The 194,657-nt window shown below is 40.6% G+C and carries 164 protein-coding genes, 8 tRNA genes, 2 rRNA genes, 4 pseudogenes and 1 riboswitch (1 of these 179 running past the window's edge); of the genes and pseudogenes, 42 read left to right on the forward strand and 136 right to left on the reverse strand.

Going from position 1 to position 194,657, the window contains the following annotated elements:
• Positions 1–891 precede the first annotated feature (891 nt).
• The 4 genes from IGI94_RS15365 to IGI94_RS15380 form a co-directional block, all read right to left on the reverse strand.
• A complete protein-coding gene (locus IGI94_RS15365) occupies positions 892–1,539 on the reverse strand; it encodes a hypothetical protein (protein ID WP_086332757.1) in 648 nt (215 codons plus the stop codon).
• A gap of 170 nt (positions 1,540–1,709) precedes the next feature.
• Positions 1,710–1,904, reverse strand: coding sequence for a hypothetical protein (locus IGI94_RS15370; protein WP_086332758.1), 195 nt, complete (start codon positions 1,902–1,904; stop codon positions 1,710–1,712).
• Positions 1,905–1,927: 23 nt separating this feature from the next.
• On the reverse strand, positions 1,928–2,443 hold the full coding sequence (locus IGI94_RS15375) for a helix-turn-helix domain-containing protein (RefSeq protein WP_218568917.1): 516 nt from the start codon (positions 2,441–2,443) through the stop codon (positions 1,928–1,930).
• Between the two features lie 16 nt (positions 2,444–2,459).
• Positions 2,460–2,912: a DUF5626 family protein gene (locus IGI94_RS15380; RefSeq protein WP_086372435.1), complete on the reverse strand. Its 453-nt coding sequence runs from the start codon at positions 2,910–2,912 to the stop codon at positions 2,460–2,462.
• Between the two features lie 191 nt (positions 2,913–3,103).
• Here IGI94_RS15380 and IGI94_RS15385 point away from each other — a divergent pair, with 191 nt between their 5' ends.
• The 3 genes from IGI94_RS15385 to IGI94_RS15395 all read left to right on the forward strand — a co-directional run bounded on the left by IGI94_RS15385 (position 3,104) and on the right by IGI94_RS15395 (position 5,206).
• Positions 3,104–4,054 carry a hypothetical protein gene (locus tag IGI94_RS15385; RefSeq protein WP_086332761.1) on the forward strand — a complete coding sequence of 317 codons (951 nt, stop codon included), beginning with the start codon at positions 3,104–3,106 and terminating at the stop codon, positions 4,052–4,054.
• Between the two features lie 239 nt (positions 4,055–4,293).
• Positions 4,294–4,767 (forward strand): hypothetical protein, encoded by a 474-nt coding sequence (locus IGI94_RS15390; protein ID WP_086298851.1) that lies wholly within the window; start codon positions 4,294–4,296, stop codon positions 4,765–4,767.
• Positions 4,768–4,780: 13 nt separating this feature from the next.
• On the forward strand, positions 4,781–5,206 hold the full coding sequence (locus IGI94_RS15395) for a hypothetical protein (protein WP_086372436.1): 426 nt from the start codon (positions 4,781–4,783) through the stop codon (positions 5,204–5,206).
• A gap of 403 nt (positions 5,207–5,609) precedes the next feature.
• Here IGI94_RS15395 and IGI94_RS15400 read toward each other — a convergent pair whose 3' ends face one another.
• From IGI94_RS15400 to IGI94_RS15425, 6 genes are all read right to left on the reverse strand, one after another.
• Positions 5,610–7,865, reverse strand: a complete 2,256-nt coding sequence (locus IGI94_RS15400; RefSeq protein ID WP_086372947.1) for an ATP-binding cassette domain-containing protein — start codon at positions 7,863–7,865, stop codon at positions 5,610–5,612.
• Positions 7,858–8,289 carry a MarR family winged helix-turn-helix transcriptional regulator gene (locus IGI94_RS15405; protein ID WP_016612169.1) on the reverse strand — a complete coding sequence of 144 codons (432 nt, stop codon included), beginning with the start codon at positions 8,287–8,289 and terminating at the stop codon, positions 7,858–7,860. Before IGI94_RS15405 ends, IGI94_RS15400 begins: the two co-directional genes overlap by 8 nt.
• A 386-nt stretch (positions 8,290–8,675) precedes the next feature.
• On the reverse strand, positions 8,676–9,863 hold the full coding sequence (locus tag IGI94_RS15410; protein WP_034872249.1) for an AI-2E family transporter: 1,188 nt from the start codon (positions 9,861–9,863) through the stop codon (positions 8,676–8,678).
• Positions 9,864–10,457: 594 nt separating this feature from the next.
• Entirely contained in the window at positions 10,458–13,751 is a 3,294-nt protein-coding gene (locus IGI94_RS15415) for a MucBP domain-containing protein (RefSeq protein ID WP_438899932.1), read from the reverse strand.
• Between the two features lie 234 nt (positions 13,752–13,985).
• The gene (locus tag IGI94_RS15420; protein ID WP_223347136.1) at positions 13,986–14,150 is read right to left on the reverse strand and encodes an N-acetylmuramoyl-L-alanine amidase; all 165 of its coding nucleotides are present in this window, start codon (positions 14,148–14,150) and stop codon (positions 13,986–13,988) included.
• A 109-nt stretch (positions 14,151–14,259) separates the two neighbouring features.
• Positions 14,260–14,613 (reverse strand): DUF7006 family protein, encoded by a 354-nt coding sequence (locus IGI94_RS15425; RefSeq protein WP_008381652.1) that lies wholly within the window; start codon positions 14,611–14,613, stop codon positions 14,260–14,262.
• Positions 14,614–15,374: 761 nt separating this feature from the next.
• On the opposite strand from IGI94_RS15425, the gene IGI94_RS15430 reads away from it, so the two are divergent.
• Positions 15,375–16,091, forward strand: coding sequence for a MerR family transcriptional regulator (locus IGI94_RS15430; protein ID WP_086372438.1), 717 nt, complete (start codon positions 15,375–15,377; stop codon positions 16,089–16,091).
• Positions 16,092–16,383: 292 nt separating this feature from the next.
• Here the strand turns inward: IGI94_RS15430 and IGI94_RS15435 are convergent, their stop codons facing one another.
• From IGI94_RS15435 to IGI94_RS15470, 8 genes are all read right to left on the reverse strand, one after another.
• Positions 16,384–16,677, reverse strand: coding sequence for an LPXTG cell wall anchor domain-containing protein (locus tag IGI94_RS15435; RefSeq protein ID WP_016612618.1), 294 nt, complete (start codon positions 16,675–16,677; stop codon positions 16,384–16,386).
• On the reverse strand, positions 16,674–19,046 hold the full coding sequence (locus IGI94_RS15440; protein WP_223347137.1) for a WxL domain-containing protein: 2,373 nt from the start codon (positions 19,044–19,046) through the stop codon (positions 16,674–16,676). The genes IGI94_RS15435 and IGI94_RS15440 overlap by 4 nt, the downstream gene beginning before the upstream one ends.
• A 52-nt stretch (positions 19,047–19,098) precedes the next feature.
• The gene (locus IGI94_RS15445; RefSeq protein ID WP_438899933.1) at positions 19,099–19,845 is read right to left on the reverse strand and encodes a WxL domain-containing protein; all 747 of its coding nucleotides are present in this window, start codon (positions 19,843–19,845) and stop codon (positions 19,099–19,101) included.
• A gap of 137 nt (positions 19,846–19,982) precedes the next feature.
• The gene (locus IGI94_RS15450) at positions 19,983–21,011 is read right to left on the reverse strand and encodes a DUF916 and DUF3324 domain-containing protein (RefSeq protein WP_086298853.1); all 1,029 of its coding nucleotides are present in this window, start codon (positions 21,009–21,011) and stop codon (positions 19,983–19,985) included.
• A 1,322-nt stretch (positions 21,012–22,333) separates the two neighbouring features.
• A complete protein-coding gene (locus IGI94_RS15455) occupies positions 22,334–22,948 on the reverse strand; it encodes a hypothetical protein (protein WP_008381639.1) in 615 nt (204 codons plus the stop codon).
• Positions 22,949–23,504: 556 nt separating this feature from the next.
• Positions 23,505–24,356: a helix-turn-helix domain-containing protein gene (locus IGI94_RS15460; RefSeq protein ID WP_438899935.1), complete on the reverse strand. Its 852-nt coding sequence runs from the start codon at positions 24,354–24,356 to the stop codon at positions 23,505–23,507.
• Between the two features lie 269 nt (positions 24,357–24,625).
• Entirely contained in the window at positions 24,626–26,017 is a 1,392-nt protein-coding gene (locus IGI94_RS15465; RefSeq protein ID WP_438899936.1) for a hypothetical protein, read from the reverse strand.
• Between the two features lie 1,014 nt (positions 26,018–27,031).
• The gene (locus IGI94_RS15470) at positions 27,032–27,619 is read right to left on the reverse strand and encodes a TetR/AcrR family transcriptional regulator (RefSeq protein WP_051154589.1); all 588 of its coding nucleotides are present in this window, start codon (positions 27,617–27,619) and stop codon (positions 27,032–27,034) included.
• A gap of 249 nt (positions 27,620–27,868) precedes the next feature.
• On the opposite strand from IGI94_RS15470, the gene IGI94_RS15475 reads away from it, so the two are divergent.
• Positions 27,869–28,513, forward strand: coding sequence for a GNAT family N-acetyltransferase (locus IGI94_RS15475; RefSeq protein WP_016612626.1), 645 nt, complete (start codon positions 27,869–27,871; stop codon positions 28,511–28,513).
• A 399-nt stretch (positions 28,514–28,912) separates the two neighbouring features.
• Positions 28,913–29,893, forward strand: a complete 981-nt coding sequence (gene galE / locus IGI94_RS15480; RefSeq protein ID WP_086332767.1) for a UDP-glucose 4-epimerase GalE — start codon at positions 28,913–28,915, stop codon at positions 29,891–29,893.
• A gap of 1,027 nt (positions 29,894–30,920) precedes the next feature.
• Here galE and IGI94_RS15485 read toward each other — a convergent pair.
• The 3 genes from IGI94_RS15485 to IGI94_RS15495 all read right to left on the reverse strand — a co-directional run bounded on the left by IGI94_RS15485 (position 30,921) and on the right by IGI94_RS15495 (position 32,949).
• The gene (locus IGI94_RS15485) at positions 30,921–31,367 is read right to left on the reverse strand and encodes a carboxymuconolactone decarboxylase family protein (protein ID WP_034872048.1); all 447 of its coding nucleotides are present in this window, start codon (positions 31,365–31,367) and stop codon (positions 30,921–30,923) included.
• A 99-nt stretch (positions 31,368–31,466) separates the two neighbouring features.
• Positions 31,467–32,264: an HAD-IIB family hydrolase gene (locus IGI94_RS15490; protein WP_016612631.1), complete on the reverse strand. Its 798-nt coding sequence runs from the start codon at positions 32,262–32,264 to the stop codon at positions 31,467–31,469.
• 49 nt (positions 32,265–32,313) lie between these two features.
• Positions 32,314–32,949 carry an FMN-dependent NADH-azoreductase gene (locus IGI94_RS15495; protein WP_016612632.1) on the reverse strand — a complete coding sequence of 212 codons (636 nt, stop codon included), beginning with the start codon at positions 32,947–32,949 and terminating at the stop codon, positions 32,314–32,316.
• Positions 32,950–33,027: 78 nt separating this feature from the next.
• On the opposite strand from IGI94_RS15495, the gene IGI94_RS15500 reads away from it, so the two are divergent.
• Entirely contained in the window at positions 33,028–33,966 is a 939-nt protein-coding gene (locus IGI94_RS15500) for a helix-turn-helix transcriptional regulator (RefSeq protein ID WP_016612633.1), read from the forward strand.
• 516 nt (positions 33,967–34,482) lie between these two features.
• Here IGI94_RS15500 and IGI94_RS15505 read toward each other — a convergent pair.
• Together IGI94_RS15505 and IGI94_RS15510 are read right to left on the reverse strand one after the other, a co-directional pair.
• Complete coding sequence (locus IGI94_RS15505; RefSeq protein WP_275626494.1) at positions 34,483–35,277, reverse strand: SufE protein; 795 nt, start codon at positions 35,275–35,277, stop codon at positions 34,483–34,485.
• A 695-nt stretch (positions 35,278–35,972) separates the two neighbouring features.
• The gene (locus IGI94_RS15510; RefSeq protein ID WP_086316667.1) at positions 35,973–37,094 is read right to left on the reverse strand and encodes an RHS repeat domain-containing protein; all 1,122 of its coding nucleotides are present in this window, start codon (positions 37,092–37,094) and stop codon (positions 35,973–35,975) included.
• Positions 37,095–37,242: 148 nt separating this feature from the next.
• On the opposite strand from IGI94_RS15510, the pseudogene IGI94_RS15515 reads away from it, so the two are divergent.
• Positions 37,243–37,350, forward strand: a pseudogene (locus IGI94_RS15515) (IS6 family transposase); the annotation flags it as partial.
• Between the two features lie 56 nt (positions 37,351–37,406).
• On the opposite strand, the gene IGI94_RS15520 reads toward IGI94_RS15515, so the two are convergent.
• The 14 genes and pseudogenes from IGI94_RS15520 to IGI94_RS15585 form a co-directional block, all read right to left on the reverse strand.
• Positions 37,407–38,009 carry a hypothetical protein gene (locus IGI94_RS15520; RefSeq protein ID WP_438899937.1) on the reverse strand — a complete coding sequence of 201 codons (603 nt, stop codon included), beginning with the start codon at positions 38,007–38,009 and terminating at the stop codon, positions 37,407–37,409.
• Positions 38,010–38,373: 364 nt separating this feature from the next.
• On the reverse strand, positions 38,374–38,742 hold the full coding sequence (locus IGI94_RS15525; protein ID WP_016612637.1) for a BlaI/MecI/CopY family transcriptional regulator: 369 nt from the start codon (positions 38,740–38,742) through the stop codon (positions 38,374–38,376).
• 484 nt (positions 38,743–39,226) lie between these two features.
• Positions 39,227–39,889, reverse strand: a complete 663-nt coding sequence (locus IGI94_RS15530) for an ABC transporter ATP-binding protein (RefSeq protein WP_275626687.1) — start codon at positions 39,887–39,889, stop codon at positions 39,227–39,229.
• 14 nt (positions 39,890–39,903) lie between these two features.
• Positions 39,904–40,677, reverse strand: coding sequence for a hypothetical protein (locus IGI94_RS15535; RefSeq protein ID WP_005233111.1), 774 nt, complete (start codon positions 40,675–40,677; stop codon positions 39,904–39,906).
• Position 40,678: 1 nt separating this feature from the next.
• Entirely contained in the window at positions 40,679–41,467 is a 789-nt protein-coding gene (locus tag IGI94_RS15540; protein ID WP_005233110.1) for a hypothetical protein, read from the reverse strand.
• Positions 41,464–42,228: a hypothetical protein gene (locus IGI94_RS15545; protein WP_005233108.1), complete on the reverse strand. Its 765-nt coding sequence runs from the start codon at positions 42,226–42,228 to the stop codon at positions 41,464–41,466. Before IGI94_RS15545 ends, IGI94_RS15540 begins: the two co-directional genes overlap by 4 nt.
• Positions 42,229–42,283: 55 nt before the next feature.
• Positions 42,284–42,685 carry a hypothetical protein gene (locus IGI94_RS15550; protein ID WP_005233107.1) on the reverse strand — a complete coding sequence of 134 codons (402 nt, stop codon included), beginning with the start codon at positions 42,683–42,685 and terminating at the stop codon, positions 42,284–42,286.
• A 564-nt stretch (positions 42,686–43,249) separates the two neighbouring features.
• Entirely contained in the window at positions 43,250–43,429 is a 180-nt protein-coding gene (locus IGI94_RS15555; RefSeq protein ID WP_005233106.1) for a hypothetical protein, read from the reverse strand.
• Between the two features lie 93 nt (positions 43,430–43,522).
• Positions 43,523–43,852 carry a hypothetical protein gene (locus IGI94_RS15560; RefSeq protein WP_005233105.1) on the reverse strand — a complete coding sequence of 110 codons (330 nt, stop codon included), beginning with the start codon at positions 43,850–43,852 and terminating at the stop codon, positions 43,523–43,525.
• 44 nt (positions 43,853–43,896) lie between these two features.
• The gene (locus IGI94_RS15565) at positions 43,897–44,100 is read right to left on the reverse strand and encodes a hypothetical protein (RefSeq protein WP_005233104.1); all 204 of its coding nucleotides are present in this window, start codon (positions 44,098–44,100) and stop codon (positions 43,897–43,899) included.
• 249 nt (positions 44,101–44,349) lie between these two features.
• A pseudogene (locus tag IGI94_RS15570) lies at positions 44,350–45,130 on the reverse strand (DNA cytosine methyltransferase); the annotation flags it as partial.
• A gap of 155 nt (positions 45,131–45,285) precedes the next feature.
• Positions 45,286–45,763, reverse strand: a pseudogene (locus IGI94_RS15575) (DNA cytosine methyltransferase); the annotation flags it as partial.
• A gap of 394 nt (positions 45,764–46,157) precedes the next feature.
• The gene (locus IGI94_RS15580) at positions 46,158–46,337 is read right to left on the reverse strand and encodes a putative holin-like toxin (RefSeq protein WP_034872427.1); all 180 of its coding nucleotides are present in this window, start codon (positions 46,335–46,337) and stop codon (positions 46,158–46,160) included.
• A gap of 278 nt (positions 46,338–46,615) precedes the next feature.
• Positions 46,616–47,512 (reverse strand): LysR family transcriptional regulator, encoded by an 897-nt coding sequence (locus IGI94_RS15585; RefSeq protein ID WP_430599731.1) that lies wholly within the window; start codon positions 47,510–47,512, stop codon positions 46,616–46,618.
• Positions 47,513–47,628: 116 nt separating this feature from the next.
• On the opposite strand from IGI94_RS15585, the gene IGI94_RS15590 reads away from it, so the two are divergent.
• Together IGI94_RS15590 and IGI94_RS15595 are read left to right on the forward strand one after the other, a co-directional pair.
• Entirely contained in the window at positions 47,629–49,290 is a 1,662-nt protein-coding gene (locus IGI94_RS15590; protein ID WP_276525021.1) for a malolactic enzyme, read from the forward strand.
• Between the two features lie 13 nt (positions 49,291–49,303).
• Entirely contained in the window at positions 49,304–50,584 is a 1,281-nt protein-coding gene (locus tag IGI94_RS15595) for a 2-hydroxycarboxylate transporter family protein (RefSeq protein WP_005230514.1), read from the forward strand.
• Positions 50,585–50,761: 177 nt separating this feature from the next.
• On the opposite strand, the gene IGI94_RS15600 is transcribed toward IGI94_RS15595, so the two are convergent.
• Positions 50,762–52,144 (reverse strand): lytic polysaccharide monooxygenase, encoded by a 1,383-nt coding sequence (locus IGI94_RS15600; RefSeq protein ID WP_034878234.1) that lies wholly within the window; start codon positions 52,142–52,144, stop codon positions 50,762–50,764.
• A gap of 277 nt (positions 52,145–52,421) precedes the next feature.
• Positions 52,422–53,945, reverse strand: a complete 1,524-nt coding sequence (locus tag IGI94_RS15605) for a flavocytochrome c (protein ID WP_005233089.1) — start codon at positions 53,943–53,945, stop codon at positions 52,422–52,424.
• A 481-nt stretch (positions 53,946–54,426) separates the two neighbouring features.
• Between IGI94_RS15605 and IGI94_RS15610 the strand changes: the two genes are divergently transcribed.
• Positions 54,427–54,846, forward strand: a complete 420-nt coding sequence (locus IGI94_RS15610) for a phosphate-starvation-inducible PsiE family protein (protein ID WP_074934197.1) — start codon at positions 54,427–54,429, stop codon at positions 54,844–54,846.
• Between the two features lie 15 nt (positions 54,847–54,861).
• Here the strand turns inward: IGI94_RS15610 and IGI94_RS15615 are convergent, their stop codons facing one another.
• The gene (locus tag IGI94_RS15615) at positions 54,862–56,667 is read right to left on the reverse strand and encodes a sensor histidine kinase (protein WP_438899939.1); all 1,806 of its coding nucleotides are present in this window, start codon (positions 56,665–56,667) and stop codon (positions 54,862–54,864) included.
• 53 nt (positions 56,668–56,720) lie between these two features.
• On the opposite strand from IGI94_RS15615, the gene IGI94_RS15620 reads away from it, so the two are divergent.
• Entirely contained in the window at positions 56,721–57,437 is a 717-nt protein-coding gene (locus IGI94_RS15620; protein WP_008381846.1) for a response regulator transcription factor, read from the forward strand.
• Here IGI94_RS15620 and citG read toward each other — a convergent pair.
• The 3 genes from citG to IGI94_RS15635 all read right to left on the reverse strand — a co-directional run bounded on the left by citG (position 57,414) and on the right by IGI94_RS15635 (position 60,428).
• A complete protein-coding gene (gene citG / locus IGI94_RS15625; RefSeq protein WP_422705535.1) occupies positions 57,414–58,277 on the reverse strand; it encodes a triphosphoribosyl-dephospho-CoA synthase CitG in 864 nt (287 codons plus the stop codon). The two genes, IGI94_RS15620 and citG, sit on opposite strands and share 24 nt — an antisense overlap.
• Positions 58,270–58,965, reverse strand: a complete 696-nt coding sequence (locus tag IGI94_RS15630) for a GntR family transcriptional regulator (protein ID WP_005233081.1) — start codon at positions 58,963–58,965, stop codon at positions 58,270–58,272. The genes citG and IGI94_RS15630 overlap by 8 nt, the downstream gene beginning before the upstream one ends.
• A gap of 116 nt (positions 58,966–59,081) precedes the next feature.
• A complete protein-coding gene (locus tag IGI94_RS15635) occupies positions 59,082–60,428 on the reverse strand; it encodes a CitMHS family transporter (protein ID WP_008381841.1) in 1,347 nt (448 codons plus the stop codon).
• A gap of 395 nt (positions 60,429–60,823) precedes the next feature.
• On the opposite strand from IGI94_RS15635, the gene IGI94_RS15640 reads away from it, so the two are divergent.
• From IGI94_RS15640 to IGI94_RS15690, 11 genes are all read left to right on the forward strand, one after another.
• Positions 60,824–61,207: a hypothetical protein gene (locus IGI94_RS15640; protein ID WP_438899940.1), complete on the forward strand. Its 384-nt coding sequence runs from the start codon at positions 60,824–60,826 to the stop codon at positions 61,205–61,207.
• Positions 61,208–61,216: 9 nt separating this feature from the next.
• Positions 61,217–61,630 carry an acetyl-CoA carboxylase biotin carboxyl carrier protein subunit gene (locus tag IGI94_RS15645; RefSeq protein WP_438899941.1) on the forward strand — a complete coding sequence of 138 codons (414 nt, stop codon included), beginning with the start codon at positions 61,217–61,219 and terminating at the stop codon, positions 61,628–61,630.
• A 23-nt stretch (positions 61,631–61,653) separates the two neighbouring features.
• Entirely contained in the window at positions 61,654–62,769 is a 1,116-nt protein-coding gene (locus tag IGI94_RS15650) for a sodium ion-translocating decarboxylase subunit beta (RefSeq protein ID WP_005233072.1), read from the forward strand.
• A gap of 24 nt (positions 62,770–62,793) precedes the next feature.
• A complete protein-coding gene (locus IGI94_RS15655) occupies positions 62,794–62,919 on the forward strand; it encodes an OadG-related small transporter subunit (protein ID WP_008381833.1) in 126 nt (41 codons plus the stop codon).
• 12 nt (positions 62,920–62,931) lie between these two features.
• Positions 62,932–63,927: a [citrate (pro-3S)-lyase] ligase gene (gene citC / locus IGI94_RS15660; RefSeq protein ID WP_086316674.1), complete on the forward strand. Its 996-nt coding sequence runs from the start codon at positions 62,932–62,934 to the stop codon at positions 63,925–63,927.
• A 12-nt stretch (positions 63,928–63,939) separates the two neighbouring features.
• Positions 63,940–64,248 carry a citrate lyase acyl carrier protein gene (citD, locus tag IGI94_RS15665; protein WP_005230465.1) on the forward strand — a complete coding sequence of 103 codons (309 nt, stop codon included), beginning with the start codon at positions 63,940–63,942 and terminating at the stop codon, positions 64,246–64,248.
• Positions 64,236–65,123 (forward strand): citrate (pro-3S)-lyase subunit beta, encoded by an 888-nt coding sequence (citE, locus tag IGI94_RS15670; protein WP_005233062.1) that lies wholly within the window; start codon positions 64,236–64,238, stop codon positions 65,121–65,123. Before citD ends, citE begins: the two co-directional genes overlap by 13 nt.
• Before the next feature lie 2 nt (positions 65,124–65,125).
• Positions 65,126–66,658, forward strand: coding sequence for a citrate lyase subunit alpha (gene citF / locus IGI94_RS15675; RefSeq protein WP_005233060.1), 1,533 nt, complete (start codon positions 65,126–65,128; stop codon positions 66,656–66,658).
• Positions 66,639–67,193: a citrate lyase holo-[acyl-carrier protein] synthase gene (gene citX, locus IGI94_RS15680; RefSeq protein ID WP_005233059.1), complete on the forward strand. Its 555-nt coding sequence runs from the start codon at positions 66,639–66,641 to the stop codon at positions 67,191–67,193. Before citF ends, citX begins: the two co-directional genes overlap by 20 nt.
• Entirely contained in the window at positions 67,190–68,581 is a 1,392-nt protein-coding gene (locus IGI94_RS15685; RefSeq protein ID WP_429968183.1) for an oxaloacetate decarboxylase subunit alpha, read from the forward strand. Before citX ends, IGI94_RS15685 begins: the two co-directional genes overlap by 4 nt.
• Positions 68,582–68,855: 274 nt before the next feature.
• On the forward strand, positions 68,856–69,395 hold the full coding sequence (locus tag IGI94_RS15690; RefSeq protein WP_086316677.1) for a DUF1697 domain-containing protein: 540 nt from the start codon (positions 68,856–68,858) through the stop codon (positions 69,393–69,395).
• 78 nt (positions 69,396–69,473) lie between these two features.
• Here IGI94_RS15690 and IGI94_RS15695 read toward each other — a convergent pair whose 3' ends face one another.
• The 12 genes from IGI94_RS15695 to IGI94_RS15750 all read right to left on the reverse strand — a co-directional run bounded on the left by IGI94_RS15695 (position 69,474) and on the right by IGI94_RS15750 (position 83,285).
• Positions 69,474–70,160, reverse strand: coding sequence for a YoaK family protein (locus tag IGI94_RS15695; RefSeq protein WP_438899942.1), 687 nt, complete (start codon positions 70,158–70,160; stop codon positions 69,474–69,476).
• Between the two features lie 281 nt (positions 70,161–70,441).
• On the reverse strand, positions 70,442–71,827 hold the full coding sequence (locus tag IGI94_RS15700) for an MATE family efflux transporter (protein WP_061053438.1): 1,386 nt from the start codon (positions 71,825–71,827) through the stop codon (positions 70,442–70,444).
• An 80-nt stretch (positions 71,828–71,907) separates the two neighbouring features.
• Complete coding sequence (locus tag IGI94_RS15705) at positions 71,908–72,288, reverse strand: MarR family winged helix-turn-helix transcriptional regulator (RefSeq protein WP_429960842.1); 381 nt, start codon at positions 72,286–72,288, stop codon at positions 71,908–71,910.
• 411 nt (positions 72,289–72,699) lie between these two features.
• Complete coding sequence (locus IGI94_RS15710; RefSeq protein WP_225869329.1) at positions 72,700–73,539, reverse strand: RsiV family protein; 840 nt, start codon at positions 73,537–73,539, stop codon at positions 72,700–72,702.
• 32 nt (positions 73,540–73,571) lie between these two features.
• On the reverse strand, positions 73,572–74,090 hold the full coding sequence (locus tag IGI94_RS15715) for an RNA polymerase sigma factor (protein WP_061054469.1): 519 nt from the start codon (positions 74,088–74,090) through the stop codon (positions 73,572–73,574).
• A gap of 36 nt (positions 74,091–74,126) precedes the next feature.
• The gene (locus IGI94_RS15720) at positions 74,127–75,524 is read right to left on the reverse strand and encodes a polysaccharide deacetylase family protein (RefSeq protein WP_429968881.1); all 1,398 of its coding nucleotides are present in this window, start codon (positions 75,522–75,524) and stop codon (positions 74,127–74,129) included.
• A gap of 351 nt (positions 75,525–75,875) precedes the next feature.
• Complete coding sequence (locus tag IGI94_RS15725) at positions 75,876–76,223, reverse strand: DUF7006 family protein (protein WP_194199841.1); 348 nt, start codon at positions 76,221–76,223, stop codon at positions 75,876–75,878.
• 176 nt (positions 76,224–76,399) lie between these two features.
• The gene (locus IGI94_RS15730; protein WP_194188591.1) at positions 76,400–76,738 is read right to left on the reverse strand and encodes an LPXTG cell wall anchor domain-containing protein; all 339 of its coding nucleotides are present in this window, start codon (positions 76,736–76,738) and stop codon (positions 76,400–76,402) included.
• 34 nt (positions 76,739–76,772) lie between these two features.
• Positions 76,773–77,336 (reverse strand): hypothetical protein, encoded by a 564-nt coding sequence (locus IGI94_RS15735; RefSeq protein WP_429968883.1) that lies wholly within the window; start codon positions 77,334–77,336, stop codon positions 76,773–76,775.
• Positions 77,337–77,361: 25 nt separating this feature from the next.
• The gene (locus tag IGI94_RS15740) at positions 77,362–77,880 is read right to left on the reverse strand and encodes a hypothetical protein (RefSeq protein ID WP_087664491.1); all 519 of its coding nucleotides are present in this window, start codon (positions 77,878–77,880) and stop codon (positions 77,362–77,364) included.
• 39 nt (positions 77,881–77,919) lie between these two features.
• Positions 77,920–81,297, reverse strand: a complete 3,378-nt coding sequence (locus IGI94_RS15745; RefSeq protein WP_438899943.1) for a BspA family leucine-rich repeat surface protein — start codon at positions 81,295–81,297, stop codon at positions 77,920–77,922.
• A gap of 512 nt (positions 81,298–81,809) precedes the next feature.
• Positions 81,810–83,285 carry a helix-turn-helix domain-containing protein gene (locus IGI94_RS15750; RefSeq protein ID WP_008381810.1) on the reverse strand — a complete coding sequence of 492 codons (1,476 nt, stop codon included), beginning with the start codon at positions 83,283–83,285 and terminating at the stop codon, positions 81,810–81,812.
• Positions 83,286–83,580: 295 nt separating this feature from the next.
• Here IGI94_RS15750 and IGI94_RS15755 point away from each other — a divergent pair, with 295 nt between their 5' ends.
• The 3 genes from IGI94_RS15755 to IGI94_RS15765 are packed head-to-tail and all read left to right on the forward strand — an operon-like array spanning position 83,581 to position 85,519.
• Positions 83,581–83,916: an ArsR/SmtB family transcription factor gene (locus IGI94_RS15755; protein ID WP_429968885.1), complete on the forward strand. Its 336-nt coding sequence runs from the start codon at positions 83,581–83,583 to the stop codon at positions 83,914–83,916.
• Positions 83,913–84,605, forward strand: coding sequence for a type 1 glutamine amidotransferase domain-containing protein (locus tag IGI94_RS15760; protein WP_016621151.1), 693 nt, complete (start codon positions 83,913–83,915; stop codon positions 84,603–84,605). Before IGI94_RS15755 ends, IGI94_RS15760 begins: the two co-directional genes overlap by 4 nt.
• The gene (locus IGI94_RS15765; protein ID WP_087664488.1) at positions 84,590–85,519 is read left to right on the forward strand and encodes an NAD-dependent epimerase/dehydratase family protein; all 930 of its coding nucleotides are present in this window, start codon (positions 84,590–84,592) and stop codon (positions 85,517–85,519) included. Before IGI94_RS15760 ends, IGI94_RS15765 begins: the two co-directional genes overlap by 16 nt.
• A 493-nt stretch (positions 85,520–86,012) precedes the next feature.
• Here the strand turns inward: IGI94_RS15765 and IGI94_RS15770 are convergent, their stop codons facing one another.
• The 12 genes from IGI94_RS15770 to IGI94_RS15825 form a co-directional block, all read right to left on the reverse strand.
• Positions 86,013–86,882 carry an ROK family protein gene (locus IGI94_RS15770; RefSeq protein WP_061053450.1) on the reverse strand — a complete coding sequence of 290 codons (870 nt, stop codon included), beginning with the start codon at positions 86,880–86,882 and terminating at the stop codon, positions 86,013–86,015.
• A 51-nt stretch (positions 86,883–86,933) separates the two neighbouring features.
• Positions 86,934–87,926 carry a LacI family DNA-binding transcriptional regulator gene (locus IGI94_RS15775; protein WP_002323463.1) on the reverse strand — a complete coding sequence of 331 codons (993 nt, stop codon included), beginning with the start codon at positions 87,924–87,926 and terminating at the stop codon, positions 86,934–86,936.
• Positions 87,927–88,101: 175 nt separating this feature from the next.
• Positions 88,102–89,586: a glycoside hydrolase family 32 protein gene (locus IGI94_RS15780; protein WP_002323464.1), complete on the reverse strand. Its 1,485-nt coding sequence runs from the start codon at positions 89,584–89,586 to the stop codon at positions 88,102–88,104.
• Entirely contained in the window at positions 89,587–91,194 is a 1,608-nt protein-coding gene (locus IGI94_RS15785) for an ABC transporter substrate-binding protein (protein ID WP_061053451.1), read from the reverse strand.
• Positions 91,195–91,242: 48 nt separating this feature from the next.
• On the reverse strand, positions 91,243–92,127 hold the full coding sequence (locus IGI94_RS15790; RefSeq protein ID WP_005230433.1) for a carbohydrate ABC transporter permease: 885 nt from the start codon (positions 92,125–92,127) through the stop codon (positions 91,243–91,245).
• A 15-nt stretch (positions 92,128–92,142) separates the two neighbouring features.
• On the reverse strand, positions 92,143–93,135 hold the full coding sequence (locus IGI94_RS15795) for an ABC transporter permease (RefSeq protein ID WP_005233042.1): 993 nt from the start codon (positions 93,133–93,135) through the stop codon (positions 92,143–92,145).
• Positions 93,136–93,746: 611 nt separating this feature from the next.
• Positions 93,747–95,381 carry a glycoside hydrolase family 43 protein gene (locus IGI94_RS15800; RefSeq protein ID WP_438899944.1) on the reverse strand — a complete coding sequence of 545 codons (1,635 nt, stop codon included), beginning with the start codon at positions 95,379–95,381 and terminating at the stop codon, positions 93,747–93,749.
• 27 nt (positions 95,382–95,408) lie between these two features.
• Positions 95,409–96,125: a hypothetical protein gene (locus IGI94_RS15805; RefSeq protein ID WP_101699544.1), complete on the reverse strand. Its 717-nt coding sequence runs from the start codon at positions 96,123–96,125 to the stop codon at positions 95,409–95,411.
• 9 nt (positions 96,126–96,134) lie between these two features.
• Positions 96,135–97,010 (reverse strand): carbohydrate ABC transporter permease, encoded by an 876-nt coding sequence (locus tag IGI94_RS15810; protein ID WP_101699545.1) that lies wholly within the window; start codon positions 97,008–97,010, stop codon positions 96,135–96,137.
• A complete protein-coding gene (locus IGI94_RS15815) occupies positions 97,011–97,895 on the reverse strand; it encodes a carbohydrate ABC transporter permease (RefSeq protein WP_413127627.1) in 885 nt (294 codons plus the stop codon).
• Between the two features lie 91 nt (positions 97,896–97,986).
• Entirely contained in the window at positions 97,987–99,312 is a 1,326-nt protein-coding gene (locus tag IGI94_RS15820; RefSeq protein WP_101699547.1) for an ABC transporter substrate-binding protein, read from the reverse strand.
• A gap of 139 nt (positions 99,313–99,451) precedes the next feature.
• On the reverse strand, positions 99,452–101,410 hold the full coding sequence (locus tag IGI94_RS15825; protein WP_438899945.1) for an alpha-glucuronidase: 1,959 nt from the start codon (positions 101,408–101,410) through the stop codon (positions 99,452–99,454).
• Positions 101,411–102,080: 670 nt separating this feature from the next.
• Between IGI94_RS15825 and IGI94_RS15830 the strand changes: the two genes are divergently transcribed.
• Positions 102,081–102,176: a helix-turn-helix domain-containing protein gene (locus tag IGI94_RS15830; protein WP_229045671.1), complete on the forward strand. Its 96-nt coding sequence runs from the start codon at positions 102,081–102,083 to the stop codon at positions 102,174–102,176.
• Here the strand turns inward: IGI94_RS15830 and IGI94_RS15835 are convergent.
• The 7 genes from IGI94_RS15835 to IGI94_RS15865 form a co-directional block, all read right to left on the reverse strand.
• Complete coding sequence (locus IGI94_RS15835; RefSeq protein ID WP_422708970.1) at positions 102,153–102,386, reverse strand: helix-turn-helix domain-containing protein; 234 nt, start codon at positions 102,384–102,386, stop codon at positions 102,153–102,155. The genes IGI94_RS15830 and IGI94_RS15835 overlap by 24 nt on opposite strands.
• A 700-nt stretch (positions 102,387–103,086) precedes the next feature.
• The gene (locus tag IGI94_RS15840; RefSeq protein WP_438899946.1) at positions 103,087–104,574 is read right to left on the reverse strand and encodes an ATP-binding protein; all 1,488 of its coding nucleotides are present in this window, start codon (positions 104,572–104,574) and stop codon (positions 103,087–103,089) included.
• Positions 104,575–107,295: 2,721 nt separating this feature from the next.
• The gene (locus tag IGI94_RS15845; RefSeq protein WP_438899947.1) at positions 107,296–109,182 is read right to left on the reverse strand and encodes an SNF2-related protein; all 1,887 of its coding nucleotides are present in this window, start codon (positions 109,180–109,182) and stop codon (positions 107,296–107,298) included.
• The gene (locus IGI94_RS15850) at positions 109,166–110,443 is read right to left on the reverse strand and encodes a hypothetical protein (protein WP_438899948.1); all 1,278 of its coding nucleotides are present in this window, start codon (positions 110,441–110,443) and stop codon (positions 109,166–109,168) included. Before IGI94_RS15850 ends, IGI94_RS15845 begins: the two co-directional genes overlap by 17 nt.
• Positions 110,440–113,415: a type III restriction-modification system endonuclease gene (locus tag IGI94_RS15855; RefSeq protein WP_438899949.1), complete on the reverse strand. Its 2,976-nt coding sequence runs from the start codon at positions 113,413–113,415 to the stop codon at positions 110,440–110,442. Before IGI94_RS15855 ends, IGI94_RS15850 begins: the two co-directional genes overlap by 4 nt.
• 16 nt (positions 113,416–113,431) lie before the next feature.
• Positions 113,432–115,444, reverse strand: coding sequence for a DNA methyltransferase (locus IGI94_RS15860; protein ID WP_438899950.1), 2,013 nt, complete (start codon positions 115,442–115,444; stop codon positions 113,432–113,434).
• A gap of 378 nt (positions 115,445–115,822) precedes the next feature.
• Positions 115,823–116,068, reverse strand: coding sequence for a helix-turn-helix domain-containing protein (locus IGI94_RS15865; protein WP_438899951.1), 246 nt, complete (start codon positions 116,066–116,068; stop codon positions 115,823–115,825).
• 104 nt (positions 116,069–116,172) lie between these two features.
• On the opposite strand from IGI94_RS15865, the pseudogene IGI94_RS15870 reads away from it, so the two are divergent.
• Both IGI94_RS15870 and IGI94_RS15875 read left to right on the forward strand, forming a co-directional pair.
• Positions 116,173–116,796: pseudogene (locus IGI94_RS15870) on the forward strand (hypothetical protein); the annotation flags it as partial.
• A 185-nt stretch (positions 116,797–116,981) separates the two neighbouring features.
• Complete coding sequence (locus IGI94_RS15875) at positions 116,982–117,338, forward strand: tyrosine-type recombinase/integrase (protein ID WP_438899952.1); 357 nt, start codon at positions 116,982–116,984, stop codon at positions 117,336–117,338.
• An 88-nt stretch (positions 117,339–117,426) separates the two neighbouring features.
• Here the strand turns inward: IGI94_RS15875 and rpsI are convergent, their stop codons facing one another.
• Positions 117,427–117,819 (reverse strand): 30S ribosomal protein S9, encoded by a 393-nt coding sequence (gene rpsI, locus IGI94_RS15880; RefSeq protein ID WP_003128901.1) that lies wholly within the window; start codon positions 117,817–117,819, stop codon positions 117,427–117,429.
• Positions 117,820–117,834: 15 nt separating this feature from the next.
• Positions 117,835–118,281, reverse strand: a complete 447-nt coding sequence (gene rplM, locus IGI94_RS15885) for a 50S ribosomal protein L13 (RefSeq protein ID WP_301280258.1) — start codon at positions 118,279–118,281, stop codon at positions 117,835–117,837.
• A 406-nt stretch (positions 118,282–118,687) separates the two neighbouring features.
• On the opposite strand from rplM, the gene IGI94_RS15890 reads away from it, so the two are divergent.
• On the forward strand, positions 118,688–119,902 hold the full coding sequence (locus IGI94_RS15890) for an argininosuccinate synthase (RefSeq protein WP_438899954.1): 1,215 nt from the start codon (positions 118,688–118,690) through the stop codon (positions 119,900–119,902).
• Positions 119,903–119,956: 54 nt separating this feature from the next.
• Positions 119,957–121,336, forward strand: a complete 1,380-nt coding sequence (gene argH, locus IGI94_RS15895; protein ID WP_438899955.1) for an argininosuccinate lyase — start codon at positions 119,957–119,959, stop codon at positions 121,334–121,336.
• Positions 121,337–121,376: 40 nt separating this feature from the next.
• On the opposite strand, the gene IGI94_RS15900 is transcribed toward argH, so the two are convergent.
• Entirely contained in the window at positions 121,377–121,865 is a 489-nt protein-coding gene (locus tag IGI94_RS15900; protein WP_005230382.1) for a Dps family protein, read from the reverse strand.
• 125 nt (positions 121,866–121,990) lie between these two features.
• On the opposite strand from IGI94_RS15900, the gene IGI94_RS15905 reads away from it, so the two are divergent.
• The gene (locus tag IGI94_RS15905; protein WP_438899956.1) at positions 121,991–122,662 is read left to right on the forward strand and encodes a prepilin peptidase; all 672 of its coding nucleotides are present in this window, start codon (positions 121,991–121,993) and stop codon (positions 122,660–122,662) included.
• Between the two features lie 81 nt (positions 122,663–122,743).
• Here IGI94_RS15905 and IGI94_RS15910 read toward each other — a convergent pair whose 3' ends face one another.
• A complete protein-coding gene (locus tag IGI94_RS15910) occupies positions 122,744–127,936 on the reverse strand; it encodes a Spy0128 family protein (RefSeq protein ID WP_438899957.1) in 5,193 nt (1,730 codons plus the stop codon).
• A 295-nt stretch (positions 127,937–128,231) separates the two neighbouring features.
• Between IGI94_RS15910 and IGI94_RS15915 the strand changes: the two genes are divergently transcribed.
• Positions 128,232–129,650 (forward strand): helix-turn-helix domain-containing protein, encoded by a 1,419-nt coding sequence (locus IGI94_RS15915; protein WP_438899958.1) that lies wholly within the window; start codon positions 128,232–128,234, stop codon positions 129,648–129,650.
• A gap of 214 nt (positions 129,651–129,864) precedes the next feature.
• Here IGI94_RS15915 and rpoC read toward each other — a convergent pair whose 3' ends face one another.
• Together rpoC and rpoB are read right to left on the reverse strand one after the other, a co-directional pair.
• On the reverse strand, positions 129,865–133,515 hold the full coding sequence (rpoC, locus tag IGI94_RS15920) for a DNA-directed RNA polymerase subunit beta' (RefSeq protein WP_034871965.1): 3,651 nt from the start codon (positions 133,513–133,515) through the stop codon (positions 129,865–129,867).
• An 87-nt stretch (positions 133,516–133,602) separates the two neighbouring features.
• Positions 133,603–137,220: a DNA-directed RNA polymerase subunit beta gene (gene rpoB / locus IGI94_RS15925; protein ID WP_008381746.1), complete on the reverse strand. Its 3,618-nt coding sequence runs from the start codon at positions 137,218–137,220 to the stop codon at positions 133,603–133,605.
• A gap of 433 nt (positions 137,221–137,653) precedes the next feature.
• Between rpoB and IGI94_RS15930 the strand changes: the two genes are divergently transcribed.
• Positions 137,654–138,616, forward strand: coding sequence for a biotin--[acetyl-CoA-carboxylase] ligase (locus IGI94_RS15930; protein WP_016612072.1), 963 nt, complete (start codon positions 137,654–137,656; stop codon positions 138,614–138,616).
• 333 nt (positions 138,617–138,949) lie between these two features.
• On the opposite strand, the gene menA is transcribed toward IGI94_RS15930, so the two are convergent.
• From menA to pplA, 3 genes are all read right to left on the reverse strand, one after another.
• Positions 138,950–139,903 (reverse strand): 1,4-dihydroxy-2-naphthoate polyprenyltransferase, encoded by a 954-nt coding sequence (gene menA, locus IGI94_RS15935; RefSeq protein ID WP_008381742.1) that lies wholly within the window; start codon positions 139,901–139,903, stop codon positions 138,950–138,952.
• Positions 139,904–139,915: 12 nt separating this feature from the next.
• Positions 139,916–140,992, reverse strand: a complete 1,077-nt coding sequence (locus tag IGI94_RS15940) for an FAD:protein FMN transferase (RefSeq protein ID WP_074536301.1) — start codon at positions 140,990–140,992, stop codon at positions 139,916–139,918.
• Between the two features lie 261 nt (positions 140,993–141,253).
• Positions 141,254–142,192 carry an extracellular electron transfer flavoprotein PplA gene (gene pplA / locus IGI94_RS15945; protein ID WP_422708984.1) on the reverse strand — a complete coding sequence of 313 codons (939 nt, stop codon included), beginning with the start codon at positions 142,190–142,192 and terminating at the stop codon, positions 141,254–141,256.
• Between the two features lie 270 nt (positions 142,193–142,462).
• Between pplA and IGI94_RS15950 the strand changes: the two genes are divergently transcribed.
• The 4 genes from IGI94_RS15950 (at position 142,463) to IGI94_RS15965 (ending at position 146,586) form a co-directional block, all read left to right on the forward strand.
• Positions 142,463–144,403, forward strand: coding sequence for an NAD(P)/FAD-dependent oxidoreductase (locus IGI94_RS15950; RefSeq protein WP_005230327.1), 1,941 nt, complete (start codon positions 142,463–142,465; stop codon positions 144,401–144,403).
• 206 nt (positions 144,404–144,609) lie between these two features.
• Positions 144,610–145,017 carry a NusG domain II-containing protein gene (locus tag IGI94_RS15955; protein ID WP_422708985.1) on the forward strand — a complete coding sequence of 136 codons (408 nt, stop codon included), beginning with the start codon at positions 144,610–144,612 and terminating at the stop codon, positions 145,015–145,017.
• Between the two features lie 10 nt (positions 145,018–145,027).
• The gene (locus IGI94_RS15960) at positions 145,028–145,588 is read left to right on the forward strand and encodes a Gx transporter family protein (protein ID WP_005232987.1); all 561 of its coding nucleotides are present in this window, start codon (positions 145,028–145,030) and stop codon (positions 145,586–145,588) included.
• A gap of 11 nt (positions 145,589–145,599) precedes the next feature.
• Positions 145,600–146,586 (forward strand): polyprenyl synthetase family protein, encoded by a 987-nt coding sequence (locus tag IGI94_RS15965; RefSeq protein ID WP_422708986.1) that lies wholly within the window; start codon positions 145,600–145,602, stop codon positions 146,584–146,586.
• A gap of 163 nt (positions 146,587–146,749) precedes the next feature.
• Here the strand turns inward: IGI94_RS15965 and gor are convergent, their stop codons facing one another.
• The 19 genes from gor to IGI94_RS16060 form a co-directional block, all read right to left on the reverse strand.
• Positions 146,750–148,096 carry a glutathione-disulfide reductase gene (gor, locus tag IGI94_RS15970; RefSeq protein WP_438899959.1) on the reverse strand — a complete coding sequence of 449 codons (1,347 nt, stop codon included), beginning with the start codon at positions 148,094–148,096 and terminating at the stop codon, positions 146,750–146,752.
• 93 nt (positions 148,097–148,189) lie between these two features.
• Positions 148,190–149,431 carry a peptidase U32 family protein gene (locus IGI94_RS15975; protein WP_008381725.1) on the reverse strand — a complete coding sequence of 414 codons (1,242 nt, stop codon included), beginning with the start codon at positions 149,429–149,431 and terminating at the stop codon, positions 148,190–148,192.
• Positions 149,432–149,444: 13 nt separating this feature from the next.
• Positions 149,445–150,365, reverse strand: a complete 921-nt coding sequence (locus IGI94_RS15980) for a peptidase U32 family protein (RefSeq protein WP_016612060.1) — start codon at positions 150,363–150,365, stop codon at positions 149,445–149,447.
• 269 nt (positions 150,366–150,634) lie between these two features.
• Complete coding sequence (locus IGI94_RS15985; RefSeq protein WP_008381720.1) at positions 150,635–153,115, reverse strand: ATP-dependent Clp protease ATP-binding subunit; 2,481 nt, start codon at positions 153,113–153,115, stop codon at positions 150,635–150,637.
• A gap of 5 nt (positions 153,116–153,120) precedes the next feature.
• Positions 153,121–153,588 carry a CtsR family transcriptional regulator gene (locus IGI94_RS15990; protein ID WP_005230319.1) on the reverse strand — a complete coding sequence of 156 codons (468 nt, stop codon included), beginning with the start codon at positions 153,586–153,588 and terminating at the stop codon, positions 153,121–153,123.
• Positions 153,589–153,811: 223 nt separating this feature from the next.
• Positions 153,812–155,815 (reverse strand): Stk1 family PASTA domain-containing Ser/Thr kinase, encoded by a 2,004-nt coding sequence (pknB, locus tag IGI94_RS15995; RefSeq protein WP_005232981.1) that lies wholly within the window; start codon positions 155,813–155,815, stop codon positions 153,812–153,814.
• Positions 155,812–156,552 (reverse strand): Stp1/IreP family PP2C-type Ser/Thr phosphatase, encoded by a 741-nt coding sequence (locus IGI94_RS16000; protein WP_005230317.1) that lies wholly within the window; start codon positions 156,550–156,552, stop codon positions 155,812–155,814. The genes pknB and IGI94_RS16000 overlap by 4 nt, the downstream gene beginning before the upstream one ends.
• A gap of 14 nt (positions 156,553–156,566) precedes the next feature.
• Positions 156,567–157,925 carry a 16S rRNA (cytosine(967)-C(5))-methyltransferase RsmB gene (gene rsmB, locus IGI94_RS16005; RefSeq protein ID WP_422708989.1) on the reverse strand — a complete coding sequence of 453 codons (1,359 nt, stop codon included), beginning with the start codon at positions 157,923–157,925 and terminating at the stop codon, positions 156,567–156,569.
• A complete protein-coding gene (fmt, locus tag IGI94_RS16010) occupies positions 157,915–158,868 on the reverse strand; it encodes a methionyl-tRNA formyltransferase (RefSeq protein WP_315044188.1) in 954 nt (317 codons plus the stop codon). Before fmt ends, rsmB begins: the two co-directional genes overlap by 11 nt.
• The gene (gene def / locus IGI94_RS16015) at positions 158,861–159,352 is read right to left on the reverse strand and encodes a peptide deformylase (protein ID WP_005230314.1); all 492 of its coding nucleotides are present in this window, start codon (positions 159,350–159,352) and stop codon (positions 158,861–158,863) included. The genes fmt and def overlap by 8 nt, the downstream gene beginning before the upstream one ends.
• Before the next feature lie 10 nt (positions 159,353–159,362).
• The gene (gene priA / locus IGI94_RS16020; RefSeq protein WP_144330826.1) at positions 159,363–161,765 is read right to left on the reverse strand and encodes a primosomal protein N'; all 2,403 of its coding nucleotides are present in this window, start codon (positions 161,763–161,765) and stop codon (positions 159,363–159,365) included.
• 128 nt (positions 161,766–161,893) lie between these two features.
• Positions 161,894–162,199: a DNA-directed RNA polymerase subunit omega gene (gene rpoZ / locus IGI94_RS16025; protein ID WP_005232977.1), complete on the reverse strand. Its 306-nt coding sequence runs from the start codon at positions 162,197–162,199 to the stop codon at positions 161,894–161,896.
• Between the two features lie 5 nt (positions 162,200–162,204).
• The gene (gene gmk, locus IGI94_RS16030) at positions 162,205–162,819 is read right to left on the reverse strand and encodes a guanylate kinase (protein WP_005230308.1); all 615 of its coding nucleotides are present in this window, start codon (positions 162,817–162,819) and stop codon (positions 162,205–162,207) included.
• 124 nt (positions 162,820–162,943) lie between these two features.
• Positions 162,944–163,225, reverse strand: coding sequence for a hypothetical protein (locus IGI94_RS16035; protein ID WP_005230307.1), 282 nt, complete (start codon positions 163,223–163,225; stop codon positions 162,944–162,946).
• Positions 163,226–163,238: 13 nt separating this feature from the next.
• Complete coding sequence (locus IGI94_RS16040) at positions 163,239–164,123, reverse strand: YicC/YloC family endoribonuclease (RefSeq protein ID WP_061053501.1); 885 nt, start codon at positions 164,121–164,123, stop codon at positions 163,239–163,241.
• Between the two features lie 27 nt (positions 164,124–164,150).
• The gene (locus tag IGI94_RS16045; protein ID WP_005230288.1) at positions 164,151–164,366 is read right to left on the reverse strand and encodes a YdbC family protein; all 216 of its coding nucleotides are present in this window, start codon (positions 164,364–164,366) and stop codon (positions 164,151–164,153) included.
• Complete coding sequence (locus IGI94_RS16050; RefSeq protein WP_438899961.1) at positions 164,359–165,711, reverse strand: patatin-like phospholipase family protein; 1,353 nt, start codon at positions 165,709–165,711, stop codon at positions 164,359–164,361. The genes IGI94_RS16045 and IGI94_RS16050 overlap by 8 nt, the downstream gene beginning before the upstream one ends.
• Positions 165,600–166,022 carry a hypothetical protein gene (locus IGI94_RS16055; RefSeq protein WP_438899962.1) on the reverse strand — a complete coding sequence of 141 codons (423 nt, stop codon included), beginning with the start codon at positions 166,020–166,022 and terminating at the stop codon, positions 165,600–165,602. Before IGI94_RS16055 ends, IGI94_RS16050 begins: the two co-directional genes overlap by 112 nt.
• 75 nt (positions 166,023–166,097) lie before the next feature.
• Positions 166,098–166,814: a class A sortase gene (locus IGI94_RS16060; RefSeq protein ID WP_005232974.1), complete on the reverse strand. Its 717-nt coding sequence runs from the start codon at positions 166,812–166,814 to the stop codon at positions 166,098–166,100.
• Between the two features lie 231 nt (positions 166,815–167,045).
• Between IGI94_RS16060 and IGI94_RS16065 the strand changes: the two genes are divergently transcribed.
• Positions 167,046–167,834 (forward strand): hypothetical protein, encoded by a 789-nt coding sequence (locus IGI94_RS16065; RefSeq protein WP_005232973.1) that lies wholly within the window; start codon positions 167,046–167,048, stop codon positions 167,832–167,834.
• A gap of 54 nt (positions 167,835–167,888) precedes the next feature.
• Here the strand turns inward: IGI94_RS16065 and thiT are convergent, their stop codons facing one another.
• From thiT to IGI94_RS16100, 7 genes are all read right to left on the reverse strand, one after another.
• Complete coding sequence (thiT, locus tag IGI94_RS16070; RefSeq protein ID WP_008381706.1) at positions 167,889–168,461, reverse strand: energy-coupled thiamine transporter ThiT; 573 nt, start codon at positions 168,459–168,461, stop codon at positions 167,889–167,891.
• 52 nt (positions 168,462–168,513) lie between these two features.
• Positions 168,514–168,615, reverse strand: a riboswitch (TPP riboswitch).
• A 181-nt stretch (positions 168,616–168,796) separates the two neighbouring features.
• Positions 168,797–169,771 (reverse strand): ribose-phosphate diphosphokinase, encoded by a 975-nt coding sequence (locus IGI94_RS16075; RefSeq protein WP_008381705.1) that lies wholly within the window; start codon positions 169,769–169,771, stop codon positions 168,797–168,799.
• A gap of 116 nt (positions 169,772–169,887) precedes the next feature.
• Positions 169,888–171,261 carry a bifunctional UDP-N-acetylglucosamine diphosphorylase/glucosamine-1-phosphate N-acetyltransferase GlmU gene (gene glmU / locus IGI94_RS16080; RefSeq protein ID WP_034871957.1) on the reverse strand — a complete coding sequence of 458 codons (1,374 nt, stop codon included), beginning with the start codon at positions 171,259–171,261 and terminating at the stop codon, positions 169,888–169,890.
• Between the two features lie 177 nt (positions 171,262–171,438).
• Positions 171,439–172,263 (reverse strand): pur operon repressor, encoded by an 825-nt coding sequence (gene purR, locus IGI94_RS16085; RefSeq protein WP_008381701.1) that lies wholly within the window; start codon positions 172,261–172,263, stop codon positions 171,439–171,441.
• A gap of 151 nt (positions 172,264–172,414) precedes the next feature.
• Positions 172,415–173,245, reverse strand: coding sequence for a metal ABC transporter permease (locus IGI94_RS16090; RefSeq protein ID WP_005230272.1), 831 nt, complete (start codon positions 173,243–173,245; stop codon positions 172,415–172,417).
• Entirely contained in the window at positions 173,218–173,898 is a 681-nt protein-coding gene (locus tag IGI94_RS16095; protein WP_311948585.1) for a metal ABC transporter ATP-binding protein, read from the reverse strand. Before IGI94_RS16095 ends, IGI94_RS16090 begins: the two co-directional genes overlap by 28 nt.
• Before the next feature lie 12 nt (positions 173,899–173,910).
• A complete protein-coding gene (locus IGI94_RS16100; RefSeq protein WP_034878800.1) occupies positions 173,911–174,858 on the reverse strand; it encodes a metal ABC transporter substrate-binding protein in 948 nt (315 codons plus the stop codon).
• 307 nt (positions 174,859–175,165) lie between these two features.
• Between IGI94_RS16100 and IGI94_RS16105 the strand changes: the two genes are divergently transcribed.
• On the forward strand, positions 175,166–175,345 hold the full coding sequence (locus IGI94_RS16105) for a hypothetical protein (protein ID WP_005232965.1): 180 nt from the start codon (positions 175,166–175,168) through the stop codon (positions 175,343–175,345).
• A 179-nt stretch (positions 175,346–175,524) separates the two neighbouring features.
• On the opposite strand, the gene ispE is transcribed toward IGI94_RS16105, so the two are convergent.
• Positions 175,525–176,376, reverse strand: coding sequence for a 4-(cytidine 5'-diphospho)-2-C-methyl-D-erythritol kinase (ispE, locus tag IGI94_RS16110; protein ID WP_008381696.1), 852 nt, complete (start codon positions 176,374–176,376; stop codon positions 175,525–175,527).
• 174 nt (positions 176,377–176,550) lie between these two features.
• On the opposite strand from ispE, the gene IGI94_RS16115 reads away from it, so the two are divergent.
• Positions 176,551–176,958 carry an Hsp20/alpha crystallin family protein gene (locus IGI94_RS16115; RefSeq protein ID WP_034871953.1) on the forward strand — a complete coding sequence of 136 codons (408 nt, stop codon included), beginning with the start codon at positions 176,551–176,553 and terminating at the stop codon, positions 176,956–176,958.
• Positions 176,959–177,014: 56 nt separating this feature from the next.
• On the opposite strand, the gene IGI94_RS16120 is transcribed toward IGI94_RS16115, so the two are convergent.
• The 3 genes from IGI94_RS16120 to IGI94_RS16130 form a co-directional block, all read right to left on the reverse strand.
• Positions 177,015–177,770 carry a DUF6681 family protein gene (locus IGI94_RS16120; protein WP_005232961.1) on the reverse strand — a complete coding sequence of 252 codons (756 nt, stop codon included), beginning with the start codon at positions 177,768–177,770 and terminating at the stop codon, positions 177,015–177,017.
• 8 nt (positions 177,771–177,778) lie between these two features.
• A complete protein-coding gene (locus tag IGI94_RS16125; protein WP_144330823.1) occupies positions 177,779–178,213 on the reverse strand; it encodes a hypothetical protein in 435 nt (144 codons plus the stop codon).
• Between the two features lie 181 nt (positions 178,214–178,394).
• A complete protein-coding gene (locus IGI94_RS16130; protein ID WP_034871948.1) occupies positions 178,395–178,946 on the reverse strand; it encodes a hypothetical protein in 552 nt (183 codons plus the stop codon).
• A gap of 125 nt (positions 178,947–179,071) precedes the next feature.
• On the opposite strand from IGI94_RS16130, the gene IGI94_RS16135 reads away from it, so the two are divergent.
• Positions 179,072–179,584, forward strand: a complete 513-nt coding sequence (locus IGI94_RS16135) for a type 1 glutamine amidotransferase domain-containing protein (protein ID WP_016612040.1) — start codon at positions 179,072–179,074, stop codon at positions 179,582–179,584.
• 137 nt (positions 179,585–179,721) lie between these two features.
• Here IGI94_RS16135 and IGI94_RS16140 read toward each other — a convergent pair whose 3' ends face one another.
• The 23 genes from IGI94_RS16140 to IGI94_RS16250 all read right to left on the reverse strand — a co-directional run.
• On the reverse strand, positions 179,722–180,021 hold the full coding sequence (locus IGI94_RS16140) for a hypothetical protein (protein ID WP_005232957.1): 300 nt from the start codon (positions 180,019–180,021) through the stop codon (positions 179,722–179,724).
• A 175-nt stretch (positions 180,022–180,196) separates the two neighbouring features.
• A complete protein-coding gene (locus IGI94_RS16145; RefSeq protein ID WP_008381686.1) occupies positions 180,197–181,345 on the reverse strand; it encodes a mannitol-1-phosphate 5-dehydrogenase in 1,149 nt (382 codons plus the stop codon).
• Between the two features lie 22 nt (positions 181,346–181,367).
• On the reverse strand, positions 181,368–181,805 hold the full coding sequence (locus IGI94_RS16150; protein ID WP_008381683.1) for a PTS sugar transporter subunit IIA: 438 nt from the start codon (positions 181,803–181,805) through the stop codon (positions 181,368–181,370).
• A 15-nt stretch (positions 181,806–181,820) separates the two neighbouring features.
• Positions 181,821–183,593 (reverse strand): PTS mannitol transporter subunit IICBA, encoded by a 1,773-nt coding sequence (locus IGI94_RS16155; RefSeq protein WP_008381681.1) that lies wholly within the window; start codon positions 183,591–183,593, stop codon positions 181,821–181,823.
• 315 nt (positions 183,594–183,908) lie between these two features.
• Complete coding sequence (locus IGI94_RS16160) at positions 183,909–184,343, reverse strand: PTS sugar transporter subunit IIA (protein ID WP_016612038.1); 435 nt, start codon at positions 184,341–184,343, stop codon at positions 183,909–183,911.
• 12 nt (positions 184,344–184,355) lie between these two features.
• Complete coding sequence (locus IGI94_RS16165; protein ID WP_194199865.1) at positions 184,356–186,386, reverse strand: BglG family transcription antiterminator; 2,031 nt, start codon at positions 186,384–186,386, stop codon at positions 184,356–184,358.
• Positions 186,367–188,115, reverse strand: a complete 1,749-nt coding sequence (locus tag IGI94_RS16170; protein WP_194199866.1) for a PTS sugar transporter — start codon at positions 188,113–188,115, stop codon at positions 186,367–186,369. The genes IGI94_RS16165 and IGI94_RS16170 overlap by 20 nt, the downstream gene beginning before the upstream one ends.
• Before the next feature lie 69 nt (positions 188,116–188,184).
• Positions 188,185–189,546 (reverse strand): NlpC/P60 family protein, encoded by a 1,362-nt coding sequence (locus IGI94_RS16175; RefSeq protein ID WP_429947910.1) that lies wholly within the window; start codon positions 189,544–189,546, stop codon positions 188,185–188,187.
• A 185-nt stretch (positions 189,547–189,731) separates the two neighbouring features.
• Positions 189,732–190,241, reverse strand: a complete 510-nt coding sequence (gene mreD, locus IGI94_RS16180; protein ID WP_005232950.1) for a rod shape-determining protein MreD — start codon at positions 190,239–190,241, stop codon at positions 189,732–189,734.
• A 2-nt stretch (positions 190,242–190,243) separates the two neighbouring features.
• On the reverse strand, positions 190,244–191,101 hold the full coding sequence (gene mreC, locus IGI94_RS16185) for a rod shape-determining protein MreC (protein ID WP_005232949.1): 858 nt from the start codon (positions 191,099–191,101) through the stop codon (positions 190,244–190,246).
• Positions 191,102–191,243: 142 nt separating this feature from the next.
• A complete protein-coding gene (locus tag IGI94_RS16190) occupies positions 191,244–191,876 on the reverse strand; it encodes a thiamine diphosphokinase (RefSeq protein ID WP_016612034.1) in 633 nt (210 codons plus the stop codon).
• Entirely contained in the window at positions 191,877–192,530 is a 654-nt protein-coding gene (rpe, locus tag IGI94_RS16195) for a ribulose-phosphate 3-epimerase (RefSeq protein WP_438899964.1), read from the reverse strand.
• A 9-nt stretch (positions 192,531–192,539) separates the two neighbouring features.
• Complete coding sequence (rsgA, locus tag IGI94_RS16200; RefSeq protein ID WP_086332823.1) at positions 192,540–193,424, reverse strand: ribosome small subunit-dependent GTPase A; 885 nt, start codon at positions 193,422–193,424, stop codon at positions 192,540–192,542.
• A 102-nt stretch (positions 193,425–193,526) separates the two neighbouring features.
• Positions 193,527–193,600: transfer RNA gene (locus tag IGI94_RS16205), tRNA-Pro, on the reverse strand.
• Between the two features lie 30 nt (positions 193,601–193,630).
• Positions 193,631–193,704 (reverse strand) — tRNA-Arg (locus IGI94_RS16210).
• An 11-nt stretch (positions 193,705–193,715) separates the two neighbouring features.
• Positions 193,716–193,801 (reverse strand) — tRNA-Leu (locus IGI94_RS16215).
• Positions 193,802–193,819: 18 nt separating this feature from the next.
• Positions 193,820–193,891, reverse strand: a tRNA-Gly gene (locus IGI94_RS16220).
• 10 nt (positions 193,892–193,901) lie between these two features.
• Positions 193,902–193,974 (reverse strand) — tRNA-Thr (locus tag IGI94_RS16225).
• 7 nt (positions 193,975–193,981) lie between these two features.
• A tRNA-Leu gene (locus IGI94_RS16230) sits at positions 193,982–194,063 on the reverse strand.
• A 14-nt stretch (positions 194,064–194,077) separates the two neighbouring features.
• Positions 194,078–194,150: transfer RNA gene (locus IGI94_RS16235), tRNA-Lys, on the reverse strand.
• Between the two features lie 3 nt (positions 194,151–194,153).
• Positions 194,154–194,226, reverse strand: a tRNA-Val gene (locus IGI94_RS16240).
• A gap of 16 nt (positions 194,227–194,242) precedes the next feature.
• Positions 194,243–194,358: ribosomal RNA gene (gene rrf / locus IGI94_RS16245) — 5S ribosomal RNA — on the reverse strand.
• Positions 194,359–194,439: 81 nt separating this feature from the next.
• Positions 194,440–194,657 (reverse strand): 23S ribosomal RNA (locus tag IGI94_RS16250); it runs 2,697 nt beyond the window's last position.

Raw genomic sequence — 194,657 nt, forward strand, 5'->3', positions numbered from 1 at the left:
ACGCTCCGAATTGTTATTATAAAGATAATAAACTTTTAAAATGTCTTCGGCTTTCCTATAAATCAGTTTTATATTTATTAATAATATTTGCAGAACAAAAATACCCGATTACGAATGATCGGGCTCAGAGAGTTAGAACGAAGCTTCTAAATTTTAGGGCCGGATAAGTCTAACTGCTTTAAGCAAATTGTACAAGAATAAAGTGTTTTTCCTTCAGGTCAATTACTGAAGAATTTTGATGCGAAAATGAGAGAGAATCAACGTTTTTTCTTTTGATACTAATGAGTAGTCTGACTATTAAAACTGTAGAAAGTGTCCTCTTGTTTCACTCATATCTCATTCCATTTGATTACTGATTTTTAATGTTTCTGTCCCTTTATATTAATTGTCCTAATAATCATAAATCTAATTTTTAATTGAACAATGATTTAGTTACGAGTTTATGTACACAAGAATAGAGCAATAAATTTCAATTATGGCATTTAAAAAGAGTGTTCAGGAAATCGTCATTTTCTGAACACTCCATATAATGAAAACTGAAAAAATCACTCAATCATTTTTGAGTGATTTTAATGGTGACCACATTTTTATAGTTTTTTCTTAATTTAGAAATCCATATCGAGATTATGTTAATTTGGGGAAGAATTAACACGCGCACTAATTTTTTATCGTTTCTTAATCGTTTTATAAATGCCGTATGCACAATATAAAATAAACAAGACGGGGATAACGACTAATGGCGTTTTTAGTAATAAATAAGGATCTAAAACACCATTGATTGTACCTTGTTTAACCAAAAGATAGTTACAGTAACTGATCAATTGTAATTGAAATAATAAAATGAATCCGATAAATAAACTATAAATGTATTGTTTCTCCATCTTTTTCTCCTTATAGGTTTTTAAATGAGTAATCCCAATGACTAAAGGTTTTTACAGTAGCGGTTCTAGCTGTCTTTGTTTTGACTCCACTTATATACTCACGCTGTACTACTTTTGTAGATTTGTACACTGGTCTAAAAATTATTTGTTGTCTTTTACCTGCGGGGATATTTATAGAATAAGATACTCCGTAAGTCTTTGATTGCCCAATTGTAATTCCCAACGATGCTCCGATTTTATCGGCACCAATTGGATAACTACCTGAAATCGAAGACGAAACAGATCTACTAGAAGTATTTGAGTTAGTGGCTGACAATGTTGCTTTTCCCTTTCCAGATGGTCCATTTCTCCATGCGCCATAAGATGTACCAGCTGATGTTTTCGATTCAATTCTCCACATTCTATATTGAGCTACTCTAGTATTTACTTGTATGCCTTCCGAGTACAAGTTTGTATCATTATCAAGATTAATTTCAGGAACGTTTAAGTACTCTGCTCCTTCGTCCGAAAAAATTGGTGCATTTTCGTCAGGAAGAATAAGTTCATTAGTTTCTTCCATTGTTTCTGCTTTAGCATAAGTTACTGCACCACCAAAAGCTGTAAATACAGTGGTTGCAACTATTGCTGTTAACATAGTTGTTACGATAGATTTTTTCATTTTGATCCCTCTTTCATTTTTTATACACTAAGTATCCTTGAAATATGAAAAAAATGAAAGAAACGAGAAGTTTACATCATCGGTTTACTACTAAAGGTAAACGAAAAGTTTACTTTTAGTAGTTACTATTACACCTTCAGAATTAAAATTGTCTTCACCATAGAATGGTACTACTCATTTAATAGTTTATCTCTTTCTTGAACTAATCCCTTTTCTTTATCAATCAGTGTCAGAAATATTTTATCAGAATACAGTTCTTCCTGAATTTTACCCCTAAATAGCAGAAATTCTTCCGCATAGTTTAATTTTTGCTGATTGACGCTTCTTCTTTCATTACAAACAGTAAGTAAATTTCGTTTTTTCATTCTTACTCCTACTGATTTTGACGTTATTCAATCTGTTCGATCGAAACTGATCCCCACCCCATATAATTTGCTAAGTGTCCGTATCCAGCATATAAATTTAACGCCAGTGCTAAAATGCTGATAAGCCAAATTAATTTATAGTATGAATTACAGCGCTTATTTCTGACAAATACGAACATACACACAATAATGCCCACTGGAAATATGAACGATGCTAGCGCTGAAAGACCAATTAAAACCAGACTTTCATCTTTTCCCAGCGTATTTCGTAAAAGTTGGAGCTTCTGTTTCTTGCTGGCAATATCTTCATTATTATGTTCAATTTTTTTCTTCAACTTTTCATTCTCATCGAGTAGCTCTCCAATAGAAACTTCATAAAGTTGGCTCAGTAGAATTAAGTTGTCGTAGTCAGGGTAGCCTCGGTCATTTTCCCATTTTGAAATAGATTGTCTTGAAACATTAAGCTTTTCAGCTACAAACACTTGTGAGAATCCTTTGTTTTCCCGATGTGACTTAAGTTTTTCCCCGAGTTCCATCATTAAATACACCTACTTATTATTTTACAACCAGTTTACCATTTGAAATAGTCGTCGTCACGCTCGCATTAGAAGTCATTGTTCCAATCTTGTGTTTGAAGTTACAGATAGCTCTTGATGAATTGCTACTCAAAGAACTTGAAGTAATACTCCCTTGATAAGTGGTCATATTTAAATTAGTTGCAGCTGTAAATTGTTTGTTCGAGTTGACAGTCACATTGTACGATACTAACCAATTACCCGTGCTTTTTTTCGAGACTTTGTATGTCCCTTTACCTACCCTAGTACCGGATGAAATATTTTCAATCATTAGTTCAATAGTTTCTCCCGAGTCATCTATATACGATGACTCGCTTCTAATAGTTGTTGAATCAAGGTCAAATACTAACTCCTCATTTTCGTGCGCAAGTCCCGTTGCTGGAAAAAAAAGAATACCTACTCCTAATATAAATAACGTAAATATTTTTTTCATTTCGTTCTCCTATTCTAAATTTTTCTCTTAGTATACATTGTAATAATGGTATTTATAAGTATCGTTCTATTTACACTACGTAAACTTCAGGTTTACATCCCTTCGTAAACCTGAAATGTAAACAGATTAGTCCTTTAAAGTAAATAGATATGTGTCATTATGAAAATGTAAATGGAAAAGGAGTGTGAATGATGAGAAAGAGAATATTTAAAAATAAAAAAACACCATTATTATTTGCCATACTTTCAACAGTTGCATTATCCATAATTATTTTTTTAGTTTTGCCCGGCCTCTTATTAACTAATCCTAAGTCCGAAGAAACTCAAACTATTGTTTTCGAAAACACCATAAGTTATGGATTACGTGATAGTAATGGTCAGATAGTTGATGTAGGTACACAAATAAACCAAAGTGGCTCATCTTCATTTTCAGGGGATCTTGAAATTATCCAAGATATGGAGGGACAATACCTTTATTACTTAAACATATTAAAGGACTTGCATGAAATTCCCTATGAAGTTAATGGAGAAGAAGTTACTTCGGCAAACATATTTTCATTGACCAATAAACAGAAAATAAATATAGACCTTTCAATAGACAATATTTCTGAGGGAAACGAACTAATGATTTTACTTTTTAAATATCCGAAATCGAACGACTCGATGACCTTAGAAAGAAGTTTAGAATACTCAGTTATGGGACTAAGATTCAATTTGACTAACAACAGTACCTATCCTCAGTCCATTAAATTTCTTAATGATAATGATACGAACGATTACAACGCCAGAATTTCAATGGTAAATGTTCAATCTTCAAATGAAGCGATCCTCGAACTTGAAAAAAGATCTAATGACAGTGTGGAGCTTCTTTTGGGACAAACTAGTAATGAGAACAGCAGACACTCAATTCTTCCCTTTATAAATGGCTCTCTCATAGAAAAAAATGAACTGCCTCCAAACACCGTGTATGAAATCTCTGATAATAAATTGTATAGGATTCCGATTAAAATTCCCGTCACAAAAAAAGAAAACAGTATTTTTCAATTAGTTGATGTTCTGTCGCCATATCAAATGGACGATGGGATATATTCTATTACTGAAATTGATTTCTCAAATCCTGTACTCATAAAAAATAGTAAGTAGGTGGAAAAATATGAAAAAAACAGCAAATCTCGTAAATAACTTAATTTTCGCATATTTCGTATATTGTATATACGTCATAATCTCGCCAATAGTTGTTCCGTTTATTTTCCAGTTATTGTTAGCAAAAGAGGTTCCTCTGGATACAGTAAATCACAGTTTCTCTTTCGTGAAAGCAGTATTATTTATTGTTTTCATCTTGAAGGGTAACTTTGAAAATAAAAAGAAAGAAGGTCATCACAATGAAAAAAGCACTATATAAAATGGGGGTACTGGGTCTCTTACCACTTACAACACTACCAGGTTTTGCATACGCCTCTGAAGAAGGTGGAAATATTCAAGAAGATCCAATTTTAGAAGAAATAGTCATCTCGAATAGTGATTCTAGCTCCATGACAGATGGGGTTTCACGGTCTTCCATCAAATGTACTACGACTGCTACAATCCATTACACACTCGCTCCAATAAGTGCAGCGTCCTCTGCAACTGGAGAAGCGGCTAAAATGATGGACAGTATCTTTGTACGATCACGGCTCTACAATTCAAACGGTGTACTGAAAAATGATAAGTCTTCTACTAAAACAAAAACAGCGTATAATTCTGTTAAAACAAATCATGCCCCAGTAAGTGTGTCAAAAAACTATACCTATGCAAATTCAACATTTAAGAAATCAGGTTATTCAACGGTCACTCATGAAGTTAGAGCGAATCAGTAAAGGAGAATCAATAATGAAAAGAAAAATTATACTTTTTACATTCTTGCTAAGCATCTTAGGATTCAATGTCTCGACGACAGCCCTTGCAAGCGAACAAGGAAATCTACTTGAAGTTGTTGACTCAAACGAAGCAACAATGTCGAATGCACTCACACGCTCTTCTATTTCAGTAAAAGGAAATCTATCAAAATCTAATCTAGTTTTTGTGGCTACTTCAACTGCTAGTCAAACACAAGATTCTATCTGGTCGAAATGTGAGTCTTATACATCTGGAAAAAAACTCATAAACAGCGATCAGAATACAGTAAAAAATAGCAAATATGGAAGCGCACAAGCAACGTTTGGTATACTGCACACTAGCCCTAAATCTTTAGGGTATCATCAGTTTAAAAAATCAGGCTACAACACTGTAACATTAACAACAAAATATAATTGGTAAAATGAGAATGCTTTTAATTCAATCACTGAATTAAAAGCATTTTTTGTGAGTATGGAAAATAAGAAATTCTATTTTCAAACTATATCTGTATAGTTACTTACAATAAAAAATAACCATCACTATGAGCAAGGTATCAAATACTATTAAGTATCTGACCACATCCAAGGTTTGTCCAAATACTCATAAATCTAAATTTTCATTGAACAATGATTTAGTTACGAGTTTATGAACACAAAAATAGTGTGACACATATAAATTATTGTATCTAAAAAGAGTGTCCAGAAATTCGTCACTTTCTTAACACTCTTTGTCGAAAAATTAAGAAGATCAAAAGCTATTAAATTTCTGCCCATCACATAGCTGTTAAAAAAATCATGAACTGAAATTCTTATAAACACCTTTTTTAATTGTTGTTTTTTGTATATCTTTTCAGATGTTTTGCTGTGTATGAATCTTCTAACGTTAATAAGTCTATTGGGTACCCTTGAAACAATACTTTACCTCCAAAGTTCCCCCCGCCAGGTCCCATTTCGATAAGCCATTGAGCCTGACTAATTATTTTGAGATTGTGCTCTAGAACAATCAATGTATTTCCTTTTTGCAAAAGTTTATTTAACAATAATAACAACTTGTCAATATCCGCCTCATGAAGGCCGGTAGATGGTTCATCTAATATTAGACAGTTAGAAGTATCTTGAGCAATTATTTTTGCTATCTTTAAACGCTGAAGTTCTCCACCAGAAAATGTATCTAGCGACTGCCCCAACTTCATATACTCTAGATGAACATCCATGAGAATTTGCATCGTTCTGATCAATAAGCGATCATCAAACAAATCTACTGCTTTTCGAACTGATAATTGTAAAATATCGTAAATAGTGAAACCATGCCATAAAATAGATAAGGCTTCATCGTTATATCTTTTTCCTCGGCATTTCTCACAAACTTGCTCTGCATCCCCCATAAAAGCCAAATCCATTTTTATCACTCCTTTGCCTTTGCACAGAGGACATGCTCCTTTACCGTTATAGCTGAAAAGAGAGGCACTTTTACCAGAACATTGCGCGTAGATGCTCCGAATTTTATCAAAGACATTTAGATACGTGAGAACATTTGAGCGAATGTTGCCATTTATCTGACTCTGGTCTAATATACTTGCTTCAGGATATTTTTTTTTAAAAAGATAGCGAATGAGTGTGCTCTTCCCAGAACCAGCGACTCCGGTTACAACCGTTAATGCTTGTTTTGGCAACACCACAGAAGCGTTTACAACATTGTGCAAACTAACCTCATTTAATTCGTAATAGGAAGAAAATTGTTGTCTTTGTGTATTAACGTTCAACTGATCTGCCAACGCTCTTCCAGTGATGGTGTTCGACTTCAGTAGTTCATCATAGGTTCCTTCAAAGGTGATTTTTCCACCGCTATCCCCGGATCCTGGACCGATCTCAATGATATGGTCTGCAATTTGTATAATATCCGGATCATGGTCAACAAGAACAACAGTATTTCCTTTATCTTTTAACCCCCTAATTATCTTTGCTATTTTTTGAATATCTTCTGGATGGAGTCCAATACTAGGCTCATCAAAAATGTATAGAATATCACTAAGTGCACTGTTAAGATGTTTAACCATTTTTATTCTTTGAGATTCTCCACCAGATAATGTTGCTGTTGGACGGTTAAGAAACAAATAGCCTAGGCCAACCTCCTCCAAACTCTGTAGTTTCTTACTTAAATCTTTCAAAATCACCTGAACAGCAGAAGAATGAATCTCTTTAATAAATTTGTTTAGTTCAGGAATAGGCATCCTCACACAGTCTGCGATCGATTTTCCATTTATCTTTGCAGAGCGAACGAGTTTACTTACTCTAGTGCCTTGACAATTGGGACATTCTTTCACTTGCAGAATGTGATTTAATGGTGCACTATATTGCGTGCTTTCTTTTTCGATAAAATTTTTGGTAATTCTGGGAATGATCCCTTCATAACGTGCAGTTTTTGGCCATTTATTCGTAGGATTACTTGGAGTGCTGCCGAGATCATTTAGTAAACGGTCCAATTCTTCTGCTAGGTAATCTTTAATTTTTTTATTGTTATCGAAATTACCAGATTCTGTATACCTAGACAGGCGCCATCCTCCCGGTTGAAAAGTAGGAAATTGAATAGCTCCCTCTGATAAAGATTTGTCAAAATCGATTAACTTATCGACATCAATCTCTTTGACCTCACCTAATCCCTTACAAACTTCACACATGCCCTTGGGATTATTAAACGAATAATTCATAGAATATCCAATAAAAGGGGTTGCAACCCTCGAGAATAGCAGCCTTAAACTTGAATATATATCTGTTACAGTTCCAACTGTGGAACGTGCATTTCCTCCTAGTTTCTTCTGATTAATCACAATAGACACTGGTAGATTTTCTATTTTATCAACGATTGGTTGAGAATAGTGAGGTAGTAGCTGTTGGATATAACTCGAATAGGTCTCGTTTAGTAATCGTTGGGATTCAGCTGCTAAGGTATCAAATACCAAAGAAGATTTTCCCGAGCCTGAAACACCTGTTACGACAGTTACTTGATACTTAGAAAGTTTCAAAGAAAGATTTTTTAAATTGTTTGTTTTAGCTCCTTCGATAGAAATGAGATCATTCATCATACCTCAGCCTTTCCGTTTTAAGCGCTTCTAAATATTTCTTTGCTAGTTCAGCGAACTGCTCTTTTTCCTTCCGATTAAAAACTGCATTTGCGATTTCAGATAAGTGCGTATGTCCATTATCAATAGTTGTTAATAAATGACTTCCCTCTATTGTCAAAAAAGTGAGTAGTTCTCGACCATCTGCATCATTGGGTTTCTGTTGAATATAATTCATTAATTTTAGCTCTTTTAACGCCTTTGAAAGTTTTGTCCTACTAATTCCTAGCAAAACACTCATTTTTGACGGGCGCATCTCAGTTTCAGAATTTAGAATATTTAAAATATCATATTGAAGCCAACTAATTGTTTTAGGATTTAGTCTGGTTCTTTCCGCCACCAATTCACATTGTAAGTTTACTAATACCTCTTCTAAATTATTCATTGAAAACTTCCCCTCAAATTGATTTCTATTTGGAAACTATATCATTTGGGAAATCAGATGTCAAATAGGTAGTCTATCCATCTGGCGCTTATCATTGTTGTGCGTTGATTCCTGCTTAGTCAAGCAGCCTCTTTCGTAGAAAAACGACAAGTTATTGGAATGGCTAAAAAGGAGTCATGATCCAATGAATTTCTGACACTGGAAAACTTAATTATCGGAAATTCATCGGCCCAAACTAAAAATAGAGTACTCAGAAAATAGATATTTCCAAGCACTCTATGTATTAAAATTCTTTCTTTCACTATCAAAGCAAATGATTTAACTCAAACGATCAATTTGAGCAGGACATGCGTACTTGAATTCATTTGTTCAACAGGTTTCCCTCGTTAACCATGGCTGCTTTTCTTAGTGTATGATTCTAAACTAAATTCAGTTTCTTCATAAGGAACATCTTCCGCATATATGCGATTGTATCGCTGCTTAAATTTTCGAAACCCAAACACCACTAACACTTTCACGATTGCATAAAGTGGTATACCGAAAATCAACCCAAACATGCCGAAAAGTTCACCCATTATCCATAGCACAAAAATAATTGTTACTGGATGGATCACCATATGTTTTCCCATGACCTGAGGTTCGATCAGCTCCCCATTTAATAATTGAACAACGATCCAGACAATGCACAACTGAATGAACATCGTAGGAGACGTCATGATTGCAATGATTGCACAAGGGAAAAAGGCGACAACCGGTCCGATATAAGGAACGATAGCTGTTGCGCCAACAAGAAATGCTAAGCTTCCAGAAAAAGGCATGTCGATAATTAAGAAGCCAATAAAAGTCAATGTTCCTATGATCACACAAACGACTAGTTGGCCCTTTAGATAGGCGCCCACCTGATTTTCCATTGTCCGAATGATTTCTTTGACTTCATGACGTAATCTAGGGGGGAAGATACCTAAAGAATACTCTACAAATTGACGGTCATTTTTCAATAAAAAGAACGTGATGATCGGCACTGTCAATAACAACAATAGGACATGGGTAATCGTTGAAAACACTTGTGAAGCACCGAAAATAATATTGCCCAGATATACGCCCACATTATTAGAAACTTGATTTATCCAATTCGCCAGAACCTCGAGTCCCTCATGATATGCTTGTTCATATCTAGTATTTTGTATAAAAGTTTCTATTACTCGTTCAGCTTCAATCAAATAATTTGGGAAGTTTTCGATCAATCGTTCAAATTGTTGGATAAGTAACGGCAGTGCGAGGGCAGTTGACAAGATGAAGGCAGCAGTAAGTGTGCATAATGTAATAATAATACTCAGTACTTTTGAAAGTCCTAGCCCTACCAAAAACTTTACAACTGGTTTAAGTACAAAATATAAAACGAGCGTCATAGTTAACGGAGGAAGAACCACCTGAAATACTTTAACTACTGGCTCAATCAAAAAGGTAAGATTTTTGAACAGCAATAGTGTTGCGCCACCTATAAACAGGACCGCTAAGATGTATAAGAGTGTAGCCCCACCCAACATTTGTATCACTTTATGTTTCTTTTTCATTTCTTCTCCCCGTTCTTTCATTATCTAAATCAATCTTCTTTTCTTGTAAAGATTAGCTCACCCCAAATGGACCTTTTCATTCACTAATCTCCCCCACTTGAGGATTCGATGCGATTTGAAATGAAGACAACTTTTATTTAATAATCTTACCATAATTAGTCATAAAAATACCTCTAAGCTATATCTCTAGCCTAGAGGTGTTTTTCAGATTGATTAATGAGCTATCTTCTCTATATTATTTGACAAACTCCCTTTATTATTTTAGTATTTTCAGAACTTTTTATAATCATTCACAATAAATAAATTTTAATTATCAATGAAAAATCAGCCTCCAAAAAAATTATACCGTTAGCTTAAATGAACATAATAAAAAGAGCCTAATCAAAAATGAAAAACAGGTGAAACATTAATGAATCAAGAACTTTAAAGTTTGCAATTCCTTAAATGAATTATTCTTATATTTAGCGACTCCTATTTTATCTAGACATAGATTTCATTGTAGGTTTCTATACACAATATCGAATAGTATTATTAGAAATTTGATTCAAAAAGAGTGTCCAGAAACGATCATTTTCTGAACACTCTTTCTTCCTCTTATCGATTACTTCTTTTACGTTTTTTAATTGCTACAAATACGAGTGTGACTAACAAAGCTCCGACACTACTTAAAATCAGTTGTCCTTTAATCTGTTGTCCAGTTTTTGGTAAATGATTATTTGAATTACCATTGTTCTTAGGATTATGCGCTTTAGTGTTATATACGTACACCACTTCTTGTCCTGTATCACTGAAGGTGCCTGAAGCATTATCTGGGGTTTCTACTACATACCACCCTGGGATCTCTTTGGCTTCGCTTGTATATGGTAACCCTACTTTTCCGCTTAATACCGTTGGGTCTGCCAACTGATTCCCTTCGGAATCTTGATATTTCACCGTGACTGGTGCTGCATCGCTGCGTTCGTACACGTACACCACTTCTTGCCCTGTATCACTGAAGGTGCCGGAAGCATTATCTGGGGTTTCTACTACATACCACCCTGGGATTTCTTTGGCTTCGCTTGTATATGGTAACCCTACTTTTCCGCTTAATACCGTTGGGTCTGCCAACTGATTCCCTTCGGAATCTTGATATTTCACCGTGACTGGTGCTGCATCGCTGCGTTCATATACGTACACCACTTCTTGCGCTGTGTCACTGAAGGTGCCTGAAGTATTTGTCGGTGTTTGTGCTACATACCACCCTGGGATCTCTTTGGCTTCGCTTGTATATGGTAACCCTACTTTTCCGCTTAATACCGTTGGGTCTGCCAACTGATTCCCTTCGGAATCTTGATATTTCACCGTGACTGGTGCTGCATCGCTGCGTTCATATACGTACACCACTTCTTGCGCTGTGTCGCTAAACGTGCCTGAAGTATTTGTCGGTGTTTGTGCTACATACCACCCTGAGATCTCTTTGGCTTCGCTTGTATATGGTAACCCTACTTTTCCGCTTAATACCGTTGGGTCTGCCAACTGATTTCCTTCGGAATCTTGATATTTCACTGTGACTGGTGCTGCATCGCTGCGTTCATATACGTACACCACTTCTTGCGCTGTGTCACTGAAGGTGCCTGAAGCATTATCTGGGGTTTCTACTACATACCACCCTGGGATCTCTTTGGCTTCGCTTGTATATGGTAACCCTACTTTTCCGCTTAATACCGTTGGATCTGCCAACTGATTCCCTTCGGAATCTTGATATTTCACCGTGACTGGTGCTGCATCGCTGCGTTCATATACGTACACCACTTCTTGCCCTGTATCACTGAAGGTGCCTGAAGCATTATCTGGGGTTTCTACCACGTACCAACTAGGGATCTCTTTGGCTTCACTTGTGTATGGTAACCCTACTTTTCCGCTTAATACCGTTGGGTCTGCCAACTGATTCCCTTCGGAATCTTGATATTTCACTGTGACTGGTGCTGCATCGCTGCGTTCATATACGTACACCACTTCTTGCGCTGTATCACTGAAGGTGCCGGAAGCATTATCTGGGGTTTCTACTACATACCACCCTGGGATTTCTTTGGCTTCGCTTGTATATGGTAACCCTACTTTTCCGCTTAATACCGTTGGGTCTGCCAACTGATTCCCTTCGGAATCTTGATATTTCACTGTGACTGGTGCTGCATCGCTGCGTTCATATACGTACACCACTTCTTGCGCTGTGTCACTGAAGGTGCCTGAAGCATTATCTGGGGTTTCTACTACATACCACCCTGGGATCTCTTTGGCTTCGATTGTATATGGTAACCCTACTTTTCCGCTTAATACCGTTGGGTCTGCCAACTGATTCCCTTCGGAATCTTGATATTTCACCGTGACTGGTGCTGCATCGCTGCGTTCATATACGTACACCACTTCTTGCGCTGTATCACTGAAGGTTCCCGTCGGATTACCTTGAACTTCTTTTATAGTATACCCGTCTATTTCTAACTTATACTCTGGCGTTGTTGCATCAAAAGATTCACCAATATTACCGCTAATTTTTTGAGAAGGCTTCAATTCATTCCCTTCAGTATCAATATAACTCACCGTAACATCTGCAGCGGATTCTTGATGATTGATCGAAAATTGGTGCAAATAGGTTCCTGAAGAAATGGCGTAAAAACTATATCCATCTGGTTGAGCATAGGATCCGGCAGGATTATTCAGTCGTGCGTTATACTCCATTGTTTCGATACTTTCAAATTCACTTTGAGTAACCCCAGATACAGTAATCCCATCTTCTGTAATACTTAATCTTGAGGAGGGTACCTGTACACCATTCAAATCAAAGTACGTCTGACTAGTACTATTCGATTTTGTAAAAGGAGGCTGATATCCATCAAAATTTGTTAAACGATTAGGCATAATGGAAAATGGAACAAAAAATGATTGATTATCGGGATCGTAATTTAACTCTTTTGCAGATAATGAAGTAATCGCATCATTTCTTCCTGTGTTTTGGCCATAAGCAGCTAAGTTTGATAATTTGGGAAACTCATTTATCACAGTAAAATCTGTCACGCCACAGAACTGTATTCTTAATTCTGTTAGATTTGGTAATGCAACCAGAGGTGCAATTGTCGTAATATTCATATTGGACTCGAAACTTAGCGACTCTAGTCCTTTCATATTAACTATTTTTGAAAATACAGCATCGGTTACATTTGCGGAACTAAGATTTAATCTAGTTAAATTGGCACCAAAGTTTGGTACATTATCATCCGTTACATTAGCACCCATCAAATATACATAAACTAAGTTATTTAACGAAGTGAGAACGGAAAAGTCAGTAACCTGATTTTGGCCGCTCATATAAAATGATGATAGATTTGTTGCATATTCCAAGCCTGTCAAATCAGCAATAGCGGAATCTGCAGCGTAGATATAGAGAGTCTGAAGTTTGCTCATCTGTTCCTTCGTGATTTCGGACACATCTATACCTAAAGATTTAGCAACTACGGATTGTAGTGCTGGATCCGGAAGCCAAGCTGCAAAATCTTCTTGATCATTATTTACTGCGACCTCAGATGGATTTGCAGAACTTTGACTTGTCGTCTCATTTTCAACTTGGCTATTCCCCTGATCTTCGCCAGAATATTTTGCGTTGTTAGAAGAGCTTTGCGTTGTTGTTTCTTCCGTGGATTCATTATTATCTTCTGTCGAAGTATCAGAAGATTCACTTTGCGTTGTTGAAGAATCCAGCGTTGTAATCGAATTACTCATATTTTCAGATTCTTCATTAGTTGCTTGTGCTACACTTTCTTGTTGCTCATCTGATCGAACATTCACAATGGGAACAAAAAAAGAAGGTACTATTAAACTTGCCAAAGATATGTAGGAAAAAATTTTCTTTTTCATCTGCCAACTCCATCGTGGTATTTTTTTAACCACCTATTTTTATATCTCATCTATTGTAGTAATAATGTATTCTATAGTAAATACTTTTCAAGCAAGGACAGAGTTCCTTCAACCAAAAATAATCATTATTTTTATAAGATACTTGGTATTATGTAATAATAGTTCCTCTTTGTTTTTTAACAACCCCAGAACAAAATTTAAAGAATGAAAGTTTCTATCTTTGTTAAATGATAGTTAGTGAAAGTCTTCCCGATGTGGACCAAACGTCGAAGAGATGCCCAGATTCATGATAAGATAGATCATTTCTGCATTACCTTTGACCAATTCTGCTTTTCCCGTGTCATAGTTGGTAAGTGCATAGGATTCAATAAGCACGTTTAGCTTCTCGCAATTTTTCACGTCTGTCCTCTATCGTTCGGTTAGAAATTTTATTACGTCTTCATAGGATTCCATACCTGACTTCAAAATATATTATAAAAGACTACTTTTCCTTGATTCTTTTTCCAGATCACTTTATTTTAAAAATTAGTGAATGGCTAGTTACATCATTCAATTTATATCCACATAATTCTTTATTGTAGTATGGATAATCTTGTTCTACTATTTTTAACACTTCTTCGTCTGAAAAATCAAAATCTTCAATAGTGATAATGAGTTCTCGTAATAATACTAACTTAGAATCTATTCCCATAATTATTGGAATATCAATCCAAAAATTCGCGGACGTTAATGCTTCTATCAATTCTTTTAATTTTTGAACTTGATTTTCAATATAATTTTTTATCAACGGATGTGCTTTTAACTGCTTTTCTTCAAATTGAAATTCTTTGATATATTCAGATAGATTACTGATTTCGATCATAATTTTCGTCCTTTCCAAAATGAAATCAATACTATAAGCCGGTTTCATTTATTGTTTTTCCCTAGATGAAAGCCTCTGAAAGAAGATGCTTCCTTTACAGGTGAACAATGACCTATTTGAAAATTAAAAGAAAAACGCAAGTTGTTTGTTGCGCTGAACTATACACATTAAAGTTGGTTTGAGGTCTAGTTTTTAAAAAGCAATCGTCCTCTTAATAAATAACTGATATTTCACTCGTTATCCAAATGCCAAGTACTATAAGATCTATAATCTAAGTGGATTGGAAGAACCTTTAAGTATTTGTAAATTTTTATTTATCCTTAGGTAAGAAAGCTCAATTCAATGACAATGCTTTTTTTATAGAAAATGAGTTTCTTTATTCATTTCCTACTACAGCTTATTAATTCCCCTTGAATCTATACCTCATTAATACTACCCTTCGCTTTATTTCAAAATACGAATTTGTTGATTTTTTAAACCTTCAAAATCAACAGTTGGTGATTTATACAAAATAGAAGAATTGCGTTTTTACTTTCATAATGTCCTGACTGATTAGTTGATAGAATTAAAATAATGCATTACTATTCTTTTAAATAGAGTTGAAGAATATGGTCTATTTGTTTATAGTATTTTAGAAAGTTAAGATTACTTTAATCAAATTTCAAAGTCGAAGATGATGTGTTCTACTACTTATATATCTCTATAAGTTACAAAAAAGAGGAGGAATTGTTATCTCAAATAAAAAAAGAACGATAACGGAAATTGCTAATCTATTCAATATTGAACCTTCAACTATACGGTTTTGGGAAAAAAAACAACTAATTTCGTTGAGTAGAGACGAAGAGAATAACTACAGATATTTTGATGCTCATTCTATATTACAGTTAGTTGATATTACTTTTTTTAGAAACTTAGAAATTCCCATTACCGATCTAACCCTTCATTTAAATGGTGATTTGGATCAAAGAAACCAAATATTAAACAATACTCTTATTACCGTTGACAACTGGATCAAACAATTAAATGCTGTATCAAAAGTACTTAATACAAGAATAAAGGATATTGCTCATATCAATCATTGTTTAAACGGAGAGAAAAACCTAAATCTAGAGTTTCCTTTTTCGAAATTTGAACCTCTTGATCTTTACAAAAAAGAACACATTTCTTCTTTATTAAATAATCCAACAAATTTTTTATTATTATTTACTGGAGATCATTTTGATACCATAACAGAAGAAATTGGCATTATAGACATTCCCAATAACACTATTCCTAAAGATCTCCTTGCGGAATCAAGTGAAATATACTTTGGTGGGGCGTTAACTGTTGATAGATACGACTATAGTGAAAATAACTTGAATCAGTTATTGGATGATATACAAGATTCTGCCGATTACTCCAGTGTAGTCGCACAGTACATCGTCGGAGGTTTAGAAAATAATCGGCCTATTGACTACTACTTTTTTTGGCTTCTGTAACTGATCATTATCTATGAAAACAATCAAAGCAGAGGGATTAAAATGAACATTTTCTAAGTAATCATTCCCAAAGTTTCATCATGTATGTAGTATTATTTATCGTAGGAATGATTTCCTAAACACTACACTTTTGCAATCTATTATTTCTCGATTATCAAGATATTCCTTTATAAAATGATGTTAAAACTACTACGTTACTTTAATTGCTTATTATTAAGATATTAAGGTACTATATGTTTCTATTATATTTTTTCATATTGTTAAACACCAAAACATATAGTACCAAAAAAAATCAACTTGTCTTTTCTTTCTTTTTTATTAACCAAACTATTAAGATTACGCTGCCTCCCAAAAAGCTCATTGAAGAAATTACTCCTCCTGTTTGTGGCAGACTCTTCTGAATATCTATTTCTGATGGTTGACTATCTAATTCATTTTGTTCAGAACTTACTGTCTCTTCTCTCTGATAAAATTGTACCCCCGCTTGATTCTCATAAGTAGATGCTTCTACGCTTGGCAAAGAATTTGAATAATTCATATAAAGAGAAATTATACTGAAAAAGAGTACGATTAGTATTTTCTTCATTCGCTTCCTCCCAACGTAGGATCACCCACTAGTTCCCAAGTGATCACTGAGCGATACGTCCCATCATCCACTGGCGTATTCGCCGGCAATCTCAATTGAACGCCTGTCAAAGATCCATTCATTACTTCCCCAATTTGAATCTCTGTTGTACCGTGTTCTCCTTCATATAATTCATTGGGATTGCTCATTGCCCCAACTAACTTCGGAGTGTGGCTCAATACAATGTCTTTTGACGGAACCGTTAACCCCGTATGGACCGTTTCTTGGACACTTAAATCTTTGAGTATCATCGTTGCCCCAGTCAACACTTGCTTTTCTGAATTCACAAATGGACTAGCAGAAACAAAAATGGACCATTGCGTAGTATTGCTGTAATCATCAATCGTAATGGTTGGTGCGTGTTCACCCTTGGCCGCTACCTCTTGATGGCGGCTTGATTGCTCAATGATTCCAAAATTAAAATTTCCATTCGTTACATTAGCCAGCTCCAACCGACCTGGTTCAACCGTAAAAGGCACTTCATAATCACGTAGAATAAATTTCCCAGTACTCAAACGTTCTTCAACACGAATAATTCCGACTACTTGTCCGATTTTGGATGTATCGGGATATTCTTGAAAACCGCTAATCGAGACATGACTGGTGTCAGAAAGATCTAAATATTTTGATATGTTTGCCTCCAATTCTTTTTCAGACATTCCTAACTGAATAGTGGTAGGATTTGGGTGTGCTCGATCAAATGTCAATAGGCTGTATCCATTACTTGTCAATTCAAAATATGCACGATTATTCAAGCTATTTACTCTTTCAGATTCAGAATGGGGGGCGTCATATTTTCTGAGTCGTGTAGGTTCACGATGATAGACTTCGACAATATCGCCAACTTTAGCATTTGTCTCCCCAAAACCGTTCCCAAAGTCAGAAACAGCTGAAGCAATCGTTTGAGTTCCTCTTACATCATACGAATAGGTCAACGTATCAGTGCCTATGACACGCCGCGTGTTATCACCTAAATCATGTATGCTAAAGTTATAATAAATACCAGAAAAATTGTTGTGTACATTTCCTGTCGTGCTTGTCGTTCCTCTTCGAGCAGTGATAATTCCAATGTCGGAATGCCAAGTGTAGATCCCAGCACTATAGTCATTAAACCCACTGAATCTTATGGCGTTTCCGAAAGTAACTGTAATTGGTATCTCGAGTATTAATTGTTGACTAGTTCTGTTATGGTTTAATACTACAGAAGCACTGGTTGTTGTTCCGACAATACTCGTATCTGGAGATTTATTTATATTAAGGGTATACTCATCACTTGATAACAAGCCTCCATTAAGCGAAACATTGGTTATGGCCTGGGTAAGCTGACTTTCCGTCAATCGACCACCTAAATCAATTGTTTGAGGCACAACTTCTGCTGTCAATGCACTCTTCGCATAAACATAGGTCACTTCGATGACTCTTCCTAAAATATAGTTTCCAGAAGCTTCACCTCTGATTTCTAGAAGATAAAATTCGTCCAAATTTAAAGCCTCTGTTGTATATTCCGCCCCTGGCATCCCAAGATTTGACTCAGCATCACCTATCTCCTTTCCAGACTCATCAATATGAGTTACATTGAGTATTCCCCCCAAGGCCATTAAACGTGTACTGGATGTCACATCCGGTTCTCTTCTAACCGTATCGCCACGCATATTTACGACAAATATTCCGAAAGTAAGTTCCCCAAAATCGAAATATCCTCCTAAACCGTCAAAGATAATATCTACAGGCGCATGTTTATTAACAAAACCAAAAATTTCAAGAGTAATCCAACCATTTCCTGGAGAACTATCTGCTCTCGTTCGAAAATCTACATAATCAGACCTAATGTCCGTAAAAAAGGCAGCACTGATATCATTTCCATGCGCATCAACCGCTCGAACACTAAATCTTGAAAACTGATTACTGATTCCATAAACACGTGCCACATTGTACGCTCCGGGATTCACTCCGTTAAACGCAGTCGTAAGTTCCATATTAATAGTAGCGATTAGAATTGGTTCATCTATGTGCCAATCACTTATTGTGCTAGTGACAATGCTAGTTAATCTTTGATTTCTTTGCAATTGATCTTCAATAACTCCCTCGACAGTATCTTCAATTGATGACTCTTCCAGATTTTTTGCACTTGTTTGATCAGAGGATCCATCTGATTCTGTCTCCGATTCTTCTCCCTGCTGCTCCTGATTATTACTAGTTTCTTGGATCTCTTCTTCGTAATCAGATTCACTCGTAGACTCTTCGATCACAGTGGCCACAACGATCGCGGGAAATAAAAAATGAGTTGATAGAACTAGGCTCAACACAAAAACAAGTAAGACTTTTTTCATTGGACTATCCCTTTCTCTTTGGTTTCTGTACTGGAGAATAGGGGACATCCCCTTATTCTCCAAATGCGTTTGTTGGATCCGCGACCAACTCCCAAACTAGTGCAGTTGAGTAAGCCGTATCATTTTTTGTGGTATTGGCTGGAATACGTAAGACAACGCCATCAGTCTGTCCTTCTGCATTCGCATTCCCCAGAGCTAGTGTCCATGCACCGGCACCCTGTGAAGCATTGGCGGTTGCCAAAGTTTGTGCGGCTTCTCCTAATACAATCTCGTTTTGATTCGCAATGGGCGTAGCTGATGTGGGATTCACATAACGCAGACCACTCAAGGTGATCGTTGCTCCTTGCAGCTCATGTCCGCTTGCATCACTCAATTGTTTAGGCTGTGAAACTTGCAGCTCCCAGCCTAATCGATCACTCCCACGACGATCTTCTGTTGCGACAAATGGTACCCGTCCTTCTTCTGATGTACCAGAAAATATATGGTCCAATCGTGCCTCTTGAACGATTTCACTTGAAATATTCGGAATCTTACCAAAATCAAAGTTTGAAACATAATTGATTCTTAGTCGGCCTGGGTGGGGGTTAACTGGTACTTCAGGATCTACTTCTTCTCCTGGATTTTCTGGATCTGGAATCACCGGATTAGATGAATCATTTTCTAAAATAATCACCGTTCCCTCTGTCCTTGCGTTCGTCGCATCCTCATACTCTACTTCTGCTGCCTGACTAATTAATGTACCTAGTCCCATACTTCCCGCTAAAAGTGCTGCTGCTATTGTGATTGTTGTTTTCTTCATTGTTCATCCTCCAATTTTTTTGTTTTTTCTTTGTTTTGTTCGTACGTGTTGCTTTCTTATTCTCCTTTATTCTCAATTGATTTAGTATTTTTCCCCTTCCGGTTTCAGCTGGATGAACACTATAAACCAGCATTTTTTTAGAGCGATTCAGCCTTCTTTCTCCCATTAATTCTAATCCATCTGCCAATAATCAGGAGAATAAGAAGTCCAATTCCCCCTAAAATCAGATAAGATAGATAAGGCGTCCTCTCATCAATATTCACTGCACTTTGGTTTAACTGGCGGGCTTCTGACGCGGCAATCGTGAAATTTTCTTCAAAATGATACTCCTTCCCATCTGCTTTTACCCTCATTTTAAGAACATAGTCCCCAGCCTTTATGGGTCGTTCCCCCGTTGGTATACCAAAATTAAAATTAGAATTGGGCGCCATGCGAAGATCGTAGACATCGTACGTATAAATCGCTGCTTTCCCCCCTTTTTCAGTCACAGTAGATTCAACACTCATATTGCGAACAATCGATGCTGCACTATTTTGAATGTTAGCTTCAATAAAGTTTCGATAATTTCTTTGTCCTGTTGTAATGTCTTTTAAATGCAAGTCATTTTCAACTGTTTCCCCGTCTTTTTTGTTTAACAAAATACCAACGGTGTACGCAACTTCATGAACTACTGTTTGTTCGCTTATATTTTTAACTTCTTCCATAAACCGAATCCCTCCGAGAATGTCTCCCGCCCAGTCTTCTTCTGGGAATAAAACTACTACTTTCATGGTGACAAAACCTAACGCTGGAATCGTACGTTTTGCTTCGTCAATCTTGACCAATTGATCCATTCGATGCGTTAATGAATCATCGTACGTGTCTTCTGCCAAATAACCAGGGATACCATTTTCATTGGTGGAAGCGGGATTCACCGCAGCTTTTACCGTAATTGCTACATCAGACGCATTATAAATCCTAATAGAAACTTCACGTTTTTCTCCCGGCTGACCGTCGAAATGGTAATAGCCTTGCGCATTTACATTTCCATCCTCATCTAACGTTTGAATCGAAAAATTATTCACCTCATCTGCATAGCCTGTTTGATAAAAAAAACCAAGACTTAGGATTACCGTAAATAGAATCCATCGGATTGCGTGTTTCTTTCGTTCTTTCTTTGTTTTCAATATAATTTCCTCATTTCATAAAAGTGAGATAGTTCATTATTAAATATTTAATTCACAAATTAATATACGGGTTAAACCAGGTTTAAGGTCAATGCCTTTTTTTCAAAAAAAAACTACAAAATAAAAAAAATTCAAAAACAGACTTGTAAATGCTGATTTATTAGGCGTTTTCCGGAAAATAAATTAAAATGATCTTTCTTAATTTTTATAAATTAGCATTTATAATAATCAACAGTCTTATTATTTCCTTTCCCACTTGAAATATATTGAACAATTGATTTAATAAACTCAGCTCTATAGAATCCTTCTCTCTTAACACGTACAATGTACTTTCTGATTGCTTTCAATATCAACTTCTAGCAATCCGTCAAAAATAATCTGAGCGCTCGCCACTTTTTTTCTAGAGGAGCTTTTTGATTTACCGATAGGTTGAATGATAATCCCATCTTTCATTACGTTTGTTGAATTTTGTTCAAAAAACAATACAAAATACGCAACGGTAGTTACGTATTGTTACATATGTTCTTTCCGCAACAATTAAAGTGTCTCTATTTCTATAAACTTTCTTTTTAAATGAACAATATTTTGTATATCAATAGACACAAAACGAAAGCTACGTGCTTCAATTGTCATAAAAAAAGAGGGTCCAGAAACTAGTCATTTTCTGAACACTCTTTTAATAGTTTCATAATGCACATTCCATTATCCGAAATTTATTTTTGCGCAACATATTTAGCTGCCAATAATGATTTGTATATTTCATTCGGCAAAAAATCCATGGAATATACTCTACTGTTCTCTGAAATAATACCTTTTTGATCTAGTTATTGAATTACTTAAGGAGTTATGAAATAAGTAACTAGAAAGGATCAAAACCTTTTAAGTTTCTGTTCACTTTTGATGAGCTGTTCTAATACTCACAAATCTGATTTTTAAGTGAACAATGAGTTGTATCCGATTCTATAGATACAAAAATAAGCTACTCGTTCAGAAAATAAACGAGTAGCCTTGAACTGCCAAAATCTCTAAGGTGTAAATTCTTTAATTTTGTAAAAAAATGATTATTGATACAAGAGAATTTCCTTAACAATTTTGATTGAATCTACCATAAAAAACGATCTTCCTACTTAAGTACATAAAAAAGGTATCTAGAGAGGATTCATTTTCTAGATACCTTTCTTTATAAATAGTTCCCAGCGAAAGGAAACATTGCTCCTAAAATATAAGCGTATGTTCACTCGTTTTTCTATTATACACTCAAAAAATTATTCAAGCAGCACGACTATTGCAGGGAAAACCGAATCTATCTTAGAGATTCTATGCTATTTTGCTTTGTTTGCTTCATCGACAGCTTGTTGCGCTTTTTCCTTACTTCCATTGCTGTCATTAGCTTTACTAATTGCGGCTTGCAGTTCACTGTCCACTTGACTCAACGCATCATTGGTATTATCGACGTCTATGGAGCTATCGCTTAAACCGGCGTCCGCAGCAACTGCGTTCGCATAATCCTTTAGCTTCGTATTTGCCGATTCTAAATCTTTTGCATATTGCGCTACCTTATTAACATTGGCGTTCGCACCACTTACAGCAGCAGAAGCTTCACTATTTTGGGCTTGCACGTTTTCGATTGTTTCATTGGCCGCTTGTAAATCACTTTCCGCTTTTGCTTTTGCTGCTTCAGCTTCCGCTTTTTCTTGGACTAGTTGTGCTATTTGGGCTTTTTGACCTTTAATCTCTATCCCCAAAGCGCTTAAAACTTGTGCAATTCTTATGGAATCGTCTTTTGTCCCCAAAAAATGAAACGTCGTTGCAATCGCTGCATAGGCGCCCACACTAAATGAAAAGATCATTCCCAGTGCAGCAAGAGCTAGGACACACCCTTTCTTATGCTCTTCAATATACCTTCCGATCCTTGTTTGTTTCCTTCTTTCTCTCATACACTTCTTCCCTCTCTCATTTTAATTATTTATACTTCTATCTTTCGATAGTTTTTTTATATTGTTTGCTAACTTAGACGATGATAGTCGCTACTCACTCTCTCATTACCCTTTGTTGAAAAGCAACGAAAATAAACTCAGTTACAAATCGACTCCATCCCATCCATAATTGAAAAATGGCCAATGTCAATGTCCTAGATTTGATTACAAAGTAAATCATCAGAAAACCAGTTCTGCCGGAACACTATTGTGACATTAAGCACAATGTATAGTTTATCAAACCTCGTTTGTTCGAATCATTTTGGTCTGGTATTTCGGACTTTCCAGATTTGCTGAATTCCACTTTCCTTTTATAAACCTATGAAAATAAGCAATAAAAAAAAGAGTTCAAAAACGTTTTAGTTTTTTGAACCTTTGCTTCTGTAATCCCCTATACTTTTTGAACTATATTTACACAACGCGCCTATCTATGAGTCACCTTGCATGGCGCTGTCTTAAACATTATATTTAGTAGCTTCTAACTTCAACATAGATTTAATACACTGGAATCAGCATGTTACTCCAACAATAACGAGAACATTTTTGATAAAGGTGCTTGATCTAGTTCAATCATGATGTCTAGCATTCTTGTTGCCATTGTTCTTCCCTGCTCCTCATTGACTGTCCTCATAATCAGTAATCCTTCAAAAAATTTGTACAGCGTTCTCGAAAAAAAGTCTTGGAAACTGGTGGATAACAATCCCAATTGGGTAAGTAAAACTTCTGCAAACTCATACTGCTTTTTTATAAATGTGTATTCAATAATATTAATCAGGAGACCACAATATACTTCTCTGCCTTTCTCAAATTGAATGTAATACTCCAGCAGTTTAGAAACTCTTTTAAAAAAGATAAATATAAATTCGTGATCTAAAAAATCTAGTGTATTGGCAAATAAATGTATCTCTTGAAGCGTCCAGCTTTCAATCCCCATTAAATAAGACAAAATCAGTTGCTTATCTTCTTCTAAAACGACAGCGGTATTGTATACTCCATAAACTTCTAAATGCTGTAAAATTCTTATTCTCGAGCGTACCTCAGCCACTCTGATCGCATTTATTTGTCCTGATTTTCTTTCTAGTTCTTTTAAAAGTAACGCTAATCCTTTTATGTCTTGCTTATTAGATAGGTTGGCGTAATTATAAGTGTAATGATTTTGTTCATTTAATTTATAGCCATTGGCAATAAACAAGAACTCGCCAATATCCATAGACAAGTTTTCTAATATCTTAATAAGGACATCAGAAGATATATTATGTTTTCCTTTTTCAAATTCAATCGCATATGATTTTGAGATAATATTTCTATAGACTTCTTTTTGACTAAATCCTTTTTTTAGCCGTATTTCTCTAATCGTTTCTCCAAACATGCATTATCCCTCTCTAAAAACGTGATACATTTCTAAATAAAACTGAGTAATACTAAAGTGCATATCATAAAAAACCATTTCATAAATTATTCTCCTTTTCTATTTTTGATGTTCTATGGCACCTAAAGATTATGCTTTCACTGAGAATCTAGACAAAGACTGATCACAATAGCTTCAGTCTTTGCCTATTTTGATTTCTATACAGTTTCTGCGTACCCGGCAGATGACGTTTGGAGAAAATTATTATCCAAATCAATTAATTAAATTGATTAGTTCTTTGTTTTCTTCACTCTTATGCTAACTACACCTAGAACACTTATAACTAAAAAACCTACAGCTTGTAAAATATTGGAAAATAGCGTACTTTCACCAGTCTTTGGGAAAGTATGACCGTTGTTTTTAGATAAAATATTAGAAAAAGCAGTGTCTTTTTTGATAGCTCTCATGGGAACGCTTTTTTTAGCTGAACTTAAAAACCTAACAGGTTTCGCTACAACATCCGTTTTTGTCTTTTCTTTTGATATTGATTCATTTGTTCGGTTCGATCCTTTTCCACTAGTTTCGGCTATCCTTGTATCTTCTTCGGACTTTGTTGCTTCTGTTTTGGTTGGTACAGCTTCTTTTGTGATTGTTGTCGTTCCTAATGTCGGATCTGTTGTTGTTGGTTGTTCTACAGTTGCTTCAACGGTCATTCCCGTTTGACTTTCTACTGTTGATTCATTTGTTTGGTTTGATCTTGTCTTTGTGGTACCAGCCATTCTTGTATCTTCTTCGGGCTGTGTTGCTTCTGTTTTGGTTGGTACAGCTTCTTTTGTGATCGTTGTTGTTCCTATGGTCTGATCTGTTGTTATTGGTTGTTCTACAGTTGCTCCAACAGTCATTCCCGTTTGACTTTCTACTGTTGATTCATTTGTTTGGTTTGATCTTGTCTCTGTGGTACCAGCCATTCTTGTATCTTCTTCGAGCTGTGTTGCTTCTGTTTTGGTTGGTACAGCTTCTTTTGTGATTGTTGTCGTTCCTAATGTCGGATCTGTTGTTGTTGGTTGTTCTACAGTTGCTCCAACAGTCATTCCCGTTTGACTTTCTACTGTTGATTCATTTGTTTGGTTTGATCTTGTCTTTGTGGTACCAGCCATTCTTGTATCTTCTTCGGGCTGTGTTGCTTCTGTTTTGGTTGGTACAGCTTCTTTTGTGATCGTTGTCGTTCCTAAGGTCGGATCTGTTGTTGTTGGTTGTTCTACAGTTGCTCCAACGGTCATTCCCGTTTGACTTTCTATTGTTGATTCATTTGTTTGGTTTGATTTAGATTCTGTGGTACCTGCTGTTGTTAACATTTGTTGGTGTACCGATGTTCCTTCATCTTGCACTTGTATTTGAACTAATTCGTTCGGTTTGTCTGAGTCAGGTTCCTTTAGTTCAGGGTAATATGATGAGCCTTGTATTGATTCTAATGAATCGGAGACGATCTTGCCGTATTCTCTTGTTTCATCATTGAACCAGACATTGCCGTCCTTAGACCATCTATCTCCCTTATCATCAACTGCTCGGCTTTCACTTAAACGTGTAACATGATGACCATTGATTGTATCCGCATGAGCTTCCGCTGCAAACACTAGAATAAATCCCACAGCTAAAGTAGTAGTTATAACTCTCTTTTTCATTATTTACTCTCCTATAAATTTCTAAATAAATGTTTCAGCTGAGCATCATTGTGATAAAAAACACAACCGAAAACATTTTTAAATTCATTCCTAATTTTCTGAAACTAATCTTGCAGTTTTCATTATAGTCTCCTTTAAATAAAATTTGCATTAGGTCTTATATTTGAGACCATCTTATTGGCCATATTTAAAATATCTTAAATATAGATCTTTTATAAATAATTCTGTTTATGAGTTATCCGTAAAAAGGGTCATAAACTATTAAGTTTCTGACCCAATCAAATAATTATTCAATCAACCATAAAATGATTTTTCAATCTAAAAATGAGTGATTTACGATTCTATGGTCACAAAACAAAATGATTGATCTCAATTATTTTATATAAAAAATGAGTTCAGAAATTAAGCATTTTCTGAACTCTCTTTTACACTTACCAATCACCTATATATTATTATCAAGTTATTACTTTTTAACTTATTTTTTACAACTAAATTTTTATTCATCACCAAGACCAGGATTATCCACTTTAAATTCGTCGTCTCTTATTTATCTTTGTAACTTCAATAATTAGTATCTGAATTGATTCAGCAAATCGATAAAATAATATAAACACAGTTACTTTCATACCAACTTTTATACTAAACACTTAATTGAAATCTATTGAAAATTAGATTTATTTAAGTGATATTCTTTTAATTTCCTGTTCCAAAGCTCTTTATCTACTCCATCTATTTCTCTAATTACTCTAGCAGGATTGCCACCAACGATAGTATTTCCAGGGACATCTTTCGTTACTACAGATTTTAAGAATCAGGTTGTGATTAATAAAAATTACACTATCCAATCATTCAACTCTTCAAATTTCCCTAATTTATCAAAGTCTTATCTTAAATATCTTTCGTTCTCAAAAACTGTCAATGTGGAATTCGGTATCACTTTCACTAGATTTAAATTTCCTTGTTCAGTCAAAGCGTTGTATCAGTGTAATTGTTTATCCATAGGTGAACAATAAATTATAGCTTCTCTGTTGCAATATTTTTAGATAAATAGTATTCAAAATTTATATCCATAGATAGTAGCATACCGATAAACTCTTCCTTAGGACAATTAAATTCGGATTCTATCCAAGATTTTATCATAGAAAGAAAGCCACTTATATGATAAACACTATACAGATTCATCTTAAAGCCCACAGCATGGTCTCCATATACTTCTTTCCATTCATCTGAAACAGATTTTTCCAAAAAATTGGTTAAATCTGAGAAGAATTTTGTGTCGTAATCGTTTCTAAATACCATTTTACATACTGATTTATTGTTTATAATGTACTCAACAACATGCCTAAAAAATTCTGTCATTCCATTTTTTTGTTTATCCATTATCTCTTTCAAATCTTTCACAACACTATCTTCAATTTGTTCATATAAGTCATATATATCTTTATAGTGACTGTAAAATGTAGCTCTATGAATATCCGATTTGATACACAATTCTTTAACTGTAATTTTCCTCAACTCTTTGCGTATCATGATTTCTGATAAACCTTCTTGTAAAGCTTTCTTAGTTTTTCTAACACGAGGATCTTCATTAGTGCTTTTCATATATACCTCCATTTGTTTACATATATTCGATGGGAATATTCAGCATAAATATTAACGCTAATATAATTATGTATATAAGAAAATACTTTTCACAAGCTTTTTATTCAGTATTGTACACTACATATAAAGATTGTCTATTAAGCGACACTTGTACTACTTATTGAATATTGTATTGAAAAAATCAGTAGATTAAACTTATGACTATAAACATATTTACTACATAATTATGATTAGGAGTGAAGGGCAAAAATGATAGAATATAAAAAAATGGAGAAATCCTACCTTTATCAAGCAGCTAGAATGAATGCTATTAGTTTTTCTGATTACCCTCTTGTGGGTAAAATTCGCAACGAATTTGAAAGTAACGAAGCTTTTATTGATTTTTTGACTGAAGCTCTTAAAGTTTACATCTATGCTCATAGTAAGAAAAATACAGTCTTTTTAGGTTTTGAAAACAATAAAATTAGATCTTTTGCTATCTTAGTTAGTCCTCGTGATAAAAAAGTAAATTTCTTTGATTATATGACATCTGGTGGAGTAAAACTATTAACAATGGCTCCTATAAGCAAAATTTTCTCACTATTACAACTGTTAAGCACCGGGCATAAAGCTGTAAATAGTTTTGCAGGAAAAACGTGGATGCTAGAATCATTGGCTGTAGACTCTTCCCAACGAGGGAAAAACTATGGAAGTAAAATGATCAATGATTGTCTTTTACCATATATAAAAGAAAATAAGCCCCAAAAAAGAACAGAGTATTTCATCACATTTACTAATACTGAACGAAACAGACGATTCTATTCTAAAAATGGTTTCTTTGAATTCGATTCATCGGTAATTAAAGATGGTAATCAAAATATAGGTAACTGGAGTTTTAAAATGGATATCAACTAATTTATCTAATATAAGTTTCTATCGAAAAGCAATCCGGAGTAAATTTGATTTAAAAAACTATATTCTAAGAATTGAAGCTTGCGGCGAGTTTCATATACTCACAAATTACAACCGAATCTTTAAGTGATCTCTATTCAAGTTCATTTATCAATGATCTCCACATATAAGGCATCAAACATGAGTTAATAGCAAGAGCGTGCAGCGTTTAAAAGTAGTCAAAATTAAACTATAAGTATCACATATTCAAATAATGAAATACAAATTCTTTATAAACTTAAACTTTACCCATTTCATTAATTGTTATTGTCTAAAATTATGTTCGTCAATTAAAATAAATGATATCCAGTTAATCAATTAATCAGATTGGCTGACAAAAATAGTGTTACATTGGAGGTCCTTATGTCAGTTTTAGTTTTAGGCGGTGCGGGTTACATTGGTTCAAATGCAGTGGATATGCTTATCAATCAGGGATATGAGGTCGTAGTCGTTGATAATCTTTGTACTGGATTTAAAGAAGCTGTTCATGACAGAGCAAAGTTTTACGAGATAGATATACGAAACAAAAAGTTACTGCGTTCTGTTTTTGAAACTGAAAATATTGACTCTGTGATGTATTTTGCTGCCTTATCTCTAGGTCGTGAATCTGTCGAACAGCCCTTAAAATATTTCAACAATAATGTTTACGGAACACAGATTGTTCTTGAAGTCATGCAGGAATTTAACATAAAATATATTGTCTTCTCTTCGTCTGCTTCAGTCTATGGCAATACAGAAATGAATCCTGTTCATGAATTAATACCTACTGCACCAATAAATCCCTACGGATGCTCTAAAGTAATTATGGAGACAATGATGGACTGGGTTAGCCGATCATCCAACATGACATTTGTTTCTATGCGCTATTTTAATGTCGCTGGGGCTAAAAAGGATTTTACACTTGGTGAAGTGCGTCCTCGTCTGATTCCTATTATTCTAGAAGTGGCTCAGAGAAGGCAAGAAAAGATAACCATTTTTGGGAACACTTATACTACTCATGACGGTACCTGTGTACGTGACTACATTCATGTCTTAGATTTAGTTGAAGCACACATATTAGCCTTGGAATATTTAAAATGTGGTGGTGCGAGTGAAATTTTTAATCTAGGATCCTCGAAAGGTTACTCTAATTTAGAAGTGATAAATGCAGCTGAAAAAGTTACAGGGAAAAAAATCCCAGTTGAAATCGTTACGAGTGTCGTTGGAGATGCTTCTTCTTTAATAGCTTCAAACAAAAAAATTAAAACTATTCTTGAATGGGAGCCTAAGTATAGTGGAATTGAGGAAATTATTTCTGATTCTTGGGGATGGCAAAAAAAATACCCAGATGGTTACTCGAATTGATTAGTTAAATAACCTGTTCTTTGACATTTAGTGTTGGTAGAACCAGAAAAATGGTCACATTCATCTCAGCGTGAATGTGACCATTTTCTATTTTCAACATGTGTTCTATCTTTAAAATATATTTATTTTATCACTTTTGAAAGTTATAAAAAAAGATAAGGTAATAATATAAACTAAAAATAAAGGGAAATCATTAATCTTAATTTAAACATCTAAGTTGATTATACTCAGAATCAACCAACGAAATTATTGTGAATATTTTAGAATAATAAGATATTATATATACGGTTATTGAAGTCGCTAATACCAGTTGGACTATTATCAATAAAGTATCTGGTTGCAAATTTGATAAAATGAAAAGGATCTTTTTGGGGAAAAATTTTATAACAGTTTTAGAAACAGGCACCATAGTAATGCAATATAACTTAATTTTTAGAAATATGAGAATAAGAATAATTAAAAGCCCGTATCCCCGAAATAAATTATTTTTAAATCGAGTATTTCTAATTTTAAACACTGCAGAGGTTGCTCTTTCTAGATATGATGAGAAGTAAATTATACCCAGATCCTCAACTTTAAATTTTGTGATAAATTTAAAGTAAATATGTTTAGAAATAAACTTAGTAACAGGTTTTAACATCAATATCGTCTCAAAAAAAATATATGTCGTGACTATTGATTTCAGTTTAAACGTTTTATTAATTAGTATATATATGAAGAAAACTACAATAACTAAAAAGAAATAAATGTATTGCTTTGCTATAGTACTCTCTTTAGAAATATAACTTTGTACTTCAGTAACGTAACTGCTTCTTTGCCTAAAAAAAGCTTTGACACTTTATTAGCTATTTTCTCTCACCTCGAATCTTTCTTTTCTATTTTAAATTAACTAATCTTATTACATTCGTATTCTCAATTTCTATATGATATCGAAAAAAAGATATAAATGTTAAGTTTCTGACCCTCTTTTCTTGTTCTATAAAAAAAAACCGAGAGGAAAGATCCTCTTCGGCTTCTGATAATAATTTTACTTTTGGTTAGACGCAAAATTCCCCATAGAAATGGACACTCTATTCCAACTATTGATTTGAGTAATTAATAATACTAGATCAACATATTCTTTTTCATCATAGTAATCGCGTACACGAGCATACAAGTCTTCAGGAACTTTTAAATCTGAAATTAATGTTATAGCTTCTGTAAGCTCCAAAGCGACCTTTTCTGCATCCGTATAAAAATTACACTCTCTCCAAGCACTTATACAGTAGATTCTTTGTTCTGTTTCCCCTAATTTTCGAGCATCGCTGCTATGGAGGTTTAGACAAAAAGCACAGCCATTGATTTGAGAAGCACGAATTTTAATAAGCTCTCGTAGATTTTTATCAATCTCTGTTTTACTTAAGTATTTTTCCACTTCCAACAAGTGTTTCATTCCATCAGGTGCTGTTTTATAATAATCAATTCTTTGTTTCATTTCACTTTCTTCCTTCCTATTGACGAAATCAACCAATTAATTTCTATAAAGTAAATATGATAATTTGTCTTACAATGATATTTAAAAAATTACAAACTATTAGAGGGTGATAAATTTTTCGATCGCACGTAATACGCCATCTTCGTCATTTGATTTAGTAATGAAGTCTGCTTGTATTTTGACTTCCTCAAAAGCATTTTTCATTGCAACACTGATACCTGCTTGAGAAAATAGTTCGATATCATTAAACCCATCACCAAATGCAATCGTCTCAGATTTATCGATGTTCAAAATCGATTGAAGTTGGGCAACTGTTGTTCCTTTATGAACATTTAAGTTCGAAATATCGATCCATGCTGCTTCTGAAGCAACAACATAGGCTCTATCCTGAAATATTGCCAATTCCTTCACTGTTTCAAAAGAGCGTAATTGCGGATCGTATACAGTAATTTTAACGAAATTTTCTGTTATATCAGCAAGATTTTCTAAGGTTTCTAAGATCTCGTATGAGCCTCTCGCCTTTTTGATATCTTGGTCTCTTGTCGTATTTTTTACGTATGCGGCGGTCGGTGTGCAAGCTATAATTACATAGTCGTCTGCAATTTCGTTTAACTTAGCGATAATATCTAAACCTATTTTATTAGGAAGCAATGACTGATAGATATAGTTTCCTTTATGTTTTATCCGTGTTGCACTATCACCTAATATCCATATATCCCTTGATAATTCTTCACCAAAAATTTTTTCTACTCGTTCACATTGTTTTCCTGTACATGCAGCAAACGTGATGTACATTCTCTTCATATCTTGATGAATCTTTTTAAAATATTCTTGATTGAACTTACTATCACTATTCAAAAAAGTTCCATCCATATCACTAATAATCAATTTTATCATTACTATTCCTCAATCTCAGTAGTAGATTTGTGAACTAGATCAGTTAGGTCTATACAAAAAGATCCCACTCATAATTCAGCATTTGTTTAGCCTCCATCATAATTTCTGACTCAGACAACAATGCTGTTCCTTGTGCTCTAACAATCCCAAGTCTAGAGAACCCCATGATTTCCTCAAACATCTGCTTGAGATAATTGTATGAGAAGTCCATTTTAGAATATCGGTCATCATTTGTGTAAATACTACCGCTTGCTTGCAGGAAAAGTATCTTATAATCATCGACCATTAAACCAACAGATCCTGTTTCGGTATATTTAAATGTCTCACGAGCAATCAAGATATTATCCATATAGTCTTTCAAACGAGACGTCACATTGAAATTATGAAGGGGGGACACAATCACGATTCTATGATGATCTTTAAATTGTTGTAACAGAGTCGTAGAAGTCTCATCAATTTTCATTTCATCTTGCGTTAAGCTCTCTCCAACTCGTTTTTTCTCCCAAATTGCTAATAATTGACCTTGCTCAACTCTTGGAATGTCCATATCATAAAGGTTGATAGTAGTGATTTGGTTTGGATCAAATTGCTCATGAAACTTACCTAAAAATAAATCTTGTAGCTTACTTGAATAAGTTGTTTTTTTGTTGAATTCAGGGTGGGAATTAATTAGTAACGTTTTCATGTTAATACCTCTTTTCTTTTGATATACTTACTATACTATGAAAAGGTGTCAGAACATGATACCGTTTAAGGAGAGATTATGAAAAAGTCAGAGCGACTAAATAAAGAATTGATTTTTTTAAAGAACAAAAATTTTTTCAACTTAAAAGATCTTATGGAAGAATTTAATATTTCTAAAAGTACTGCTTTACGTGACATTGAATCTTTAGAAGAAATGGGGCTTGCTTTGTATTCCGATTATGGGAGAAGCGGCGGATATCAATTAATGGATCAGTCACTATTAACGCCTATTTATTTTGATCAAAATGAAATTTTCGCGATTTTTTTTGCCTTAAAAGCACTAGAACTGCTTTCTAGCACTCCTTTTGATAAATCATATACACATATCCAATCAAAACTCATGGTTACTTTAACAAGCAAGCAGCAAAAAGAGATAGAAACACTTTTAACTGTTGTAAAGTACTACAATACAGCGCCATTAAAAACACAAACAAATCTAGCCAAAATACTTGATTCTATCTTAAATGAAAAAGCGATAAAAGTGACCTATGCCCAGTTTGAAGAAATTGAAACAATACTGCAAAGTAATGAACTTTTCTATCGAAACGGGATTTGGTTTTTTAGTGCCTACGATTTTACGACCCACCATTGGGGGACTTACCGAAGCGATTGTGTTGTAGCGAGTGAGATCTTAGAAGAATTTGATCAGTCGTTTTCTATTGAAGAACTAAACCAAATTCAAAAAAAATATGAACAAAATTTTCATGATATACCTTTTCGTTGTCGATTAACGGCATTTGGTAAAGAAATCTTTCATAAACACAACTATCCTAACATGTCCTTAGAGATCAAGGATGGCATTTCTTACATCGTTGGCGGATATAATCAAAAAGAACTTCCTTATATGACTCATTATCTATTACGCTTTGGTAATAGTATAACAGTCGAATATCCTGAAGAGTTAAAGGACAGCTATTTGAAAGAGCTTCAATTGATATTGAAAAAATATTTAAAATGAGAATGATTCAAACGCTCTCAAACTTATTTTAAACTAAAAAAGTATCTTGACCGATATGGGTTAAGATACTTTTTCCTATGTAATCACAAGCATTGTAATTTTGATATAAGATTGATAACTAAAAACTCTTAAGTTTCTGACCCCGTTAAGAATTTGTCCAAATACTTATAAAAATGATTTTCAAATGAACAATCATTTAATTTAAAAGTTTAAGGACATAAAAATAAAAAGCTTTACTGCAATTATGGTATCTAAAAAGAGTGCTCAAAAAATAGTTATTTTCTGAACACTCTTTTAAATAGATTCCTAAACACCTTGATGATTTAATCATTTGGATATTATTAACAGATAAACCGCATAATTTGCTGCACTTTTCAACGCACCCCACCATATTCTTCAAATAATTTAGTCATCATCCATTGTATCTCACTCTTGGTCTGACTTTAATCTCTCACATATTAGGTTGCAGTTTCATTGGTAAATTCAATGATTAAATAATGATGATAACATTTTAGACTATATTATGCTATTTAGCAGTTCACCCATAGTGGCTACAATATACATTTCCTCTGTTTCAAAAATAATATTGTTTTTACTAGAATAAACATTATATATCTCGTGTCCTACTTTTTCACTAATATCTATTTTTTTAATATAGCACATAGTTTTATCAAATAAGTAAATGGAATCTTCTGCAAAAACGCAAATATAATCATTAAATTGTCGAAGCTCAAATATGGTAGCGTCACACCTAATTTCTTTTACTTCAGTTAAATGGCTATACAAATTACATTTAATCATTATTTGTGTTTCTGCATCAGTATATGCGATTAAAAAGATATCACCATTAGCGGATATTGTAGATATAGCCCCTAGATCAATGAATGTCGAAGTTAAATGATGAGGGAGTACCGCATTAAATCTATTTAAATCTATATTGAATTCTACTAATCCATAGTGAGCCCAATCGTTTTCTGCGGATAGTATTCCTTCTTCATTATACGCAACTAATACTCCGCTTGGAGATGGCACTATATTTAGTATTCCATTTCCTAATACAGTAATAGAATTATTTATAAAGATAGCCTCTTCATCATCCATCGAAAAAAATAGGTACCATTCATTTTTATACATCATAATTTCATGAATCTTAATTTCCTTTTGTTCGAACAGTTCATTCTCAAAAGTATGAATTATTTTATCTTCTTCAAAAATTTTAATAGTAGCTTTTTCTTTTGAAAATATACATAAATTGTTTTCTGTGGGTGTAGTTAAGATTGTTAGGTTATCTTTTAATGGTAATTCTCTCATCATATGCACCTGCACTTTTTTTCGTCGTTGATGATAGCTCTAAGATCTGTGACCGTCCCGCGTTCTTTTAACTAATCGGAAAACATAAAGAAACTCAACAATCCATATTATAACAATTCGAGTAATTTTTACAGCAACGAAAAATCCTACCCAAGTAGTGATTGTTACCGGAATTTATCCATATGAAACAAATTTGTTCAATGGATTACTGTCCAAGTGGGCATGCACATTATAGATTCTCTAAATCGAGATTTAGTTAGATAAAAATTCCGTGAGTTAAGTAGGTCATAAAATAATTTTGTACGCCATATTTTTTGAAGATACGTTAAATAAATTAGTTTATAATGAAATCTGTAACCTTTAAAATCTAAAGCAGGTTCATCTAGCAGATTATCGCTTCTAAATGAAAAATTATAATTAAAATCTAGTACTCCTTGAAATTTGAGGACGACCTTGGAAGATGTTTCTAGAGAATTTAATAACAATAATAGACTTGCGTTTTCATATATATCACTTTCCATACCTTCTTCACCGGTTAACATACTAATACTAGCATAGGATAGCGATCCATCTAAATTTAGTATCATACCTGAGTAAAACTCCATTTTTTCAACAAATGAATCATGAAAATTCCCATACTTTTCATTCAAATATCCTACTTCATCCGAATTATTTACATAACTCCACAATTCACATCATCTCCTTTTATTAAATTTCCTATTATATCGTGGGTACTTTTGGCCATTTCCATTTCTATTCTTCCAGCTGTGCTTGTGTGGAACATGGGGATGTCGTTTAGCATTACCGTGATTACTGTAATCGATATCAACACGTGGCTTCCCTTTTTTATCATAAATCCTTTTTTGGTGTGTTCTACCATTTTTTTGTTGAGTTTTTGTTTTAGCTTTCCCTCTATATCCCTTAGGGCCTTTATAAGAAAGATTTGGTGTAGATTTTTTATTTTTGTTATAAGGTCGTTTTTTCGCCAAATAATAACCTATACCTGCTCCAGCTAACATAGTTACACCAGTAAAAATCACTTTTGCACTTATATAAATCCCTAGACCAGCTACAATCGCAAAATGCCCATTAGGGTCAACATTCATCACCGGATTATTGTCCGCGTAAGTATATCCATTCATGGTCAATGGATCGTCTTCGTCCCCTGGATCAGGATCAAGAGAGGTAAAAACTCCATGTGCCGGATGATAATACCGTGCCATTAAATAATACTGTTGGATTTCAGCATCGTACGTATATCCGGCATAACCATAAGGATTGCTTTTCGCTAGTTCCGTTTTTGCTTCACTGGTTAGAACGTTTCCCCACGCATCGTAAGTGTAACTGGCTACTTGCTGGCCGTTTTCGTCCGTCAATGCAACCACATCACCATGCCCATTGTAATGATAGTATACCGTGTTTTTCCCACTCTTCATAGCTAAGCGAATATTGTCATCAGAGTAGATATAATGACGTAAAACTTGCCCATTCGTATCTGTTTCATACAGCACATCAATGCTATCACCATCATAATGGTAGTTTGTTATCTGTCCATTAACCTTCTTAGACAATCGTCGGTTGTCCTCGTCGTAAGTGTATGTGATAAATGGTTGGTTTTCTCCCTTTTTCGTCACCCCTACCAAGCGATCCGCTTGATCCCAAGCGTAGTTATATTTTTCATCACTTAGACGATTCCCATTTGCATTATAGGTTAGTGCTTGACCATTGAAGCTAATCAACTGGTTTCCGGTATTAAAAGCTGCTTGATGAGTTGTGTTGTTGATAGTTACACTTCCGATTGCACAACCGATTTCCATTTAAAAACTGCTTCAGAAATATTCTGAACTTCCGCTGATTTTACAACTTCAGGCTCACTTGACACATTAAATAAGATTCCACCTATCAAAGCAAGTGAGATCATACAAAGAACAGCGAATGTAATGATTTTTTTCAAATCTATAGTCCAAAAGCATTGAAGTGGTTTCCGCTTTATACAAAGAAAGTCGAAGAGAAATTACCCTCTTCGACTTTTCTGCTTGGAATGAAATTGAAAGGTCATTCAAAACAGCATAATCCATTGGTTGAAAATTAGGCAAATCCGTTTATCTTTCAAGCTTTTCAACACAACCTCAAAAACCTTGATCAGAATAGATACTTGTTAATTTTTTTAATTTCTTTTTTGTTATATATAATCCCGAAACAAATCTCTGTTGAAGATCTAGATTATTGATATTTGATACCCAAATAAAATCATAGTTATTCTGAAAATCTTCTATACTATTTTTTAACTTTTCAGACTTTATACTTAAAAGGAATATATCTTCAAAGACTGTGTCCATATATAGGAATCTATCAAAATTTTCAGAGAATATCATAAAAGGATACATTGTATCATTTGTATAATTCCCCAAGAAATTTTTTAACAATTTTTTATCGAAAAAACACTTTTTACTATATTTAAAGAAGTAATCATCATAATAAACATAAATATTTTCTTCAGTTTTAAAAATCAATTTTAATATCTTATTTCTATCTGCAATTGAAATATTTGAATCACCAAAAAAATTATAAAATTTTTCTTGTTGGAAAAATTTTGAATACATATCTTTTTTTAGATTAAATAATTTATTAAGGTTTTCTCTTATATACTCATAATCTGTCATATTACCACATACGGACTCTAATGATAACGCTACCAACAATCCCTTTTCTAAAATAATTCTTCTTTCCATGCACTATTCTCTCTCCCTAAACATTATCCTTCTAAATTGAGTGTTAAGCCAGAAGGTCAATTAAATATAATTTAATTGTATATAAATTGTCAATACATTTTTTAACAATATAAATACAAGACTTTCTACTACGAAAATTGATTATAATAGCATGCTTGAAGAAAGTTTAGTGCTAGTTTGAAAATAATAGCTAAAATTATACTGCAAACAAGCGGGATCTGTTGCTGAAGCAATTAAAGCCCTTGAAACGATAAATTATGTCTCCAGACTAAACGTTTGAAGAGTTCTTTAGGAAAAAAGGTCAAAAACTTTTAAGTTTCTGACCCTTTTTTATTCCCTGAATAGTCTACAAAATATGAAATTTTCAACTATTCTTATTTATGGCATTTTTTCTTTCAATTATAAGATTGGAAAAGTATTCGGTTTGCTTTTTGGTCTTTAAAGAGTTTACTGCATGATTAACTAATTTTTCTACAGCCACTTCCCCATACTCTTCTTTTATAAAATTTATAAAAGGAATACTAGGCCTGTAAGCCCGTGCTAATACGTTCTGAGAATATTTAATCTCTTCTACTTTTAAATACCCTTTATCTAACAAGCTTCTTATCACAGCAGCAGTCGTATTTTTGTTTAGTTCTGGAAGTCTTTTTAATATTTCGTGTTTAGTTAAAGCCTGATTGAATTCATAAAAATAGTAAAGAAGTTGATATTCAGATTTGCTTAATTCTAACATAATAGCCCCTTAACTTTTTTTCGATGATTCTCTATTTGTAAAATATAAAAACGACCACTAGCCAATACACATATTTGATAATATCTATTATAATCCATTGTACCTTGCCATTAGTTGCTTGGGCAGAAAAAATTTAAACATATGAAGTTAATAACACTACTGATGATAAAGATCACTATAGCCAAACAGTTAAGATTACAACGATTAAAAGTGTATTTAGAGCTAACATTTATAGCCACGCATACCACTTTTTCATTTAAAAAAACTTTATGCATAATACGATTACTGAAGCAAGCTATCATTAAATTAATGCTTCAAAAACATTGAATTTGGTAGAGATGAGTAGACTATATCAAATAGATTGTCTGAAACAGTTGAAAAGAAATTATATTATTTTAAGTATTAAAATCATATCGTTTTCTACGAATATTTAAATAACTAAGAGGACGATATGCTATTTGAATGACTATTTAAAACAATAAGATTAATTTTCTATTTGAGTTTTAAATTCTATGTTCTCTAATTTATTATCCTTTATTCTATAAACTTTATCACAGAGTTTATTTATATCTTCTTTATTATGACTAGCTATTAATATAGTAGCTCCTTTAGTAGCTATTTTCTTAAATAAAGATCGCATTTTTTCAACACTTTCTTCATCTAAAGCATTCATAGGTTCATCCAATAAAATTACTTCTTGTTTTTCCATAATTGCTTGAGCAATCCCAAGTTTTTTCTTCATTCCTAAAGAGTAATGTTTAACTTTTTCATCTTTTCTATCGATTAGTCCTACTTCTTTTAGTACTTCAAATATATCTGCATCTGATATCTCATTTTTAATACTAGAAAGTAATTTAAGATTTTCAAACCCTGTAATATCTTCTAAAAAAGATGGTTCCTCTATAAGTACCCCTAATTTATCAGGTAGTGCATTATTTCTCGTTATATTAATACCATTCACAGATATATTTCCTTTATCTGGAATAATAAATCCAGAAATAAGTTTAAATAATACACTTTTTCCAGATCCATTTTCACCAACGATACCAATTATCTCGTTAGCTTGACACTGGAAATATAAATCTTCGAAAATGATATGCTTTTTAAATTTCATACTCACATTGTCTAATTGTATTACACTTTCTATAGTTTTCACTAATATCACTCCACTCCTAATTTCTTCAGATTAAACAAATTTAGATATCCTATGATTAAATTTTGTATACTAAACCATAAAAGATTTGGCACTAATGATTCTTTTTCCAATAAGAATAAATTAGTTCTATAAACAGTTAAAATTCCTGTGTTAAGAAATAAAAAATGATTTTTCCCAAAAATGAAAAATGAATATATATAAATTATCAGTAGAAAAACAATGATTCCAAACGCTAATGTCTCTTTTCTTAACTGAGCTTTAACCAGAATAAAAATGTTTATAAGACTAAAACTAGTAAGCATATTTAATAGGCAAAATAGCATTGTTTCTTTTGAAATTAATAAGAAAAAAATTTCGGATAGGCTGCTATTGAAAAGCGTAAAAGCAGATAAATAAACCACAAGAATAGTAACTGCTATTCCCCAATATAGTACGGATAGAATTAAAGAAAAGAAAATAGAGTTATAATACAAATTACATCGACTCTTAAGTCTGATAATGGCTAGATACAAATAGGAATTGTTACTAAAACTAGACGCTGCCGAAAATCCATAAACATAGGTTAGATGTAATACTAAAAATCTTATAATTGTTAAAAAAGAAAAATCTTGGTAGGGAATACCGTTAATGATTGACTTATAAATTAAATCTGGTTGATCACCGACATCTATTAATGTAGAAATATAAATAATTAAAATTAATATAATGCTTGATGCGATAAATTTTTTGCCATTTAATTGTGCGAAATAGATTCTTTGAAACCGTAAATTGCTATGCATTTTAATCTCCTAGTTTAGTATTTTTGTATAGTATATATAGAGATGAATAGTTAGCTACTAAAAGGGATAGCCAATACAAAAAACTTATAGAAATTGAAATAAACTGGCCATTTGCTCTTTCAAAATAAATCAAATAATGATTAATAGGCATCATAATTTTAATTAAGCTATTTGTAGGTGATTTAAAAAAGTAAGCTTGCAGCCCAATCATTCCAAATATAATTAAAAAGCTAATTCCTTTCTTTTTTAGTAACACAAACAAAAAATTAAATAAATTCCCAATAGTCAATAAGTATAAAAAGAAAAATAGAAAGGCAAGCCCTGTTTGAAATACGGGAGAATAATTAGTATTTGGTATAGCTTGAAACGTATTTTTAAAAAAAGTAACTAATTCTTGACTCCAACTATTATTAAATCTCAACTCATAGATTCCTAATACTGAACTTATGAAGAAAATCCCAGCCATATAATAAAAAGTAACTTTCAAAACTAAATTGATATCTGAAATAAATAGAAATTTTCTATTAGGTATCCTACTAAGATAAAGATAATTATTAAGGTTAAATGAAAACTGCGAATTTATTATGATTAAATAAAGCAGTGGAAAAGCAAAAATTGTGGAATAAAGATTTTGAAAGTTATAAAGTAACCACATGAAAAAATTTCTAGTTGGTGTTTCCAAAAAAAATTGATAGTAAGAAAAACAAATTATTATTAATAATAAACTTACAAAGAATATAATATGACGATTATTTTTAGATAATCTTATAGCTTCTATTCTTCGAATCATATGTTTAAATTTCCTTTTGCGATTTTTTTATAGCCCACAAAGAAAGTCGATATAAGTAGGAATGCTAACTGCAAAGATACTAAATAGCCATTTGTGGCTGTATTTGAAGTTAAATCAAATGTTGTAACTGGTTCATATTTATCAAATCCCATAAAAGGGAAAATAAAAGATGGTAAAAAATATACGATTAAAGGAAAAAACACACATATATATCGATTTTTAAAGTAGAAAGAAGAAACTAAACCAATGTTGGCATATATAAATCCAAAAATACTGCTATTTACTATAATGACAACAGCATAAAACAATTGATTTTTTGAAAAAATGCTAGAAAATGCTCCTCCTATTACCCCTACATATGCATTAGAATAGTCAGGAAATATTAGTAAATTTATTATTAGTAACAATGTCAATGGGAAGAATAAAGATAGAAAACCAGATAAACCCACACTAATAAATTTTTTAAAGAAATAATCTTCTTTCGATTCTCTAACAAATATTGCTGTAGTCATATTATTCTGAAAATCATTTATAAAAGAATCGGCCATTGGTAAAGCCGCTAACAACGGAGCCAATAAAGGGAGTATTGAGGAAGTGCTTAAACTAAATCCAGAAAAGAAAATAGTTAAACCTTTCTCCATTTCGATAAGCAATATGTTACCAGCTATTCCTATTACAATACTCACAATTGATAAAACTATTGAAAAAACAAATAATTTTGATTTTAGCACTAACTTCAATTCGTAGTGTATATATTTCATTATTAAATCCCCTTTAACAAAAAATCTGGCGCTATCATATATTTTAATTTACAAATTATTTTTCGTCTGGACTCCAACTTCCTTGAGCAGCAACTTTAACGGTAGTTGTTACAGGAGTTGCAATTCCAAGTGAAGTGTTGCTACCGTTATAAGAAGAACCGCCACCAGAGTAACTAAGTGTAATTCGGTCCCCAGACCCCATATTGTAAGATGGGGTTATATTTGAACTATCCTTTTTTAAACGAATAGAGGTATTGATTCTTTTATTACCACCTATTGCAGAGTTATTATGAACACCTTTCCCTGCAGACTCTTTCTTCAATGAACCAGTAACGATTGCGCCTTGTCTAGGAATCGTTACATCATAGGTTGAAATACTTCTTGCGAAAGAAGGAATTACAAAACCAAAGAAAGATGCGATTATACCAATTGTCAAAACTAGTCTAATTTTTTTCAAAATAATATTCTCCTTTTATTGATAGCGCCATAATTAACTTTATCGTTTATATAAACCTATATCAATAATTTTTTAAATTATACAGTCTTTTGACAAACAAATTATAGCTTAAAAATAAAATTAGAAATATTAAATTATTGATTTTTCTTAAAATTATTCCAGTAAAGTTTCAATTTAATCCCACCGATTTATTGTCCAGCTGATACCATGCTTCACCACCACTAGACCATATATCTAATGGTTAAATATTGTATCTCTCACCTTATTTTTTTAAATCATAGAAGTATTAATCAGTAAACAAAATATAGATCTAAGCAATAATTCACTACTCCTCTCTGGATAATCTGCCATCAAATCACATTTTACTATTGATTTCTCATTGGACAAAATTAACCAACGAGCGAAGTTTTCCATCATTTGCAAGTGCTAATAATTTTACGATTTTCTTTTTGGCTTTTTCATCCATTGGATCTCACCTTTTGTCTGATTTTAGTTTACCACGTATTGGATAACGGTTTCACTGATAAGTGATAGCACTTCAATAAAATAGAAAATAAAGTGCAGTCACTTTCTAAGCTCAGGAATCTCAAATCCCGCTTTTTCTTGCTCAAGCAACATATCTAAAGCGATACACATTAATTTCGATTCACTTTTCTTGTACTTGGTGTTCAAGTGCTTCAGTCCCTGCTTCCTCTTTTCATTAAGCGTTACAGGAAGACGTGTGTTTCCTTTTGCAATGGTCATAACTCGCTCTCCTTCATTGAAACGATCAAAGATTTAATCAAAGACGCAGCGAGCGTGTAACCACACTCGCCGCAGCTTTGAACGGACTCTTTTCTACTGATTGTTTTTCATGACTTCCTTTGCTTCTTCTGTAAGGGGAAAGACTTTTGCAACAGCCATGCCACAAGGAATTGCCCCTACAGCTTCCTCACAAATGACACCAGCTTCTATCAGTACATCTTCAATGCCCGTATTTTCAGACCACCCTTTGATTGCGACGAAATCTTGTTTGATTCCGACACTCGTGTTCACCGTAGCCGTAGCAAGCAGCTCTTCTTCAGACTGACCTCTTCTTTTCTTAACCAGTTGAATCGCTACATTGTTATTATCTTCATAGTGATCAAATGTCACAATACATTTTTTCTTATTTAAAACGGCGTTCATAGTTTCTCCTCCTAAAGATAAGGAGTTACAAGGCAAAACCCTGATTATTCAGTGATTTCTTCTTTTAATTGATCCGCAAGTTTTGTAAGCTTTGCAGCGTTATCGAATCGCATTCTTTCTATAGAAGATTTCTTGTGCATCAAATCAGAGACAGTCATTGCTTTGACTTCGGATCTATTCTTGATTTCAGTGATCGAGTGACCGCTTTTAAATAGCAGCCATTCAATTTTTTCTTTATCTGCATACATATTTTTTCCTCCTGAAAGGAGTGTGACAATTAAAGCTTGCCACTACTCGCAATTATGGTATATTTTGAGTAGTAGCGTCCCGTGAAAGGATTTGTTACTGTGCATTTATTCTGTTCCCAGCAGAATAAATGCTTTTTTTGTTCCGTCTATTTTTAATAAAACCCCTCCTTAACCTAAATAAAATAACGGTATACCGTATATTTATTATATCACGGCATACCGTTCTTTTCAAGAACTATCTATAATTTTTTACCTTTCGCTAAAGCGATCAAAAGCCGTCGTATCGTTTATTTCGAAGTGCTTTGCTATGAAATAAATGACTGATACAGTAACCGAATTTCCAGCTTGTTTGTACAGCTGACTATTCGAAGTTTCTTGATCGTATCTGCAGTTATAGTGATCAAGCCCGTTACTGATTATTTCTTCAGCAATCTGCCTACTACCGAATTTCGCTGACAAAAAGGTCCAATCAGGAAACAACTGCAGTCGCCAACATTCAAGTGGTGTTAGTTTCCGGATCTGAAAAACATCGGTTACTACGGCTTGCTGATCACTTGTAACGTGGGTATATTTGCTTGCTGATTTCCCACACGTCCCCAACGTTTTGTAGATTTAGGATAAACGAAATTGATACTATCGGCTGGTAGTACTGCAGTATAGCCTTTTTTCGTGGCTGCTTTCACCAGTATTTTGGGTTTGTGGCCGCCACCACTCATGGTGGTAAGTGTAGGGCATAGCCATCTACGGAATGGATCGCTGCAGCTGATCGATAGGAACCATCGATCGACCCTGCCACGATAATTCCGTGACGATCTTGTGTGGTTAAGATAAACATCGGTGTTTCATTTTCCTTCATTCTACGGCCGTTTTGGCGAATAGTGGCTTTATCTGGCATTAGGATCGGAATCGCAATTTTATTTCCTTCCCCTTTGTTTGTGGTGATCGTAGGACTAAGTCCTGAAGCATCATATACTTGGCCATTCATTCCTCCACCGCTTGGATTGACGTTGCCAACAACGATTTGTTTCGGTGTTTTGTAGTCCGTTGCGGTCAAAGTCCCCATCAGACCATCTGTATATTACGTTCTTTCTCGTGTAAATCGACTTAAATCATTCGCTGCATGTGACGCCAGCTAAATGGATCCTTCCTGATTTTTGATCAACTGATCCTTCTTCTCTTGTGATAGGAAAATCTTTTTGGTACCTGCTCCTCTAAGATGTCCGATAATAAATAAACGCTCTCTGTTTTGGGCGACAAACTCTTTGCTTTTAAACAGTTGCCATTCCACGTCATACCCCAATTCATCCAAGGTTCGGAGGATTGTCTCAAACGTAGCCCCTCGTTCATGGTTGAGAAGTCCTTTGACGTTTTCAAGGTATAAAAGCTTAGGTCGCAAGGTAGATGCTAAGCGTGCATTATCAAAAAAGAGAGTTGCTCTAGTATCTGAAAAACCCTTTCTTTTTCCAGCAAGGCTGAAAGCTTGGCACGGAAATCCTCCCGCGATAATGTTCACACGTCCGATTCCTCGAATAAATTCATCTGAAAATTTTGTGATATCATACATTTCTACCTCCTGTTTTGTGTCAGGAATTGATTGATAACTTTTTCTGGCATGGCCATCGATCTCACAATACCCAACACATCGGTAGCCAGCTTGTTCCATCCCTAAACGAAATCCTTCGATTCCTGAAAAAGATCTAAAAAGGTGCCTTTATTTTCTGTTGTACCATTTTCCATTGTTCACTCAGTTTCTTCATGCGCATGAAAGGTATTTCAAGTACCTGATGGATTAAGAATACCGAGAAAATGGATGGTTAAATTGCGGAAAAATGGTGGTACTTAGACCTTTTTAAAGAAAGAAAAGCGATCTTTTTTGCCCTCCACCTTCCAGCTGCTCCCCACCACTTAGGAGGACAAAAAATAGACGTGCAAAGCACGTCTGTAGCGTCAATGATTGATATCTTACTGAAATCTTGCTATAATTACTGTGTAAAGAGGAGTTGCGTCAACAACTCCCCTACAGCACCGTTTAAGACGGTGGCAAGTTTTATATTATTTTAGTAATCAGTCAACTCGCCAAAGTTTAGTGACTGGTTACTTTTTTTGTCGTTTTTTGCTGCAGTTAGGATGCCAAAGATAATCGTTGCGATTAAAGAACCGAAACTAATCATTAGCCCTAATGCTTCAGCTACAGACAAAAGGCTTCTCCTTTCTAAAGAGTTAGCACTTACTTTCATAAGCACCACCACCTTTCAAAAGATAGCCACCGTCACAAACTTTACTGTCCTACTATTATACCAAAAATCCACGTTAAAAACCGATAGTTATCAAGGTTTTTAGCGTTTTTTCATGCGATAAGAACGGTCTAAGTAAAGGGATTTTTTTCTAGTTTCATTGGTTAAAGGAACCATCCATTCGTCTTGTCCCGCATTGAAAGATCCCTTTTATTTCAACATCCGAAGAACACGCACCTGCACCATTTTTCTCTGACCTTACCTCAAGAAATCCCCACTCCTCACCTTTCCTCCTCCCAAGACAGCTCATCCAAGATCCTAATCAACTTTTGAACCTCTTGATTCAACATCGCACTCTTTAAATAGGCATATTGAATATAAAAAATTTCCTTATCTTCAGGGACTAGCGGTATTTTCACTAAGCCTTCCATTTCTTGAAACACAGGAAATTCCGTCATCAAGGTAATGCCGATATTGGAACTGACCAGCTGGCCAATCGTCTGGACGTCTGAAAAATAAAAGGGGACTTCCGGCTTCTTCTTTGATTTCTCACTTAAATTCTGAAAGGCGCGCATGTGGGTATAGCCTTTTTCCAATAGGATAAAGGGATATTCGGCAGCTTCTTCAAATGAGATTTCCTTTTTCTTAGCCAATGGATTTTCTTTTGACACAAAAATAAAAAACTCTTGCTGATGCAATAATTTCACCTGCAGATTCGGGTGGACGAGGGGATTGACACTGCCCAGCAAGCTAAAATCGATTTTTCCCGATAATAGTTTTGAAAGCAATTCATTGGATCCCCCAGATACCAAGTGAAATTTCGAAATAAAGCGGATGATCTCTTTTTCATCTAAGAGTTTTGAAAAGACTTTGGAACGAATGATTGGCGGCAAACCGATGTGGGTCCGATTGTTTTTGGCATGGTCGATGGCTCTGTCTAAGGTCACAAATTCATCTAAGATATATTGCGCATGAGCCTTCAAAATTTCCCCTTCCGTGGTCAATGAGATGGAGCGATGTGAGGCTTCTCGCACGATCAAATCACAGCCATAATGCTCTTCCAAGCGTTTGACAGCGTAGCTGACGGTTGGTTGACTGACCGCAAATTTATGCGCCACTTGGGTAAAAGAAAGCATCTCTGCCAAAGCGTTAAAGTATTCTAAATCTCGTATATTCATCGTCTGATTCCTCCCTTAACCGGTTTAAACTAGCAGCGGTTTTGTTATAAATAATTTTTATTATACCACCGATAATTGACTATAATTCTGTCTGAGGATTAAAGTAGCTAATGGAAATGAACGAGTACTCAAAATATATCCATTGGAGGAACATAATGAAAGCACATGACATTTTAAATAACCCATTTTTAAACAAAGGAACCGCGTTTACACAAGAAGAACGAAAAGAACTAGGGTTGATCGGTTTATTGCCCCCACACGTGCAAACGATCGAAGAACAAGCAGAACAAGCTTATTTGCAATATGTCACCAAAGAATCAGACATTGAAAAACGTCACTTTTTAATGGAAATCTTTAATACCAATCGGACATTGTTCTACTATTTGTTCAATCAACATATCGTTGAATTCAATCCGATCGTCTATGATCCAACGATTGCTGATACCATTGAAAATTACAGCCGCCTATTCGTTGATCCTCAATATGCAGCATACTTAGATATCAATCATCCAGAGAACATCGAAGAAACGTTGAAAAATGCCGCTGGCGATCGGGACATTCGCTTGATCGTAGCCACAGATGCTGAAGGGATTCTTGGGATTGGTGACTGGGGTGTCCAAGGTGTCGATATTTCTGTCGGTAAATTGATGATTTATACAGCAGCTGCTGGGATCGACCCTGCTTCTGTTTTACCAATCGTGATCGATGCCGGTACCAACCGTAAAGAATTGTTAGAGGATCATTTGTATCTAGGCAATCGTCAAGAACGTGTCTACGGTGATGCCTACTACCAATTCATCGATCAATTTGTTCAAACGGCAGAATCATTGTTCCCTAAACTTTACTTGCATTGGGAAGACTTTGGCCGTTCAAATGCTGCAACGATTTTGGACAAATACAAACAAACAATTCCAACTTTTAACGATGACATCCAAGGAACGGGAATCGTTGTGCTGGGCGGTATCTTCGGTGCACTGGATATTACAGGTGAAAAATTAACGGATCAAGTCTACTTATGTTATGGCGGTGGTTCCGCTGGTGCCGGGATTGCCAGTCGAGTCCATGCGGAAATGGTCAGCGAAGGTCTTTCAGAAGAAGAAGCCTACAATCATTTCTTTATGGTTGACAAACAAGGGCTTTTGTTCGATGATATGTCCGATTTGACTCCTGCACAAAAACCATTTGCCAAAAAACGGGCTGACTTTGCCAATGCTGGCGATATGACGCAATTGATCAATGTCATTAAAGTCGCAAAACCAACGATTTTGGTCGGTACTTCAACCAATGCGGGTGCCTTTACCAAAGAAGTTGTGGAAGCGATGTGTGAAAACACTGCTCGTCCAGTGATTTTCCCTATCTCGAATCCAACCAAAAAATTAGAAGCAACGGCTGAACAAGTAATCGAATGGTCTGATGGAAAAGCCTTTGTGGCAACCGGTGTCCCTTCAGGAACAATCCAATACAAAGGGGTCGACTACCAAATCGGCCAAGCAAACAACGCCTTGATCTATCCTGGTCTAGGATTAGGTATGTTGGCTTCAGAAGCCTCTCTCTTGACCGATGAAATGATTGGTGCCGCTGCTCACTCATTAAGTGGTTTGGTTGACTTGAGCCAACCCGGTGCACCAGTTCTTCCACCATTTGAATACGTTGCGGACGTTTCTATAAAAGTGGCTGAAGCAGTTGCCAATAAAGCCAAAGAACAAGGGTTAGCCCAAGCGCAAGAAACCGATATGGCAAAAGCTGTCCAAAATCTTAAATGGTATCCAACATACTAGGAAGGTCTGAAAAATGAATAAATTAAAAACGATGACGATTTCGGGAATTAGTCTTCCCTTGTATCTCTTTTTCATGGTAGTCATATTCAGTGCGATTGCCTTAGACAAGTTGCCATTAAATATGGTTGGGATCACCATTTTACTGGTTGCCTTAGGACACCTGCTGTATTTCATTGGGGAAAAACTTCCGATCATGAATTCTTATCTTGGCGGCGGGTCAGTTTTTACCCTGCTTGGTGCCACCCTTTTAGCCTCCTTCCATCTCGTACCCACGAAAGTCATTGACGCGGTCAGTGACTTCATGGGGGGCGGTTTTGGCTTTCTTGATTTCTATATTGCCGCTTTGATTTGCGGCTCGATTTTAGGGATGAACCGTAATTTGTTGGTGAAAGCTTCTACGAAATTCATTCCCGTTGCTTTGATCACTATGGTAGTAGGCTTTTTCTCCGTCGGCCTTGTCGGTATGCTGCTAGGCAATGGCTTTGCTGATTCGGTGATGTATGTGTCTCTACCAATGATGTCTGGCGGGATGGGGGCGGGAATCACCCCACTTTCACAAATTTATGCTGATGGCTTGGCAAACGGCAATCAAGCCGCCATCTTTTCTCAATTAGCGCCAGCAGTTACTTTCGGGAATATTCTTGCCATTATTGGTGCTTTATTTATCGCAAAGGCCTTTGCTAAAACCAAATACAATGGCCATGGCACCCTAATCAATGCCACGAAAGAAGAATTAGAAAAACCAAAAATAACGCTTGATGCCCAACAAATCGGGGTCGGGATGCTGTTTTCCTTTTCACTGTTGGTCGTTGGTGCGATTTTAAGCGACTTTTTCCCTAAAATTCACGAGTATGCCTTTATGATCGTGATTGTCTTTATTCTGAAAGCCTTGAATATTGTCCCTAAGAAACTCGAAGATTCTGTGGTGATGTTCAACAATGTTGTAATGACGAATTTGACCCACGCGGTTTTGGCGGGGATTGGTTTGGCATTGATCGATCTGTCAACACTGGCCTCTGCCTTTACTTGGCAATTTGTCGTGCTTTGCCTAACCAGTGTCGTATCTATGGGGGCTGCCAGCTGGTTCTTCGGGATGGTATTAGGGATGTATCCCGTTGAAACCGCAATTGGCGCCGGTATGATCAACAACTCGATGGGGGGAACAGGTAATATCGCTGTATTGTCTGCCTCTGATAGAATGGAAATGATTGCTTTTGCCCAAATGGCCAACCGTTTATGCGGTGCGATCGTGCTGATTCTAGGTGGAATCTTGATCCGTTTCTTCTATTCTTGATCTAAAACAAAAAACAGGTGCTGCTACGCATGATGCATAGCAGCACTTTTTGTATTCTTCAAACGAATTCGTCCAATTGGTTGCACGAATCAAACAAAGGTCCACCCATTTCCTCATAAAAGAGCCAAAAAGAGCAGTGCCTCCGCACTGCTCTTGCTTTCCTGATTCATTCAAGGGTTACAGCTTCTTAAACAAGGTTGGTGCTTGATCAGGAGACCAAGTGGTGTCCCCGTAATTTGAGTGGGTGTTAATCACGACATAATTGCTGCCTTTATGGCTCACGATTTCACCACTTGTATACACTTCTGGTGCAGAGAATGTACCTAGTTTCCACACACGGTATTCTGACTCCCCGCCTCCAGGTGTTTCAGTTTCTTCTTTGGCATTGGTTTTCACGCTCAGCTGGTTACTGAAAGCGGATTGTTCGCCCGTTTTGCTGATTGCTTTGATTTGGTAATTGTAGGTTGTATCCGCTGCTAGATTCGTGTCTTCATAGGTTGTTCCTGTGGCCGTAGCAATTTTGACGCCATTGCGGTAAACATCATATCCAGCGATCCCATTTGTATGAGTCGATGCTTGCCACATTAAGGAAACGCTGCTGTCTGTCACGCTCATTTGATGCAGGTTGCCTGGTGTCGAAGGGGTTTCGACTTGATTGTCTGCTGAGGTAGTCACTTTCACTGCAGCACTTTTTTCTGAAACTAACGCAGTAAAGCCGACTGCTTCTACTTGATAGCTATAGGTTGTGTTGGCTTTTAATTGTGTGTCGGTAAAAGTTGGCTCAGTAGTCGTTGCCACTAAGGCACCATCGCGATACACGTTGTATTCTTTCGCATCGGTTTGACCGTTCCATGCTAAAGCCACCGTGCTGCTAGTCACTCGTTCTGAGCGGACATTTGCTGGTGCTGCTGGTTTTTCGGGAATGACCGTTGAGCCGGAAACGTTGACGTCGATCACGTTATAAAAGGCATTTGGCGTATCTGCAACATCCCAGACCGCTAAAATGACATGGTAACCGAGACGATTTTCTGGAATGGTAATGGTATGGCTTGGGCTATTGCTGGCAGCCGAACCATCGTGATTCACAGTAGCGATCAATTCCAAGCTATCTCTTGAAAGTGGCGCGTTTTGATCCCAACCTGGTTTCGTGATATAGTAATGCCATTTTGTGGTCTTGTGAGGCGCTGTATAATGCCAATTGACCCGCAATGGTCCTTGATTGATGTCTTGTTTGGTCCAACGATTGGTTCCTTGTTCATCAAGAACAAAGTCCCCGATTTGTCCGAGTCCACCATCTGCCGAAGCGATGCGACCATCTACTGGTCCTGCTTCTGGAAAGCCTTTTTTAGTTTCCAATGATTGTGGGTTTGAAATGACATTGCCATATTTCTCAAACGCAGCGCTCCACCCTAACGTATTGCGATCCAAAGACCCTTGATAGCCCCGACTGACCGGTGATTCCACATAACCATGAGCAAATACTTGTTTCCCCGTGAAGAACAAGCTCCCTCCAAGTAAGATTGCCACCCCGACCGACCATTTTACCAATGCGTTTTTCATACTCTGCCTCCTAAAATTTTTTATCATCGAATAAACCAATCCTATCCGTTTATTCCTTGATTCCGATTCATTGAAAAGCAAACCCTACATTTAAAAATAGTTTATTTATATATGTATGATAAACGACTTAATCATTATAAGATTATAATGACTAGTTTTCCGTCCTTTCAGTTAGAAATACAAAAAAACTTGAAACGATTCTCCTCCTAATCACTTAAGAGGATTCGTTCCAAGTTTCTTTCTTTATAGACGATCTTTTTTAGGAAAAAACAGCCGCTTATTTCCCATTTTCTTTCACATAGTCAGAGGATTGCGCGCCTGCTTGGCGACCAAAGACCATAATGTCGGCTACAGCATTGCCGCCGATTCGATTTTGTCCGTGGATACCGCCGGTCACTTCACCTGCTGCATACAAGCCAGTGATTGGTGTGCCATCTTCTTTCAACACTTGGGTCTTCGTATTGATCTTGACGCCGCCCATTGTATGGTGGATCCCAGGTGCAATTTGAATCGCATAGAATGGCCCTTCCGTCAAATCATAGTCCATCGCCGTTTCACGACCAAAATCTTTGTCGGCTTTGTCTGCCACTGCTTGGTTCCATGTATCTAAAGTTTTCTTCAAGGTTGCTGGATCGACATCGATTTTTTCAGCTAAGGCTTCGATGGTGTCAGCTTCTACCACTACACCTTGTTCTTTGTAGTAATCGACTTGTTTGGCTCTACCTGCTAACGCATTGTCAAAAATCAAGTAGGCATAGCTTTCTGGCAGATCTGTGATGGCAGCTGAAACATTGTCGCGGGTTTCTAATTCATTGTAGAAACGTTCTCCTTGTTGGTTCACCAAAATGGCGCCTTCTCCACGAACGGTTTCACTGATCAACATACCTGTATCTTGAACCACTGTTGGATGGACTTGGATTTGATCCATATCAACCGTTGCGCCGCCTAATTCTTCGATCATCTTGATACCATCGCCTGTACTTCCTTCAGAAGTCGTGCTGACATAGCCTTTCAGATCTGGACGATATTTTTCGATCAGTTCTTTGTTGGAGCCAAAACCACCAGTAGTAACAACCACTGCATCACCAGCGATTTCTTTTTCTTCGCCATTGATTTTCACGTTGACGCCAGTGACTTTGCCGTCTGTTTCATTGATTTTTGTCACATCAGCATTTACAAATAAAGGAATTTCTTGCTCATGAATGTTTCTCAACAGGCCATCCACCAAATACGTACCGACTGCTGAACCGTCGTGAGGACGATGGATCCGTTTTACACTGGCACCGCCGCTGTAACTGATATTGTCTAAAGTGATCCCCATTGAATCCAACCAATCAATCGCTGAAGCAGAGTTGTCTACTAAATAATGTAGCAATTCTTGATCGTTGGTTCCTTTACCACCTTTAAGGGTATCTTCAAAAAATTGTTCATTCGAATCTTCAATGCCTTGGGCTTCTTGGAATTTGGTTTCTGATGCGTTCATTCCGCCAGAAGATTTCAAGGTATTTCCGCCTGCGATCGGCATTTTTTCTAAAATGACTGGATTCATTCCAGCATCTTTAGCCGACAAGGCTGCTGCCATCCCTGCACCGCCAGCACCAACGATGACGATATCATATTGATCTTTTAACTCTGCTGGATCGGTATACTCTTGTTGGGAAGCACCTGAAGTGACTTCACTTTCTGAAGAAGAGCTTGCCGCACTGCTGCTGGCTTTTGTTCCGCCATCGGCACCACATGCACTAAGCAACAATAATGAGGCTGCCCCAATCACCCATTTTGACCATCCACTTTTTTTCATTTGTTTCCCTCCGTTTTTCTTTTTGCCCTTTTCTCCTCACTGATCCCCGTCATATATGATGAGAAAAGAAGCATTTTTCTTGCGAACCCTGCTTAACTTGTTACTTTATTAACAATGGTAAACATCTTGCGATCGGACTATTTTTCTATTCGATAGCGATAAAAACATTGTTTAAGCAACATTTCAACAGAGTTCTATTTTATTTAACCATTGTAACAAAAAAAGAAACTAAGTGTCTCGTAATAATTTGTGTATATTTTAACTATTCATTCTCATCTTTTTCTAATTTTATCGGAAAAAGATACTATATTTTCCTCGCTAATTTTTGCTATTCAAAGCTGCCACAAAGGTCCCGCTCATAGAATGACCGTTAAGTTCGCGGTCAAAAAGATATTGCCGCGATTGTTCTTTCACTGTTCTTTTCCCTTTGTCCTGCGCCTTCTTTTGTATAATAAAAGAAAAAGCAGAAATGGAGTGGCAAATGGAAAAATTGACCCGGATGTTCGAGCGAGTGATCAGTATCTGTATTGATAGCATGTTAGCGATCTTAGTCGTTGTCGTCTTGATTTTTATGGGAAAAGCGATTTTTATGATCAGCACGACGCTCTTTCCTTTAAGTGAAGCGCCCCACCTGTCCTTTTTGATTGAAGAAATTGCCACGTTATTCATTTTGTTAGAAATCATTTTGATGTTGCTGCGGTATATGAAGGACGGACACCATATTCCCGTCCGTTACTTGATTTTGATCAGTATTACTGCGATTTTGCGCGAGCTATTGTTAACGCAAGGCATGGCGAACGATGCCCTATTTTTTGCTTTAGCGATCTTTGTTTTGGTACTGGTCTTGCTAGTCCTGCAAAAAATCAATGCCTTCCAACATACCCAAGAAAAAGACCACTGAAACTAGCCCATTGGATCAGTTGGGTTCAGTGGCTTTTTCGGGATCAGTTAAAGGGATGCCAATATAAAAGGTGGTTCCTTCAGGCGTACTTGTAACATCGATCAACCAGTCGTTTTTTTCCACGATCGAAGAGACAGTAAAGAGTCCTAGACCAGTACCGCCAGTGGCACTCTTGGTCGTGAAGAAGCGGGTAAAGATTTTTTCTTGGATCGCTTCTGGTATGCCGGGACCGTTGTCGACGATTTCGATCAAAGCAAACTCCTGTTGTGCGGAGAAAGCTTGCTTACGAAATGGAAAGGTGGCGCTTTCTGTCGAAGTGCGACTCAATCGAATGCTGCAATCGGCATTTGCTTGGTACACATTCATCAACAAATTGTAAATGATGACTTGCAGATCGATCTTCTCGTAGACGGCATATCCTACTTCTTGGATATCATACGTAAGGGAAAAGGCTTTTGGCAACAGTGCGCGCATAGTATCGATGGCTTCTGTCAAGGTAGTAGCGATCGACTGCACAGTTTTATCGGCACTTTCGAGTTTCGAAAAACGTAGCACATTGCTGGATAACTCTTTGCCTTTTTCCGCCGCTTTGCAGACTTCTTGCAAGTCCTCCACTAAGACTTCATCGTGTTGGTTTTCCTCGATCAGCAATTGCAGATGACCAATCATAGGCGTCAAAAAGTTGTTTAGGTCATGGACGATTGAGGTCGTTAGCAAGCCAATGGTTTCCAGTTTTGATTCTTGAAAAATGTTTTTTTCGATTTCGTGCTTTTCTTTTAACAGCCGTTGTCGTTCTTTCAATGCTTGGTTTTCGACATAGGCTTGATTGCGTTTCATGTAGTTTTTGATCAGGACGGTCAATAAAATCATAATGACAAACAACAAACCCAGTAGGCCGATCAAAATCAAGTTGTCTTGTAAAAAGAGACCGCTTTGCTCCAAAAAATCGGCATTGCTGGCGACGATCAGCCGACTGTCGCCGATGGTGATCCATTGATAAGCAGCCAATTTCAGCACTTTTTGCAGTGTTTCTTCGTTCCACCAATAAGAATAATAGACGGAGGTGCCTTCTTCATTGTCGATTTGTTCTTGCTCCAAGCGCTCAAGATCGGTGAAATCCAGCTCTGGAAATTCTTTTTTGCGGCTCTCAACGATGGAAAAACCAATTTGTTCGTCCGATGGGTGCATAACGATCCGCATATCGGCGTTTTTGACCATCGTATAGCCGGAGACATTGCGATCGGTGGTAAATTCATGATGATACATGCGCTGCAGATTCAAAGGCATCACAAGAACCGCTTCTTTGTCGTCAAGAGTTAGGGACTGATACACATTTAAATAGGCCTGCTTGCCCTCAAAATAGACTTGCCCATTTTGCACTTGCCGTCCTGCCAATACTTTGTCTAAGGATGGGTCTTTGAATAACAATTCTTGCACCGGCGGGTCTTCTGGTTTATTGACCGCCGTTGCGGTATTTTGGGCGATGACCTGACCTTGTTGGTCGATCAAAAACAATCCGACCATGGCATTGTTCGCGGAATTGATCACTGGTAACGTTAAGGGACGCTGCAAATCAGCCAAGGCGGCACCTTCGAGGTGGTCATCGGCATAATTGGCAAGAGCCATGTGGTACGATTCGATACTACGGCTGATCAGCTTGATCGCCGCTTGGTTGACCGTTTCTAACTGCCGCAACCCGACGGTTTCAGCTTGTCTTTGTGCGCTTTTATAACTTGTAAAGGTAAAAATAAGTCCAATCAATGTAATGAATAAGGTAGCGACCACGCTTAAATACAGCCAAAACTTTGATGGCGGTTTCATTGTAAACCCCTTTCATATTTACTATAATACTATTGATACAGGAGGCGGATATTTTGCGAGATGAAAAAATTTTAATCGTTGATGATGACCCTGCTATTCGGCGGCTGATTTGGAAATCTTTACAATCGACGGGCATTTTGATCTACCAGACTGATTCCGTTGAAAAAACGATTGCGATCAATTCTCGTGTCAGCTTTGATCTTTTTTTACTGGATATCAGTTTGGAGCATGAAAATGACGGCTATCATTTGGCACAACTGATTCGAGAAGAAAACCCCACGGTGCCGATCGTCTTTTTGAGCGGTAAAAGTGACGAAAAAGATATGATCAACGGCTATGAGATTGGCGCTGATCACTACATTACGAAGCCTTTTTCACCGGCACTCTTAAAAGCACAAATCGTTTCGATTCTTGATCGCCGCAACGTGCTGCGAGAAAAAGGGATCGCCAAACCGGAAGGAGATCTGTGCAGCGGCATGTTTCGTTTTGACCAAAAACGCTATCAGTTTTTCAAAAATGATCAGCCCATCAAGTTGTCTTCAAAAGAAATCATGCTGATGCGCTTTTTCATGGAAAATCCGGATCAAGTGTTCTCGAAAGAACAGATTTACAGCAATGTTTGGCAAGATGGCCAATTCGATGCCAATACCGTGATGGTTTTTATCAATCATCTGCGAAACAAAATTGAAGATGAGCCGAAGCAAGCCCGTTTTTTGAAAACCGTTTGGGGGATCGGCTATACCTTTTTACCAGAAGGAGACGCCTTCTAGCTGCAAGAAATAAAGGGCCAAGGCTAAAAGATCCGCCGAGCCGCCGGGACTCAAATGGCGTGCAATCAATACTTGATCATAGGTCGTTAATTCACGAAGCAAGTCTGTATCCGACAGATTGGCTTGGTGAATTTTTTGCATCTCCTGCTGCACTGTCTTCATCGCCTCGTAGCCGCCTCGGTGGACGAGGTTGCTGTCTTCGGTTTCACTCATTAGATAGACCAACCCTCGTAACAAGGAAACGGAGGTTTTTTGTGGTTGCTGCCGTAAGTACTCCAGCAGTTTTTTAACCGTTGGATAACCAGCTGCGGCTTCTCCACGAATCCCCATCGTGCCGTAGGTTAAATAATTTTTTTCTCCGTAAGACAACTGGTCTTTGTGGGTGATTTGCTGCAGGTCTTGCTTGACCAAATGCTGGCAGATGTCGGCGGCAAGCTGCAGGATCTGATTAGTATCTTCAGCCGTCAGCACAGCCTTGTCATGCTGTTGATAATAGACTCCTGTCGCCCCCAACAAAACTGCAAAGGAAAAGTTCGCCCCTTTGTGGGTATTGATGCCTTTGGTTGCCTGAAGCATCGCTTCTTCTGCTTCTTGACCGATCCCACGTAACTGGTCAAACAGCTGGATCAGGGCGCCTGTATGGGCAAAGCCAGCTTGGCTATAGCGCTGAAAAAAAGGCGCTAAACAAGTGATACTATTGATAAAGGTAAACACATTCATGTCCTGATGCGCACCAGAGGAGCAAGGATCTACTAAACCAGGCTTGGGTGCTAACGCTACCTCATAATGCAGCGCATTGACTGCATAGCTGCTGGCGATAAAAAGACGGGAATCAGTCAATTTTTCTTCGCTCCATTTCAGCAAGAATAAATTGCAGGGAGTGATCCAAATGTTCATGGGTCAACAACGTGATCTGTTCCGTGTCATTGGTTCTCATGCCACGATAAATCAGCCAATGTTCCGCCAATGCCGCATCCCTTCTTCTAGAAGAGCGAATCGCAATGTCACGAAAATAAACGAGGTACGCTTGCAGATCCAGCACGATACTTTTTAACCGCAGCATCTGGCTTTTTTCGTAAATAAACGCATTGAAGTCAGAAAAGTTTTTCAAGACCCCATCCACGTCATCCTCACGATTCAGCTGTTCGCCGTGTTCTAACAAGCAGCGCATTTCCCGGAAATCTTCCTCACTCATCAAGGCCATTGCTTTGATAGTCGCCAATGTATCCAATGATTTGCGGATATCGTAAATCTCATAAGCATCTTTGATACTGATCCCTTTTACGACGATGCCGATTTTTGGTACGTGTTCCACCAGTTTTTCAGCCACCAGCTGCGTCATGGCGTAACGAATCGGGGTCCGGCTGATGTTTAGCGTATCGGAAAATTCTTTCTCATTGATGCGAGAGCCTGCGGGAATGTCTCCTAAAATGATGGTTTTTTTGAACGCTTCATAGATCAAATCTTTTAATGGTTTATTTTTGGTCAGATCCAGATTTTTATTTACTGCATCAATAATTGGATTCATGATTTACTCCTATCATACTAAAAACAAATGAGATTTTTGGGAAAAAATAGATATATCGATAAACAAGGAAAACTACCGAGCAAAATGGCAGCCTGCTCGATAGTTTCTTTATGAAGTTACTGTGGAATATAAAACGGCATATGACCCAATAGTACGATCGTAACGACAAAGATCACGAAAATCCCCAGTGCGTATTTCGCCGCTTCTTTTTGCCATTGCCCCATATCTAAGCCAGTCAAGCGCAATAGCAAGTAGATGAAGGCAACCAATGGACTTAACAAGTGGAACGCTTGGCCCATTAAGGACGCCAAGGCCATCTGCATATTGGTGAAGCCATACGAACGACCCGCTTCTGCTAAGACCGGTAGAACCCCAAAGTAAAACCCATCATTGGAAATAAAGAAAGTCCCAGGTGCAGAGATCAGGGCGATAACTATGCCCCAGAAACCAGCCAATTGTTTAGGAATGATTTGCGTGAAACTATTCGCTAAGGCAGTAGCCATCCCAGAGCCTTGGAACAAGCCCATGAAGACGCCTGCTGCAAAAACTAAAATTACTACTTGAACAGCATCGCCGCCGTTGGCACCGATCCGTGACGATTGATCTTTCAAAATTGGGTAGTTGACCATCAATGCGATACAAGTACCTACAAGGAATAACAAGATTGGTGGTAAAGCGATACTAGAAATAAAGGAGCTTGCTACTAACCAGCCAATCAAGACGATCGTTAAGATACCATTGAAGACAAAGTTTTTCGGACGACGGATCGCTAATGTATCAGGATCAGTCACAGTCGTCATTTCTAATATCTCATCGTTCGTCAGTTCCGTAACCCCTAAACGTTTCCGTTCTTGGATCCCCATTCTGCGAGCCACGAAGAAAATCACATATAACAGAGACAAAATCATTCCTGGCAACAAATAAGAAAGAATATCCGCATCAACTTCCAGCACGGCCATTGCTCGGGCAGTCGGTCCGCCCCATGGCAATAAGTTCATGATGGTGTTTTGCAAAATGATCAAGACACCAAGGTTCATCATTTTCATATTCAGCTTCTTGTAGATGGGAATAAACGCAGAACAACAAATCAAGGTAGTGGTCGTTCCATCACCGTTCAAAGAGACCGCAGCGGCAACGACTGCCGTTGCCATCAAGACTTTCATCGGATCGCCTTTAGCAAAATAAATCATTTTTTTCGTGATTGGATCAAACAAACCGGCATCCAACATAATGGAAAAGTACAAAATCGCAAACAGCAACATGATTCCTGTGTTGGCTGTTGTCGAGATGCCCTCAAGGACAAAATCACCGATGTTGCCTTTTTCGGAAACACCAGCAACCATCGCAACGAGGGTAAATAGTAATGGGATAATTACTAAGGATGTAAAGGGTGACATTTTTTTCTTCATGATGACAAACATGAAGACAATAATCATGGCATAGGACAAAATTGTTAAGAACATTTTCTTCTTCCTTTCATGCATCGAAATGTGTAAGCGTTATCAAAAAACATTTTAAAAAAATTACAGGCCCGTAATTTGTTAGCGACAAGCGTCACTAGTTTGTGAATATTTTTCTTTTCTTAAAGGAAATAATGTTATTGAATGCTTTACACGTCTAAGAATAAACAATCAAGAAATAGAAAAAAAGACCCGTTTAAAAAAAGAACAGCAAAAAAACAATTTCTCTTTTCAAATCTTATTTTTCGTTTAAAAAGTTCTTAACAGAATATTAACGCAAGAAAAACCTTGATAAATCAACGTTTATATCGATTTTTCACTCTTTTCTCAAAAAAGGAACACTGAAAAAACAATTTTCAGCCGAAATAAATCTCGCTGATTGAACGGGAGTTTCTATAATGAAAGGGAACGAATCATTGAGAAAGGAGAAACCCATGAATCTTATTAAAAGATTGTTCAAAAAAACGCATGATGAACCAGATGCGCCTGTCAGTCCTCCTCTGAAGCCAAGGGAAATGATAGCGGACCCACCCGCGTCTGATTGGCAAGAAGTGTCGGGCTATCAGCCGACGCCTGCAGAAGATTATCCGTTAGTCAGTCTGATAGCCGCCGCACTAGGGGCTGAATGTTACCCTGAAAGTCAGTTTGTCATTCGAAGAATTGAGAAACGCAATCCTGAATTTAAGCGAGTCACCCTGATTGCCGCCAGTATTGCCGCAGGAGAGCTGCCTGATTCTCAGTTCACAATCAAAAAAATAGCCAAAAAAAATGAAAACAAGTGAGGGAAAAACATGTTACGTAAATTTAAAATAGCGATCGATGGGCAAGAATACCTTGTCGAAATGGAAGAAATCGGTGCCCCGCAACCTACCGCTCCTGCCCCAGCAGTGCCAACACCGGCTCCAGCAGCGGCACCCGCTCAACCAGAACCAGTCAGCACACCAGAACCAGAAGTAGCACCACAGCCAGCGCCAGGTATGCTTCCTGCTGACGGCGAGCCGATTCATTCTCCAATGCCGGGAACGATTTTACGTCTCTTGGTCAATGTGGGGGATACTGTGCAAGAAAACCAATCATTGATGATTTTAGAAGCCATGAAAATGGAAAATGAAATCGTGGCACCAAAAGCAGGAACCGTTGTTGCCATTGCAGTCAATGCGGGCGACATGGTCAACCCAGGAGAACTGCTGATTACGATCGGCTAATTTATTGAAAAGGAAGTGACGTAGTGGAAACGTTAATTGAAGGTGTAGTCGGGTTAGGATCGGAGCCGGGACGGATCGTTATGATGCTCATCGGTGGTCTATTGATGTATTTGGGGATCAAGAAAGAATATGAACCAACCTTGTTGGTCCCTATGGGATTGGGCACGTTGTTAGTGAACTTCCCGAACTCAGGTGTGTTAAGTGCTGGTGGAGAAGCTGGCCCGTTCCAAGTATTGTTTGATATGGGGATCTCAACTGAATTGTTCCCTTTGCTTTTGTTTATCGGGATTGGTGCGATGATCGACTTCGGTCCATTGCTGCAAAATCCATTTCTTTTATTGTTTGGTGCCGCTGCGCAATTCGGGATCTTCTTTACGATCATCGTTGCCGTGCTGCTTGGTTTTGATTTAAACGACGCAGCTTCCATCGGGATCATCGGTGCCGCTGACGGACCAACGTCGATTTTTGTCGCAAATACGCTGAACTCGAAATATATGGGTGCGATCATGGTAGCAGCTTACTCTTACATGGCGCTAGTACCGATCATTCAACCGGTAGCCATCAAAGCTGTGACGACCAAGCACGAACGAAAAATCCGCATGACGTATCGTGCCGGTGAAGTTTCGCAAACGGCAAAAATTTTGTTCCCGATCGTGATCTCGATCGTAGCAGGGTTGATTGCTCCTGTTTCATTGCCATTGGTCGGATTTTTGATGTTCGGAAATCTCTTGCGGGAATGTGGTGTCTTAGATCGTTTGTCCATCACCGCTCAAAACGAACTGGTGAATATCATCAGTATCCTCCTAGGTTTATCAATTTCTGTGAAAATGCAATATGAAGAATTTTTACAAGTCGATACATTGATGGTTATTGGTTTAGGGCTGGTTGCCTTCATTATGGACTCGGTCGGCGGGGTGTTGTTTGCGAAAGTACTGAACTTGTTCCGTAAAGAAAAAATCAATCCAATGATCGGCGCAGCCGGAATCTCTGCGTTTCCAATGTCTAGTCGGGTCATCCAAAAAATGGCGACAGATGAAGATCCGCAAAACTTTATCTTAATGCATGCAGCCGGTGCCAACGTTTCAGGACAGATTGCTTCGGTCATCGCCGGTGGCTTACTGCTGGCACTGATTGCTTAGGTTACTAGAAAGGAGAGGAAAACTATGAGTCAAGATTTACTGACTTCATTTGAATTGTTGTTATTCGGTTGGGGCGGCGTCTTTGTCGTGATCCTGATCATCTACTTCGCATCCTTGCTTTTGTCGAAGCTCTTCCCAGTAAAAAAATAAAGAAGGCATTGTATGTATACCCTAAAAAGAATCTGGCTGCAAAAAGATCCGGAAGTCTTTTTGCAATGGCAAAAATTGATCACCCGTGCTGGCTTAGCCGTCGGTGAAGAAGTTGCCTATACCGTGGGCATTTTTGACCAGCAAACCTTGATTGCTACTGCTTCTTGCTATGCCAATATCATCAAGTATGTGGTGGTCTGTGAAAAAAAACGCTCCGAACAGCTGTTGACGCAATTGATTTCGCACCTTAGCGATCATATCAAAGACGAGGGCTATACCAAGTCCTTCGTCTATACAGCACCGAAAAATCGTCTGTTTTTTGAATCTCTCGGGTTTCGTGAAGTGCTCGCTGCGCAAGACATCTTGTTCATGGAACAAGGCGTTCCTTCTTATGAAAGCTATGCCCAACAACTGCAACGGCAGCGAATCGGACAAAACAACGGCGCGATCGTGATGAACGCCAATCCTTTTACCAAGGGACATTTGTACTTAGTTGAAACAGCTGCGAGTCAAAAAGAGCAGGTTTATGTGTTCGTTTTGTCAGAAGACCGCTCACAGTTTTCTGCCAGTGAACGGCTGCAGATGGTGACGGAGGGCTTGGCTCACCTGTCAAATGTAACGGTGCTGCCGACCAACAACTATCTCGTCTCTTCGGCAGTTTTTCCCAGTTATTTCTTAAAAGAGCAAGCACCTGAGGCGATTGCCAAAAAACAAGCCGCCTTTGATGCAACCCTCTTCAAAGAAAAAATTGCCCCGCTGTTGGCGATCACCACGCGTTTTGTAGGCTCAGAGCCTTACTCACCCGTGACCCAACTCTACAATGAGGCCATGGCTGCCGTTTTTTCTCCCGAGCTTGAACTGATCGTGATCGACCGTCTGAAGATCAACCAATCAACCGTTTCGGCTACTAAAGTTCGGAAAGCGATTGCAGAAAAAGATATACCTTCCTTGCAGCAATTTTTGCCAGAAACAACGTTCTCATTTTTAATGCAGCATAACTATATTTAGAGGTGATAATAAGTGGAAATCAAAAAAAGTGCGGTTGCCGGCTCCGTTGAATCCAGTGATATCTTGATCGCGATCGAGCCCACCACAACCCAAACCATCGAGCTGACCCTCGATAGCAGTGTCGAAAAACAATTCGGCAAACAAATTCGCGCCGTCATCCTTGAGACGCTGAACCATCTAGGCGTGACACAGGCCAAAATCACCGCCACCGATAAAGGCGCATTGGACTGTACCATCAAAGCCCGAACTCTGACAGCCGTTCATCGGGCAGCCGAACAAGAACAGTATGCTTGGAAGGAGATCGACACATGGAACGTTTAAGAAGAACGATGATGTTTGTACCAGGAGCTAACGCTGCCATGCTACGGGATGCGCCATTGTATGGCGCCGATTCCGTTATGTTTGATTTAGAAGATGCGGTCTCCTTGAATGAAAAAGACTCTGCTCGGACCCTGGTGCATTTTGCCTTAAAAACCTTTGACTATTCTGCCATCGAAACCGTCGTGCGCATCAACGGCCTCGACACGGTGGGTGCCCTTGATATCGAAGCGATGGTCCTAGCGGGGGTCAACGTCATTCGACTACCGAAAACCGAAACCGCCCAAGATATCATTGACGTTGCCGCTGTGATCACACAAGTAGAAGAAGAAAACGATCTGCCTGTAGGAACCACCAAAATGATGGCTGCCATCGAGTCGGCCGAAGGCGTTTTAAATGCCCGAGACATCGCCACAGCTTCCGACCGCTTGATCGGGATCGCTTTAGGGGCAGAAGATTATGTCACCAATATGAAAACCCGTCGCTACCCAGATGGGCAAGAATTGTTGTTTGCCCGCAGTATGATTTTGCATGCAGCTAGAGCTGCAGGGATCGCCGCCATCGATACCGTCTTTTCTGATATCAATGACACCGATGGCTTTCTCGCTGAAACGACTCGCATCAAGCAGCTTGGTTTTGACGGAAAATCAGTGATCAATCCACGGCAGATTCCCCTAGTCAATGGGATCTATGCGCCTTCAAAAGCCGAGATCCAACAGGCCAAAGAAGTGATCTGGGCCATTCGCGAAGCCGAAAGCAAAGGTTCTGGTGTGATCTCCTTGAATGGCAAAATGGTCGATAAACCAATCGTTGAGCGAGCGGAACGCGTGATTGCCCTTGCCAAAGCAGCGAAATTGATTACCGAGGAGGAAGTGTAATTATGGTGTTAAACAAAGCAGGAAAAGACATCCCTGAATGCTATGCCAACCAATACGGGGTCTTTGAAAATGAAACGGCCAATATCCATGCCTACAAAGAAGCGAGTCGCAAGATCGAGCCAGTCCTGCCGGGCAAAAGCAAGGTCTTGGGCAGTATTCGTGAAGCCATTGAAAAAACAGGGTTAACGGACGGCATGACGATCTCCTTCCACCATCATTTTCGCGAAGGGGATTTTATCATGAATCTCGTTTTAGATGAGATCGCAAAAATGGGCATCAAGAATCTTGCGATTGCCCCTAGTTCCATCGCCAATGTCCATGAACCATTGATCGGACATATCAAATCTGGCGTCGTAACCAATATCACCTCCAGCGGTCTGCGGGACAAAGTCGGTGCCGCAATCTCCGAAGGCATTATGGATGCTCCAGTCATTATCCGTTCTCATGGCGGTCGGGCTCGTGCCATTGCCGCCGGCGATATCCACATCGATGTCGCCTTCTTAGGGGCCCCTAGCTCAGATGCGTATGGCAATGCCAATGGCACCGTCGGAAAAGCAACCTGCGGCTCATTGGGCTATGCGATGGTCGATGCAAAATACGCCGACCAAGTCGTGATCATCACCGACACCCTGGTACCGTTTCCAAATACCCCAATCAGCATCCCCCAAACGGATGTCGATTATGTCGTGGAAGTCGACGCCATCGGTGATCCTGCAGGGATCGCAAAAGGGGCGACCCGCTTTACCAAAAATCCAAAAGAATTGCTGATTGCTGAGTATGCAGCCAAGGTCATCACCAGCTCGCCTTACTACCAACAAGGCTTCTCCTTCCAAACCGGAACAGGCGGTGCCGCATTAGCCGTTTCTCGTTTTTTACGCGAAGCGATGATCAAAGATGAGATCAAAGCCAGCTTTGCCCTCGGCGGCATTACCAATGCCATGGTGGAACTGTTAGAAGAAGGATTAGTGGAAAAACTGATCGATGTCCAAGACTTTGATCATCCTTCCGCGCAATCGCTAGGGAAAAACGCCAATCATTACGAGATCGATGCCAATATGTATGCCTCACCGTTAAGCAAAGGGGCGTTTATCAATCAATTGGATACCGCCATTCTTTCCGCACTGGAAGTCGACACGGATTTCAACATCAATGTCATCACCGGTTCTGACGGTGTGATCCGCGGTGCCTCTGGCGGCCACTCAGATACTAGTATGGCGTGCAAAATGAGCTTAGTGATCGCTCCTCTTGTGCGGGGACGGATCCCAACAATCGTCGATACCGTCAACACGATCGTCACGCCAGGCGCCAGTATTGATGTCGTCGTTACGGAAATCGGGATCGCCATCAATCCTGCTCGCAAAGACTTGATCAGCCATTTTGAAGCATTGGATATTCCCCAGTACACCATTGAAGAATTAAAAGAAAAAGCCTACAGCATTGTCGGTCAACCCGAACCAATCAAGTACGGGGAAAAAACCGTCGCTTTGATCGAATACCGCGATGGCACGATCATTGATGTGGTCAAAAATGTCTGATGCCCTATTTTCAGGAACCCCTGTGACGCTAACCGATATGCTGCAGGCGCGAGAAAATAGAAGCTCCCTTCAACGGGAGCTTCTCGCTGCGGATGAAAAAGCGGCATTGCTTGTTGCCACCATGAATATTCCCGGTCCCGTGAAAAATTCTGTCCCATTGACCGCCGTTTTTGAAGAACTCATTACGGAAATCGAAGAGGCCGTCAAGGAACTGATTCCACTGGCAAACCTCTACCGTAGTTTGGAAACCGGACCGGAATATTATCTCGTACTGCCCACAGATCCTTATGAACTAAAACGAATGATGGTTCAGATTGAGACCCATCATCCTTATGGTCGATTGGTGGATCTGGATGTCTTAGCCAAAAACCAAGACCAGCTTTTACCTATCAGCCGCACCGAAATCGGACTGCCGACAAGAAGCTGCTACGTCTGTGAACAAGATGCCAAAGTTTGTGGCCGTTCTAGAACTCATAGCGTAGCAGATATACAGCAGCAGATCCGTAAAATCATTCAGGAAAGAGTGAAAGAATGAAAAAAATCCAATTTACCGAAACCGTCTTGCGGGACGGCCAACAAAGTCTGATCGCTACACGAATGCCTACCAGCGATATGCTACCGATTTTAAAAACCATGGATCAAGCGGGCTATCATGCCTTGGAAATGTGGGGCGGCGCAACCTTCGATGCTTGTCTGCGTTTTTTAAATGAAGACCCATGGGAAAGATTGCGCGCAATCCGCAAAGAAGTGAAAAAGACCAAACTACAAATGCTCTTACGGGGGCAAAATCTCTTAGGGTACAAAAACTATGCCGATGACGTCGTTGCTGACTTTGTGACCAAATCGGTTGAAAACGGCATCGACATTCTTCGTTTGTTTGATGCCTTAAATGATGTCCGCAATTTAGAAACCGCCATCCGCGCCACAAAAGCAGCCGGCGGACACTGTCAAACAGCAATCTCTTATACTACTAGCCAAATCCATACCGTGGATTACTTCGTTGACCTTGCCAACAAAATGGCAAACCTCGGCGCCGATTCCATCTGTATCAAAGATATGGCCGGCGTTTTGACGCCGCAAACCGGCTACGAGCTGGTCAGCCGAATCAAAGATGCCGTCGATCTACCGCTAGAAGTCCATACCCATGCCACCAGCGGCATCGCTGAGATGACTTACTTAAAAGTTGCGGAAGCTGGCGCAGACATCATTGATACCGCCATCTCCTCCTTTGCTGGCGGCACCAGTCAGCCAGCAACCGAATCTGTGGCGATCGCCTTAGAAGATTGCGGCTTTGCTACAGGACTTGATCTGCAGAAAGTCGCTGAGATCGCGGAACACTTCAATCCCGTTCGTGATCGTTTCCGCGAAGAAGGTCTGCTGAATCCAAAAGTCAAAGATATTGAACCTAAAACCTTGATCTATCAAGTACCTGGTGGCATGTTGTCAAACCTACTCAGCCAATTGACGGAACAAGGATTGCAAGACAAGTATGAAGAAGTCCTAGCAGAAGTACCAAAAGTCAGAGCAGACTTGGGCTATCCGCCACTAGTGACCCCATTGTCGCAAATGGTCGGTACCCAAGCCTTGATGAATGTGATTTCAGGAGAACGTTACAAACTTGTCCCAAGTGAGATCAAAGATTACGTCAAAGGACTTTACGGTCAATCGCCAGCACCCATCACCGACGAAATCAAAGAAACAATCATCGGAGATGCTGAAGTGATCACCGTCAGACCAGCTGATCTACTGGCACCACAACTGCCAGCCTTTCGGGAAGAAATCGCTGAGTATGCCAAAAGCGAAGAAGACGTGCTGATGTACGCCCTCTTCCCTCAACAAGCCCAAGACTTTTTAGGCCGACGAGAAGATCCCTTTTATGATGTCCCCGTACAGACCGTGTCTGTGAGGATTGCGGTGGATTAGCAACGAAGCCAGAAACAGAGAAAACGACTGAAAGTGCCCTTCACAAATTCGCTTGCTTGAGCAGATTTGTGAGGGTTGTTATCATTTACAGGCTGTTTATTCGTTTTTACTAATTAGCAGCGCAAAAATACATGCGCCATAGCCACTCCACCAATAAGCTTGCATTCGTCGTTTCTCGCTCACGTATTTTGGGTAGCTGAGAAGCCAGGATTGTGCTTCCGCTCCATCCATTCTATAATCAGCTAAAAGAAGGGGTTTAAAGGAGGGGTTATCCATGCAACGATACATCGCTTTATTAAGAGGCATCAATGTCGGTGGAAAGAACAAAATTTCTATGAAAGAATTGAAAGCCGGTTTTGAAGAATTGGGGTTTAGCAATGTGGTCACTTATTTGAATAGCGGCAATGTGATTTTTTCCAGTGAAGAGGATGATCCACAAGCCCTTGCCGAAACGATTAAAGCAATGGTCAAACGCGACTTTTCCTTTGATATCGCTATTTATATCATTCGCCAATCAGAGCTGCAGGAACGCTTGACCCATATGCCCGACTGGTCAGGAACGGAAGATAAAACCATCTATGACAACCTGATCTTTTTAATGCCTTCGCTGACCTACGAGGAGTTATCTGAAAAACTCGGGGCTCCGAATGCCGAGCTTGAACAGGTTTTCCCTTACAAAGACGTCGTCTTCTGGTCTTACCTCCGCAAAGACTATCAAAAAACCAATTGGTGGAAAAAAACAGCCAGCACCAGCGTCGGCAAACAGATTACGATTCGAACCATCAATACCGTACGGAAGATTGCGGAGCTGTGAGGACATTCTAAAAAATATTCCTGTTTCAGCTTATAAGAAAAACCGTCAGCAGGAGTCCCTCTGACGGTTTTTCTTTGACTATCGAATCGTCTTTTTCGCTTGATGGATTTCAATAAAAAGAGCAAGCAGAAACGTGAAGGTTACGATCCAAATTGAATATTTTTTTAAAATAAGACTGACAAAGGCTAGTAAACAAGCACCAATGACAAATGAGAGCACGACGATCGTATAGTTATGGGCATTGCGTCTTTGAAGCGACGTTTTATTCCGTGAGGTCAGATACAGATACCATTTATTTAGCATTTTCCGATAATTGCCTGAGGTCATCATGATCGTATAAGGATTTCCTTCGATTTGCGTTCCAGTGAACGTCAGCATCAGCAAGCCACTGCCAAAAGCAAGCAGACCAATTTTAAAAAGGTGTAGATTTTGAGACAATAATGGAATGATCAAACTCGATAAAATAACAGGCAACATGGTATAACTGCGCCAATAATGACTGAAATTGCTGCGCTTTAGAAGAATACCTAATAAAAATCCTACCGTAAACAAAATGATCGATACGATTTTAGGCAGCATTTGCTGCCAATTATATTGGGATAAATTCGAAGCCATCAAAATAATGTTCCCAGTTTGAGTAGCAACTAATCCATGAAAGTAATTATGAGAATAGACATCTAATGCCCCACCTGAAAAAGCCATTAAAATCGCAAACAGACGACTGTTATTCGAGACAGAGACAACTTTATAAATTTTTTTTTGCATAGTAGATTCCTCAATCGCTTGATAATTTTGCTAATAGCATTTGTTTTAGACGCTTTTCTTCTATTGATACATGAAAAAGATCGTTTATCCTTGAAAAGGAGTTTTTTTCAATAGTAAGTATAACAGAATCAACATCTCCTCTTACTTTAACGAAAAGGAAATATATAGCAAGTAAAGAAGCCCAACAAAGCAAACTTCGTTGGGCTTTCCTTATAGGATGTTCGAAAAGAAACCTTTCGTTTTCCTTTCTTCCATAAACAAATATTCCGAATGTATCTGATTCATATACGCTGTTGGTTTTGCATGGCGGGCAGATCATTCTTATTTAGTTTATTTAGATAAGGAATCATCATTAAGACACCCGCAACAAACGCGATACCTTCTGTAATCGTCATTGACCAAATCAATCCATCCAATCCATAGAAATGATGCAGCAATAAAACGATCGGAATAAAGAATGTTCCTTGAATCGTGGACATCACTCCGGTCTGAGCACCTAGTCCAGATGCCTGAAAGATGCCCGTGAATAAACCAGAGAAACCATTAAAGATCGAAGAAACCAACTGTGCCCCTAAAATCGTTAAGCCAACTTGGATCACACGAGGATCACTTGTAAATAACCCCAGCACAGGCACTCGCAACCAATACACAATCAATGCAAAAAGGATAGAGATCCCACCTATCCACAAAGATACTTCTTTCAGTGCTTCTTTCACTCGTTTCGTGTTATGGGCAGAGAAACTGTAGGCAAATAACGGTATGACACCCAAAAATAGACCCATTGTTAAAAATTCCGGTAATTGCGTGATTCGAACAGCGATACCAAAGCTAGCCACAACATTGTCTCCATATTCAGCAGAAAAATTGTTCAATAATAATGTGGTGACGATCATGAAAGCTGATTTAAACAGCTCGGATATCCCTATTTTATAAACTTCTAGCTGATCTTTGATTGAAAGTTTCATGTTCTTTAAAAAGCCCTTCAATGTCTCGCTTTTCGTTTCTAGGAACCAGACATAATACGTTGTTGAAGCGATATTCGCAATCACTAGTGATAGCCCTGCACCGATCACATGTAGGTTAAAGACGAGAATCAATAATGCATCCAGTAGGATACTCACTGCAACACTGACAAACATGCCGTACATTGATTCTTTTGATGCCCCTTCTGAACGCACCAACTGTTCCAAAGCAAAATTTAAAATGAACGATGCTCCACCTACAAACAAAATCAGTGAATATTGTTTTGTATACAAAAATGTCTGCCCACTTGCTCCTAGTAAATGAATAAACGGATCCATGAAAATTACTGTGACAATCCCTATGATCACACCGAGCAGGATGCTTGAGTAAAACGCATAGCCGGCAACTTTCTTGCCCTTTTGAGTGTCTCCATTGCCTAGTAGTCGTGTGATATAGCTTCCTCCACCAACACCCAGCATGTTCCCAACCGCCATCAACAGAATCGTAATGGGCATCGCCAAGGTAATCGCCGACATCATATTGGTATCATGGATCAATCCAATAAAATAGGCATTAATCAAATTATAGATCGTCGTGGTTGAAATACCAACCATCATCGGGATCGATAAATGGGCAATTGCCTTTCGCACCGGACTTTCGCTTAAGTAGTAAATATTGGATTCATTCATTGTGACTTCTTCCATGATGATTCCTCCTTTTATTAGATAGTTAACTGTTAGAAATCTAACTTTCAGGCAATAAGCAGTGATTGACTGCTTATTGCTCATAGACTTTGATCGATTTTTCTTAACAAACGAGTCAGTTCTTCGACTTCTTCTGCATTCAGTGCTTGGATCAGTTCTTTTTCTGCCGCATAAAAAGCTTCATTGGTTTGATCAATCAACGCTTTTCCTTTAGGTAAAACGTATATATTTTTTTGCCGCTCATTATTTTTTGGGATGCGGCGCTCGATATACCCTTTTTTTTCTAACCCTTGAAGCATACTTGTGATGCTGGCATCACGACGTTGAAACACTTGGGCCAAATCCTTCTGAATCAAGCCTTTGTCTTCATTTTGTGCGATATACGCAATCATTCTTCCTTGCTGTTGACTGATATCCAGGTCTTTTATACGCATTTCCATCGATTCCCGTGACTTATTCATAATGGAACGCATCAAATTCGATACGATCAGTTCCTCCAAAACGACTCCCCCTTTACCAAATGTTAGATATCTAACTATTCGAAAAGAATATACACCGGTTAAAAAGGAAAGTCAATAAAAAGATTCGTTACCTAATAATTAGACCTCTAATTATTTTCAAATCCAATAATGGTAGTAAGGCTCAGGGAGTTCCACGCTGTGGAAAAGTTACTGACAAAAGCAGACAACAAGGGACTTTTTATTGCCTTTGTAGTAACCGTGTATAAAAGAGACTCTGGGTTCATCGATTTTTTCCCCTCATGGTATCAAAGCCAATTAGAAAAGTAGGCTTTATTTTCCGCTCTTGCTAGCGAAAAAAAGAAAGCTTATCCAGAAATCATTTTCTGAATAAGCTTAAACTGATTTATCGATCTAATTAAAAAAATTTTCGTCAACTAAGATCGGCTTCAATACTGTAGTAGGTATTATGAACTCTTGTGTCCCCATGTATCCAGCCGAAACTTCATATTTATCAAACGAAATAACTAGTTCATGATTTTCATTAATATAAAAATTCGGATCATTCTCCAACCAATTTGTATCATTATAGTCTAAAACCCAATATTTGATATCGCTATTTACTCTCATCCGCTCTTTCATTTGGTGCTCAATTTCCTGAGCCAGCACCTCTAAATAGTTTTCCGTTTTAAATAACATCTTTAATGATAATAAGACCTCGTTCTTTTTATCGAATGTATCAAATCGATGTTCGACATTGGTGCTCCCCACTGTCTCTTCAAATGTACGGTCGATTACTAAAAATCGATTATCATTGACTTTCACATCATAGGTACCACTGACATACATTTGTTTTTCGTCCACCTTATTTATTACGTCTATATAACTTTGATATGCTCGTTGTCCTTCACGGAGATATTTTTCATTTAATTGCGAATACACTTGATTTTCTTCTGTTATCTTAGGCACATCAATAGTGATTTCTGCCTCCTCTTGACTGAACAGAAGCGTTTCCCCAGTTATAATTGATACCAAATCCCCCAAAATAGGTATTTCTGATGCAAAACCTCTAAAGGTAGTATTTTGAAGCATAATCAAAAAACTAAAAACCACTAAGATCACGCTTTCGACGCCTCTTCTAAGTACTTTTCGCTTCTTTTCTTCGTATACCTTTGCCTTTTCTATTTGAAAACGTGCAACTATTTCACGCTTTAATTGTTCTTGGTTTTCTCCATCAAACGTGTGCTGTTTCATTTCGCTCATTCTCCTTTTCATATCTTGTTTTTTTAATTTAAAAGATGCTTAAATTGAACAAGAGAACGGTACATCTTCGTTTTCACCGTATTCTCATTTAAATTAAGTATTTGAGCAATTTCCTGCAAGGTAAATCCATCAAAATATTTTAAAATGATGATATCTCTTTCCGGACTAGGCGTTCTCTCTAGAATTTCCTTTAGTTCAAGAAATTCACTTTGATCGAAACAAAAATGACTTAGTTCTATAGTTTCTTCAAAGGCTAATCCAAATGGTCTTAGTCTCTTCACTCGCCATTGATCAATCGCGGTTCTTACTAAAATTTTATAGAACCATGCTTGAAAATTATCAATTTCTACTGTGTTTCTAAAGCTTTTTAACGCCTTTTGAAAGCTATCTTGCAGGACATCTAAAGCATCTTCATGATCATAAACATAACTGTAGGCAATTCGATACATTTGATCATATTTACCTTCTATCAGTTCTTCCAGTAGATGCTCATAATAGCGCACTTTTTTTGTTTGACTTCTATTCTTAAAAATAAAGATCACTCCTTCCACAACTCTCCAAGGGACTAGAAAAGACTGCTATTTAATTTCTCTTTGGTCAGCTAAACCAAAATACTGATTTAGTGGTTTTTGTCCATAAGAGAGCAATTCGCTTATAGTCACAAACTCATAGCCTCTTTTTCTTAGTTGACTTACCATTTCTGGAATGGATTCTACGGAACGTTCATGGATATCATGAATCAAAATGATTGATCCATTTTCTACAGTATCAATTACCTTATTTACAATCAAATCTTTATTTTTGACTTGCCAATCTTCAGAGTCTACATTCCATTGAATAATAGGCAATCCGATGGTTTTGGCAACGGCGCCGTTTACTGCTCCGTAAGGTGGTCGAAAGAGTTTTGGCAATACCCCTGTAGCATGAAATATTGCCTTATCAGTCTTCAGTACTTCTTCTTTGACTTTATCCAGGGTTACTTGAGTCAAGTCTGGGTGAGTGTATGAATGACTGCCAATTTCATGCCCCTCTCCCACTATTTTTTTCGCGACCTCTGGGTGCTTATCAACCATCTGACCTAAAACAAAAAAAGTCGCTTTGATCTTTTCTTTTTTTAACTCTCCTAGTAATTTTTTAGTAGACGTATCATTAGGTCCATCATCAAAGGTGAGCGCGATATAGTTTCTTTTTTGGTCTAAGGATTTTTTTGGCAGATTATTATCAGAAATGATCGCTGGATCAATAAAAGGCAGAATTTTTTCAATGTCGACAGTCATCTTTGTCACCCCTAAGACCTCTTTATCAAAAGCGATTTGTATTGAGTGAGGGAGAATGGTTATCTTACTATCCTTGCTTAAAAAGTCATTTGTTAACACTTGATCTAATTCTTCCTCATCAATTGTCGATTTTAATTTAGTTCGAGTACTAAGTAGCTGTTCTTGTACAATTCTGTTTATCGCAAGCAAGCCTGATTCATCGTTGACAATATCTTTTAATCGAGGCTCATTTCGATTTTTGGATAAGAGTATTTCAGATAATTCTTTTAATTCACCTAAATATTTCAAAGACTTTGTTTTATCATCCCAAATATATTCCTTTGTTACTAATTGTCGATTAATAAGGGCATCATTCACCTTTTCCTCATTGACATAGGAAAGCACCATTGACCGAGAATCCTTCAATTGTTTCGAAGCAACCTGAGTTTGAGCTTCCAATTGTTTTATAATATTTTTATTTTCAGTCGCAGAATAGTACAGGTAATATTTATTGTATTGATTATCGCCACTCTTTGATTCTTCAATCTGAGTGATATCACGATCAAAAAATGCATTTTTAATTGTTTTTTCGACTTGCGTTTCAAAATTTGTTTGTTCTTCTCCATACACTTGACTCATTAGGTACTTATACGTGACACCCACTACTAACGTAAGAATCAATGCACAGAATATAGCTATTAACAGTAATTTTTTTCTCATAGTATTTCCTCTCTTTCGTTGTTCTATAGGGTATGACGAAAGAACAGGTCAATTAGTTTCATTTATTAGCAAGTTTTTATCAATCGTGAACTTTCTTAATCGTGATTCCTTTATCTCCATAATGTTGCTGTCTAAATTCATTAGCGAAAAATAGTAACTTCCAAATTATTCGTTTTTTCCTATCTTTTCCTTTAAGGTTTAGCTTTGACATCAGACCTTTGCGTTTTCCCTTAACTATGTCATTAGACAATAGCGTTAGTTCTTAATCTTAATACTTGCGGAAAACAAAAAAAGGCTTCAAAAAATTTTTTTTCGAAGCCTTTTTTAAGATAATTTTTATTTATGCAAAACCTATGACACATTGAATACGATAGAATTCTTCTTTTCTACACTTAGATCATAACCACAGATTTCTTTGAAATATGTCTTGTAATCATTCTCAGTAATTCTAATAATCTCATCTGCTGAGAAATCGTCGAATCGAGATAATTCTGAAACTAGATTCATCTTTGCATCAAGTCCTAGAATTTTTGGGAGCACTTCCCAGAAATTATCTTTTGAAATCGATTCAATCAGCTGACCGAATTCAGTTAGGTGTTTTTCGCAATATGCTTCCAATTTTTCACGTTCAATACCTTTTTTTATTTTCTTAAAATTGAAGTAGTAAGAAAAGGTTTCGTGGTTGTTTCCACCGTCCATTCATTTGCCCCTCTTTCTATGTATTTTTCCTAAAATTTTATTTGTATCAGCAAAACGCTATTATCTTGCCTTCCTTTTTATAACAATTAAATAAAACTGCCCTATCAGCTCCATCGAGGTGTTCTGATAGGGCATAAGTAATTATAGAATACTCTGCCTACTCATTTATTTGTTCACTAATTATAGTAATCAGTCGTTCCATAAATGTGTCTGCTTTTACTCAATAGTAATAAGATAGAAAATACTATGAGTGCATACCCCAGGATGATCAAACTGCTTGTGTTTGAAGAACCTGTTTGCGGTAATTTCCCTTGTCCGATTTGAGAAGTATCTGCGACGATCGTTTTCTTATTGTCATCGTCTGCTTCTTCCTCTTCCTTCGCTGTTTCACCAATTCGACCAGTCACAGTGACCTGCCCTGTTGTCGCCTCTGCGACAACGGTTTCTGATAGCTCCCAGACAGTCAGAGCCAGTAATGCAGCGATGAAAAAAATGATTCTTTTTCGTTTTTTCATACGATAGATCCCTTCTTTACTGGGATTTCAGTTTTTAGTCTTCCTCTACATCCGACGCAAAACTCAAGACCAATTTGAAACTTGGGTTTGATTCTTCTGATGCATTGGCAGGTGTTGCTTCACCAGTGAACGCAAACGTCCCTTCATTCGTTCCTTGGTTGCCTTCAAGGGTAAACAATTCTGTTTCTGTTACAGTTGGTGTGCCGTTTTCAAACAACTCAATCCCGTTTACGTTTAACAAGTCTACTTCAGACATATTCAATGGTGTATCAACACCTGCAACAGAAGCGATCACACCAACTGCTGAGTTATTTGTCACTGTGTACGTAGGCGAAACGATCTCTGTATGACTTGACGCTTCAGTCGTATAGAACAAAGCAGTCGTTGGAATCGTTACATTGATCCATTGGTTCAAGTCATCGGGATTTGGTCCAGGTGTTGTATTCTCGAATTCACCGATGATCCCGTTTACTTGAACATCTCCTGACGTATCGCCTTCACGTCCATCAATAGTTTGTGTCGCAAAAGCGGTGGTGCCGCTTGCGATTACTCCTGCGATCGTTGCTGTACTTAGAATAGCTGCTACAAATTTTTTCATTTTTATTTCCTCACTTTTCCTTTTTTTAATTCTTAACGATAATCGTTAATTCAGCTTCAGTGACCCCTTGTTTTTCTTTGCTTTCAGGGTCGTAAATATTGATGGTGGCTTTGGCAGGATACTCGCCTTTTGCCAATGGTGTCGCTAAGGCGACATTTTCAACAAATTGATTTGGATAGATCGCACCGGAAGAATAGATGACTTCCCCGCTCGCCAGTAAAGAGATGTCCACGGCGATTGGGTACACATTGGTGCCTGGATTAACGATTTCGATGGATCCCGTGCTTTGACCATCTTCAAAAATGGCTTCTGGATTGATTTGCAGGGTGAAATAATTCGCATCTGCAATTTCCTGCGCCCGTTCAGATAATCGCTGATCGGTGGCATCGCCAGATTCAGGCAAAAGGTCTGCACTGATCAACGGAACCGCTTCTTTTGATTGATAGAAATAGTACCCGAGTCCACCGGCAAGTACGGCCAATAGCAACAACCACCAGAGCCATTTCCGTCGTTTTTTGTTTTCGGTTTGATTCGTTTGCTCCAATGGATTCACCTCCTTCACATTTGGTACGATCTTTTTTTCTTAGTCTCGTGGAGCAAAGCGTAAGACGATGCGATAATTCGGTACAAGTAAGTCTTCATAATACCCGCCTTGATCGGCTTCTGAATCAACGACCCACTGGGGATAGTCCCCATAGAAATCCCCCGTTAAGGAAATCGGCACGCGGCTTCTTTCTTCTAAGCGAACCAAGTGTTGTTCTTCCATCGCTTCATAGAGTTGAATCTGGGTTTCTTCCGTTTTTAGGTTCAGTCGCAACAGCGGGGTTGAGATATCGTCATAAGTAAGGGTTGGGTCTTCCTCTTCGCTTTCACTTTCAGCGTAATCGAGGGGATCTTCTCCCTCTTCTAACAAGACGATTCCGGCATGATCATCGATCGCCAATTGATTGATATAGGTATCCACAGCAAGTGGCGATTGATTGCGGATCTCATACGCTTGGCTTTCAAAATTACGATTCGATTCCGCCGGATTGTACAAGGATTCAAAGACCATTTTGGTCGGGATCGTTACTCGCATATGCTCCAGTTTCGATGTCACATCGATACCGATAGTCATCTGGTAGGCTTTATTCCCCACCTCAAGAACAGCGAAGTAGCTGCCGTCTTCGTCCACTTCTCGTGTAAGATCCGTTTCTACGATGCGAAAGTCATCCGTCATATCCGCTTCCGTCAATACATTTGCGGCTTGCGCGCGACTTTCTTGAAGGATCAAAGCATCTAATTCTTCTTGCGTGCTTAATTCATTAATTTTGAAACGGTCTAAAGTGAAGTTATTCGCTCGATAATTAATTCCTTTTATGACTGTTTGTTCTTCCGTTCTATCACCGGTCGTTTCAACAGAAGGTTTCGAAACTGTAATCGTTACCTTTGTCTCGGTCTCAAGACGTTCATTCCCTATCAAATCAATTTGGAACTGTCGGACTTGTTGATTTGACTCTTGATAATCGCCCCAAACAATTCGAGGATCATCTTTTTCAAGAACTACCTTATCTCCAGACGTCGTTTGGTAACTAATAGTCAACTCATCTACGGACTCTGTTGCATATCCAGTAATAGTTTGGGACTGATCGCTTACTCGATCAATGCTTGCGACAAGCTGTTCTGGAGCTACTCGCTCCCAGATATAGGTTCCTGGGGAACTACCATCATAGTTAGCCATAAACTCAGTTGAGTTTTCAAAAGTTATAACCGAACCATCACCCGACAAATTTTCTTCTAGCGTCCAGCGTCCAGTATATTGTTCAGTACTTGGGATTGCTGGTAAGTTTGCAGCAGCAGAAAAAATAGATTGTTCTCCTAATGTTATTCTATTTAATGTGTTAGTATTACCAAACATACTCTGCATATTAGTTACCTGAGAAGTATTCCAGTTGCTGACGTCAATTTCTTCTAAGTCACTTGCATTGGTAAACATGAATGCCATGTCTGTTACTTGTGACGTGTCCCAATTGCTAACATCTATCTTCTTTAAAGCATTCGCATTTTGAAACATCGTTCGCATATTAGTTACCTGAGAAGTATCCCAGTTGCTGACGTCAATTTCTTCTAAGTCACTCGCCTGGGCAAACATGAATGCCATGTCTGTTACTTGTGACGTGTCCCAATTGCTAACATCTATCTTCTTTAAAGCATTCGCATTTTGAAACATCGTTCGCATATTAGTTACCTGAGAAGTATCCCAGTTGCTTACATCTATTTCCTCTAAATTTACATTGTTAAACATAGTTTGTGTAGACAGTAAACTAGAGGTGTTCCAGTTGCTGACGTCAATTTCTTCTAAGTCACTCGCCTGGGTAAACATGAATGCCATGTCTGTTACTTGTGAAGTGTCCCAATTGCTAACATCTATCTTCTTTAAAGCATTCGCATTTTGAAACATCGCTCGCATATTAGTTACCTGAGAAGTATCCCAACTACTAACATCTAGTATATTCAATGCACGGACCTGACTAAACATGAATCTCATGTCTGTTACTTGAGAAACATCAAACTTATCAGCATTTTCGATAGATTCCAATTCTGCTAGTCCATCAAATAAGAAGGAAGAATTTCTTGGTAAAGTAACACAATCATTGACTAAGATTTTCTTGACCGATGGATAAGTTTTCCAAGGAGCAGTTGCAACTGCTCCAGCTTCTCCACCATACAAGATGATCGTTTCTGAGATACCATCATATAGCCATGGAACGGATCCCCACATTTCAAATATTTCCCATGTATACGTACCTGGAAAACGGCCATCATAACTTGTCATGAATTCACTTGAACTGGCATACCTGATCCCAAGATTTTCTGTACCTGGTTCCAACTTCCACCCACCGGTATAACCGTCTGTTTGTTGAATCGCTGGAAGCTGAGTGTCAGCTGAAAACAAGCTGTTTTCTCCGAGTGTCAATGATTTTAAATTAGTATTATTAAATATCTGACTCATATTTGTAACACTGGAAGTGTCCCATGAACTAAGATTCAATCGTGTGAGAGATCGGGTTAAATTAAACATTCGGCTCATATTCGTAACTTTTGATGTGTTCCATGTTCCTAAATCTAAAGTAGTAAGACTATTGGCTTGAAGAAACATGTCACTCATATCCGTGACATTTGATGTGTCCCATGCTCTTAAATCTAAGGTGGTAAGACTTTGAGCATTCATAAACATTTGACTCATATCCGTGACACTTGATGTATCCCACGATGCAAGGTCTAACCTAGTAAAAGCTGCGGGTGTGGCCGCCAGATTCCCAAACATAAGTCTCATATTAGTCACATTTGACGTGTCCCAATTACTAACATCTATTTCCCTTAACCGCCATGTAACTTGAAACATACTCTCCATATTAGTGACGTTAGAAACATCTAGTTTGTCTGCATTCTCTATGACTTCTAAAAGTTGTAATTCCCTAAACATCCCCGACGAGTTACTAGGTAAAATCACTTGATCTTCAAAAATTATTTTGCGAATGTGACGATACTGCCACCATGGCGACTCTCTTGCCGCCCCTGCTGTTCCGCCACCTACTATGATTGTTCCTTCTCCTTCGTAATAAGACCAAGGTACAGTCCCCCATAACCCTTGATCTGTAGGTATCCCTCTGACTAAAATCGAGTCTGTAACTTTACTATCTCTTTTTTCTTGTGCCACTGCCACAGACTCTATTTCTTGTTTTAGTTCATTGTCATGTGAATTTTCTGATATATTGCTATCTACTACTTTTGATGTCTCACTCTCAAATAGTGTATCATCTGAATATTCGTCACTATCTGATTCATTTATTTCTTCTCTTGATGATTTGGATTGAGCAATTTCGTCTTCTTGACGAACATGAACCTCGGCAAAAACAATAATAGGATGAAAAACTTGAACAACCAAAAAACATAATACAGTCAATAATCTTTTCTTCACCTGACCACCTCCTAACATATAAATATAAGGTCATTTAACCAAGTGATCTATATATTCAAATCACTTTCACCTCGTTTTTCGTACTAATGTGATTCAATATTTAAAAATTTCAGAACATTTAACGAGAAAGGTCTGTACACTTAATAAGTGGAATACTTTATGGATGAAAAACACCAAAAACAACCTTCCTAAACCAATAAAGAGATATCTACTTCTTAATTAGTCTCAAATTTCTTCGATTTTTAGATTAGAACAAAAATAGACATTCGATCCGATCGAATGTCATGGAAAAGTTATTAGATTAGGTTTTCTATTTTAGAGAATAAACAACAAATGTTTATTCTAAAAAACGAAGGTTTTTGATACATTTGTCTGTAAGTTTGTATGCATACCTATCTCTTACATGATAAAGGTTACATGATTTTTAGATAAAATGGGAATCAACATTTTCATATTCGGATGAAATAAATGAAAAAAAACACTCGTTAATACTTTTAACGAGTGTACGGGGATTAGAGAAATGGTTTTCGATACGGATCAATTTTTCTTTCCAGATTCCGCCAGTCATGCTCATCTGGGACAGCTTTCAATAACAAGTAATCTGTTTCAATAATATAGTCTAAGAGGTACCGATTATAGTTTGTGACAATCAAATCAATATGATCGGCATTTAATATTTCTTGTGTCAGATGTTGCAATGGCAAAAAGGTCAACGTGTGCTTTGTCCCAAACTGTTGCATTGCACGAGTTCGAATCTGTTGGCAGATGAAGTGATCACCTTCTAGAAGAAAATAAATTCTTTTTGTTGGTGAATAAAAATCAAAAATCAAATCACTGTAGATCGTTAAACTCACACAAATATCTTCAAGATATGGTGCAGCCAAAAAGTCTTTTCTTTGATGCTTCTTTAAAAATCGTAAATTCCGTTGATAGTTTTCATTGTCAGAACGCATGAGAGATTCTTTGATGTCCTGTGCCTCTTTGTTCAATGCAGGAGCTAACGCATAGTTCACTTTTCTAGACAAAAAGAAGGATTGCAAGAAAATTTTTATCTTGGCATAGCTCTCATTTGTGAGCTCAAACTCTTGTAAGTAAGCCTCCGTAAGTTTGGCAATTTCTGATCCTTGATGAAACTGCTGGTAGAACTTTTCCTCCGATGCTTCTCGATCTAAGGTACGTTTACAAATAGTAACTAAATAAATCCATGCAAATTCTTCCTTCGCTAGTTCTACGCCGTAAAGCTTGTTGATTCCGTCTTTTAAAGAATACAGGAGGGAGAAGCTATTTCCTTTGTAGGCTAATTCAATCAAGTATTTCGGGACTGTTATCGGAAAACCAAGGCTCGCCCGTTTGATTGCAATAAAAAAAGTATAGTAAAAAGCAGCTGGTGTTGTTCCAGAGCCAATATCATATTGTCCTAGTTTGTTGTTTAACTGGGTTAAGACCAACTCATGCAATGCGGGGTCGGGAACAAGGGTATGGGCAGTATCAATCCCTTCGTAATAAAAGTCTTTGAAGAATTTCCGTAAATCCGCTTCGCTCCCTTCAATTGTCAATGGATTCGACACCCATTTTAACCGATAACTGCTCAATATTTTGTTCGATTGACCCAACAACCGTCGAAACGTGCTCTCAGAAAAATGATAATGATGGGCCAACTCGTCAATATCCATCAATTCCCCTTGAAAAATATGACCGATGATTTCAAATAAACACTCATTTTCTAGCAAATCTTGTTTCTTTTCTTGGTACACGGAAGGTTTTTTCTCTTCAAAAAGAAAGCCACTATTCCCCGAAATTAGGGTAATACAATCACCAAAATAGTCTTTCACATACTTGAGATCATTTGCAATTGTGCGTTGTGTGACTTGCATCTTTTCTGCCATTTCACCAATTGTAAATAAACGATCTCGTTCCATCACACTCAAAACTCGAAATAAGCGTTTAGTTGTGCGATTACTGATAAATGCTAACTGTAAGTCTCTCATATTCTCCGCCTCATATCTCACTACGTCTTTTGTCTAGATGTTACATACATAACACAACAACAAAAAATGAGCAACACACGGCTCTTAATCACTTCATAAAAAAATAAGCTACTTCTAAACACAAAAAGGCTCAAATGCTCTTATGCTTTTCCATTATTATCTATTTGCTTACAAAACATTCTAATCTCCTTAGCGATGGTGGAGAAGAGGAATGCTCTCGAGCTTCTTTCATTGCAAAAATCTCCTTTAAATGGTTTAATGGTTTAAACTTTTAAACGATACTGGAGAGACAATTATGATAGATTATGCCAATCTGCAACAAGATTTTTCTGAGTTAAGTGATTTTTTAATCGCGCTAGGTGACAAAAAAAGACAAGCTATCATCATTCGGTTGCTGGAAGAGGAAAATTGTGCTGGCTTACAGGTCACTTCCTTATTAGAGGCCACCAATTTATCTAGACCCGCCATTTCACATCATTTGAAAATCTTGAAAGAAGCCAAAATCGTGAATTTCAGGCAAGAAGGAACAAAAAATTATTACTATCTCGATCATGAGCAAACAGAAATAAAAAAACTCCAATCCTTTTTAACGAAAGTCCTTCACATTATGAACGAGAGGGACCATTCATGAAGAAAGTATTAGTTGTTGAAACAAACATTCAAAAATATGCTGGCACGAACGAGGCTACCGGACTTTGGTTAGGAGAAAGTGCCGAGTTTCTAGATGAAGTCTATCAACAAGGGATTGATGTTGATTTCGTAAGTCCATTAGGAGGCTTTGTTCCTCTAGATCCAAGAAGCATGAAATATATAGATCAAGCCATTATGAACATTTATCTGGAAGAAAATTTCATTCAAAACGGCTTGATTCAAACGAAAAAACCCGCAGAAGTAAATCCAAATGACTACCATGCGATTTATTTTACCGGAGGGCATGGTGTCATGTGGGATTTTCCTGATAATAAAGAGCTGCAAGAACTCGCTTTAGCCATTTATGAAAACAATGGGTATATTTTATCTGTTTGCCACGGAATCGCTGGTTTACTAAATATAAAAGATAGAGAAGGAAGCTTTTTGATTTCTGGAAAAAAAATCACAGGATTTACGAAAACCGAAGAATTTCTCGCCGGGAAAATGAACAAAGTTCCTTTCTTTAATCAAACCGCCGCAGAAGAAAGGAACGCTCAATTCAAAAAAAGACGCTTTTATAAAGCATTTGCCCTAAAAGATGGGCGGATCATCACTGGCCAAAATCCTTTTTCTGTACGTGCTGTAGCAAAACTATATCTTGAGGAGGTACAGTCATGCAAACAATTTTAGGAAGCAATGGACAAATCGGCTATGAACTAGCAAAAGAACTATACAAAAATTACACAAATGAGCTTCGGCTAGTTAGCCGGAAGCCTCAAAAAATCAATCCTACAGATCAGATCGTTTCCGCAGATTTGATGGACTTTTCGCAAACGAAAAAAGCGATTGAACATAGTGAGATTGTTTACTTCACTGTTGGGTTACCGATGGATGCAGAGCTGTGGGAAACCAATTTTATGAAAATCACAGAAAATGTCATCCGCGCTTGCCAAGAAGCACAGAGCAAACTGGTTTTTTTTGATAATACTTATATGTATCCAAAGGATCGTACACCCCAAAAGGAAGACACGCCATTTTTTCCAGCAGGCAGGAAGTCCCTCGTGCGCTCTAAAATGGCTCAATTGGTTTTATCCGAGATGGAAAGTGGCCGTTTAGATGCGGTGATTTGTCGAGCCCCAGAGTTTTACGGCCCAGGCAAGACCCAGAGCATTACCAATACACTCGTCTTAAACAATATAGTCCACAATGCTCCCGTCAAAATACCTGTCAATAAGGACACTTTACGCACACTTATATGGACACCTGATGCTAGCCGAGCAATGGCCCTTATCGGAAATACGCCTAGTGCCTATGGCCAAACTTGGCATTTGCCCTGTGATACACCTCATAGTTTCCAAGACATGATCGATCTCGCCGAAAAAATTGAGGGCAAACCATTGAAATACCGCGTCATTCCTTTGTGGCAATTTAAACTTGCTAAGCTATTCAGTAAAAACGCGCGCGAACTAAGTGAGTTATTACCTAGATACACGGTGGATAATCTTTTTGTCTCTGATAAATTCAAAAAGGCATTCCCTCATTTTAAGATCACAACGTTTGAAGAAGGCATTAGGCAGGTACTTGTTGAGAATAGGGCAGGATGACTGACAACACTTTATTAACCCCAATGAAGAGAATGACTGATGAGAAGCTACCCAGCTTTTAGTAAATCAAATTCAAAGGATGTTCGCGTTTGTAGAAAGTTGAATCTTTACCGTTAGCAAAACCGTTCATTACACCGTCACTATTATTAATAAAAAGGATATTCATCCCACCCAAACACAATTAGCACAGGAATATAGAAAGCCAATTAGGCGTAGGCCTAATTGGCTTTAATAAGACATTCTGTTTCCTTTTTCTTTGCTCGGGCTAATAGAAAAAAAACAAGCACTAAGAAGTAATTTTGAGGCAGCTAGACAACAATATAACTGAAGACGAGAACGAAAGAAAAAATTCTTATTTGCGACATTCGATTACGCAAAAAATATATATGAACATCTATTATTAGCCATCCTTTTTTCTAACTCACATTTTAGTTAACCTTTTTATCTATCCCAACTGCTATAAAAACTCTCTCACACGTTCTTTAACATGCTACTATTGTTCCAACTTCTTTATTGCTAAAGCTAAGCAGCCGATCAAACCTGCATCGTCAGCAAGCATTGGAGTTAGTAAGTATTCTTCAAGAGCAGGGGTATCCACATAGGAACCCATTTTTTCTTTAAACGCTTGGCGAATCAACTCGAGTAGTTGCGGCTGTTTCATTACACCCCCACCTAAAATTATTACTTCCGGTGCATATAGTAACGTTGTGTTATACACACACTGAGCAAGATAATCTGCCTCAATCGCCCAATAAGGATGATCAAATGAAATGGTCTGGGCTTTTCTTCCAAAGCGTTTTTCAATCGCGGGGCCTGAGGCTAACCCTTCCAAACAATCATGATGAAAAGGACAGATTCCTTCAAATTGATCTTCATTATGACGTTGTAAGAGCATATGTCCCATTTCAGGATGACTGAAACCTGTGACTATTTTTCCATCGACTACAGCACCACCACCAACACCAGTACCAACGGTGTAATAAAGAACACTATTTTTACCTTTTCCATACCCTGCCATATATTCTCCATAACAAGCAGCATTTACATCGGTAGTCCAATAGATGGGAACCGACAAGGCGTTTTCCAAAGCTCCTACAAAATGATAATTTTGCCAAGCTACCTTCGGAGTGTTGGTGATATATCCGTAAGTTCTTGATTCGATTTGAATATCAATTGGCCCAAATGCTCCTACACCAATTGATGCGATATTTCCTTTGTACTTATCAAAGAAATCAAACACTTGCTTCATCGTTTCTTCTGGTGTTGTGGTAGGAAAACTTTTCCGTTCTATCACTTGTAATTGTTCATTACCAATCCCACAGACAAACTTTGTTCCACCAGCTTCAATTCCACCATATAACATTTTATCTACACCTTTCATTCACTTATCTTCAAAAAAAGAAACGTATTTGCACTAAGCAAAATCGTTTCTCACTAAAGGTTTCGTTGTGCCACCTTCGCCAAATTCAATCGGCAATACGGTACGTTTTTCTACTGTCTCTCCATTAATGACAGCAATTAATTTTGCCACTGCCACTTCCGCCATTTGCTTTGTAGGTTGGGCAATTGTTGAGACGAGATAAGGGTCTCCTTCTGTCATCTTTTGACCATCAAATCCGATAACTTGGACATCCTCTGGTACGTTTTTCCCTATTTTTTCAAGCATACCAATGACAGCTAATGCCATCGGATCGTTGATCGTAAAAATCCCATCGATATCAGGATTCTCTAACAAAAAATTTGTTACACGTTCTGAGAGATGGTCTAAAGGTTCTAACATATCTAACGCTTTATAGGAAATCCCCAGTTGACGGCACTCGATCTCAAAATATTTTCGACGACTCTTCGTTTCATTCGGTGTTTCTTGGTACCCACCGATATATGCTACATTCTGACATCCTCGGCGATAAAGTTCATTTGCAGCCAAACGTCCACCGGCCGCATTGTCAGCGGTCACATAAATCACCTCTTCAGTGAAATAACGGTCAATACTAACAAAAGGCAGATTACTCGAAATGTATTCATCGATATCTGAATAAGTAATTCCAATGATGCCGTCTACTTTATTTTGGCTGACCATCTGGATATATTCTTGTTCTTTTTCACTATTCCCACTGGAGTTACACAAATAAAGCTTGTAGTTTTGTCTTTCTAATGCTGTTTCTACATGGTAGGCAAATTCGCCAAAAAATGGATGCCATACAGTGGGTAGAATCAAAGCAACCGTATTCGTATGCTTCATCTTTAACCCCCGGGCATAAAAATCTGGTTGATAGTTTAACTCTGTCATTGCTGCTTCAACTTTTTCTCTAGTAGAAGCTTTAACAGAGCCGTTATTCAATACCCGGGAAACAGTTCCTACTCCGACACCTGCTAATTTTGCGACATCTTTCATTGTTGCTTTCATAGTTGATCCCTCACATTTCTGCACAAGTTTAGTATAATGAATTTTGTCATAAATTACTAATTTTTTCAAAATACTAATAGCAAAGCCATGGGAAATCTAGCTATCTGTTCTTTTCTAAAAAATTATCCTTCAAAACCTATTAAATAATTGATTCATCGCCTAAGCAATCAAACATTTATTTCACACTCGCTGTTTCAAAAGCTTGAATACGACTTTCTCCGATCGAATGAAATAAGATATCTCGAGCTTTTTCCAGCTCATAGAAAGTAGCCGTCATAACTTCTAAACCATTAATAAAGACTTCAACTGATGAGGTATCTCTAAAAATCTCAAGAACGAGCTGATTATCAATCAAAGGTATTTCAACTTTTCGGACATTCAGAGGGTCTTCTTCCGCCCCTGTAAGCTCTCTTCCTAGTTTCTGACGATCCAATTCAAAAACCTGTTTAGCAGTGTCATAAGTTAGTTTGAGACAATCCGTCTTAGACCGCAGTAATTCAATTGTAAAAACTTCTGCTTTCTCCAAATCTGCGACTAGATGTAAATATGAAGAATCAGACAGCGCGTTTCGAAATACGACTGATGTGTCAGTCACTGCAATATTTTCACTGCCTTGTTGATAAACTAAATGACTATATACAGTTGAGATGGGTTTTTGTACCAATCGATTTTTTTTCACTCTTAACTCTCGGGGCAAACTCATAGAGCCTGCCCAAAGATGGCCTAACTCATGTGTAGGCAATGTACGATCCCACATCTGCATCCAAGCAATCATCACCCGTCCACCATTAGGATCTGTTGTTGTTTGTGGTGCATAAAAATCCATTCCAAAATCCATTTCATGGAAATTATCAACTATCATCTGACCTGTTTCCCAGTCTACCTCACCAATACAAGCCATGGTAGAACTGATATTATGATATTCCAGTCCGTTCTTCTTAATTTGTATCGGTGACATGATTAAGACATCTCGTCCGTCTAAATGGAATAAGTCAGGACATTCCCACATTATTCCTTGCTCTGAAGTCCCTTCTAGCAACACAGAGTAAAAGTGCCAAGTATACAAATCTGACGATTGAAACATCACTATTCTACCAGTAGACTGTGTAGATTTAGTAGCTACTACCATATAGTAAGCATCGTTGTGAACAATTACTTTAGGATCACGAAATTCTTGTATCAGCCCATTCTCACCTAGCTGTTTTTCTGCTACCACAGGATTACCACTGTATTTGCTAAAATGAATACCATCTTCAGAGACCGCCAAACATTGATGCTGATGGCTAATACCATCAATTTCTTGACAGCCTGTATAAAATAAATATAGTTTTCCGTCTCTTTCAATTGCACTTCCTGAGAAACACCCGCCGCTGTCATAAGGTTGATCTGGGGCTAACGCTACTGGTAGATCTTCCCAATGGACCAAATCACTACTGCGCGCATGCCCCCAATGCATGGGCCCCCATCGACTATCGTAAGGATAGTATTGATAGAAGAGATGGTAATGCCCTTTGTAATATATAAACCCATTGGGGTCATTTATCCACCCGATGGGTGCGGAAAAATGATAGTTTTGTCGATACTGAGGGTTAACTTTTCCTCGCATCATTTCAATAAATCGATTTGCTTTATCCAAAATCGCCGTTTCTTCTACTAACACTTATTGTGCTCCCTTCAAAAAATTATCATAGCCAGTTTGTTTTATTTGAATCCATTCTTCCAAACCTACACGTTCCAATTCAGCAAGGTATTCTTCCCATTCTTCATCGATTTTACCGCCGGTGATCCACTCTGCTCTTTTGCGATAGATGTAATCCCACATATCTGTTTCAATTTTTGCTAATCGATCTGTTTCTTCTTTTTCTAAAAAGACACGTGGATAGATATTGTCTTCTGTAATATATGGCAAATACGTGTCATGCATCAAATCTAAACGCCACTTCGCATCATCTGGCATAGTAGTGACTGTGCCGTAATAAGAATCAAGAACTGCTAATGGTCCTCCAGCTTCGGTCTTTTGTCTTAGTTCTCCCGGTGCTGTCCCCTCTAAAGGCAAATGTTTTAACATACCATCCTTTAATTCAAAAATATTCGCCTGTGCTTCATCACCGTAGGTTCCCCAGTTATTTTGGACAGACTGTAACGGTTCATACATTTTATCTATCCACCTAGCTGTAAGTTCCAAGTTTTTATTCGCACTAGTAATTACGAAACGATCTCTTGAGAAACCCATGCCATTCGTACGAGTAACGTGTTTCGTTCCATCTGGTCCCGCTAAGACTGGCAAGACGTCATAACTATCATCTGCACCCGTGATATTTGCTTTATCCCAAGTAAAGTACACGCCATACTTATGTTCTTTCCCTTTGGCAACATAAGTATTCCAATCTTGTTCGAAAGCCTCTTTATCAATAAGACCTTTATTATTCATTTCATTGAAATATTTGATGGCTTCTTTATACCCTTCTTTGTTAGCAGTAAATTGTACCTGGCCATCGTTATCAACGACTAAGTGGTCATCATTATCACCTAGACCGAATGCCCCCATTAAAAATTTTAAGTCTTCGTTTCCTCCATTGTTAATAAAGCTAAAAGGAATTTCATCTGCTTCACCATTACCATTTGGATCTTGCGTCTTGAAAGCCTCCAACACAGTCATCAACTGATCAGTGGTTTGCGGCATTTCAAGACCCAAATTATCCAACCACTCCTTGTTGATCCAAGCCATCCCATTTACTGTATGAATCGACTCTTTTCCTTCGCCTAATTCTTCAATCCAAGGCATAGAGTAAATGTGACCATCAGGTGCAGTAGACATTTGTCGGTATTCGGGGTTTTCATCAAAAATTTTCTTCAGATTTGGCATATATTCTTCGATCAAGTCTTCAATCGGTACAATAACGCCACTTTCCGCCCAGTTTAATAAATCATAGTCACCTGCAGCGGCGTTGAAGATGGCATCTGGTAAATCCCCACTAGCGATATCCAAATTTCTTTTTTCGGCAAAATCACTACTGTAGTTTGTCCAATCAATATGGAGATTGGTCTCTTCTTCTAATCGTTGGAAAATCAATTTGTCATTAGGATCATTGGGAGCCAAAGGGGCACTTTGAGACATCATTTTTAAAGATACTTTTTCTTTCAATGGAAAAGAGACATTTTCTAGTTCATAATCAGGGCTTGATTTACTCTTTTCTTTTGAGCCTCCACAAGCCCCCAAAATTAGTACGGAAGTAAAAACGATTGGCAGCATCCATTTTGCTTTCATCTTAAAATCTCCTTTATAATTTTTATTCATACAAATAGTGAACAATACTTACCCTTTAACAGAACCAACTAAAACACCTTTATCAAAATATTTTTGGAAGAAAGGATACATTATGATTAATGGCAGACTAGAAATGACGATCGTTGCGTATTTGATCAACTCAGCAATTTGTTTCATTTCTGCCATGGCAGTATTGGCTCCCACCATGTCTTGTGAAGGTTGGTTTTGGATCAAAATATTTCTTAATACGAGTTGCAACGGCTGTAAGTCGGGATCTTTGATGTAAATCATGGCATCAAAATATGAGTTCCATTGCCCAACAAAGGCATATAAAAACAATACGAACATAATTGGTTTAGCTAATGGAAGCATGACTTTGAACAGTATTTGCAAGTCATTGGCGCCATCGATAGTAGCAGCTTCAGAAAGTTCTTTTGGCAAAGCACTAAAATAGGTACGGGCTAAGATAATATTCCACACATTTATAGCACCTGGTACGATAATCGCCCATACACTATCTAACATGCCCAAGTTCTTTACCAATAAATAGGTAGGTATCAAGCCGCCACCCACGAACATTGTAATGACAAAAAAAGTCATAATAATCTTTTTCCCCGCCAAGTTAGGTCGAGACAAAGGATACGCAGTGATCATCGTAATAAATACAGTCAATAAGCTGAAGCTAAAAGAGTAAAACAACGAATTTACAAAACCGCGTAAAATGGAATCATCTGCAAATACCCGTTGATATCCTTGTATTGTCCAATCTTTCGGATTGAAGCTTATACCTTTATTGATCAAAGTAGCTGGGTCCATAAAAGAAGCTACCAGTACATAAATCAGCGGAACAATGGTGATGACGACTAAAAAAGTTACAATCACTCGATTCAACCATAAGATTTGACGGTCGATTTTTGATAAAGCACTATTCATAATTTTCTCCTTTCATTACAAGCCTTGACCATCGTTTAGCCGCTTGGTTATATTGTTGACAATCAGTAATAAAACGACATTAATAATCATATTGAACAGACCAACAGCAGCAGAGTAGGCATAATCACCTGATTGCAAGCCGACTTTGTATACATAAGTGGAAATGATTTCTGAGGCAGGGATGTTCATTGAAGTTTGCATCAAGTAGGCTTTTTCATATCCTACATTCATAATACCGCCGGCGGCCAAGATGAAGCTGATCACCATCACAGGCCTCAATGCAGGCAAATCGATATGCCAAATCTTTTGTAAAATATTTGCCCCATCGATATTTGCTGCCTCATATAAATCGGTACTGACTCCCGCCAGCGTCGCGGTGTAAAGAATGGATGACCAGCCGATTCCTTGCCAAATTCCCGATAAAATATAAATCGTTCTGAAATAAGCTGGATTAGACATGAACATAATTGGTTGCCCCGTAACCTTTTCTACTAACCCATTAATAGGTCCATTTGCGGATAGGAACAAAAACAGCATCCCCACGATAATAACTACTGAGATAAAATTCGGCGCATATAGAATCAACTGGATTTTCTGTTTTATTTTTTTATTGATAATTTGATTCAAGCTCAGTGCTAAAATAATTGGTGGAAAAAAACCTAACAATAAACCATAAATGCTAATTTTTAATGTGTTGCTCAGCAAAAGCGTAAAATTTGGTGAACTGATAAATTCCCTAAAGTGATCTAGTCCTACCCAAGGACTTTCCAAAATTCCTAGCATAGGATTATAGTCTTTAAATGCAATCACAGCACCGTACATTGGCACATACTTAAAGATAAACGTCATGATGATACCTGGTAAGAGCAACAAGTACATCCACTTATCACGCCGCAACTGTTTCTTTAATTTTTCCCACTTCGAGATATTTTTTTTATCCCGTTGTACCGCCCTTATCTCACCACCTGGTCCCAATGTCTTTTCCAATTCAATCTCCTCCCAATACATTTTAGAAACGTTTCCATTTTCGTCTAAAAAAATAAAAATTTAACGAAGATGCATTTTGGAAACGTTCCCACTATTTTCGTTTATAGATTACCATAGCCATTTTTTTAAGTCAATATTTTTTTGTAATTATTCTTTCACCCCCACTAAGCTTTCGTCAATTCATTTATGGTTTACGAAAATTGTTAAAAATTAAGGATCTCGATTATTTCATTAATCCTATTTTTCTCTACTTTTCTAGAATTCTTCTTTTATGAGTTTACTTATCACAACTCGCATCCTCTAATCTCTTTTCTACCAATCATTCACTATTTAACCGTTCCAATCGGAAGATTATCTGGTTAATTATTTAAAAATAGCTCGGATTCACCTTTATTTTTTGCTTTTTAACTAACTAAAAGCGAAAAGATAAGAGTTAGATATGTAAATGTATATAAGGTTAGGAGCTGTTAGATGAGCTTTATAGGGGAATCTTGGACAAGTAAGGTCGCCAATCAAAATTTAAAAAATGTGTAGCACCTAAGAGTATTCACTTTTTCATCCGCCAACTGAAAGAAATTAGCGAAAAAGAGTAAACTTACAAAAAATGAGTTTACTCTAGATCAATATAATAATTAACTGCGCCCTTCCTCATCCATCTCTCGATAATCAAATTCATAAAACACAGCTTTTGTGTCATAGCCTGCATAGTCAACCGCTGCTAGTCCGACAAATGCTCCGGTGAAGAAGCCGCCGCAAGTTTGTAATACATAATCATCCGATAGAATAGCAGAATCAAATTCGATTGGTAAATCTTGCCATGTTTCTCCATCAAAGGAATAGGCATATCTATAGGTCTGCTTGCGGACTTTTGTTTTGAACCATAGAAAATCCACAGCATCTGGAATGGTAAGCGCATTTTCTCTTAAGTAGGACGTATAGGTTCCTTGATTGTTTTCAGCTACTTCAATTACTTTTCCATTTTCTTCATTCCAAGTGATAAAAATGAAGGACCAGTGTTGGTCATTATAGTAATTGGTTAGTCCTGCCATTTGTTGGTAAGAAAATGGATCAAATTTTACTTTTGTTATTGCATCAAAATAAAAGGTTTGCCAACGGCGTGCGATCATTGAAAGATCATGATGATTTGTTAAGCTTCCTTTTCCAATTAGTTCTAGTTTCCCATCGCCTACACTGCCCATTTCTGCTGAAAATGGTACACGAAGGGTCTGCCAGTTTTTATTTAGCTGCTTCTCACTAAAGTCATCATAATGAGAGCGGCTACTCAAAACTTCTGTAGGTGCTGCATCTTTAGGAGCCTCCACGCTTGTTTGTCCCCCATGTCCACCAACGATTCTTGGCCAGTCTTCAGAATCCCATTCAACTTTTTGAATGGCAGTCTCACGTCCTAAAGTTGACCATCCGCGAGGATTTGTCACCGACTCGTTTTCTCGATGTAAGGGTCTGGCACATAGCGATGCATAGTACCATTCGCCTGACGGAGTAGACACAAGTGCCCCATGTCCTTGCTTTTGCAAGTATGAATGAGGCGTATCGTAATTGGTTAGAAACGGACCATGAGGATCGGTTTCGAACGAATCAGCTTCCAGTGAAGAGGATCTAGCTACGACTTCTTGATGGGTAAAGACAGTTCCACCTTCTGCCACAAATAAATAGTAACGCCCATTTATTTTGTATAGATGCGGACCTTCAACTAATCCTACATTCGTTCCTTCATAAATCATTCGAGCAGTTTCTGGTTTCAACTGCATGGTTTCTACATCAAATTCGGTCAGTGTAATGCCATTGAAAGGATTTTTATACTCTCGATGATCCCACGTCTGTTGCACGAGGTATTTTCTGCCATCCTCATCATGAAACAGAGAGGGATCAAAGCCAACGCCATTCAATCGAATCGGTGTAGTCCACGGTCCATGGATGTTCGTTGCGGTAGTCAAATAGTTGGTCATGTCCTTAAATGCCCCATCCACAACTTTGACGTCGGTAAACACCAACCAAAATTTGTTGTCTGCATAGGATAAGTCTGGTGCCCATATTCCACCAGACGACGGATTTCCCTTCATGTCTAGCATCTCTACTGAATCGAGAGGAGCATCCAGCAGTTTCCAATGGACCAAGTCTTTTGATTCGTGCAAACGAATCCCAGGGAACCATTCGAACGTTGAATTAGCTAGATAGTACGTATCTCCTACTCGGATGATGGATGGATCAGGATGAAAGCCGGATAAGACAGGATTTTTTATTTTCATAGAAACACCTCTTTTTTTAAATTTAAGCTACAGTTTTTGATTAGTATTCATTTCAAGCCGTTCGCTCTTGTTGTCCCACTCCTCAAAAAACAAATCAAGTGAAAATCGTCGAATCAAATTACGATACACGCCGTAATTGATTACACCACTAAGAAAACAAAGATACGCCAAAGAGAAATACTGCATTAAGAAAATTGACAGTCCAATAAATGCACTATTATAAACAGTGACTGAAGGCAATCGGTAGCTTATCAGCAATGACCATTCTATTTTCTTCTTAAATGGGATTTGAGCGACGCGAGAATCGCTTGAGATCAGTAAGACAAAGAGCATACTGCTTAATAAAAAACAGCTCGTAAGGACAAATGGCAAAAACATAACAGAGCGTTGATATAATATCAGTATTTTCAGTCCAAAGAGGATCAAGAGAATGATCAGAGAATACAAGAAATATAATCCCCAGTTTTTCTTCAAGCATTCTCGATAGTACTGAAAATAGTTCTTTGTATTCGATAAATGCTCTGGGTTGTTAAATAAGCCGAATTGAGCGGACAGACTTGCAATTAAAAATACTAGGGGTACCCAAAAGAAGACAATATTATTCAGAGTCAATCGAAGAAAAAACAAGTGCATCAGGAGTAAACTATTCGACAGGATGAAATACAGCTGATAAACCAAAAGCCGATAGGCTGAGTGGACGATGGTAACGGTCCACTCAGAAATAGCGTGAAAGAAAGGATTCATACTTACCTCCTATCCTTTGATACCCGAACTTGTGACACCTTCGACAAAATACTTTTGCGCGCTGAAGAATAAGATGATTGCTGGCAATAATGAGATCACCGACATTGCAAACACTTGATTCCATGGGGTATTAGTAGATGGGTCAACGTTGAGCCGCAACGCAAGAGATACTGGGAATTTGTCTTGTGAAGTGATATAAATCAATGGACCTAAGAAATCACTGAAACTCCAAACGAATTGAAAAATCACACAAGAAATCAGGGCAGGTTTTAATGCCGGAATCAGGACACGCCAGAGAACACCGAAAGAAGAACAACCGTCAACGATCGCTGCTTCATCGAGATCCCGTGGAATTGAACGCATAAACTGGATCATCATGAACACGAAGAAGGGTTCTTGTCCTAAAAATGAATTGGCCAGTAACGGAACATACGTATCTAATAGATCCAAGCGATTCCAGAAGAGATACAAGGGGATTCTGGTTACGACTTGAGGTAAAAACATCGTTGCCATTAACAACGAGAACATGATTTTCTTGAATGGAAAGTCAAACCGAGCAAATCCATAGGCTGTAAGAGTCGCCGAGACAACGGTAAAAAGAATCTTTGGAATGACGTATTTAAAGGTATTGATAAAATACAAGGTGAACGTATAATCGCCCTTGGTGTTCCAACCATCAATATATGCTTGGAAATCGATCGTTGAAGGAATGAAGCCGATTGATGTGAAAATCTCTGTGTTCGTTTTGAAGGACGCTCCAACCATCCAAATAATTGGATACAGCATAATCAGTGCAACGACCGTCAACAAAACATAGCGAATCAGTGCTTGACCATGCTTATTCGAGTGCTTCTTTTTTGCAGATGCTACAGGGGTTGCCTCCATTTATTTCCCACCTCCATCAGAATAATAGACCCATCGTTTTTGGCTCGTGAAAAGAAGAACCGTTGAACAAACAATCAACGCAAACAACACCCAACTTGCCGCACTTGCGTAGCCCATATCAAATTCTTTAAATGCTTTATCATAAATAAACATCGAGGACAGATACGTGGCATTGAGGGGACCACGACCGGTGACAATAAAAGGACCGTTAAATTCTTGAAAGGCATTGTTTAGCTGCATCACTAAGTTGAAAAAAATGGTTGGTGTGATCAAAGGAATCGTAATTTTGAAGAACTGGGTCACCCTTGATGCGCCGTCCAAACTCGAGGACTCATATAAATCCTGGGGGATTTCCTTCAATGCAGCTAAGAAAATCAACATTGAGGAACCAAATTGCCACACTTTCAAGAGAATCAAGACGACCATTGCGCCTGTAGGTGTCGATAACCAGTTAATTGGCTCGATGCCAACGGTTCCTAGAAAAATATTCACCAAACCTTCTGGTTGAAACATTGATCGCCAAAGCACACCAACGGCCACGTTTCCTCCTAGAATCGAGGGAATATAATACGCCGTCCGATAGAAATTGATGGCTTTTAATTTGAAATTCAGGATAAACGCAACGAACAACGCAAACCCTAGTTGAAAAGGCACAGTAAACACTGTATAAATCAGTGTCGCCCGCATCGAATCAAGAAACGTTTGATCCTTAAAGAGATTCACATAATTTTGAATGCCTAAAAATGCAGGTGTCTGTCCGACACGAGCCAAAGAATAATCGGTCAGTGAGTAATAAAATGAGGACAAGATCGGCCAAGCGGTCAACAGTAAAAAGCCAATCATCCAAGGGGTTACATAGATCAAGCCCACTTTTTCCTTTTTCATAAAATCCCTCCAAACTTTTTGACAACGATTCACGACACTTCATGGAAGCAAACAAAAGCCATTCACTCCCATAAAGCATGCAGATAGTTGCCTATTGCAATTTATAGTCTTTCGCAAGCTTTTCGGCTTGTTCTTTTGTTTTCGTGTAGACGTTGCGAGCAGCTGTTTCTAAATCCGTTCGTCCTAATTCGACAGCTTCCATTTCTGCAGTGTAAATAGTCGTTAAGGTACCATCTTCATAGAACGGCGTCTGGTTGATTTTTGCGACACTTTGGGCGTACTCAAAGCCTTCTTTCATCACGCCTGATAATTGTCCATCTTCCGTCAATACTTCGATCGCTTTGCTTGAAGCAGGAATCCCTCTGGAAAGACCCAAAATTTTATTTGCTTCCTCGCCATTTAAAAGTTCATTTAAAAATGTTCCTACTTCTTCTGGATGTTCGACATTTTTCCGAACGGCAAAAAGCAGTGAAGGTTTTGACATTAAATTCACCTCGGTGCCGCCTTCTGCGATTGGGTAGTCAACGACAACCATTTCATCCCCTACTTCTTTCAATGCTTCATAATTAGAAGACATACTGGCATTCCAATCGATGCCGCCCGCATATTGTCCTTCAATCCACTTTTTGTTGGTGGCTAAGGATACCGGTTCTGAGCCGACATTTTCTAAATAATCTTGTCTTGAAACGAAGACCCCAGCATCTGCCATTTCCTTATACCAAGTCATCGCTTCTAAATAGTCTTGTTCTGTCCAATTCATATTTCCTTGTTCATCAAACTCAGACGTTCCAGTCTTTTGTTGCAACCAAATGGTTACTGGAAAACGCCAAGTTGGGGATACGACACAAAAGGTCCCTTCTGGTAACTTCTTAGCGGCTTCCACATAATCGTCCCACGTCTTCAATGTAGTGACATCAATACCATGTCTTTCATATTCGGATTTGTTTAAATACATAACTAAAGTATTTTCCCCATAAGGAACGGCAACCTGCTTTCCATCAACTTGTCCGAATGCCAAAAAATCAGGATCATAGGTGGACAGATCCAAACTATCGATTGTATTAAGATCATAAAACCCGTCATTTTGCCCGAATTGCGGCACCCAATTGTAGAGTAAAGTCGTGATATCCGCCAAAGTATTGCCAGCATACCTCGTCGTGAATGCTTGATCCAAATCGCCAAAGCCGCTTGGCTCTCCTTTTACTGCAATTTCAGGATGCTCCTTTTCAAAATGAGCGATCATCTCTTGGGTTGCCTGATGGCGATCGTCATTTCCCCACCAACTAAAGCTGATTTCTACTCGATCACCACTCCCCGTTGTCTCAGTCTTTTTTCTCCCAGCATTGCATCCAGCCAACACCAACGATATCGAAAGCAAAGAACCTACCACTATCAATTGTTTTTTCCATTTTTTCATCACTCTTCCTCCTGATTCTTTTTAGTAAGTTGGATAAACTAACTTATATTACAAAAAATTTTACCTCTGGTTGAAATCTTTTTTCTCAGTGATCTAAACGGGCTATCTCTTCTTTGAAGCCTAGCACGTGATTCTCTTTCTACGCATAAATTTGACGTCCATGTGCATCTGGAATGCCGCTTTTACGATAAAAATACGTGTTGATTTGATCCCGCCAATCTCTAGCAGAACGAACTTGTTCTTGCAATCGTTCGGCGACGTTTTGATAACTTTCTTCATCGATTTGTCCCTGTAAGGAAGCCCACTCGGTAACATATTCCTCTACTTTTTCATAGCCTTCGAAATGCGTGTCATAAATGTGTTGAATGATCGTTTTGCCGCTTTGTAAGACATGGTCGTATGGCAGATGGTGGAAAAATAAGACAAGTTCATCTGGGCAAGTTTCTACATTTTCGTATGTTTCACACCAAGCATCCGCATACTGGCTTACATAGCCGGTGCCGTCTTTTAACGTTCGATTGACGCCAATGCCCTTTCTATCCGCAAAGTGATACGTCCCCCATCTATCATATTCGTAGCCATCGACATCAGGCCCATAGTGATGATTGGGACGAACCATAAAACCGATACCTAGTGGGGCAGTATAATTTTCATAGGTCTGATAGGACGTAGCGAGGATTGCAAGTAGTCGTTTTTTAGCAGAATCATCTAACTCAAAGGACAAATCGATCCATTCACAAAGGATAGCTTCCGTGCTTAATTCATTGTTCCAAATCAATCTGCCATAGCCAAAAAGGTTTGCTTGCGCTAGCTTGTGTCCGGTCCAATTATCATCCATGCCGACATTGACGACTGCTGCCACGCCAGAGTATTTAGGATTTGGACTTTGCTCTGGTAGAATCTTCTTTACTGTGGCGTGTTCAAGTGGATGCTTCGTATCAAAATCTAGCACATCTTTCCACATCGGTAGTAAGCAGCAAATGTGCTTTTGTTGTCCGGTATACTCTTGCGTCACTTGGAATTCCAACATTTGATTGGTGTGTTTTAACGCGCCAAAAAGCGGCGTCACGGGTTCCCGTACTTGAAAATCAATCGGTCCATTTTTAATCTGTAAAATAACATTTTCCTCAAACGTACCGTCTAATTTCATGAAGTGGTCGTAGGCAGCTTTGGCACGATCAATTGAGCGATCTCGCCAATCCTGTAAACAATCATAAACAAAGCAGCGCCATATCAGTAGCCCTCCATAGGGTTGCAACGCCCGTGCCAGCATATTGGCACCATCATTATGGTCACGCCCGTAAACAAACGGTCCCGGTTCCCCTTCAGAATCAGCTTTGACTACAAACCCACCAAAATCCGGCATCACCTGATAGATTGTATCTGCTGTTTTTTGCCAAAATGCAATAACTTCCTCAGCTAACGGATCGGCGGTCATTAGTCCTCCAACGGATAAAGGTGCCGCAAAGTTGATACTTAAAAACGTCCGAATCCCATAGGCAGCGAATGTATCTGCGATCTTTTTAATCTCGATCAAATACGGTTCCGTAATAAACCATTTGGCATCTCCGCGAACATTCACGTTATTGATAGAAACCGTATTCATTCCGATGGAAGCTAAGAAATGCGCATAGTCGCGTACCGTTTCATGGTCGTGCCGAAACTGATTGTTTGAATAGAAAATCGATTCTCCAGCGTAGCCACGTTCGATCGTCCCATCAAAATTATCCCAATGATTGACCATACGAATGGCTTGATTGGGAATCGACCTCAGATTTTCTGGCAACTCAGTGGTTCGAATCACATGCTTGTAAAGTTCAAAGAAGCCATATAACCAGCCTTTACTAGTGTTCGCATAAACGACTGTCTGATTATGCTCATGACTGATCTCAAATCCTTCATCCCCAAGCAACGCATCCGTTGCCTTTTTGAAATATAACTCTGCATTTGTCTCTTCCACACAGCGGCACATTGGAAATAATGTCTTCATCTCTCGTTTGATCGTATCCGTCAATTGGTCCGACTGCTCGAAACTATATGTCGAAACTACATCAGTTGCTACACGCTTTTTTAGCCAACACTCGTCTTTCTTTCTCATTGCTTCATCCCCTCTTTTATCTAAAAAATCCCTTCCGGCAGTTTCCAAGCAACTTCACTTTCTATGTGAATCCCTCCTCAGAGCTTTTTGACTATTTGATAGACGAATAGAAACCGAGGCTTGCCGACACTTTATTTTATAAATGAAATGTGTCAATACCTGTTATTTTAACTTCCCCATCTGAAACACAAAAAAAGGATTGGACGACTGTCCAATCCTTTTGACATAGCGAAATAAGCATAAGGCATCCTGCATAAAATCCCAGAAAATCTGCTTTTCCTACTAGAAAAAGAACAGAATATTAGGTACAATAAACAGGTCGATACCTTAGGGTATTGACTATGGCAACTTGATTAGTCAGTCCTATTGACTTTTCAAGGCCTCGTATTGGAGCGCCAACTCTGATACGGGGTGCCTTTTTTTATTCGGTTTCTATTCCCCTCTATTGTATAGAAACCCGTTTTGGAAAGCAAGACCAAATCTGAGGGAAATGATTTAATAACAGAATTGATTTATGGTTTTTTGATGTTTTCTTATACTTTTTGATGGATAATGTGTAATCGGTGTGTACAATTTGTTATTATGATGTAATCTCCTTGACCGTATTAATATTATCATATGGGGTGATTTTTTGTATCATAGAATTCGCGACTTACGCGAAGACAAAGACTTGAATCAAGAACAACTTGCTAAACTACTGAATATCAGCCAAATTACTTACTCCTACTATGAGTCAGGGAAATTAGACATTCCTACTCAACTTTAATATCCTCGAGATATCATCAATCTCCAACGCATCTGCAATCCTTTCAATGTGTTCTAAATAAATTTTTTTTCTTTTTCCATTTGCCAAATTGCTTAAATTTGATGGCTCAATTCCCGACAATCTTGCGAGTTCTCTTAAAGACATCTGACGTTCTGCTAATAAATCGTTGATTAGCACTTCCACTTTTCTACCACCTTCATTTTCGTTCATTTGTATTTCCTCCTTGTGTTGTCTATATAAACATGGTATAGTACAATAATTTTAGATTGTTGTTCGTATAGACATGAAGTTAATAAATATAGAAGAAGGTACCCTTAAGACATCGGAAAATGAAAATAAAGAATTCCTGACAAAGAAGAATCAACCGATTAAAACCATTACTCAACAAGATATCAATGCGCTATAAACAACACCTGAGCAATTTCGATCATGGTCATCGATGCTAGAGGTATTAATCAAATTATTTGATTGTAAAAAGAACTGAATAATAATGAAAAAATTACTAAAACTTACCATTTGATACGAAAAAAGACACTCTCCAAAAAGAGAGTGTATCGAATCTTTGATAAAAAGATTAACGTTTTGAGAATTGTGAAGCTTTACGAGCTTTCTTAAGACCTGGTTCTGTGTCAGATATTTTTAAAGAGGTGTAAATCCCTTTAATAGCAATGTGTTAAGAAATATTTTGACAGGTATGGTTTTAATGAATTTCAACACATTTTAAGGCACCCGTACCTAATAGAGTACCCAAAAATACACGTGCGTTAGAACAGACTATTTAACTAATAATAACGTACTAATTAATAATTTTTATAGAATAACACAACTGTAAAAACTTTTACCATTTTAATTTTTTCTTTCATCTGTAGGATAGAAGAATGTTTATCAAAAATAAGTTGCTTCAAATTTTCTACACATTTGCAGCCATATCATTTTTAAAAATATAGTATTGATTAGGATCTGTACGAGATGAAGCTATTTTTTCTATTGTTCCCTTTGCTTCTAAACTTTCTAGAATTTTTCTAGCAGTATTTGTACTATTGTTCATATCTTTAGCAAGTTGAGCTGTTTTTATTTTTCCCTTATTATAAATAATAGATAAAGCTCGTTGTTCTCCTATTGTTAATTCGGACCAATCAATTGATAATTTGTCCTCAATATTTTCAGATTGACGCAATTTTCTAATATAGATGTTGTTTTTCAAAGTCAATTTAACAGTATTATTTTTTTCCTCGTATATTGGATCATCTAAAAAGAATGCTTCCATCTGGCTATAAATTCGATCAACACCTTCTCCAAATTCTCTTACCCACTTTAAATCATTCATAGTTCTGGCTATTATTGGATTTTTCGAAAAGTGAACTTCTCTAATATTTTTAGGGGTAACAATAGACGGAAATTTCCCGGGACTTTGGATTTCTAATCGATCATCGTACATCATTACTCTAATATCGTCTCCTGATATGTTGTAAGATCGGTGAATTGCTGCATTTACTATACCTTCGATCCATGCTTCCTCAGGATACTCTGGAGCCTTTTCAAATTTTTTAGTATCTATATTAAGAAAATTAAATTCTCTTAACTGACCTGCAACGATACTAATTATTTTATCTAAAACATTTGGAAGAGAACCTTCCACCGTTTCATTTTTTATTACATTCATGCGAGTTCCAGTTTGAGCTTCCGATCCTTCATAGCGAATAAATCTTATCTTAGCATTCGGCAAAAATACATGCGGGTAATTACTGAATAATATTATTGCTGCATTTGTAAGTACATATTCCTTATTAGGTAATCTCTTAGCTAAACCTCTAGAAAAAAGAAGATTCCATATGTCATTTTTCTTATAATCATGAATTTGTTTAAAGCGTTCTAATAAAGATTCATCTAAATCTTCCAACAAACATTCTGGATTTGTTTCGCTTTCAAAACTCCTTGAACCACGTTCATATTCCAAATCTTTTCTCTGTTCATAGGATAGCTCTTTAGTTTCATCCCCTACTCTAGTAAAAACTTTATCCTTCATTGTTGAATATACTTTCTCATAGCTAGGATCTACTTCTATTAGTAATACCCTATCTTTATTGCCATTTGATTTTGTTATTTCTCTAAATTCATGTCTTATTGGTAATACAGGCTTACAACAATCGTACCCAACTTGAATAAGATCATTTAATTTAATTGACTCTAATTGATTAACTCCTTCTAAAATTCCATCATTAATCCCCACAGCCACAATTCCACCATTAGTATTTGCAAATGCTATTAATGTTTCTGCTAATTTTTGTGGTTTAATTTTACCTGATTTTCTATCGAAAAAAGCACTTTCTGGCATTGTTCGTATTTTTTCTATACTAACTGTTTTTATATTCACAGTACCCACCCAACTCTCTAACACTTTCTCTCTCTTCATTTAACATTGTACTTTCTTTTTCTTATTAACTCAACATTACAACCATTTTTTTAATTTTACTATTACTATCCCTCCTAATTTACTACACCTTTTTGCTTCTAAATGGTCTACTCTACTTCGCTACTTTCGTCGCTATTTCTCAACTTTTTCACTCACACTTGTTACTCTTTTTGCTTCTACATGACCTACTTTACTTCGCAATTTTCGTCGCTACTTCTCAACTTCTTCACTCACACTTGTTACTCTTTTTGCTTCTACATGACCTACTTTACTTCGCTACTTTCGTCCCTGCTTCTTAACTTTTTTGATTATACTTAACTACTCTTCTTGATTCTATATGGCCTACTTTACTTCGCAATTTTCGTCGCTACTTCTCAACTTTTTCACTCACACTTGTTACTCTTTTTGCTTCTACATGACCTACTTTACTTCGCTACTTTTGTCCCTGCTTCTTAAATTTTCCACTCACACTTGTTACTCTTTTTGCTTCTACATGACCTACTTTACTTCGCTACTTTTGTCCCTGCTTCTTAAATTTTCCACTCACACTTGTTACTCTTTTTGCTTCTACATGACCTACTTTACTTCGCTACTTTCGTCCCTGCTTCTTAACTTTTTTGATTATACTTAACTACTCTTCTTGATTCTATATGGCCTACTTTATTTCGCAATTTTCGTCGCTACTTCTCAACTTTTTCACTCACACTTGTTACTCTTTTTACTTCTACATGACCTACTTTACTTCGCTACTTTTGTCCCTGCTTCTTAAATTTTTCACTCACACTTGTTACTCTTTTTGCTTCTACATGACCTACTTTACTTCGCTACTTTCGTCCCTGCTTCTTAACTTTTTTGATTATACTTAACTACTCTTCTTGATTCTATATGGCCTACTTTACTTCGCAATTTTCGTCGCTACTTCTCAACTTTTTCACTCACACTTGTTACTCTTTTTGCTTCTACATGACCTACTTTACTTCGCTACTTTTGTCCCTGCTTCTTAAATTTTTCACTCACACTTGTTACTCTTTTTGCTTCTACATGACCTACTTTACTTCGCAATTTTCGTCGCTACTTCTCAACTTCTTCACTCACACTTGTTACTCTTTTTGCTTCTACATGACCTACTTTACTTCGCTACTTTCGTCCCTGCTTCTTAACTTTTTTGATTATACTTAACTACTCTTCTTGATTCTATATGGCCTACTTTATTTCGCAATTTTCGTCGCTACTTCTCAACTTTTTCACTCACACTTGTTACTCTTTTTGATTCTATATGGCCTACTTTACTTCGCAATTTTCGTCGCTACTTCTCAACTTTTTCACTCACACTTGTTACTCTTTTTGCTTCTACATGACCTACTTTACTTCGCTACTTTTGTCCCTGCTTCTTAAATTTTTCACTCACACTTGTTACTCTTTTTGATTCTATATGGCCTACTTTACTTCGCAATTTTCGTCGCTACTTCTCAACTTTTTCACTCACACTTGTTACTCTTTTTGCTTCTACATGACCTACTTTACTTCGCAATTTTCGTCGCTACTTCTCAACTTCTTCACTCACACTTGTTACTCTTTTTGCTTCTACATGACCTACTTTACTTCGCTACTTTCGTCCCTGCTTCTTAACTTTTTTGATTATACTTAACTACTCTTCTTGATTCTATATGGCCTACTTTATTTCGCAATTTTCGTCGCTACTTCTCAACTTTTTCACTCACACTTGTTACTCTTTTTGATTCTATATGGCCTACTTTACTTCGCAATTTTCGTCGCTACTTCTCAACTTTTTCACTCACACTTGTTACTCTTTTTGCTTCTACATGACCTACTTTACTTCGCTACTTTTGTCCCTGCTTCTTAAATTTTTCACTCACACTTGTTACTCTTTTTGCTTCTACATGACCTACTTTACTTCGCAATTTTCGTCGCTACTTCTCAACTTTTTCACTCACACTTGTTACTCTTTTTGCTTCTACATGACCTACTTTACTTCGCAATTTTCGTCGCTACTTCTCAACTTTTTCACTCACACTTGTTACTCTTTTTGCTTCTACATGACCTACTTTACTTCGCTACTTTTGTCCCTGCTTCTTAACTTTTTTGATTATACTTAACTACTCTTCTTGATTCTATATGAAAAATTTGAGAAACGTCTAAATGAGGCTATAGAAGCAAAGTAAAATAAAATAAAACATTAAAATAACGTGACATTCACCTATAAAGAACGCTATTACCACTAAATATCCAGCTCTTAAAAACAGCTAATCAAAAAACTCGTACCTTTTTTCATACCTATTCTCTCAAAAAAAGACACTTTCCAAAAATTGGAAAGTGTCTTGATTTTGCACAACTCATCAGTCCTTATTGACAAAGAGCCCTGAAACGTTGGTATAAAGCAAAAATTAACGCTTAGAGAATTGTGAAGATTTATGATCTTTCTTGAGACTTGGTTAAACAAACTTCTATTTTATAGTGTTTTAAAGGGATATATATCGTGTGGAATCAATATTCCCATGTTCATAGAGTTTTGCTGAACTATATAGAGTTATATCCTGTCATTACCTCAAATCATTACCACAACTTGGCGAGTTGGCTGATAGAAGAATATAAAAAAATAAATGGAATTTTTCGATTCCAAAATTCAAAACAAATAAATGATTAGTCTCTTCTAATTTTCAAAACTTAGCTTTTGAGGTTAAGATATTACCCTGATATTATTCGCTTTACATCTTCTAAATAATCATTCGTAACTTCTGGTACCAAAAAGTTACCATCAATAGCTCTTGCCATAACCTCTTCTTTCTCTTTCAAGCGCTCATATACCTTTTTATCAATAAAACCCTGATGAGCACGATCACCTTCAGTCATCAAGTAGTAGTAACGTGTATATTGATTTGGTGCCAAACCCAAACGATGAATTCGATCTCGTGACTGTAACATAAAGGTTAGATTGAAATTATATTCAAAGTAAACCGCATCGTGAACAGACTGATGCAAAGAGATCGACTCTCCCAATGTATTAGGATTAGAAATCAACACTTGAACTGGACCGTCACGAAATTCATTGATTAGATCTACTCGGTCATCCTTTGGCGTAGCTCCATACACTAAATTTACACTGATATCATGAGCTTTCAAAGTTTTCTTAATCTTAATCATCGTTTTTACAAACATACCCCAGACTAGCACTTTTTTCCCAGAATGAACCAGATTTAACACCAATTCAATTCCTGCATCAAATTTTGGCGAGCTCATGTTTTCAACACCAAGATTGAGATAAGCTTGTTTACGAACATCAGCCTTTTCTTCTTTTGTAAGTGCTGTGAACTGATTCAAATCGACTTCACTGTCTAGTAGACCTAATTCAGAATAATTCAAACGATCTGTAAGTAACGCTGGATTCGTAGATGCCTGTAATAAGCGCAAGTAAATCGAAAGAATACTTGTTTCATGCTCGTAAATTGTTTCTGCAACTAACTTCTGATCGAAATTAGTTGCAACAGAAATAATATTATCCGAATCTGCCGGTGGTACTTGCAGGTCATTTTTATTCGTCCGCCAGAAGAAAGGAGCTAATTTCTGATTTACTACTGAAGGGACCGGATTTTCCAGCTCGCCTACGTCCCAACCAAAGTGACTATCATACTCACGATCATAAAGCAGATGTAGAAAATTATAGATATCTTTATAGCTGTTTGGAATCGGCGTTCCGGTCAACACATAGTGATACTGAGCTGATGGTCCTAAATCAAGGGCAGCCTGAGCTCGCTGCCCACCAATTCCTTTCACACGATGGACTTCATCAAAAACAATCATCGTCCGTTCGTCAATCAATTCATTTAAAACACTCAGTCTTCCCTTTAGAGCTTCAAAATTAATGACTACAACGTTGCTGATACTCCAGTCACTTCGAATTTTCCCAGGGTCTTTATAGCGAGTAGTCCGTAAATCCATGAAGTGTAGCTCCCGCTTTGTACCAAAAACTTCTTTAAACTCCGTCTTCCAAGCTTCAAAAGCGTTAATCGGTGATACCGCCAACAAACGATCTACCTCATTAACTTGTGGACTTGAGAGATAAGCAAAGGCACCGTACATCATCGCCGTTTTCCCAGCCCCCGGGACAGAAAAATTGGCTGCTCTTTTCATTTTTGCTAAATAGAAACTAGCTTGCACCTGTTTAGGTTTCAATGGTCGTGTTATCTCTTGATCAAGAATCTCAGTAAACCCTGTCAATTCAGGAGTCCAACGTTCATCAAAGTCTTTGATTGTCAAACCAGCTGTTTGATGCTCTCGAATGGCGTATTTACTATTGCTAATGTAGTTCTCTATCCCGCGATCAACCATAACCGGAGGATATCCTAACTTTTCGAGCCCTGCATTTAACTTCTCCAGCAACTCCTCAAGCTGAACATAATTCATTTCTGAATCAATCAGTAATTCCCCTCGATCAACAAAATAACTTTGATATCTATCTAATAATCGCTGAATCCTTCTCTCATCCAAAGGATGTTTAACGCTATCCACAAGTTGGTAATAGGTTACCCCGTCTATTGTTACTGTTCGAATTTCCGGATTAGAGTTCATTTTCATAAATATCGATTAGTTCTCTGCTAGTAATATTGATTTGAATAAGAAGGTCGCGAATTTCTTTAACCTGATCCTTACCTAACTCAAAAAATGACAGATTCCCAATCAATCCTCCACTTTTTTTCATATCCTCAAGACTAGCAAATGACTCCTGCACGTCACCGATAAAACTTTCCACGCTCTTCCCACGATTTTGCCGGTTAACAGTTTGGACATAATCCTCATTGATACTACGCAGTTCTGGTGTTGCTTTAGCTAGGGCCTTGCGTAAGTCTCCTGCAGAAGTAATCGTGGTTTCCTCTAGTTTGTCACGCAGATCCTCAACCTTGTCTTCTACTGCATCGTTAAAATTATTGCTTTCACTACTCGCAAGAACATCCTTAAAGTACACTCGAATTTCACGACCGGTATCCTCACCAACAGACAACATCTTACTAAGCAAAGCAAACGTTGTCGCTTTTGACTGCTCGTAGGATGGACCTTTATGTGGAAATTGCCGTGCCAACTTTTTCGAAAATTCAAAAAGTGGTGTATAGAGCTTTGTATCTTTAATGATATGGTATGCATTTGGTGCAGCATTGATAAACTCCAAATAATCCTGCATTAAGCCTACAGTATCAATGCGATTTTCCACATCTTTTTTAGTTGACCGAGATTCCTTAGCATAGTCCGCCGCAGTCAGTAATTGATCAGCGACCACCGTTTGATATGTGTCTACGGCCAAATCAACCGGATCATAGGATTTCTTTTCTTCAACCCCCATCTGAATCGCCAATTCAAGTCGCTTAATTTCAGCACGTTCAGTTTTAGACTCATAAGAGAACGGTAAGATTACCGCTTCAAAATAGTAGGTCTCTCCGGATTCACGAGCCAACTGACGTAATGCCGTAAAACGCCGATTCCCATCGATTACTCGGCCGTCAGATAAGACATATCCTGGCACATGTTGGGAATTTTGTTTGATATCTTTCTTGGTTGCTCTTAATTTGGGTGCATCGTCTTCAACAATCATGGATTCCACCGCCATATTGTATTCAGGATTATCCTCATCAAGATCTGGCAAAAGTTCCATTTGAGAACGAGTTACTGCGGAAGCAATCCGTCCATTTTCATTGTTGTAATAAAGATAGTTTAAAGGAATTCGATAAACGTCTAAAATACTTTCATTCACATTTGGTAGCCGAATTGGCAGTTTAGGACGAGCGCCCGTTTTGGTTAATTGTCCTTGCTCTGCTAAATCAATTAATGAGATACTTTCCATCATTCGTTCACTCCCTTACTAAGTTTTTCAATTTCTTTATAAACATCTTTTGCTGAGGTTGCTTCTTTATACTTCACTTGGTGGTCTTTTAACATTTCGAAGAATTTCTTTTGAATTTCCACAATGCGAGCATCACCAATCCGCATATTTTCAGCTTTCGTTTCGACTAATAAATAAACGCTGGTGTCGTCTTCTTTCTCGACAACAAAAACGAAATCCGGTGTTGTGGTTCCCCCAGTGTATTTTGGCACCTGAATAGCCTTCTTAGGCAATTTACCAAAGACCGTCACCTTATTTCCATAGTCATGACGAAGTAGTTCTCTCTCTGGATTGACACTATCGTAACGCATCGGAGGATTCTCATAAAGATAACTTGAGCTTTCTCCTGCTTCTTCATCGATATGAACACCAATCACTTCCGCTCCAATGTCTTTGACAAAATCATCTGTTTCAACATCATACACTGAAGTTCTCGCTTGAAATTCTAAAGGTTTAAATTCATATTCTTGGCTGTATCTCTCTTCAAATCGATTCTTGAATTCTCTAATTAATGTCGCCAAACTGTCTTCACTCAGATATTCTTGGTCACCATGCAAATCATTCTTCAGCATGTGTAAAAGATTTCTGTGTACTAACTTCACTGGAATTCCGGTTGCTATGGTCAACCTTTTGATAAACTGACCATACTTTAATCCCGGTAAATACTGATGATTGTAGAGAGTGTCTTGTTCTCGAAGAACCGTTCGACGATTATCATCACTGGCCTCAACACTTTGCCGAATTCGGCTTGGTTGCTGTTTAGTATAATTGTCACGTTTTAGCAGAACACTCTTCACCATATCCGCCATGTTGTCTTCTGGAATTCGCTCAAATGCTACCATGTACCGCTTAGAAAATTGTTTCCAAAGATCTTTAATTTCTGCCCAGTTTTCCTTTTTAAGTCTGATTCGCAATTTATTATCAGGCTTATTGTTTTCTCGGACACGGTCTTTTTGCAAACGATTTTGATCTAGTTCAGGATACTTACTCATCAACCAGTCAAATCCCGATTTTTCAACACCGTCGATTGTCACCGATTCTCTAAAGTTGTTAGATCGTGTAATCAATCCTAAACCATCTAATTCTTCTAACAAAATATCTTCCGTATAACTGGCGTCAATTTTCTGTCTGGATTCAACAATTGCCGAGATCATTTCTTCCGTCAACATTGTTTCATTAAGATCCAGCTTAGTATCACTGTTAATTTCGCCGACTAATAATTTCGCAAATTCTTTCTCATCATATCCGATCAAAAAGGCTAGTCGAGAGGACCATTCATCCTGCTGCACGCGATGACCTGTTTCATCTACCGGCAGTCGCAGACCGCGCCCAACTTCTTGGATTTTACTGTTTTCACTACCGGAAGTCCGTAATTTAGCAATCACAAAAACATTTGGATTATCCCAGCCTTCACGGAGAGTCCATTTTGAGAATAAAAAACGTCTTGTTTGCCAATTGCCATTTTCATCCTTAAAACTCAATAGTTTTTCCTTGTTTTTCAAAATATCATTAACTTCAGCCTGAATCGCTTCATCACCGGAACCACGGTCCTCACCAAAATAACCCGCATGAACATTCTGAGTATCACTGTTTAGACTAGCTTGCGTAGCTTGTAGAAAACTCAAATACTCTTCTTCCCTTGGCTGACGCTTAAATTCATACTCCCGAATTAATCGTGTAAGTTTCTCATTTAATATCCGTTCAAAAGTCTGTTTCAGCCAACCATCAGATTGACGATAACTGTTAATACTATCGATGAAAAACAAGCTTAAAGACTTAATACGCGGGGAATTATACTCTTTATTATTCTCTCGCAAGAAATTTTCTTGCTCCGTTTCAAAATGACGATCAATGGCATCATGAATAATCAACTCTTGATAACTTGAACGAAAAGTCCCTGGAACAAGGGTCATCCCTGCCTCCAGTTCCAAATTGTTACTCAACGTCTTGGAACCAACATAAGTTACATCACCTTCAAACTCTGAGGTTACCTCAGCAAGGTTATCGCCAACACCAAGGGTCCATTCCTTTTGACCTTGTTTTAAGACTAGCTCTTTTGCTGCCACACGTTGCACTTTATAAGTATTTCTTGCTTGGGTCTCAGTCAAATCGGGATAGTAAATATCAATTCCTTTAACTAAACCACCATTAAAACTCTCCACGGCATTCAAGTCAAACTGAGGCTTGTTACGATAATAGTCCGTAATAACGACTTTATTTCGGCCAGTTCCTTCCGTACGCGTTGGGAAAGTTGCACCAAAGCGTATGATCATTTGTGGGTTCAATGCTTGGATAGCCTTGTAATTCGCTTTATCTCTTGGAAAACGATGCGGTTCATCGACAATTATCACTGGACGTGTATTTTGTAATGCTACTAACGGGCTTGTCACGCCACCAATCAGCGTCTGATCATAGTCATCTTTTTTCATATTAGCCGAGTTAAGCATACCTGCATTAATCAGTAATACTTGAATAGAATTGGCATTTTGATGACTGCCCTCCACAAAATTTAGAAGTTGAGCTGGGAAATTCTTACGACCAGATCGTGTAGTAAAATCACCAGCATTGATGACATTGAGCTCGATTTTAGTATTCCCGTAAAACTGAGAAAAATGCTGTTTGGCATAATCGCTTTGAATGAAGTTCTTAGTTCCTTCTTTAATTGCGGGACTAGGAACAACTAGAATAAATTTAAAAAGACCAGTTTGCTGATGAAGTTCATACATCATGCGAGTATAAACATACGTTTTACCCGTCCCCGTCTCCATTTTGACATCTATGTTGATGTTTTCGTTATAACGGCCCTTAATTAATGGATTGGCATAGACATAGTTTGCATCTGGATCATTTGATTGCTCATCGATTCCCGGAAAACTTGCCAGAATAGCTTCCAAACTCGCTTCTTGGTGAGGTAACTCTTCGAGTAATATTCTCATTTTCGAACTCCTCTCCTTAATACCGTTTCACTAGATTTACTTTAGAATCTAGTTGTTTCAAAGCAATCTCTAGTTCACGCATGCTTTCTAAACTGAAGGAATATCCGTACAGAACCACGGTTTGAACAATCATTTGATTGGTACCAATCAAATTTACTAACTCTTTAGTTTGTTCTGATCCCCAGCCCTCATTGATGAGATATAAGCGTGTTTTATCCGTATAAGTAGCGGAGTACCCCTTAAAATCAACTATTTCTTTTTGAGCGTCAAATTTATAACCATCAGCAACCATCCAAGTCGTGACAATAGTATCCTCACCGGTAGCATCACCCTCAATACCAAGTGCTTCTGCAGAGAATGGGGTGATCATATCGTCGAAGCCACTTTCACTAAGTTGGGTCATTTCGCCAGAAATACTAACAAACATTCCAGAATCAATATCGAACGAGTCAATATCAGTTATAGTAGATTGTTTAGGTCTCGAAATATGGTAGGCATTAAAAGGTATAAATCTTGATGCATTCCTGTCCCTGTTATCTAAATTTCTTAGTTTATTATAAGATCTAACGATTCTTTCTTTACTCAAATCCGCAATATTCATAAATCCCAATTCAAAAGCATTCTTACTATATATATTTGGCTTTGGATATATCGTACCATCACTATTACTAACATATGTTGGCTCATCCAGCTGAATTAAGATAAATTTCCTATTGGAGAGTTCATTTTCTTGATTGATTTGCATCACTGCATCTGCAGTAGTTCCCGATCCAGCAAAGAAATCTAGCACTGTCGAATCTTCAGTTGTAAAAATTTCCAACAAATATTTTATTAATGAACTTGGTTTAGGATTACTAAATACATCCTTGCCAAATAATGATAGTAGTTCAGCACTTCCTGTTGACGTCGTTCCCTTGTCAGTAATTATGCTCCGCGGTTTCTTTCCGGAGGGGATACGTTGTTTAAATTGAATACTCCATTTTCCACTGTTAAGCTTTGTAAATTTAATTTCTCCCTCTTCAAGATCTTTTAAGTACCTTTCTTGGGATCGTAGCCAACTTATTGGATTCCCATTTTCATCGTTTTCAATCACCTCCCCGTTTGGCGCAGTAATTGGATAGTACTGCTTCCCTGACTTTCGTTTAAAAGTATCCCAATAAAACTTTCCAATATCATCTTTTTCTTTGTATCGTTTCTCGTATTCTTCATCGTAAGGTTCGAATAACTTAGGTACATTGAAAATATTTTTTGCATACACAAGAATACTTTCTGTTTCCTCGGCGATATGTGTTGAGTCATTCCCACCACCTTGTTTATTTTGCCACACAAACCCCGGAAGCTTATTGACTTCTCCAAAAATTTCATTTAAGAGCAGTTTCAAATTTGCTTCTTCATTATCATCAATAGAGATTACAATAACCCCTTTACTTGTCAATAATCGCTTGGCTAACCATAGACGTGGATACATAAATGTTAACCAAGCTGAGTGCGTCGCTTTCCCCTGGATACTTGTCAATTTTTGTAACTCTTCATCATTAAGCCCGAACATCCTTTTCAATTGTGCTCCGCTGTACTCGAAATCATCAGGATAATTAAATCCATCTGAACCAGTGTTATAAGGTGGGTCTATATAAATCATATCAATCGAGTTTTCATAATTATTTATTAAATGCCGCAAGCCTTCGAGGTTATCTCCAGTGAGAAAGATATTCTCTTTATTTTTTTGATTCGTTATTATTTGTTCTTTTTTCGTAGGAGTAATAACAGATTCCGGTGATTCTCCTGTTTGTTTTTTTGCATAGTCTTTTCCAATAAAGTCAATTTGATAACCATCATTCAACTCAGAGATATTTCTTTCTCTTAGAGCCTTTATGAATTTTTCTAAATCAAACATTGGTTCTCTAACAATTTTACCTGTCGAGTCATATTTGTAATCTGAAAAAAATTCTGGAAGTTTTTTCTCTAAATCTTTCAAAAAAGCCGTATTGGGTTTTACCTTTTCATTCTCATCCATGATTTCTTTAAACATTTTGTTCTCCTCATTTCACATGAATATAGTAATAACATTTATATTTATTTATGAATGGTATACTTATTGATAATTTCAAAAGCTTAAAGAAAATAGCCTTTTCACAATGACCAACAAAATAGATATATGCTTCATAGCGGGATTGTTACAGAACGCTTAGCTTAGTTGCTTGGGTCATTGTCAACATCTACGACTACTGGTTAAAAATTTCTATTTTATAGTATTTTACAAAGTTATATATCGTGTGAAGTCAATATTTAGCTATATAACACATAAGTATACCCTAACGTTGCGTACCTCATTCATTATTATACCAGTATTTCTTCGTGACACATAAGAGTGTACCATAATAGTTTTTAATTAAAAGACTACAAGTAGTCATTGAAGCAAGTCTTCATAAGACACCTGTAAAATATCTTTAATAGCTCTTAATTGATCTAACTTAATGTGTTGCCGGCCGCCTTCAATCTTAACCAATGTTTCCCTAGTTATAGCCATTTTACTAAGCTGTAGTTCTCGTACTAATTCTGTTTGGCCCATTCCTTTTTCTACTCGGATTCGTCTAATATTGCTACCGATTACATTTTCTCTATCAATAATTTTTTCCTCTTTCAAGAATAGCACACCTTCTGGACTAAAATTAGTCCTTTTTCTTATTAATATTAAAGATTTGGTATGCTACAATGGGACTAATATTAGTCCACACCCAATTTTAAGGAGGAATTTTTTTGAAGAAATTTGCAATCATTCTAACCTGCGCTTTACTCATCGGAACTATAAACGGGTGTACCACTTCTGAAACAAGTTCTACAAGTACGGAAACTATTACAACAACCTCAGAAAGGAATTACCCTATACATTTTTTTCCGGTTCCAGATGAATTTGAAGCTTATTATCATGATAAAAAACTAGATGTCCCTTTATCAGAAACTGAATCTACTGAAAAGATTTTGCCAATTGAAATTGAAAGAAATCAAGACAATATAAAACTAAAAGCTGATCTTCCCTTACTGAACAGCACACAAATTGATAGACATAAAAATATCAAAATTAATATTGATAAAGGAGCGTTAGCACAACTTTATACTAAAAAAGTTGAACAATTTTTTGAGGCTGGTGCCAATAAAGACTTTTCAAAAATAAGCGATTATTCGGATAACTTTTTTAATGAAACCGAAGATGAAATCACGAACTCAACTTTTATGGCTGAAGATATGGACAATATGAAGTTAAAAAAAATAAAAGCTTACGATCATCCATTAAATCTGACACTAAATAATGGATTACTCTCTTTTGTATTAGCAGGTTACGTTGACTATGAATATTCACCAGATTATTTGGAGACACCTCTTTAACACGAGAACAATGATATTAATTTCGAAGAACAGTTACTACACATCGGAAAAAGTTATGCAACAATTCGCACTGAAGATCCGAATGCTACCAGAAAAACAATCAGGATTCAGAAGAATACAAAAAATGTCTCTTCCGAACGAATTTTACCAATTGATTTTCAGACCATTGAACTGTTAAAGCTTTGGAAAAAAGACTAGCAGAGGAACTTTTACAATTCGGCATAAATACAAAAACTAAAAAGCAACTTATCTTTACCTATGTAAATGCAGATGGAGCTATTAACCAGCCTCTACACGCAGATTATTCCAATAATATTATGAAACGGTTAGAGAAGAAATATAAACTTAAGCACGTTACTATTCATGGATTACGACACACTCACACCTCTTTACTTTTAGAAGGTGGTGCGAGCATTAAAGAAACACAAGATCGGTTGGGTTATAAAAATGCTGAAACTACCTTTAACACTTATTCTCATGTTAGTGAAAAAGCTCAACGAAATGCGTTAGAAAAATTCATTGCTTACACTGGTTTGTAATATTGTTATTACCTTTCTAATTACCAGAACGAAAAAAAGACACCTTCTCGCAATGAGAAAGTGTCTGAAATCGTTGGTATACCAACGATTAACGTTTTGAAAACTGTGAAGCTTTACGAGCTTTCTTAAGACCTGGTTTTTTACGTTCAACCATACGTGCGTCACGAGTAAGTAAGCCAGCACGTTTAAGAGCTAAACGGAAATCAGGATCAACTTGTAACAATGCGCGTGCGATACCGTGACGGATTGCACCTGATTGTCCAGCGTATCCACCACCATTTACGTTTACAAAAACATCGTATGAACCTTTAGTTTCTGTAACGCCGAATGGTTGGTTGATTACTTCACGCAAGTCTGCGTGTGGGATGTATTCTTCAACATCTTTTTTGTTAACAGTAATTTTACCAGTACCTGGTACTAAACGTACGCGGGCTACTGCATTTTTACGACGGCCAGTGCCGATATATTGAGCTTGTGCCAATGAAATTCCCTCCTATTAGATTAAGTTTGTGATGTCCAATACTTCTGGTTGTTGTGCAGCATGTGGGTGTTCAGCGCCAGCATAAACATGAAGTTTCATTCCTTGTTTACGGCCTAAAGTGTTTTTAGGAAGCATGCCTTTTACAGAAGTTTCGATCAAACGACGAGAATTTTTAGCACGTAATTCTCCAGCAGAGACTGATTTCAATCCTCCTGGGAAGTTTGAGTGACGGTAATAAATTTTATCGCTTGCTTTGTTACCTGTTAATTTGATTTTTTCTGCATTAATGACGATTACGAAATCGCCTGTATCCACATGAGGTGTGAATGTTGGTTTATTTTTACCACGTAAGACAGATGCTACTACTGCTGAAAGACGACCCATAGGAACATCTGTTGCATCTACTACGTACCATTTACGTTCTACTTCGCCTGGTTTGGCCATATATGTTGTACGCACAATTTTTTCCTCCAATTCAATTTCACGAATGTTTGACATACACTTGAGTTTCCGGGGCTCTTGTGGGGCAAACAATACCATATAACATAATACCTTCTATAAAGCCTAATGTCAACGTAATTCCGCCTCTTTTCGAAAATTTTCTCCATTCGTTTTCTGCCATTTTCTCTGAAAAACGAAACTTGTTGTTGCAGGCTGCTAAAACTGAATAGATTTATGAATATTATGTATAAACTTTCATCAACAAAGTGAGCATCCACTTCTTTTCCTTAATCACCGATAATAGTATAAAAACCTGATAATCACCACTTTTATGTATAAATATTTAATTTTACCCTTGATTTATTATTTTTATTCTGATAAGATAGCTTCAATCACTTGAAAACACGCGGAAAAGGAGTTAATAAGTATGAAAGAAAAAGTAATATTGGCCTATTCTGGAGGATTAGATACCTCCGTTTCAATTAAATGGTTAACGGACCAAGGATATGATGTGGTGGCTTGCTGCCTAGACATCGGTGAAGGTCGCGACACTCAGTCCATTAAAGACAAAGCATTGGCAGTTGGCGCGGTTGAATCTTATGCCATCGATGCCCGCGAAGAATTCGCCCAAGATTTTGCTTTGATCGCTTTACAAGGCAATACTTTTTATGAAAATTCTTATCCTCTTGTTTCCGCTTTGTCTCGTCCATTGATCGCCAAGAAATTGGTGGAGTTGGCATTAGCGACTGGCGCAACGACTGTCGCCCACGGCTGTACCGGTAAAGGCAACGACCAAGTTCGGTTTGAAGTAGCGATTGCCGCTTTAGCGCCTCACTTGAAAGTCATCGCACCGGTTCGGGAATGGAAATGGTCTCGGGAAGAAGAGATTGCCTATGCAGCTGAAAAAGGGGTGCCGATTCCCGCTGATTTGGACAATCCGTATTCCATCGATCAAAACTTGTGGGGACGTGCCTGTGAGTGTGGCGTCTTAGAAGATCCTTGGGCAACGCCGCCAAAAGGGGCCTACGCCATCACGCAAGAATTAGAAGATACTCCTGACGTACCAACGATCGTTGAGATCACCTTTGATCAAGGGGTACCGACGGCCATTGATGGCGAAACGATGAATCTAGCAGAATTGATCATGAAACTGAACCGGGTGGCTGGCGAGCATGGCGTTGGTCGGATCGACCATATCGAAAATCGTCTGGTGGGAATCAAATCACGGGAAGTTTATGAATGTCCAGGAGCGATCGCTTTGATGACGGCTCATAAAGAATTGGAAGATTTGGTCTTTGTTCGGGAATTGGCGCATTTCAAACCAATCATCGAGCAGCAATTAGCCCAAGTCATCTATGATGGTCTTTGGTTCAATCCATTGACGGAAGCCTTGATTACCTTCCTGAAAAGCACGCAAGTCTACGTCAACGGGATCGTGCGTTTGAAATTGTTCAAAGGCAACGTCATTTGTGAAGGACGTAAATCAGAAAATAGTTTGTACGATGAAAACTTAGCAACGTACACGTCTGCAGATACCTTTGATCAGCATGCGGCTATCGGCTTCATCAAATTATGGGGACTGCCAAGCAAAGTGCACGCTGAGATCCAAGCACAACAGCAACTAACAGAAACATTGATTTAAGTATGCACGGCTGAAGCTGCCGCTTCAGCCGTAATCTTTTTTTGAGGTGAGAATATGGCAAAATTATGGGGTGGACGTTTCGATGGGAAAAATGAAGCATGGATCGATGCTTTTGGGGCTTCCATCACGTTTGATCAAAAGTTAGCAAAACAAGACATTCTTGGCAGTTTGGCCCATGTCAAAATGCTGGTCCATACGGGCATCATCAGTCAAACCGATGGCGAAGCGATCATTGGCGGCTTGACCACGATTCAGCAGCAATTGGCCGCTGGCGAATTGACCTTCACGATTGAAAATGAGGACATCCATTTAAACATCGAGACATTCTTGCATGAATTGATTGGACCCGTGGCAGGTAAATTGCATACTGCCCGTAGTCGTAATGACCAAGTGGCGACCGATATGCATTTGTATTTGAAAGAAGTCGTGCAAGACGTGATCACCTTGATCGCTGAATTGCGAGAAGCGCTGGTTTTACAAGCCGAAGCCAACATCTACACCATCATGCCCGGTTATACCCATCTCCAGCATGCACAGCCGATTTCTTTTGCCCATCACCTCTTAGCCTATTACAGTATGCTGACACGTGACCAAGAGCGTTTCAAGGAGAGTTTGAGCCGCATCGATGTGATGCCTTTAGGCAGTGCCGCTTTGGCAGGAACTACCTTCCCCATCGATCGTGATTTCACCGCTCAAGAGTTAGGGTTCAGCAATATTTACAGCAACAGCCTAGATGCGGTCAGCGATCGTGATTTTATCTTGGAATTTTTAAGCAATGCCTCTTTATTGATGATGCATCTGTCTCGTTTTTGTGAAGAGCTGATTCTTTGGTGCAGCCACGAGTACCAATTCGTGGAACTGACCGATACCTTCTCCACCGGCAGTTCCATCATGCCTCAAAAGAAAAACCCTGACATGGCGGAGCTGATCCGTGGAAAAACAGGACGTGTCTATGGGAACCTCTTTGGTCTTTTGACGGTCATGAAGGGCTTGCCGCTGGCGTACAACAAAGATTTCCAAGAAGACAAAGAAGGCATGTTTGACAGTGCCGAAACCATCACGAAAAGCTTGCAGATCATGACGGGCATGATCGCAACGATGAAGGTCAATCAAGCACGAATGCAAGAATCCACTGAAAAGGATTTTTCCAACGCAACAGAATTAGCGGATTACTTAGCCGGCAAAGGTGTGCCTTTCAGACAAGCCCATGAGATCGTCGGCAAGCTCGTCAGTGAGTGCTTGAGCAAAGGCATCTATTTGCAAGATGTTTCCTTGGAAGAATACCAAGCGATCCATCCTGCCATCGACAGCGATATTTTTGAAAAACTTGATTCCTATACCGCCGTCAAAAATCGTCATTCTTATGGCGGCACCGGTTTTGATCAAGTGGCACAACAAATTGAAGCAGCCAAAACATTATTGGCGGGCAAGTAAAAAAACCAGCGAAGAATTTTCTTCGCTGGTTTTTTGTCGATTAATGACGTACGCGAGATTTCGCTGGATCGATCAATGGCGCTTCGCCTAAGTGCGCTTGGATCATCCAAATACGTTTTTCGATGGCTGTTTTGAAGCCGATGAAGATATCTTGGGTTGGATCGTCGCCTTCTTCACCAGATACTTCGATCCCTTTTTGGTATAAGTCCGCTAAGTAACGGTAGCCTTCCACCAATGTAGCTAAGCGTTCTGGAATCGTGCGGTCCCAGTTACCCACTTCATCAGGGATTTGAGTGTGTTCAGCCATTTCACGCAAAGTTGAATATGGTGAACCATCTAATGTAATCAAGCGTTCAGAAACTTCATCCAATTGCTCATTTAAATCATCCATGAATTCGTCCATCATTGGATGCAATGTCAAAAAGCCAGGTCCACGCATGTACCAGTGTGTTTGGTGAACGACCATAGCCATTTGGCTTAAATCAGCAACAAGTTGGTTTAATACTTCTTTTGTTTGTTCAAATTTCATAACGATTCCTCCTCTAAATTATCTATTTTAAGGATAATACGAAACAAATAAAAAGTACAACAAAATCATCTATTTGAGAAAATTTCTCACTCTCTTACGTATTTCTTTATAAGGAGGATCGAAAAATGACGATTTTCGTGTTTTTTTTAGGCGCTTTACTCGGCTTCTTTTGGCTTTTGCTCTTACAAACCCTGTTTTGGAATCCGTCAAAAAGTGATTCTCGTTCTCATTACCAGAAGGTGAACAAAGTTTCGGGTAACCATTGGTTTTTTCGCCTTCCTACAAGATGGCTTTTACCCCTGCTTTATTGGGCCATCGTCTGCTTGTGCTATGGCGGACTTTGCGTGGTTGCCTTTCATGATTCCCAAAGCTTCCTGGCTTTTGTCTGGCTGACCAGTGCCTTTTTACTCAGCTTGACCGACTTGATAGACTATAGCGTCTACCCGCAACTGCTGTACCCCGCCCACCTACTGCTAGCGCTGGCACAGCTTAGGAGCGGCGCTTCTTTTCAATGGCTGTCTTTAGGCTTGCTGGTTCCACTGGTCTTTTTTGTCTGGCAGGAAAGAATGGGCGGTGGCGATCTCTTAGTGCTGGCAGGTTGGGGCATTTGGCTAGCGCCGACGACACTTCTAGCCCTCTTACTAGTAGCCAGCAGTCTTGGACTTCTCGCTTTTTTTAGCTATCAAGGCATTTGGAAGAAACGATTGGCGCAGTTGCCCTTCATCCCCTTCTTGAGTCTGGGTTTGCTGATTGTTCGCTTCCTAGCGTTTCATACTTTTGACGCTTTTTTTCTTTGAAGTGAAGAAAAACGGGGCAGGAAAAAGCGGGACAAGTTGGCCTCATCCCGCTTTCTCTTTCTGCTCTGTTGCTTCCCCTGCCTATGATAACGGCGTCCGTTTTTTGCGATCAAGGTAGATGCCTACTGCGATCACTACTAACAACAGTCCCAAGACGACCCAACCAGCGGTCGTGGTGTCATTGGTTTTCGGTAAGTTGCCAATGCCCGGCTTCGTTGTTTTGCCTTCTTTGACACGGTTGTTGAATACCATGTCTGCCGTTTGTTCCGCTTCAGCCACTAATTTTCCGTCTTGATCTTTGACGGTGACCGTCACTTGATAGGTGGTTTCATCATAGATGATCGTTGCGTCATTGCCAGCTTTCTCACGAATCGTGTAACGATGTTCCCCAGCATCGTCATACGTCAATGCATCAAAGGTAATCGTTCCATTTGCGTCATTGCGTTGGGTTTGCAGAACCTTTCCAGCTTCATCCACTAATTCAAATGCGAATTCGTTGGCTTGCAAGTCTCTACCCGTCAAGACTTTCTTAGCACTTAGCACGACACTGCCAGCTTGTGGTTGATAACTGTTTTCAAAGACTTGATCGCCTTCGTATTCCGCCACTGCGGTCAACTGTCCAGCTTCATCGGTGACCGTTACGACTACTGCCAGTTCTTTCGTATCGTAGGTGATGGTACCGTCAGTTCCTGTTTTCTCACGAATGGTGTAGTGGTACTCACCTGTTTCATTATAGGCGAGAGCGTCAAAGTAGATCTTACCAGTGGCATCATTGGCTTTTGTTTGAAGAACAGTTCCGTCTTCATCAACTAGTTCAAAATCGAATTCATTTGCTTGTAGTGTACGACCAGTTAAGACTTTCTCGGCATTCAATACGACACTACCAGCCTTTGGTTGATAGCTGTTTTCAAAGACTTGGTTGCCTTCGTATTCCGCCACTGCGGTCAACTGTCCGTCTTCATCGGTGACGGTCACGACTACTGCAAGCTCTTTTGTATCGTACGTGATAGTGCCATCGCTGTCTATTTTCTCACGAATGGTGTAGTGGTACTCACCTGTTTCATCATAGGCGAGAGCGTCAAAGTAGATCTTGCCAGTGGCATCATTGGCTTTTGTTTGAAGTACGTTGCCTTCTTCATCGACTAGTTCAAAGTCGAATTCATTTGCTTGTAACGTACGACCGGTCAATACTTTCTCGGCACTTAGTAAGACACTGCCAACTTTTGGTTGGTAGCTGTTTTCAAAGACTTGGTTGCCTTCGTATTCTGCCACTGCGGTCAACTGTCCGTCTTCATCAGTGACGGTCACGACTACTGCCAGTTCTCTCGTATCGTAAGTGATGGTGCCATCGTTTCCTGCTTGCTCACGGATGGTATAGCGGTATTCGCCAGTTTCCTCATAGGCGAGCGCGTCAAAGTAGATTTGTCCGGTTGCATCATTGGCTTTTGTTTGAAGAACAGTTCCTGCTTCATTGACTAATTCGAAGTCAAATTCTTCTGCTTTCAAATCACGACCGATCAGCACTTTCTCAGCATTCAAAACGACACTACCGGCTTTTGGCGTATAGTCATTTTCGAAGACTTGATTGCCTTCATAGACTGCTTTCGCAATCAACTGGCTGTCTTCTTCAGTGACGGTCACGGTTACCTTTAGTTCTTTGTCGCTATAGGTGATGGTTGGATCATCGCCGGCTTTTTCCCGAATCGTGTAATGATATTCGCCAGGCTCGTTGTAAGTGATGGCGTCAAAGGCAACTTGACCGTTGCCGTCATTGGTTTGTGTTAAAATCACAGAGCCAGTTTCATCCACTAGTTGGAACGTAAATTCGCCGTCTTTTAGCTCGCGCCCATCAAGCAGCTTCTGAACATTCAAGGCGTGGGTCGTTTCTTTGATTTCCCGCTTGTTGGCTAGTTCAAAGACATAATTGACTTGCTTATCAGAAATAGTGAAGGTGTACTGAGTCGCATCTCGTTCGTATCCGTCCGGTGCGGTGATTTCTTGGATCATATAATCGCCGTAACGTAGATTATCGATCCGATCAATGGCGTTGCCGTTTTCCATGATCTGATTGTTTTTCACCACCAGGTTCGACAAGATGACTTCATAGGTATTTTGCGCATTTTTGCGGCTTAATTGGAAAACCGCTTCTTCATCGATCCCTCGTTCTTTCGTGCCATCGGCATCGTATTTCACGATCGTCAAAGAGCCGTTCGTCCCAGAAGACGTTCCACTGCCGTCTGTCGATTTGATGGTGATTTCTTTGGTCACTGTGTGAATCTCGATCTCACTACCCATCAAATTGACATTGTTGGTCACCCGTTCATTATTCAAAATCCCGGGGTCAAGTTGTGTTTGATAAACGATAAAGTATGGTTTATCAATCATTTCTTCAAAAGCGATCACTAACGATTGCGTCCCTGCTACCACATCCGAGGTGATTTTCGGATTGTCTTCGTTGGTGAAGGTGACTTTTTCTCCTTTTTCCCACGTACCATTGTTTAAGACCGCTTCATACACATCTACGATCACGGCATCGTCGGCATCTCGTAAAAAGGTGTGTTGATTGTAGTTGATGGTATCGGTCACTACCGCATTGTGGATTTTGCGGCTATCAGCATTGATCATGATTTCCCAATCGATCAACCGATTGTTGTCGGCATTCTGGCTACCATTTTTCATCAACCAGTCCGTTTTCGCAGACTTGTCGACTTGGCCATCGGCAGTCAACGTTGTGTCATTGTCCGTCAATGTAATAGTATTTTTGTAGGTAAATACTTCTTCCGCTGCTTCCGTTGCCAAGAAGACCGCCAGTGTTTCTGACGTTTCTTTCAGCAAGGTGATCGTAACTTTTTTCGTGTCAGGGTCATAAGTGTAACTGTAATCCTCGTTTAGCACCAATTGCTCTTTCAGTGCTCTGACTTGCGTCGTATACCCAGTTACTGTGACCGTGTAAAGCGCCAAGTCTTTCAAGGTTTGGCCTTCTTGCAGCTGGTCCGTGATGATTGCATCTTTGTTGATTTTTTCTTTGTACGTATTGAATAGCCCCATCCAATAGACTTGATCGCTAGAGGCGGTCTGCTCATCAAAAATAGTTCCTAAGTTCCGACCTAATACGGCAGTAATCGCTTTGGCGACATCTTCCCCTTCACCAATAAATAGGCCGTATTTCAAGGCATTTTTTAACCAGTTGGTATCCATCCAAGTATTGGATTCAGAGGCTTCCGTGAACGTATTGCCGGCTTCGTCTTTATAATGGACAAACGCTGCATTACTAAAACGACTGCTAGAACTTCCTAATGCGATCTGCTGTGAAACATCGAAGCTAGTTTTGAAATTAACCGTGATCGTTGCCGAGGTCGTTTGGTACGCCCCTTGCAGCTTGATCCGAAAACCAGTCTCAAGTTCCTTCGTTGAGCCATCGGCTAGCGTTTTCGTTTCTGTGATTAGCTCTAGCGTATAGTCGGTATTGAGCTCTAGAGGCTCGGTCACTCCGCTTGCCGTCACTACCAGCGTATCCGCCAACAAGGCCAGTGCGCTGCTGTTTGCGCCAGAGATCAATTGATAGCGATCTTCGATGATCAGGTCACTGACTTTTTGCTGATTGGTATTGGCATCAATTTTCCATGCGACAGTCTTCGTTTCATAGTCTTTGGTGCCAGCTGTTTTCACGATACCGATCGTTTTGGTTGGCGTCACTGTCCCACTGCCCGTCAATGAGGTATTTTGATTGTCGCGGATCGAAGCGTAGTTGTAAATACGAGTATCAGCTAGAACAGATTCATACAACTGGGTATCGTATTGGATCTTGTAGTAACCAGCTTTGGCAAACGTGATGCCAAAGCGGACGATTTCCCCCTCTTTATCCAGCTGGTACGTCCCATCAAAGGACCAATCTTCTGCTGGGATAGAGTTACCATCTTTGTCCGTGATCACCAAAGTCTCTGGAACAAAAAAATGTAGGGCTTTTTCAGGATCCGTTCCTGAATAGGTCTGATCCAAAACTCTGGCTTGGTCTTTGTCCAATGTGACGGAAATTTCCCATGATGCTCGTTTCGTTTCTTGATCATAGCCTTTGAACCGTTTGTATTCCGATTGCTCATCGTAAGTAACCGTTGCTTCTGCAGTTTTTTCTGTAAAATCGCTGCCGTTGATTGTTGCCGTGTTTTTGAAAGAAGAAGCCGTTGGATCGGTGACTGCACTATTGATCACGATTCGAACCGGTTGATTAACCGTTTGATTGAAGGTAAACGTGTTGTTAACGCTGTTAAAGGTATATAAGCCATCGGTACGAACCCACTCCTCGGTGGCTTCATCGTACAAGTAGCCTGTCGAAGTACTATAAGACAAACCTTGAGGCATTTTATCGGTGATCACCACATCATGCAATTCACGACTGGTTTGGTTAAAAATAATTTCCCAAACCACTGAACCGCTGGAAGTCACGTTACCAGTCTTAATGATGTCGACTTCATAAATAGGCAATGTAATGATGATCTCATGACCATCTTCATCGTAGATCCCAGTATGAATCGTCACTTCTTCGGTGACAGTGCTCACACTTAATTCCGTAATTAGATCGATAGTCCCTGAGCGGTTGGAAAGTGTTTGTGCCGCTTCGTTAAAAGTAACAGTCAACGTGCCATCGAGTGCTAAGGTAAAGGTTCCGATCGATTGCCCACCAGAACGGGTCAATTCGCCGTTAACGGTGTTATGAATAGCAAAATATTCCGGTAATTGATACGTATAATAATCGCCAGCGCGAATTTCTTCCGTATCTGCTAACGACCAGTCAAAATGAATTTTGATGTTGCCGTTATACATCGGTGGATTTTCGGCAGTGAAGGGTTGATCGTTTAAGTCAGTAATTCGGACATTGTCAAAAAGTTGTACTCCCCGTTCGTTTAGGTTGGCACTAAGATTCTCAGCGGTAGTAGAAGCTTCCGTTTCCGCCTCAGTATCTGGTGCTCGGGGTTGAATGCTGTTTTGATTCAGTGTCGAAGATGCTTGGGTTGCTTGACTTTCACTAGGGACGGTTGCTTGTTCTTCTTCTGCTTGACTCGTTTCTGACTGAACTGCTCCCGCTGTCGATGAATCCGTAGGTGCTTTTTCCGTATCGATCGTTCCCGTCTCAGGCTCGGTACTTTCCAGCGTTTCAGTCGTTCTTTCGGTACTTTCGGTTGCGTTGATTGCTTCTGCTAGTATGATCGTTGGTTCACAAAAAATGGAGCCAAGCAAGACTAGCAAACATATATAGATAGAAAATTGTTTTTTCATAATTGTTCATTCCTTTTTTATTTAAATTTTTTCAATTGATCTCGGAAACGCTCGACGAATAACATTGTTCAACAGTGAGCAAGATATCCCAACAAACAACTGCTTTTTGCCTCCTCCCCATGATTCAAAAATTTTGGTCTTTGCTACTTGTATCAAACGTATTACTACTATTCCACACTTCTATTTTCCCAAAATTTTGGGGTGGGATGTATTCAAAAAAAATACAACACGCAATTTTTTTGAATACATGTAAAAACGTGATACTATTTACTTAAAAGGGGGCTCAGGGGCAATCATGTTACGGAAATTGTTATCATCTACGACACAAAAGAAACTACAGCTGATTGAGTATTTATTAGACGATCAGGGAACGAGTCTTCACGATTTGGCAGTAAAATTTTCCATTTCAATGTCTGCAGCAAAAACCTATATCGCGGAAATCGACAATGAATTTTCGTTTCTGGACTTACAATTTGACGATTATTCAGCTGTTCGCCTCCACCTGCATCCCTTTGCTACTCGGCTAGATGTATACAGCCAGTTTTTGACTCGCTCTTCTGCATTTCAATTATTGGAACTACTCTTCTCATCAAGTTTCACTAGTTATGATATGTTGGCTCTAGAATTAAATTTAAGCAAATCGTCGATCATTCGTTTGATCAAGAGGATCAACATGGTTCTGGCACCATATGATTTCTTCATCGCGACCAAACCCATCCAGTTAAAAGGAAATGAACACAACATTCGCCAGTTTTTTCTGATTTTCTTCTTAGAAAAGTACCAGTATGAATTTGTGGATGCCAACATCAACCAAGAACAGGATTTTTTGAAAATCGCCCGTATCATGGCGGCAGCGACGCCCTTAAAGCTTTATTTTTCCGACATCAAAAAAATCGCTTTTGTGATCTATATCAACACGAAGCGCGATCGCCTATACGCCTCCAACCCCAATGGAAACCACGTCGAATATTTCTTAGAGAAAATCGATTTGAGCGAATTTACCGGCTACAGTCGGGCCTACGTCGAGAAAATGGTCGGTTATGTCACGACCCATATTGGTCAAGACCCCAACGTCTTTCGTAAGACCAAACAAGAGTTTTATCAAATGACCAAACGTATATTTAAAAAGTACAACTATCATGAAGCCGACTTTGAAGAGAAACTCGACGCTGTGGTCTTTTCTTATTTTCTTGGGATCAACTTGCGCGTTCCTTACTGCATCTTGGATGATCGCTTTGCTCGTTTTGTCAACAACTGTGATTTGGTCCAACAGGCAGTCAATCGAGACATCGTTCACCTTTTGACCCATTCAAATTTACCGATCATTCGACCAAGTACGATCAATTACCTGATTTATATTTTCCATATATCTTTCCCAAATTTCGCTAAAGAAATCATCGATGCCAATGCTGGCTTTCGCTTAGCTTTGTTTTATGATACGAATAGTTACCATACGGAATTTATCCAAACGAAAATCCAACAGTTTATTCCTTATCAGCTAACCATCACGATTTTAAATCCTCTGGACTCGTTTTCTCTGACCAGACTGGACGAGACTTATGATTTGATCATCGGCAATCTGACCCCCTCCTGCAGAAAAAACTTATTTCATTATGCAGACATCAACCTGACTTCGAATGACTTGGCGTTTATCGCTCGGCAGGTTCAGGAAAAGGGAATTCATATGCTGCAAGAACGGCAAGAGGAAAACTAATAAACAAAAAAAATCACCTTCGAAAGAGTTGAATGACGTACGCCAAGGAACAATTTGAGCGCATGTCGGGATTCATCATACTTTCGAAGGTGATTTCTTTTGCACATATGGACCTAATAACATTAATTTCTATAATATAGACAAAAAAAGCTTGCCATTCCGAAGAATGACAAGCTTTTCCGTCACACTGAGTCAATCAGGTGCTGGGCATTGATTAGTTTTGGCTATTCAATGCGTCTTCAGCAGCCATTTGTGCTTCGATGTCTGAGATGCTGTAGACATTTTCGCTGGCAACTGTTACTTCTTTTGGTTCCATTTCACGGTAACGAGGCATACCAGTACCAGCTGGGATGATCTTACCGATGATAACATTTTCTTTCAATCCAAGAAGTGGATCTTTCTTGCCGCGGATCGCTGCATCGGTCAACACACGAGTGGTTTCTTGGAAGGACGCAGCAGACAAGAAGCTGTTGGTTTCCAAAGATGCTTTCGTGATCCCTAGTAGGACTGGACGGCTAGTTGCAGGAACGCCGCCGGCTACCAATGTGTCGTAGTTGCGGTCTTTAAAGTCGGCGATATCCAACAGTGTTCCTGGCAAGATGCCTGAATCACCTGGATCCATGACGCGGACTTTACGCAGCATTTGACGAACCATTACTTCGATATGTTTGTCGCCGATTTCTACCCCTTGCATCCGGTAAACGCGTTGAACTTCCCGTAATAGGTAGTTTTCAACAGACAAGACATCGCGAACTTGTAACAGTTGTTTTGGATCGATCGAACCTTCCGTCAATGGCGCACCACGATGGATAAAGTCGCCTTCTGCTACTTTCATCCGGGCAGTATAAGGAACGGTATACGTACGCGTATCGGTTTCCCCTTTGATAGTCACTTCTTTGGTCCGAGTTGAAGGGTCTTCTGAGATATCGATGACTTCTCCGGTAACTTCGGTAATGACCGCTTGTCCTTTCGGATTACGGGCTTCAAAGATTTCTTGGACACGAGGGAGACCTTGCGTGATATCGTCTCCGGCAACCCCGCCGGTATGGAAGGTACGCATGGTCAACTGAGTACCAGGTTCACCGATTGATTGGGCAGCGATGGTACCGACTGCTTCCCCAACTTCAACTTCAGAACCAGTAGCTAAGTTGCGGCCATAACAATGTTTACATACACCATGTTTGGTGTTACATGTAAAGACAGAGCGAATGGATACTGTTTCGATACCAGCGTCCACGATGGCTTTAGCTAAATCTTCAGTGATCAATTCATTGACCCCTAGAAGGACTTCGCCAGTTTCAGGATGGATCACTGATTTACGTGTGTAACGTCCAATCAAACGTTCTTCTAAAGATTCGATGATTTCGTTTCCTTCGCGAATTGCTTGAATGTCTAAACCACGGTCAGTACCACAATCGTCTTCACGGATGATGACATCTTGGGCAACGTCAACGAGACGACGTGTCAAGTAACCGGAATCGGCTGTTTTCAAGGCGGTATCGGTCATCCCTTTACGGGCACCATGGGTCGAGATAAACATTTCCAAGACAGATAGACCTTCACGGAAGTTTGAGATGATCGGCAACTCCATGATTCGTCCGTTAGGCGCGGCCATCAATCCACGCATCCCAGCAAGCTGAGTAAAGTTGGAGATGTTACCACGGGCACCGGAATCAGACATCATGAAGATTGGGTTTTTCGCTTCCAATGATTCCATCAGTTTTAACTGAATTTCATCTTTGGCTGCATTCCAAACACCAATAACTCGTTCATAACGCTCGTCATCGGTAATCAATCCACGACGGAATTGTTTCGTGATCGTTTCAACTTGTTTGTGGGCATTGTCGATGATTTCATGTTTTTCGTGCAAGTTCATGATATCAGCGATACCAACGGTGATACCCGCCATTGTTGAGTGGCTGTATCCTAAGTCTTTCATGCGGTCAAGCATGCGTGACGTTTCAGTGATGCGGAAACGTTTGAAGACTTCTGAAATGATGTTTCCTAAGTTTTTCTTCTTGAATGGGCCCACAAGCTCTTGTTCTTTGATGAAGGCAGGCACATCTGTACCGGCTTCAATAAAGTACTTGTCTGGTGTTTGAACCGTCAAGTTGTAGTCTGTCGGTTCGTTCAAGAATGGGAATTCTGGTGGCATGATCGAGTTAAAGATCACTTTACCCACCGTTGTTACCATCAAGCGTTGTTTTTGTTCAGACGTGAATGGTTTGTCCCCTAAAGTGTTTGGATTGATGGCGATCCGTGTGTGTAAATGCACGTAGCCATTGCGCCATGCCGTAACTGCTTCGTCCATGTCACGGAAGATCATGCCTTCCCCTTCACGGCCTTCTTCTTCCATCGTCAAGTAGTAGTTCCCTAGGACCATATCCTGAGATGGTGTTACAACTGGTTTTCCGTCTTTTGGATTCAAAATGTTTTGGGCTGCTAACATCAGCATACGTGCTTCTGCTTGCGCTTCTTCGTTCAATGGTACGTGAACGGCCATTTGGTCTCCATCGAAATCGGCATTGTAGGCTTCACAAACAAGTGGGTGCAAACGAATGGCACGGCCTTCAACTAAGACGGGTTCAAATGCTTGGATACCTAATCTGTGAAGCGTAGGTGCCCGGTTCAATAGCACTGGATGTTCTCTGATGACATCTTCTAAGACATCCCAAACTTCGTCTTCTTGACGTTCGATTTTGCGTTTGGCATTTTTGATGTTTGACGCGATTTCACGAGAAACAAGTTCCCGCATCACGAATGGTTTGAACAATTCGATCGCCATTTCTTTTGGCAGACCACATTGGTACATTTTAAGGAATGGACCAACGACGATAACTGAACGACCTGAGTAGTCGACCCGTTTTCCTAGCAAGTTTTGACGGAAACGACCTTGTTTCCCTTTCAACATGTGAGAAAGAGATTTCAATGGGCGGTTCCCTGGCCCTGCAACTGGACGGCCGCGACGACCGTTATCGATCAAGGCATCGACTGCTTCTTGCAGCATCCGTTTTTCATTTTGAACGATGATGTTTGGTGCATTCAAATCTAACAAGCGTTTCAAACGGTTGTTACGGTTGATTACACGACGATACAAGTCGTTCAAGTCACTTGTGGCAAAACGTCCACCTTCTAATTGCACCATTGGACGCAAATCAGGCGGGATAACTGGGATAACGTCCATGACCATCCAGCTTGGTTTGTTTCCTGAAGCACGGAATGCTTCTAAGATATCCAAACGGCGGATCGCACGGGTCCGTTTTTGACCAGTCGCGTTTTTCAATTCTTCTTTTAATTCAGCAACTTCGCCTTCAAGATCAACGCCATCTAATAATTGTTTGATGGCTTCGGCACCCATCGCTGCTGAAAATTCTTGACCGTATTGGTCACGCTTTTCACGGTATTCCCGTTCAGTCAATAGTTGTTTTTTCTCAAGGCTGGTGTTTCCTGGTTCAATCACTACGTATGAAGCAAAGTAGATGATTTCTTCTAATGCACGTGGGCTCATGTCTAAGACAAGACCCATCCGTGAAGGAATGCCTTTGAAGTACCAAATGTGTGATACTGGTGCTGCTAATTCAATGTGTCCCATGCGTTCACGACGCACTTTTGAACGTGTTACTTCCACGCCGCAACGGTCACAAACGATGCCTTTATAGCGGATCCGTTTGTATTTGCCGCAAGCACATTCCCAGTCTTTGGTTGGACCGAAAATACGCTCGTCAAACAACCCTTCGCGTTCAGGTTTTAACGTACGGTAGTTAATGGTTTCTGGTTTTTTTACTTCACCATAAGACCAGCTTCTGATTTTTTCAGGAGAAGCCAAACCGATTTGCATACTTTCGAATTTATTTACATCGATCAAAAAAGGTTCCCTCCATTTCATTTCATGGACATATCCGATAGAACGGGGGCTATTTCCGCTAGTGGCGGAAATAGCGAGGGCCGTCTATTATTGCAAGCGATCTTCTGCTGTCTCGATTTGTTGGTTCAACGCGTCGGCGGCATTTTTAGCTTCTGTTTGTGCTTTTTGTTCTAATTCACGGGCTGTTTGTTGCTCCGCAAATTTTGTTAAGGCATCAACGGTGATCAAATCATCATCGTCATCATCCATATCACGCAGTTCGATCTCTGCATCATCGATATCTAGGACACGCATGTCTAGACCCAGTGATTGCAATTCTTTTACTAATACGCGGAATGATTCTGGTACACCTGGTTTTGGAATTGGTTCCCCTTTGACGATCGCTTCGTATGTTTTCACACGACCAACCACGTCATCTGATTTGTAGGTCAAGATTTCTTGTAAGGTGTAAGCAGCACCGTATGCTTCCAGTGCCCAAACTTCCATCTCTCCGAAACGTTGTCCACCAAATTGGGCTTTTCCTCCCAATGGTTGTTGCGTAACCAATGAGTAAGGTCCAATGGAACGGGCATGCAATTTATCATCGACCATGTGGGCCAATTTGATCATGTACATGACACCAACGGAGATGCGGCCATCAAATGGTTCGCCGGTACGTCCGTCGTAAAGCACTGTTTTAGCATCGCTGGCCATCCCTGCTTCAGCAACCGTTGCCCAAACATCTTCATCGCTGGCACCATCAAAGACTGGTGTTGCCACGTGAATGCCTAATTGACGCGCAGCCATTCCTAAATGTAACTCTAATACTTGTCCAATGTTCATCCGAGAAGGTACCCCTAATGGGTTCAGCATGATATCGACTGGTGTGCCATCTGGTAAGAAAGGCATGTCTTCTTCTGGCATAATGCGAGAAACGACCCCTTTGTTTCCGTGACGCCCGGCCATTTTATCCCCTTCATGGATTTTCCGTTTTTGAACGATATAAACGCGAACCAGCATGTTCACACCTGGTGACAATTCATCGCCAGCTTCGCGGGTAAAGATTTTGACATCGTGGACGATTCCGCCGCCGCCGTGAGGCACGCGTAAAGAAGTGTCACGCACTTCGCGGGCTTTTTCACCAAAGATTGCGTGCAACAAACGCTCTTCTGCTGAAAGTTCCGTTACCCCTTTTGGAGTGACTTTCCCAACAAGCAGATCGCCATCTTTGACTTCCGCACCAATGCGGATAATGCCCATTTCGTCTAGGTCTTTCAACGCGTCTTCCCCAACGTTCGGGATTTCGCGAGTGATTTCTTCAGGTCCTAATTTTGTGTCGCGGGCTTCTGATTCATATTCTTCAATATGGACAGAAGTGTAAACATCATCTTTTACCAAACGACGGCTCATGATGATGGCATCTTCATAGTTGTACCCTTCCCAAGTCATGAATGCGACTAAGACGTTTTGTCCTAATGCCATTTCACCTTGTTCCATAGATGGGCCATCTGCTAAGATGTCGCCTTTTTCCACTTTTTCACCAAGTGCCACTAATGGACGTTGGTTGTAGCTGGTTCCTGAGTTTGAACGACGGAATTTGGTAACAGAATAAACGTCTAATGCGCCATTGTCACGACGAACGCGCACTTCGGCTGCATCCACGTATTCTACGATTCCATCATGTTTACATAACAAAGCAGCTCCTGAGTCATGTGCTGATTTGTATTCCATACCAGTACCAACCCAAGGTGCTTTCGGATTGATCAATGGTACAGCTTGCCGCTGCATGTTGGCACCCATCAAGGCACGGTTGGAGTCATCGTTTTCCAAGAAAGGAATACATGCGGTTGCGACTGCGACTACTTGTTTTGGTGATACGTCCATGTAGTCGACTTTATCGATCGATACTTCCAAGTTTTCAGAAGTAGCACGCGCCATAACAACGTCGTTTACGAAAGAGCCGTCTTCATTTAACAAGCTGTTTGCTTGGGCCACAACGTAGTGGTCTTCGGTATCGGCAGTCAAGTAATCGATTTTGTCTGTAACACGGCCTGTTTCGCGGTCAACTCGACGGTATGGTGTTTCAATGAAGCCATACTTGTTGACTTTGGCATAAGAGGCCAAGCTGTTGATCAACCCGATGTTTGGTCCCTCAGGCGTTTCGATCGGACACATACGGCCATAGTGGGAATAGTGAACGTCTCGGACTTCATAGCCGGCACGGTCACGGGTCAAACCACCAGGTCCTAAGGCAGATAGACGACGTTTATGGGTCAACTCACCCAGTGGGTTTGTTTGGTCCATGAACTGTGACAACTGAGAAGAACCAAAGAATTCTTTGATACTTGCGACAACTGGACGAATATTGATCAATTGTTGCGGTGTCAAGGTTTCGGTGTCTTGGATCGACATCCGTTCACGAACGACACGTTCCATCCGAGCAAGCCCGATCCGGAATTGGTTTTGCAATAATTCACCAACAGAACGAATCCGACGATTTCCTAAGTGGTCGATATCATCGACATTGCCGATGCCTTCCATCAAGTTGAAGAAGTAGCTCATTGAAGCAATGATGTCTGCTGGACGAACGGTACGTGTGGCAGTATCTGGATAGCCATTACCGATCACGTTGACTTCTTGTTCTGGATCTTTTGGTGAAAAGACTTTGATGACTTGGACCGTCATTGGTTCGGTAACGACCCCATCTTCTGATGGATAGTACGTTACACTGTTTAGGCCATTATCGATAAATGCGCCTAGTGTTTCCATGACTTGGTGAGTCAAAACAGTGCCTTTTTCAACAATGATCTCGCCTGTTTCAGGGTCAACCAAGGTTTCTGCTAAGGTCAAGTTCAATAGACGTGTTTTCAAGTCTAATTTTTTGTTTACTTTGTAGCGACCAACATTTGCTAAGTCGTAACGTTTTGGATCGAAGAAACGTGCGTTCAGCAAGCTGCGTGAGCTGTCTGCTGTTTTTGGCTCGCCTGGACGAAGACGTTCGTAAACATCTTTCAATCCTTCTTCGGTACGAGAATCGCTTGCGTTTTTATGCAAGTCTTTTTCGATCGTGTTACGCAATGATTCACTGTCGCCGAAAATTTCAAAGATCGTGTCATCAGAACCAAACCCTAGGGCACGGACTAAGACCGTCAAAGGAATTTTACGGGTACGGTCAATCCGTACGTAAGAGATATCTTTGGCATCAGTTTCCATTTCTAGCCACGCACCGCGGTTAGGGATAACAGTTGAACCAAAGCCTTCTTTGCCGTTTTTATCGACTTTGCCATGGAAATATACACCTGGAGAGCGGACCAACTGAGAAACGATAACCCGTTCTGCCCCGTTGATGATAAAGGTTCCTTGTTCAGTCATTAATGGGAAATCACCAAAGAATACTTCTTGGGATTTGATTTCCCCGGTTTCACGGTTCGTCAAACGCAAAGTAACATGTAATGGTGCCGAATAGTTTGCATCATGGGCACGGGCTTCTTCTACTGTATACTTTGGTTCTTTCAATTCATAATCCACAAATTCTAGGGACAAGTTACCGTTGAATCCTTCGATTGGCAAAATATCTTCAAACATTTCTCTGAGGCCCTCATCTAGGAACCATTGGTAAGAGTCGGTTTGAATTTCAATCAAATTCGGTAATTCTAATACTTCACTGATCCGTGCGAAACTTCTACGTTCGCGATGCTTTCCGTATTTTACTACGTGTCCAGCCAAGCTCTTCACCTCTTCATAAAGTCTTTCAAAAAGGCTATCCGATTATTTACAAAACTGTAACAAATATTAAATATAGGTTACAGAAAGCATTTTTTGCGGCTTTTAGGCAAAAAAAAACCAAAAATAGAACGGATGCATTGGGCATTTTCTACTTTTGTTTCTTTATTCCTAAGCCGAAACGGACAATATTTCGTTTCTGCTTTTTTCGTTCAGATAGTTTTTGCAACTCCTTATTATACAGATGAAGCACTTCTCTGTCAAGCTTTCATTGGAAGTTACAATGCTTTTCTGGCGCACCCATTTCCTAAGATTTTCTAAAGAAAAAAACAAGGCTGGTGTGGACGGTTTTTCGTAAGAAACTACTTTGCTTTTTGCCGATTTCTTGCTATGCTAACGAAAACGTTACACGTGAAACATTAGGAAGGATATCCTTATGACGACAAAAGAAAAAATACTGACCTTATTACAAAAAGAAGATACTGTGCTATCTGGAGAGAAACTGGCCCAAGCTTTGTCGATCTCTCGTACCGCAGTCTGGAAAGCCATTAAAGAACTCGAGAAAGAAGGCTATCATTTCGAACACTTGGCCAACGGCTATCGCTTTGTCTCGGATGATCGCTACGATCAAACAGCACTTGCGGCAGCCTTGCCGATGATTCCCACGATTCAAATCAAGGAAGCTGTTGAATCCACCATGAAAGAAGCCAAGATTGCCGCTTTGGATAGTGGACTGGCAACCCCCGCCCTTTTTTTGACCGAAACGCAAACAGGCGGTCATGGCCGCTTCGAACGACCGTTTTTCTCACCGAAAAAACAAGGGATCTATATGAGCTTGCTTTTAAAACCAAACCAAGCGTTTCAAGAATTGCCGCAATATACCGTTCTGGCGGCGGTAGCAGTTGCCGAAGCCATCGATGCCCTTCTAATGAAGGAAACGGCCATTAAGTGGGTCAACGATCTGTACTTAGATGGAAAAAAAATCTGCGGTATTTTGTCTGAAGCAACCAGTGACTTTGAGACAGGCCGTATTACTTCGGTTGTGATCGGTATCGGCATCAGTTTTTCAATTCCGCAACAGCAGTTTCCAGCAGAGATTCGGGAAAAAGCGACCTCACTCTTTCCTGGTGAAGAGTATCCAACCTTTTCTCGGGTCGCGTTGATCCAAGAAATTTGGCGTCGGTTCTTCCAATTGTTAGCGCAACTGCCTGACATGAATTATATGGCCCGCTATCGGCAGAAATCCTTCGTTTTGGGCCGCACCGTTCAATTTACGCAACAAGGTGTGACCTATGAAGGGATCGCCAAAGACATTACCAACACCGGTGAATTAGTGGTGGAAACAGCGACGGAGCGCAAGGTGCTTTCTTCTGGAGAAATCAGTTTGGAACGGTATTGATGCTGCGAAAAAACCGCAAACCAGCTTGCTGATTCGCTGCTTTCGTAGGCAATTACTCAAAGCAATCGCGAGCACAAATGCCTCCATAAGCTGACCTGCTTATTCCGAGGGTTTAAGCAAAAAGCAACCTAGGCAGGTCCCCTTTCTTTCGGGTTTAGCCACTGTCACCAAAACTTTACTGTTGCGATCAGGATCGCAGAGAAAGCAAGCCTAATCTTTTCATAATAAGCATTATGATCGTTATTTTATCAAATGATTTCTGAAGTTTTTTACGTTATTTTGGTTCTCAAAAAAAGATCGACCTGCTCTTTCAAGAGCGGGTCGATCTTTTTTTTAAAGCAATTGCCACAACAGACAGAAAAGCAAGCCCAAAGCATAGCTGCTGTTGAATAGAATCATGTTCTTAATCGAATAGCCGAAACTACGTGGGTGGGGCAGGCTGGCTTGATGCTCTTTCAAATTTTGGTGGATTTTCGGCAGTGTCAGAAACACGAGCAAAATCGGCCATTGGAAGAGACCAAACAAGAGGCCCAATAAAATAGCGGCGTAGGAAGCTAGCATCATTCCTTGAAACAGACGGATACCTGCTTCGCGACCGATGTAGTACACCAGTGTGTAGCGGTGATTTTCGATATCGGCTTCCAGATCCCGTAAGTTATTGGCTAACATGATGTCAGCAATCGTGAAAATCAATGGCAAGGATGCCAACACAATCGCACAAACGGCCCAGAGGTTCCCCACTAAGCCAAAGGTCCCGTTCGCAAAATCCAGTGCCAGATAAAACACTTTTTGATCAATAGTATTGATATAGATCGTGATGGCAAAAATCCCTAATCCCATCGTTACGCCGCTGAACACCTCGCCTAAAGGCATCCGCGATAACGGAATGGGGCCAAAGGTATAAAAGACTCCGATAAAGCAAACGACCAACCCCATCACTAGCAGCAACCAGCCAGTGACAAACGACAAGTAAAGACCAATTAACAAGGTTCCTGCCAACATCGCAAAAATCAGATTGCGAACAGTAGCTTCTGAGATGTTTTCTCGCCCGATCACATTGTGCTGGTATTTGTAGGTTTCTGATTTGGCTTTTTTGAAATCCATATAATTGTTGATGGACGTCGTCGTCAAATCAAACAGCAGCATCCCCAGAAAAAAGATTGCGGTATTCAAAGGATGAAATTCATGAAAATACACCAACGAGAACAACACACCCATAATGAAGGGGAAGACACTGGCCACTTTGGTACGGATCTCCACTACTTCTAAAAACACTGAAAGAGACATCTTTCACTCCTCCTATTCTAAATCAGCACGATCACCCATCGTGTAGCCTGATTCCTCTGAAAGCTCAAAGGTATCTTTGATGCCGTCTGTAACGTACACTTTATCTTCTTTTGTGATAAAGATCGCATCGGTCCCCTTTTCGGTATGCTGTTCGATATAAGCCAAGCCTTCTTTGACCCCTTTATCAAACGCCACCGTAGTCAACCCGTCACCATCGATGGATTTGTCGGTGATCACAGTCACACTTGCTACATCGCTATCGTAAGGATAGCCAGTCTCAGAATCAAAAATATGGTGATACGTTTTGCCGTCTACTTCTAAGTAGCGTTCGTAGATTCCTGAAGTAACCACTGTTTTATTGGTTTCTTTGATACTACCGATAATCGAGCCGCGAGATTTGTTCGGGTCTTGGATTCCGACATTCCATGGCTCATCTGTGCCGCGGTTACTATGACCTAACACATAGACATTCCCGCCCAAATCGACGATCGCGGAAGTCACGCCATTGTCCTTCAACACTTTGACGACTTCGTCCGTGATATAGCCTTTAGCGATCGCCCCAAGGTCAAGGATCATGTCCTTGTCTTTTAAATAAACGGTTTGATCTTCATCGTTAAACTCGACTTGTTCATAATTGATATGTTTCAATGCTTCATCGATCTCAGATTGCTCTGGCTTGCGGGCATCATCAAAGCCGATTCGCCATAATTGAGTGATGGCACCGATGGCCATATTAAAGCCGCCTTCTGATTTCACACTGTAATCGTAAGCTTCTTTTAACAAATAATAGATGTCATCCGAAACCTTTACCGGCTTGATGCCAGCTTGCGCATTGATCTCATCGATCTCTGACCCTGCTTGGTTGATGGTGATTTTATCGCCTAACTCTCTGATGCGGTCAAAGGCCGGCTTCATGGCGTCCTCTTTGCCTTCATCATAAATGCGAATCCGAGTATAAGTGCCTAATAAAAATTCTTCTTGAAAATATGGTTCTTCTCGCAGCGTCGTTGCTTCCTGATCACTGCCACAAGCTGCCAACATTGTGCCTAAAAAAACAAACATCAGAAAAAACGTTACTTTCTTTTTCATGATTTTCCTCTTTTCTATTGTCTTCAACCTTCATATAATAGCCTTTTTTTAGCAGAATGAAAAGGGGCATTCCGTGATTTCTCAAGGTATTTTAGGAATCCTTAATCGATGCTTTCCATCATTAAAGAACCCATTTCTTTTTAAAAAAAGTACTCACCAGATTGCTTTTTTTTGCACGAACTTTTCCCCTCTCATGGCTGCCCACGAAAAAAAGACAGCACTCAAAGCGAATGCTGTCCTCTTAATGGAAAGAAGTTGTGATTATTCAGTAACGAAGTTATCGACTTCAATGGTTGTTTGGTCACCTTTTTCAGCTGCATTCAACAATTGTTGTGCATAGATAACAAAGCTGTGGAAGCTGTGGGTTGCACCAGAAACAACGTCCATATCAGCAACAGAACCATCTTCAGCATTGACTGCAGAAACAAAAGCTTCATTGAAGTTTGGAATGAATTCTTCTGGACTTGTACCAGATTTAGCTTCCATGTTTTCGTTGTATGATGCATCATCTTTTTTCGACTCGCCGGCTTCGTTTAGGTAGTCGTAGTTTGATTCAGCGATTTTGCCGTCAGCCACAGTCATTGAGAAGACCACGCGGTAACCGTTTGAGTAGTTCTTTTCTTCTAATGTATAGGTTCCGTCTTGCAAGTCTGCACCGTTGTCGATTTCAATGGTATCCGTGTTGCCTGCTTGCGCCGCTTGGATCAATTGTTGTGCATAGTTTTGGAAGGAATCAAAGGAATGAGTCGCGCCAGAAACTACTTCGATTGAAGAAGGGCTTTGTGCGGCAACTAATTCTTCATTGAATTTAGGAATAAATTCTTCTGGGCTGATGCCTGCTTTTTCTTTCATCGTTTCATTGTATTCAGTGTTTTCTGTTTTTGATTCGCCATCAGCATTCACGTTGTCATATTTTGATTCAACGATTTTGCCGTCTTTGACTGTGATCTCAAATGTGACACGGTAGTCGTTTTTATAGTTCTTTTCTTCTAAACGATACGTCCCATCTTGCATTGGCTCGCCCGCAACAACGGTTGCTTCCGTGCTTTCTGTTGATGCTGAATCGCTTGCAGAAGTTTGTGATGTACTTTCACTAGTTGACGAAGAAGCTGTGTTATTGTCATCTGCTCCGCAACCCCCTAACAACATTGCTGAGAATGAAAATACCGCCATACCTACAATCAATTTCTTTGCTTTCATAATTATCCACCTTTTACTTGTTTATTTTCCCCACAAAAAAGTTTGTGATACATCTAACATTGTAAAGTAAATTTACGATATGTCAACCGCTTCCTTTCCGCTTTTTTACGGAAAAAGGACTTATTTTTTGATTTTCGCAAGTTTTCACGAATTTCAGGAAATATGCGTTTTTTTCATCAGAATCGTTAGACAAATGAACCATTTGTCTATATAATAGGAACGATTGTGTAATTATTATCATAGATTATTTTTATTAAGGAGAGATTTGCAATGGCAAAGAAAAACATTGTCGTTGTCGGTGCCGGTTATGCAGGCGTTTCTGCTACGAAGTACATGGCAAAGAAATTGAAAAAAGACAATGATGTTGAGATAACATTGATCGACCGTCACTCTTATCATACGATGATGACTGAACTGCATGAAGTCGCTGGAGGACGTGTAGAACCTACCGCAATTCAATATGACTTGCAGCGCTTGTTCTCACGCAAGAAAAATGTTCGTTTAGTAACCGATACAGTAACTGGGATCGATAAAGAAAATAAAACCGTCCAAACAAAATTAGGTAGCTATTCATTTGACTACTTGATTTTAGGGATGGGTGGCGAACCGAATGACTTCGGTACACCTGGTGTTAAAGAAAATGGCTTTACTTTATGGTCATTTGACGATGCTGTCCGCATTCGCGAACACATTGAAAAAACTGTCGCAAAAGCAGCGATCGAACCAGATGCAGCATTACGCAAAGCAATGTTGACCTTTGTCGTTTGTGGTTCTGGGTTTACTGGGATCGAAATGATCGGTGAACTGATCGATTGGAAAGATCGTTTAGCTTCCGATTATAAATTGGACCCAAGTGAAATCAGCTTGAAAGTCGTTGAAGCAATGCCAACGATCTTGAACATGCTTGATCGTAACGATGCAGCCAAAGCAGAACGCTACTTGAAGAAAAACAATGTTGATCTTGTCTTGAATGCACCAATCGTTGAAGTGGCACCTGACCACATCAAACTAAAAGATGGTTCAACGATCCCAACCCACACATTGATCTGGACTGCCGGTGTCAAAGGAACTAGCGATGCTGCTGATTTCGGTTTAGAAACAGCCCGTGGTTTCCGTCTAGTTGCCAATGAGTACATGGAAGCAAAAGGCTACGAAGACAAAAACATCTATATTATTGGTGACTTGGTTTACTTCGAAGAATTCCCGAATACACCAACACCACAAATCGTGCAAGCAGCTGAACAAACAGGTCACACTGCAGCAACGAACATCGTTTCAGCCATCAAAGGCGGCGAAAAACATAAATTCAAAGGAAACTACCAAGGATTTATGGTTTCGATCGGTGCCAAATGGGGCGTGGCGAACTTATTCAATAAGATTCACCTGAGCGGTTTCTTAGCGATCATTATGAAACACATCGTTAACTTGAAATACTTCTTTGATATTCGTTCTGGTTACTACATGTTCCAATACTTGATGCATGAAATCTTCCACATCAAAGATGACCGGACAGTCGCTCGTGGTCACACGTCTCGTTACGGTAACGTCTTGTGGAGTGTTCCGCTTCGTATTTTCTATGGTCTTGTCTGGTTCGTTGAAGCCTTCAAGAAAATTTTAGGTACGAATGGGGAAGTCTTCAAACCTGGTACTTGGTTCGGTGAAGGTTCTTGGTTCCAAGGCAACAGCGTATTCCCTTGGACTTGGGAATATCAAACAGTCGCTGATGCAGCAAGTGGTGCTAGTGAAGCAGCCGATGCAGCAAGTGCCGCTAGTGGCGCCGGTGAAGCAGCCGATGCAGCGACACAAGCCGCACACTTTGGTTTGAGCTATGCTTACGGTGAACAACCAATGATCGTGATCGAAAAATCACCTGACTGGTTCACAAAAGTTATGCAATTTATTATGCCAAACAACGACGTTGCAATGTTCTTCCAAAAATTCATGGTCTTCTTTGAAATTGCTTTAGCTCTTGCATTGATGGCTGGTCTCTTCACTTGGTTAGTGAACGCAACGACCATCGTTTTAGTGTTGACTTTCTGTATGTCTGGTATGTTCTACTGGGTAAACATCTGGTTCATTCCAGTTGCGTTTGCCTTGATGAACGGTTCAGGACGCGCAGTCGGTTTAGATCGTTGGGTAATCCCATGGTTGCAACGTACCCTTGGAAAATGGTGGTACGGTACCCCTCGCTCCTTATATGGCAATAAATAAGCCAGCAAAATAGAATACCTGTACGACTTCATGAGACTAAGACATTCTGATTTTCAATCAGTGTCTTGGTCTCTTTCCAAGTACAGAACTTTTTCTTGATCGTCCTTGCACAGAAATCGGTGGATTATTGAGGATTCAGCTAGTAGAATCTTGTCTTCTTATGCTAGAATGAGACACATCACATGAAAGAACAGGAGTCTTTTTTGATGAAACTAAAAGAATTTATCCGCGATGCCCATTTAAAACCATGGGATGGCGTCATCATACTTGTTTTGATCCTCAGCTCTTTTTTACCGATTTTTATTTTTGGCCAGACGCAAACGGCTGAGAAAGAAGCCGTCTTGCGGGTCGATGGGACAGAAATCAAACGTTTTGACTTAATTGAAGGTCAAAAAACGTACACCTATCTTTATGAAGATGAAGACGGGGATACCAATTTACTGGAGATCGAAGGCGATCGGATCCGAATCAAGGAAGCTGATTGCGGCGACCAGATTTGTGTGCGCCGTGGCTGGGCCAGTAAAAATGGGGAAACCATTGTCTGTCTACCTCATAAATTGGTGATCGAAATCCAAGCCGCAGATGGGAGTGAGACCGACGATCTAATCTATTGATCGTTTGCTTATGAGTCGATTACAACGAATAATTTTCATCTCACTGCTGGTCGCCCAAGGGGTCGTGATTGGTTTAGTTGAAAATATGATCCCTTATCCATTTGCCTTTGCGCCTGGTGCGAAACTAGGTTTGGCAAATTTAATTACCATTATTGCTTTGTTCACCATGCCGAAAAAAGACAGTTTTCTCTTGATTTGGCTAAGACTGATTTTAACGACGTTACTAGGAGGAACGGTTTCGACCTTCTTATATAGTATGAGTGGTTCCTTACTGAGCTACTTTGGGATGTCTTTGGTGAAACAGTTGGGGCCTAAGCGTGTCAGTATCATCGGCATTAGTGCGGCTGGCGGTTTCTTGCACAACGTCGGACAGTTGATCACCGCCTCATGGATCGCTCAATCCTGGAGCGTGATGCTCTACTTGCCGGTCCTGTCTTTCTTTGGGATCTTGTCCGGGATCGCTATCGGGATCGCCGCCAACTACTTGCTGCGTCGTGTTGAAACACTGCGCCGTTTTCAAATTGATTATGAACGCCAGACCAAAGTCAAATGGCGCTCGGATTCAGAATAAAGGAGTTAATTATGAAACTTCATTCCATGTGGCAAGAGTATCCAGCACTGCAAGCTGACTTATCTGCCTCCTTGCAATTGATGGAAAAATCATTAAAACTAAAAAACAAAGAGGTCGAACAAGCGATCCTGTCCATGATCCATTCAGGTGGGAAACTGCTGCGTCCTGCTTATCAGCTGCTCTTTTCTGCTTATGGCAGCGACAAAGATCGCGAAAAAGCCGTCGCATTGGCGGCCTCGATCGAAATGCTCCACACTGCCTCGTTGATCCACGACGATATCGTCGATCATGCGGACACCCGCCGCAAGCTGCCGACCATTCGTTCCGAATTTGGCAACGATGTCGCTGTCTATGCTGGTGATTACCTCTTTGTCTGCTGCTTTAAATTGATGTCGGATTATGCCAGCTCCATGAAAAGCTTGCAGATGAATTCCCGTAGTATGGAAAAAATCCTGGCCGGCGAATTAGGACAAATGAGCAAACGATACGATTTGTCCGTCACTGTCGAGGATTACTTAGAAAACATTCGCGGCAAAACCGCTGAGTTGTTTGCTTTAAGCTGCTTCATCGGGGCTTACGAAAGCGGCACCTCCTTGCGCTTTGCCAATCAAGCCCGTGAGATCGGTGAAGCCATTGGCCTTGCCTTTCAAATCATGGATGACGTCTTAGATTACAGCCAAGATGCGGCTGCTTTAGGAAAACCAGTATTGGAAGATGTTCGGCAAGGCGTCTATTCCCTGCCGCTGTTGATGGCATTGAAAAGTGACCGCCAACAGCTGCTCCCATTGCTGGAAAAACAAGACGCCATGACGGACACCGACACCCACGAAGTCTATCGGATCGTCCAAGAAAGTGCTGGGATCGAGGAAGCCAAGAAACTCGCAGCCGACTATACGAAAAAAGCTTTGCAGGCGATCCAGAAATTACCTGAGACCAAAGATGAAACCAAAACATATCTTTACCAGATCACTGCTCAGATCCTAGGGCGTCAGAACTGATCAAGGATCTAGCAAATGCCTAGCAGCTGGAATCATACTGAAATAAGTCCCCAAGGTTCGATTTTTGATCTACCTTTGGGGGCTTTTTAGTTGATAGCTAGAATTTTATACGCAAAAAAAGCCTCAACGGACAACTCATCTGTCAGTTGAGGTTTTTTTTCTTTTAACGCATCGTCACAAATTCTTCTGACCCCGTCGGATGAATGGCAACGGTTTGATCAAAGTCTGCTTTTGTAGCACCCATTTTGATGGCTACAGCGAAGCCTTGCAGCATTTCATCGACACCGATCCCGATGCCGTGCAGACCGATGATTTTTTCTTCTTTTCCTAAGCACACCAATTTCATCTCACATTTTTGGCGATACTCATTTAAAGCAAAGTACATCGGTGTAAAGCGCGAGCGATACACCTTTATCTGCTCTTGGCCGTATTTTGCCAAGGCTGCTTCTTCGGATAAACCAATCGTGGCAATCGGTGGATGAGTAAAGATGACCGTCGGTACTAAGTTATAATCCAAGTACGCATCGCTTTGACCGTTGAACAAGCGTTCAGACAAGTGACGACCGGCGGCGATCGCAACCGGGGTTAAATCCAATTTTCCGATGACATCGCCCACCGCAAAAATCGAGTCAGCTGTGGTATTTTGATATTTGTCCACAATGATAAACCCTTTTTCATCCAATTGGACATCGGTGTTTTCCAGACCTAACTTATCCGTATTCGGCACGCGACCACCAGCAAAAAGGACGCAATCGCCGGTCAAGGTTTCGCCATTTTCAAAGTGAACGAGATACTCGTCACCTTCTTTAATGATACGAGAGGCAACGTAGCCTGCATAAGTTTCGATTCCTGATTCTTGGTACATCTCCACGAGATTATCCGCAAGCATCTTGTCAAAGGTTCGTAATGGCCGCTCTTTGCGGTACGCCCAAGCCACTTGGCTGCCCAGCTGTTGGCTGACACCGCTGATTTCGGCTGCGATGTAGCCTGCCCCTAAGACGACCATACGCTTTGGTGCTTCTCGCAACGCAAAAAAACCATTCGAGTCAATGGCGTACTCACCGCCGGGAATATTCATCGCGCTAGGTTTTCCACCGGTGGCAATCAAAATGTTTGCTGCATGGTAGTTTTCCCCATTGACGGCAACCGTGTGGTTATCCACAAACTGTGCATAACCGTGGATAACTTCTACATTGTTACTGTCTAAGCCTTTTTGATAGGCTGTGTGTAAAAAATCAATGTATTTTTCACGGTTGTCCACAAGCTCAGTAAAATTAAATTTATCCACATGTGGATAAATGCCGTAGCTAGTTACGTCCCGTTTGATCATTTCTAACATCTCACTAGCTTGCCACATGACTTTTTTCGGTACACAACCGACATTGACACAGGTGCCGCCTAATTCATTGCCTTCGATCAATAATACTTTGGCGCCGTGCATCCCTGCCCGATTGGCTGAGGCGATTCCGCCGCTGCCGCCACCAATTACTATGTAGTCGTATGTTTCCATATTTGTTGTTTCCTCCTTAAGATTGTCTATGTTCTCATCGATCCTTTTTGGCTGGATTGATTCAACAAAAAAAGCCGAGAGAAACTCTCGACCTTATTTTTTCTTCCGAATCATGTCTCCGACTTCCACCGGTTCTTTGACCGGCATCGTCAACAGCATCATAGGATTTGGTGCACGATCGATGGATTCACCGTCTTCATTATACATGACTTCGACGGTTTGGTGAAAGTGATGGAATCCGGGACCGTAAAATTCGATTTCATCGCCAACGGAAAAGTGGTTCCGTTGCCGAATCGTAGCTGTTTTTGTTGCCGGATCATACGCCATGACTTCCCCAATAAATTTGTATTGCGGAATTTTCCGACGCGGACCAAACAACTGCTCATTTTCACTTGGGGTATCGTAGTAAAAGCCTGAGGCAAGCTCTCGCTGCGCAACTTTCCACAGTTCATCGATCCATTCTTGTTTGCAGACATAGTTCTCTGGATCGGCCATGTAACTGTCCACGGCTGCTTTATAAACGTTCGCCACGGTTGAAACATAGTGGATCGATTTCATGCGGCCTTCGATTTTGAAACTATCCACGCCGTTTTCAATCAAATCCGGGATATGTTCGATCATCGACATATCCACAGCACTCATGGAAAACTCTTCTTCCACTGTCCCGTTTTTAGTCAAACTGTTTCGTTCCGTTGCAAAGGGCATGTCAAACAGATCATATTTCCAGCGGCAAGATTGCGAACAGCCGCCGCGATTGGCGTCTCGCATCGACATATGATTGGACAAAGTACAACGGCCAGAATACGAAATACACATGGCGCCATGAATAAAGGCTTCGATCTCCACGCTAGTATTTTTGCGGATCTCAGCGACTTCCTCCATCGACACTTCTCGGGCAAGAACGACCCGTTCTAGACCTTCTTCCCGCCAAAATTCCAATGTTTCATAGTTCGTGGCACTGGCTTGGGTGGACAAATGGATCGGTAGACCTGGCGCTTCTGTTGCGCAGATCTGGATCAAAGCGGGATCAGAAACGATCACTGCCGAAATACCGACATCTCGCAATTCCCGAAAGAACTCCCCTGCACCTTCTTGATTGCCCTCATGAGTCACCATGTTGGCTGCTACATAGACTTTTGCGTTGTGGGCTTTGGCAAAAGCTACCCCTTCCGCCATTTCTTCATAGGTAAAGTTTCCCGCGCGACTCCGTAGGCCATAGGCATTGCCGCCGATATAGACAGCGTCAGCGCCATAGTGGATCGCTGTTTTTAATTTTTCTAACGTACCAGCTGGTGCTAACACTTCTGGTCGTTTCAATGCTTGTTTAACGGTCATTTGTTCTTGCTCCTTACTTGATATCGTCAGGATCGATGGCATAAAATCCAGTGTCTAACCCACGTTCTGCCGGATGAAGTTGGGCAACTTGTTCACTGAGCACAGCAGCTTGCTCTGCTTGCCACTCCCCACTTTCTACAAGGGTCTTGGCTTGGGCAAACAGTTTAGCAATTGCCACAAAGGCTGCCCCTCGTGTATAGATTCCGTCCAACTTCCAGGTTTGAAAGCCTGTTTCGGCTAATTCCGCCAGCTGCAGCATCAAATTAATGTCGTTATTGGCAAAAATGTGCGTACCGTGGCTATCTTCATAAATGGAATAGTGGGTTTCTTCTTTTTTCGGTTCGGATAAAAACAACCCACGATCGTGGTTCTTTTCTTCCGATTGTTGGGTATAGTTATAATAATTTTGTAAAAGCGGACGCTTCGATTGGTGAATGCAGGTCGCACCATAAACCAATACTTCCACAGGAATATTTAGTTGCGGGGCCATGATTTTCATTTCCTCGAAAGGAACTTCTCGCGCTAAAACGGCTGCCCTTGCCCCTTTTTGTCCCCAAAAATTGATTTGACGAGCGCTTGTTACTAAGGTTTCCCCTGCATAGATAAATGGCAAGGCACATTCTGGATTTTGCTTCATGCGGTAAATGATCCCAGGATCTCCGAGAGCGATTTGATCGGCTTGATTGGTCTTCAGAAATGCTAGGTATTCTGGAATCAGCTTCATTTTTTCTGGGTGCATGATGCCATTGACCGCGATCGTCACTTTCTTTCCAGCTTCGTGGGCCATGTCGATCAGTCTGATTTGCTCTTCACGAGAAAAAGAGGCCGGTAGGCGCAGCCCAAATGTCTCTTCTCCAAAAAACAATGTATCAACATAAGGGATCAGCTGCTGTGCTTGCTCGATCGATTCCACCGTGGCGATAATCTCAACCATAATACTCCTCCTTTTTTCAACTCATTCATAGTATCACACAGCAGGATTCTTTCCAAGAGGTCTCGTTACTCTTTTTTTCACGAATAGCGCTTTTCTCATTAATCAATCGTTGTCATAAAGCTATTTAGAAGGATATTTTTTTGTGAATCATCAATCATAATCAGTGGAGAATTCTTGATCACTACTAGACATAACAAGACAAAAAAGCGGCGTTCCTATGGATGCCGATTGCTCGACCATAGAAACGCCACTGCCGTTATTGGCTCGACTTAAACTTGTTGCAAGACCCGTGCTTGTCCCTCTTTGACATTGAGGGTGATCGATCCTTTGGAAGCACCGATCGTCACTTTGTCACCTAAATGAATTTGTCCTGATAGGAGTGCTTCACTTAAACGGTCTTCGACTTCTTTTTGCAATGCTCGACGAATCGGCCGTGCCCCATATTCTGGATCAAAACCAGCTTTACCGATCACATCAATGGCAGATGGCGTGATCTTCAATTGGATGTCTTGGTTGCCTAATCGTTTGATGATCGCTTTGCTCATGATCTTCACGATCTCGTGGATCTCCCCTTCACCTAAGGATTGGAAGACCACTGTTTCATCCACACGGTTCAAGAACTCTGGACGGAAGGCTTTTTTCAGCTCTTCTAAGATCCGTTTTTGCATCGCTTGGTGATCTTTCGTTAAATCAGTGACATTAAACCCAACGCTTTTTTCTTCGCGGATTTGTTGGGCACCGATATTAGAGGTCATGATCAAAATCGTGTTGCGGAAATCGACCTTCCGACCTTTGGCATCCGTCAAATGACCATCATCTAGCACTTGCAAGAGGATATTGAAGACATCGGGATGGGCTTTTTCCACCTCGTCCAATAAGATGACGGAGTATGGTTTTGAACGGATTTTTTCCGTCAATTGCCCACCTTCATCGTAGCCGACATAGCCTGGCGGTGAACCGATCAAACGGCTCGTGCTGTATTTTTCCATAAATTCGGACATATCGACACGAACCAAGGCATCTTCACTACCAAACATCGCTTCTGCTAAGGCTTTGGCAAGCTCGGTTTTCCCGACACCGGTCGGGCCTAAGAACATGAAGGAACCAATTGGACGGTTCGGATCTTTCAACCCACTGCGGGCGCGGCGGATCGAACGAGCGACTGCCTTGACTGCTTCTTCTTGGCCAACTACCCGTTGATGCAAGATCTTTTCAAGATCCAACAAGCGTTCGCTTTCTTTTTTCTCCATCTGCTGCAAAGGTACGCCGGTCCATTGGGAAACGACCGTGGCAACATCTTCTGCAGTAACACTATCGGCATAGCCTGATGCTTCTTTGACTTCCATAAACGCTACTTCCGTCAGCTGTTGGGTCAATTTCTTTTCCTTGATCCGTAAACGAGCTGCTGCTTCAAAATCTTGCTGACGAATAGCGGCTTCTTTTTCTTCGATCAAGTTGGCGATCTCGTTTTGCAGATCTGCCAATTCTGAACTTTCATCGGTTTTGTCTAAACGCACTTTGGCAGCTGATTCATCCATCAAATCGATGGCTTTATCTGGTAATTGGCGCGAATTGATGTAACGCACGGACAGTTGCACAGCGGCGTGTAACGCATCATCAGAAATTTCCACCCCATGATGTTCTTCATAACGAGGACGCAAGCCCCGTAAAATTTCTTCCGCTTCTTCTGGTGTCGGTTCGTCAACTTGCACCCGGGCAAAACGGCGTTCTAATGCAGAATCTTTTTCAATGTATTTTTGGTACTCATCTAGTGTCGTGGCACCGATGGTTTGCAATTCCCCACGGGCTAAGGCTGGTTTCAGAATATTCGAGGCATCAATCGCCCCTTCTGCTCCGCCGGCCCCAATCAGTGTATGCAATTCATCAATGAATAAGATGATTTGACCATCTTGATAGATCTCATCAATGATTTTTTTCATTCGGTCTTCAAATTCGCCCCGGTATTTCGTTCCGGCAACTAAAGCCCCCATGTCCAGCATCATCAAACGCTTGTTTTGCATGTCTTCTGGGACTTCCCCATTGATGATTTTTTGGGCTAAGCCTTCGGCGATCGCGGTTTTCCCAACACCAGGTTCCCCCACGAGAACAGGGTTGTTTTTGGTCCGACGGCTAAGGATCTGGATCAGGCGTTTGACTTCTTTGGCACGACCGACAACAGGATCCAACCGTTTTTCACGGGCTAATTTGGTCAAATCACGGGCTAAGGAATCCAAGGTTGGTGTTCCTTGCTGCGCTTTGGCTTGGGCTGGACGACGACGACCAGCACTTCCGTTGGTTTTGCTTTCATTGAAGCCCATTTTTTTCTTCAAAAGCTGACGCATTTTCGCGAGACTCAAGCCGAGATTCAGCATGATTCGTGAAGCCAAAATGTCTTCGTCTCTTAATAAGCCTAATAATAGATGTTCGGTACCAATCTGCGGTGCCCCTAAACGCTTGGCTTCATCCCCTGCATAAGCAAATGTATGTTTTGCTCGTGGTGAATACGCGAGATAGGCATTTTCTGGGTATTGACGAACGGTGCCGTACCCTGTTAAATGTTCGATTTCTTCACGAATATCGTTTTCTGTGATATTCATTTCCCGTAACGTTTTGCCGGCGATCCCGTTTTGTTCAATGACCAGTGCCAATAGAATATGTTCAGAACCTACCGCTTGGTGCTTAAAGTATTTTGCTTCTTCTTGGGCGATAGCCAAAACGGCTTTCGCGCGTTGGGTGAATAATTCATCCATCTCTTTCACTTCCTGTCTTCGTAACTTAATCGTTCTAGAATTGCATGGAGCAAATCAGCTCGTGTTCTATTTTCATAAGGAGAACGTCCTAGAACTGCTTTCGCGATGACGGTCAATAATAAGTTGCCTTCTCGCTTGGACAGGATTCCTTCCTCATAAAGTTTCTGGATTATTGCATACGCATCTTTTTCCGAGATGGTTTCATCGAATAGTTGATTCATTTCTTTTAAGTAGTGGTGGCTGTCCGTGATTTTGACTTTTTCAATCCGAATATAGCCGCCCCCGCCGCGTTTGCTTTCAACCGCATAGCCTCTTTGAACGGTGAAGCGGGTATTGATCACGTAGTTTATTTGTGAGGGCACGCAGTTGAACAAATTTGCCATTTCCGCGCGACGAATCTCAATGGTTTCACTATCTTCAAGAATTTTCTTCAAATATGCTTCAATCAAATCGGAAGTATTGTGATGACTCAATTCATTCCCTCCCTTGACTAATTCTGACCTTCATTATACCCAATTTTTGAATCCTTGGAAAGATGTACGCTTGCACAAATGGCAGGACTAAAGGAAATTTTAAAGACACCTGTGCCTCACTATAAGGTTTAGAAACAAAAACAAGCAGCTGGACGGGGAACAAAAAGAGAATTCTTTGGTCCCCGAAGGCTGCTTGGTTAAAGTATTTGGTTTTAGCTAGTTTCTAATCACTTTCTGAGCTACTTTCACTCGTAGCGCTTGAATCAGAGGAATCATCTGAACTACTGCTTGGCGTCGATGAGGACGAATCATCTGGTTCAGGTCCTCTAGAGATCGTGACCGTTACAGTAGAGCCAACTTCGACGGAGGTTCCGGCACCTGGAGAGACACGGACAACATGTCCAGCTGGTACCGAGTCATTATAGCCGTCCTCTTCCTCAAAAGTTGAGTCCAATCCCGCTTCATTCAAGTCTGCTTCTGCATCGGCTTGGCTTTTCCCAACGATTCTTGGTACATTGACCATTTCCTGCCCACTGCTGACCGTCAAAGTGATGGTCGTTTGGGAAGTCACCACCGTTTCACCTGTTGCGGGTGCTTGGGCGATGATCGTGCCTGATGGTTGACTGCTAGATTGATAGTTCACTTCGATCTGTGATCGGTCGACACCACGAGAAGTCAATGCTGCTCGTGCATCTGCCTCTGTCATGCCATAATAGTTGTCCATTGCGAAGCTATCTGGTCCGGAGCTGACCTTAAAGGTGATTTCGTCTTCTGCTGGGGAAACTTCCCGCCCTGCTGCTGGTGATTGACTGATAATATCCCCTTCATCGACATCATCTGACGACTCTAGCTCTTCTTTGATTCTGTCTTCATCAAAGCCCAAATCGATCAACTCTTTTTTGACATCATCAAAGGAGCGACCTTCATAGTCATCAAGGGTGATTTTCTTGGTTCCGCTACTGATGTAGAGGGTCACGACGGAATTCTTTTTGACTTCATTGCCTTCTGGCGGATCGGTCTTGACGACATTGCCTGCTTCGACTTCATCGTCTTCGATTTCTTCTACCTCGTCTGCCACTTGTAAGCCAGCGGCTTCCAGTTCGGCCCGGGCGGCCGCTTCTGTCTGGCCGTTGACTTCAGGAATCGCTACATCCCCCCGACCACCGCCGAATAGGAAGTAACTGCCTATGCCTAGCAGTGCGATCACCATAATGACCGGCAGCAGCAGCCAGCGTTTGCGTTTTTTCTTTTTTGGTTTCGCTGATTCTTCGGCTTGATCCGCAGCCGTTTCTGCCACGGGTTCTTCCACTGGCGGCGTTTCAACTTGGGCTGCTTCTACAGGGGTCAGCACTCTCGTTTCATCCATCAAGGCATGAGGTTCCCATCTCGGTTCATTGAGTCGATCAGGTGACAATACAGTATCAAGATCCGCTCGCATTTCATCGGCAGTTTTGTACCGATCCGCCGGTTCTTTGGCGGTCGCCTTCAATACGACGTTTTCCAGCGATTGCGGAACATTTTTGTCATAGATCCGAATCGAAGGGATCTCATCTTGGAAATGTTTCAAGGCGATCGTTACGGCTGATTCGCCATCAAAAGGTACTTTGCCGGTTAAAATTTCATAGAGAATGATCCCAATCGCATAAATATCTGATTGATTGGTCGCCATACTGCCTCGTGCTTGTTCTGGTGAAAGATAATGCACCGAGCCTAGCATCGAGTTAGTTTGGGTGATCGATGTTTCTGATAGGGCGATCGCGATCCCAAAATCGGTGATTTTCACCACGCCGTCTTCATTGATCAGCACATTCTGGGGCTTGAGGTCCCGGTGAATGATGCGGTGTTGATGGGCCAGCGCTACCGCTGATAAGATTTGTTGGATGATATCAACGATCTGCAAATAAGGTACTGGATAGTGCGTTTGGATATAGCGCTTGAGATCCATCCCTTTGACATATTCCATCACCAAAAACTGCATGCCGTCTTCTTCGCCGACATCATAAACGGTTACGATGTTGGGATGAACCAGCTCAGTCGCCGCCAATGCTTCTCGTTGAAAGCGCCGAATCGCACTTTGGTCGTTTTGGAAGTCAAAACGAAGCACTTTGATTGCCACTTCACGGTCTAAGATCAAGTCATGCGCCAAAAACACATTTGCCATTCCGCCGCTGCCGATATTGCCGATGATTTTGTATCGGCCGTTTATCTTCTTCCCAATTTCGATCATGGGCGCTCTCCTCCAACTTTAATCAATAATACCGTGATATTGTCGACACCGCCGCGTTCGTTGGCTTGATCGATCAATGATTGCACTGCTTCTTCCAGCACAGGGGTTTCTTGGATCGTTGCTGTGATCTCTTCATCTGAGACCATGTTGGTCAATCCGTCTGAACACAGCAGCAAATAATCCCCGTCTGCAATAAAGTGGATCGCCACATCGACTTCGACTTCGCTTGGCATGCCGATCGATCGGGTCAAAACGTTTTTGCGAGGATGATTCAAGGCCATTTCTGCTGTGATTTGTCCTGACTTCACCAATTCATTGACCAGTGAATGGTCCTCTGTGATTTGGGTCAGCACTTGATTGCGTAAAAGATAGGCACGGCTGTCCCCGACATTGGCAATCGTAAACTGGTCGCCTAATAAGGCCACAGCAATGATCGTGGTGCCCATGCCGCTAAGTTCTTCTTGTTCTTGTCCTTTTTGGAAAATCACTTGGCTTTCTGCTTGGATTTTTTGGATCAGCCATTGGGCAGTTTTTTCACTGTCTGTCAGCTCTGTCTGTTCCCAAGCGGTGCCGATCTCACTGACTGCTTGACGGCTAGCGACATCTCCGGCCCGGTGGCCCCCCATGCCATCGGCAAGCAAGGCCAATGTCACATTGGCTTTATTTACATAGGTTGCTGCAAAATCTTGGTTTGTGTTGCGACGTTTGCCGACATCTGTTTGAAAACGAATCTCCAATTTCTTTCACCTCGTTACTTTTTGCGTAGACAACTGATAAAAAAGCCATCTGTCATAAAATCTTGCGGATAGATCGTCAACATATCCTCTTGAACAGCTTCGGCTGCCAGCGGTCCTACCGCAAGAGGCATTTGCTCAAATTCAGGATGGTCAGCGAGAAACGCTGCCACGACTTGTTGATTTTCTTCCTCTAGAATCGTACATGTGCTGTAGACCATTATACCCGATTTTTTCAAGGTTGGGGCGGCACTTTCCAAAATCTCTCGCTGAATCCGCGGCAAGCGTTGGAAATCGGCCTCCGTCTTGCTGTATTTGATGTCCGGCTTACGGCGCATCAACCCTAATCCAGAACAAGGGGCATCCACTAAGATGCGATCAAATTGTTCGGGGGCAAAGGTCTGAGCCGTCTCTCGGGCATCCATCACGCGGGTTTCCACAACTGCTTCTACGCCTAAACGTTGGGCATTTTGCTGAATCAGCTTAACTTTATGGGCATGGATATCCAGTGCTGTCACTTTGCCGCCCTCTGCGGCAGACAAGAAGGCAGCGATATGGGTCGTTTTGCCTCCTGGTGCGGCGCACGCATCCAATACTTGATGGTCCCGGGCTACTTGTAAAACGGGGGCAACCAGCATCGAACTTTCATCTTGGATCGTCAGTAAGCCTTCTTTGTAGAGGGAAGAGCCCGCCATAAAGCCTTTGTCAGCCACAACCCCATAGGGGGAAAGCTCACTTGGTCGTGCGTCAATGCCTTCTTCTTGCAGCCGTTCGATCGCTGCTGCTTGCGAGATGCGCTGCAGATCGATACGACCACTGGCATGATTGGGTTCAAATAGGGCATAGCCTAGCTCACTGGTTTCTTCGATCCCAATTTGTTTGACTAGTTTCTTCGTTAGCCATAAGGGCAGGCTGATTTCCGTTGCTAAACGTTCCATTGGGTCTTTAATCAATGCCAAGTCTGGCACTCCTTGTCGTTGGATCGTGCGCAGCACGCCATTGACGAATTTACCAGTCCCCGGATTGCCTTTGGCTTTCGCAACATCCACGGCTTCATGAATGATGGCATGGGCGGGTACTTTATCGAGATACAGCATCTGATACAAGGAAAGCCGCAGCAGCGTTTTGACCCACGGGTCGACTTTGCGGGCATTTTTAATAAACCGGTCCAAATAATAATCCAATAAAAGCTGACGACTGATGGTGCCGTACACCAATTCAGTCAGTAAGCGACCGTCCTTGTCATTTAAACGCCCTTGATTCATCAATTCCCGCAGCAGTAGATTGGAATAAGCACCGCCTTTTTCGATTCGCAACAACGCTTCTAGTGCCACAAAACGCACTGTATATTGTATGTCTCCAAGATTACGCTTCATAGGTACCTACCTGATCCCCTTTTTGAATCTGTTGTCCACTGCCGTTTAAGAATGCGGCAATGTCTTGTCGGCCTTTTCCAGCTGGCTGCAATTCATCAATAGCCAATACCGTGCCTTCCCCACAAGCGATCAGCAACGTTTTTTTCGTCCGTTCAATGATCGTTCCTGGCTGGGCTGTCGTCGTTTGCTCCAGCGGTGTTACTTGCCAAAGCTTCCAGCGGTTGCCGTTTTGTGTCGTAAAGGCGATCGGCCATGGCCGCATGCCTCGGACTTGGGCATCGATTTGCACCGCCGTTTTCTGCCAGTCAATGGCTTCTTGTTCACGGCTGATATTCGGCGAGAAGGTGACTTTCGCTTCTTCTTGCGGAACCGGCTGCAACTCTCCTGACAAGATTTTCGGCAGGGTTTCCAGCAGCAAGTCTTTGCCTAATAGGCTCAACTTATCAAACATCGTCCCCACATCATCTTGTGCCGTGATCGGCAAACGAGCTTGAGCAAAAATACCGCCAGCATCCATTTTTTTGATCATTTCCATGATGGTTACACCCGTTTCTTGCTCGCCTTCCATGATGGCATAATGCACAGGTGCTCCGCCACGGTATTTCGGTAGTAAGGACGCATGAACGTTGATAGCGCCATACTTCGGTACTTCTAGTAAAGCACTAGGTAAAAATTGTCCGAAAGCTGCCGTGATCAGCAGATCAGGTGCTAAAGCTTGAATCTGCTCCATTTCTGGTGACCCACTGATTTTTTCTGGTTGTAAAACCAACAAGCCATGCTTCAACGCCGCTTCTTTGACGGGTGTCGGAGTGATGGTTTTTTTGCGACCGACGGGACGATCCGGCTGTGTCACGACTGCTGCCACTTCATAGCCGGCTTCAAGCAAGCCTTCTAAAATTGGGACGGAAAACGCCGGGGTACCCATAAAGACGATTTTAGTCATTTTCATGTTCCTCCATATACTTTTCTAAGTCTTCTTCAGGAATGCGTTCGACGAGCTTGTCGACAAACAGCACGCCATTTAAATGATCGATCTCATGCTGCATCGCACGCGCCAAGTAACCGAATGCTTCCACTTCCATTTCTTCTCCTTCTCGATCGAAATAGCGGACAGTGATCTCGTCTGCTCGTTTGACGGTCCCAAAGGTGTGGGGAATACTCAAGCAGCCTTCCACATCAAGGGATTCACCAGAAGAAGCGATGATCTCAGGGTTGATCATTTCAAAGCGATCGTCTTCTTCGACTTCCACGATCGCCACTTGCAGGTTTTTGCCGACTTGCGGTGCGGCAATACCGATCCCGTCATGGGCGACCATCGTTTCATAAAGGTCGTCTAGTAGCTGAACGAGTTCATCGGTAATTACTTTGACGGGTTTTGCTTGCCGACGAAGACGTTCATCGGGGGTGATAATAATAGGATAACGCATATTTTCTCCTCTAAATAAAATTCAACGGCTCTTGGTCAATCGATACGTACAATCCTTTGCGCTGATCGATTTGACTTTGATCCAACAGACGGGTCAACAAAGCAGGTAGCTGCGGTTCATTTTTGTATTTAATGATCAATTGGTAGTAATAACGGTTTTTCACCCGCAAAATCGCACTTGGTGCCGGACCCAACAAAATACTGCGCGGTGACAGCTCCTGCTGCAGATCCCGCGCGATCGCAAACATCTTCTGAGCGGCGACTTGCTCTTCGGGATGGCTGCAGGTGATTTTGACGGTGAAATAATACGGTGGATAACCGCTTTGGTGCCGCATCCACATCTCTTTTTGATAGAAATCTTCGTAGTCTTGCGACTGCGCCAACTGGATGGCATAGTGCTCAGGGTTGAATGTTTGGATCACCACTTCGCCGGTTTTTTCCGCCCGACCTGCCCGACCACTGACCTGAGTCAGCAGCTGGAACGTCCGTTCACTCGAACGAAAATCTGGCAAGTTCAAGGCCGTATCGGCATTCAAGACCCCTACCAGCGTGATATCAGGAAAATCCAAGCCTTTGGCGATCATTTGAGTCCCTAACAAAATATCCGCTTTTTTCTCCCCAAACAAGGTCAAGATTTTTTCGTGGGCGCCTTTTTTGCGGGTGGTATCGACATCCATCCGTAAAACCCGCGCTTCGGGAAACAGTTCCTTCAACTCTTCTTCCACTTTTTGCGTGCCCGTTCCGTAATAACGAATCTTGTCTGCATTACAGTTGGGGCAACGATGGGGGATGTGTTCTTCATGTCCGCAATAATGACAGCGCATCGTTTTGGTATCCATATGGAGCGTCAAGGAGATGTCGCAATTTGGGCAAGGCAAAACATACCCACAATCGCGGCACATCACGAAGGAAGAGTAGCCGCGCCGATTCAGTAGCAAGACGATCTGTTCTTTCCGGGCCAAGCGGTCTGTGATTTTTTCCTGTAACGGACGAGAAAAGGTTTGATACTTTTTGTTGGCAAATTCGGTACGCATATCCACGACTTCGATCTGCGGTAATTGCGCACTGGTTTTTGCCCGTTGATTCAATTTCAATAGGCGGTAGACTTCTTTTTGCGCCCGGGCACGAGACTCCAATGACGGCGTCGCACTGCCTAACACCACTGGACAGTGATGGTACTGGCTGCGCCAAATCGCTAAATCTCTCGCATGGTAACGAGGGGCTTCATCTTGCTTGTAGGAAGCTTCGTGCTCCTCATCGACGATGATGACCCCGATGTTTTTCAACGGAGCAAAAATCGCCGAGCGGGCGCCAACCACCACCTGCGCCTCCCCACGTTCGATCTTACGCCATTCATCGTATTTTTCACCTTGGGACAAGCCGCTGTGTAAAACAGCCACTGCGTCGCCGAGACGGCTTTTAAAGCGTTCGACCATTTGCGGGGTCAAAGCGATCTCCGGTACGAGCATGATCGCGGTTTTGCCTTGTTTCAGCAATTGGGCGATCGCTTGCAGATAGACTTCTGTTTTTCCACTGCCGGTGATCCCTTCCAGTAAAAAAGTCTGCGCCTCTTGGTTATCCGCACAAGCAGTGATTTGCGCTACTGCAGCTGCCTGTTCTTCATTTAATTCAAGGGGGACCGTTTTTTGAAATTGACGGTCTTTGTAAGGATCACGGTAGGCTTCAACTTCCGTAAAGGTCAGCCAGCCAGCTTCTTGTGCTTGGTTCAAAGCCGCGGTGGAAATCCCTTGTTCGGTAAAAAAGGAAACCGGCAAGCGGGCTTCCTCTGTCAAAATCTGTAAGATTTCCAGCTTGCGTTTGGCCCCTTTGCGCAGCTGTTGCTGGACGGCGGGGATTTCTGCTGGCTCGATCCTACGTTCAATATAACGGGTCATTTTCGCTTTGTTTTTATTTTTCACGAGGTACTGCAGTTCAACTACTGCGGCTTCCCGCAAAGGCTTCAACTGCGGCAGCAGCCCTGCACTTTCGGCGGCTTGCCAGCTGAGGATGCCGTCTTCGGGAAAATATTCTTTGATGGGATGATTTCCTTCGAGTAAAACGATCTGCTTTTGGTACTCGGCTTTCATCACACTAGGCAGCATCGTCTGCAAGCAAGTAATCTTAAAGGCAAAGGTCGTTTCCTTCATGTAGTCGGCTAATTGGAGAAGTTCTTCATTGACGACAGGCGACAAATCCAACAAACGAACGATTGGTTTTAAGGTCTGTTGCGGTTCGGCAACTTCTGAAAGCCCGACGACGAACCCTTGGATATGGCGGTCGCCTTTGCCAAATGGCACTTCGACCCGCATTCCTGTCTCAATGGCGGCTTGTAATTCTGATGGGATCAGATAAGTAAAAGGCTGATCGGTCTGCATCGTGGGAACATCCACGATCACTTCTGCTATGTACGCCATCTCTTCTCCTCCTTTTAGGTTCTATTTTACTAAATGGGCTGGGGTTTGTCTGTACCCCTTACAAAAATTTAACCATCGCCATTCAAAAGAAAAAGCCAGAACACAGGCGTGCTCTAGCTTGCTTTTGTCTATAGCTTTTGTTCGTCGCGGATACGCGCTTCTAATTCTTTTTGTTCTTGGTCTTTTTGCGCTTTGCGCTCTTCTTGTTCCATTTTCAAACGGGCCCGTTTGATTTCCGGATGCGGATCATTAACGACTAATTCCGCTTCGATTTCTTCAAGCGCTTGACCCACGCTTTTCACTGAATCAAAGTTTTCTAATGTTGCTTGCGCACCGGCATCAAGTTCATGCGCCCGTTTGCTTGCTAAGATCACTAATGAATATTTTGAGTTGACACGATCCAACAAAGAATCGATTGAAGGTTTTAACATCATATTTCTTACAGCTCCTCTAACATTTTGATATAGGTTCCGATCACTCGGTCAACGCGAAAATGTTCACTCGAAATAATTTCGCGAATTCGTTGGACTGCCTTAGGTACTTCATCATTGACAACGGCATAATCATACAAAGCCATCATTTCGATTTCTTCACGGGCGACACGCATCCGTTCATCGATCACTTCGGCAGAGTCGGTTCCTCTTCCTGTAATACGAGAGCGTAATTCTGCCAGATCAGGTGGCGTCAGAAAAATAAACACACCATCGGGAACTTTGTCTTTTACTTGTTTTGCCCCTTGCACTTCGATCTCTAAAAATACATCTTTTCCTTGATCCAGTGTTTGTTGGACATAAGATAATGGGGTGCCATAATAATTGCCGACATATTCGGCGTATTCCAGCATTTCACCGGCTTCGATCAAGGCTTCAAATTCTTCCCGCGTGCGGAAATAGTAATCGACCCCTTCCACTTCCCCCTCGCGTTTTTGACGAGTGGTCATTGAAACGGAATATTGAAAATCGTTGTCGTCACTCTCAAAAATTGCTTTGCGCACGGTCCCTTTCCCTACTCCGGAAGGTCCTGATAAAACTATAAGTAATCCTCGCTCTGACATAATGACGTCCTTTCACTGACATTTGCTTAACGTCTATTTTGCACTTTTTTTCAGCAACTTTCAAGAACTACTTTATTATAATGGGAATTTCATGAAATTGCTAGTCTACACTTCGGCTGCTTTCTTAAAAGCCCATGTTGCTTAAGGTATTGATGACCCCTGCTAATTCGTCTTTGGCAGTGATCGCTTTTTCGGTCGGATCCGTCACTTCTTGGCAATCGATACGTACGATGTACCGACGATTTAAAGAAACAGCTACGCCATCAACTAGTAGATGAAGAAAATCCGGCTCGATGGCTACGCAGGCATCTTCCCACGCAGAGAAATTCTCTTTATCAGAGGGAATACTGCGCTTGATGACATTTTTTCCGCTCAGTTCGTGAAAGGTGATATCGTAATATTTCATTGGTTCATTCCTCCTACTCGATGTTTTGAACTTGTTCTCTGATTTTCTCAATGATCGTCTTCATTTGGACGACACTGTTTTTGATTTGGATCGGACTTGATTTTGAGCCAATCGTATTGACTTCTCGGTTCATCTCTTGGATCAAGAAATCCAGCTCTCGACCTATCGGCGTCTCAGCTGCCAGCAGCTCCGTCATCGTCGTTAAATGGATACTTAAACGATCCAGTTCTTCGTGGATATCGCCGCGTTCTAATAAAATCGCCAACTCTGTCAGTAAACGATCGCGATCGACTTCTTCCCCTAAATAAGCAGTCAGTTTCTTTTCAAAGCGTTCTTGGTAGTCCGCCTCATAGAGGGCCACGAATTGTTTGAGTTCTGTCAGCTTTTCCTGCAGCTGTCGCTGGTTTTCTTGTAAGATCTGCAGAATGCCTTGCCCTTCCACCCAGCGGCTTTGGTCGATCGCTGCCAACGCTTGGTCTAATGCTTCCATCACGCCATCGGCTAAGGTGCTTTCTTCTGGCTCTTGATCAGAGATCGTTAGAAAAGCCTCATGGAGCAGGAATTGTTCCAGCAATGCTGCTTTTGGCAGCTCTGTCAGGTCAAAACGGGCGTTGGCTTCGGTATCGATCTCCTGCATGAAACGTTCCAGCAGGTCCCATTGGATCTCGATCTGTTTCGTATTTGCGGTTTTTTCTTTTAACGTCACATACAATTCGATTCGCCCCCGCTGGAGGGTCTGCTTGATCGACTGCCGTAAAGCACCTTCTAGAGGATTCAATTGTTTGGGCATTCGCAGCTGCAGGTCCAAAAAGCGCTGATTGACACTTTTGATCTCAATTTCGATCTGCACATCTGGCGTTTCTGCACTGCCTTTGCCAAAACCAGTCATACTTTTCATTTGATCACTCCTCACCGTTTTGCTTTCTTACATGGAAAGCAGGGCTTTTTTAAGTTCTGCAAATTCTTCATTGGATAAGGTCACGCCTTTGCCCATCTTCTCGTGCTCTGGGCCCCAATCTCTCAGATCAAATTTTGGCGGACGCCCATTCCAGCTCACCAAATTCAATTCTTTGCGCCAGCCTCTTTGATTTTCCGAAAGCACGGCGATCTCTTCAACGATTTCATACGAAAATTTATCCATTTTCTACTCCTTTCAAAAGATAGTGACTATACGCTGCCATTAAAGCAGTCAGCGGGTAACGCCGACGAATCTGCTGAAGGGCGGGCAGATTCAATTGCTGCGTCCGATAAAAAAAGAAAAAGCGGTTTTGCTCGGACAAGACAAAAAAACGGTCGCGATAATAGCTCAGCCACTCGGTGATCGACCAGGCATCGGCTTCTTCCACTGCCTTTAGCGCAATTTTTTCAGCTAAAGCCGTTAGCATCGTTTCCTGCTCATAAATCACCGTAGGCGCTAGATACAATACTTTCGCGGTACACTCTATCAGTATACGCCCCCACTGCTCAAATGGCACATCCTGTTGATAGAATTTACGCATTTTTTTCCAAAATTCTTTTTTCTTTAGTTCCTGATAAAGCAACGGGTCTGTCTGGCGTAGCTCTTTCAAAAAGCCCCGCCATAACGGCTGAAAATCAACCGTCTTTTCAAAGGTATACCAATGGCCTTGGTATTTGCCGAACACTTTCAAGGTTTCCAAATAGCCCAAGGTCATATTATCCAGCGAACGCTGGGCATCAAAAACCAAAAAGCTGCCTAAGGACCAAGGAGACCCTAACGAAAGTTGCGCAGTTTCTTCCGTCAAAACCGTCCTTTTATTGATGCCGGGTCCTTGGACATCCACGGTGATACATTCCGTTGCCCCCTGCTGTAGAGCGACATCGATGGGCAGGTTGTTGCGATAGCCGCCATCGATGTAATAGGCGTCATTAATTTTTTGCGCCTGCATCGCTGGATAAAATGAGGCGGATGCCAATAACCAATGCAGGTTTTCTTCTACTGCTGATGGATCAAAGGCATAAACCGTCTCCTTGAAATCTGGCAGACGAGTCGTACAGATTAGCAAATGACAAGCAGTTTGGCTGAATTTTTCTTGATCAAAGGTCTTTTGCAAAAGCTTTGCCAAGGGTTCGGTACTGGCGCCGTTGCTTTTGACCGCTTCACGGACCAGCGAGTTGGCTTGATTCATCAAATCCCGCAGTGTTTGGGCTCGTACCGAAGCAAGCGGATAGTGCAATACTTGCTCGCTGGAGATATTTGCCCATAAATCGACGGCCGCTTCCACATCGTTCATTAAAATCAAGGCACCATTCAAGGCACCGACGGAAGTTCCCGTGATCCATTCAAAGGTGATGCCCCGTTCTTGCAGCGCTTGCCAAACCCCGATTTGATACGCCCCATGAGCACCGCCACCGCCTAAAACCAGCGCCGTCTGATAAGATAGCGCTCTTTGATACCCTTGAGGGACCACCTGATACCCTTGCTGGATAAACCACTCAGCCAAGGGGGCCGATGAGGAAGCTGCCACAAGACGGCTGCTACAAAGCGACTGCGGGCGAAGCTTTCTGTCACGGCCAGCAGTTGTTTCCAAGTAAACTCGGCGGCCGCTTCCACCAGCAGATTGGTGATAGTCAGTGTCTTTTGGTCAAAATCAAACTGCCCGGCAAGGTAAAAGCGGCCATAACGGCTGTCGATCTGCCAGCCCTGCTGCGCCATGTCGGCAAGAAATGCTCGTCGCGCTTTTGAGTGCGACTCAAAAAAGGAAAAGACCAGTCGGCTTTCTTGAAACCCTGCCCTTTGTGCAAGAAAATCGATCGAAGTCAGTTTTTTCACTTTCATCAAGACGCCTCCTTATGCAAAAAAGAATAGACGAATGACACGCCATCTGCCGTACCACTCGAGCTATTCTTTTGATTAAAATGTTCGTTGTGCCATGTTGAATGCTGCCAACATCTCATCCGTTGCTTCGTCGACAGGCGTTACAGATTCCAGATCACCTTGGATCACACGACGGGTGACACCGCCCATTTCCCCACAGGTGATCAGCGTGATCATTTTGCGGCCTTCTACTTCGTCAAGCAAATAAACATCGGTCGGGTCGACCCGCACAGAAGAAGTCGCAGTATACGTGTAAATATTTTCCAGATCGGTCACATAGATAGCCGCCCCGATCGCGACATCATCCAATGGCGTAAACAAAAGCTCTGGCGATTGAGCGCGATGGCTAGCTAACGCGTAATTGCCTTCCCCCATTTTTTGGGTGGGACTTAACGTACCAGCACCATACAGCAAGGCCTCGTTGGCCAAGCCTTTAAAAATCGGCAGATTGATCCCAACACTGGGAACCGCCACGCCGCCGATCACTGGCAAAGCTTTGTTGCTCAGCTGCGCCCGTAAGACTGCTTCTGAACTTGCCGGCTCCACGGCATCAAAATCAAAGGTCGCTTCCGCTTCCATATTTTTTTCGACCTCACTACGATCAATGGTGCCGACTGCGTATGCTTCACCTGTTTGTTTAATAAAATAATTTTTGATTTGATTATTAAAAATCAATGCTAAACCAATCAATAACAGCACAAGCAAAAAGAGATTGCTCAGCCAATTCGAAAGTCTGCTTTTCTTTTTTCTCATAGGTTCTCGTCTCCATTAGTTTCTTCTTTTATCATACCAAAATCCTCATAAAGACGCCAATTTTGGCCAGTTTTTTTACGAAAAGACAAGATTTGCCTTTTTTTGTCGAAAAAGGGAACTTAAAAATTGTTTTTTCTGTTATTTTGTAATATAACTTTAAACGAAAAGATACAAGCAATTTTCAGCGCTTTGTTGTAGAATGAACTTAGTATATAGGAGGGATCGATCGGCATGTCTAACACGATTTACGTACATATTGATACAACCAGCAATGCCGTCTTGACCCGCGGGCTTGCCCCCCAAGATTTTAACAAGAGCATCGTCCATCAGCCCAAGAATTTGCTCTTGCTTGATCCTTCCAGTGATTTCGGCGAATTCGACGGTCATACGGGCTTAAAAGTGATACGCGGAATGGAAGATGTCCAACTGTTTTTTCAGCAAATCAACAAAGGTCGCATTGCCGAAGAAATGAAGTGGATCGATTTTAATGATTACGAGATGGTCAAAGAATTGACGCCTTTAGAGATCTCCGAATTGTTATATTTTGGCCACATGAAGACACACCTCCACTCCCCTTTCTTTTACAAACTGCAAAATAACTTTGTTTTCTTTGACTTAAAAGATGCACGTTCCCGCGTTTATTATCGTTACTTAGATGAGTATTACCGGATCTTGGCGGATCGGATCACCCGCATCGTCTTAGAAAAAATCAATGATCGCCTCTCCTTTTTTAAAAAAGCAACACCGGTGGAAAAACTCGATTTTAATTTGCTGAAAGAGTTGCGGGGAATCATGCAAGAAGGCATCGTCTTCTGTCTGACACAAGAACAACTGATCGATAAAACTTATACGATCCCGATCTATCTGTCAGAAGATGCTGGCTTGAAAAGCACATTGGTCAATCAAAAAGAGTTAGATCAAATTGCAGTTTTGCGCTACTCAGCCAGCAAAAAAAACTGGTCGTTGGAAATTGATCAAGAAGATTTGGCTTTTGGCTTTTTCGACAAAAAAATGTCTTGATGCTTCTCTTTTTCAAAGAGCATCAAGACATTTTTTATGATTTCATTTCTAAAACTAAGCTTTCGGCACAAATAATTTCGGGGCGGCCTTGACTAAGAGACCTAGGACGACCCCTACATAAACGATATTGATAATGACCGATGTTCCATTGAAGATCAAGGAATACAGATACGGGCTTTGTCCTTCTGGTGCGTACATTCCCCAGACAAACACCCCTGCCCAATAATGCCAAAACCAACGGCTAATCACCGCCACGATGCCCCCTAAGACGACATACCACGTAACGGTTTTGCTGTTTTGACGGATCGCTTGCTGGATTTTATTAGCAAACAAGCCGCCCATCCCGCCAAAAGCAAAGGCAAAGGGATATTCAAAGATGATCTGTGGAACGGTGATAAAGTTACGCATGGCGCTACCAATCAAAATATTCAGCAAGCCCCACATAAATCCCGCCGTCATTCCCGGCAGCACCCCGCGACGATACGAATACAAGACCAAGGGCACGAGCCCTAGAGACAAGTCGATACTGGAATTGGCTGTCTGGATTGGGATATACGACAAGACGACCCCGATCGCAGCAATCATCGTTCCTTCCGTCCACACTTGCAGCGACATTTTTCGTTTCAAAAAAAACTCCTCCTTTAGAATCATCACAATTCACAAAGGAGAAGTGTTAGACACTTCAACTCGTCACAATTCCTACGTTCGCATGATCGAAACAGGTACGAAGGGTTTAGAGTACTCTCATTCTCAGCCTTTGCAGACTCCCCTTTGTGATTAGATTCTATTTTATTTTGTGCTTGCGTTTCGCAAGTCACTTTCAAGAATACCATAAATTGGTGAAAAGAAACATGACTGCGATCGTTTTTTCTAAAAACATCCTGAAACTCCTCAGAAAAAAACAACCAATGAGCGGTTAAAGACCGACCATTGGCTGTTGTTCTCATGCTTATGAGGCACGATTAAATTGATAATTTTGATTCAAACAGTGGACTTACTGGTTTGTTCTCATGGATTCGTTTGATCGCTTCGCCCATCAAGGCACCAACACTGATCTCATCGATTTTTTTCGACTTACGGTCTTCTGGCAAGTAAATCGAATCTGTCACAACTAGATGCTCAATGGCCGAATCTTCGATCCGTTCCAAGGCAGGTCCTGACAAGACAGGGTGAGTACATGAGGCGTAAACACTTTTGGCACCTGCTTGTTTCAACGCATTCGCAGCCAATGTGATGGTACCAGCAGTATCGATCATATCGTCGATCAAGACACAAGTTTTGCCTTCAACATGACCAATGATATTCATGACTTCCGCTACGTTGGCTTTCGGACGACGTTTGTCGATGATCGCGATTGGTGACTTAAGAAACTCAGCTAATTTGCGGGCACGAGTCACGCCACCGTGGTCTGGTGAAACGACTACGACGTCATCGCCTTGAATGCCTCTTTCCAAGAAGTAGTTGGCGATCAATGGTGCACCCATCAAGTGGTCAACTGGGATATCAAAGAACCCTTGAATCTGTGAAGCATGCAAATCCAGTGTAACCATACGGTTCGCACCGGCTTTTTCGATCATGTTTGCTACAAGTTTTGCGGTGATTGGTTCTCTTGATCGCGCTTTGCGGTCTTGTCTTGCATAACCATAATAAGGCATTACTACATTGATCGTCTTCGCACTGGCGCGCTTCAAAGCATCGATCATGATCAGCAATTCCATTAGGTTATCGTTTACAGGGCTGCTGGTTGATTGAATCACGTAGACGTGGGCACCACGAATACTTTCTTCAATATTCACTTGGATTTCACCATCGCTAAATTGTTTGACTGAACACTTACCTAATTCAACACCTACTGCAGCTGCGATTTTTTCCGCCAAAGGACGATTTGAGTTCAGAGAAAAAATCTTCAATCTTGGATCAAAATAATGATTTGACATGAGAACCTCCACTTTCTTTGCGTTCATCTAGAAAAAAATGACTCCTTTTTACTAGAATCTTCTTCCTAATAAATAGTAGTCATTTTTCCTTAAGAAATCAAGTCATTTCGCTATTTCTAATTTAGATAAGGTAACTTTTTCGCGTAATCCGCTTTATTTTCCTGACGGGCGCGGGCAATCGCCATACTGTGTTTAGGAACATCTTTGGTGATCGTTGAGCCAGCAGCGATCATCGTTTCCTCTTCGATGGTCAAGGGTGCAACCAGATTAGACCCGGAGCCGATAAAGCAATTGTCCCCGACAGTCGTTTTAAATTTGCTCTTGCCGTCATAATTAACAAAGACTACACCGCAGCCGACGTTGATGTTTTTGCCTAAGGTTGCATCACCGACATAGGACAAGTGTCCGACTTTGGTGCCTTCACCAATCGTCGCATTTTTGATTTCCACAAAGTTACCGATATGGGCATGGGCCAAAATTTCCGCATTGGGGCGAAGGTGGGCATTGGGACCGACATCGGCGCCATCATGAATGATGCTCTCCTCGATCGTCGATGCCTTGATCGTCACTTGGTTGCCGATCTTGCTGTCTTCAATTTCAGAAGCTGCCGTAATGACACAGTCTTCTCCGATCGTCGTCTGCCCTTTGATGATCACACCGGCTTCGATCAAGGTATCTGAACCAATCACAACGCCTTCGTCGATATAAGTCGTCGCCGGGTCGATCAAGGTCACGCCGTTTTGCATGTGTTGACGGTTGATCCGCTGGCGCATCAAGCGATTGGCTTCGGCTAAGGCGATGCGGTCGTTTACTCCTAAAGATTCATGGAAATCTTCGGTTTGATAAGCAGCGATGATTTTGCCGTCTTCCTTTAAGATCTCGATAATATCAGTCAAGTAGTACTCCCCTTGAGCATTGTCCGTATCTAATTTTGCCAAGGCGTCAAATAACAATTCATTGTCAAAGCAATACGTGCCTGTATTGATTTCTTGGATCAGTGCTTCTTCGGTCGACGCATCTTTTTGCTCGACGATTTTTTCCACGATGCCGACATGATCCCGTACGATCCGGCCATAGCCCGTTGGGTCTGCCGCTTGTGCCGTCAAGATCGTTGCCGATGCATTTTTCCCTTGATGGTAATCGAACAAGTTATTCAAGGTTTCCGTCGTCAATAACGGTGTATCCCCACTGATCACTAAGGTCGTCCCTTTTTTGCCTTTTAAAAATGATTCGGCTTGAACGACAGCATGGCCAGTACCCAATTGTTCGGCTTGTAAGGCATAGTTGGTGCGATCCCCCAGTTGCTCTTTGACCATTTCTGCCCCGTGACCGACGATCGTCACGATCTCTTCAGGATTTGTTTCCACCACTCGATTCATGATGTGCTCCACCATTGGTTTGCCACAAACAGGATGTAACACTTTATATAACTTCGATTTCATGCGCGTGCCTTTTCCAGCCGCTAAAATTATTGCAAAACGTGCGTCCACGTATTCCACTCCTATCAATCTGAACGATTTTTGTTCATTGAATTTCCTATAAACAGTTTAGCCCAAGTACTTGTAAATTTCAACGATTTAAGGAATCCCTACCTAGACCAATCAAAAAAAGACTGGCGGCCGCCGTTCGAAAAACAGCTGCTTGCGCCAGTCTAAGAGCCACAAAAATCAGGCTTTTTTCTCAAAATAATTTCCCGGTACTACCGAGATCGTTTTGGTCTGGGTATCGACATCTTCAACATACAGCAGAGAGCTGTAATCGCTGATGGCCCGCTTGCCTTTGAATTTCGTTTCGGCAAAAACCGTAATACCGACTAATTCGGCTTCAAATTCTTCAATCAAGCTCTTCATCCCATTGACCGTGCCGCCGCCTTTCATAAAGTCATCGACCACCAATACTCTAGAGCCGCGCTTTAAGCTGCGTTTGGATAATTCCATTTTTTCGATCCGCTCTGAAGAACCAGAGACATAATTGACACTCACGGTCGAGCCTTCAGTGATCTTGGAATCACGACGCACGATCACGAAGGGAACATTCAAGTAGTAAGAGACTGCTTGAGCGATCGGAACTCCTTTAGTAGCAACGGTCATCACCGCATCGATTTGTTCGCCTAAATATTTGGAAGCGATGATGCGGCCGACTTGGCGCAGCAATTCCGGTTCGCCCAATAAGTCAGATAGATAGACATAGCCGCCAGGCAACAAACGGTCTTGCTCAGACAAGCGTTTTGCCAGCCCTTCGACGTACGCATACGCTTCTTCTTCAGAAATTTCAGGCACAAAAAAAACACCGCCAGCAGCGCCTGGCACGGTATCAAGAATGCCTGTTCCTCGTTCTTTAAAGGTCTTTTTGATAATAGATAAATCTTCGCTAATCGATGATTTTGCAGAGGCATATCGTTTAGAAAAGAAGGACAATGAAATCAATTCATGGGGATGATTCAACAAGTAATGTGTCATATCGATCAGTCGTTCACTTCGACGTATTTTCACACCGGACAACTCCTTTAGTTTATTCGCCTTATTATAAGGCTTTTTTTGGATAAATGCGAGCATTATCTGAAATATTGCTTATATCGTTCGGTTTTGATTAGAGTTTAAAAAAAAGAAACGAAAATTCTTCGTTTCTTTTTCATAAAGCCCTTTATTTGAGGCGTTGTTTTCGTTGCACGAGGATCACGATGCGTTTGATCAAATTGATTACTAAGAAAAGAGCGATAAAAACCAGCGTAATCGTCGCTCCCGGTGGTGTGTCCAAATAAAAGGAACTGGTCAAACCAGACATCATCCCAATCATGCCGATCACGACACTGATCAAAATCACCGCGTTGAAGCTTTTGCCTAAACGCATACTGATGGCAGCTGGTAAAACCATGATCGCAGAGATCAGCAATGCACCCGCAATCGGGATCATCATGGCGATTGCCACCCCCGTCAAGACATTAAAGAGCATCGACATCACTCGCACAGGCAAGCCATCGACATGAGCGGTATCTTCATCAAAGGTCAAAATGTACATGGGCCGTTTGAATAAGAAAAATAAAGCAAAAACGACTAAAAACAAAAAGCCTAAGATCCAAACTTGCTCTTGTGTGATCGTAACGATCGACCCAAACAAATACGATTGGATACTCGTTGCGGAGTTTCCACCGCTAAGGTTCATCAAGACGAGGGCTAACGCTAAACCGCCGGACATCAAAATGGCGATCGAAATCTCTGAATAACTGCGGTACAGTGTTCGCAAGTATTCCAAAATGATTGCGGCAATGACTACGATCAATAGCGTCGTCAAACTCGGATTTAGATTTAGAAAGAAGCCTAGTGCCACCCCTGCTAAAGAGACATGGGACAGCGTATCAGCCATCAATGACTGTCGTCGAATCACCAGAAAGACCCCTAGCATTGGTGCGATACCAGCAATAAAAATCGCCGCAAGAAAAGCTCTTCTCATGAATTCATATGAAAGCAGCGCCATGGTGAATCCTCCTTCCGCACTAAACGGATCTGACGGTCCGCATATTCTTTGATATCTTCGTGATCATGAGTGATCATCAAAATCGACTTGCCGTGGTCATGAGCATTGTGCCGCAGCAGTTCATAAAACAGATTGCGGGATTGTTCATCCATCCCCGTAGTCGGTTCATCTAAAATAAATAAATCAGGATCCGTGGCAAAGACCCGTGCCAAGCTGATCCGCTGTTTTTGGCCACCGGACAACTCACCGATCCGTTTATGACGCACGTCCCACATCCCGACGGCATCTAATGCACGGCGGACATGTTCATGGTCTCGTTTCATCAGTCGCTTGAACCAACGATCTCTTGGGTAGCGGCCTGATTGGACCAATTCCAAAACGGTGCTGGGGAACCCGACGTTAAAGGAAGCAATCTGCTGAGGAATGTAGCCGATGCTTAATTTTTCACCAGCTGCATTCTTGGTCGCCAAGGTGACTGCACCTTTAGAAGGTTTCAACAAACCAAGGGTTGCTTTGATCAAAGTAGATTTTGCCGCCCCATTTTCGCCGGTCAAAATCACGAATTCGCCGTCTTCAACAAAGTAAGAAATGTCTTCCAAGACGGGCTCATCATCATAATAAAAGGTCAAATCTTTTACATCGATATAACGCACGCAGGCGCCTCCTTAGTGAATACTTTTTTGTAATGCTGCCAAATTGTCTTCCATTACAGACAGGTATGTTTCGCCGTTATCCATCTGCTCTTGCGTCAAGCTTTCTAATGGATTCAAGACCGCTAACTCCACGCCCGTTTCAGAGGCTAAGGTCTCAGCCACCTTCGATGAGGCATTTTCTTCAAAATAGATAACTTTGACTTGTTTTTCTTCCACATATTCTTTCAGCTCAGCCAACCGACTTGGCGTTGGTTCTTGATCGGGTGAAATGCCCGAAATCGATTCTTCGACTAAATCATACTGCCGTGCCAAATAGCCAAAGGCTGCGTGCTGCGTAACGAAGGTTCGTTGGGTCGCATCCTTTAATGCCGCTTGGTAGGCTTCATCTAAAGCAGAAAGCTTTTCGATATAGGCAGCCGCATTTTCCGTAAAGGTTGCCTTTTGCTCAGGAAACTTCGCAATCAGGTCATCGCGGATCGTTTCTACTTCTTGGATCGCTAAGACTGGGTCAGTCCAAACATGAGGGTCATACGTATGATCATGGCCTTCATGGCTGTCTTCGTCCTCGTGACCATGCTCTTCCTCTGTGCCTTCCACCAACTGAATGTTTTTGGCCGCTTCAATCACTGCTGTTTGCTCAGGATCGACGGAATCCGTCAAACTAGCAACCCAAGTTTCTAGCTCAGGACTATTGTAGACAAAGGCATCTGCATCCATAATTTTGGTCATATCTTTGGCACTTGGCTCATAGTCATGAGGTTCTGTTCCTGCAGGGATCAGCAAGGAGACATCCGCTGCCTCACCTGCGACTTCTTTCGTAAATTCGTACATTGGGTAAAAGGTCGTGACGATCGACAGCTTTTCTGCGTCACTCGATTGACTTGTCGCTTCTTGCTGCCCACAAGCGCCAAGAAGCACGCCCCCTAAAAGGAGTGCTGTAGTAAGTAAGATTTTTTTCATCGGGATTTCCCCTTCCATTTGCTGGCTCATCTTTTTATTTTTAAAACGGAACAACTCCGTTTTGTTAGCAAAAGTTACTCTATCAAATGATTTCCGGTTCGTCAAGACAAATCGTACGTTTTACGATTTAAAACTTTTATTTCGAGATAAATCGGAAAACATAGGAGAAAACGTTCATTTGAAGCGGATTCTTCTCTCGGGAACATCGTCTTATTTTACACCGTTGGCCATGCGATTCCTTTGTGATAAATTGAAAAATTAGAGAGTAAGTAGGATAACAAGCTAAAAGCACTTGGAGGAAACGAAGATGAACGAATTTGTAACTGTGCCGCCAACTGTAAACAACAGCGAACTGCTGAATCGAATCGATTTACCAGAAGATCCTGCATCGCAGCAAACCGAAGAAATCCGCAAAACGATCGACAAACCATTGTATGAAGAAGACAAAAAGAAAAAATCCGCAAAGAAGCAGCACCAAAAAGAATAGCCTTTGCTTTAGGTAAAGAATCAGACCCCGACGCCTTTTTTTCGTCGGGGTCTTTTCTGTAAGGTAGCTTCTAGATGCTTCCTCCCTACCTCAGCTGCCTTATTCTTTACTATTGAACTGGATTTTATAGAAGGAATGCAAAAAAACACAGGCGAATCCAGCCTGTGTCCTTGACTCATTCATTTCAATGTACGTACAAGATAAACCTCATCGCAGAATCCTTTTAAGGCATTATAGACCCGCTGTGCCCGCGAATATTTTTGACAAAGAGCAAAGACAGTCGGTCCGCTGCCGGTCATCAAGGCAACATCGGCGCCGTATTTCATCATGCGATCTTTGATCTGTTGGACGATCGGATACTTCGGGATCGTGATGGCTTCTAGGCTATTGCCCATGGCAGCGATCATTGCTGGGTAATCTTCGGCTAAGACGGCGGCAGACAATGCTGCGATATCTGGATGGTGCAGTTGGTCCAGCTCAACTTCTTGAAAGATTTTCCCCGTTGAAACACTCAGACGAGGTTTGACTAAGATGACCCAACATTGCGGCATCGGCCGCAGCGGCGTCACCAGCTCCCCTTTTCCTGCAATATGAGCAGTGGTCCCATACAGACAATAGGGAACATCAGTGCCAACTTCCATACCAATATCGATCAGCTCTGCCATGGAGAGGTCCAAGTCCCAAAGGCGAACCATCCCCCGCAGCGCTGCCGCACAATCCGTACTGCCACCACCTAACCCAGCTGCCACCGGGATATTCTTGGTGATGCGAATGCGGATGCCTTTTTTGATACCATAGCGTTTTTTTAAAATACTGGCGGCCTGATAGACATTATTGCGTTTATCGATCGGTAAAAAAGCTTTGTTGGTTTCTACAATGATCTTATCTTCTGCTATCTCTTCCATTATCAGACGGTCGGCTAGATCAACACTAGACATCACCATTTCCAACTCATGGTAGCCGTCTGTTCTTTTCTCTAACACATCGAGACCGAGGTTGATCTTAGCTGGCGCTTTTTCAATAATCTCCATCTTCATTCATCCAATCATCTGATAGTTATTTAGTTCTATCATAGCAGATTCTTATAAGATAGTTGAGTGATTTCTCTTGTTTTTATGATTGTTGCCATTTTGGTTGCCCTTTGGCTTGGTTCCTCGTAAAATAGAGGTACCAACTCAATGGATAAAAGAAAGCGGGGGAACCACATGGCAAATTTGATTCCAAGAGATTTAGCAGGCGGCGAAGAACTATTAGGCAAATTAATGAACAGTTTTTGGCAAGAACGACAAATGAACACGGACATTAAAGAATACGAAGACAAGTATCTCGTTCAAGCAGATTTACCCGGCATCAAGAAAGAAAACATCCGCGTCAGTTACGTCAACAACACGCTGACGATTTCAGCTGCTCAAACAGAAACCACTGAAACCGAGGATGATTTCGGACATTATTTGCGCAAAGAACGCTCCAGCAGTGCCTATCAACGGACCTTCACCATCACAGACATTGATGACGAGTCCATCAAAGCAGTGTTTGAAGACGGCGTTTTGACCCTGACTTTACCGAAAGCTAGCTACAAAGACGCACCTGCAAAAAACATTCCGATCGAATAACCGAGATACCAAAAAGGCAGTCCCTTCAGAGAACGCTCTGGGGGAAATGCCTTTTCTTATTTGCGTGCTTGTCGTCGATACGCCTGTCTTGAGGTCTGCGGTTCTTCTTCGGAGACCTCTTTTTTGACATACAATTTTAAACTGTATGGTTCGTGGTACTTGACATCGTTTTTGACAAAATCACCGCCAGTGATAAATAAGCCCACTGGCTCTAAAGGTTGCTTGCCGGTCCATTGAATCGTGCCAACTTTCGTCATCTCCGTGTAGCTGGTCCCGATCTGCAATACGTACTCGTTTTTCCCTTGCTGTTTGACAAAATAGTAAGGGTACAAGGTATTTTTCGGAATCGTAAAGCCGTTGGATGACGGTTTGATCGCCAATTCTTCTTGAGCGATCAAGGTCTGCAAATGATTCGCCAATACCAGCTGATAGTCTTCTTCAAAATCGATCACCGCTTTTTCAGTCGTCAAACGATCAATGTCGGTGGTGCTGATAGTTTCCCCTTCAATATTGAAGACTTCGTCCGGTAAGACTTTGACAAAGGTCTGAGTAACATCGAACTTCATGTTTTTATTCAAGAAATAATAGAAGATATTCAGTACCCAGAAATAGACTAAGACCAAAAAGCCGATCGTATAAAGGATCGCTTGAAAATAGTTTTGGTTCGCAAACATTCCATAGATGATCCGCAAAATATACGCCGTTGGAATGATACTGAGGATGGTATAGGCGCGATTCAAGTATTTGGGACTGATGTCAAGATAGCCCAAAAATTTGTGGATGCCGTTGATTAAATCTAAAATAAGCGTCATTTTCTCACCTACTCATTTCCTTGATTCTCATCCATGATCACTTGCTGATCTGGCGTGGTTTCTTCACTTGAAGAAGGTGTTTCTTGATTGTTTTCCGGTGTCGCCGGTGAAACACTCTCATCGCTTGATGGCGTCGTTTCTGCAGGCACCGAAGAAGACGGGGTCGTTTCTGGTGTTACTACTTCACTGCTGGATGACGGTGTGATCTGCTGGTCATCGTTCGTCGGTTGTGAGTCCGTGCTAGCAGGTGTTTGATTTTGACTGTCTTCCGTTATCGAAGACGGTGTGCTTTCACTTGGTGCTTGTTCGGTCGTTTCTGTCGTTTCCGTCGCACGACTTGGTTGGCGGTAACTGCCTGAATTCACCACGCCGGTGGCAGTGGCAATGATCGTTGATATCGTTAAAAGTGCAATTGGTTTTAAAATAGGCGGGACTTTTCGCATAATTCTCATCCTTTTCTTACCCGATTCTGCCCATCGGCAGTCTCGGTTCCTTCAGCCTCTTCTTACCTTTATAATCGTTTCTGACAAAAGGGTCAAGATTCCCGAGGCTTCTGTCGCAGGATTTAAAAAAAACTAAACATGTAACTGTTTTCACAAAAAATAACGACGGCAGTTGCCGCCGCTACACAAGGTATTCATAAAACTTTTCAAAGGTCAGGTGCAACGTGCCATGGTAATCTCGTAAAAGGGCGGGCAAAGCGATTACTTCTTCATGTTGGATCGGCGCATCGATTTGAATCACCGCTTGCTCATCATCCAGATAGTAGGAACTAAACAGCTCATCATCAGCGATTTCTTCTAATTGATTGGTCAGCTCTTCATAAAACTTTTCTATGATCGGTTCTGCCAACTCATCAAAGACCGGCTGCAAGGCTGCCTCTACAGCTGGAAACGGCTGTGCGAGTAATTGCTGTCCGCTGAGGGAACGCCGGGTATTCTCATAGGTCAAATAAAGCAGGTCGAAATAATCCTCTTCTTCCCCGATCGCTTCTAGCGTCAAAAGGGCTTTTTCTACCAATGAAACCAAGGACGAGGATACCTCTTGATGCATCACCGCATCGACTTTTTCAAATAGTTGCTGTTTCTCGATGACAAATGTTTCTTCCATAAAAATGAATTCCGCTTTTTCAAAGCAAAGGGGAGTATCAGAGATAAATAGTTGGATCGTTGCCATGGCGTTGCCTTCTTTCTTTTTCAAGCTGCGGACAAAACAGATGATTTGTCAACAGCGAAAATCTTCGTTAGCATAAATAATAGCAGGTGAACAAATTGTTCATCAAGTAATAAGGAGGAGATCGAATGAGTAAAGTTGCTATTATTGTCACTGATCTAGTAGAAGATGTTGAGTTGACGTCACCAAAAGAAGCACTGGAAGCGGCCGGACATGAAGTAGTCGTTATTAGTAATGAAGGCACCGAGACCGTAAAAGGCAAACAAGGTGGAACGTTTCCCGTCGATGCGGCCATCGATACGATCGATCCCGCCAGTTTTGATGCTTTGTTGATCCCAGGCGGTTTCTCCCCTGACCAATTACGGACCGATGAGCGCTATGTGTCATTGACGAAAGACTTTTTGACATCTGATCGCCCCGTCTTTGCCATTTGCCACGGCCCACAACTGTTTATCCAAACAGGACTGACGAAAGATTTGACCTTGACGGCTTATGATTCTGTGCGACCAGATTTAGCCTACGCAGGTGCCACCGTCAAAGATGAGCCCGTCGTGATCGACGAAACCTATCGGTTGATCACCAGTCGGAACCCAGATGACTTAGATGCCTTCAATCAAGCGATTACTGAGGCATTGAACTAACCGCGAATAAGACGTGGTTTCTTTGATAGAAAAAAAGCCGCCAGTTGCAGCGTTTGATCCTTCGTATCGATCGAGCTGCAGCTGAGCGGTTTTTTCTTGCGTAGCTTTTCAGTTTTCAGTTCATGGCTCGTTTCCTGTTACTCGTCAGAGGGCAACTCAAAACCATCGAAGGTCTCGCCATCATAGTAGCGCAATAATTCTTCCGTCGATAATAAGGAAGACGTCATTTCTTCCTGCGCCTCATTGACCTCTCGAAGTTGGGCAAGGTAAGCCGCGTAGGCTTCTGCCAACTGCCGATAAACAGCTTGCCGCGAAGTTCCTTCCCCTTGGATCGTCGGCAATTCACGGATAAAGGCCCGATAGACGGGACGGTTTTCCTGCCATTCGATCGGCAACTCAATTACTTGAAGCTGGGCTTCTTCAAACCATCGTTCCATTGCTCTCCCTCATTTCTTTTCTTATTATCGTCAAGTTGGCAGCAAAGGTCAATCGGTGAGCAAAAAAACACAGAACAAGCGTTGAAAGAAATTGACCTATCCGCAAAAGCTCGCTTGTTGGGCTAACTTTTACGGATGCGGCAATTTATCTGCTTGTTCTGTGTTTTACTCGTTTTTATGCGGCAACATACGCATATTTTTCAATGTTTTGTCGGATCGTTTCAATCATGTCTTCATCACGCAAGCCAGTGATTTCTGCAATGACTTCCGGTAGTGATTTTTCATCCAAAAGTGCTTGTAACTGTTGGCTTTGCTCATCTTCAGGGTCTTTGTAATTGAAGATCATGCCGATCGTTTCATAGAGATGATCTGGCTGCATGTTGCGTTTTTCTAACTCAAGGACTGGTCGGATAAAGCGTTCTTCGGTCCCTAATTTGCGGACAGGTGTCCGTGCCACCCGAGTGATGGCATCGGAAATGTGCTTGTTTTTAAAGCGTTGGATGATTTTTTCGATATACCGTTCATGTTCTTCAGGATCAAAGGCCCATTTCTCAATTAAAAGGCGGCCAGTTTCTTCGAGAACGGATTTTAATTGGATCACCACTAAATGATCCTGCATCGCTTCATCGATCGTCTGATAGCCTTGGAGGGCGCCTGTGTACGCTACCGTGGCATGACCCGTATTGACACTGAATAATTTCCGTTCAATATACGGTTCCAGATCCGCCACATAATGGACCCCTTGCAGATGGATCGAGGATTTCATCCCAGACTCTTGGATCACCCATTCGCAGAAGGGTTCTACTTGAACGAATAAGGGATCTTCATGGTGCTGCAGCGGTACGATGCGATCCACCGCTGCATCTGGAAAACCAACCGTCGCTTCCAACGCTGACCAATCCGCAATGTATTTTTGCACTTCGCTTTTTAAAAAGGTCGATCCGCCGATCATATTCTCACAGGCGATCACATCAATGGCTGGCTTGTCTGGGTGTTGCTGACGTGCTTCTAAGCCTTTGGCGATCAGCTCAGCGATATGCGGCAAAATGTTGGGACCAATGGCGGTCGTAAGGATGTCTGCCTCGGCGATCGCTTGGATCACCGCTTCTGGTTCTTTGGCATTGTTCAATCCTGTCACATGCTCGATGTGGATCTGTTCTTGGGTCTCATCGGCTAATTCGATGGTATACCCTTGTCTTGCTTTTAAGGCGTCAATGATCGTTTCATTGACATCAATAAATGTGATTTCAAAGTTGTTGGCAGCCAATATCTCGCCGATAAAGCCGCGACCAATATTACCTGCACCAAAGTGAACTGCCTTCATGTCTTGTCTCCTCCTTAAATCCTTATGCTACGGTCAAACTTTGGGCGATTTCTTCTTTATCCAAAGCATCCGCCAATTCGACGACGTTATCGATATCACTGCAAAAGAGGGCGATTTGTTGGACCAATTGCAGATGATCTTCCCCTTTTCCCGCGATGCCGAAAAGAACGGTGACGATTTTTTCTTCGTCCGCGGTACCGAAATTCACGCCATCAGGTACTTGCACGATACAGATACCTGATTTTTTGACGTATTTTTTGGCTTCATCCGTGCCGTGAGGAATCGCAATAAAGTTCCCCATATAGACTGAGAGCATCTCGTCACGCTCAAGCATGGCTTCGACGTATTCTTCTTCCACACAGCCTGCCGCCAGCAATTTTTCGCCGCAGTAACGAATGGCTTCTTCTTTGGTCGCAAATTGTTTGTTCAATTCAATCATGTCTTTTTCTAATACTTGCATTCGGCTCATCCTTTCTTAATTCGCTGCTTTGATCGATGCCACGATCCGTTGATAGTTCGTCGTTCCCATCAGATTATTAACGGATAGGTGGATCGCTTCTGGCGCTGAAGTTTGCGCTTGCGGCGTTAAGGCTTCTTTTGTGATCACCAGGGAAGAGGCGTTGGCATGGAGATCATTGATATGGCTTTTTCTGATCGGCATCGTCAGAGCTTCTTTGGCTAAAAGATCTTGGAAGACTTTCTGAGCCATCGTTGCCGAACCTTTGCGATCATCGTGGGCCAAAATGATTTCACTGACTTGCTTAAGGTCATTGGCGGAAGGAACATCTGCCTGGTTGCCTGCTTCAGACGTTTTTTCTGACTCCCCCGCTGTCTTAGTCCCTGACAATGTGGCTACGATTTCATCGTACCGTGGAGAGTTCAGGAAATTTTCAACCGCGACGAAGGTCGCATTTGGCGCTTTTTGTTTGGCACGTTCTTGCAATTCTTCTTGAGTGACGATCAGCGTATTGGCATCGTCCGTCAAATTGTTGATGGCGGAATTCGAGACATTTTGTGGAAGACCCGCTTCTTTGACTTTTTTACGTAAGATCGATGCCCCCATAGCACTGGAGCCCATGCCTGCATCACATGCGAAGATGATACGATTGATGCCAGTCATTGGTTGAGCCGCCAAGCCTTTAGCGCTGAGTTTTGCTGCTTGCGTTTGTTGTACTTTTTCTTCAAAATTATCCACTGTATCCTTCGCATCTGCTTTCAAGATCGCGGCAGCGACGATAAAGGATACGCCTGCTCCTACGGCAATTCCGGCTAAGACAGAAACGACACTCATCACCGAGTTGAATGGCGTCATTGCTAAGATCGCAATGATCGAACCTGGTGAAGCAGGTGCCCGTAAGCCTGCACCTAGCAATTGGAAGGTAAAGCTTCCTGATACACCGCCGGCAATCACTGCTAAGAACATCAATGGTTTCATCATGACGTATGGGAAGTAGATCTCATGGATCCCACCGATAAAGTGAATGATGATCGCTCCAGGTGCCGAAGATTTCGCTGCTCCTTTTCCGAAGAAAGTGAAGGCTAGCAAGACTCCTAAACCAGGTCCAGGATTGGCTTCTAATAAGTAAAGAATCGATTTCCCAAATTCGCTGACTTGCTCAGTACCTAGTGGTGTCAAAATTCCATGGTTGATGGCATTGTTTAAGAATAGGATTTTTGCTGGTTCAATAAAAATATTGGCTAATGGAATCAAGTGGGCATTGACGATCACTTCTACCCCTGCTGCCATTGCTTGTGTCAAGGTGTTAACAACTGGTCCGATTGCTACAAAGCCCAGTAATGCTAAGGCAAAGCCGATCAAACCTGATGAAAAGTTGTTGACCAACATTTCAAAGCCAGCGCGAACTTTGTCTTGGAAGATCTCGTCAAATTTCTTGATGACCCAACCGCCTAAAGGACCCATGATCATCGCACCCAATAGCATTGGGATATCCGTTCCGACGATGACCCCCATCGTCGCGATCGCCCCAACCACGGCCCCGCGGTCGCCAGCAATCACTTTCCCGCCGGTATACCCGATCAAGATTGGGATCAAATACGTCAGCATTGGACCGACCATCGTTGCAAAGGCTTCATTTGGTAAATACCCATCTGGAATAAATAATGCCGTTAATACACCCCATGCAATCAATGCGCCGATATTCGGCATCACCATACTCGACAACGTACTGCCTAATTTTTGAACTTTTGCTTTTACTGATGATTTGGCTGCTTTTTGTGTCTGTTCCATTTTTTTCTCTCCTCTCGTCTGCTTACACCCTTATTGTAGGCGCTTCCCAAAACGGTCGAAAGTCGTACTTTGTCACAAAAAACTGTGCCAAAACTTGTAGCCAAACGGATAGAACAAAAAAAGGCGAGTAGCCCCTGCACTCGCTTATTTTTGTTATGTTTCACGTGGAGCATTTCTATCTGGTTTTTGCCAAAACACAAAAAAAAACGTGTACCCGCTCCTTCTACACAAGGTAGAAAGAGCGAGCACACGGAGGCAGCTCATTCACTCATTTCGTTCGCTTCTCTTGTTACAAGCCAGTCTGCTACTGACCGCTTATTCTTCTGCAAGCAAAATCTGTTGGATCTCTTCAACCGATTCGGCATCACTAAGCGCCCGAACATTTTGCATATCGGAACAAAAAAAGGCGATTTCTTGCAAAACAGCTAATTGCTGCTCTTTTAAGACGACTACGAAAAGGATCGTAGCGATTTTGGGTTGCTCCTTCGTGCCAAAGTCGACGCCATCCGGCACTTGGATCAAAAAGAGCCCTTCTTCCTTGATCCATTGCTGGGCTTCTTCTTCCCCATGGGGCAATGCAACAAAGTTACCGATGTAAACACCTGTTTTTTGATGGCGCCGCAAAAGGCTTTTGACATAAGGTAAAGAGACGATCTCCTGGTTGACTAAGTACTCGCCAATTTTTGTCAGAGCCTCTGTGGCATCGGTAAAGTGTTGATCCAACAAAATCCGCTCCTGTGGAATATACATCGCTGATCCCTCCTATTGTTTTACTTCTTCAATCAAGAGCGAAGAGAGTAACTGATAAATAATCGAATCATTGCCGGAATTAAAAATCTCCGTATTTAGATCATTCATAATGATCGAACCACTGATCTTCCCTAACATCTGAGAGCTTGTTTCATTGATAGGATAGGGCGCCAGCATGACTAATAAACGGGTAACAGCGATTTCTTTTTTATCCATCGCTAGAAGTGGCAGCGGCTGTTTCAAATCGAAAATACGAAAAACAGGTTGCAGGATCGCCGAACTCGCCGCGTGAAACAAGGCAAAGTGGGTGTCAGGAATGCCCACTGGCGCTTGGAAGTAGCGCCTTAAGAGACGATCAACAACTTTCTCACGATCTAAAACAACATGTGCATCAAAAGACGTCAGCACCAGCTGCAACGTTTCTTCCAAGTCCGCTGGGTTATCAATCGCCTGCACTTGAAACAGCGCCAATAGCTGGTTAATAGCTTCGATAAAAGCCAAGACCGCTTCATAGGATTCCTCTTTGACCAAAGCAGAGGGCGCTTTTTTGGCGGAACGTTTTTTCTGACTAATGGCTTGGAAGGCCTTCTTCAACTCTTGAATGTCTTCTTCTAGCAGGATCGGTGAAACGAGTTTGTACTCTCCTTGATACCCTGGCAGCAATGAAGTCGAGATCACCAAGTCATAGGTCTCCTCGATATTTTCCCGTTTGACATCCCCCACTCGAAAGAAGGTGATTTGATTGATAAAGGGAAAATGTTTCCGCAGCTGCATCTCTAACAAACTGATGGAGGCTAATCCGCTAGGAGAGATCCCTGCAATATTGACTTCTAACACTTTCGGATTTTTTTCCAACGAATTGGCAAAATGCAGGACCATATAGGCAATTTCTTCTTCCGAGAACTGCTGCTGCGGAAAGACTTGCGGCAGATGATTGCGAATCCCGCTGGCAATCTCGACATACTGGTTCATGATTTTTTCTAGGATAGGGTTGTTCAAATGATCTTCTTCTAAAATAGCCCGCGTCATTACTCCTGAGATATGGGTCAGCAGCATTTTATACAAGTTCGTGTCTTCATAAAACGCCACTTCCGTTTGCTCACTGACCAATTCGATCAAGCGTTTTACACGATAAGCCAAGTCGGTATCAAAATTGTCATCAAAAAAATCACGGTCAAAGGAATTGGCAAAATCACCTAGTAACACGGCAAAAAAGACGATTTCGTTGATGGAATAAAGCAGTTTGGTCTTTTCGGCGATCTGAGCAAAAATCTTTTTCGCCACCTTCAGCAAGTCTTTGTTGATCTGACTCGGGTACGTCTCTTCTTCCACCGTATAGCCCAAAGCTACCCGATCCATGGCTAGCGCCAGCATCAAGACGATAAAGGCCAATTTGCGGTCACTAAGTTCCTTGAACTGCGGCTCGATGGTTTCGCGAATCAACCGCTGGGCTAGTAATAGGTGGTCGCGGGACAGAAATTGAAAAATAAACGGGGCTTCATCATCGCTTTCCAGTAAATGGAAAAATTGGTACTCATTGATCTCCATCACTAGTGTATTGGCTGTGATCAACCGCCGATATTTTTCGGAGCCTTCGATCTCATACCCTTGATTGCGCACGATCCTTAACGGCAGCCGTGCGAGACTTTCTTCTAGCTGTTTGATATCTGAAAAAAACGTCGTATTGCTGATTTGGTAACGCTCCAAGAAAAAATGACTGGATACAGGCTTCGTGGCGGTAGTCAGTTGCAACAAAATACGATGTTGTCGCTCACTAGCCGCGAATGCTTGATCGGTATCTGCCATAATGGCTTCTTGCAATTGGCGAATGCTCGTTTCTGATGCAAAAATTTGGAAATGACCACGACCGACCTTCTCTAAGGTAGCATCTACTGTTTCTAAGGATTTTTCTAGATTAGCCAGTTCACGGTACACCGTTCGTTTACTGACTTTTAAGACTTGCATCATGCGATCTAAAGAAACTGGACCGGTACTATTCATCAATTCCGTTAATAAAAGTGTTTCACGATTGGTCAAAAACATAGTCGACTCCTTCTGTCAGTAACTGACGATACGCATCTGTCGTCAATAAATCATCCACCACCAGTAAAGGAACATCTGGGATCGGGCACTTTTCTGCAAGTTCTTTCGGGAGGATATAGACTGTCTTAGGATCAAGAGCTTGTCCTTCATATGCCATTTTTTTGATGGTCAAAGGAAGCGCTTGTTGGCGGGCCATTTTTCTTAGTATCTCCACTGCCATCGTTTGTGAACCGCGTTTTTTTCCAGTATACAAAAAGATGATCGTTGAAAACCCTAGCGAACTTGCTGCCTCGGTTTGCAGCGATTTTTGCGGATCCTGTTCTCTTCTTTGTAATTCTTGGATCAGCGGGGCATACTCATCTGCCGCCAAAAAATTATCTAACACATAATGCTGTGCATGTGGTGTCTGCTTTTGGGCAATAGCTGCTAATTCCCGTTGGGTGATCACTAACAGCTTGGGATCATCCGTCACACGATAAATCGACTGATAGCGGACAGGAAACGTTAGCTGGGCTTCTTGCAACTGTTTTTTTAGTATGCTGGCACCAATCGCACTGGACCCCATCCCTGCGTCACAGGCCACGACGATCTCCGTGACTTTCTTCATTTTCGGCATCTTACGCTCCTCATTTTCTGTATTGGTCTTCCGTTTTAATAGCACACTAGCGATCGCAAACGATACGACCGTACTGACGACAATCCCAGTTAAGACACCAAGGATCATAGAAGCCGGTGTATTGAGTAAAATCGCCAAAATCGAGCCCGGGGACGCCGGTGCTCTCAAGCCTACTCCTAAAAATTGGAAGATCAGTGTACCGCTGAAACCACCAACGATCGGACCGAGCAACACCCAAGGATCGAGCAGAACAAACGGGAAATAGACTTCATGAATCCCGCCAATGGCCTGCACAAAAATGGATGCTGCGGCATTCGTTCGGTTTCGCTTTGAACCAAAGAAAAGATACGCCGCTAAGACCCCTAATCCTGGACCGGGGTTGGCCTCGATCAAAAATAAAACCGACTGACCGTTAACTGCCGCGGCTTCGATTCCTAGCGGCGTAAATAGTCCATGGTTGACAATATTATTAAAAAACAAAACCTTCAATGGTTCTACAATGATATGAATAAAGGGCAAGACATTTTGCCGAACGAAATAATCAACGAGCTGATAGCTGCCGAGACTGAACCAATTAAAAAGCGGCGCCAATAGGAAATAACTACCTAAAAAAAGGAGTCCGCCAAGCGCACCTGCAATAAAATTGCGCACCAGCATCTCATAGCCACTTTTGACTTTGCTCACGATCGAATCACTGCGATACAACAGCCAGCCTGCCAGTGGTCCCAGTAGCATCGCCCCAAAGACTTGGGGAATTTCCGTTGCGAGAATAGCCCCTAAGACCGCCACTGCTCCTACGACCCCACCTCGCTCAGGTGCCAACATTTGCCCACCTGTATAAGCAATCATGAGGGGCAGCAACACAGTCAAGACCCCTTGTTCCATTTGCTGGATCACTTGTTGATCGACTGAAAAAAAAGGCAGCAGGAATGAAATCAGCATCCACGCAATAAAAATACTTAAATTCGGCATCATCATGCGAGAAAGATAATTCGTATAAAACTTAACCGTTATCATTTTTTCTCTGGAAGACGAGGTCTTGTTCATTTTATCCGCTTCCTTTCTCTTCTCTATTATAAGATGTTCTGGCAAGACTGAAAACAAAAAAAGCATACGTTTTTTAAAACAGAAATCAAAAAAAGCTGACGTAAAACGCCAGCTTTTGAAATAGCTTCAATTGATTTAGTTTACGCGTACCGCGAAATCTGGTGAGTAATAAGAGTAACTGCTAACAGAAACATTTTGACCTGGTGTTGGTGCATGAACGTATTGTCCGTTACCCATAGCGATCGCCACGTGGTGTGTGCTTCCGCGGCTACCCCAGAATAACAAGTCACCAGCTTTTGCTTCATTGATCGAAATCACCGTACCAGAAAATTCTTGTGCGTAAGTTACCCGTGGTAATGAGATCCCAACTTTAGCAAATACATATTGTGTAAAGCCAGAACAGTCAAAGCCGTCTGGTGTCGTACCACCCCATACATAAGGAGTACCAATGTATTTCATTGCTTCTGCTACGATTGCTGAACCGTTGACCGTTTGTGCGGGTGCAGGAGTATTGCTTGCACCATTGCCGCTATTGTTCGATCCTTGGTTGTTATTGCTATTGTTATTGTTGGCAGGAGTCGATGGTGTCGTATTTGTTGAACCGCCACCTTGTGATGAACTGCCTTGCGTAGTATCAGTCGTCGTACTAGAATTTGTTGTTGAGTTTGATGTCGTTGAATTCGACGTTGAAGACTCGCTTGATGCTGCTTCCTGAGTAGCTGCTTCAGCTGCTGCCGCTTCTTGAGCCGCTGCTTCTTGTGCTGCTTGTTCACGAGCTGCCGCCGCCGCCGCTTCTTCTGCAGCGATGCGTGCTTGTTCTGCTTCGTATTCTTCTTTTTGTTTTTCTAAATCAGCTTTTTCATCTTCTTTAGATGCTTGTTGAACAGCCAATTCCGCTTGTAAAACATTTAAATCGGCTTGTTTGGCTTGTAGATCCCCTAATTGTGTTTCTAATTCAAATTGGTTCGCTGCGATTTCTGCCAATTTATCGTCGTTTTCTGCTTTCTTCGCTTCAACTGCTTCTTGGTCTGCCTTTTGTTGATCCACAAGATCTTTGTTAGCATTGACGATCGTCGTCATTGCTTGCACACGGCCAATAGCATCTGTTAAAGAGTCAGCTTCTAATACTGCATCAATAAAGTTCGTGCTTTGACCATTGACTTGAACGTCACGGGCTTGTTTTTGGATCGCTTCTTCACGCTTTTCGATCCTGACTTTCAAATCAGCAATTTCTTGCTTCAACTTTTCAGAATCCGCACGCAAATCCCCTTGTTGTTGCAACAAAGTTTGGGCTTTTTCATTGATTGCAGTCACGTCGCTTTCAAGTGTTGCTACTTGTGACTGGATGCTCGCTTGCTGGTTTTGCAAGTCAGAGATCTCTTGATTTTTTTCTTCAATTTTATTGTCAAAATCTGATGCAAAGACAAGTGTCGGTGCTGCTGCAGAAGTAAGAACAATTGAACTTACTAACAATAAAGATAAAATTCGCTTTTTCACTCTTCATTCCTCCGGCTGTTGCTTCCCCTAATATGGTTTTTTTATGTATAAATGCTTAAGAATACCTAAAGTCCTTCACGATAGTGTGATTGTAACACAGCCGTATGTCAGAGAGATAAAAGGAATATTACAAAAACATTTCAATCGCTGTTATTTTTATACAGTCAAACGCAAAAAAAATGAAGCTATTCGTCTTTGAATAGCTTCATGAATGGAATGACTAAAAGGATAAACAAAAGGATGTTCAATAAAAGCGTTGGTGCTAGAAAGCGGGAAACAAAGAATGACGTGCTAACTGATGCGATCTTAAACAGCAATTGAACCCCCAATGTTACAACTTCTAAGCTTGTAACAAAGATGATCATTCCGAAAAACATGGTAAATACATTTTGATAAAGCGTATTTTTCAAAATATACATAATCCACACGATCAAGGGAAACGCCACCGTGTAGATGCCGATCACACCGACATAATACACGTCATAGAGACAGCCGATCACCAGCGCCGTGGTGATCAAAAAGTTTTTCGGCAAATACTTCGCGCCACATAAAAGGGCGATCAATAAAAGATGCGCACTGGCGATATAATTGTCTTGGGTCCATTTTTCCAAAAAACGCGTCAGTTGTCCATCTGCCAACATCATCAAAAAGAAGACGCCTGCTGCCAGGTATTTGATGTAGTCATGCTTTTTCATGGCTATTCCTCACCTGCCAAGCGTTTGATAATCGTTACTGCTTGAATATCATACATTTGGGCATACGGTTTTACAAATACTTGGGTATCAAGACCAAACTCATCTTTGGTGGTACGGATCACTGTTCCGATCGCTAAGTCGGCGGGCGAGTTTCCTCCTAATCCAGAGGTCTGCACGACATCGCCTTCCTTCAGCTCATTGTCCCCCGTCAATTGGGTAATGACTAAGGAACGTTCTTTTTGATCGTAACTACTTAGGATCCCAAAGTTTGACCCATCTTCGCCGCTGATCCGAACCGGATAGTGGTTGGAATTCTGGTTTTCAGAAGTCAAAAGTTCAATTTTAGAAGAAGCTGCATTGACCTCAATGACACGACCAATCAAGCCTTTTTGCGACATGACTGCCATGTTGACCTCAACACCATCTCTTGAGCCGCGGTCCACGATCAGCATATCTTGCCAAGTATCAGGTGACCGATTGATGACATTGGCGGAGATCCGTTCATAATTCGTCAAGGTTGCATTCAGCTCTAGCTCTTCTTTCAAGGCATCGATTTCTCTTTGCGCATTGTCCTTCGCTTGTTCCAGTTCCTCAAAACTGTCCAATTTCTCTTTTAAACGTTCATTTTCTTCATAGGTCACAAACAAATTTTTGACTGAATTGGCACCATTTTCGATCCAACGAAAAGGAGCGGTAATCATTTTATCGATAAAGCCAACGGAGTCATTGACCGTAGATTGCACGGCATTGGTGGAGTTTCCCGCTGCTCGGCGGGCGATCGTCACGCTTAATACGGTGACAACTAAAATCACAATAATCAATGTGATGATAATATTTTTATTAGGATTAAACTTTTTCACAAAGACACCTCAAATAATTCCAAACTGTAGTTCCAATTTTACCATTAATACCCTGCAAACAAAAGCTAAGTTGTCCGTCTTAATGTTTTTTTTGTAATTAAGTTTCTGAAATTTTCAACAAAAAAAAGAGACGTTCCGTCTCTTAATCACAACTTTGAATGACTGCTATCATCCCGCTGCTAAAGGAAAAACCTGCTGTTTGTGTCAGAAATTCATTGCTAGCATAAGAAGTTGGGTACGGTACTTGGACGTTTTCTAATAAATACTTGCTACCTGTTAACGTCAAATCTGTTACCGGCGTCAAACAGCAATACGCCAAATACTGCATCCCAGGTTCTTTTTCCAATTGATAGGTGCCTGGTAAAAAGAACTGAACGACATTTTGACGATCTAAAAAACGCAAATTTGGGGCAAATGGACGAAACCGATCTTCTAAAACTAACCACAGATTGGCTAAAAGATGGTCAAGGCGTCCCCCCGTTGCACCAATCACGTCGATTTGCGCTTCTGGATAAAGACGCAACGTCTCAACCAATGCCAATTGAGTATCTGTATCATCTTTTTCAGCAGGGGCTTGGATCACTGTCTTAACTTGTTGTTTGACCGCTTGCAGTTCTGCTGCGGTCAGGGAGTCGAAATCACCGATTGCCAGATCGACTGGCCGTTGGTGCTGAAGCAAAAACAGGGCCCCACGATCAATTCCAATGTATTTATCATACGCCATCAACTGTGGCCAATTTTCAGGACTTCCACCTGCCGCTAACAAAATCTTCATTTATTGCAAAGCTTCTTTCAAGGCTCTGATTTGCGCCGCAGGTTCATCGGCATCGTAAATATAGCTTCCTGCTACAAAGACATTTGCGCCTGCTGCCAGGCAGCGTTTGGCTGTCTCAGGAACGATCCCGCCATCTACTTCGATATCATAATGGTAGCCTTTTTCTTCTTTTAAAGCAGCCAGCGCCGCAATTTTTTCCAGTGATTCTTCAATAAAGGATTGCCCACCAAACCCTGGATTAACCGTCATAACTAACACTTGATCACACATGGATAAAACATGTTCAATGGCTGAAACTGGTGTACCTGGGTTGATGACGATTTCTGCTTTGACATTTTCTGCCACAATCATTTGGATCGCACGATGGATATGAGGCGTTGCTTCCGCGTGGATACCAATGATATCTGCTCCAGCTTCCGCGAAGGCATGGATATACTTTTCTGGCTCGGTGATCATTAGATGAACATCCAACGGCAGCTTGGTAACTGGGCGAATCGCTTTAACGATGTTTGGGCCTAAGGTAATATTAGGAACGAAATGACCGTCCATCACGTCTACGTGAATGTAATCTGCGCCATGGCGCTCTACCAGCTCAATGTCTCTTTGAAGATTTGCAAAATCGGCACTTAAAATAGATGGTGCTAGTTTCATCATGCTTTTCCCTCACTTTTTCTTCTTTTTATAAACCGGACGTCGGTTTTCAATCTCTTCTAAAAATTGCACGTAGTTTTTGTAACGAGTTGCAGCAATCTCATTTGCTGCAACTCCCTGTTTAACTGCACAATCAGGTTCATTGAGGTGCATACACTCCCTAAAGCGGCAGTTGGAAGCTACTGCTAAAAAATCAGGGAAGAGCTTTGGTAACTCTACTGCTTCGATTTCCAGAAAATCGATCGAACTAAATCCTGGTGTATCGGCAACCAATCCATCACAAATCGGCAAAAGCTCCACATGACGGGTCGTATGTTTCCCCCGTCCGAGAGATTCTGAGATCACTCCTGTTTCCAATGCCAATTCCGGGACGATTCGATTCAATAGCGTAGACTTTCCAGCACCGGATTGCCCCATAAAGACAGTGATCCGCTCAGGGAAGTACCGTTGAAGTTCCAATAGATCTTCGCCTTCTGCTTTTGACGTGATCACGTGGTAGCCAATTGCTTGATAGGTCTCCTCAATTGCTTTCATTGCGGCAAGATCTTTCACAAGATCCGCTTTTGTCAAAAAGATGATCGGTTCGATCCCCTCATACTCTAAGGTCACCAAAAAGCGATCCAATAGATTATAGGAAAAGTTCGGCTCAACTAGACTTGTCACGACCACTCCTTGATCCACATTTGCGACTGGCGGTCGAACCAGCTCATTTTTTCGCGGCAAGATCTCTAAAAGATAGCCGTCTGTTTGATTGCTGCTTTCAAAAATCACTTCATCCCCAACCAAAGGAGTGATTTTTCGATTTCGAAAATTTCCTCGAGCGCGGGTTTGAAAGATTTCATCTTCTGATGCCACATAATAAAATCCGCTTAGCGCTTTGATGATTTGTCCCTTCAAACAATTTCCTCCTCGTTTTTTACTATTGTATCATATTTTCAGGTCTTCTCACTGGCTGAAAACACAAAAAAGCCTGAAGCGAATGCTTCAGGCATCAAAAAATCGGGAAGACAGGATTCGAACCTGCGACCCCTTGGTCCCAAACCAAGTGCTCTACCAAGCTGAGCTACTTCCCGATAATAAAAATGAAACAAATAAAAAGACTACGCGCCCAAGAGGAGTCGAACCCCTAACCTTTTGATCCGTAGTCAAACACTCTATCCAATTGAGCTATGGGCGCATATTATGAAATGCCGAGGACCGGAATCGAACCGGTACGGTGATCACTCACCGCAGGATTTTAAGTCCTGTGCGTCTGCCAGTTCCGCCACCCCGGCTGAAAATTGCTAAGGCAAAGCGGAAAACGGGGTTCGAACCCGCGACCCCCACCTTGGCAAGGTGGTGCTCTACCACTGAGCTATTTCCGCGTATTCCTGATGCCGGCTAAAGGACTTGAACCCTCGACCCTCTGATTACAAATCAGATGCTCTACCAACTGAGCTAAGCCGGCAATGAAGTGCGGGTGAAGGGACTTGAACCCCCACGCCCGAAGGCGCTAGATCCTAAATCTAGTGCGTCTGCCAATTCCGCCACACCCGCATAGGTTATTACTATGAGTCGTACAGGGCTCGAACCTGTGACCCTCTGATTAAAAGTCAGATGCTCTACCAACTGAGCTAACGACTCATATGGGGGTTAACGGGATCGAACCGCTGACCCTCTGCTTGTAAGGCAGATGCTCTCCCAGCTGAGCTAAACCCCCATAAGGTAAAAAAAACGCGTGGCGACGTCCTACTCTCACAAAGGGAAACCCTTCACTACAATCGGCGCTAAGAAGCTTAACTTCTGTGTTCGGCATGGTTACAGGTGTATCCTTCTTGCTATCGCCACCACACTATTCAATTGAGTAAGTGTTGCTCACTCAAAACTGGATCGAAGAAATCAAAACTCTACGAGTTTACGTGCTTTTTTCTTTTTGGTTAAGTCCTCGATCGATTAGTATCAGTCCGCTCCAACCATCACTGGCCTTCCACTTCTGACCTATCTACCTGATCATCTCTCAGGGATCTTACTTTCTTAAAGAAATGGGAAATCTCATCTTGAGGTGGGCTTCACACTTAGATGCTTTCAGCGTTTATCCCTTCCCTACATAGCTACCCAGCGATGCCTCTGGCGAGACAACTGGTACACCAG

Origin of the sequence: Enterococcus sp. AZ149, assembly GCF_051714285.1 — a bacterium.
Taxonomy (GTDB): domain Bacteria; phylum Bacillota; class Bacilli; order Lactobacillales; family Enterococcaceae; genus Enterococcus_D; species Enterococcus_D entomosocium.

Bases quoted from the DNA above. Each gene is read 5' to 3' on its own strand.
- IGI94_RS15525 (WP_016612637.1), bottom strand. From the start codon at position 38,742: ATGTTAGAATTAAGCAAATCTGAATATCAACTTCTTTACTATTTTTAT.
- IGI94_RS15810 (WP_101699545.1), bottom strand. From the start codon at position 97,010: ATGGAGGCAACCCCTGTAGCATCTGCAAAAAAGAAGCACTCGAATAAG.
- IGI94_RS15915 (WP_438899958.1), top strand. From the start codon at position 128,232: ATGTTACGGAAATTGTTATCATCTACGACACAAAAGAAACTACAGCTG.
- IGI94_RS15930 (WP_016612072.1), top strand. From the start codon at position 137,654: ATGACGACAAAAGAAAAAATACTGACCTTATTACAAAAAGAAGATACT.
- IGI94_RS16040 (WP_061053501.1), bottom strand. From the start codon at position 164,123: ATGAAAAGTATGACTGGTTTTGGCAAAGGCAGTGCAGAAACGCCAGAT.
- IGI94_RS16160 (WP_016612038.1), bottom strand. From the start codon at position 184,343: ATGTATATTCCACAGGAGCGGATTTTGTTGGATCAACACTTTACCGAT.
- IGI94_RS15600 (WP_034878234.1), bottom strand. From the start codon at position 52,144: ATGAAAAACGCATTGGTAAAATGGTCGGTCGGGGTGGCAATCTTACTT.
- IGI94_RS15635 (WP_008381841.1), bottom strand. From the start codon at position 60,428: ATGTTCTTAACAATTTTGTCCTATGCCATGATTATTGTCTTCATGTTT.
- IGI94_RS16125 (WP_144330823.1), bottom strand. From the start codon at position 178,213: ATGCGAAAAGTCCCGCCTATTTTAAAACCAATTGCACTTTTAACGATA.
- IGI94_RS16130 (WP_034871948.1), bottom strand. From the start codon at position 178,946: ATGGCAACGATCCAACTATTTATCTCTGATACTCCCCTTTGCTTTGAA.
- IGI94_RS16045 (WP_005230288.1), bottom strand. From the start codon at position 164,366: ATGGATAAATTTTCGTATGAAATCGTTGAAGAGATCGCCGTGCTTTCG.
- IGI94_RS15505 (WP_275626494.1), bottom strand. From the start codon at position 35,277: ATGAGAGAATTACCATTAAAAGATAACCTAACAATCTTAACTACACCC.
- IGI94_RS15630 (WP_005233081.1), bottom strand. From the start codon at position 58,965: ATGAATCCAATTATTGATGCAGTAAATAAAAATCTGGATCTGACCAAA.
- gor (WP_438899959.1), bottom strand. From the start codon at position 148,096: ATGGAAACATACGACTACATAGTAATTGGTGGCGGCAGCGGCGGAATC.
- IGI94_RS16165 (WP_194199865.1), bottom strand. From the start codon at position 186,386: ATGTTTTTGACCAATCGTGAAACACTTTTATTAACGGAATTGATGAAT.
- IGI94_RS15710 (WP_225869329.1), bottom strand. From the start codon at position 73,539: ATGAAACAGCACACGTTTGATGGAGAAAACCAAGAACAATTAAAGCGT.
- IGI94_RS16135 (WP_016612040.1), top strand. From the start codon at position 179,072: ATGAGTAAAGTTGCTATTATTGTCACTGATCTAGTAGAAGATGTTGAG.
- citF (WP_005233060.1), top strand. From the start codon at position 65,126: ATGGTGTTAAACAAAGCAGGAAAAGACATCCCTGAATGCTATGCCAAC.
- IGI94_RS16065 (WP_005232973.1), top strand. From the start codon at position 167,046: ATGTCTAACACGATTTACGTACATATTGATACAACCAGCAATGCCGTC.
- IGI94_RS15380 (WP_086372435.1), bottom strand. From the start codon at position 2,912: ATGAAAAAAATATTTACGTTATTTATATTAGGAGTAGGTATTCTTTTT.
- IGI94_RS15835 (WP_422708970.1), bottom strand. From the start codon at position 102,386: ATGAACGAAAATGAAGGTGGTAGAAAAGTGGAAGTGCTAATCAACGAT.
- IGI94_RS15460 (WP_438899935.1), bottom strand. From the start codon at position 24,356: ATGTTTGGAGAAACGATTAGAGAAATACGGCTAAAAAAAGGATTTAGT.
- IGI94_RS15520 (WP_438899937.1), bottom strand. From the start codon at position 38,009: ATGGAAAGAAGAATTATTTTAGAAAAGGGATTGTTGGTAGCGTTATCA.
- IGI94_RS16090 (WP_005230272.1), bottom strand. From the start codon at position 173,245: ATGGCGCTGCTTTCATATGAATTCATGAGAAGAGCTTTTCTTGCGGCG.
- IGI94_RS15555 (WP_005233106.1), bottom strand. From the start codon at position 43,429: ATGACCATTGCAAAAGGAAACACACGTCTTCCTGTAACGCTTAATGAA.
- IGI94_RS15910 (WP_438899957.1), bottom strand. From the start codon at position 127,936: ATGAAAAAACAATTTTCTATCTATATATGTTTGCTAGTCTTGCTTGGC.
- IGI94_RS15730 (WP_194188591.1), bottom strand. From the start codon at position 76,738: ATGAAAAAACGAAAAAGAATCATTTTTTTCATCGCTGCATTACTGGCT.
- IGI94_RS15825 (WP_438899945.1), bottom strand. From the start codon at position 101,410: ATGAGAAAGAAAGACGAGTGTTGGCTAAAAAAGCGTGTAGCAACTGAT.
- IGI94_RS15980 (WP_016612060.1), bottom strand. From the start codon at position 150,365: ATGGTTGAGATTATCGCCACGGTGGAATCGATCGAGCAAGCACAGCAG.
- priA (WP_144330826.1), bottom strand. From the start codon at position 161,765: ATGGCGTACATAGCAGAAGTGATCGTGGATGTTCCCACGATGCAGACC.
- IGI94_RS15735 (WP_429968883.1), bottom strand. From the start codon at position 77,336: ATGAAAAAATTTGTAGCAGCTATTCTAAGTACAGCAACGATCGCAGGA.
- ispE (WP_008381696.1), bottom strand. From the start codon at position 176,376: ATGGAGATTATTGAAAAAGCGCCAGCTAAGATCAACCTCGGTCTCGAT.
- IGI94_RS15750 (WP_008381810.1), bottom strand. From the start codon at position 83,285: ATGAGAGACTTACAGTTAGCATTTATCAGTAATCGCACAACTAAACGC.
- citE (WP_005233062.1), top strand. From the start codon at position 64,236: ATGGAACGTTTAAGAAGAACGATGATGTTTGTACCAGGAGCTAACGCT.
- IGI94_RS15590 (WP_276525021.1), top strand. From the start codon at position 47,629: ATGAACGAGTACTCAAAATATATCCATTGGAGGAACATAATGAAAGCA.
- IGI94_RS15755 (WP_429968885.1), top strand. From the start codon at position 83,581: ATGATAGATTATGCCAATCTGCAACAAGATTTTTCTGAGTTAAGTGAT.
- IGI94_RS16100 (WP_034878800.1), bottom strand. From the start codon at position 174,858: ATGAAAAAAATCTTACTTACTACAGCACTCCTTTTAGGGGGCGTGCTT.
- IGI94_RS16115 (WP_034871953.1), top strand. From the start codon at position 176,551: ATGGCAAATTTGATTCCAAGAGATTTAGCAGGCGGCGAAGAACTATTA.
- IGI94_RS15960 (WP_005232987.1), top strand. From the start codon at position 145,028: ATGAGTCGATTACAACGAATAATTTTCATCTCACTGCTGGTCGCCCAA.
- menA (WP_008381742.1), bottom strand. From the start codon at position 139,903: ATGTCTCTTTCAGTGTTTTTAGAAGTAGTGGAGATCCGTACCAAAGTG.
- IGI94_RS15375 (WP_218568917.1), bottom strand. From the start codon at position 2,443: ATGATGGAACTCGGGGAAAAACTTAAGTCACATCGGGAAAACAAAGGA.
- IGI94_RS15440 (WP_223347137.1), bottom strand. From the start codon at position 19,046: ATGAAAAAAGTCTTACTTGTTTTTGTGTTGAGCCTAGTTCTATCAACT.
- IGI94_RS15905 (WP_438899956.1), top strand. From the start codon at position 121,991: ATGACGATTTTCGTGTTTTTTTTAGGCGCTTTACTCGGCTTCTTTTGG.
- def (WP_005230314.1), bottom strand. From the start codon at position 159,352: ATGCGTTATCCTATTATTATCACCCCCGATGAACGTCTTCGTCGGCAA.
- IGI94_RS15795 (WP_005233042.1), bottom strand. From the start codon at position 93,135: ATGTATTGGGAGGAGATTGAATTGGAAAAGACATTGGGACCAGGTGGT.
- IGI94_RS15655 (WP_008381833.1), top strand. From the start codon at position 62,794: ATGAGTCAAGATTTACTGACTTCATTTGAATTGTTGTTATTCGGTTGG.
- IGI94_RS15645 (WP_438899941.1), top strand. From the start codon at position 61,217: ATGTTACGTAAATTTAAAATAGCGATCGATGGGCAAGAATACCTTGTC.
- IGI94_RS15410 (WP_034872249.1), bottom strand. From the start codon at position 9,863: ATGAAAAAGAAACATAAAGTGATACAAATGTTGGGTGGGGCTACACTC.
- IGI94_RS15495 (WP_016612632.1), bottom strand. From the start codon at position 32,949: ATGAAAACGTTACTAATTAATTCCCACCCTGAATTCAACAAAAAAACA.
- IGI94_RS16150 (WP_008381683.1), bottom strand. From the start codon at position 181,805: ATGCAAGTATTAGAAAAAGACATGATTGAATTGAACAAACAATTTGCG.
- IGI94_RS15510 (WP_086316667.1), bottom strand. From the start codon at position 37,094: ATGGAAATCGGTTGTGCAATCGGAAGTGTAACTATCAACAACACAACT.
- IGI94_RS15390 (WP_086298851.1), top strand. From the start codon at position 4,294: ATGAAAAAAGCACTATATAAAATGGGGGTACTGGGTCTCTTACCACTT.
- IGI94_RS16105 (WP_005232965.1), top strand. From the start codon at position 175,166: ATGAACGAATTTGTAACTGTGCCGCCAACTGTAAACAACAGCGAACTG.
- IGI94_RS15720 (WP_429968881.1), bottom strand. From the start codon at position 75,524: ATGAGAAAAAAATTACTGTTAATAGCTATATTCTGTGCATTGATTCTT.
- IGI94_RS15845 (WP_438899947.1), bottom strand. From the start codon at position 109,182: ATGAAAATGAACTCTAATCCGGAAATTCGAACAGTAACAATAGACGGG.
- IGI94_RS15485 (WP_034872048.1), bottom strand. From the start codon at position 31,367: ATGAAACAAAGAATTGATTATTATAAAACAGCACCTGATGGAATGAAA.
- IGI94_RS16155 (WP_008381681.1), bottom strand. From the start codon at position 183,593: ATGGAACAGACACAAAAAGCAGCCAAATCATCAGTAAAAGCAAAAGTT.
- IGI94_RS15470 (WP_051154589.1), bottom strand. From the start codon at position 27,619: ATGAAAAGCACTAATGAAGATCCTCGTGTTAGAAAAACTAAGAAAGCT.
- IGI94_RS15490 (WP_016612631.1), bottom strand. From the start codon at position 32,264: ATGATAAAATTGATTATTAGTGATATGGATGGAACTTTTTTGAATAGT.
- IGI94_RS15790 (WP_005230433.1), bottom strand. From the start codon at position 92,127: ATGAATAGTGCTTTATCAAAAATCGACCGTCAAATCTTATGGTTGAAT.
- IGI94_RS15700 (WP_061053438.1), bottom strand. From the start codon at position 71,827: ATGGAAGAAGTCACAATGAATGAATCCAATATTTACTACTTAAGCGAA.
- rsmB (WP_422708989.1), bottom strand. From the start codon at position 157,925: ATGAAGCGTAATCTTGGAGACATACAATATACAGTGCGTTTTGTGGCA.
- IGI94_RS15395 (WP_086372436.1), top strand. From the start codon at position 4,781: ATGAAAAGAAAAATTATACTTTTTACATTCTTGCTAAGCATCTTAGGA.
- IGI94_RS15820 (WP_101699547.1), bottom strand. From the start codon at position 99,312: ATGAAAAAATGGAAAAAACAATTGATAGTGGTAGGTTCTTTGCTTTCG.
- IGI94_RS15560 (WP_005233105.1), bottom strand. From the start codon at position 43,852: ATGAACGCCGTTTTAAATAAGAAAAAATGTATTGTGACATTTGATCAC.
- rpoZ (WP_005232977.1), bottom strand. From the start codon at position 162,199: ATGATGTTAAAACCTTCAATCGATTCTTTGTTGGATCGTGTCAACTCA.
- IGI94_RS15760 (WP_016621151.1), top strand. From the start codon at position 83,913: ATGAAGAAAGTATTAGTTGTTGAAACAAACATTCAAAAATATGCTGGC.
- IGI94_RS15690 (WP_086316677.1), top strand. From the start codon at position 68,856: ATGCAACGATACATCGCTTTATTAAGAGGCATCAATGTCGGTGGAAAG.
- IGI94_RS16035 (WP_005230307.1), bottom strand. From the start codon at position 163,225: ATGAAATATTACGATATCACCTTTCACGAACTGAGCGGAAAAAATGTC.
- IGI94_RS15785 (WP_061053451.1), bottom strand. From the start codon at position 91,194: ATGAAAGCAAAATGGATGCTGCCAATCGTTTTTACTTCCGTACTAATT.
- IGI94_RS15775 (WP_002323463.1), bottom strand. From the start codon at position 87,926: ATGAAAGCAACAATGAAAGATGTCGCAAAATTAGCAGGTGTCGGAGTA.
- IGI94_RS16055 (WP_438899962.1), bottom strand. From the start codon at position 166,022: ATGAAAGTGAAAAAACTGACTTCGATCGATTTTCTTGCACAAAGGGCA.
- IGI94_RS15580 (WP_034872427.1), bottom strand. From the start codon at position 46,337: ATGAAAGTAAGTGCTAACTCTTTAGAAAGGAGAAGCCTTTTGTCTGTA.
- IGI94_RS15890 (WP_438899954.1), top strand. From the start codon at position 118,688: ATGAAAGAAAAAGTAATATTGGCCTATTCTGGAGGATTAGATACCTCC.
- fmt (WP_315044188.1), bottom strand. From the start codon at position 158,868: ATGACTAAAATCGTCTTTATGGGTACCCCGGCGTTTTCCGTCCCAATT.
- pknB (WP_005232981.1), bottom strand. From the start codon at position 155,815: ATGATCGAAATTGGGAAGAAGATAAACGGCCGATACAAAATCATCGGC.
- IGI94_RS15435 (WP_016612618.1), bottom strand. From the start codon at position 16,677: ATGAAGAAAATACTAATCGTACTCTTTTTCAGTATAATTTCTCTTTAT.
- IGI94_RS15605 (WP_005233089.1), bottom strand. From the start codon at position 53,945: ATGAAAAAAAGTGGATGGTCAAAATGGGTGATTGGGGCAGCCTCATTA.
- IGI94_RS15595 (WP_005230514.1), top strand. From the start codon at position 49,304: ATGAATAAATTAAAAACGATGACGATTTCGGGAATTAGTCTTCCCTTG.
- IGI94_RS16140 (WP_005232957.1), bottom strand. From the start codon at position 180,021: ATGGAACGATGGTTTGAAGAAGCCCAGCTTCAAGTAATTGAGTTGCCG.
- IGI94_RS15815 (WP_413127627.1), bottom strand. From the start codon at position 97,895: ATGAAAAAGGAAAAAGTGGGCTTGATCTATGTAACCCCTTGGATGATT.
- rpe (WP_438899964.1), bottom strand. From the start codon at position 192,530: ATGATGAAACTAGCACCATCTATTTTAAGTGCCGATTTTGCAAATCTT.
- IGI94_RS15955 (WP_422708985.1), top strand. From the start codon at position 144,610: ATGAAACTAAAAGAATTTATCCGCGATGCCCATTTAAAACCATGGGAT.
- argH (WP_438899955.1), top strand. From the start codon at position 119,957: ATGGCAAAATTATGGGGTGGACGTTTCGATGGGAAAAATGAAGCATGG.
- IGI94_RS15965 (WP_422708986.1), top strand. From the start codon at position 145,600: ATGAAACTTCATTCCATGTGGCAAGAGTATCCAGCACTGCAAGCTGAC.
- IGI94_RS15985 (WP_008381720.1), bottom strand. From the start codon at position 153,115: ATGGATGAATTATTCACCCAACGCGCGAAAGCCGTTTTGGCTATCGCC.
- IGI94_RS15855 (WP_438899949.1), bottom strand. From the start codon at position 113,415: ATGAGAATATTACTCGAAGAGTTACCTCACCAAGAAGCGAGTTTGGAA.
- IGI94_RS15975 (WP_008381725.1), bottom strand. From the start codon at position 149,431: ATGACCGTTAAACAAGCATTGAAACGACCAGAAGTGTTAGCACCAGCT.
- citX (WP_005233059.1), top strand. From the start codon at position 66,639: ATGTGGTCAAAAATGTCTGATGCCCTATTTTCAGGAACCCCTGTGACG.
- IGI94_RS15400 (WP_086372947.1), bottom strand. From the start codon at position 7,865: ATGAATGATCTCATTTCTATCGAAGGAGCTAAAACAAACAATTTAAAA.
- IGI94_RS15370 (WP_086332758.1), bottom strand. From the start codon at position 1,904: ATGAAAAAACGAAATTTACTTACTGTTTGTAATGAAAGAAGAAGCGTC.
- IGI94_RS16170 (WP_194199866.1), bottom strand. From the start codon at position 188,115: ATGCTTTTTTTGTTTTCAGTCTTGCCAGAACATCTTATAATAGAGAAG.
- IGI94_RS15860 (WP_438899950.1), bottom strand. From the start codon at position 115,444: ATGTTTAAAGAAATCATGGATGAGAATGAAAAGGTAAAACCCAATACG.
- IGI94_RS15640 (WP_438899940.1), top strand. From the start codon at position 60,824: ATGAAAGGGAACGAATCATTGAGAAAGGAGAAACCCATGAATCTTATT.
- IGI94_RS15950 (WP_005230327.1), top strand. From the start codon at position 142,463: ATGGCAAAGAAAAACATTGTCGTTGTCGGTGCCGGTTATGCAGGCGTT.
- IGI94_RS15425 (WP_008381652.1), bottom strand. From the start codon at position 14,613: ATGATCGAAATCAGTAATCTATCTGAATATATCAAAGAATTTCAATTT.
- IGI94_RS15535 (WP_005233111.1), bottom strand. From the start codon at position 40,677: ATGCATAGCAATTTACGGTTTCAAAGAATCTATTTCGCACAATTAAAT.
- IGI94_RS16075 (WP_008381705.1), bottom strand. From the start codon at position 169,771: ATGTCAAATCATTATTTTGATCCAAGATTGAAGATTTTTTCTCTGAAC.
- IGI94_RS15445 (WP_438899933.1), bottom strand. From the start codon at position 19,845: ATGAAGAAAACAACAATCACAATAGCAGCAGCACTTTTAGCGGGAAGT.
- IGI94_RS15900 (WP_005230382.1), bottom strand. From the start codon at position 121,865: ATGAAATTTGAACAAACAAAAGAAGTATTAAACCAACTTGTTGCTGAT.
- IGI94_RS15610 (WP_074934197.1), top strand. From the start codon at position 54,427: ATGGAAAAATTGACCCGGATGTTCGAGCGAGTGATCAGTATCTGTATT.
- gmk (WP_005230308.1), bottom strand. From the start codon at position 162,819: ATGTCAGAGCGAGGATTACTTATAGTTTTATCAGGACCTTCCGGAGTA.
- mreD (WP_005232950.1), bottom strand. From the start codon at position 190,241: ATGAAAAAGCATGACTACATCAAATACCTGGCAGCAGGCGTCTTCTTT.
- IGI94_RS15805 (WP_101699544.1), bottom strand. From the start codon at position 96,125: ATGAATCCTTTCTTTCACGCTATTTCTGAGTGGACCGTTACCATCGTC.
- IGI94_RS15585 (WP_430599731.1), bottom strand. From the start codon at position 47,512: ATGAATATACGAGATTTAGAATACTTTAACGCTTTGGCAGAGATGCTT.
- citC (WP_086316674.1), top strand. From the start codon at position 62,932: ATGTATACCCTAAAAAGAATCTGGCTGCAAAAAGATCCGGAAGTCTTT.
- IGI94_RS15365 (WP_086332757.1), bottom strand. From the start codon at position 1,539: ATGAAAAAATCTATCGTAACAACTATGTTAACAGCAATAGTTGCAACC.
- IGI94_RS15940 (WP_074536301.1), bottom strand. From the start codon at position 140,992: ATGAAAAAGAAAGTAACGTTTTTTCTGATGTTTGTTTTTTTAGGCACA.
- IGI94_RS15705 (WP_429960842.1), bottom strand. From the start codon at position 72,288: ATGAATAAGTCACGGGAATCGATGGAAATGCGTATAAAAGACCTGGAT.
- galE (WP_086332767.1), top strand. From the start codon at position 28,913: ATGTCAGTTTTAGTTTTAGGCGGTGCGGGTTACATTGGTTCAAATGCA.
- IGI94_RS15415 (WP_438899932.1), bottom strand. From the start codon at position 13,751: ATGAAAAAGAAAATTTTTTCCTACATATCTTTGGCAAGTTTAATAGTA.
- IGI94_RS15765 (WP_087664488.1), top strand. From the start codon at position 84,590: ATGCAAACAATTTTAGGAAGCAATGGACAAATCGGCTATGAACTAGCA.
- IGI94_RS16145 (WP_008381686.1), bottom strand. From the start codon at position 181,345: ATGAAGGCAGTTCACTTTGGTGCAGGTAATATTGGTCGCGGCTTTATC.
- IGI94_RS16060 (WP_005232974.1), bottom strand. From the start codon at position 166,814: ATGAGAAAAAAGAAAAGCAGACTTTCGAATTGGCTGAGCAATCTCTTT.
- IGI94_RS15405 (WP_016612169.1), bottom strand. From the start codon at position 8,289: ATGAATAATTTAGAAGAGGTATTAGTAAACTTACAATGTGAATTGGTG.
- IGI94_RS15385 (WP_086332761.1), top strand. From the start codon at position 3,104: ATGAGAAAGAGAATATTTAAAAATAAAAAAACACCATTATTATTTGCC.
- IGI94_RS16120 (WP_005232961.1), bottom strand. From the start codon at position 177,770: ATGACGCTTATTTTAGATTTAATCAACGGCATCCACAAATTTTTGGGC.
- pplA (WP_422708984.1), bottom strand. From the start codon at position 142,192: ATGAAAGCAAAGAAATTGATTGTAGGTATGGCGGTATTTTCATTCTCA.
- IGI94_RS15565 (WP_005233104.1), bottom strand. From the start codon at position 44,100: ATGTATGCAGATAAAGAAAAAATTGAATGGCTGCTATTTAAAAGCGGT.
- IGI94_RS15545 (WP_005233108.1), bottom strand. From the start codon at position 42,228: ATGAAATATATACACTACGAATTGAAGTTAGTGCTAAAATCAAAATTA.
- IGI94_RS15615 (WP_438899939.1), bottom strand. From the start codon at position 56,667: ATGAAACCGCCATCAAAGTTTTGGCTGTATTTAAGCGTGGTCGCTACC.
- IGI94_RS15455 (WP_008381639.1), bottom strand. From the start codon at position 22,948: ATGAGAGAAAGAAGGAAACAAACAAGGATCGGAAGGTATATTGAAGAG.
- IGI94_RS15850 (WP_438899948.1), bottom strand. From the start codon at position 110,443: ATGATGGAAAGTATCTCATTAATTGATTTAGCAGAGCAAGGACAATTA.
- IGI94_RS15465 (WP_438899936.1), bottom strand. From the start codon at position 26,017: ATGAAAAAGAGAGTTATAACTACTACTTTAGCTGTGGGATTTATTCTA.
- IGI94_RS15475 (WP_016612626.1), top strand. From the start codon at position 27,869: ATGATAGAATATAAAAAAATGGAGAAATCCTACCTTTATCAAGCAGCT.
- IGI94_RS15770 (WP_061053450.1), bottom strand. From the start codon at position 86,882: ATGTTATATGGTGGAATTGAAGCTGGTGGAACAAAGTTTGTCTGTGGG.
- IGI94_RS15685 (WP_429968183.1), top strand. From the start codon at position 67,190: ATGAAAAAAATCCAATTTACCGAAACCGTCTTGCGGGACGGCCAACAA.
- IGI94_RS15695 (WP_438899942.1), bottom strand. From the start codon at position 70,160: ATGCAAAAAAAAATTTATAAAGTTGTCTCTGTCTCGAATAACAGTCGT.
- IGI94_RS15540 (WP_005233110.1), bottom strand. From the start codon at position 41,467: ATGATTCGAAGAATAGAAGCTATAAGATTATCTAAAAATAATCGTCAT.
- IGI94_RS15800 (WP_438899944.1), bottom strand. From the start codon at position 95,381: ATGAAAATAAAAAATCCTGTCTTATCCGGCTTTCATCCTGATCCATCC.
- IGI94_RS16190 (WP_016612034.1), bottom strand. From the start codon at position 191,876: ATGAAGATTTTGTTAGCGGCAGGTGGAAGTCCTGAAAATTGGCCACAG.
- IGI94_RS15725 (WP_194199841.1), bottom strand. From the start codon at position 76,223: ATGGACGGTGGAAACAACCACGAAACCTTTTCTTACTACTTCAATTTT.
- IGI94_RS15500 (WP_016612633.1), top strand. From the start codon at position 33,028: ATGAAAAAGTCAGAGCGACTAAATAAAGAATTGATTTTTTTAAAGAAC.